Here is a 230686-nt window from a genome sequence, read left to right on the forward strand (position 1 = left end):
ATCTTTGCCTCAACGCCATCCAGGCCATGCCCGACGGTGGCATCCTGCGTGTGGCCACGCGGAAAGTGCATCTGGACGATGCGTTCTTCGAAGAGCATGAAGAAGTGATTCCCGGCGACTACGTACGCCTGATCGTCAGCGACACCGGGCAAGGCATGAGCGAGGACGTTCGCAAGCGCCTGTTCGAGCCCTTCTTCACCACCAAGGAAAACGGCACAGGGCTCGGTCTGCTTTCCTGTCGCCGCATTGTCGCCAGCCATAACGGCACCATGCGCATCGATAGCGTTTTAGGCGAAGGCAGTTGTTTCGAGCTCTACATTCCGCTTATGCAACCGGCGATCGATACGTCCACGCTCGTCGAAGGCGATGCGACGTTGAACGGCAATGCCGAGCATGTCTTGCTGGTCGTGGAAGAGGCCGGACAGCTCACGCTACTGACCGATACGCTCGATACGTGGGGTTATCAGGTGCACGCCAGCCAGAGCGGTACCGCGGCATTGCAATGGATCGAAGCGGTGGGTTTGCCGGATCTGGTCGTGATGGATGCCGACATGAGTCTGTTCACGGGCGAGCGCACGCTGGCGGCGCTAAGTCAGCACGGCTATCACAACGCTGTATTGCTGCTGTGTCGCGCCGACGATTCTCCGGCGGCGGACAAGTTTGCGGTGCCGGGCCGACTGCGCCGGCTCAACAAGCCGGTGAGCACGCGCGTGTTGTTGGAAACCGTGCGCGAAATGCTGCGTAAGGATGAGTCGGATCGTGTGAACGGCGAGCCGAATTGACGGACTGGATTGAGCAAGCACGCAAGCAGTCACGCGCAACATACTTACTAAAGTGGCTCCTGAGCAGCGACCATCCGCAATAACTCGCAATCCGCTCCCTCCCCTACGTGTAGTAGGGGAGAGCTGGGGTGGGGTGAAGTCGTCACGCTTGCGGCAAGCTCGCGCAACCCCTCCCGAACCCTCCCCTGCATACAGGGAAGGGAGCACATCTTGAGTAGTTGGTTTCTACGTCGCTAATCAGCAAAGACGTCGAACGAGCTCTCAATCGATACCAAGCTTCTTCAGCTTGTAACGCAGCGCGCGGAACGTGATGCCGAGTTTTCGTGCAGCAGCCGTCTTGTTGTAACGCGACTCTTCCAGCGCTTTCATGATGGCCGTGCGTTCGAGATTGCTGATGTAATCGTCCAGCGGCACTTCGCCTGAGGGCGGGTGCGCAGGTTGGCCGGCAGATGGTGGTGCGGCATGCCCACCACCCATCCCCGCGTGATGTCCATGCATGGATGGTGCAGCTTCCGCACCCGGCCTGGGTTGGCGCTGCGGCAACATCAGATCGCTGACGTCGATACGGTCGCCGTCGCACATGGCCACGGCGCGTTCCAGAATGTTTTCCAGTTCGCGCACGTTGCCCGGAAATTCGTAACTCTCCAGCGCCTGCCGTGCTTCCGGCAGCAGACGCACTGGCGTGCCGCCGCTTTTGTTGGCCAGCTGCTTGAGAACGAAGTCCGCTAGCAGCGAAACGTCGCCGCGGCGTTCGCGCAACGGCGGAACGCGCAGCTCGATCACGTTGATGCGATAGAAAAGATCCTGGCGGAACTGGCCCTGATCGACGAGCGCCGCGAGATTTTTATGCGTGGCGGAAAGAATGCGCACATCCACCGCAACTTCTTCGCGCGCACCGATCGGGCGTACGGCTTTTTCCTGAATCGCACGCAGCAGCTTTACCTGCATGTGCAGCGGCAGTTCGGCCACTTCGTCCAGGAATAGCGTGCCGCCGTGAGCGGCCTGGAACAAACCTTCCTTGTCGGCCACGGCACCGGTAAAGCTGCCTTTGCGGTGGCCGAAGAATTCGCTTTCCATCAATTCCGACGGAATGGCGCCGCAGTTCACCGGCACGAACGGACCGGTCGAACGCGGTCCCAGTTCGTGAATCAGGCGAGCGACCAATTCCTTGCCCACGCCCGATTCGCCGGCGATGTACACCGGCGCCTGGTTGCGCGCGAGTTTGCCGATCGTGCTGCGCACTTGCTGCATGGTCGTCGAATCGCCGATCAGACGACTACCCGAGCCTGTCGCAGCTGCGCCGGCACCGGCGCCAGAGCGCTTCTCTTCGGCCAGTTTCAGGGCCGTGCGCACCATGCGGCGCAGCATCTGGATATCGACGGGCTTGGAAACGAAGTCGAACGCACCGGCCTTGAGCGCGGTGACTGCAGCATCGACGTTGCCGTAGGCCGTGATCATGGCCACTGGCGTGTCGGCGTACTTCTCGGCGATCAGCTCGATCAGTTCCTGGCCGCTGCCATCGGGCAGGCGCATGTCCGTAAAACAAAGGTCGTAGGTGTGCTCGGCCAGCGCGGCTCGCGCTTCTGCCACCGTACCGACGGCATCGACTTTGAGGTCCATGCGTCCAAGCGTGATGGTTAGCAGCTCGCGAATATCGCGTTCGTCATCGATGACCAGAACGGTCTGTTGGCTCATGATTCACGGGGCGGGTATGGGATGCCGTTCAGGATACTCGCCGCGCTTGCAAGTGGTAAAGCGCGGCGTGCCCATCACCTCAATGCTCGAGGTGGCGTAGGAAGAAATTCACGATTACTTGATATGCCTGTTTCGACTCGGGCAGTTCGGGATCGGAGAAGAAGGAGTGCCACATACCCTCCCACACATGCAGTTCAGTTTTTGCGCCGGCTTGATCGAGCAACTCCTGGCTGGCTATCACCGAACTCATGGTCGAGTCGCGGGTGCCCGTAATCAGTAGCGTGGGCGGAAACTTGGCCAGCAGCGCCGGGGAAAGTCCCGGAAACACCAGCGGATCGCCGGCTTTGGCGCCATGGAAATAGGGTAGATCCGCGAAACCCAAGAGATGCGCGGGCACGCCCTGGCCGTTCAATATGGGGGCGACATAGGCGGAATCGCCCGACAGCTCGACTACTGAACCGCAGAACGTCCCGATCGCGCCCGGAACCGGCACTTTGTCGGTGATGAAGCGCGCTACCGCTTCCCCAGTGAGAAAACCGCCGGCCGAGCAACCGTAGATGCCGATTTCCTCGGGTTTGTATTGCTTGAGCAGGGCGCGATAGACCGCCTCCACGTCGTCGCTGGCGGCCGGGAAGGTGTGTTCAGGTCCTTGCCGATAATCGACCGAGATCACCTTGATCCGGCCGATGCTCGCGATGGGAATGGATTCGACCAGCGCACCGCTGTGCGCGCCCCACAGAAATGCACCGCCGTGCAGATTCACCAAGACGCGATGCGCGTTTTCGGGTGCGACACCTTGTGCCGGCAACACGACATCCGCGCCCACACCCGCAATCGTTTCGCTATGAATCTTGACCGGATAGATCTTTTCCATGCGTGCAGCGCGATCGCTGTTCAGGCGGTCGTAGAAAGCGCGGCTGTCCGCGATGGGTCCATTCAACGGCGGCGCTTTGCTACCTGCGGCTAGCATCTTTGGAAAGAATGCGCGCGCTTCGGGCGATGCGAGGCTTGAATAAGGCACGCTGACTGCTGGCGATGTCACGGTGCCATCCGGTGTCACGCCGGGCGAAGCGTTTTGTGCAAATGCCGATGCGCCGATCACGCTGCAACACAGCGCAATGATGGAGCGGTGTAGTGCGCGCATAACGTTTTCCTCAAAGGTTTGTTCGCGAATTGCTACTGAGCCTGCATTACTTATCCGCAGGTACATGCGTTGCCGTGCTGCCATCGTTGCTATTCAATATCTGCTGCATCTTCAGATACACACCGTTGGTCCAGCCGAAGCCAATCACGTTCTGCGTGTAGCCGGCGCTGACTTTCACGTCGGCATTGCCAAGCAGCATGTTGTATTTCTCGCGAATGGTGCCGTCTGCCGCAAAGCTGCGATCGATCGTGGCGTTGAATTTTGCGGCAATACGACGCGCATCCTCATGGAAGCCGTAGGCATCGAGCCCCGCTACGGCAAGCCAATTGGTCGGTGCCCATCCAAAAGGGCTGTTCCATTGCGTGCCGCTGGGCTGGTTGTCCATCGCCAGACCGCCCTTGAGTTCGAAGATGGGAAGTTTGCTGCGCACCGACGCAGCCTGTTGCGCAGACGCGGCGCCCGCCCACAGCGGATAGAACGTGGTGAGGTACGGCGCGTCAGAGGGTTTTCCTGCGACAACGTCGTAATCGCGATACATGCCAAATTCGGGACGCCACAAGTACTTGTTCATCGCATCCTTGCGCGCAGCCGCGGCTTGCGTCCAACGTTTCGCATCATCGGTTTTGCCGAGCTGTTGTGCGAAGTCGCGCAAGTCGAGCTCATAGCGATACAGAAGACTGTTGAGACTGACGTCGGCGTAGTGATGTGTGGAACCGCCGAACGGGCCGTAGTGGGAATTGGTATCGAACCCGGATTCGCGCATGGCGCGATCGCCGTGGTAGTAGTCGGCAGTGAGGCGATAGCCATCCACCCAGTTGCCCAGGCACACTTTCGAGGCGTGCACATCGCAACTTTCATCCTTCAGGCGCGCCGCTTCGGTGTCGTCAGGATGTTCGGAGGCTTTCAACAGATAGCGAGGGTTTTGTGATGGATGGGCGATCAGCCACTTGATCACGCCGTTATAGAAAGAACTGTCTTGCGCTTCGAGTACCGGGCCACTGCCAAGATCGTAGTAACGCGCAAGTCCCGTGTTGCCTGCCTGATGTTCCGGACGCGTCCATATTTCGTAGTTGCGCACGGCCAACGGATAGGCGTGTTCCAGCCACGCGTGTTTCTCCGCGTCGCTATGAAAACTTGCCGGGTCGTGCATGACGGCCGCCATCATCGCGCTGAGGAAGGGTGGTTGCGAACGGCTCAGGTAATAGGTGCGGTTGGCGTTGAGTACGCCGCCGTAATACTGCACTTCAAACAGCGCGTTGTCGGTCATGTTGCGCGCCAGATCGGTGCGGTGATCGGCGATCAGTCCCAACAGGATGAAATAACTATCCCAGCCGTACATCTCGTTGAAGAAGCCGCCCGGCACGATATACGGATGCGGGAGGTAAAGCAGTCCCTGCACGGGAAGCTTGGTTGCATCGACGTCGCCAAGTTGCTGGATGACGGCCGGCAACGTGCGTATGTCCACATTGCAGCGCTTTTGTACGTCAGCGATCTCGGCGGGTATCGGAAATTGCGCTGGGACATACAGCACCGGGCGTGTTGTCACCTTGGTGTCGACCAAGGATGCGCAATCGCCCATGGAGCGCGTCAGCGTCGTCCATGCCTGATCGATGTAACTGCGCGTTTTTGCAGGGTCAGGCTGGGCGGCCGAAGCGGTGGATGTCAGCATGGCGCAAAGCAGTAGCGTAGCGGTGCGTGATCGTAGAGATGATGCATGGGTTGGGCGACTCTCAATGGATTTGAAGTGTTGGGTCGTTTTCATGGAAGTCCCTCATCTGGTGTGATCGACATATCCGTATGTTGCACGTCGATCCTGTGTTGCCGTTCTTCAAAGCAAAGTGCGCGTCAGCGATGCGTTGCCCTGTGCATCGCGCTTGACGGTGATGTCGTAGAACTGGTTGCGAAAGCGGATGTGCTTGAGCGTGAAGGATGACCATTGCGACGGCAGCACAGGTGGATAAGCCTGTTGGAGACCCTGTTCTTCAATCCGCAGCCCCGTAAAGCCGTACACGATGTTCTGAATCAGGCCGCCGCTGGCCGTGGCGAAATAGCCCGTGTTGTTCGTCGCGGTTTCGGTGCGTACATTGAAAGGCGCTTTCAACACGTTCGCCGTGACGTTGCGTTCGAACCATTCGCTGGCATCACGCGCATCGCCCGCTGTCGCTGCTGCGATGGACATGGGGGCGAGCCCCATGCTGTTTGGATCACGATGCGATCGCTCGATGGGTGCAATTGCGTACGCATAATCGCGGCGACGCACGTCGGCATTCATCGGGACATCCAGCGAAGGGTAGGAAAGCATCGGCAAGGAACTACCACCCCATGAATCGATGTCGTGCGCAACAGATGGATCGAAATCCAGGTGATGGCTATCCGCGTTGTCGTAAGGGATGTAAAGCCCTTTCGCGACAACCGCCCAATGCGGATCGGACTTGTCTCCGACAACCGCAGCAGCTTGCGTGGCGATGTCGAGCGCTTTGCGAGCGGACGCGTTGGTGAACGTGTCATTTGGAACGTCGTTGTAATCTTCATCGACCGACGTGACGTGCTGAATCTCGTAGCGCTGCTTTGCAGGTACGTAGATCGCGCGACTCGCCCAGAAATCGGCGACTGCCTTGATGACGGGCCAGCCATGATGGACGAGCCAGTCGCGGTCATGCGTGGCGAGGTAGTACTGCCATTGTGCAATCGCGATGTCCGCGTTTACATGGATCTCGCGTTCGTCGAGTATCCACGCGAAATGCGGTGTCTGCGAACTTCCGTTGTCCGGGTCAGCCTCCCACGGATACATCGCGCCACGCCATCCGCGCTTGCTTGCACGCTGTTGTGCCTGTGTCAACGTGCTGGCGCGAAACATCACCAGCGATTTTGCGCGTTCGGGATGGAGCAGGAGCAGGGCGGGGAAGACCCAGGAATCGCTGTCCCAAAAGATATGACCGGTATAGCCGGGTGTCAGGCCGCATGCGCCAATCGGCCATGCGGTGTCGGGCGTCGAGTTGGAGATCAAATAATAAAGATCGGAGTGAACGATCTGTTGCGCTTTCGGATCGCCATCGATGGTGATATCCGATTGCCATAGCGTATGCCATGCATGTTGGTGATCGGCCAGAACGCGATCGAAACCAGCCGTCCGAGCATTCGTCGCTAGTGTCAAATCCTGCTTGGCATCACCGCCCCAGCTGTCGCGTGAGACCGCAACGTATTTCGTAAAGGTATATGTGGTGCCCTTGTGCACATCCATCTGGATGTTTAGAGCCACGCGGTAGTCGTCCTTATAAAGCTTGATCGCACTGGCGCGAACACCTTGCGGTAGCGCCACCGCAACGGCTTCAGCCATCGTGGCACCTTGCTCGGCTTTGCCATCCAGCCACAGCGTCAGCGCACGCGTATCGCCACCGGCGTTCAGCACGTGCGTGTCGCCGTGATACCAGAGCGGTGCACGGTCCGGCGTGGCGGGTGGAATCGGCTGCAGCTTCAGATTGTTTGCCGCAACGGCTTCCTGCATTTGATCTCCCGTCATCTCCGCAAGCGGAAAGCGAGGTTTGTGCGGCGCCCAGGGATTCAGCGCGAAAGACAGATCCACCGTGCCGTCGAAATCGGGCGTGATCGACAATTGATTGACCGCAAGATGCGGTGACGCCTGACTGACGAATGTCGTCACCTCAATATCGGTGGACTTCTTTCCATCGACATAGCGATAGTGTGTCGTAAGCACACCGTTGTACATGTCCAGCGTCTGCTGATAGTTCTGGAATCGCGACGTCGTGATGTCGACCTGATTGAGCCAGAACTGTCCCGCCTGCGAAGGACCGGTGCTGTAGTCGATCTCGTTCCATCCGGGAATGGCGGCGGGACGTGAGACATCGCCTTTTGCGTAGTCCATGAAGGCAACCATGTAGGCAAGATTGCCGCCGGTGCCGCGCACGTCGGTCATCGTGGAAAAGTAACCGTTCGCGAGCTGACCGGGGAAATACGCATCGAAATCCTTCGATGTGGCGGTGAGCAAAAAGCTTGGATCAGTCGCGATGCACAGTGGGCTGACAAGGAGCGCCAGGCACGCAAGCATGGGGCGCGACGTCTTCATGCCTAGGGCTCCGGCACCACGTCGAAGGCCACCGTCAAACGGGCCTTGTCGCCGTGGAAAGGCACCGTGCCGTGCCAGAAATACGAGGGAAACAACACCAGCCTGCCTGGCTCGGGGCGCACCACGCCTTGGGCGTGCAAAGGCGGTTCGGTGACGATGCTTGGTTCACCAAATGCGAGGCACCCATCTTGTGTGGACGCTTCTGCCATCCCATCAGGCAGGTCGACGTAGAACGCAGAAGATATCCAGCCGCGCGGATGCACGTGACTGGCGTGGTAACCCGCACTGCGCAAGCGCACCGACCAACCTCCATTGAATCGGTACGCTCCGCGATTGCGTCGACGCAAAGGATCGCGGCCGTTGCCGATGAAACCCATGTAATCGCGGATCGGTGCGTCGAGGGCTTTGAACAAAGCCTGGATGACCGGGTCGGCTTCGCGCGTGAGATCACCGGTGGTTTCCGTACCATGACGCAGCGATTGAAACAGCAACGGATGACCGTGCGGATTGTGCAGGCGTTCGAGGCTTTGTTTCAGATCGCTTAGGAAGCTCGGTAAATCCGGCCAGGGCGACGGTGCTTGCAACAAGTAAGGGCGCACCAGTTGCGCGTAATCGCAATAAGCGTCGTAACGCGCATCGCCAAGCAACCGCCACGCGGTCGTTTGCAGAGCAATCAGGTATTGATCATCGGGCGAGCCGGACAGCAACGCTTCGCAATAGCTGAGTGCTCTGCGTGCATCGCCGGTACCTAACAAGGCGGCGGTCAACAGATTTTGCGGCGCGGTGGCGGCAGGCGATCGTTGCAACGCGCGTTCTGCCAGTGCCAGTGCGATCGCCGGGTCGAATTCCAATGCAGCCAGTCCAGCACGTACTAGCAGAGCGGGCGTTGCCTGCGCACGCGCAACCGGAGCTTCAAGACACGCATAAGCACCGCGTGCATCGCCAGCGCCTTGCAATAAGGCGGCTTTCGCCGCGAGCAATGCTTCGTCGCCCTGGAATGCCTGCAAGGCATGGTCGAGTGTCGCGGTGGTCTGCGCGCTATCGCCCGTGCGCATCCATACCAGCCGTGCAAGATGGTTGTGCGCGTCGATATGGCGCGGTTCCTGGCGCAGGCATTCGCGCAGGGACGTTTCTGCACGCTCGAACTCACCCAGCGCAATCTGGCTGTTTGCATGAGTGAAATAGACGGCCGCTGTCTTGTGACCCCGCGCGAGCGCGTGATCGGTGGCACGCTCGGCTTCGGCATGCTGGGACGTTGCTGCCAAGGCAATCGCCAGTGCGTGCGCGACGGCCGGGTTGTCGGGCGATATGTCCGCAAGCTGGCGATAAAAGGCGACCGCTTCGCTCTGGCGCCCGAGTGAGGCGAGTGCAGCGATATGCTGCGTGACCAGCTCCGCCGGTGCTTGTCCGGAAGCGCACAGCGGGACGGCGATGGTAAGCGCTTCGGCAGGGCGCTGGTGATCGTTGTAGTATCGCGCAAGCAACAACGCCGCGTGCGGCATGCGCTGCGACGCGCGTTGCAGTAGCGGTATCGCTTCGTCCGGACGCCCGCTGTTCAACAGCAACTCGCCGAGCGTTGCCAGCGAAGGTGCCCAGCCCGGGTCGGCAGCGACGGCTCTGCGCAATAGCGCTTCCGCACCGTCTGCATCGCCAAGCGCCAATCGAACGCCACCAAGTAGGCGCAGCGCTTCGGTGTAGTCGGGATGTTGGTCGACGATTACTTGAAGCCGATCGTGCGCGCCGCGAAAATCGCCCGTTTGCAGCAGCGCGCCAACTTGCCGCATAGCATCGATAACAGGGGGCGATAGGTTGGACATCGGTTCGTGTGGTTTGCAGGAATGGTTATAGCGGTTGGCGAGTCAGTTGTGCTTTGCCCGACGCATCGCGTTGGACCGTGATGTCGTACAGCTTGCCGCGGAAACTGACATGCCGAAGCGTCAGCGACTTCCACGATGGCGGAAGTTGCGGCGCGTAGGCAGCGTCCAGACCCTTGTCATCGATGCGCAGGCCGGTGAGACCATACACCATGCTCTGCACGAAACCCGCCGACGTCGCGAGGATGTAGCCCGCGTTATTCGCCACGGTTTCGGTGCGCACGTTGAAGGGCGGTTTCAGGAATCCGGCGAGATTGCGCTGAATCCAGTCGCCGGCCGATTTTGCATCGCCCAGTTCCGAGGCGCCGACGGCGAGCATCACCATCATCATTTCGTTGGGATCATCGCCGTGGACTTTCAGCTCGTGTAGCTGGAAGTCGAAGTCGTTGCGCCGAACGGTGTCGGACATGGATAGATCGAGGTTGGGATACATCAACCACGCCAGCGATGAACCCATCCAGGTGATCTTGTCGTGCGGCACCGATTCGTCGAAATCGAGATGACGCTGCTCCTTGTCCAGGAACGGCACATACATTTTCGATGCGATCACCGACCACTTCGGGTCAGCCGGCTGTCCGACGAGTTTCGCCGCTTCGATGGCAATCAGGAGTGCCTTGCGTGCAGCGGCATTGGTGAAGGAATCATTCGGCACGTCGTCATAGGCTTCGTCAGGCGACGTGACATGCATGATTTCGTAGCGGTCTTTCGCTTGGTTGTACGTCACGCGGCTCGTCCAGAACTCGGCGACGTCGTGAATCACCGGCCAGCCGTATTGCTTGAGCCACGCGGTATCGTTGCTGGCGAGGTAGTACTGCCATTGCGCGATGGCGATATCGGCATTGACGTGGATCTCGCGAAAAACACCGTACGCAAAGTGTGGCGTGTTATCGACGCCGGTTTGCGGGTCGGCTTCCCATGGATACATCGTGCCCTTGGCACCGTACTGGATCGCGCGCTCGCGCGCTGGCTGCATGGTGCGGCTACGGAACATCACGATGGGTTTGGCGCGATCCGGATGCAATAAGAGCAATGCGGGAAATACCCAGGAATCGCTGTCCCAGAACGCGTGTCCTGCATAGTTCGGCGTGAGTGCGCATGCGCCCATTGGCCATGCTGTACCAACGGTTGTGTTGGAGAGCAGGTAATAGAGGTCCGAATGGATCGCTTTCTGTACCTGCTGATCGCCGTCCACGACGATGTCGGATTTCCACAACTCGTGCCAGGCGGACTGATGCTTGTCCAGCAGCGCGGTGAAGCCGGTTTGACGTGCTTGTTGAACCAAGGCGACATCGTCTTTCGCTGCGCCACCCCAGTCCTGTCGCGACGCGGCGATGTATTTCGTGAACGTGTATGTCGTGCCTTTTTTGACCTTGGCAGTGATATGCAACGACAGAAGGTTCGACGTCTTGTCGAGCTTTACGCTATCGGCCGATAACCCAGCGGGCAGCGCGATAGCTGCTGCTTCGGCCATGCTGAGGCCTTGCGCGGCACGACCATCGAGCCAGAGCGTGAGTTGCCTGGTATCGCCATCGCTCGATTGAATCTGCGTATAACCCGGATACCACACCGCGGCGCGGTCAGGCGTGGGAACAGGCTTGTTGTCGAGATTCTGCCCGCTCGCAATCACGGCTGCGATCATCTGATCGCCCGTCATGCTGCCAATCGGAAAACGCGGTTGATATTCGGACCACAGGCGAATCGGGAATGTGAGTTCGACCTCGCCATCGAACTGCGGTGTGAGGGAAATCTGCGTTGCCGCAAGATGCGGATCGGCCTGGCTGACGAAGGTGACGACCTGTACGTCGGTCTGTTTGTTTGCATAGTCGAAGCGATAGCGCGTGGTGAGCGTGCCATCGTGCATGTCCAGCGTCTGCGAATAATCGGCGAAGATTTTCTTATCCAGACGCGTGGCGTTGAGCCAACCGCCGCCGGGGTTGTAATCGATCTCGCTCCAGCCGGGAATCGCAGCGGGGCGCGCAATGTCGCCCTTGCTGTAATCCATGAAGGCAACCATGTAGGCGCGATCGGGTTCCGTCCCGCGCGGTGACGTCATGGTGGAGAAGTAACCGTTCGCCAGATAGCTGGGAAAATAACTGCCGAAGTTGTCGGCGGTGCCCGTAAGCAGAAAGCTCGGATCGGTCGCGCCGAACGCGCTCGCAGTAGATCCGCAGAGGGCGAGAAACAAACCAGTCATGCCCAGGTGGCGCAAAGTCATGGAAACTCCAGCGTTGATGCGTCGCACGTGCCTATCTTGCCGACGCTATTTGGCGATAAGCCGCGTAATGGAAGCCGTCGCGTGGCCGATGCGGTCGGTTTCTCGCTTGAAGAGGAACAGGGTGATCAGGATCAGCAGCATCGGGACGAGCGAGAAATAAAACGCGTGAATGCCATCGAAGCGCGAAAAGACGATGGCGGTAATGCGTGAGCCTAGCGTGCCGCCCAGCGCGGAAAAAATCACGATGAGACCCGTCATCGCTGCATGCGAAGGTTTAGGCAGCGAACTCAGCGCTACCGAATTGATGACGGGATAGATCGGCGCCATCAGCAATCCGATCAACGGTATCAGGTAGGCAGCCATCGGCGCATTGAACCAGCCGACATTCGCGCGCGCCGTGACGCCGTGCGCCAATGGCAATGTCAGCATCACTAACAAACCCATGCCGACTACGCATAGATTCAAAAGGGCATACCAGGGCATACGACGCAGTACCTGGCCCGCAGCGATGCGACCCACTGCCGATGCGGCGGCAAGGATCGTCGCCAGCTGAATACTCATGGTGTTGGGCAATTTGAGAATTTCGTTGTTGAACGTCGGCAGCCAGGTGCTGAAGCTCTGTTCGATCAATACGTAAAGAAACGCCGACGCGAGAAAGACATAGACGAGCGGGCGCAGGAACAAATGCACCATCTCCATCAGCGAGCCGCGTATCGATTTGGTTTCTTTCGTTCGCGCCGCGGATTCATCGAGTTGCGAGGTGGCGAGCAAGACGATCACCAGCACGCAGATCGCCGCAAGCACCCAATAGACATTCAACCACGATGGATTGGCTGGCGCATCGCGGTCGACAAAGGCACTGAACAGGAAGCCGGCAATCAGAACGCCTACCATGAAGAGACCTTCAATGGTGTTGGTGAGGCGGCCATGCTCGCTTCGGTCGTTCGTCAGAAGGCCGATCGATGAATAAACGGACACCTTGGTCAGCGCGAACGAAATGCCGACGCAGGTGAAAAGCAATTCGGTGGTGTGAAAACTGGGGTACAGCGGCATCAGCACACATGCGCACGCGACGATGGCGAGCGCAGTCATCATGGAGCGACGGTAACCCAGCAATGGAAGAAACGACGCGACCAGAAACGACGTGATCGCAATCGGAAGATCCTTGAACAGTTCGAGCAGGCTTGCCTGTGGCTTGTCGACACCGAAGGTGTAAATCGATTGCAGGATGACCGTGCCGACGCTATTGAGAAGAATCGCGAAGACCATGTAGATCAACGCCAGCGCAGCGATCATGCGAAATCGATTCATGGTGACCGGCATCTTAGAGGTGGTCCTGCTTATCTTCCTCTCCCCATCGGGGAGAGAACCGAGGTGAGGGGCCAATCTTGCGATCAGCCTCCATCAGAGCACGCCTTGAATCAACCTTGCGCAAGAGCCGCCCCCTCATCCCAACCTTCTCCCCTAGGGGGAGAAGGGGCATACGCGAAGGGCCGTTCATAAAGTCCATGGCCGGGTGCTTTCACACCCGGCCATGGGTGCCCCAGGGAGGGGAGGGCGATTAACACTGGAGCAAACTGTGATCAGAAGTTGTATTTGATCTGGCCTTGAACCTCGCGGCCCATGATGGAGCGAGCCAGAATCACGCCGTTGGTGCTGGCAAAGCCGAACAGGCGGGCGTTGCCTTCGGTGATACCGATCTGATTGGTCAAGTTGGTGCCGTTGATGCTGTACACCCAATGCTGACCGACATTGGCGGCCAGGAAGAGGCTCAGATCGTAGTAATTGCCCAGCGGCTGCTGTTCGATCAGGTCGCCGTAGCGGTTGCCCACGTATTCATACGTGATACCTCCGCGCAGGCTGCCCCAGCTGGTCGGCAAGGTATAGGCCGGCGTGAGGCGGAACTGCACGCGAGGCTGACGCTGTAGCACTTTGCCATACATGCTGGCGAAGGCCGTCGCACCCGACTGCGTGGTGTATTCCTGCAAGCCGGTGTTGGAGTAGTAACCGTCCATGTAGTCGCCACTCAACGTTACCGTGAAGTGCTCGAACGGCTTGAACGTCGTCGACAGATTCACGCCCTTGGTGTTGCTGCCGTAGAGCAGCGTGATCTGTTGACCCTGCGGATCGGTATAGGTGTACGGCACGCCGTAGAACAGGCGATGGTAAGCACTCACATCGAGATAGACCCAGTCCGACTGGTACTTGAAGCCAATTTCCTGGTTGTGGATCTTCTCCACCGGAACGCTGTTGGGATATGCGCCGCGCAGATCGTCAAAGCCAGGGAAGTGCACGCCGTCGTTGAGTCGCACGTAGGCACTCATGTTCGGCGTGAACTCGTAGTTGGCACCGATCGTCCACGATGGAGCGGTCTTCTGATACTTGATGTAGTTCAGACCGGGCGCGAGGACGCTCGAGCCATTGTTGTACAGCGTGTACGGATTGTCGTCGAGATCTTTTGTTGTGTTGTTTTGAATACCACCGCTGGCCCGTTCGCGTTCGTCGCGGATACCCGCATCGAACAGCCAGTTGCCCAGCTTCCATGTGTCAGTCAAGAAGAACGCCGTGTTGAAGCCATTCCAACGCTCATAGAGCGCGTACGTCGGTCCGCCGACGAAACCTTGATTGCTGCTTAGCTGATACGTATTGGCGCCGTCGGCGAGGTCGACCACGATCGGGTTCGGGTTGCTGACTGCCTGCAGCAACATGTTGTTGCCCAGGTACCAGGTGTCGTGATCGTTGTAGACCGTGGTGAAGTTACCCACAGTCAGCGTGTTGCCTTCAAATAGTTCTTTGCTGATGTGGAATTCGTTGCTGATTGCGGCGATGTCCTTGTGGACGTACCACAAGCCCTGCGTGGTGACGTTCTGGTTCAGGCTTGCCGGTTGGCCATTGGTGTAGGTAGCCGTAACCGGAAGGCCGGCCGGCAACCCATCGGCAGCTTCCGCGGTGGATATGTAATTACCCAATGTGGTCGGATTCGCACCAGTGCTGAAGAACGAGATGGTGTTCATCTGGCCGCCGGTGAAATTCAGCTTGTCCGACAGCGACCAGCCGTTACCGAAGTCCCAGTCGAAGTTGCCGCCGAACATGTGGATGTCGGCGCCGCGGCCCTTGGCCAGGTTTACCGGAATGCCACCGGGCGTGCAGCCGGCGGTATAGCAAGGCGTGGTCTGGATAGTTTCATATTGATCGGCTTTGCTGCTAAACGTGCCGTAAAGCGGATTGAATCCGGGGTAGGCGGAAAAATTGCCTTGGCTCGGATTGAGAATGGGCGTATCCGTCACGAATTGGTTGTGATCTTTGAGCGCGCGCGCATAGAACATCAGCGAGCCGCTATCCCAGTCGCGCGTCAGCGTGGCAGCAAGCTGACCACCCTGGTCGGCGGTGAATTGCGGGTCGCGATAATCATCGCGGCGCCACCAGCCGCCGATGCTTCCGTACCAGTTGTTGGCGATCTTGAAACCGAGGAAACCGTCGATGCGCTGCAAACCATCGGAGCCAGCCGTGTAGCCAATATCACCGGACGGTACGTCGGTACCTTGCTTCTGGATAAAGTTTGCCGTGACGCCCGGCTGGCCGGTGCCATACAGCACTGCAGGGCCGCCCTGCACGATTTCCACGCGATCGATCGTGTCGTCGGGAATACGCGTCAATGACGACTGATCCAGGAAGGACAGAGCCATCGGATAGACCGGCGAACCGTCGATCTGGAACGTGACGTAAGGTGCATCGCCGCCACCCGGGAAACCTGCGACTTCGATATTCGCACCCGTCTGGCCGCCGGACGATTCCGGATACACACCCGGCGACTGCTTCAGCAGGTCGGCGGCGCTGATCGGATTGGCTTCCTTGATCTGCTGCGAGGACAGCGAAGTGATCGAATACGCGGCATCGATCTTCTTCACGCCGCCGAACGTCGCGGTGCCGGTCACGACGACCTGTTCCAGCGTCGAGGCGTTTTTCGCGTTTGCAGCTTGCTGTGCACCGGGGCTCGCCGGCGGCGTGGCGCTGGCAGGTGCCGTTGTGGTGGTCGAACTTTGAGTGGGCGTTGTCTGACTGGTTTGCTGCGCATACACGGTGCCGGACATCAGCGTGGCCGCGATCGCCGCTGGTAGTGCTAAACGAGTTAAAGACTTGCTGTTCATCGATCGTTCTCCCCAAACGGTTTTTGTAGATGTTCGCGTGGCGCAAACCACGTCTGCTGTTGGCCGCTCTATGTCTTGAACAAGCTGATGTCGAACGCGGCAACGTTCGGCAACAGCACGTCTGCTCCGGCCAACGCTTGCGCGTGACCAATTCCCACCGCTTTCATTCCGGCTGAGTGGATGCTGGCAATGCCTGCCGCGGCGTCTTCCACGCCAAGGCATTCGCTCGGTGCCAGACCGAGGCCGCGTGCGGCGGCAAGGAAAATTTCTGGATCGGGTTTGGCGCGGCCGATGTGATTGGCGTCGACTACGTAGTCGAAAAGATCGGCGATGCCGAGCCGCTCCAGCAAAAGCGATGCATTGCGGCTGGCGGACGCCAGTGCCGTCTTCATACCCGCATGGCGTACCGATTCGATCGCCTTTCGCGCACCCGGCAGCAGGTTCTGCGGGCCGAAGCGTTCGATCTGTTCGCGGTAATAGGTGTTTTTGCGTGTAGCGAGCGCTTCTTTTTCGGCTTCGGAATACGTGCGCGCCGATTTCTCGAGAAGAATATCGAGCGAGCCGCGGCGATCCACACCTTTCAAACGTTCGCCGACGCTATCGTCGAACGGAATACCCGCCTCCGACGCCAGCTTTTTCCAGGCCGCGTGATGCACCACGGCGGTGTCGGCGATGACACCATCGAGATCGAAAATGACTCCCTTCAACGTTGGCGACGGTAATGCAGTAGCTTGCAGCGGCATGCTGACGGTCTGTCCCGGGCTCAGTACCAAAAGCTTTCCGTGATGCAGAATTTCCGTGGGCGTACCTTCGCGCAAGACGTAGTCCACACCACTTTTTGTGACGGACACGCGAATGTGACTGTTCCGCCAGCGAATGCCGAATTGATAGCCGCGCCATGCAGCGGGAAGCGTGGGCGCGAAAGACGGGCGTCCATTCACTGAACGCATGCCACCAAATCCCCATGCGAAGGCGAGCCAACTGCCCGCCATGGCAGCCATGTGCACACCATGTGATGTATTGCCATGCAAGTTGTCCAGGTCCACGCGCAGTGTGTCGAGGAAATACTTGTACGCCTTGTCGGCATAGCCAACTTCCGAGGCAACGATGCTGAATGTGGACGCCGACAGCGTGGAATCGTGCACGGTGACGCCTTCGTAGTAATCGAAGTTGCGTCGCTTGCTGTCTTTGTCGATGGCGTTGCCGGCCAGCACAAACGCTTGCAGCACATCGGCCTGCTTGCAGACCTGATGGCGATAGATGGTGAGCGGATGCAACTGCAACAGCAACGGACGATGACCGTGGGTGCTGTGTTGGGCAATCGCGAGCCGGGGCTTGTCGAGAAAATCGTCGTCCTGCGGAAAAATGTTCAGCGCAGGATCGACCGGCAGATACATCGCGTCCGCAGCGGACAGCCACGCGGCGATTTCTTTTTCCGACAGATGGATGGACGCGGCGATGCGCGCGAATTCATCCGGATGGTCATTCGCCAGCTGCGCAGCAACCACGGCGGCGTAACGCAGATGCTGTTGCGCCATGTGGTTGGTGTAGTAATTGTTGTCGACCAGTGCGGTGTATTCGTCCGGACCGGTGACCTGGCAAATGCAGAAGGCGTTGCCACGGCGCGGGTTATAGCTGCCGGCCTGCATCCAGATGCGCGCCATCTCGAACAGCACTTCCGCGCCGCCGTTGACGAGCAGGCCGGTATCGCCGGTTGCGTCGACATAAAGCCGTATCGCAAACGCGATGGCGCCGTTGATGTGGTATTGCGCCGAGCCGGACGGGAAATACGCGGAACATTCGTCGCCGCTGATGGTTCGCCACGCATATAGCGCGCCGAGCGGGTGATTCATTTCGCGTGCGTGAGCACGCGCGCGATCCAGCGTATTCACGCGGTATTGGAGCATGCTGCGCGCCTGCTCCGGTGACGTGAGCGCCAGCACAGGAAGGATGAAGGCTTCCGCATCCCAGAAATAATGACCTTCGTAGCCTTCGCCGGTGAGGCCTTTGGCGGCGGCGCTTCCGCTGCCGTCGCGTCCGGTCGACTGCAACAGATGGAATAGATTGAAGCGCAGCGCCTGTTCGATGTCGGGGGCGCCGTCAATCGACACATCGGCTTCGCGCCAGAAGGTGTCGCAGGCATTGGCCTGGTCCGCGCGATGGGCATCGAAGCTTTGCGACAGTGCGTTTTCCAGCGTTGCAGCGACGTGGTGCAGCAGCGCTGTTTCCGTGTCCTTGCCTTCCGGCTGGCTCCACGCGTAGGCGACGTACTTTTCCAGCACCACGCTGTCATGTGGTTGCATGTCCGCGGTGTAATGCTGCTGCACGCCTTGCCCGTCTTCGATGATCGCGCGTACGAAATGCAGGCCCTGCGCAATGCGATGACGTTGCCCGCTGGCGAGCCGGATATGGCTGTTGCGCGTGCGTTGGCAGATCGATGCGAGCGTCTCGTCGGTGTCGGAGGCAGTGATGCTCAAGCCGCCTTCGATGCGTGCGCCGATACGCGGATCGTCGCCCTGTGCGGCGGCGACGTTATTGGCGACCAGGGCCGATTCCAGTGTGATGGGGCCACTGTAATCAATAGAGGTGACGCGAAAGCGGATGCACACGAGGGAGTGCGTGTGCAGGGGTACGATCCGCTCCGCGTCGAACTGCAAAGTCACGCCGGTGGGAGAGCGCCAGTGCAGTGTTCGTTGCAGGCAACCGGCGCGCAGATCGAGCGTCTGCTCGAACGACAGCCATTCGCCTTCGTTGAGATCCACCAGGGTTTCGCCAAGACGCACACCAATGCGGGTGCCGTCGGGGACGGGCACGCGCGTGTCCGTTGTTCGGGCGAAGCCGGGAAAACGTTCGTGATATTCGATCGGGGTGCGTTCCCACACGCCGGTAAGAAAGCTGCCCTGGGTCGGACTGCGGCCTTCTTCGAGGCCGCCGCGTACGCCCAACGTGCCGTTGGCGAGCGCAAACAGACTCTCGAGCCTGGCTTGCTCGCTTTCGGTCGGGCGATGCGCAATCACCATCCGCCAGGGATCAATCGATGCCTGGCGAGCCGTGTCCGTGGCGTGTGATGGCACATCGTGGCTGAGCACGCTTTCTCCCCTTGGCATTTTCTGCTTGGTCTTTTCGTGGGCCTGGAGGGCCTGTCGGGGCCGAGCATAAGAGCGAATGATATCGATATCAAGATATCGATATCATTGATGCAGAGCACCATTTGAAGCCAACGACAAGGAAGGGTGCCGGGCGTGCAATTGGACGTCTCGACGGCCACAGGCCACACTTGCCCAGCATCGCCCACTGTCATTCGAAGGTCTGCCGCTTGACGCACACCAAGAAGAAACAACCTGTCGCGCCACGAGCCAATCTGACCATGGCGGATCTGGCCGAGCTGGCGGGGGTCTCCAAGATCACGGTTTCCCGTGCGCTGAGCGAAAGCCCGTTGGTGAATGCCGAGACGCGCGAGCGGGTGCAGGCCCTGGCGCGCAAGCACGGCTACAAGCTCAACGTCAGTGCGCGCAATCTGCGCTTGCGGCGCAGCCATACCGTGGCGGTGATCGTGGAGATGAAGCCGTCGTCCGGGCGCACGATGTGGGATCCCTATCCGCTGTCGCTGCTCGGCGGTATTTCGCAAGAACTCACATCGGCCGGTTACAGCGTTCTGCTCACCACGCGGCAGGGCGCTACCGATGCGCCGGTGCAGGCGGCGGACGGTATCATCCTGCTGGGTCAGGGTGCGCACCAGGATGCGGTGCGTTTCTATGATCGGCTCGGCATGCCGATGGTGGTGTGGGGTGCCGCTGAGCAGGGTGGCGATAACCATATCGTGGTCGGTAGCGATAACCGCCAGGGCGGCATCAGCGCGGCCGAGCGCTTCGTTTCCATCGGACGCCGCCATCCGGTGTTCATCGGCAATCCCGACCACCCGGAGATGGCGCAGCGCCTGTTCGGATTCGTCGACGAGCTGGCCAACCACGGCATCAAGCCGCTGTTGTTGCGACGGGCGGAATTTACGCTGGAATCGGGCATCGAAGCGGTGCGTTCGTTGTCGGACCGCAAAGTCCGCTTCGATGCCATTTTTGCGTGCAGCGACTTGCTGGCGATGGGCGCGATTCGCGCGCTGGTGGAGTTGGGTCAGTCGGTGCCGAACGATGTATCGGTCATTGGTTATGACGACACGCCGCTGGGCGCGAGTTTTCTGCCGCCGTTGAGTACCGTGCGGCAGAACTGGCAGGAAGGCGGCGTGTTGCTCGCACGCAAGGTGCTCGCGCAGATTCATGGACAGACGGTGCAATCGCAGATGATGGCGACGACGTTGGTGGTGCGTGCGACCTAAGGGTCGTCTTGCTTCGTCAACTTATGTGGTCGGTTCGATGCGCACAGGCGGTGTCAGTACCAACCTGAAACAGCTTCCGCCGCCCGCTACGCGCACATATTCCAGTACGGCCTGATTGGCTTCCGCCATTTGCCTGGCGAGGTAAAGCCCCAGGCCTGTGCCGTATTCATGCGTGGTGTAAAACGGCTCGAAGATTTGCGCCGCTACCTTCGGTGCGATACCAGGACCGCGATCGATCACTTCCAGAATCGGTACGCCATGTTCGCCGTGCCGCACTACCACCATCACACGCGCCGGTTCGCCGGGCATGCGTCCATAACGCAACGCGTTCTGCACGAGATTCCAGATCACCTGCTGCAATTGCTGCGGATCGGCGACAGCGGCAACCGGAGCAGGACTGTTGTCGATCACGCGCAGCGAGTCGGCGCCCAGATCGTTACCTTGCCGGTATTCCTCGACAAAACTGTGCGACCAATCGCCGAGATTGAGTGTCTCCGGACGCGAACGTTCGCGCCGCGACAACTGCAGGATATTCTCGATGATTTCGTTCAAGCGGCTGCAGTGATTGTTGATGATTTCCACCATGCGCAAGTCGGTGGGATTCATCTCAGTCGATTCGGCGAGCAGCTGTGCCGAATAGCGAATCGCTGCGAGCGGGTTGCGAATCTCATGTGCGATCGATGCGGAAAGCCGGCCCAGCGAACTGAGTGTCAGCTCTTCTGCGCGGCGCGACACGAGTGATGTGTCATCGAGGAAGATCAGCACCAGCGAATCGTCATTCGGTGCCAGACGGCTGAAACGGGGCACCACTTCGGGCATGCCATCGGCAAGTTGTGTCGCGGTTTCGTCCAGCTTGCCTGAGGTAATCCAGTGATAGAGGCGGCGCGACAACTCCGGCGCCACGCGGCCCAGGTCGCGCTGATCGGACGAAGGATTACCCAGCAGCATCCACGCCGATTCGTTGATCTGGTGAATGCGGTTTGCATCGTCCACCAGCAACACGCCGGTCTTCATGCGGCGAATGATCAGCTCGTTGACCTGCGCCAGATTGACCAGGTCGATGCTGCGTTGCTCGGCCAGCGCTTCGCTCGCGCGCAATTGGCGGCCGAGCACATTACACAGCACGACGATCGCGAAATAGGCCATGCCGAACAGGCCCGATTCGAGAAAGTCTCGATCGTCTGCCGTCGCGAGATGCGGCAGATTGAGCAGTGCCCGACCAAGCACGCCGAGTGTAGCGAGCGCAGCCAAAAACAATGCCAGTCGCAGCGGCAGCAACAACGCGCCTGCCGCGAGGTTTACGGCGAGCATCATGGCAATGCCGATACGCGCATCGTTCATGGCGGAAATCGCCAGGACAGCGGCGACGATGTCGACCAGCAGCGTCGTGAGAATTGCCAGCCAGCCGAGCGTTCGTGTCACGTGTGTGACAGACACAATCGCGATGGCGAACAGCACAAACAGCACCGCGACGATGCGCGCGAGGCCGGCGTTGTCCAGGTGCGGCCAACCCACACCGATCGGCGTGAAGGCGAGTCCGACGTAAACCAGCGCCTGCGCCAGCCTGAAATAATTCAGGAACAACAATTCGTGGCGCGTCGTGGTGCTGTTGGCGGTATCGGTCAGCGCGCGATTGGTCACGGGTCGTGGCACTCGGCAACGGGGAGGCGGTTCAGTGTATCGGGAGCGGAGCCGCACCCGCCATGGGTGGCGCCTACGAAACCTTTTACGGCCAAGGACTTGGGCTGCCCCTTTCCATCGGGTCCGCCTGCTGCGAAAATACCGGGCCGTATTGCGCGGTTTACGTCATGTCGATGCATGGCTGCAGCGCACTGCACGCCGGCAGTGCCGTATCACCGCCGTTATTCCCCGCCTGTGCTGATGCCACCGCGCAGGCCTTGTCTTCCCCATTCACTCGAGGTATCGAATGAATTTCCACGAGTACCAGGCTAAAGAGCTGTTCGCGCAGTACGGCATCGCCGTGCCGCCGGGCAAAGTCGCCAATTCCCCCGACGCAGCCGTCGATGCCGCCAAGCACCTGGGCGGTTCGCAATGGATGGTCAAGGCCCAGATCCACGCAGGCGGTCGCGGCAAGGCCGGCGGCGTGAAGTTCTGCAAGAGCCTGGATGAGGTGCATGCCGCCGCCAAGGGCATGCTTGGCAAGAACATGGAAACCTACCAGTCTGCCGGCCGCGCGCTGCCGGTGAACCTGGTGCTGGTGACCGATGCCACCAACATCGCCAAAGAGCTGTACCTGTCGATTCTCGTCGACCGTGACAGCAAGGCCGTCACCTTCATCGCCTCCAAGCACGGCGGCGTGGACATTGAGCAGGTCGCCAAGGAAACGCCGGACGACATCCACACCATCGTGGTGGACTTCATCGAAGGCCTGCAGCCCTACCAGTGCCGCCAGCTCGGCTTTGCGATGGATCTGACCGCCAAGCAGGTGACGCAGCTGACCAAGATCATGCTGGGCCTGTACAAGCTGTTCAACGAGAAAGACCTCTCGCTGGTCGAGCTCAACCCGCTGGCCATTCTCGAAGACGGCAACCTCGCCGCGCTCGACGGCAAGGTCAACTCCGACGACAACGCCGAGTTCCGTCATCCGGATCTGGCGAAAATGCGCGACCTCACGCAGGAAGACGCTGCTGAAGCGGCCGCCGTGCAGTACAACCTCAACTACGTGACCATGGACGGCAACATCGGCTGCATGGTCAACGGCGCAGGTCTGGCCATGGCCACGATGGACGTGATCAAGCTGGCAGGCGGCGAGCCGGCCAACTTCCTCGACGTCGGCGGCGGCGCGACGAAAGAGCGCGTCACCGAAGCGTTCAAACTGATTCTTTCCTCCGACAAGGTGAAGGCCATCCTGGTCAACATCTTCGGCGGCATCGTTCGCTGCGACCTCATCGCCGAAGGCATCATCGCCGCGGTGAAGGAAGTGGGTCTGAAGATTCCGGTGGTGGTGCGCCTGCAGGGCACCAACGTGGAGAAGGGCCGCGAACTGCTGGCCAACTCCGGTCTGGCGATTACGCCGGCTGACGATCTCAACGACGCGGCGAAGAAAGCCGTGGCCGCCGCGAAGTGAGGAGCATCTAAGTCATGAGCGTTCTCGTTAATAAAAACACCAAGGTGATCGTGCAGGGCTTCACCGGCCAGCAGGGCACCTTTCACGCCGAACAGGCGATCGACTACGGCACCAAGGTGGTCGGCGGCGTAACCCCGGGCAAGGGCGGTACCGAGCACATCGGTCTGCCGGTCTTCAACAGCGTGGCCGAAGCGGTCGACGAAACCGGCGCCGATGCGTCGGTGATCTTCGTGCCGCCGCCGTTCGCGGCGGATTCGATCATGGAAGCGATCGACGCCGGCGTGCGCGTTATCGTCACCATCACCGAAGGCATCCCGGTGCTGGACATGCTGCGCGTGAAGAACGTGCTGGCGCAGCATCCGGAAACCGTGCTGATCGGACCGAACTGCCCCGGCATCATCACCCCGGGCGAATGCAAGATCGGCATCATGCCGGGCCACATCCACAAGCCGGGCAAGGTCGGCATCGTCTCGCGCTCCGGCACGCTGACGTATGAAGCCGTGTTCCAGACCACCAACGAAGGCCTGGGCCAGTCCACCTGTATCGGTATCGGTGGCGACCCGATCAACGGCCTGAGCTTCATCGACTGCCTGAAGCTGTTCCAGGACGATCCGCAGACCGAAGGCATCATCATGGTCGGCGAAATCGGCGGCAGCGCAGAAGAAGAAGCCGCTGAGTTCATTGGCGAATACGTCAAGAAGCCGGTGGTGTCCTTCATCGCAGGCGCGTCGGCTCCGGCCGGCAAGCGCATGGGCCATGCCGGCGCCATCATCTCCGGTGGCAAGGGCACGGCGGCTGCCAAGTTCGCGGCGCTGGAAAAGGCTGGCGTGACGACGGTGAAGTCGCCTGCCGACCTGGGCAAGACGCTGGCTGGGTTGTTGAAGAAGAAGTAATCCTTGTCGCTTCGGCGATAGTCAAAGGGCCGCGGAAACGCGGCCCTTTTTTTGGCTTTTTTTGCCGTCATTCCAGCGGAGGCTGGAATCCAGTGCCTTTGCTTTTTGGCACTTTTCGAGGCCTGAAGTCACTGGATTCCAGCTTTCGCTGGAATGACGGGCAAAAGCGAAAAGGGCCGCCTTCCTGAAACACGACAGACAAACAAAGTAAATCGACAACGGACGGCTTTCGTGTCAGCGTAATGCTCTACGCATGACGCATTGGGGGATGCTCGCATGACCGCTGAGTCACGTCCGCCGTATATCTACGCACCCGGCTCGCCGCTGATGCACCCGACGCTTGCGCTGGATCAGGCGCGTCTCTACGGCTTCTGGGTTCCCGGAGATCTCGAAAAACTTCAGGCGAGTGTGGACCGCACACTTAACGCATGCAGCCGCGGAGAAATTCACTTCACCGTGCTCACGCATTACGTGCTGTTGAGCTTTGCCGAAATCACGCATGCGCACAGCGATTACCCGACCGATGTCGTCAAAGGCTGGGGCAAGGAAATCGACATCGTCGCCTGGGTGATGATTGGCGGCACGAAGCCCGGCGACGTCTTTCCAACGTTCTACGCGTATCCATTGCATATCTGGATCGACGATTGCATGGCGCTCATCAACGGGCGCGAGTTGTACGGTTATCCGAAATACGAATGTGCTTATGCCATGCCGGGACCCGATCAGCCGCCATCGACATTCCGCCTCGCGGCAAAAGGCTTCCAGCCGTATTCGATGGAAACGAAATTGGCGATCCATCCGCTGGTCGATCTGAATGCAACAGCGGGTGTGACGGATGAACCGTCCAAAGATGTGCTTGAGTGGCGCGAGGGTCTGATTTCATGCATGCATGAAACACCGGGTTTCTGGGACACGCATCCGGCGTGGCGAAAAAAATTCGACGAATGGTTCGATTTTTTTCCTGGCGTCGATCAGATTTTTCTCAAGCAATTTCCTGATGGCAGCGGTCATCGCGCCGTGTATCAGGCGATCGTGGTGGCCTCGGCGAAGGTCAAGGAAATTCGCAAACTGTCGCTGTTGGCCGGCCGCTACGATCTGACGCTGCATCCCTTCGAAAGTTTTCCGCTCAATCACACCTTGGGTTGGGCCATCGGCGAACAGCAGGCGCATTGCGGGTTCTACCTCGAATTCGACTTCGAGGTGAAGGAAGGCATTGAACTCGTCGATAACTCCAAACTGGATCAGGAGCACTCGTAATGGCGACACAACCTCAACGCATCGCCATTCTAGGTGGCGGTGTCGGAGCCATGACGGCAGCGTTCTGGTTGACGAGCAGCGAGAACTGGCAAGAGAACTATCAGATCGACGTGTATCAAATGGGTTGGCGTCTTGGCGGCAAGGGCGCTAGTGGCCGCAATGCCGAGATCGCGCAGCGCATCGAAGAGCATGGGCTGCACATCTGGTTCGGCTTTTACGACAACGCTTTCAATTTGATGCAGCAGGCGTATAGCGAACTCGGCCGTCCGCCTGGCAGTCCGTTGGCGACGTGGACAGACGCGTTCAAGCCGCAACACTACGTTTGCCTGTCCGAATTGATCGAAAGCACCTGGCGCGTGTGGCCGATCGAAACACCGGAGCTGCCCGGTACGCCCGGCACGCCGCGCGACCCGCAAACGCTCGAGGCCATCATCGCGAAATTGCTGGATTGGCAGCGTTCGTGGTTCGAGTCCTGGGCGGTCGCGTACTTCGAACATCACGGGCGGCCGTTTCGGATGGGGGAGCACAGCGAAAGCCGCTTGCACGATCTCGTGACGGCTGCGCGCGCAGGGTTGAAAGCGTATGAAGACGTGGGCGATCCGATCGTCGTCGCGCGCAAAGCGCGAGATCTGGCCCGACAGGCCGCGCAATCCCCCACGCCGATCGATGCCAAAGACTCGGTGTGGCCCGATGTGCTGAAGCTGCTGCAAGAGCTGCAGCGTGCGTTGCACGATGTCGGTCAACTCTTCGGCAATCCCGACACGTGGTCCGACGATTGGCGTCGTTTGTATCTTGCCATCGACCTGTCATTGGCCGTTGGCATCGGCATGATCACTGATGATGTCGTCGGTAAAGGTTTCGAGGCGATCAACCATATCGATTTCCGCGCATGGCTGACACGCAATGGTGCGCAGCCAGTGAGCGTTGACGGTGCACCTGTGCGCGGTTTCTACGATCTGGTGTTCGCCTACGAGAATGGCGATCCGGATAAGCCGAACATTGAAGCGGGGACGATGTTGCGCGGCATGCTCAAGGTCGGCCTCGGGTATCGCGGCGCGCTGATGTACAAGATGCAGGCCGGCATGGGTGACGTTGTTTTTGCGCCGATCTACGAAGTGCTCAAGCGCCGCGGCGTACGCTTTCATTACTTTCATAAGCTTTGCGAGTTGCGTGCGGATGCAAGCAACTCGCACGTTGCCGAAATCGACATCGAGCAGCAGGTAAGCTTGATCGGCGACGACTACGACCCGCTGGTGAACGTCAACGGTTTGCCATGCTGGCCGTCGGAGCCGCTTTACGATCAGATCGATCAAAAGCAAGCGGCGTGGCTGCGAACGAACGACATCAACCTGGAGAGTCATTGGTCCCGCTGGCCGGATATCTATCGGCAAGCGACGGGCTCTTCGTTGCTGCGCAAGACATTGCGTGTCGGCGTCGACTTCGATCAGGTCGTGTTCGGTTTGTCCGTGGCAAGTCTCGCGCACGTCGCGCAGCCGCTGTTGGCCATCAGCAAACCGTTGCAACAATGCAGCGAAAAAATCGCTGCGGTAGCGACGCAGGCGTATCAGGTTTGGATGAACAAGGATCTCCAGGGCATCGGCTGGAATTACCCAGGCGATCATGGCGAAGAGCCCGTGCTTTCGGGCTTCACCGAGCCGTTCGATACCTGGGCTTCGATGGACCAGCTGTTGTGCCGCGAGACATGGCCGTCGGGCAATGAGCCGAAGAATATTGGCTACTTCTGCAATGCGTTGGCGCTTGATGCTTATCCGCCTAGCGACAATTACGGATTTCCCAAGCAATGCGCCGACGCCGTCAAGGCAACTGCGATTCATCAATTGCAGACACAAGTCGGCGCCTTGTGGACGCGTGTGGGTGAAAAGGATTTTCCGTGGGATTGGCTGGTGGACCCGGCGAATGGTTCCGGCGTCGCACGTTTCGACAGCCAGTTCTGGCGCGCGAACGTCGATCCGTCCGAACGCTACGTGTTGTCGCTGGTCGACACCAGCATCTATCGCTTGCACGCCGATCAATCCGGCTTCTCGAATCTTTTTCTCGCGGGCGACTGGTTGAAGACAGGCCTGGATGCAGGTTGCGTGGAAGGCGCCGTGATGGGTGGCATGCAGGCGAGCAGGGCGATCTGCGGCGTGCCGCTAACCATCCGTGGCGAACGCGGCTGGTAGCGACAAAAGATAAGACTAGTCGCCGCGCAACACGGTGACGGTTTGATCGGCAGGATGCGGGTCGGACACGCGTTGGGTGCGGCGCCGCGATTTGTGTGCGTACATGGCGCGGTCCGCTTCGCGCACGAGTTCGGCGAAGTCGGCATTGCTGAAACGCCGTTGATTGGCCGGTGCACTGCAAATGCCGTAGCTGATGCCGGCGTCAGGGAAATCGCTGCCACGCAGTCGCCGGTCGAGTTCTGCAAGCGCTTTTTCCAGGCGCTCCTGCGTGTGTTCGTCGCCGTAAGCGATGATCGCGAATTCGTCGCCGCCCAACCGGAAGGCGCGAATCAGATCGCCAAGTCGTGCCAGTCCTTCGCCCACGGCGCTCAATAGATCGTCGCCGCGCTCGTGTCCCTGGCTGTCGTTGACGAGCTTCAAGCCGTCCAGATCGATCATCGCGATCAACCATGTGCCCGCGGCGGGATCGACATTTTCGCGGCGCGTGATTTCTTCGATCATCACGTTGAAGGCCAAACGATTGCCGAGTCCGGTTAACGCATCGATCGACGCCTTCGCCACCGCTTCCTGCATGCCGCGCCGGAAGCGCTCGCGACCGTCCTCCACCAGCTTCACGTGATCGGCCAATGCAAACGCCAGCAGCATCGCTTCGCAGCTATTGCCCATCAGCGTCATCAAGTCCGCGTTATCCACGATGCTGGGAATCAAACCGAAGTTGACCGGAAGAATGATCGAGCCGGGAATCAGCACGGCCATGTATGCCAGTGTGAAGAACCGCGCGCGACGTACTCCGCGCCACAACGACCAGATGCCCATGCTGGCCGAGAACAGCACGACAGTGGAAACCAGGAACGTGGCGATCAGGAACGCCAGCGACGGGAAAATCAGCGAGATCGGCAACGCGATGATCGACGCGATGACAATGGCGTAACCCAGTCGCGCCATGCGCGGCGAATGCCGCCACAGTTCGAGAAAGCGAATCGTGAAGCGAACATGCACGACCGGCAGCAAAATAAACCACTGCGTGAAGTTGACCGGGTCCGTGTTGATGCCCAGCCAGCCTTGCGGCACGCCGAAGAAGAATCCCCAACCGAGCACCAGGATCAGCGCCTGGCACCCATAGAGCGTGTAACTGCGATCCCTGATCCACAGCCCCACGAACATGATGAAAACGCCCAGCCCAAACAGCACGCCGAGCGAGCCAAGCATCAGTGCGGACTCGTTCGTGCGGCGTTTGTGGTACTCCGCGCGCGTTTGCACATCGATACGCGGTATCGCCGTGTAGAACTTCGAACTTACCTCGATGACCACGGCGTAGTGATGCCCTGGCGATAGCGACACGGCGGCGGTGCCGCGCGGCATGTCGTTCGTGGCGGTGGCTGCACCGGATTCAAATTGCCGGACAAGGCCATCATCGCCCAGTACAAGAATTCGCGCATTTTCGTAATACGTATTGTCGAACGTCACCACCCAGTCATTGCCTGGCTGATCGGGCGTGAACTGCGAAACCAACCAGAAATCGCCGCCAAGCATGTTCACCCGTGTTACCGGCGTGCGCTGGGCCGTCCACGATGCGACGTCGGCATAGTTGCCTGGCGCGCGTTCACCAGGCATCGCTTTGTATGTCGTAACAGCCGGCTCCTCGCACCTTGGGCCAAACAAGGGGTAGGGGTCGTTTGCCCAAGACGTTGGGCACGCAAGTACGGTGAGGAAAAAAAAGGCCAAAACCATCCACCCGCGGCCCAATGACCGCGGCGACGCGGGTACTTTCGCGTGCGAGCGATAACGCAAATCAGCCCCTTTCCCCGTCTGCGTCTGGGGATGGTACACCGGCATTATGGCGGCTGCGTAATAAATCAGGGGCCGCCCGGTCCTGCCAAAAGGCCATGACTTTCGACAGGCAGGGCATACCTGCACACGCCGAAAACCCTCTCTTCGAGGTCGGTTGCCACCCCTTGTTCCGGACCTCTTCCACTACCATTTAGCACCGGACGAACATGGATACGTAGAAAGATGGCTGCCCTTCGCCTGGCCTTGGCTCAATTCGATTTTCCGGTCGGCGCCGTCGCCGCCAACGCCGCCAAAGTGCGAGACCTCATGGCTCAGGCACGCGCCGGCCATGCCTCGTTGGCGGTCTTTCCCGAACTGACTATCAGCGGATATCCCCCCGAAGATTTGTTGTTGCGGCCGAGTTTTCTGGCCGCTTGCCAGGATGCGGTAAACGATCTGGCGCGTGACACGAACGGTCTGAAAGCGATCGTAGGTTTTCCGCACAGTCAGGGCGAGGTATTCAACGCCGCCGCATTCCTGAGCGATGGCGAAGTGATGCAGATCACGCACAAGCAGGCATTGCCCAACTACGGCGTGTTTGACGACAAACGTTACTTTCGTCCGGGCCGTACCACTGCCGTGGCGGTGGTCGATGGCGTGCGCGTGGGTTATCTCATTTGCGAAGACATCTGGCAGGCCGAGCCGGCTGCGAAAGCGGCCGATGCCGGTGCCGAACTCATCGTAGTGATCAATGCATCGCCCTGGGACGATGCCAAGCAAACCGTACGCGAAGACATCCTCATTCAGCGTGCCAAGGAAACCGGATGCGCCATGGTGTATCTCAACCTGGTTGGCGGTCAGGATGAAGTGGTGTACGACGGTGCATCGTTGCTCGTGAATGCGGACGGTCGCGTTGCCGGTCGCGCGCCCGCGTTTGTCGATGCCTTGCTCTGGGCCGATTTCGATCCATCGGATCGCACCTTGCATCCACGCGACTGGCCCACCGCGAAAGACACCTCGCGCGAAGCCACGCTTTACTCGGCACTCGTGCGTGGCGTTCGTGACTACATCGACAAGAACGGATTTGGCGGCGTGTTGCTGGGTCTTTCCGGTGGTATCGACTCAGGCCTTACGCTTGCGTTGGCCGTCGATGCACTCGGCCCCGAGCGCGTAACCGCCGTAATGATGCCGATGCGCTACACCTCGCAGCTTTCGCTCGATGGTGCGCGTGAGCAGGCCGAGCGGCTTGGCGTGGACTATCACGTCATCAGCATCGAGCCGACGTACGAATCGTTCATGACGGCGCTGTCGCCGCTGTTCGGCGGCAAGAAGCCCGATACAACCGAAGAAAACCTGCAATCGCGCACACGCGGCGTGATGTTGATGGCCTTGTCGAACAAGCATGGCCGCCTCTTGCTCGCCACTGGCAACAAGAGCGAGATGGCCGTCGGTTACGCCACGCTATACGGCGATATGTGCGGCGCCTACGCGCCACTCAAGGATGTGTACAAGACCGAGGTCTATCGTCTTTCCCGCTGGCGCAACGATGCGGAGCGGCGCGAAAGCGGCGATATGACGGCGTGGGCGATTCCTCCAGCCGTGATCGAACGACCGCCGTCGGCGGAGTTGCGCGACAACCAGACCGATCAGGATTCGCTGCCGCCCTACGACGAGCTCGATGCGATCCTCGCGCGCTTTATCGAAGACGAGCAATCGCAGGCGGAAATCATCGCCGCCGGTTACGACGAAAATACCGTGCACCGTGTGGTTCGCCTGGTGCTGGTCAACGAATTCAAACGCCGCCAGTCGGCGCCGGGTCCCCGCGTGACGACACGCGCGTTTGGTCGCGAGCGCCGCTATCCGATCACGTCCGGTTGGAAGTAGTCCGCTATCTTTCAAACAGCCAAGAAAAAAGCCGGTGGCCTGAGGCACACCGGCTTTCTTTTGTCTTGGTGATGATCTGACGCTTAGTAGTGACCCGAGAACGGAATCATGCGGCGCAGAATCGACGGACGATGCGGCCAGTTCGGATCTTTCAGATACGGATGGTTCGGATAGTTCAGTGCAAGCACCTGACGCGTCTGCTCGGCCAGATCCTTCTGTCCCAGCGCCAGATAGCTGCGCGTCATGATGGCCAGCGCGTCGCCGGCTTCTGGCGCTTCCTGATAGTGCTCGATCACGTACTGGGCACGGTCGGCGGCAGCGACGTAGGCCTTGTTGCGAAGATAGAAATCGGCCACGTTGATTTCGAACTGCGCCAGGATGTTGCGCAGGTAGATCATGCGCTGACGTGCATCGGCGGCGTAGGCGCTATCCGGGAAGCGGCGGCTCAGTTCCGAGAAATCGTCGAACGACTTCAGGTTGTAGCCCTGATCGCGGCGCGACTGCGCACCGGTGCGCTCGCCGGCGAATGCACGCTCGACAACGCCCGTCGTGCGATCGAAATTGATCAGACCGCGCAAGTAATAGGCATAATCCACATGAGGGCTGAGCGGATTGGTCTTGATGAAGCGGTTGATCGTGGAATACGCATCATCCGGCTTGTTGTTCTTGTATTGCGCGTAAGCCAGTTCCAACTGGGCCTGCTGATTGAACGGGCCAGATGGGAAGCGGGCGATCAAGCGCTGATATGCTTTCTCAGCCGCCGAATAATCGGAATGCATCAGATCGGTGTGTGCCTTGGCGTAAAGCTGAGGCAGCGGCAACGTGTCGAGCGGATCCCCTTTGCGGTGGAACCACGAGCAGGCGCTCATCGTCATCGCCAGGACGAGCACGATAAGTACTTTCAAAACAGGCGTCGAGATGACCGGCAGCTTGGTTACGCGCATGAGTAAGGGGTTCAGATGATTGAGCAAAAAGGGATGATAGCCGAAACCGGCCTCCAGCCGGGGATAAGGATGCTCTGATGAATTCTGTGCAGGTGGCATGATGTCCAGAAGGCTTGCGGGGTGTGGTGCGCGGCGCCGGGAAGACTGGCTGTCTTGCCAAGCCGCGCGGCGCAGCCTGCGAGCCTTCTGGACATCACCCCATCCTTTAAGTTCAGCATGTTGGGGCCGGCTTTATCCGTTCGCATCCCTTCGGTCCATCGTCTCGACAGACGGCCAGTCTGCCTTCGCCGATGGTCCTGTGGGCTGCGAACGGATAAAACCGGTGACACCTGCACAGAATTCATCAGAGCATCCTTAAGCATGACCACCATTCGTCACGAGGCAATCGTCCCCTTGTCGGCCGCAGGTCGGAGGTTCGACCAGGCATTGGCCGAGATGTTCCCGGATTACTCCCGTTCCCGCCTGACGTCCTGGGTGAAGGACGGCGCGGTGACGCTGGACGGGGCCCCGGCCGCGCCACGCCATCTGCTGCGCGGGGGCGAGAAAGTGCAGCTGGAGGTGGAACTTGAGACCGAGGTGGCCAGCGCGCCGGAGGCGATCGCGCTGGATATCGTCTACGAGGACCCGCACCTGCTGGTGATGAACAAACCGGCTGGGCTCGTCGTGCACCCCGGTGCCGGCAACCCGGCGGGCACCGTGCTCAACGCGTTGCTGCATCACGACCCGAAGCTGGCGGAGCTCCCGCGCGGCGGCATCGTCCATCGACTGGACAAGGAGACCTCGGGCCTGATGGTGGTGGCGAAAACACTGGCGACCCACACGGCGCTGGTCGCGATGCTGTCCCGGCACGACGTGGAACGGCAGTACGAGGCCATCGTGCTCGGCACGATGATCGCCGGCGGCACCATCGACGCGCCGATCGGCCGCCATATGGGCGATCGGCTGCGGCAGGCGGTGCGCGACGAAGAAGACGGCAAGCACGCCGTCACGCACTATCGTCTGCGCGAGCGTTTCCGTGCGCACATGCTTCTTCAGTGCAACCTCGAAACGGGGCGCACGCACCAGATCCGCGTCCATCTGTCGCACATCGGCCATCCGCTGATCGGCGATCCCCTCTACGGCGGCGGACTGAAGCTGCCCAAGCGCGCAACGCCGGAACTGGTTGCCGCGTTGCGCGGTTTCCGCCGACAGGCGCTGCACGCGGAGCGCTTGGCGTTCGAGCATCCCGTGACCGGCGAGCCGATGAGTTTCCAGGTACCGCGTCCGGCCGATATGGATGCGTTGATCGCGGCACTTCGCGAAGATCTTGCGGTCAATGGCCCGGACGATCATTGACCTCGCGATCATTAATCCAACGATGGTGCCGATGAACGACGCATGGATCTTCCCCGATTGGCCTGCGCCGAGCCGCGTGCATGCGGCCGTGACCACGCGTCATGGCCCGGGCATTTCGCAGGCACCTTTCGAGCGTTTCAACCTCGGCTTGCGCAGTGGGGATGACGAACAAGCCGTGCGCAGCAATCGCAGCGCCCTGCGCCAGTCGCTGGATCTTCCCGCCGACCCCCGCTGGCTGCGGCAAGTGCACGGCACGGTCGCGGCGGAATTGGGGCCGCTGCCCAGCCGGGAAGAACCCGAGGCCGACGCCGCGGTATCGCGTGTGCCCGGCACGGTGCTGGCGATCCTCACGGCCGACTGTCTGCCCGTTTTGTTCTGCGCGGATGATGGCAACACCATCGGCGCTGCCCATGCCGGCTGGCGCGGACTGGCCGCCGGTGTGCTTGAGCAGACCATCGAGCAGATGCAGCGCCCGGCGTGCAAATTGATGGCGTGGATGGGGCCCTGTATCGGGGCCACGTCTTATGAAGTGGGCGATGAAGTCCGAAAGACCTTCATCGAACAAAACGCCGCGGCGAGTGACGCGTTCGTCGCGACGCGTCCGGGCCATTGGCAATGCGATTTGGCGGTACTGGCAAAACAGCGTCTTACCGCTGCCGGCATCACCCGTATCCACGGCGGCGGTTTCGACACCCGCACCGACGAGCGCTTTTACTCCTATCGCGGCGAGGGCGCCCGCAGCGGCCGTTTTGCCAGCCTGATCTGGCTCGCCCAGAGCTAAAGTGCGGTCCCCTGCTATTGGCTGAAGCCATGCCGGGGTGCATCCTAGCCGTCGCTTGAATCAACCCGCGCTGTCCGCATCTCTTCGGGCAGTGGCGGCGTGTCCGCCAAACCTTTTTGGGGATACTCCGATGCGAATGGACAAACTCACATCGCGTTTCCAGCAAGCGCTTGCCGATGCCCAGTCATTGGCCGTGGGACGCGACAACAACATGCTCGAGCCGGTGCACGTGATGGCAGCGCTGCTCGATCAGCAAGGCGGCTCGACCGGGCCGCTGCTCACCCAGGCTCAGGTGAACGTTCCGGCCCTGCGCCAGCGCGTGAATGAATTGCTTGAGCGGCTGCCCAAAGTCAGCGGGCAGGAAGGCAATATCCATGCGGGCAACGAGCTGACGCGGTTGCTCAATCTCACCGACAAACTCGCACAGCAGCGCGGCGATCAATTCATCGCGAGCGAGCTTTTCGTGCTCGCTGCGCTGGAAGACAAAGGCGAAGTCGGCGCTGCGCTGAAAGCCGCTGGCGCCACCAAGCAGCATCTTGAAGCGGCGATCGAAAAACTGCGCGGCGGTGAAAAAGTGCAGAGCGAAAATGCCGAAGAGCAGCGTCAGGCGCTGGAAAAATACTGCGTCGATCTGACCGCGCGCGCGGAAAGCGGCAAGCTCGATCCCGTGATCGGCCGCGATGAAGAGATCCGCCGCACGATTCAGGTGCTGCAACGTCGCACCAAGAACAACCCCGTGCTGATCGGCGAACCCGGCGTGGGCAAGACGGCGATTGTGGAAGGCCTCGCGCAGCGCATCGTCAAAGGCGAAGTGCCCGAAGGCTTGCGCGATCGCCGCGTGCTTGCGCTCGACATGGGTGCGTTGATCGCCGGCGCCAAATTCCGCGGCGAATTTGAAGAGCGTTTGAAGGCCGTGCTCAATGACCTGGCCAAGAACGAAGGCCAGATCATCCTGTTTATCGACGAACTGCACACGATGGTCGGCGCCGGCAAAGCCGATGGTGCGATGGACGCAGGCAACATGCTCAAGCCTGCGCTGGCGCGCGGTGAGCTGCATTGCATCGGCGCGACCACGCTCGACGAATATCGCAAATACATTGAGAAAGATGCCGCGCTGGAGCGTCGCTTCCAGAAAGTGTTCGTGGGCGAGCCGAGCGTGGAAGATACGATTGCGATTCTGCGCGGCCTGAAGGAACGCTACGCCGTGCACCATGGCGTGGAAATCACCGATCCCGCCATCGTCGCTGCCGCCACGCTTTCCAATCGCTACATCACCGATCGTCAGTTGCCGGACAAGGCCATCGATTTGATGGACGAGGCGGCCTCGCGCATCCGTATGGAGATCGACTCCAAGCCGGAAGAGCTGGATCGCCTGGAGCGTCGCCTGATTCAATTGAAGATTCAGCGCGAGATGCTGAAGAAGGAAAAAGACGAGGCATCGAAAAAGCGTCTCGCGGATCTCGAAACCGATATCAGCAAGCTCGAGCGCGAATTTTCCGATCTCAACGAAATCTGGAAATCGGAAAAAGCCGCGCTGCAGGGCGCGACCAAGGTCAAGGAGCAGATCGAGCAGGCGCGGCTTGAACTCGAAGCGGCGCAGCGTCGGCAGGATTACGCAAAGATGAGCGAAATCCAGTACGGCAAGTTGCCGGAGCTGGAAAAGCAGCTCGCGGTAGCACAGGCGGCCGAGACGCAAGAGTTCAAGCTCGTGCAGGATCGCGTGACCGAAGAAGAAATCGCCGAGGTCGTTTCGCGCTGGACCGGTATTCCTGTCACCAAGATGCTGGAAGGCGAGCGCGACAAGTTGCTGAACATGGAATCGGCGTTGCACAAGCGCGTGGTCGGTCAGGACGAAGCGGTGCGCGCGGTATCCGATGCCATTCGCCGTGCGCGTGCGGGTCTTTCCGATCCGAATCGTCCCTACGGTTCGTTCCTGTTCCTCGGCCCCACGGGCGTCGGCAAGACGGAACTGTGCAAAGCGCTGGCAGAATTCCTGTTCGACACGCAGGATGCAATGGTGCGCATCGACATGAGCGAGTTCATGGAGAAACATTCCGTGAGCCGTCTGATCGGTGCACCTCCGGGTTACGTGGGTTACGAAGAAGGCGGTTACCTCACCGAAGCGGTGCGTCGTCGCCCGTACAGCGTGATCCTGCTGGACGAAGTGGAGAAGGCGCATCCGGATGTGTTCAACATCTTGTTGCAGGTGCTCGACGATGGTCGCCTGACCGATGGTCAAGGCCGCACGGTGGATTTCCGCAACACCGTCATCGTGATGACGTCGAATCTCGGCTCGCAGTTGATCCAGGAACAGGCTGGCGATTCCGAGGCCGATTACATGCAGATGAAGGCGTCCGTACTTGGTGTGGTGCAGGCGCACTTCCGCCCGGAATTCATCAATCGTCTGGATGAGCTGGTGGTGTTCCGTCCGTTGCAGAAGACGCAGATCCGTTCCATCGCCAAGATTCAGCTCGCCTATTTGGAGAAGCGTTTGGCGGAGCGTCACTTGAAGCTGGAAATTGGCGACAAGGCGCTGGATCTGTTGGGCAACGTCGGGTTCGATCCGGTGTACGGTGCGCGTCCGCTGAAGCGTGCGATTCAGCAGCAGCTGGAAAATCCGTTGGCGAAGGAAATACTGGAAGGACGCTTTGCTCCTGGCGCGACCATTGTGGTCGAGGCGGAGCATGGGCATTTGAGCTTCCATCAGCGCTGAGCGTGCATCCCTTCTCTCTCTGGGAGAACGCGGGGAGAGCACATGGATGTGCTCGGCTTTGAGGAGCGAGGAAGGTGCCCGAAGGGCGGATGAGGGTGCGAGCGAAGCGCGGTACTCAATTCCTGCACAAGACTCGTACCCTCACCCCAACCCCTCTCCCGGAGGGAGAGGGGCTATAGGCAACCGCAAGTTCAGTTTGTATGCGGCCCTTCCGTCATGCTGGCCAAACCGTTCTCCATATGCCCGCAAAGGCGTCGTGACCAGCTGCTGAGACCGGACACCGTCGCGTTGAGGTCATACCAGTTGTTGCTGCTGCTGAGATTCCATGTATCGCTCACGCTGCCGTTTGCAGGCACGGTGTAGGTGCGCACATCCGAAGCGTTGTAACCGTTGGTCACCGTCATCGTGCAAGGGCTGGTGCCGGTATTGCTCATCTTCAATTCGACCGTGCCGGCGCTGGCGTTATACGTGATCGCCGTTTCCGGCATCACCGATGCAGGCTCGGCACTCCCTTGATAGTGGCGCATGAAGCCATTCGGGCCATGCACTTCCAGCGCATAAATCGCACCGCTGAACACGCTGCCGTTCCAGTAATCGGAAACGCTATCGCTGGCGCCGACGGTATACGTCCACGGGCCGGTGTAACTGCTGCGGTTGTAGCAGTAGACCTGGAATACCGCACCCACCGTGCCGTTGTTGATGAAATTGATATCGAACTGGTTTGCGGAGGTGTTGATGCTGCCTTGCGCATCCAGAACGTAAGGCAATGGACAGGCCGGGCAGACGCCCGCTGCGCCGGTCGGCATGACTTGCGTCTTGGGCACCGTCGGCGCTGGGTTGTCATCGCATTCCGTGGTGGATGTCGCGACATACGTGGAGGTCGAAGGCAGGCTTGGCCACGTCGTATTGGTGCCGCTGAAATTGAACGCCGAGAGCAGATTGCCGCATACCGCGCGACGCCACGCGCTGATGTTGGGTTCGGTCACGCCCGTTACCTGCTCAAGGAACATCAGCACCGAGGTGTGATCGAACAGCTGCGAGCAAACCTGTGGACTGCCGCTCACGGGTGAAACCGTCCACGGCGAAACGATGATCATCGGTACGCGGTAACCCAAACCGATCGGCGAGGAACTGATGGTGCCGCCGCTTTCGTTGACGGTGGTGAGCTCACCCGACGTGCTGACGGTGGAGGTGCCTCCGGTAATGGCGGATGGCGGGCAAGGCGACGGCATGTGATCGAAGAAGCCGCCGTTTTCGTCGTAATTGAGAATGAAGACAGTGTTGGCGTAAACGGCCGGATTGGAGGCCAGCGCTGCGAGCAGCTGCGCGGTGAGATTTTCGCCGTCCGGCGGCTGATAGTCCGGATGCTCCGACAACGTACTGGGCGCGACGATCCACGACACCGCGGGCAGCGTATTGTTGGTGACGTCGTTCTGGAACGCGGTGACGATGTTCGACACCGTCGCTACACCGTTGGTGTACAACGGCGAACTTTCAGACGCGTTCATGAAGTTCTGGAACCACTCCAAGGGGTTGTCCTCGAAGTTGTCCTCTTCCTGATAGACCTTCCAGCTGATGCCCGCATCCTGCAGTCGTTCGGCGTAGGTGGTCCAGGTCAGGCCCGCGCTTGGCTGCGTATCGTCGAGCTGCACCGGCGTGTAATCCACCGACAAACCATTGCTGCCGGTAAACAGGAACAAGCGATTGGGGTTGGTGTCGGTTAGCGTGGAGCAGAAGTAGTTGTCGCAGATGGTGAAGTTTTCGGCCAGCGCGTAATAGAAGGGCAGGTCGCTGCTGTTGTAGAAACCCATGCCCATGCCCGCCGTACGCGAGGTGTTCCAGGCATTGAACTTGCCGCCGTTGTTGATCGCCAGGTCGTCGGTGTAGCCAAACGCCGATGCATTGACGCAGGTGGAGCTGGTCGTTGCCATCGGCATGTGGAACGGCAGCATGTATTTCGTGGTCGGACTGGACGTGCTGGTGGGTTGATACCACACGCTGTTTCCGGTCGACGTGCTGCTGGGCAATGGATGCGGCACCGGGTCGTTGAAACCGCGCACACCGGCCAGACTGCCGAAGTAATGATCGAACGAGCGGTTCTCCTGCATGAAAATCACAACGTGTTTCACGCTACTGATGCTGCCGCCGCTCGACGTGGCTGCCGATGCAGCCATCGCCTGACGGATAGCGGGCGGCAACATCGATAGCGCAGTAAGCCCTCCGGCCGCGCCTGCCGTCATTTTCAGGAACCGCCGCCGCTTGATATCGTCGATCTCGCTCATGCCGATCTCCCCACGTTATGCCGGCCCACGCCGGCCCACGCATAGCTCAACGCGAAGCTGTTGCAGCGGCTTGCCAACGGGGGGACAGCTGCCGGACATAAAGTGGATGGGGACGTGCCGCTGTCTGTTGTCCTCGACAACTCGCGCAGGCATTCACGGCATTTGCACGGACACGATCACAAAAAAAATCCCGGCCGGAGCCGGGATGTTCGATGCGATGCATCGCAGAGGTTGGCAGTGGGTCGAATCACCAGTGATAGATCACTTTGGTGTAATAGTAGCGCCCATTGAAGCCGTCGGGTGAAAATTCTGAATAAGGAATCGTCCCATTGTTGTTATTCGCGGCGATCACCTTGTCCGGATAACTGTTCGTCGCATTGTCCACGCCCAATGTGAAGGTCCAGTTGTCGAGGTTGTAGCTGCCCGCAAGATCCAGCACCCACTGCGGACTGAACGTCTGATTGAGCAGATACGTTTCATTGCTGTACGCGGTGAAGCTGCCGTAGCGGGTGAGATTGCCGTTGAACACCCAATGGCCGAGTGTGTAGTTCTCGTTGAAGATGAGTTTGCTGCGCGGCGTGGAGTTGGCCAGCAAGCCCTTCACGTCGCGATAGCTGACGCGTTCGAGTTGCAGGCCAAGCGCATCCAGCTGCGGCGGATTAGGCTCGACACCGCTCACCTGCGTGCGGTTGTAGTTGTAGCTGATGGTGCTGTTCAGCACGCCGTCGTTGCCGAAATCGGAGCGGTAGCTGCCCACCAGATCGCCGCCTTGCGTGCGCGTATTCACCGCATTGGTGAAATATTGCGCCGAGCTGTACGCCACGTCGGTAATGCCGTGGGACGCCAGGTAATCGACCACCACCGGATCGTTCAGGCCGCTTAGCGTGCTGGAAAGCACGATGCGGTTGTAGATCTGAATCTGATAGATGTCGAAGGTCAGCGTCAGCGCATCGATCGGATTGAACACCGCGCCGATCGTATAGTTGTGCGATTTCTCTGGCCGCAATGCCTGCGCGCCAAGCAACTGCGCCACCGGGTTGTCGACGGGCAACAGGCCCGTCTGGTAAATGCCCGGCGCGATGCCCGGGCCGGCGCTGCTGGGCGTCAAATACAGCGAACCGATCTGCGAGTAATCCTCCTGCGCTAGCGATGGCGCGCGGAAACCCGTGGACGCACTGGCACGCAATGCGAAGCGATCGGTGAAGTCGTAACGTGCTGCCAGCGCACCGGAGACGGTATTGCCGAAGTCGTTGTAGTCCTCATGCCGAACCGAGACCGAGGTGCCGAGCTTGTCCGTCAGATTGGTTTCGAGGCTGACGTATTCGGCGATATCGCTGCGGCTCCACGAACCGGTGTTCACTGGGCTGTAGCCGCTGAAACCCTGCGCACCGCCGCTCACGCCCGAGGTGCCGACGTAATAGGAACTCGGATCGCCGGCGCCGATGCTGTACGTGTCGCGCAAATACTCCGCGCCGAACGCGAGCGTGACCGAGTTGGGCAGCCAGCCGACATTGAGATCCTTGGCGATATCCACATCCACCGCTTGCTGTGCGGCGGACACCGTGCCATCGAAGAATGACGTCGGCGTATATCCGAAGTCGTGGAGAAAGGCGTAGTTCGCGGTGTTAATAGTGTCCAGCGACACACGATTGCCGCCGTAATTCGCGCTCACGTCCCAACGCCAACCATCCGGCGTCGTGCCGCGCACGCCTGCCACCAACGCCTGATCGGTGCTGTGCGCTTGCAGGAGCGGTTGGTAGCCATTCGGATAAATCGCGCTGATCGCCGGTGCGATGGCAGACGAATACAGGTACGGATTGCGGTAAAGCTCATCCGAAATCGCATCCCGCTCGTGATAGCTGCCGAACGCGTAGAACTGCACGTTGTTGGTGATGTCGTATTGCGAGTTCAGAAACAGGTTGTGCTGGCTCACCGAGGGATCGCCAAACACCTGTTTCTCGCCCAGCTGCGGATAACGCACGTCCGCGCCGCCGTGATTCGTCGGATCCTGATGGCCATCATCCACACTGATGCGCAGCCAGCCTTTATCGCCAGCCAGCGGAATGCCGAAATTGGCCGAGCCCAGCCACTGACGTCCGCCACCCTTGTCGTATTGACCGCCGTCGAGCTCGATCGAACCGCCCTGTGCGCCGTGCTTGAGGATGATGTTGATCACGCCCGCGATCGCATCGGAGCCGTATTGCGCCGACGCGCCGTCGCGCAGCACTTCGATGTGATCGATCGCCGATAACGGAATCGTATTGAGATCGACCGGCGCCGAGCCGCGGCCGATGCTGCCATCGGTATTCACCAGCGCACTGGTGTGCCAGCGCTTGCCATCCACCAGCACCAGTACTTCGTCCGGCGCGAGACCGCGCAGCTGCGCGGGGCGTTGCGAGTCAGTGGTGTCCGTCGCGGCAGGGCGCGGAAAGTTGAGCGATGGAATCAATCGCGCGAGCGCAGTCGCCAGTTCATTCGTGCCCGTGCTTTGCAGCGCGGTAGCGGGAATCACATCGATCGGCGAGAGCGATGTGCTGTCCGTGCGGTTCTGCGCGCGGGTACCCGTGACGATCACGGCTTGCAGATTCTTGGGATTGTTGGGCGGGAGAGGGTTTTGCGTGGTGTCTTGCGCGGCGGCTGGGGAGCCAAGGGCAAGCAGGAGAGCGGTACTCAGGGCAGTCGTGACTGATATCGATATCTTTTTATGCAACGATTTTTTCTTCATGCGGTATATCCCCTAGCGGACTTTGTTGCTACGCAGCAATTTCAGATTAATGACAGAAGGGCGCGCATATCAAACGAAGTTTGGGCGTCTAAAAGTCCAATTAAGAATATCGATAACAAACATATGCTTATTGGCGCTTTTTTGGTGATGAGGCCGTGAAAAACATGGCCTTCCAGAGACGCTGAGTGACCAATGGGCGGTGTATGCGTACTCCGGCGCCGGACTAGGCGCTCCAGGAATCAGGCACTAACATGCCTCGGCCTGAGGTGAGTGCTGGCGTCGAGCCAGCAGCTAAAACGGGAATCCGGTGCGTTCGCAGCTCGCTGCGCAATTACTCCGGAGCTGCCCCCGCAACGGTAAGCGAGCAACGCGGTCCACCAGCAAGCCACTGTGCGTGATGCATGGGAAGGCGTGGGCCGGAAAAGGTTCAACGCCTTCGCTCGCGAGCCCGGAGACCGGCCTCAAGGCGCAACCGGACAGGCGGAGGGCCAATGTCGGGAACCGCTGCGTCAGCAACCGGTGCCTCACTCCTTCACCTGCCTTGATGTCGGGCGCACGAAGGAGTCTCGAACCATGCACTCATCCCTGTTTGTTCGCCTGCAAGAGCTACGCGCATGAGCGATTCATCGTCCCGCGACGCCATGACGCCCGAAGAGCGTCATCGCGAACGCATGCAGCGAAAAAAAGAACTGGTCGATCGCAAGATTGCCCGCGCGACGATCGACCGCGGTGTGCTGGTGGTGAACACCGGCAACGGCAAAGGTAAAAGTTCATCCGGATTCGGCATGCTCGCCCGTTCGTTGGGTCACGGCTTCAAATGCGGTGTCGTGCAATTCATCAAAGGCACGTTTTCCACTGGCGAAGAAGCGTTCTTCCGTCACTTCGAAGGTGATCAGCTCGATTACTACGTGATGGGCGAAGGGTTTACCTGGGAAACGCAGGACAAGGCGCGTGACATCGCCGCTGCGCAAGCCGCATGGGACGTGGCCGCTGGCATGCTGGCCAATCCCGATTACGATTTCGTCTTGCTCGACGAACTCAACATCGCGCTGGTCAAGCAGTACGTGCAGCTGGAGCAGGTTATTGCTGCGGTGACGTCGCGGCCGCCTCGACAGCATTTGGTGATCACCGGACGTGGTGCGCCGGATGGCCTCGTCGCGGTCGCCGATACGGTGACGGAAATGCGTGTCGTCAAACATGCTTTCGATGCAGGGATCAAGGCGCAGAAGGGCGTGGAGCTGTGACGAAGACGCGCGAGTGTCCTGCGTTGCTTGTATCGGCACCTGCATCGGGGCAGGGCAAGACCTCTGTCACGGCCGCACTCGCGCGCTGGCACACCAAACAGGGGCGGCGCGTTCGTGTCTTCAAGACCGGGCCGGATTTTCTCGATCCGATGGTGCTGGAGCGCGCGTCGGGTACGCCTGCCTATCAGCTCGATCTGTGGATGTGCGGCGAGGCCGATGTTCGTCAACGATTGTTCGACGCGGCAGGTGCCTGCGATCTGATTCTCGTCGAAGGCGTGATGGGTTTGTTCGACGGTGATCCTTCGAGCGCGGATCTCGCACAAGAACTCGGCTTGCCGGTGATGACGGTCATTGATGGATCTGCCATGGCGCAGACCTTTGGCGCCGTCGCATGCGGTATGGCGAGCTATCGCAAAAAGCTCTCGATGTACGGTGTGGCAGCCAATCGCGTCGGTAGCGATTACCACGCGAAGTTGTTGAAGGAAAGTCTTCCCGCATCGCTGCACTGGCTCGGGGCGCTGCCGCGTGACGAGGCGCTTGTCTTGCCGGAGCGTCACTTGGGTCTGATCGCGGCGGCCGAGTTGGATGATATCGACGCCCGGCTCGATGCTCTGGCGAATGCCTGGTCCCAGCATGCTTCGACAGAGCTTCCAACGCCTACGCGTTTCAAAGAGCAGCACATTGATCCCGTGCCCATGCAATTGCATAAGCAACGCATTGCCATCGCGCGCGATGCGGCGTTTTGCTTTATCTATCAAGCGAACCTCGATTTGCTCAGTGAAGCTGGCGCCGAATTGCGGTTCTTCTCGCCGCTGGCCGGCGATTCGCTACCCGAATGCGATGCGGTGTGGCTGCCGGGCGGCTATCCCGAATTGCACTTGAGTACGCTGTCCGCGCGGCGTGATTTGCATAAGGCGCTGCGCGATCATCGCGACGCCGATAAACCCATCCTCGCCGAGTGCGGCGGCTTGCTGTTCGGGCTGGAATCGCTGGCCGACCGCGATGGCAACGAAGCACCCATGGCCGGCTTGCTGGCGGGACGTGCCGTCATGCAATCGCGACTTGCAGCGCTTGGAATGCAAAGCGTGGAGTTGCCGGAAGGCAAGCTTCGCGGTCATACATTCCACTATGCGCGTGCATGGATCGACGAAAAGCCGCTCGCGCATGCTGCCAATCCGAACAACGGTCCGTGTCAGGAAGCGGTGTACCGCGATCGCGGTTTGACGGCCAGCTTCGTGCATCTTTACTTTCCTTCCAATCCGCTCGCGGCGCAGCGGTTGTTCTTGCCATGACAACGGCGCTGATCATGCTGGCCGCTTTGTTGCTGGACCTTTGGCTTGGCGAGCCGCGCCGCGCGCATCCCCTGGTTGCTTTTGGGCGCGTGGCGGTTTGGATAGAAGATCGCACGCATGCCGATCGACGCGTAAACGGTGCGATGGCGTGGCTGCTTGCAGTCGGTCCGTTGGTGATGGCGCTGTGGTTCGTGCAAAGCGTGGTGCCCGTTTGGATCTCATCGCCCGTCGCCGCGCTCGTGCTGTACGCAACACTCGGCCTGCGCAGCCTGGGCGAACACGCGCAGCCGGTAGCAGCAGCACTGGAGACGGGTGATCTCGACGAAGCACGGCGCTCCGTCGGCCGCATGGTCAGTCGTGATACGGCGGCGTTGAATGTCAACCAAGTCGCTGCGGCAGCGACGGAATCCGTGCTGGAAAACGGCAACGATGCCGTCTTCGGCGCGTTGTTCTGGTTTGCGTTGCTGGGCGCGCCAGGCGCATTGCTATATCGACTGGCCAACACACTCGATGCCATGTGGGGTTACCGAACCACGCACTACGAACGTTTTGGTTGGGCCGCCGCGCGTATCGACGATGTCTTGAATTTTATTCCAGCGCGGTTAACGGCATTGACCTATGCGTTGTGTGGGAACTTTGCTGTCGCATGGCGCTGCTGGCGCACTCAAGCGCGCCAATGGGATAGCCCGAACGCCGGCCCCGTTATGGCGGCTGGTGCTGGAGCCGTGAACGTACGTCTAGGCGGCGCGGCGCCTTATCACGGCGTTTGGGAAGAGCGCCCTGCGCTGGGCGACGGTGAATTGCCCGACGCGACGTCGATTGTCCGTGCGCTTCGTCTTGTGCGCACCGGTGTCGTTCTCTGGCTGGTGATCGCGTTTGTTGTCGCGTTCGCGATACAGGGACTCGCCCATGCTTGAACACGGCGGCCGTCTGCATCGTGCTGCTCGCGAGTACGGCATTCCTTTGGAGGAATGGCTGGACCTGTCCACGGGCATCAGTCCGTTTGGCTGGCCTGTTCCTGCCATTCCGGTGTCGGCATGGCAACGGTTGCCCGAAGATGACGATGGCTTGGTCGAAGCGGGGAAGACGTACTACGAGGCGCCCCATGTGCTGCCCGTCGCCGGATCGCAGGCGGCCATTCAAGCGTTGCCATGGCTGCGGCCGCGCGCGCGCGTTGGCATCCTCTCGCCGGGTTACGCCGAGCACGCTCACGCGTGGCGAAGCGCGGGTCACGATGTAGATGAGCAGTCTGCCGATGCGTTGTTGGATCATGCGAAACCATGGGATGTGATCGTGCTGATTCATCCCAATAATCCGGGTGGGGAACTCTTCGATCCGCAGGACCTGTTGCGCCTGCATGCCGAATTGGCGTCGCGCGGTGGCTGGTTGATCGTCGATGAGGCGTTCATGGATGCCACGCCGCAGCAAAGTCTGTGTCGTTATACGGAGCGCGAAGGGCTGATCGTATTGCGTTCGGCCGGCAAGTTTTTTGGGCTGGCGGGAGCGCGCGCTGGTTTTGTCTGCGCATCCAGTGACATCGTGCGTGCATTACAACGGAAGCTTGGTCCGTGGACGTTGAACGGGCCGGCACGATTCGTGTTGCAGCATGCTTTGAAAGACCAAGCGTGGCATGTTCAAGCACGTTCGCGTTTGCAGTCAGAGAGCCTGCGGCTTGCAACGCTGTTGTCCACGCGTGAATTGCATACCACCGCAAGTACTGCATTCTTTCAATGGTGCAAGCATGAAGATGCGTCCATGCTGCATCGGGAGTTCGCTCGACGAGGCATTCTCGTGCGCTTGTTTGAGACGCCTGCGAGTCTGCGATTTGGATTGCTTCCGGACGATGCGGCCTTTACGCGCCTGAATGACGCGCTTAATGAGGTGTTGCGATGACGGCGCACGTGCTGATGGTGCAAGGCTGCACATCGGATGCCGGCAAAAGCACACTGGTTGCCGCGCTGTGTCGTTGGGCGCGTCGCCGTGGTGCACACGTCGCACCGTTCAAACCACAAAACATGGCACTCAATTCCGCGGTGACCGTGGATGGTGGTGAAATCGGTCGTGCGCAGGCGGTGCAGGCGCAGGCATGCGGATTGGAACCGCTGATCGATTTTAATCCGGTGCTGCTGAAACCAAGCAGCGATATCGGTGCGCAGGTGATCGTGCATGGTCGCCCTGTCGCCAATATGGATGCGCGCCACTATCACGATTACAAGCGGATCGCGTTCGATGCCGTGATGGCCTCGCACTCGCGATTGATTGCGGCATACGACGCGGTCATTGTCGAAGGCGCAGGCAGTCCGGCCGAAATCAATCTGCGCGATCGCGACATTGCGAACATGGGCTACGCCGAAGCGGTGGATTGCCCGGTGATCCTGGTGGCCGACATCGATCGTGGTGGCGTATTCGCACATCTGGTCGGAACGCTTGCATTGCTCTCGGAGACTGAAAGGGCGCGCATCGCGGGTTTTGTCATCAATCGTTTTCGCGGCGATATCTCGCTTCTGCAATCCGGCCTCGATTGGCTTGAACACGAGACGGGCAAACCGGTGCTCGGTGTCTTGCCGTATCTGCACGGATTGCATCTGGAAGCCGAGGATGCGCTGCCGCGCGATCGCGGCGAAAAGTCTGGTGCGCTATTGCGTGTGGCGGTGCCCACGCTACCGCGCATCAGCAATCACACGGATTTCGATGCGCTGCGCGCGCATCCGCAAGTCGATGTGCACATCGTCGCACCTAGCGATGTGCCGCCGCCGTGCGATCTGATCATTCTGCCGGGCTCCAAAGCCACACGCGCCGATCTGGCGTGGTTGCGCGCACAAGGATGGGATGCCGCTCTTGCGAAGCATCTACGCTATGGCGGCAAGGTGATCGGCATCTGCGGCGGATTGCAGATGTTGGGACGGGCCGTACACGATCCGGAAGGTGTCGAAGGCGAGCCCGGCAGCAGCGAAGGGTTGGGTTGGCTGGACATTGAAACGACGCTCGAATCACACAAGCAGTTACATCGAACGCATGGCCGGATGACGTTTGCCGATGCCAATGTGCAAGGTTATGAAATTCATTGCGGTGTGAGCAGCGGCAAAGGCTTGCTGACTCCTTTTGCTTATCTGCAGGACGGCCGCGCCGACGGTGTTCGCTCCGCCGACGGTCAGATTCTTGGCAGCTATCTGCACGGTCTTTTCGACGATCCGCAGGCGTTGCGCGCATTGCTCGCATGGGCCGGGCTGCGTGATGCCGCGACGGTCGACATCCGCGCCTTGCGGGAAGCGAGCATCGATCGTCTGGCCGATGCGGTGGAAGCCCATCTGGACACCGCTACACTGGAGCGATGGCTAGGGATAACGGCATGCGTACCTTGATTCTGGGTGGCGCCCGCTCGGGCAAAAGCGCGTTGGCCGAACGGCTTGCCGGGGAGAGTGGCGACGTCGTTTACGTCGCTACCGCGCAGCCGGGTGACGAAGAGATGTCGGCGCGCATCGCGCATCACCGTGAGCGGCGCCCATCATCGTGGCTGAGCGTGGAAGAGCCCGTACATCTCGCCGCTGTCTTGCGCGAGCACGCTCGACCCGGTCGTTGCCTGCTCGTCGACTGCCTCACGCTGTGGCTCAGCAATCTGCTGGGCAACCCCGATGAAGCGAGTTTCCAACACGAACGTAATCTGTTGCTTGATACATTGCCGACCTTATCCGGCGAGGTGGTGATGGTGAGCAATGAGGTCGGTCTCGGAATTGTACCCATGGGCGCATTGACGCGTCGCTTCGTCGACGAAGCAGGTCGATTGCACCAATCCGTCGCTGCCGTCAGCGAGCGAGTCATTTTTGTTGCGGCAGGTTTGCCGCTGGTTATGAAAGGAACCTTGTCATGAGTCTCGATTGGCTCTCCACGCCTTGCGCGCAACCGGACGGCACGCAGCTCGAAGTGGCAGCTGCACGGCAGATGCAATTGACGAAACCGCCGGGTTCGCTCGGTCAACTGGAAGCGCTGGCGATTGAGCTGGCGTCGTTGCAGCACACGTCCACACCTGCGGTGGACCGCGTGTGGATCAGCGTGTTTGCGGCCGATCACGGTGTGGCAGAAGAGAACGTCTCTGCTTATCCGCAAGTGGTGACCGGCGAGATGGTGCGCAACTTTGCCACGGGCGGCGCCGCCATCAGCGTGCTTGCGCGCACGCTCGGTGCGAATCTGGAAGTTGTGAATCTCGGCACGGTAAATGATCCGGGCGAGATTCCGGGTGTGCGCCGCGCGATCATTGCTTCGTCCACAGCAAACTTTTGCGTGGAGCCAGCCATGACATCCGAACAGCTCGAAAAAGCGCTCGCGTTCGGCGCAGATAGCGTGCGTGCCGCGAAGAAGGCGAATGCGCAGCTGTTTATCGGCGGCGAGATGGGTATTGCCAACACGACTGCTGCCGCTGCGCTGGCGAGTGCATTGCTGGAAGAGCCGCCGTCGTGTCTCGCTGGCGCGGGCACCGGTCTGGATTCGGCAGGCATCCAGCACAAAGTCAGCGTGCTTGAACGTGCTCTTGCAAAACATGCCAATGCGAACACGCCGCTGGAGCAGTTGCGCTGCCTCGGTGGCTTCGAGATCGCCGCGCTCGCTGGCGCCTTCATTGCCGCCGCGCAAGCAGGACTTCCGATTCTGGTCGATGGTTTTATCACCACGACAGCGGCATTGACTGCCGTGCGCATCCAACCGGATGTGCGCAAATGGTTGCTGTTCGCACATCGTTCCAAGGAACACGGGCACGCCCGCGTGCTCAATGGACTGAACGCAGAGCCGTTGCTCGATCTGAATATGCGGTTGGGCGAAGCCAGTGGTGCCGCCACTGCGGTGCCGCTATTGCGTCTTGCGTGTGCGCTTCACAATGGCATGGCGACCTTCGAGCAAGCAGGCGTGTCGACCGCATGAAGCTGTCTATCGATTTGTTGCGTCATGGCGACACCGGGCAACGCAGTTATCGCGGGCAGCTTGACGACGCGTTGAGCGAGCAGGGTTGGACGCAGCTGCGTAATGCGGTGAAAGGTCATGATTGGGATATCGTCGTGTCCTCGTCATTGCAGCGTTGCGCGGCGTTCGCGCAAGAGTTGGCGCTTGCGCGTGGTTTGCCATTGCGTCTGGATGCGCGTCTGGCCGAATACCATTTCGGTCGTTGGCAAGGCGTGCCGATCGAAGACATTGCGAAAGTGCAGGGCGATGCGCTGGCGAACTTCTGGGCTGATCCGGTGGCGCATCCGCCGCCGGGTGGCGAGACGTTCGATGCGTTTCGCTCTCGCTTGAGTGCGGCGCTCGATGATGTGGCGAGCGAAGCGGTCGATCAGCGCGTGTTGGTCGTCACGCACGGGGGCGCGATTCGCTTGCTGCGTTGTCTCGTTGAGAAGCGCAGCTATGGCGATATGGCGAACATCGACGTGCCACACGCATCCTTGCATCGTCTTCGCTGGCCTGTTTCCGTCAACGCCTGATGCGCAGCCTGCTCGTCGCCATCGGTTTTCTCACGCGCTTGCCGGTGCCGGCGAGCGTTTACGACGATGCGCGTGCGAAGTCCGAGTCGCTGGCGTGGTATCCCGCCGTCGGTCTTTTGCTCGGCGCATTGCTGTTTGCGTTCGCGTGGTTGCTGCGCAACACGTCGCCATTGTTGGCGTCGAGTCTTGTCGTGCTGGTGTGGGTAGCATTGACCGGCGCGCTCCATCTCGACGGACTTGCCGACAGCGCCGATGCATGGATTGGCGGTATGGGCGATCGCGAGAAGACCCTGACGATCATGAAAGATCCGCGCTGCGGACCGGCAGGCGTGGTGGCGCTGGTATTGGTGTTGCTGTTGAAGTTTGCCGCGCTTGCCAGCGTCGATAACCTTCCGTGGATAGCGCTTTTGTTGGCGCCCATGTTGGCGCGCGCCAGTTTGACGACGTTGTTTTTGACCACGCCTTATGTCCGCAGCGGCGGCATCGGAGCGGGATTGACCGACGCACCGCGCAGCACGTGTGTGCTGGCGCTGGCCGTGAGCGCTGCGCTTTGCGTGTTCTGCGGATGGAGCGGGGTGCTCGCGTTGGTAGTCGCGATATTGGTGTTTGCACTGTGGCGGCATGCCTGCCTTAACCGGCTGGGCGGATTCACCGGGGACACCGCCGGAGCCTTGGCCGAGATGATCGAAGTGGCCGTGCTGGTTGCGCTGGCGGTGCGTTAAACGCGTCGGATTCGACGCTGCGCTGTTGAAATCCGGCCTTACGGCCCGATAATGACGGACTGCCACGGCTACGGCCGGTGGCAAGAGCGGAGTCGATCGATGCCCATTTACGAATTCCAATGCAACGCCTGCGGTCATCGCTTCGACCGGCTGCAGAAGTTGTCCGATGCCGATCCGTCGGTATGCCCCAGCTGCGGTGCGCCCCAGGTGCAGCGTCAGATCAGCGCGCCATCGTTCCGGCTTGCTGGCGGCGGCTGGTACGAGACCGACTTCAAGAAAGACGGCGACAAGAAGCGGAATCTGGCGGGTGAGGGTGCAACCAGCAAGCCGGCCGAAAGCCCTGCAGCTGCTTCACCGGCGCCGGCGCCTGAAAGCAAGCCCGCTGCCTCAAGCTGACAAAATTCTCTCCCTCCCCGACGTGCAGTAGGGGGGGGGCGGGGTGGGGTCGAGCCCCCACTTTGCCGCAAGCGCAAACCACCCCCTCCCAACCTCCCCCTGCTTCGGCAGGGGGAGGGGTTGGCGCGCAAGGGTGTTAACATTCCGGGTCTTTTCCACGCTTTTGCCGCCTGGGCGGCCCGGAGTTTCAAGCGCATGCGCACGCATTACTGCGGCCTTATCAACGAGTCGCTGGTCGGTCAGACCGTTACCCTGTGCGGCTGGGTCAACACCCTTCGTCTTCAGAGCCACGTCGCGTTCGTCGATTTGCGCGATCACGAAGGTCTCGCCCAGGTGGTGATCGAGCGCGATAACGCGGCGGCGTTCGCCACGGCCGGCGAGCTCGGCTACGAGTATTGCGTGCGCGTCACCGGCACCATCCGCAAGCGCCTTGCTGCCAACGACAAGCTCAAGACCGGCACGGTCGAGCTGCTGGCCGAGAAGGTGGAAATTCTCAACGCCGCGAAGGATCTGCCGTTCGCGCTGCACGAGAACCCCAACGAGGACATGCGGATGACGTACCGCTACCTCGACATGCGCCGTCCCGAGATGCAGACGATGATGCGCACGCGCATCAAGCTCGTGCAGGCGCTGCGCCGCTATCTCGATGCGCGTGGTTTCCAGGACATCGAAACGCCGATTCTCACCAAGGCCACGCCGGAAGGCGCGCGCGATTACCTGGTGCCCAGCCGCGTGCATCCGGGCCAGTTCTACGCGCTGCCGCAGTCGCCGCAGCTGTTCAAGCAGATTTTGATGATGGCCGGCTTCGATCGTTACTATCAGATCGCGCGTTGCTTCCGCGACGAAGATCTGCGCGCCGACCGCCAACCGGAATTCACGCAGCTCGATTTGGAATTTGCATTCGTCGAAGAAAAAGACGTGCAGGATTTCGTCGAGGCGCTGATTCGCCATGTCTTCAAGGAAGTGATGGACGTCGAGCTTGCTGCGACGTTCCCGCGCATGACGTGGGACGAGGCGATGCGCCGCTTCGGTTCGGACAAGCCGGACTTGCGTATCGCGCTGGAGCTGGTGGACGTTGCAGACGCGCTCAAGCACGTCGAATTCAAGGTGTTTGCCGAGCCGGCGAACGATCCGGCAGGTCGTGTCGCCGCATTGCGTTTGCCGGGCGGTGCAACGCTCAGCCGCAAGGAGATCGATCTGCTCACCGAATTCGTCGCCAAATACGGCGCGAAAGGTCTTGCGTGGATCAAGGTGGAAGATCTCGCCAAGGGCCGCGAAGGCGTCAATTCGCCGATCGTGAAATTCCTTGACGATGCCGCACTCGATGCGGTGCTCAAGGCAACCGGTGCGCAAACGGGCGACATGGTGTTTATCGGCGCAGGCAGGTGGAAAGCTGTTACCGACTTCATGGGCGCATTGCGTCTGAAGGTCGGCAAGGATCGTGGCATGGTCGAAAACAGCTGGAAACCGCTGTGGGTTACCGACTTCCCGATGTTCGAATACGACGACGAAGAAAAGCGTTTCGTCGCCTTGCATCATCCCTTTACCGCGCCGAAGGTTGACGACATCGCCGACTTGCGTGCGAATGCAGCGACGGCTGTGAGCCGCGGTTATGACATGGTGCTCAACGGCAACGAAATTGGCGGCGGTTCGATCCGTATTCATCGTCCGGACATGCAGAGTGCAGTGTTCGAACTGCTCGGCATCGGCGCGGAAGAAGCGGAGATGAAGTTCGGCTTCCTGCTCAAGGCACTGAAGCTCGGCGCACCGCCGCACGGTGGTCTGGCGTTTGGTATCGACCGTATCGCAGCGTTGATGGCTGGCACGGAATCGATTCGCGATGTGATTGCGTTCCCCAAGACCACCAGTGCTCAGGATTTGATGACCGACGCGCCGTCCGTAGTGGGCGACGCGCAGCTGAAAGAACTGCATGTCGCGGTAGCGAAAACCGACGCCAACAAAGCATGATGCCGATAGCCCCTCTCCCGTCGGGAGAGAGGTTGGGGTGAGGGTGCGATACTTGCGTCAGGGTTCGGTGTATCGCTTCGGCCGGACCCTCATCCGCCTGCCGGCACCTTCTCCCGGAGGGAGAAGGGATCACATGTTGGGCTTGATCGCATAGCGGAACGTTTTAGTCGATGACCGAACACATCATTCTTCTGCACGGCCTGTGGATGCGCGGTTTCGCGCTGGGCTTCCTGCATTGGCGATTGATGGAAGAGGGCTATCGCGTTCATCGCTTCGACTACATGAGCGTGGCCGCGACGCAGCAGCACATCCTCGCGCGATTGCGCGCGGGCATGACCGAATACGGGCCGGAGCCGGTGCATCTCGTCGGGCACAGTCTTGGTGGTCTGCTTGCACTTCGCGCCTGCCTGGATGCGAAAGATCTTCCGCCCGGCCGCATCGTCTGCCTCGGCTCGCCGCTCAAGGGCAGTTCGGCGGCGCGTGCGTTCGCCAGCTGGGGGCGCGGTAGCGAGGTGTTGCTGGGTCACAACCGGGATCTACTCGAACAGGGGTTCGATGCCTGGAGCGGTCCGCGCGAAGTGGGCATGGTGGCTGGCCGGATGCCGATCGGGCTGGGTGCGATGCTCAGCCATATCGAAGGCGAGCACGATGGCACCGTGGCGGTGGACGAGACCCGTCTGCCGGGCCTGACTGGCCACTGCGTGGTCGAAACCAGCCACACCGGCTTGCTCCTATCGGCCGATGTGGTGCGGCTTACGACCCAATTTCTGCGCGAAGGCCGCTTCGATCCGTCCGTCCTGGCCGCGGTCTGACGCCCGAATTGCCGAGTCACCCCTCGGGATGAAGTAAAATCGCCCGCTTGTCATTGGATCTCAGTCAGGAATCGTCATGGGTAGAGGCCCGTCCATCGAAGGTCGCAAGAACGCTGAAGACGCCAAGCGCGCCAAGGTGTTTACCAAGCTGATCCGCGAAATTACCGTTGCCACCCGCGCTGGCGTGGCCGATCCGAACCTCAATCCGCGCCTGCGCGCGGCCGTGGACAAGGCGCTGACCGCCAATATGTCCAAGGACACGATCGAGCGCGCGATCAAGCGCGGTTCGGGCGCCGATGGCGGCGCGAAGATGGAAGAGCTCCGCTACGAAGGCTACGGCCCGGCGGGTACTGCGCTCATCATCGAATGCTTTACCGACAACCCGACACGCACTGTCGCTGACGTGCGCCATGCGCTGACAAAGCACGGTGGCAATCTCGGCACCAACGGTTCCGTAGCGTTTCAGTTCACCCGTTGCGGCGAACTGGTATTCGCCACGCACGGAAACGAAGCGGCCGAAGAGAAAGTGCTGGAAGCGGCGCTCGAAGCAGGTGCCGATGATGTGATCAACGAAAACGGCGAAAGCACCGTGTTGTGCTCGCCGGAAAGTTTTGAAACCGTGCAGCAGGCGCTGATCGAAGCGAAGCTGGATGCGCAGCATGCCGGTGTTGTGATGCGTCCGAACAATCGCGTTGCCGTGACCGGCGAAGCATTGGAAACGCTGAACGATTTGCTTGAAAAGCTCGATTCGCTCGACGACGTGAGCGAGGTTTATCACAACGCCGCGTTGCCGGTTGAGGCGGCGGGTTGATCGGCTGCCTCAGCTTTCCACGCCGACTTCTCAAGCAATGATCCGCATCATAGGCATCGATCCAGGCAGTCAGCGCACCGGCGTCGGTATTATCGACGTCGATGCGGCCGGCAAGCTGTCACATGTTTTTCATGATGCGCTGGTCGTCGTAGGCGAAGAGACGTTTCCCCTTCGCCTGAAACGCATTTTTGATGGCATCAGTGACATCATTGCGGAGCATCGTCCGGTCGAATGCGGTATCGAGCGCGTCTTCATGGCGCGCAATGCCGATTCGGCCCTGAAACTCGGGCAGGCGAGAGGCGCCGCGATTTGCGCGGTGGTCAACAAGGGGATCGCAGTGCACGAATACGCGGCAACGGAAGTGAAGAAATCGGTCGTGGGTGGCGGTCGCAGCGACAAGACCCAGGTGCAGCACATGATCGGCGTTCTGCTCGGCTTGAAAGGGCCGCTCCAGGCCGACGCCGCGGACGCACTGGCCATTGCCGTCGCACATGCGCATACACGTTCCAGCCTCGAGCGCGTGGGTATTCCGCGCACGGCATGGAGACGCCGCCGATGATCGGCCGGCTTCGTGGCATTCTCATTTCCAAGCAACCGCCGTGGTTGCTGGTGGAAGTCGGTGGTGTGGGTTATGAGCTTGAAGCGCCCATGTCGACCATTTACGACCTTCCGCAAACCGGCAAGGAAGTCACGCTGCTCACGCACTATGCGGTGAAGGAAGACAGCGTGGCGCTGTACGGTTTTCTGCACGAATCCGAGCGCACATTATTCCGCAATCTGCAAAAAGTTAGCGGTATCGGCGCAAAAATATCGCTGGCCGTGTTGTCCGGTGTTTCCACGCAGGATTTCGCGCGATTGGTGCAGGCTGGCGACGTGGTGGCGCTCACCAAGATTCCCGGCATCGGCAAGAAAACGGCCGAGCGCATCGTGGTTGAATTGCGCGATCGCGTGGATGCGCTTGGAACACATGTTTCGGGGCTTGCCTCGGCATCTAGCGCGCCGCTCGATCCTGCCGGCGAAGCCACCGTGGCGCTGCAACAGCTTGGCTACAAGCCGGCCGAAGTTACCCGATTGGTGCAGAAGGTCGCCGCTCAAGGTGACAGCGCCGAAACCATTATCCGTAAGGCGCTGCGCGCCGCACTCGGGAGTTAATACGTGGGTCACGACACTCAACAAGGCATAAGCGACGCGGATTCGAAGCGTCGATTGGCCACCCTGGCATTGGGCGCAATTGGCGTCGTGTACGGCGATATCGGTACGAGTCCGCTTTATACCTTGCAGACGACGCTGAGCCACGATGGCATGCATCCGACGCCGGAAAGCATCTACGGCGTGCTGTCGTTGATCTTCTGGGCGCAGATCATCGTGGTCTCGCTGAAGTACGTCACCTTCATCATGCGCGCGGACAACAAAGGTGAAGGCGGCATCATGGCGTTGATGGCGCTTGCGCTGCGCGCCGTGCGCGATAAGCCAAGAACGCGCTGGTTGCTGGCGATTGTCGGTATTTTCGGTGCGTCGTTGTTCTACGGCGACGGTGTGATCACGCCCGCGATTTCGGTGTTGTCTGCGGTAGAAGGCGTGAAGGTTGCGGCGCCCGGCCTTGCGCATTGGATTGTGCCGGTGACGGCGGTGATTCTGTTCTTTCTGTTTGCTGTTCAGCGTCACGGCACTGAACATGTGGGGCGTATGTTCGGTCCGGTCATGGTGATCTGGTTCATCACGATTGCGGTGCTGGGTGGCCGGATGGTGCTGGATAACCCACATGTTTTATATGCCATCAATCCGATGTACGGCGTGCGCTTCTTCTTTACGCATGGTGTGAAGGCGTACATCGCGCTCGGTGGTGTCGTGCTGGCACTGACTGGTGCCGAAGCGCTCTATGCGGATATGGGACATTTCGGCAAACGTCCGATTCGTCTTGCATGGTTCAACTTTGTATTGCCCGCACTGATCCTCAATTATTTCGGTCAGGGTGCGTTGTTGCTGGCGCATCCGGATGCGATCGACAATCCGTTCTTCAAGACGGTGCCGTCGGTGTTGCTCTATCCGATGATTGCGCTCGCAACGGCGGCGACGGTCATCGCATCGCAAGCAGTTATTTCCGGTGCGTTCTCGATGACGCGCGAAGCGATGTCGCTGGGTTACTCCCCGCGCATGCCGGTCGTGCATACCTCGCGTGAAATGTCCGGCCAGATCTTCGTGCCATGGGTGAACAGTTTCCTGCTGGTGATGGTGTTGGTGGCGGTGATCGGCTTCCGCAGCTCCGACAGCCTCAGTGCGGCATACGGCATCGCCGTGACGGGCACGATGACGATCACGACGGTGCTGGCGCTGTTCGTGGCGCGGCATCAGTGGCGTTGGAGCATGCCAGTGGTGATCATCGCCGGTACGGTTCTGTTGATCATCGACATGTCCTTCTTTACCGCCAACCTCATCAAGGTCGAATACGGCGGCTGGTTCCCGCTGGTGCTGGGTCTTGCCGTGTTCATCGTGATGACGACCTGGCGCCGCGGCCGTGAACTGGTGGTGCGCGAAATCAAGCAGGGTGGTCTGGCGCTGGTTCCGTTTATCGAGAACATCACCGAACATCCGCCCCTACGCGTGCCGGGCACGGCGGCGTTCCTTACGGCGAATCAGAATTCGGTGCCGCACGCTTTGCTGCACAATCTCAAGCACAACAAAGTGCTGCATGAGCGAAATGTCATGCTGACGGTGGAAGTTCTGGAAACACCGGTTGCGGATGCCGAGGAACGCATCCATCTGACAACGATGGATGGCAACTTCTACGGTCTGGAGCTTCGCTTCGGTTTTGCCGAAGATCCGAATATTCCGCTCGCGCTTTCTCGTTGTGCAAAGAGCGGTCTGCCGTTCGATTTGATGGATACGACATTCTTCCTCTCGCGCGAGAACGTCGTCGCCGACAAGCGCCGTCCTGGCATGGCGCTGTGGCGCGATCGGCTGTTCGCCTTCATGTCGCGCAATGCGTTGCCTGCCACGGCGTTCTTCCAGATTCCCGGCAACCGTCTGATCGAGCTGGGAACGCAGGTCGAGATCTGACAAGAAGCTGCGAATCGCCGGGCTATTGAGGGCATGCGCATCGTGCATGCCTTCACGCCATCGCTACCGCAGACATTGCGCAGGTCATCCTGACGGGCAGCGTTCGCCATCACCTGCCATAATGTCCCCATGACCGAGCATCGCATCATCACCTCAGCCGCCCAGCTCGACGACGAGGCGTTAGAGGCGTCTATCCGTCCGAAACGGTTGAGCGAATACCTCGGCCAGCAGGCGGTGCGCGAGCAGCTGTCGATTTACATCGAGGCGGCGAAAAAGCGCGGTGGTGCACTCGATCATGTGCTGATCTTCGGGCCACCGGGCCTCGGCAAGACAACACTCAGTCACGTCATCGCCAACGAGCTTGGCGTGAATGTGCGCTCGACGTCGGGCCCCGTGCTGGAACGCGCCGGCGATCTGGCCGCGCTGCTGACCAACCTCGAAGCGCACGACGTACTGTTCGTCGACGAAATTCATCGCCTTTCGCCGGTAGTGGAGGAAGTGCTGTATCCGGCGATGGAAGATTTCCAGATCGACATCATGATCGGCGAAGGCCCTGCCGCACGCTCGATCAAGCTCGATCTGCCGCCTTTCACGCTGATCGGCGCCACCACGCGCGCCGGCTTGCTGACCGCGCCGCTGCGCGACCGCTTCGGCATCGTGTTGCGCCTGGAGTTCTATTCGCCGGAAGAGTTGACCGCCATCGTGCGTCGTTCGGCGCGCATTCTTGGCATCGCTTGCGAATTGGATGGCGCACAGGAAATCGCGCGCCGTTCGCGTGGCACGCCGCGTATCGCCAATCGCTTGCTGCGTCGCGTGCGCGACTACGCAGAAGTGCGCGCAAACGGTCATATCACGTATGACGTCGCACAAGCGGCCATGAATATGCTGAAGGTCGATGCGGAAGGTTTCGACGAACTGGATCGTCGTCTGCTCAACATCATCATCGAAAATTTCGACGGGGGCCCGGTGGGTGTCGAGTCGCTGGCGGCTGCACTCAGCGAAGATCGCGGCACGCTGGAAGATGTGGTGGAACCGTATCTGATCCAGCAGGGTTTCCTGGTGCGCACGGCCCGCGGTCGCATGGCGAGCGCGAAAGCCTGGCGTCACCTTGGCCTCACGCCGCCGCCCCGTCAGCCGCAGGCTGCCGATCTGTTTGGCTCTGGCGACAATGACGTCTGAGACGGCTGGCAATGTTTTCGCCTGGCCGGTCCGCGTCTATTGGGAAGACACGGATGCCGGCGGCGTGGTCTACCACGCGAGCTATTTGCGCTTTCTCGAGCGTGCCCGCACCGAGTGGCTGCGTGGGCTTGGCGTGGACCAATTGGCGTTCAAACAAGCCACCGGGCTGGCTTTCATGGTCCACCGGATGGAAATCGACTTCCTCCGGCCAGCCCTGCTAGATGATGAACTGACGGTTACGGTGGAAGTCAAAGAGAAGCGTTCAGCCAGTATCCTGTTCACCCAAACGATAAGCAGGGCGACGGATGGAACGCGACTTATCGAGGCGCAAGTGCGTGCGGCGTGCGTGGATCTCAAACGTATGCGGCCCGCTCCCATTCCGGCCGGCCTGATCCGGGATTGACCCCGATCCCGAACCAACGCTTTTACATATCAATGTGGTGGAGAACCCCCAAACCATGAACAGTGGACTGAACATATTTGAGCTGCTCCGAGACGCGAGCTTGCCGGTGCTAGGGGTGCTGCTGGTGCTGCTGTTCTTCTCCTTCATGTCGTGGGTGATCATCATCCGCAAGTATTCGCAGCTGAAAGCTGCGATGGAGAACGCCGAATCGTTCGAAGAACGCTTCTGGTCCGGCGCCGATCTCGCACAGCTGTTCCGTGAAGTGAGCAACAACGGCGGCGACAACGGCGGCATGGAAAACATCTTCGAGTCGGGCTTCCGCGAATTCGTCCGTCAGCGTCAGCGCCGTGGCCTGGACATGCGCACGGTGGTGGAAGGTTCCGAACGTGCAATGCGCGTGACCGGTACCAAGGAAATCGGCGCGCTGGAACGCAATCTGGAATTTCTCGCCAACGTCGGTTCGATCAGTCCGTACGTCGGTCTGTTCGGTACGGTGTGGGGCATCATGGGTGCGTTCCAGGGCCTGGGCGAGATGAAGGACGTCACCATCGCCGTGGTGGCGCCGCACATCTCCGAAGCGCTGATCGCTACCGCGATGGGTCTGTTCGCCGCGATTCCCGCGGTGTGGGCGTACAACCGCTATGCCAACAAGGTCGAGCGCGTTGCCTCGCGCTACGAAGTGTTCCAGGAAGAGTTCTCGTCGGTGCTGCAGCGTCAGATCCAGATCGACGACGCGACCAACTAAGCGGAGAGTGCGGTCATGCGTAGTTCTGCCCGTCACAAGCGCTTCAAGCTGAAGTCGGAGATCAACGTCGTTCCCTACATCGACGTGATGCTGGTGCTGTTGATCATCTTCATGGTCACCGCGCCCATGCTCAACGCGAACGTGGACGTCAATCTGCCACAGGCGAATGCCAAGTCGCTGCACGACAAGAAAGATCCGGTGATCGTTTCGGTCGACAGCCAGGGACAGATGTACCTGACTCTGGGCACCGAAAAGAAAGAGCCGATCGATGCGGATGCGCTGAAAGTCAAAGTTAGTGCGTTCGTGCAGCAAAATCCGGACGTCAGTGTGCTCGTCGCCGGTGATCGCGACGGCAAGTACCAAGGCGTGTATCAGGTATTGGCCTTGCTGCAGCAGGCAGGCGTGGCCAAGGTGGGTTTGATGAGCGCGCCGGAGTCGGGCAATCCGAATGGACGACCGTAACGCCAAGGGCACCCCGCTTGCGGTGGTGCTTTCTGCCGTCCTTCACCTGGGCATCGTCGCGTTTCTGTTTCTTGCGACGCTGTCGTGCACGTCGTATGACGCGTTCCTGACGGCATTGCATCTGCCCAACCCAATCACGTGCACGCCGCCTCCTTTGCAATTGACAGGCAAGCCGATCGAGGCGACGTTGATCGGCAATACAGCCGCGCCGCCGCCGAAGTCTGCCAACGTCAAACCGGTTCCCAACACGGTACCGCCGCCACCGGCCGTGCCGCCGCCGCCGATTCCGCAGCCGCAAACGCCCAAGGTCCAGCAGTTGCCGCCGCCGCCCCAGCATCCGGATGTCACGGATCAGGAGCGTGTGGTGCAGGACGCCTTGCAGAAAGCCGACGACGCCAAGAAAGAACAGGAAGAGAAGGAACGTCAGCGCCAGGCCGATCTGGACGCCCAGGCGGCCAAGCGCAAGGAAGAGCAGGAAAAGGTCGATCAGCTGTTCAAGCAGATGGATCAGGCGCAAGCGCAGACGCAGAAGGCGGACAGCAAAGCCAAGCAGGCCAAACAGCAGCTGGCGGACCTGAAAAACGCTCAGCCCAACGGTAGGCCCGACTTGCCCAATGCCGATCAACCTCAGAGCGGCAACAACGCTGCAAACAGCGATCTGAGGTCCCAATACGCGGCGGCTATTCAGAACGCCGTCACACAGAATTGGACTCGGCCGGATAACATGCCGAACGTTCCGTGCACCGTGGACATCGTGCAGCTGCCCGGCGGCAACGTCATGAGCGCGAAAGTCGTCGGCAATTGCCCGTATGACGATGCCGGCAAACGTTCCGTGGAAAATGCCGTGCTGCGTGCGCAGCCGTTGCCTTACAAAGGTTTTGAAAGCGTATTCCAGCGTGAAATTACTTTCACCTTCACCCCGCAGTGAGTAAGCCCATGCGCAGATCATTTCGATCGATGTTTTCCCTCGTCCTGCTGTTGATGGCAGGCCTTGTCGCGGGCCCCGCCGTGGCACAGACGCTCAACGTGCAGATCGTCGGCGGCCTGAAAACAGCAACACCCGTCGCGGTGGTGCCGTTCGCTCAGCAAGGCGGTTCGCCGCTGCCGACCGACGTGGCCGACGTAATTCGCAACGACCTCAACCGCTGCGGCAAATTCCGCTCGCTGGCGGTGAGCGAAATCGTCGAACAACCCAGCCAGGGTTCGGACATCAAGTTCGCCACCTGGCGTTTGCTCAAGCAGGATTACATCGTCATCGGCCGCATCAAGGATGCGGGCAACGGTGCAGTCTCCGTTGAATACGAACTGTGGGATGTGAACCGCCAGCAGCGTTTGCTCGGTAACGCCATGCCGCCGGCACAGGTCAGCGATCTGCGCAGCGTCGCGCATCAGATTGCCGATGCCATCTATCAGCAGATCGAAAATGTTCCGGGCGCATTCTGGACGCGTATTGCCTACATCACCTCGGTAGGCACGGGTGCCAACCAGACTTACTCGCTGATCGTGGCCGACTCCGATGGCTACAACCCGCAGGTGGTGGCGCGTTCGCACGAGGCATTGCTGTCGCCGAAGTGGTCGCCGGATGGCTCGCGTATTGCTTACGTATCGTTTGAAAGCGGCAATTCGGCCGTCTATATCCAGAACATCCTGACCGGTGCACGCCAGCTGGTTTCCGGCCGCGCCAAGGGCATCAACAGTGCGCCCGCCTGGTCGCCGGATGGCACCAAGCTTGCGTTGTCGCTGTCCTACACGGGCAACCCCGAGATTTACGTAATGGACCTGGGTTCCCGCGCGGAAACGCGTCTCACTCAAGGTCTGGCCATCAATACCGAGCCGGTCTGGTCGCCGGATGGCCAAAGCATCTATTTCACTTCCGACCGTTCGGGCCGCCCGCAGATCTATCGCGTTTCGGCTGGCGGCGGTTCGCCGGAGCGCGTCAGCTTCCAGGGTCAGCAAAATCTCAATGCTGCCGTCAGCTATGACGGCAAGCAGATCGCCATGGTGCAGGCCGATGGGAACGTGTATCGTATTGCCATTATGGATCAGAGCCTTGGCGGCCAGGTGCGTTTCATCTCTACCGGCCCGATCGATGAATCGCCGAGCTTCGCACCCAATGCCAGCATGCTGATCTACGCCGCCGACGGATCTCCGGACGTGCTTTATGCCGTGTCGGATGACGGCATGGTCCGGCAGCGTCTGGTCTTGGCCAATGGCGATGTTCGCCAGCCGGCGTGGGGTCCCTATCGCAAAAACTGAACTTTTGTCCGGCTGCGCCCCCGAAGGGTCGTAACCGGATGACCCGAGGAGGGGTCCGGGACGCCTTAGTTTGTGTTCCGGCCATAGGGAGCGGTGCTTTTGCATCGCCCCCTTTACTGGCCTGTGCAGTACAATGCGTGGCCGTAAGTTGAAGCTGTAAGAAAAATAATCAGAACAGCCGGTCCACCGGCGAAAACTGTCCCGTAACCGCAATCGTCATTGACTGTCGGAAATCAAACCCGTTTGAAGGAACGTCACCATGAATAAGACCGTTCGTATCGCACTGGTCGCTCTGCTCTGCGTGGGCGCGGCCGCATGTAGCAAGAAGCAGGAAGTTAAGCCCCAGCCGCAGGAACAGCCGGCAGTTGAGCAAGCCCCGGCCAACAGCGGCGCCGGCAAGTACACCCCGGCTGACCTCGACACTGACGCTTGCCTGCGTCAGCGCGTTGTCTACTTCGACTTCGACAAGGACGAAGTGAAGCCGGAATTCCAGCAGATCATGCAGTGCCATGCCAAGTATCTGCAGGATCGCCCGACGTCCCAGATGCGTCTGGAAGGCAACACCGACGAGCGCGGTACGCGCGAATACAACCTGGGCCTCGGCGAGCGCCGTGGCAACGCTGTCTCCAGCGCGCTCCAGGCTAACGGTGGTTCGGCCAGCCAGATCTCCGTCATCAGCTACGGCAAAGAAAAGCCGGTTTGCCGCGAACACAACGAGGATTGCTGGAGCAAGAATCGTCGCGTCAATATCGTCTATACCGCTGAGTAATGACGTTTAAGCTGGCCCAACGCTTCACGGTCAGCATCGGCATGGCGGGCGCCTTGGCGTCCGCCATGTTGTTTATGGCCTCCGCGCATGCGCAGGATTCCTCGCCGCTGAGTCTGTCCGACCGGGTTGCCCGGCTTGAACAGCAATCGCAAGGCCAGAACCAGACGCGCATGGCCCAGGTCAACCAGCTGCAGCAGATGCAATCGCAAATGCAGCAGATGCAAGGCCAGATCGAAGAACTGCAGCATCAGTTGCAGCAGTTGCAGGATCAGAGCAAGGCGCAGTACACCGATCTGGATAGCCGCGTCGGCCGTCTGGAAAAAGGTGGTGCTTCTGCCAATCCGGCGCCTGCTGCGAACGGACCCGCATCGGCCGCGACGACACCCGTTGCCACGACCCCTGGCGCTCCAGTCGCAGGTCCTGCACCGGCAACGCCACCTCCTGCGCCAACGGCTCCCGCCGAATCGGCCGCGGACAAGGCTGGCGCCACGACCTCCTACAACGCCGCTTTCAAATCTCTCAAGGCGGGCGATTACGTCGCGTCGTCCCGGGGATTTCGCGAATTCATCCAGAAATACCCGAACGATTCGCTCACCCCCAACGCCTTTTACTGGCTGGGCGAGTCGTACTACGCCACGACCAACTACCAGGTCGCGGTGGAAGCCTTCAATCATCTGTTGAGCCAATATCCGCAGAGCGACAAAGCACCCGATGCGTTGCTCAAGCTCGGTTACAGCCAATTGCAGATGAAGCAAACCGACGCGGGTGCCGCGACACTGAAATCCGTGATCGCCAAGTATCCCAGCTCCAATGCTGCCAAGCTCGCTCAGGAACGACTGACCCGGCTTTCGCAGCAACCGGCACACTGAGGTCATGGCCGTGAATGCGAGTGACGCAAACGTGGCAAACACCACGTCGGCTGCATCCGCCGCCGAGCGTTTGCGCATCACCGAAATCTTCCACTCGATTCAAGGCGAGGCCGATGCGATCGGCTGGCGCACCGTGTTCGTGCGTCTCACCGGTTGTCCGCTGCGCTGCGTGTGGTGCGATACCGAATATTCGTTCTACGGTGGGGATTGGCGCGATATCGACGACATTCTCGCCGAGGTCGCTTCGCACGGCGCGAAGCACGTATGTGTCACCGGCGGCGAGCCGCTCGCGCAGAAGCGTTGCCTGATCCTGTTGCGAAAACTTTGCGACGAAGGTTACGAAGTATCGCTGGAAACATCCGGAGCCATCGACGTTTCCGATGTCGATCCTCGCGTGCGCAAAGTGATGGATCTGAAGGCACCCGATTCCGGCGAGAGCAAACGCAATCTCTGGACCAACCTCAATCATCTGCTGCCGCACGATCAGGTAAAGATCGTGATTGCCAGCCGCGCCGATTACGAATGGTCGCGCGATGTCGTCGCCGAACACGCGATCGACAAACGTTGCATGGTGCTGTTCTCGCCAGTGCACGGCGCCGTCGAGCCGCGCGCGCTGGCCGAATGGATTATCGAAGACAAATTGCCGGTACGTTTCCAGCTGCAGCTGCACAAGCTGCTGTGGCAGGACGCACCGGGACACTGATTTACCCGTTTAACGCGCATCGGCCTGTGTTGCCGGTAGCGCTTCCCGGCCGGTGACCGGTCGATTCAGTCGCTTGGAATTTACCCATGTCAGGAACTCATCCTCGCAAGGCCGTCATCCTCGTTTCTGGAGGCATGGACTCGGCCGTCACACTGGCCATCGCCAAGCAGCAGGGCTATCAGATTCATGCCTTGAGCGTTGCCTACGGACAACGCCACAGTTCGGAACTGGAAGCGGCCGCACGCGTCGCGCACATGCTTGGCGCGGTCGAACATAAAACCGTGCACGTGGATTTGCGCAGCATCGGCGGTTCCGCGCTCACCGCGGATATCGACGTACCGGAAGAGGGCGGCGAGGGCATTCCGGTCACTTACGTGCCCGCGCGCAACACCATCATGCTGTCGATTGCGCTCGGCTGGGCCGAAGTGCTTGGTTCCACAGACATCTGGTGTGGCGTGAATGCCGTGGATTATTCGGGTTATCCCGACTGCCGTCCCGCGTTCATCGAATCCTTCGAAAAACTCGCCAACGTCGCGACCAAGGCGGGCGTGGAAGGTGCGGGCATCCGCATTCACGCACCCCTGATGGCCATGAGCAAAGCCGATATCGCCCGCGAAGGCCAGCGCCTGGGCGTGGATTTCACCGAGACCGTCAGCTGCTATCAGGCCGATGCCCAAGGCCGCGCCTGCGGTCATTGCGATGCCTGCCGACTGCGCGCACAGGGTTTTCGCGAGGCAGGGCTGCCCGATCCAACGCGGTATGCGTGATTTGCTTGTGCCCTCGGCAGCCAGACCTTAAAATAGTGGGCTAGCTATTTTTCAAGTAGCCGATCCACCCGCTTTCGGGCCGTTAGCTCAGTCGGTAGAGCAGTAGACTTTTAATCTATTGGTCGACAGTTCGAATCTGTCACGGCCCACCAATTCGAAACCCGCAGAGCGCTTGGCTTTGCGGGTTTTTTTATGTCCGACATGCGGCCCCGACGGGCAGCGCGTGATTGGGAACAGGTGCTTCGCAACATAGGCGTCGAAGATGACGTCGCGATACCAAAGCGTCATAGACGGTCACCCTCGGATTAGCGCAGGCTCTCGGAAGCGTCTGTTGACGCACAAGACCGTCGGCCCACCGAAGAATCGAAGGAGGGTTATCGTCATGGTTTCAGAGTTGAAGCGATCGAATCGTTTTCTATTTCTGGCAGTGCCCGCGATTGCCGGTGCGATCAGTATTTTCCAGCCGACCATGGCGCCCGCCGCTGGTCCGCCCATGCAAAGTGGCGCGTCGACAGGTAACGAAGTCACTTCAGTCTTGGCGATGGGTGCCGGTGCGAGTGGTCAAGCGGCCGCCACGCAATCACCCGATGACACATCCATCCGGCCTTTTCCAAAAATCCACATATCGGACGCGGCACTCGCGGATTTGCATCGTCGGATTGCCGCAACACGGTGGCCCGACAAGGAGACCGTCACGGATGCGTCGCAAGGCGTGCAGCTCGCCACCATGAAGAAACTCGCCAGCTATTGGCAGTCGAGTTACAACTGGCGCAAGGTCGAAGCGAGATTGAATGCGTTGCCGCAATTCGTGACAACCATCGACGGCGTGGACATTCAATTCATCTACGTTCGTTCGAAGAACAAGAACGCATTGCCGATCATCATCACCCACGGTTGGCCGGGTTCGATCATCGAGCAGATGAAGGTCATCGATCCGTTGGTGAACCCAACGGCTCACGGGGGCAACGCATCAGACTCATTTGACGTAGTGATACCGTCGCTCCCCGGCTACGGATTTTCAGGGAAACCCACAACTACCGGTTGGGACCCGCAGCATATTGCGCGCGCATGGACGGTGCTGATGAAGCGCTTGGGATACAAGCATTTTGTGGCGCAAGGAGGCGATTGGGGTGATGCAGTAACCGAACAGATGGCCGTGCAGGCGCCGCCAGAATTGCTCGCCATTCACACCAATATGCCTGCCACCGTGCCGGACGACATCGCCAAGGACCTTGCGGCGGGTGGACCGCCACCAGCCGGTCTTTCACCCGACGAGAAGCATGCGTACGAGCAGCTTGATTTCTTTTATAAGCACGGGCTGGGGTATGCGCAGGAGATGACGAATCGCCCGCAAACGCTCTATGGACTCGAAGATTCGCCGGTCGGCCTTGCCGCCTGGATGCTCGATCATGATGCGGCCAGCTACGCGCTCATCACGCGCGTCTTTGACGGTCAAACCGAAGGTCTTTCGAAGGATGACATTCTCGACAACATCACCCTCTATTGGCTGACGAATACCGCAGTGTCGTCGGCCCGTCTTTACTGGGAAAACAAGCTCGCCTTTTTCGAGCCGAAGCACGTCATGATCCCGGTTGCGGTGAGTGTATTCCCGGATGAAATTTATGCGGCGCCGAAGAGCTGGGCAGAGAAGGCATATCCCAAACTCATTCATTACAACCGTCTTGACAAGGGCGGCCACTTTGCAGCGTGGGAACAGCCGCAGCTGTTCGTCGACGAAATCAGGACGTCATTCAGGCCGTTGCGAGAAAAATAGTGGTGAACGAGCGTCGTCGGCAGAGTTCGAGCTCTCAATGCCCCGGTACATAGGGAAATGAAAGGGACTCGTAGTATTTGAGTGAGTGCTGCGGCGGTGCGAAGCCCGGCGGTAGCGGGCGGCCGGAAATACTCTGGAAGTAGGCGATGCAGGCGTCACGCCACCACTGCGCTTCTCTTTCCTGGATGGCGAGGAAGGTTGCGGTCTGTTGGTATCGCTCTGTATCGATATAGCCGTCCAAACGACTCCAGGTTTCGCGCATTTGCATCACGTGGTCGACGCCTTGCGTGTAATGCGCCACCAGCTCGTACCACAGCGTTTGACCAGAGCGCATGCGGTAGTCCCATGAGACATGATGGAACCAGAGCAGCAGCTCTTCGGGCGTCTGCTTCACATCGTTGAATTGTGCAGCGATTGAGGGTTCGTATTGGTCTACGGCATCGCTGCCGCTTCGGGTTCGATCAAAACCGATGCCTTCGCTGTCGGCGCGATGGTAGTAAACGGGCCGCCAATCCGCGCGCGGTTCACTCGCATCCCACGGGGCAGGGCCGTAGTGGTGGCCGGGGCCCATCAGGTGATGCAGGCCAAGCGGCGTCATGTAATCGACAGCTGCCTCGCGCGAACCCATCATCATGTCGACCACGGGTTTGACGAAGGCAACGTCGTTGGTGAACGTCATCCGCACCCAATCGTCGGCGATGGCACGCGATGACTGCGTGGGATTCCACGCCAGACGGCCGAACACGTACCAGTTCGCCTGATTGAAAACCGAGCCGCTCCAGTTCTGGTCGGTGCCGATGTTGGCGACGCCAGCGATGCCCGATAACGTGTGGTTATCCAGCGTGCCGTCGATCACCTTCGCGACGGTGGAGCCCTTGCCGTGCGTCATGGTGTCGGCCGATAGCACCTCTTCGTACAACGGGCCCAGATAGACCAGATGCGTCGCGAAGCCGAGGTATTCCTTCGTGATCTGGAACTCCATCATCAGCGGCGTCTTCGGCATCGCACCGAACAGCGGGTTGAAGGGTTCTCTCGGTTGAAAATCGATCGGCCCGTTCTTCACTTGCAACAACACGTTGGCGCGGAAGTGACCGTCGAGCGATTTGAACTCGTCGTACGCCTGTTTGGCGCGGTCTGCCGAAGCGGACTGTGAATACACAAAGGCCCGCCACATCACGACACCACCGTGTGGTGCGAGCGCATCGGCAAGCATGTTGGCGCCATCGGCATGCGTGCGCCCGTAGTCCTGCGGGCCGGGTTGACCTTCGGAGTTGGCCTTGACGAGGAAACCGCCGAAGTCGGGAATCAGTTTGTAGATTTCGCCCGCTTTCGTGCGCCACCATTGTTGTACTTGCGGATCGAGCGGATCGGCGGTCTTCAATCCACCTATTTCAATCGGCGCACTGAAGCGAGCGCTGAGATAGACGCGGATGCCATAGGGTCGAAATACGTTGGCCAGCGCCGCCACCTTTTCCAGATACACGGGCGTAAGGATCTGAGGTGTGGCGTTGACGTTGTTCAGCACCACGCCATTGATGCCGATCGATGCATTCGCGCGTGCATAGTCGGTGTAGCGCGGAGCGAGCCAATCGGGAAGTTTGAACCAATCCCAGATCGAGGTGCCGGCATAGCCGCGTTCGACACTGCCGTCCAGATTGTCCCAGTGGTCGAGCACGCGCAGTTTCACGCGTGGCGAGTCGCGCAGGTCGAGATGGGCGATGGGCTGATCGGTCTGCAGCAGACGCAGAAAATGGAACGCGCCGTACAGCGCACCGATGTCGTCATTTGCAATGATGACGGTTGCGGCGTGACCGTCCACGTTTACGTGGCGGATCAAATAACCTTCATGTCCCAGATCGGCGGTATCCAGCCGCAGGCGCGCGATTAGCGGTGACGATGCGGGCGTGCCGACAATGATCGCGCCATCACGTGTGACGGTATCGGAGAGGGACGGAGCCTGCCCAAGCAATCCAAGCAAGCCGCGCTGCAATTCTTCGCGGGTAACCCTTTGAGTCGGTGTCGCGGAACCCATGACCAATTGCGAAGCGTCGATGCGGTAGATAGTTGCCTGCCCGGCGGTGAGCGGGTGATAGCGCAGCCACAGTTCGTAGCCGTCTTCAGCTCGCGCAGACGTCACATGCAGAACGGAGGCAACGATCAATATGGCGAGCGCGAAGGCTCGGGACAGCCAGCGATGACGAGGGGATTTATTTCGCATGGGATTGCCGCTGCCCAGGGCTTTGACCGCTGGCGACGATCGGTGCACGAAAATCGGCGTCCAACTTTATAAAGCACTCGCGAACCGCCTCAAGGCACCATTCGGATTTTTGCGCAGGGCCGGCATCGTCGTTCGCGATCATTGTGAGCGACGGGATCTCAGCGGCAATGCCTGGACGAGCCTCAGCATGGTGCGCGAAAGGCTCGACGTTCTGAGTGCCATCATCGAGTCCGACAACAGGGCCCATACATCCCTCGTGGATGGTTATGTTAGCGCTACCATTTAAATTACCGGGGAACCATCGCGCTGACAAGGATGCCATCTAGCTGTTTGCAGATGAGGAAGGGTAAATAGGGCTCACTGCTTGTGCGTTAGCGAAGGCTATGCCGCAATGGACCGTGTGACACAGCGCTATCAGTTGGAACGGTTAGCGCTTTGCTCGTTACCCCAAGCCTGCAGCAGCGTGCGCGTCTGATTGAGTATGGCCGTCTTGATCAATGCGGCTTTGGCGGCATCGATTTCTTTCCATCCCAACATGTCCAGGCAAGCACCCGGCGGATGATAGAACGGCATGATCTGACCTTTCAGCGCAAGCAATCGGATGCGTGTCAACGGATCATTGGGACCGGTGCCAGTAATGCGCGAAAGCAAGGTGATGATCAGTTTGTTCAGCGGTTGCTTCAAGCGCCGATGCAGCATCTTGGAAGCCATGGACGGCTCTTCATCACCGAGCTCGCGGGCGACGAACAGGCGCCGGTTCGACGCGAAGGGTTGCATGAGCACGGAGTCCAACATCGCCGCATGGATGGCGACGTAGGCGTCGATCATCGCATCCATGCCGGCATCGCTCTTCAGCGCATCGCTGGCCTGGCGCATGGCTGGTGCGAAGCGGGCTTTGAGATCGTTGGTGATGTACTCGGCGCAGGCCTTATAAACCCCCTCTTTGTTCTCGAAGTAATACTGCAGGGCTGGCGCGTTGACGCCAGCGGCAGTGGCGATATCGCGTGTCGAGGCGCCGGCGAAGCCATGCTCGCCGAATAGTTTTACCGCCGCAGTAATGATCCGCTGGCGCGTTTCGTCGCCGCGTGCATAGCCGCCGGCCGGTGGGCGACGGGGGCGCTTGGTTTGGCTCATTCGGCTTCTCTACGGCTCACTCGACAAAGATATCATTTGACAAATATATTCCAATCGGAATAAATATTCCACTTGGTATAATTTTGGACGATCAGGCATGCCCGCACCCACTGGAACCACCTCAGGCGATGCAACGAAGGACAATGCTGCGCCACCGGCGCGGCGGTCGAACGTGCGCCGCTTTCTTCTGCCGATCGGCATCGTGGTGCTGATCGCGGGCGTGCTGGCATTGGCCTACTGGTGGCTCGTCGGCCGTTTCATGCAGAGCACGGACGACGCGTATCTACAGGCGGACAGCGTCACCGTGGCGCCCAAAGTCAGCGGCTACATCACGGATGTCTACGTGGGCGACAACGTGACCGTGAAGCCGGGCGACCCGCTCGTGCGGCTCGATAGCCGGCAATACCAGGCTGCACTGGACCAGGCGCAGGCGACTGTCGATGCGCGCGAGGCAGATATTCAGCGAGCCCAAGCCGGTATCCAGCAACAGCGTGCCGCCATCGAACAGGCCAAGGCGCAATTGCTGGTTGCGCAAGTCGCCAGCCGCCACGCGGAAGACGAAGTGCGCCGTTACGCGCCGTTGGCGACCACCGGCGCCGAGAGCGGCGATCAGTTGTCGGTACTGACCAGCAACCGCGATCAGGCTCGCGCAACGCTTGCTGCCGATACCGCTGCGGTCGATCAGGCACAGGCGAGAATCACCGACCTGACCGCGCAGATCGCCCAGGCGCGCGCGCAGTTGGAAGCAGCGCAGGCATCCGCGCGGCAATCACAGCTCGACATGCAGGACACGCTGGTACGCAGCACGTTGGCGGGCAGGGTGGGCGATCGCACGGTGCGCGTCGGACAATACGCGCAACCGGGCACGCGTTTGATGACGATCGTGCCCGTGCAGAACGTCTATCTCACCGCCAACTTCAAGGAAACGCAGATCGGCCGGATGCGCGCGGGCCAGCACGCGACTATCCATGTCGATGCGTTGCCGGATGCGGATATCCACGGTGTCGTCGACAGCTTTGCGCCGGGCACCGGTTCGGAATTCGCACTGTTGCCGCCGGAGAATGCAACCGGCAACTTCACCAAGATCGTGCAGCGCGTCCCCGTGCGCATTCGTCTCGATACGAATGATCAAACACGCAAATTGCTGGTGCCCGGATTGTCGGTAACCGTGGACGTGGACACGCGCTCATCGACCGATAACGCACAGCCCGAGACGGCGGACAATCATCATGGCTGAGGCGGCCGCTGCATCGGCCCACCATCCTGAACGTGCCAGCGCGGCGGATTGGATCGCCGTGGCGGCAGGTTCGCTTGGCGCATTGATGGCCACGCTGGACATCTCGATCACCAATTCCGCTTTGCCGCAGATCCAGGGAGAAATCGGCGCCACGGGCACCGAGGGTACGTGGATTTCGACCGGCTATCTGATGTCGGAGATCGTGATCATTCCGCTTGCCGCGTGGTTGACGCGCGTATTCGGCTTGCGAAATTTTTTGCTTAGCGCCTCGATACTTTTCATTCTTTTTTCGATGATGTGCGGCCTGTCGCACACGTTGACGGCGATGATCATCGGCCGCATCGGTCAGGGCCTGACGGGCGGCGCGATGATTCCCACCGGTCAGACCATCATTCGCAGTCGTCTGCCGATGTCGCAGTTGCCGGTGGGCATGACGATCTTCGGCTTGATCGTGCTGCTGGGTCCGCTGCTCGGTCCCGTGTTGGGCGGCTGGCTTACGGAAAATATCAGCTGGAGCTGGTGTTTCTTCATCAACCTGCCGGTGTGCCTGGGACTGATTGCGTTGTTGCTGATCGGCCTTCCGTCGGATCGCCCGCATTGGGATGCGGTGCGGCAAGCCGATTGGGTGGGCATCGTCGGACTCTCTGCCGGTCTCAGCTCGTTGACCGTCGTGCTGGAAGAAGGTCAACGCGAACGCTGGTTCGAATCCAACATGATCGTGTGGCTCAGCGTGCTGTCGTTCGCTGGCATGGTGTTGATCGCGATCTCGCAATTCACCGCGAAGAAGCCGGTGATGCGCTTGAGCCTGCTGCGCAATCCACGCTACGCCAGCGTCATCACCATCGTGACGATTGTTGGTGGCGTGTTCTATTCGGTGATCTATTTGATTCCGCAATTTCTCGGCTTGATCGCGGGATACAACGCCGAACAGTCCGGCTGGATCATGTTGATGTCCGGATTGCCGGCCTTTTTGGTCATGCCCTTGTTGCCGAGACTATTGGGCAGAGTCGATTTCCGCATATTGTGCATCATCGGCCTGCTGTGTTTCGTCGTGAGTTGCCTGTTGGATATTCATCTGACAGCGCAAAGCGTCGGCCACGATTTCGTGTGGTCGCAGCTGATTCGCGGTTCGGGTCAGATGCTGGTATTCATGCCGTTGAATCAAGCTTCGATGGCTGCCGTATCGCGAGAAGAAGCAGGCGACGCGGCGGGTGTCTACAACATGGCGCGCAATCTCGGCGGTTCGATCGGTTTGGCCATCATCGGTACGGTGATCGATCGGCGCAACACGTTTCATGTTGCTGCGATACGCGAGTCATTGACCGCCAATTCGCTGCTGGGACAGGAGCGCATCGCGGCTTACGCAGCCAATTGGTTCGCGCGTACCGGCGACATGGCGTATTCGAAAATGCGTGCACTAGGTCAAATCGCCGCGCAGATCCAGCAGCAGGCCATGGTGATCACCTTTTCGGAAACCTTTTACGTGCTCGCCATTGCATTGGCGCTGTGCATACCGCTTGCGTTGCTGCTGAAGACGCCGACTTATCACGCGCCGGCGTCTGGAGGGCATTAAGGATGTTTGTTATGTCTAGGACTCATTCGTCCTCCTCGCGCGTGGCACTGATCGCATTGGTGACCGCGGCCACTACGCTTTCTGGTTGCACGGTCGGCCCTGATTACCACGGTGCACCACAGGTAGCGAACGACGCCGTGCATGCGCATACCTTCGTGCGTGCGCCGGTCGGTGGTGTGACGCAGGCACATGCGCCAAGCAAATGGTGGACGACGCTGGACGACGCCAAGCTGGATGCGTTGATCGATGCCGCGCTGGCACACAATCAGGATCTGCAAGCGGCGCAGGCACGCCTGCGGGAATCGCGCGCGCAGTTGCAGCAGCAGCGTGCCCAGGAACTGCCGACCGTTTCGGCCGATGCAGCGGCGCTGCGTATGCGTGAGCCGGATTTATCCGGTCTGCAGTCATTGCAGCAATCGAACAGCAACACGGCCTCGACAGGACAAACCGCAAACACGTCGCACGGCCAAGGTCCGTTGCAACTGTATTCCGCGGGCTTCGATGCGTCCTGGGAAATCGATTTGTTTGGCGGCACGCGCCGCGCAGTCGAATCTGCTTCCGCCCAAGCCGAGGCGGTCGATGCCGACCTCGCCGACACGCAGGTGTCGCTGGCCGCCGAAGTGGCACAGGCATACATCGGTTTGCGCGATCAGCAACAGCGTCTCGCCTTGGCCAATCGGTCCGCTGAACTGGAGCAGCAGACGCTCGCGCTGATCAGGCAACGCCGTGCGCGTGGCGTCGGTACCGATGCGGATGTCGAACGTCAGACCACGCAAGTTGAAAACACGCGGGCGACATTGATTCCGCTCGACGAGCAAATCACCGAATCGCTGGATCAGCTTGCCTTGCTCACGGGGCAGGCGCCAGGTGCGTTGGACAACGAATTGTCGGCACCGGGATCGCTACCGACACTGCCCGAGACCGTGGCAATCGATGATCCCGCGACGATGCTTCAGCAGCGCCCGGATATCCGCGCCGCGGAACGCCGGCTTGCATCGAGCAATGCGCAGATTGGCGAACACACGGCCGATCTGTTTCCCAAGGTGACGATGCTTGGCTTCATCGGCTCAAACGCCTCCGATCCAGGACATCTCACGCGGAAAAGCTCGCTCACCTGGCTGGGCGTGCCTTATCTGCAATGGGATGTGCTTGATTTCGGCCGCACGCGAGGCGCCATCCGTCAGGCGGAAGCCGGTCGTGACGAAGCGACGGCGCGTTACACGCAGACTGTGCTCGCCGCCTTGCAAGATGCCAACAACGCGCTATCCCGTTACGGACATCAGCGCGACACCGTGGCGCGCCTTCAGCAGATCGAAGCATCGGCCGATCGTTCCGCGACGCTGATGCATCAACGTTACGATGCGGGTGCATCCTCGTTGATCGACCTGCTGGATACCGAGCGCCAGCAGTTCAGCGCGCAACAGAATCGGGTCGAAGGTCAGGCGGATTTGCTAAAGGACTTTGTATCGTTGCAGAAGAGTCTGGGACTCGGTTGGGTCCCCGCGCAACGATGAGCGTTCGGCCCGGCAAGCGCTCATTGCAAATATAGCGCCCGCTTTGGGCTCGAAGTGGGTGGGCATGCCAAGGCTGGCCTTCCACAATCCTTCAGCGGCTACAATCATTCCGATGAGCACAACGAGCCGGTATCGATGATCACCTCTCTGCGACGCCGCGGCGTATTCGCGCTGGCGGCGTTGTTGATGTGTGTGTCTTTCGCTCACGCGAATAGCGACCTGCAGCTTCAATCGCTCACGACTGACCGCCAGACGCAGCCGTTGTCGATCGACACCCCATCGCCGTTCTTCGCGTGGATGGTGGTCAATGCGCCACGCGGAACAACGCCCCAGGGTTATCGAATCGAAGTCGCGCGCAGTCTGGCCGCGTTAGCGGCGGATCGCCCCGACATATGGGATAGCGGCCGCATTGCCGGCGATGCCTCGTTCGATATTCCTTACGCGGGACCGCCGCTGGCGCCATCGAGCCGGTATTACTGGAAAGTGATCGCGCATACTTCCGCCGGTGACGCGAACGCTACGTCATGGTTCGAAACGGGGCCGTCGTTGCAGCAATGGTCGCAAGCGCAGTGGATTGGCAAAGCTCCGGGCGGTACGTTGGCCGCGCCATTGTTGCGGCATGTCTTCATCGTGAAGCGTGGCCTGGAATCCGCGAGGTTGTATGTCGCTGCGGGCGGCTATGCCGACGTGTCGATCAATGCGCAACCCGCAAGCGATGCGGTGCTTTCGCCCGATTTCACCGACTACGACAAACGTGTTCTTTACCTCGCCCACGACGTCACCGCTTTGTTGCGGCCCGGATCAGCCAATGCCATCGGCATCGAGCTCGGGCGCGGCTATTACGGGCTCACCAATCCCGATGTGTGGCATTGGGAAAAGGCGCCATGGCACGGCGAACCACGCGTGCGCCTGCTTTTGAAGTTGTGCTACGCAGGCGGTCATTGCGAATTCGAAGGTACCGATGCAACGTGGCGCATTCATGACGGGCCAACCTTGCTGGATGACGTGTACGGCGGCGAGAACTACGACGCGCGTCGCGCACAAGCGGGTTTCGACACCGCGACCTTTGACGATCGCGACTGGTGTGCGGCAGCTGTGCTACCCGCGCCTAAAGGCGTGTTGCAAGCGCAACGCGAACCTCCGGTGCGCGTGGCGCAAACTTTGCAGGCGACTTCAGTAACCAAACTGCACGATGGCAGCTACGTGTTCGCGTTTCCGCGTGTCATCGCGGGGTGGGCAACATTAGCCGTGCAGGCACATGCCGGCAACACGATCGTTTTGCACTACGGCGAAAAGCTTTTGCCCGATGGCAGCGTCGACGACCGCGACGGTCATCATTACTTCGCGCACGGCCTGCAGACAGACCGCATCACGCTCGCCGACAAAGGCATCGAGCACTGGCATTCGCATTTTTCCTGGAAAGGATTTCGCTACGTACAAGTGGATGCTTGGCCTGGTGCTGCCCCGTCGCCTGATGCGGTGACTGCTCAGGTCGTGCACTCGGATGTTCCGGTGACCGGTCACTTCAGCAGCAGCAATCCGTTGCTCGATTGGATTCACACCACTGCCGTCGACACCGTGCTCAACAATCTCTACGGCATACCCACCGACACGCCGATGTACGAGAAGAACGGCTGGACCGGCGACGGCATGCTCGGTGCGGACATGATGCTGCGCAACGTGGATGCCGGCACGCTGCTCTCCAAATGGGTGCAGGACATCGACGATGCGCGTAACGCCGACGGCGCGCCGCTGCTGATCGCACCCAATCCGGGTTGGGGCGATGTGCGCGCGCCACCGTGGCACGCAGCGTATGTGTTGGTTCCGTGGTCGTTGTACTGGCAGCGCGGTGATCGTCGCGTCTTGGTCGAACACGTCGCTGGCATGGCGCGTTACGTCGACCTTGAATATGCGCGTTCCCCCGGAGGCATCGCAAACACGGAGCTGGGCGATTGGGTCAGCCCGAACACCCCAGCCGATGGCGGCAACGCACCGGAGGACAAACGCATCGCCGCAACGGCCTACCTCTACCGCATGGCCGACGTTATGGCGCAGATCGAGCATGTGCTTGGCAACGACAACGAGTCAAAGCACTTCGATGCGATGGCGGCACGCGTGCGTACAGCCTTCAATCAACAATTCTTCGATTCGACACGAGGTTTATATCGCGGACAAGGCGATGACGGTGTACGGCAAACCCACCAGTTGCTCGCGCTGGGTTTCGATCTGGTACCCACCGCGCAACGTGCGCGAGTCGCCGACGCCCTGGTGCAAGCCGTGCATGCGTATGACGATCATCTGGATACCGGCGCACTCGGCACCAAGCTGCTGCTGCCGACGCTTACGGCTACCGGTCACGCTGATCTTGCATGGCTCGTTGCGGCGCAGACGACCTTTCCTAGTTGGGGCTATTGGCATGAAAACGACGCCACCAGCTTGTGGGAACACTGGAAACTCGACGCGCGCTCACGCGGGCATTACTTCCTCGGCACTGTCGACGATTGGCTATTCGGAGATGTCGCGGGTTTGCGGCCGCTAGCGCCGGGTTGGCAGCGTATTGAGATACATCCTGCACTGACCAAGTGGCTGGATCACGTTGAAGCAGACACGCTGACGCCGTTTGGCCGTGCTGCGGTGGCCTGGTCTCACAAGTTAGGGAAGCTACAACTCGACGTAGTTGTTCCCATCGGCAGCACCGCCGAAGTGCGCATACCCATGGCGACGCCGCAGACAGTGACGGAATCCGGGCGCCCGTTATCGGCGTCGAGATGGATTCACGGATTGCACGCATGCGATGCAGACACATGCTTTGAGCTGGAGTCCGGGCGCTTTAGCTTTGTGTCGATGAGTACTAATGCGTCCAGCGCGCGACCCGTCGCGAAATAGAGTCCCCCGCCGAGTATCGGCGGGTGGTGTCAGAGCCGCTCCATCTCGTTAGTCAGGCATTGCAAGAAACGCGCGTACCTCGACCGGTGCACGGCAGGCGATGACCGCCTTGCGTCCCCACGCTAGTGCCTCATTCATATCAGCGGCATCCAGTATCCAGAAGCCGCCGATGTGCTCCTTGGCCTCAACATACGGCCCGTCGGTAACGACCACCTGGCCGCCAGACTGTTTACGCAGCGACTTCGCTTTCTCGGCCGACTCCAAGCCGCCGGCGAAGAACCTTGCGCCCGCGGCCTGCATCTCTTCGTTGAGCGCATCGATGTCGCGGCCCATCGCTTCGCCCTCGAGGGACGGGTCATAGTTTTCGGGGTGATGAATGGCAACCAGGTATTGCGGCATGTCTGCTCCCTTAGATCACTTTCAAGTGGGCCGACGGAGGGCCTTCATTATTACGACGAGCGGCCGGAATCGAAGTCGACAAGCCGGCGGAAAAGTTTATGCATTGGCACGCATTAGACAATTCCTGGAAGGGGCATGGGAAGAAGAGGGCGTTTGCAGCGGATCAACAGGCACTTTTAGCCGTTTTGGGGGATTGAGAAGGATGGGCTCAAGCTGGGTGGCACCCATGCAACGTTGAGTGGCTTGTCAGTCCCTCCTCCTACAATCTTGTTTTACGCGCCAAATACGGGACGTTCTATCCCTGCGTGATCAAGTACCCTTAATTGAATTGGATGGCAGTTTCGGAAGTAAACCACCCGCTTCTGGCCACTAGTGGGACGACGATAGCGACCTTTAGCGAACCATTCCAACGTCAGGCTGTATACCGCTGTTTGATTCTCAATCATTCCATCAGGGGAATTGCATGTTCAAACGTATCGCTGGATCGATATCGCGGGGGAACGCATGAAGCCTGACAACCCATTCGCCGGTCAGGCGACCACACCGCGATTCTTTGCACTGGCTCCGCTATACGATCATCTCGTTGCGCGCCAAGTCGACATCAAATTCTTGAACGACGACGGCACGCTCCGTGATGGCGGCGTAGCCACCGTCTTTACGAATATTGATATCGAATTATGGGCCCGGCGATTTCTCGGTGATCTGGATCGGTTCTTCGTTGTTTCAGCACCGGCCGATGTGGATGGTCAACGGAAGTTCGATGAAACATTTGCCAAGGCCCTCGACGGCAGGCGCACCGTCATATCGGGCATCACCAACCAATTGCAGGGTGTCTTTGACTATTCAATAAGTGGCACCGATCCTGACCCTGACTGCCAGAAAGCTTTGCAGGCTGCACGCGATGCGCTCGCGCGCCTGCTTCATATCAGTTTGAGTACCGCCTATGACATTTCGGTCATAGTCCAGTACGACACGCCGTCCTGTTCCGATGCGAGCGATGTTCCGTCTTCGTCGTACAGTCAGGTCAACTTTTCCAATACCGCTACGGCCGCCACTTTTGCGGCGACAAAAATTAGTTTCGACTCCGGCCGGGCCTTGGTGCACTTCTTCGCAACGCCCACCGATTCGGAGTACCGCAACGCGAATTCAGACAGCGAGGATTCCCGTACTTCGGGCGCTGAGTCTGCCACTTGCGCGCACGCTGTGTCGTCCGGCCATGCGTTTTCAAACTTGCATTCTGGCGCCTCGCCGCCGGGCACATGGCGAGTGCCTGTGCCTCTACGCACTCATCCATCGCTACCTGTCTTTCGCGAACAAATAGCATCGCCCACATTCGACCCGCCAAATGGTTTGGAACAGCTTCCTCTATGGAGCTACAAGCTTGCCCTTGTGCATGAGCTTGCTTCCCAGGACACCCTCGAAATTACGACGGAGTTCAACCTGCTAAACCAACCGCTCCAGCACGGAACCGCGTCAGCAGGTACAGACCTATTCAGCGCACTCGCGCAATACATTGCCGTGGCCGATAAGTTGTGGTCTGCGTTGGGCGATAAATCAAATCAATCAACCTGCTATGTAAACGCAACAAAGACCTTCGTAGATCTCGCGACGGCGATTGCTGAAAATTGGTGTATTTGTTCACCTCAAAACATAAGCGATAGAGTTCTGAATGACGGCAGCATCGCGCAGATCAACGAAACTTTGAGTGTGCGAGTCACCTATTCAGAGGATGGTCAATTCGTCGAAAGTGTGTCGTTGATTCGAGATCAGTTGCAGTTTGAGTCACGCAATATATGGCCAGATGTAGAAGTGCTACTGCCGGACGGCGTCAATGTGCCTTTTCTGGCGCAGGAATCCGTTCCGTCAAGTCTTAACGTCGTTTACATGCCGAAGAATGGGATGGCAGTTCCTGCGCACGCTCGACAAAGTCTTCAACTAACTTGGGGCGGCCTGAGCGTGTCAGCGTTCCAAAATGCACGCTCCCGCATGTTCGTCGTGCGTAATGAAGATCTTCTCTACGACTCATCGCATCCGGCAGGCTCGAAAAAATCCACGAATCCTGCGTTTCTGCTCAAAACGTCGCACGTGACGGCGAGCAGCGCTGTTGCTCCTTGGATCGAGCGAAATCATCCGCAAGACATAGGTGGCGACAATCTGCAGGAGGCACTGCAGAACGCAATCCAGACGCTATTTCCAACGAACGGCCTTGTAGCAAATACAAAGGCGACATGGAAGCTTGAGTATTCATACGAACTGACCGGGAGCGATGCCTCTCTCACAGACAGCTCGCCTTACAGAGCGCGGGTTCCGGTCGTGTTTTATCCCAATGCGTCGATGGCTGGGATCGCAGAAGCACTTGCAAGCGCCGGCCAACATTGGATCGACACGTATTTACCTGCGTTCGACAAGGGCGCGTGGCTATTGAACGTCACCCTGTACTCCGGTCTTGACTCGAATGCGCATCCTTTATTTAGCGCAGATCTGTTTTATCCAATTAAAAGATAGAGGGTCGATTACATAACCGCGTGCTGCAATAAAGTATTGCGTCGCTAGCGCTGCATCAGGGTGCGGAAAGTGCATGACCAGTCCTCTTGAACGGATTGCTTCAGCGTCTTTTCGAGATTATCGATACCGAATACTCTATATCCCGGTTCATCACACCGCGCTGCATAGAGCCGGTTTGTCACCACCGGCCGCGTCCATCGCAAAGGAGCGAGCAAATGGCAGTGAAGTCGATCTTGGTGCTGTGTGTAGCATTTCTCTTGATGGCGAATACGGCTGAAGCCGCGCCTCCCGTGGGCGCCGGACATGTCACGGGCGTAGGTGGCGTGTTTTTCAAGGCGAAAGATCCAAAGGCACTTGCAGCGTGGTATCGCGACGTATTGGGACTGCCGATAGAAGCTTGGGGCGGCGCAGCGCTACGCTACGACGCGCCAAAGCACCCTCCGGTGCTGGCCTGGAACGCATTCCCTGCCTCGACGAACTACTTCGCGCCGTCGGCTAGTCCGTTCATGATCAACTACGCCGTCGACGACATGGATGCTTTAGTTGCGCGGTTGCGCGCAAAGGGCGTCGCCATTTTGAAGCGCGACGACAGTGACCCCAATGGCCGCTTCGCCTGGATTCAAGATCCCGAAGGCAACAAGATCGAGCTTTGGGAGCCGAAACGCTAGGCGTGTCCTCATAGACCAGTCAAGCGCCCGTTTTGGACCCGAAGCGGGCACTCTGTGAAAGCCATAACCGGTTGCGCACGAGGAATTGCCATGTCGTACGAGGAACAAGCTTGTACCAAGACAACGCCTCGATGTTTCTGATTTCGAATAGGTTGACGGAACGACTCGTTTTGCGTCCGCCGGTTTTGGAAGACATCGATGCGATGTGGTCCATCTTCGCGGATCCACGCACCAGCCAATTCAGTGCTTCGGGTCCTATGGCCGATCGCAGCGTTGCCGAAGATCGCCTCAATGCATGGATAGTGCACTGGCAAGAGCGTGGTTTCGGATATTGGGCAATCAGTGAGCGCGAAACAGACAATCATGTCATCGGATTCGGTGGATTGCTTTGGCGCAGCCTGCCGGGTTATCCGGATGGGCTTCATCTGGGTTATCGCCTGGCATACGACGCGTGGGGCAAAGGGTTTGCCACAGAACTGGGCTCGGCAGCACTTGAGCTGGCTCAAGAGTTGAGGTTTGCGAGCGTTCTCGCAGTGACTGCGCGGGACCACGTGGCTTCTATTCGGGTGCTCGAAAAACTGGCGTTACATCGGATTGGCGACGTTGACGACATTCCAGGTCGCCCACCCAGCCTGGTGTTCAAGGTCGACTTTTAATTTCAACTGCGAAGGGACCTGTTGAAGTGCGTCGAGCCGAGATTGAGATCATCCTGATGAAGTCACACGAAGGTATAAACACGCCGGGAATGCCTGCTTTCAACCCCAAGCAGTCGACAGGGCTACTATTTCAAAGCGGCATGAAACGAACGCGATCGTCGATATCTGCGCAAATGGGCGAAGTGGCCGCCGATCCGTGTCGATTTGGCTATGAATCGTTCGTTGTTTAGATGGAAGAGTACGCGGCTGAGGCGTACGGCATCCGGAACCGATAGGGGTGCGCGGGCTATGAATATGAGAGATGACTAGCCAAGTCGGCTAGCCGCGGCCTGGATCCTTCAACTTAAACGGAATCATTTGCTATGAACAACTCCATTCGAACGGCTTCCCGGTGGCTTGCTCCCAGTGCGGTTGCCATCTTGCTCGGTATGCATGGCGCAATGCTACGCGCTGCCGACTCACCCGCACCAACTGCTATGCCGCCCGTGACTGCACCACCGGCAGGCATGTATCAGATCGACAAGTCTCATGCGAGCTTGCAGCTTCGTGTAAGTCATATGGGATTCTCCACTTACACCACGCGATTTAGTCGCTTCGATGCGGCGTTGACGTTCGATCCCCACAATATATCTGCGTCCAAGCTCACGGCTACCATCGACGCTACGTCGCTGGAAATGGATGCGGCACCGAAGATGTGTATCGATATCGTGCAGGGGCCTCAGTTCCTCGACACGAAAAAGTTTCCAAAAATCGTTTTCCGCTCGGAAAAGATTCGAATGACGGGTGCCCAATCGTTTGAAATCTCGGGCACCCTGGCGTTGCACGGTGTCACGCGCCCAATGGTTTTGACCGGCACTTACAACGGAGGGTATTCCGGCATGCCCGATATGGATCCCCACGCGCGTGTCGGATTTTCCGCGCATGGAACCATCAAGCGCTCAGATTTCGGCATGGGATATGGCGTACCCGCACCGGGTACAACCATGGGTGTGGGTGATTTGATCGATGTGTCTATCGAAGCCGAGTTCAATGGACCGCCGTTGGCAACTGCCCCCGGCAAGTCGCATTGACGTCCGCCCTGGAAGACGGGGCGGCTCGGCTTTTAACGTGCGGCTCGGCCCCCGTCTATCGAGAGCAGCCGAACGTGAGCGCATGCACCATGATTTCACTTGGGGCGTGCAGCACTGCCAAACAACCGGGTCTGGCTCACTTAGTTGCGAGGAAATGAGCATTGTCTAGTTTTGATTGACACTCGCAGAGATATGAGTGAGCCAGATGCTCTATTACGCTGGTTGGTAATGCCTAAGTGAACCGGAGTCAGTTTGTTGTTTAAGGTCGACCTGAGCGTGTCTTCCAGCACTGTACGACCGGTCTGGAGGCGTTCACTCTTGGCGTTCTTACTGCTTGTCTGAAACGGTCATGTGGCTTACGAAATCTCGCACATACGCGCTGTATGCTTTTTGCATATGCCTGTTGTCCGCTTTCTCTGCAGCTTCGGCACAGGACATCCCGGCTGTCGTGGGGATGCACCAAAACGATCCCGCTGAAAAACAGGCGATCGAGCATGTTTTGTCGATCTATACGACGTCGTTCTCGAATGGCGATGAGGCTGCTTTCTCGTCGATTCTCCTGAATGACCAGGTGCCATTCTCGTCGACGGCAGAATTGCATCTGGATAAAGCAGAGCCCGCTCACTTGCAGACAAGCCGCTATGCCCGGTTCAAGCAAGCCGTTTTTGAAAGCGGAAAGCATTATCAGCAACAGTTCTACCATGTGCGCATTGAGCAAGATGGTGCGTTGGCTCAGGTATCGCTCGACTTTGTCACCCGCGATGCGGACAACCACGGCGGCGGCTATGGCTGGAAAAGCTTGACGCTGCTGAAGGTGAACGGGCAGTGGAAGATTGCCAGCGAGTTCTACACGGTGTATCCGCTTCCTGGTTGAAGATATTTGGCTTTTTCGCTGCGTCGATCACCGCCCATCGCACTGAAGGAGGCTAATTCGCGCGAATATGCCTCACACGACCGTACAGTCCTGCGTGAGATACGACGGGAAAGATGACAACTATGGAAGCAAAAGCGATCACCGGCATCATGTGTGATTCCATTTGCCACGGCCATCGCGTGCTACGTATGCGAAGGCTTTTGCTGGCGACAGCACTGGTGTTCATGACGTGCACGGCCGTTGCGCAAGTTGGCGTGGGCCCAGTCGCCACGCCTTTGCCTCCGCCGCTCCCTGTTCCTCAGGATCGTGCTTATAACGGCACCATCGGGTTGCACGTCGAGGCCGTCGACACTGCGCATCAGGTCTTTTCCATTCACGAGACTATTCCTGTCCAACAGTCCGGCGACAGCGTGCTGTTGTATCCGCAATGGGAAACGGCAAGTCATGCTCCGACGGCTTCCATATCGGATCTTGCAGGTTTGATCGTGAACATCGACGGCGTCCGCGCGGATTGGACGCGCGATCCCGTCGATATGTATGCCTTTCACGTCGACGTGCCAAAGGGCGCGCGCACGATCACGCTGGACTTTCAATTTCTTGCCGCATCCAGTGCACATCTGCTGCGACCTGACATGATCGAAGTGCCTTGGCAGCGCGTGCTGCTCTATCCGGCTGGATGGTACGTGCGAGATTTGCCTGTCGCGGCGACACTTGTGCTTCCCCGAGCGCTGACGCCGTTCACTGCGTTGCCGTTCGAGCGGATCGATGATCGAACGTTGCGGTTTCAGCCGGTCACGCTCGAACAATTGGTGGACGCCCCAGTGTATGCAGGCCGATACACGCGCCGCATCTCGCTCGATGATCGCGATACGAAACCCGTGACCCTGGATATGTTGGCTGACAATGCCAATGATCTGGCCATGACGCCGGCCGAAATCGCGCACATGCAGATGCTTGTGGCGCAGACGCTGAAAACGTTCGGGACGCCACCGTATCGCCACTACGATGCCATCGTCACGTTGAGCGATGTCCTTTCGCCGGGCGGCGGTACAGAACATCTGGAGGAAGGCGAGAACAATCTCCCCGCCGCTTACGCCGCCGATCCCTCGCAGCAGCTCAACAATCGCGACCTGATCGCGCATGAATTCGTGCACGCGTGGAACGGCCGCTCGCACGAGCAGGCCGATCTATGGTCGCCGACGTTCAATCAGCCGGTCGGCGGATCGTTGCTATGGGTGTATGAAGGACAAACCGAATTTTGGGGGCGTGTCCTCGCGGCGCGTGCGGGTTTGCGCGACACCCAGCAAACCCTGGATAAGCTGGCGATGGATGCGGCTGTCGTCGCTCATCGCGAGGGGCGCACCTGGAAAAACCTGCAGGACAGTACCAATGACGCCATTTATATGGCCGGACACCGTGTGCCGTGGCGCGACTGGCAGCGACGCGAAGACTATTACCCGGAAGGTGTCCTGTTGTGGCTGGATGTCGATTCGCGACTGCGCGAGCTTACGCACGATACCCGCAGCCTCGATGATTTCGCGCGACGCTTCTTCGACTCGCAAGGAAGCGGCCAGATCACGCAGACATACACGTTCGCGGACGTCTGCAACACGTTGAACATCATCGCACCGGACGATTGGGCGGCTTTTTTGCAGCAGCATCTTCGCAGTCACGATGACAGCGACGCGCTGGCCGGTTTGGCGCGATCGGGCTGGAAACTGACGTACAGCAACGTTCCAACGGAAACCTTCCGGCAGGACGAAGAGGAGGCTGGCGCAAACAACCTCGACTACTCGATTGGCCTGCAAATCGACAAAGACGGCCGCGTCGCATCGGTAACATGGCAAGGTCCAGCTTTCCAGGCCGGTTTGTCGCCCGGCACGCACGTCGTAGCCGTCGACGGGCAAGCTTTTTCGACACAAACATTGTTAGCTGCCGTGCAGATGTCAGCAACGAAACCGTTGCGTCTGCGCGTGAGCATGGACGGCAACACGCGCGACGTAGTGATCCCTTATCGAGGAACGCTGCGGTATCCGCATCTCGAACGTATCGCGGGAACGACTGACAGGCTCTCGCTATTGCTAAAAGCGCGGTGACTCGAACAGAAACCTTCACGACCGAGGCACCGCAGTTTTTGGAGAACGTCGTTAGACCACGGTACGCGAAGCCGAAAGTTTTTCGTCAACGAATCCGCCGATAGATTTCAAGGCCAACGACGCAGCGTTCAACTTGCCCACGGCGCCGGGAAATCCATGCGGCATACCCATCCAAATATCGAGCTTGGCATCGGCACCTGCAGCGACAGCCTGTTCGACATATCGGCGCGAGTCATCCAGCAGCACTTCGTCATCGCCCACATGCACGCGTAGCGGCGGCAGATTGGCGAGTTGATGGTTGAACAGCGGCGAGGCCAGCGGATGGTTGGGCTCGGTGCCTGCCAGATACGAACGAACCAGTTCGGTCACTTGGGACACAATAAAGTAAGGGTCGGCATCCGCGCGGGTCGCGTAGCTCCCGCCGGAAAGGGTGAGGTCGGTGACGGGTGACAATACCGATGCCGCAACGAGCTTCATGTCTATGGCAATCGCTTGCGTCGCGACGAGCGAGGAAAGCACCAGCGCCAGATTTCCGCCCGCCGAGTCGCCCGTCACGGCAACGCTGCGAATACCTTCCTTTTCCAATCCGCGATAGCTCGCTTCGACGTCATTTACCGCAGCAGGAAAAGGATGTTCCGGAGCCAGGCGGTAGTCGGGAATGAAGGCCTGAGCATTTGCCTGCTTCGCGATGTGCCCGACCAAATGGCGAAACGCCTGCGAGGTTCCCCAGTGGAACCACCCGCCATGAAGATGAAGGATCGCTTCGTCTGCGCGGAAGTGCTTGGGCCGCACCCAAAGTCCTGAAATGCCGCCCACGGCGCCTGCTTCGAAGATCACATCTTCCGGTGGCATAACGTGTTCCATGATGCCGTCGAAAGGACCTCGGGCCTCAATGCCCCGCAATTTGCCCTTCATGCCGGCGGACATGTCCTGCATGAACTTGGTCGTCTGGGCGTCTTCGGGTGAAAGTGGATGGGTGCGGATGAAGTCCTCCGCTACCGCTGCGTTGGCAGGCGCGTTTTGCATGGTTTTTTCTCCGGCAAGTGATTGCATCGCAATTTATATTAACGTTACGTATCGTAATATAAAAGAGGTTGCGGAGCTTGTCCAGCATTTTCTTTTACGGAACGTTCAAGTAAGTTGCCCCGCTATGAGCCCTAGACCTTCCACCCATGCACGCCTGGGCCGCCCGCCCAGCGACGCGGCGGCCTCGCACGCCGCGATCATGGATGCCGTGTACGAACTGCTGAAAGAAAAGCCCGCGAGTCAGCTGACGATGGAGGCGGTAGCGAAACGGGCCAAAGTGGGTAAGCCCACGCTCTATAAGTGGTGGCCGTCCAAGGCGGCACTCATCATGGCGATGTTCCATGAGCGTCTGGCCGGCAATTTGATTGTCCCGCATACAGCGACGGTCGAAGCGTCGATTCGCGTCAAAGCGCTGCATCTCATCAAAGAGTTCAACGGACTGTTCGGCAAAGTCATGGCTGACCTGATCGCCGAAGGTCAAAGTGACCCTTCCATTTTGCGCGAGTTGTTTGAAAACCATATCAGCATGCGGCGCGTTTCGGCGATTGCCGATATCGAGCACGCCAAAGCGAAAGGCGAGCTTGCGCCGAATGTTGACGCAGAACTGTTGATCGATGCCATATTTGGCCCGATTTACTACGGCTTGTTGCTTCGCCATACACCACTGACCGAGAAATACGGCAACGATTTAATCGATCAGGTATTTCAAGGGGTGAGATCGCAGCGTCCTTGATCGCAGTTGGGGGCGGGCACGCATGCGTAACGCTGCACTATTTCTCCATCATCCCTTCGGCTTGATCCGTTCGCATGATGAAACCCCAGCCATAACGTCCGCGCATGTCAGGCGTATTGCCATCGATGGCCACGACGATCTGGTTTGCACCTTTGTGCAGCGAAAGATCGAAACTATCGTTTTCCAATGAGAGCCGGCCATCCGGCGCTTTGCGGCCGCCTTTCACGTTGTAAAGATTCTTGCCCGAAAACACCGGTTTTCCATCGGCAAATACCCAGATCTCGCGCAACCAGCCTAGCGAGACATGTCGAACCTGCTCGCGATCGGATTGCACCGTGGTGCGAAGCCAGATTATCTGCCGGGGTTGATTCTTAGCCGTCGGTGGGTGAAACCTGCTCAGGTTAATGAGACCGCCGTAATCGGCGGTTATCGGCGACCAGCTCGATGCGGATAGAGGGAGGTTCGACAAACTGGGCTGCTCCACGGCGCCCAGCGATACGGGAGCGGTTTCCTGCCAATGAATGAGATAACGGCGATCATGGGCAGCAGGGTCTGGCGCTGGTTTGGGATCGAGCCCGTCGGTCACTCCTGGCGAAAGCGTAACGTTGGCGTAGAAAGCCGGTCCTTCAAACGCGATGGTTCCGGTGCTTGCATCGCCTTCCAGATGCACGACGCGCAGCGAGGGTTCCGTGTGTCCGTTGACGAATACGTTCATGCGCTTGCCGGAAATGACAAGCCGAATGTGATTCCACTCGTTTTCGCGAAATGGCGCGGCAGCTTGATACTCAGGATAGACATCCCATAGCACACGCCCTTTGAGAATCGGTACGTACTGCAGGCAGTCCTGCGAGGCGGGACAGTCGGGACTGACGCGGACATAAAGCATGTCGGCCGTATCGCCGTCTTTCTGGCGAAAGCGAATTCCCGGCATATCTTCGCCCACGGGCTTCATATCGAATTCGATAGTGCCGTTGCCGAACTGTTTGTCTTTCAACGCGACAAATCCGGCCTCGCTCTCGGAGGTAACTTGAAGTATCCCGTTCGGAAACGCTTCGCGAGCTATGAAAGTCGCATTGCCGTTTGCCTCCCAACCACTAGCGACCAACGGAATGTGTATCGGCATCATCGGTGCAGCGAGCGCCGATGTGGCACCCAGCAGGCCGAGCGCGAAGGCCGACGGGGTGAATCGATTTTGCATGGCGATCTACCGAAGGATGAGTGTGTGCACCCTAGCGGCGCTTTTCGCGGACGTCTCGCGCAATGATGTGAAGCGGAGTTTGCGCGTGTTGAGACGGTAGATGCGGGTCCGTCAAATTTCCCGCATCGACACCGGACATCGGCGCTCACTTATCTTTAAATGCAATAGGTCATATCCGTCGTCCGCTTGGCTCCATGTCCTGGCCGTTTGGGTATCCACACAGTCCAGTTGGTGACATTTGCGTTCCCGCGCTATCGCACAGCACGTATTTTTACTGCGTTGCCACACACCCAAGCTCGCTTGGCAGCCTTGCCCAACGTGCTTGCCTGGGCCTGATGGTGCGGTTCCCCATGCCGACGATGCTGCTTTGTCGACACGCCTTGCTTCCATGATCGCTGTGCGCGGGAACCGTCTTGAAACACGTATGATCGAACGAGGCACTCGTGAAAAAAATCACTTCCATTGGAATCATTCTTCTCGTGCTCTGTGGCGGCGTTGCGGCATCGGATTGGCCCGATGCTCCTATCACCACGGCACCCCAGGATGTCGCGGATATCCAGCACCTTATGGACACCTATCACCGTGCAGTCGTCGCGCATGACGGCAAGGGCGTAGCCGCACTCTTTCTCGACCACGGAAGCACCTGGGTGACCGTGTTGTCCGACCAAGGCTTCGCCGCCATGAAGGCGAAGAACCCGGCGGTGCAAAAAGTACGCGTTAGCAGCTACCAGGATTTCGCCGACTACCTGGCGCACAGCAAATCGGATATCGACCCGCGCCACGGCAGCGTTCAGATCATGAGCGACGGTGCGATCGCCTCGGTCTATTTTCATTTCGACTTCGACGTTGATGGAAAGGTTGCGAATCGCGGCGACGAAACGTGGCAACTGGTCAAGACCGTCGACGGCTGGCGCATCGTCGCCATGACCTATTCGGCAAATCCCGCACCAAAATGAATCGGCCGGTTGATGATGTGAATAAAGTAGCGTGGGCTCGATCGATCCATCCGTGTAGGATGGATCGAGACGTTCGGCGAGATGGCGAGGATCACGGTGCGCCTTGTTAGCAACAATCCTTGGCGTGCGGAAAACAGCCACTATTCCAGGCTGCGTCTGGTGCTTATGTCGTTCGCGGCCTGGACGACGATGGGCGTCGTTTTTGCGACACCACGTTTTGCGTCGGCGGCGCCATGGTGGTCCGTGCTGCGCTCATCGTTGGGGAACTGGTGGGCATGGGGCCTGCTTGTCCCGGTGATCGTCGCGATCGACCGGCGGCTGCCCATTGCGGTCAATAACCTTGGAATGCGCCTCGCGGTTCATATCGCGATTGCACTTCCGATGGCGCTCATTTACAGCTACTTGAGCGCGTTGCTTCAGGCGATGTTGGGCGTGTTGTCATGGCCTGACCTCGTCGGCCTTGGTCCTCTGCATGAGGCCATGAAGGGCGGCGTACTCTGGGACGTGCTGGTCTATCTGCTCATCGTCGGCGGTTGGCAAGCGGTGCAATACAGCCATCACTATCTTGCCTCGCAGCTCAGGCTCGAACGGCTGGAACGCAATTTTTCCGAGGCCCGCTTGAATGCGCTGCGCATGCAGCTGGATCCACACTTCCTGTTCAACGCGTTGAATACCATTTCTTCGCTGGTCGTCAATCAGCCGAAACTTGCGCGTGGAATGATCGAGCAACTCGGCGATCTTCTGCGTCTTTCATTGGAGTCTGGCCGCCGGCAGCAAGTGCGCCTTAGCGAAGAGCTCGAATTTCTAGGCCATTACCTGGCGATCCAGAAGACCCGTTTTGGCGACAGTCTGAATATCGTCATCGACGTTTCCGAATCCGCTCGTGACGTCATGGTGCCAAGCCTCATACTGCAACCACTGGTGGAGAATGCAATTCGCCACGGACTCTCTTCGCGGCCCGGCGGAGGGACGGTGTGGGTGCAGGCCACGATTGACGACAACGTTTTGCACATCACCGTCGACGATGATGGTGTCGGACTCGGTGATGACTGGACGGAAGATCGCGTTGGATTGGGGCTTGGCGTCACGCGCGAGCGCATTGCCATGCTCCATCGCACACAAGAGGCAGCTCTCCTGATTGATCCGCGCAAAGGCGGCGGCACACGTGTTCGTGTCGCGATCCCAACCAGCGCGGCTGAGACACATAGCGATGAGTGAAAAACGTACCTATCGGATTCTTATCGTCGATGACGAGCAGCCGGCGCGCCAACGCCTGCGGGAATTAATGGATAACGATCCGGACGTCGGCGACATCATGGAGGTCGAGAACGGCCTCGATGCTGTCGAGGCGATCCTGCAAAAGCAGCCCGACGTTGTTTTCCTCGACGTTCAAATGCCGGGACTCGATGGCCTCGGCGTGATCGATACGATCGGCATCGAGCGCATGCCCGTTACGGTGTTCGTCACGGCCTTCGATCAACACGCCGTGCGTGCCTTCGAATCGGCCGCTATCGACTATGTGCTCAAGCCGTACGGCGACGAGCGTATGGAAGCTGCATTCGCCCGCGCAAAGGCGCGTCTTGATGACGAGAGCGTGCGCGTATTTGGCCAGAGCATGCTCTCGCTTCTGGACGGGCGCCGCCAGGAAAGCACCTATCTCGATCGTATCGTCATACGCGAACGGGACAAGACCAACCTGATCCGAGTCGACTCGATCGATTGCATCGAAAGTGCGGGCGTGTACGTCGCTCTTCACGTTGGTGATGAACGCATCATCCATCGTGCGGCGCTCGGCGAACTCATCGGACGGCTCGATCCTCGCCGCTTCGTTCGCGTTCACCGCTCCACCGTCGTAAACGTCGATAGCATTCTGCATCTGGAGCCAGCATCGCACGGTGAGTTCGATCTTGTGCTACGTGGCGGTCAACGCGTCCACGTCAGCCGGACCTTTCGACCATTACTTGAGGCTCGGCTGGGACAGTCCCTGTAACGTGAACTGTCCCAACGTATCGGAAATGTCTATCTGGAAGAACTCCCGCGACATCTACCGGGCAACCATGGAGATATGCAGTGTGGTGTTAGCGACATCGGCTTGGTTTGCGTACTGTCGCCGATTGAACAGCACAGAAGCTGGCGCATTGACCTTTCAATATTCGTCAGCAAAATGATTCGGCGTTGACGGTCTCCTTGCTCAGGTCATGCGCCAGGGTGTGGCGGCATCTTTTACGCGAGTGCTTTCGGCGCGGCATCGGGCGATGCTCATCCACTTGGTTACAGGTCTTGCCCGTCCCGGGGCGGACTCTCAGGAATGAACGCGCCGCCACACGACCTCGCCATGGGCGCCTTCGGCCGCGCCGCTCGACGGCTTGGCCACGCGATAAGTCAATTCATCGCCGTTGATGGTGTAGCCGGAGTCTCCGCTCTTGCCATCCCAGTTCGGGAACGAAGCGTGCACGATCTGGCTATGCATGACGCTCGCGTCACCACTGATGTGACCGTAGTGGGCGTTGCTATCCATCGACGCAGCGCGGTATTCGTCGGGCGTTCCCTTGGACTTGTCATTCACCGCGAATGGCATTCGCTTTGCCCGCACAATTTGCATCATGTAATCGCCTTGGGCATCGATAAGCCACATGCCCTCGGGGTTGGGGCCGTATAGCTCTACGCGGTGACCATCGGGGTAGACATTGTCGCAGCGGACAAGCGTCCACGCGCCGATCAGTTCCTTCGGCACCATGGCGTGATCATTGGTGCTTGCGCTGGGTTTCGTGTCCTTGGCCATGCCGCTGTCTTGCGCAAAGGCGTTGTTGGCACCGAGAACCAGACACGCGACAAGCACTATGGAACTCACGTTTTTCATGGGTAACTCCTGGCTATGTTTGGGTACGGACATGCACGGGGTGGCATTGCGCAGAACGCAAACCATGCTGGTAGATCTACGTCATTGACGATCTGTGGCGATGTGCGCAAAGAAAGTGTATGTGCTCGGCTGCGATCGACACACACCGCTTGCTGCAGTAAAACGGCCGCTTACTGCAGGAGTGCGGCGACAACCCTGCTGTTCCGGAACGCTTCGACGTTCCTTGCAACAGCTGGTTGAGTGCAACGCATGAGCGCTTCGCGCCGGGAGCGGATGGGCGCGTACCCTTATGTTCGATCCATGATTTTTACAGACGTCACTCGATGCATCCGTTTTCGAGAACAGACGTTGGCGTAAGATGATTGTACGGCGCATCATTCATCGTTCGAGTATCCGCTGCCGATCCAAAGCGGACATGCGGGACCGCGTAGAAAAAGCCACGTTTCGGAGGCTTGATAGAAAGGGTATGCAACTATCGGAACTTGGCACACGCATCTGCATTCTCGGGCCATCCAACAGCGGCAAGTCGACACTTGCTGCTGCCATTGGCCGAAAAATCAGCATGGACGTGGTTCATCTCGACCAGCTGCATCACGTTCCGCATTCTGATTGGAAACCGCGTCCGGCGGACGAATTCCTGGCCTTGCATGACGAAGCAATCAAGGGTCGGCAATGGGTGATGGAGGGGAACTACTCATCATGCATGCCGCAAAGATTCCAGCGAGCAACGGGCGTCGTCTTGCTGGATGTTTCTACGCCGACTAGTGTGTTTCGGTATATGCGACGTACTCTCCTCGAGAGCAACCGGTTCGGTGCATTGGATGGCGGCCGCGACAGCTTCAAATGGAGCATGATTCATTACATCACTCTGGTTACTCCCCGGAATCGTCGGCGCTATATCGATATTTATCGCCAGATAAGTTTGCCGAAGATATATCTTCGCTCGCTACGTGAGATCCGTGCCTGTTATCGGGAATGGGAATTGAAGTGATGAAATACAGGCTTCCCTGTATCAGCGGCCGATGTGTGCTTCTGATCCGAGGCCAATATAAGGGCTATGCACATTTTCGCGGCGCGATGACCTCTGGCACTCGTCAGTGCGTAAGGGAACGCTAGCCTAGCGAGGTCGAACGTGTTCCAGATTCAAGTACGGAGTGGTTTGCCCCTTTGATATCGCGCCGATCGCAGGCGCTATGGAGAAGCGCCGTGGCGGGTTTTCCGATCGATCGGTCTCAGCGTGTGGCCGCAAGGGTGGCGGGCCTTCTGTATCTGCTGCTCATGGTGTGTGGCGTATTCGGCGAGTTCAATGGTCGTGGCAGTCTTATCGCGGATAACGATCCGGCGAAAACGGCGGCCCATATCCTCGATCATCTGCTGCTGTTCCGTATCGGTATCGTCAGCGATCTGGCGGCGTTTACCGGTGATATCGCGATAGCAGTCGCTTTGTATGTGTTACTACGACCGGTCGGGAAGCACCTCGCATTGCTTGGGGCATTTTGGCGCGTGGCGGAAGCGGCGGTGCTTGGCGTTATTACGCTGAACAGTTTTACGATGTTGTTGCTGTTGACTGATGCGCGATATGCCAAAGTCTTTTCAAGCGAGCAGCTACAGAATCTGGTGTGGCTATTCAATGACACGCACGATGCAGGCTACAACATCGGCGTAATCTTTCTTGCACTGGGTTGCATTGTTTTCAGTTGGCTGCTTTTGAAGTCCCGCTATGTCCCCCGGCTGTTGGCGGGATTCGGGCTGCTCGGCTATGTGCTGATGCTGATCGGCGCGATCGTCGTCATCGTCTGGCCTGACAATCCTGTGGGCGTTAATTTCGACGTGCCGGCGGGCCTGTACGAAGTCGTTATTGGCTTATGGCTACTGCTACGCGGCGTCAGGGAGCCGCGTAGGCCTTAAGTGATGATGTTCGCCTTAGTGCCAACGGGCGTAGGTAGTCTTTTATTCGACAGACTGCCCATCTCATGGCGACGCAAATACCGCCAATCCAAGCCTGCGTTATGTTTCAGGGTTGAGTGCCGAAGAACGTCGCGCTGAAGATCGTGCTCAATACCGATTCTGCGGCAGCATCCGGTAGTTCGTTCGGCATGGTGATGTTGAAGTAGAGCACGCCGTCGATCAGCCCCATGCTCGCGAGCGCGAGATCTTTGGCAGCATCCGGCACCGGCATGCCCAGGCGCTTGCAGAATTGCGCGATGAAATAAGCGATGGTGTCGCGCTTTTCCAGGCACAGGGCATTCAGGCGTTGGCGGAATTTTGCATCGCGTACTGCATGCAGGCGCGCTTCGGCCCAAACGATGTAACTGGTGTGATCCCGATAGCACTGGGCATAGAACAGCGCGAGCTGTTTTTGCAGATCGTCGCTGGAAAGGTTGGCGTCCAACAGGCGCTGCAAGTCTTCCTGGATGCTCATGTGATCGCGCTTGAGCAGCTCGATGAACAGGTCGGTCTTGCTCTTGAAGTTCGAGTAGAACGCGCCGCGGGTATAGCCGGCTTGGCCGGCGATGTCTTCCACGCTGGTCGCGGTCAGGCCTTTTTTGGCAATCGCCACCGCCGCCGCGTCGAGTAGGCGCAGGCGGGTCTGTTCGCGGCTTTCTTCCCGGGTCAATCGTTTACGTGGCATGCGCCATGGTACCACGCCATCTGGCACATGTATTTCAATACCCATTTGCATTCAGATACAACTATGTATTAGAGTTCATTGACGTATTTATGGGTCGCGACGAATGGGTCTGTCGCGACCATCAGCCCCCATCCATCCCCAGGAGCGGCCCGTGCAACAGCAAGAATTCCCCATGCCATCCGGCCTGACGCGAAGGCCGGCCTGGCTGGCCGGTACCGTGGTCCTGTCGTTGCTGCTGCTGGCGGCCTGCGGCAAGAAAGCACCCGAAGTCGACCAGGTGGTGCCCGTAATCGCGCTGCCGGTACAGGCCGTCGATGGCGTGTCGGCTGGCCGATTCCCCGGCGAGATTCATGCGCGTTACGAAATGCCGCTGTCGTTCCGAGTGGCTGGCCAGTTGACCCAGCGCTACGTCAATCCGGGCGATCTGGTGAAGAAAGGGCAGGCCTTGGCGCAGCTCGACCCCACCGACGCAGGCAATCAGCTGGCAGCCGCGAAGGCCGCCCTTGAAGCGGCTGAGCATCGCTTGCTGTTCGCCACCCAGCAGCGCGATCGCGACGACGCACAGTCCAAGCAGAACCTGATCAGCCGACTGCAGTTGGAACAGACGCAGGATGCTTACGCGTCCGCGCTCGCGGCGCGCGATCAGGCGAAACAGCAGTTCGAATTGGCGCAGAACCAATCGCGTTACACCACATTGATTGCCGATCACGATGGTGCGATTACCAGCCGGCAGGCGGACGTTGGTCAGGTGCTGGCCGCGGGACAGGCCGTGTTCGGTTTCGCGTGGTCGGGCGAACGCGAAGCATATCTCGACGTGCCGGAAAGCCGCATCGACGGCATCGTCGTCGGGCAAGCCGCGAAGATAACGGTGCCCGCGTTGCCGGGCCGCGCATTCGATGCACGCGTGCGCGAAATATCGCCGGCGGCCGATCCGCAATCGCGCACCTATCTGGTCAAATTGACCGTCGATCAACCGGCGAGCCTGTTGCAGCTTGGCATGACGGCGGATGTGATTTTGCAAAGCGGTAAGTCGTCTACCGTTGCGATAAGCATTCCGGCCACGGCGTTGTTCCATCAGAACGAACATCCCGCCGTATGGGTGGTTCGACCCGCCGATACCACGCTCGAATTGCGCCCCGTCACGATCGCCCGTTACGGCGAGCGTGACGTGCTCATCGCCAGCGGTCTGCAGGCAGGCGAGCGCGTTGTGATGCAAGGCGTGCATACGGTGTCGATCGGGGAAAAGGTAGCGCCGATCGCCCCGCCGCATCCTGAGGATGCGCCGCAATGAGCAACGAAGGACGTTTCAATCTTTCGGCGTGGACGCTGCGCCATCAGTCCCTGGTGTTCTTCCTGATGGGAATGATCGCGCTGTTCGGTCTGCTCTCGTACAAGCATCTTTCGCAGTCGGAAGATCCGCCGTTCACCTTCAAGGTGATGGTGATCCAAACGTACTGGCCGGGCGCCAGTGCGCAGCAAGTGCAGGAGGAAGTGACCGACCGTATTTCGCGCAAGTTGCAGGAAACACCGGCGATCGACTTCCTGCGCAGCTATTCGCGTCCTGGCGAGTCGCTGATTTTTTTCAACATCAAGGATTCCGCACCTTCATCCATCGTGCCAGATACGTGGTATCAGGTGCGCAAGAAGGTCGGCGATATCAGCGCACAGTTGCCGCAGGGCGTGCAGGGCCCGTTTTTCAACGATGAATTCGGCGACGTCTACACCAATATCTACGCGCTGGAAGGCGACGGCTATACGCCGGCGCAATTGCACGACTACGCCGATCAATTGCGCGCCGAACTCCTGCACGTGCCCGGCGTTGCAAAAGTCGATTACTTCGGCGACCAGAACCAGCACATCTATATCGATATCGCGAATGTCCAGTTGGCGAAGTTGGGCATCAGTCCGCAGCAGATCGGCGAAGCGATCAACGAACAGAATGCCGTGGCGTCGACCGGTGTTCTGACTACTGCCGACGACCGCGTATTCGTGCGGCCCAGTGGCCAGTTCGACGATACGAATGCGCTGGCCGATACCCTGTTGCACATCAACGGAAAGAGTTTCCGGCTTGGCGACATCGCCACCATCCGGCGCGGCTACGACGATCCGCCAAGCCAAGTGGTGCGCTTCATGGGGCGGCAGGTACTGGGCATCGGCGTCACGATGCAACCCGGCGGTGATGTGATCCAGCTTGGCAACGCGCTCGATCAAGCGACGGGTACGTTGCAGAAGCGCTTGCCGGCAGGGCTCAAGCTATCGGAAGTGACGAGCATGCCGCATGCGGTGTCGCGTTCGGTCGACGACTTCCTTGAATCCGTCGCCGAGGCTGTAGCGATTGTCTTGCTGGTGAGTCTGCTGAGCCTGGGTTTTCGCACGGGCATGGTGGTAGTGATTTCGATTCCATTCGTATTGGCCGCCACCGCGTTGTGTATGGACGTGTTGGGCATCGGCCTGCACAAGGTATCGCTCGGCACCTTGGTACTGGCGCTAGGCCTGTTGGTGGATGACGCAATCATTGCCGTCGAGATGATGTCGGTGAAACTGGAACAAGGCTGGGACAGGGTCCGTGCCGCTGCTTTCGCCTATACGAGCACGGCATTTCCGATGCTGACGGGTACGCTGGTCACGGTCTCCGGCTTTCTGCCGATTGCCTTGGCCAAATCGGGTACCGGCGAATACACACGCTCGATCTTCGAAGTTTCGGCGATTGCATTGTTGGTGTCGTGGCTCGCGGCGGTGATCGTCATTCCGCTGCTGGGTTACCACATGCTGCCGGAGCATCATCAGCGCGCGAAGCAGGGACAGGAGTGGTGGGCGCGCTTCCTGCCGCAACGTTGGCGCGACGCGCGCACCGCCAAAGCCGTCCAGCCGGTGCACAACGGCGACGAGTTCGAGATCTACGATACGGCGTTCTATCGGCGTTTCCGCAGTTGGTTGAACTTCTGTTTGCGTCATCGTTGGCTGGTGCTGGGATCGACGGTTGCCTTATTCGTGGTGGCGCTGGCGGGTTTCGGCATCGTTCCCAAGCAGTTTTTCCCGAGTTCGGATCGTCCGGAATTGCTGGTCGACCTGCGCTTGCCGGAAGGTGCGTCGTTTGCTGCAACGCTGCGTGAGACCAAGCGCTTCGAAGCGGCTATTCACGACCGCAAGGAAATTGCGAGTTACGTCAGCTTTGTCGGTAGCGGCGCACCACGGTTCTATCTGCCGTTGGATCAACAACTGGCGCAGCCCAATTTCGCGCAGTTCGTGATTACCGCCAAAGACGTCAAACAACGCGAGCAGCTCGCGACGTATCTGGATGACGAACTGAAGCGCGATTTCAGTGAGGTTCGCAGTCGTGTCAGCCGATTGGAAAACGGACCGCCCGTGGGTTTCCCCGTGCAATTTCGTGTCGACGGTGACGATATTGCCACCGTACGCAGCATCGCCGAGCAAGTGGCTGCAGTGATGCGCGCCGACCACGACACCACCAATGTGCAGTTCGATTGGGATGAGCCGGGCGAGCGCTCGGTACGTTTCGACGTCGACCAAATCAAGGCACGCCAGTTGGGTATCAGCTCGCAGGATGTCGCCAATTTCCTGGCGATGACGTTGTCGGGCACCACGGTGACGCAGTTCCGCGAGCGCGACAAACTGATCGCGGTCGATCTGCGCAGCACGAACGGCGATCGCATTCATCCCGATCAAATCGAGCAGCTGGCCATACCGACACCCAACGGCACGGCGATTCCGTTAGCGCAACTCGGGCATGTCAGTTATGGCCTGGAGTACGGCGTGATCTGGGAGCGTGATCGACAGCCCTCGATCACCGTGCAGTCAGATACGCGCAATGGTGCACAAGGTCTCGACGTCACCAATGCCATCGACGCGAAGCTCGCCGATATTCGCAGTCATCTGCCGGTGGGTTATCGCGTCGAGGTGGGTGGCTCGGTCGAGCAGAACGAAAAAGCGCAGAGTTCGATCAACGCGCAGATGCCTTTGATGATCATCGCCGTGCTGACCTTGCTGATGATCCAGCTGCAAAGCATGGGACGCACGTTCATGGTGGTGCTCACAGCGCCGTTGGGACTGATCGGTGTGATCGCCGCACTGCTGTTGTTCCACGAGCCATTCGGTTTCGTCGCGATGCTGGGCACGATTGCGATGTTCGGCATCATCATGCGCAACTCGGTGATTCTGGTCGACCAGATCGAGCAGGATATTCATGCCGGACATCCGCGTTGGGAGGCTATCATCGGCGCGACGGTTCGCCGTTTCCGCCCGATCACGCTGACCGCGGCGGCCGCCGTGCTGGCCTTGATACCGCTATTGCGCAGCAACTTCTTCGGACCGATGGCGACTGCACTAATGGGCGGCATTACCGTCGCGACCGTGCTGACGCTCTTCTATCTGCCAGCACTTTATGCCACGTGGTTCCGCGTGCGCGCCGATGAGCCCGCACCGAAGCAGGAGGTCGCAGCATGAGATCCGACATCATGGTTCGCTGGAAACACGCCGCGATACTGGCAGCAGTCATAACGTTGGCAGGGTGCGCTTTTGCGCCACCCGCCAAACCGCCTGCGCCGCCGACGCCCGCGCACTATGCGGTGCAGCCAACACCTACGGACACAGCCAAAGCCGACGACGTTGCGCAACATTTCAGCCTGGGTGCGCGTGCGGTACCGGCATGGTGGCGTTTGTACGGTAGCGACACGCTCGATGCGTGGGTCGATGAAGGCCTGCGCAACAATCCGTCGCTGGCGGCAACGCAGCACACGCTGGACGCTGCCCATCAACTGTTGCGCGCACAAGTCGGGGCAAACATGTTGCCGACGCTGGATGCGCAGGGACAGACCAGCCGGCAGCGTGCCTTGGGTTTTCCTGGGTTAGGTCCGCCAACCAATCTTTATGACGTCTACGCGGGGCAACTCGCGCTCAGTTACAACTTCGACCTGTTCGGCGCGACACGTCACGGCATCGAGCAAACAGCCGCGCAGGTCGACCAACAATCCTATGAATTCGATGCAGCCAAGCGTGCATTGGCGGCGAATATCGTGATCGCAGCCATCAACGCTGCATCGCTGGAAGAGCAGCTAAGCACCAGCGAACGACTTTCCACGTTGATGCACGAACAGGTCACGCTGACCGAGCGCTCGTATCGGCTTGGCGCAGCATCGCAGGACGATCTGCTGGCCGTGCAGCAACAGGCTGCAAGTATCGACACTTCGATTCCACCGTTGCGCAGCCAGGCTTTGCGCGCACGCCATGCGCTTGCTGTGTTGATGGGGCGTACACCCGATCAGGCGCCGTCCAATCTGACGCTCGCGGAATTGCACCTGCCGGTAGATGTTCCGGTAAGTGTGCCATCCGATCTGTTGCAACAGCGTCCGGACGTGCTCGCTGCGGAAGCGTCGGTGCATGCGGCGTCCGCACAGGTTGGCGTCGCGACGGCCAATCTGTTTCCACATATTTCACTGTCCGCGACGTTGGGTTCGGAGGCATTCAAGCCGGGGAATCTGTTTACGGCTTCGGGTTCGGTCTGGAGCGCCGGCGTTTCGCTTGCGCAACCGATTTTTCACGGGGGTGCCTTGATGGCACAACGCAGAGCCGCGATAGCGAATTACAACGCGTCGTTGGCGCAATACCAGCAGGCGGTGCTCAATGCTTTTCAGAACGTTGCCGATACGCTGACCGCGTTGAATCAAGATGCATTGACGCTTCAAGCGGCAACCAACGAAGCGGCCGTGGCGTCGCAATCGTTCACCGACATCGACGCGCGCTATCGGCTGGGCGCAGTTTCCTATCCGGAAGCGGTGATTAGCGAGCAGCATCTGCAGAGCGCGAAGCTGAGCGAGATCCAGGCCAGGGCCGCGCGCATGAGCGATACAGCGGCGCTTTTCCAGTCGATGGGGACGCCCCTTGCGACGGCGCGATAACATGGGCTGATGCCGGGCGTGGTCGGATAAATGCAGACCACGCGCGCAGCTCGCTTCATTTTCCATGCGCACATCGCAAAGGGCCGACAACGCGTCGGCCCTTTGGTGCGGCGGGATACTGGCTACTTGCGAATGGCTGTCGCCGCCTGTTTGATCCATTGAGCTACCGCTTGCGGATTGGATACGTACACGGCGTGACTGCCTCCCACTTCCTTGATGGTTGCGCCAGCGCGCTGGGCCATGTTGCGCTGGGCGGCCGGCGGGATCATGTGGTCGTCGCCGGCGACCAGATACCAGCTGGGTTTCGACTTCCACGCAGGCGTAGTCACTGCACCCTGCAGGGCGGGAAGTCCCCACGGTACCTGCGAGTCGGCCATGAAGCGTGCCGTCTCAGCGTCGACGTCTGCAGCGAAGCTGGCCTGAAACTTCTCCTTGTCCAGCATCAGAAAGCCATCCTGCGGCGGCAGGATCGGAGGTACCGATGCGCCCGGCGGTGGGTTCGCGATCAGCGATGCCACCGACTCGCCAGCATCCGGGGCAAACGCGGTGATATAGACGAGGCCAGCCACCTTCGGATCGTTGCCGGCTTCGGTGACCACGACGCCGCCGTAGGAGTGACCGACCAGGATGACCGGGGATTTCTGCTCCGCGATGGCGCGCTTCGTAAATGCCACGTCGTCGGCCAGGGAGGTCGTCGGGTTCTGCACCACGGTCACCTCGTAACCGTCCTTCTTGAGCTGCTGGTAGACACCCTGCCAGCCCGAACCGTCGACAAAGCCGCCATGGATGAGAACGATGGACGCCAGAGTATTCGCTGAAGTGTTCATTGGAGCCTCCTGTCTGTGGTGACGCTCTGGTGGAGAGCGGATGGACACAGGTTGCTCGCGGGGCCTCGCCGCCAATATCCGCTTTTCGAAGTACTATCCAGTTTCCGAAACGACGTGATCGGTTGATGGAGAAGCCCGCCAAGACGCATCTCCAGACCAGCGACCTCGAAGAGGTCCAGTCCGTCGTTGCCGACGTCTATTGCGCACATTCCGTGATGACCCTGGGCGGTGGCCGCGCAGACACCGCTGGCTTGGACCTGATCCGGCGCGCACCTCAGCCGATTGTCCAGTTGCACTACGGGCGCTCGGTCCGGATCGATGCCGGCAATTTCCCTCGCCTTATGCTGATGCAGACGTGTCTGGACGGCAGCGGCACGGTGGAGCAGGGCTCACTGGGTGCCGAACTGCGGCGCGGCCAAACGGTTCCATTGTCGCCGGGACTCGCGACCCGGCTGGCGTTCGACAGCCGCTTTGCACAGCAGTCAGTGCGGCTCGACATTGCGCGCGTCGAAGCCCTGTGCAGTACATGGTTGAACCGGTCTGCGCTCGATCGTTCGCTGCGTTTCGATCTCAATCCTTTTTCCGCGCAGCTGGAACAAGCGTGGAGCCAAGCCGTTGGCCTGATCGTCAACTATGCGCGCAGCGGTCTCCTGCTTCCGCCGTCGGCGGTCGCGCATCTCGATGAGTTCATTATCTCGCTGGTGCTTTCCCAACATCCGCACAACTACAGCGACGATCTGCGCCGCCCGCAGAAGGGACTTCCACCGCGATTGGTTCGCGAGGCCGAACGTTTGATGCGCGACGGCGAGCCGAATCAGACGCCAAGCAAAATTGCTGCGGAGCTTGGTGTCAGCCTGCGCACTCTTGAACTGGGATTTCGCGCAGTGCATGACTGCTCACCAAGCGAATTTCTTAGAAGAGTGCGCATCGCCAAAGCGCGTGAAACCTTGCTCGCGCCAAACGCAAATACCTCGGTGACGGAAGTCGCGCTCGCCAATGGATTTCTGCACCTCGCTAGGTTCAGTGCCTACTACCGGAAAATGTTCGGTGAATTGCCGGTTCACACTTTGCGTCGCAGTCAACCGAGAGGCGAGTGGGCGATGGCGGCCGAGTGAGTGCGCAAACGGTATCCGCCTACAATCTGAAGGATATGACGTCCGCGTTTGATCCAACGCGGACACTCGCCGTTCTGGTTTTTTTATGGAGATAGGGGGCGATATGGACGCATCAACACAGGGGCAGGCGGCACGATGAAAGCACATCAGCTTGTTTTGATATCGGCGCTGCTCTTGACAGTCAGTCTGTAGGGACATGCAACGACACCGATCGCTGACAAGCAACAACAGGCCGATGTCTTGTTTGCGAAATGGAATCGATCCGACACACCGGGCGCGGCGGTAGAGGTGATCAAAGACGGCAAGGTCGTCTACCGGCGTGCATTCCGCATGGCCGATATCGAACAAGGCCGTCCTGTCACGCCATCGACGACGTTCCATGTCGCATCATTGCTGGAGATAGAGAGCCTTCCCTCATCCAAGGCCCTCGACGGGTAAGTAGGGTTTGCCCTACACGCCGTCGAGATGTTGGCTGATGTACGCGGGTTGGCCTGACAGCCATGTTCACCGGGCCAATGAAGGTCACCTACCGAGCCTGGACAGGCTCAAATCAAAGACCTCTCAAAGGTGCTTCCAGCAGGAACGCGCCCTATGGTTTCGTAGCTAATGTGAGTTGCCATTGGTACGGGTTCTCCTTCCGTCGTGCACTTAGCGGAGAAACAAGATGCCCAACAGCTTAGCGAACGCTTTTTTGGCAAATAACACCGGTGAATTCGGCGATACGACCGACATTCTCATTTGTTCTTCCCTTGATGGCGTCCATTGGTCTACTGACACCGACATCGGACAACAAAGCAATGTCGCACCGTCCATTGCGGTTTTCAAAAATAAACTATGGATCGCCTTTATTGCGAACAATAGTGGCAACAATATCTTGGTGTGCTCGTCGTCCAATGGTGTCGATTGGTCAAACAACACCGATATCCATCAGGCAAGCAATGGGCTATCTCCGTCGCTTGCCGTTTTCAACAATCAACTTTGGGTTGCGTTCTTGGCCAATGACGAAGGACAGAATGTTTTAGTGTGCTCGTCGTCCGACGGTATTAATTGGTCAAACAATACGGACATCCATCAAGCGGGCAGCTCAGCACCATCGTTGGCAGTATTCGACAACAAACTTTGGGTCGCCTTTCTATCCAATGACGACAGTCAACGAATTCTTGTTTGCTCCACATCCGATGGACAGCATTGGTCGACGGATACGAATATCAACCAGTCAAGCAGCGCAGCGCCATCGCTCGCCGTTTTCGACGGAAAGCTTTGGGTGGCGTTTATCGCAAACAATAGTGGCAACAATGTTTTGCTTTGCTCTTCATCTAACGGCCTGCAGTGGTCTAACAATATAGACATCGGGCAAGCGAGCCAATTTTCACCCTCATTGTTGGCCTTCGCCAACAAACTGTTTGTCAGCTTTGTCGCAAATAATGAAGGGAAAAATGTACTCATCTGCTCAACCGATGTCGGGGACCATTGGTCGGGCGGCAATATTGATATCAACCAAGCCAGCTTAGGATCGCCGTCTCTCGCCGTATTCGACAATTTCACTTTTGTCCCTGTGCCAGCGCCAGCGCCCCCGCCTAAGCAGAAGATCACTTGCACGCTCAATAAAGATGGGCAATCGGCAACTATTAAGGGCACGGGTTTCGCGAGCGATATCTGCAAGGTCGTCGTCGTGGGCGAGGGTTTAATCTCCACCCAAACATACACAGGAAATATCGTTGCCGGCGTACAGGTGCCAGTGCAGTGCACCAATCAGGGCCAGTACTGGACCATCGAGGTTACGTCGATCGATGGACCTCCAACGATTACTGGTCGAGTGAACTGCGGCGGTGGTGGTCTATAGAAATCACTGCGAGGTAAGGAAACTTAACGAGATGGGCAGTGAATAACAGTTCCTACCGCTTGCGTGTCTATAGTGATGGCTATCGCTCTGGCATCCAAACAAAAAGCCCCAGGTCAAAACCTGGGGCTTTTTGCTATTCAGTTCGTGGCACCAATTTTATTTGGCGACCGTAACGTTCGGCTTTGAATTCAATGATGCGGTATCGGGCTCGTGATTGGCCTTGGCCGATGGCGTGCCTTTCAGAATTGATTCTACGGGAGCCTCCCCCTTGCATCCGCCGACTTGATAGAGGTGGCAAGCTTCTTGATTGCCTTCACTGCACTCTACAGCAAGCTGTTGGCAGCCATCGATTTCTGCTCTGACATTGCCGGAATGCATGATGGCACCGGCTCCAAGAAGCAACGCGGCCATGGCGGCCGTGGAGAAAATCTTCATAAAAATCCCTTTATGTGTGGTCTATCACCACGCAGCGTTTCTAGTGAATAACTGGTGAAAGAGTCGTGAAAGGCAGTTTTTATCTTGGTTGAATGCTTTTGTTGGACACATTCAATTAGGCCGCCGAGAAAACAGTGATTCGCGTAGTGGAATGTCACTGGTATTGCTTGGTCAGATGGACAGGATATCTTCCAAAGCGATGTCCCGGAACCGACGCATATCAATACCGTTCAATGGACACAACATTCGTTGACGCGAAAGAGCCGCTACATGGAATAGTTCGTTGTGATACGAGTGGCGATCAGGCCGTCAAAAAGGGAGCAGCGAGGGTGTTTTTGTCTCGCGCCTGCGAGCACGTAGCATATAGCTGTAATGTCTGCTTCCGACCCAAAACGGACAGGATGGTCGGGACCCGCTAAAGCATTGTCGATTTCCGATCACCAGCTTCGTCGCCAATGCATCCCAACCCCATGGAGCTTCCATGAAATATCTCGGCCTGGCCTACTTCACCCCCGAAAAATTCGCCGCGATGGCGCCTGACGACGTCAAGAAATTGGTAAGCCAATGTCCGGCATTGGATGAGAAGATGCGCGCTACCGGCAAGGTTCTGGTTTCCGCGTCGCTTGGCGATCTGGATAGCTGGAAGACGCTTCGCCCGCGCAGCGGAAAGACGCATATCAGCGATGGCCCTTACATAGAGTCGAAGGAAGTGGTGGGCGGCCTGTTCATCATTGAGGCGGACAGCCATGACGAGGCGCTTCGCATCGCATCCATGCACCCGGCCGCCACGCTGGGCGAAGCCGGCGGATGGGCCGTCGAGCTTATCCCTATGGATTTTTACCTAGCCCGCTGAGGATTGGTTGAGCGTACGAATGGGGAGTATCTGCTTTCGACCCATAGCGGACATATTTGGCCCAGTATTTCCATCTAAGCTCGATAGCATAGCCACATCGATCGCGTCGCCTGGCTTAGCGATCCCCTATGGAGTCGGCGTCGCCAGGAACGTGTAAACATGATTGGCGGTATCGGCCGCATTCACGTCTGAATCGTAGTAGTTGCCCATCAACACGCCCTTGTTGTTGATGGAGGCTAAGGCTGTACCGTATTCGCCCGGAATCGTGAAAGTGGTATAGACCCCATTCTTTAGTATGAATCCCTGCAAGCCTTCACCCCCCGTTTGAAGACATTGGGCGGTCGGGCAGTAGCTCCCGACGATCTCGTCGGCGTCGTTGATCCCCGTGCTTGCGGTGTAAACCGCGCCAGGGAAGTCGATCGACGTAAAGGTGTTCCCGCGCCGCAAAAAACCATGGACGTTGCCGCTGGCATCGGCGTAGGAGCCGACGATGTGTCCTTCGCTATTGACCGAAAGATAAAGCTGAATCTGGCCGCCGGGGTAGTCGAACGAGGTGTATTTGCCTCCGATCAGCGTGTATCCATGCGAGTTTCCGGCGCTATCGGTCCACCCACCGACAATCTCACCCGCGTTGTTGATGGCGGGAGAGAAGGTGCTAACGGCACCGGCAAACGGTACGTTTAGAGGTGTGAATGTATCGCCGTCCAGCTCATAGCTGTGAAAGATATAAGCACCTCCGATATCACCAACATAATAATCGCCAACAATTTGGCCGAAATCATTAATGCTGTAGGGTTGCTGTACTTGCGAGCCTTGCGGGTCATTCAATAGATCGTAGGTCTCGTGGACGGGGTTGGTTCCACGTACCCGAGCGAGAAAGCCTGTTTGAGATTCTCCATCGGATGAAGACCACGCCCCGACGACTTTAATCGCTGGTGTAGCCGTGCCGCTCTGGTCGTCCGAGTCGCGAACAAGGGCATCGGGGTTGATACCAACACCCTGCGTGTCGAGGGCTCCCGGATAGCCGATCAGAGTGTATGTGTAGGTCGGTGAATTCGACATGCGCGTGCTCGCCTGCGCCTTAGTGAGCGCCTTTCGCGCACCCGGAAACTTCACCGCCGGCATAAGTCCTTGCGCGAAGCTACTCGAGGCGATCAGGACTGTTCCCAACAGACCCAGCACGATTCCAGAATTTTTAAAGACGTGATTCTTCACAAAACCCCCTTTATTTTGCCAGATTGGCAGAAGGTATAAATGCCGTTCGGCCGTCACCCACATGGATGTGGCGGGAACTTATGCGAAGACTAATGAGGCGCACGACGACGGGAAGCTCCCGTTCGACGAGGCCTGGCAAATTTGCGATGAACCGTGCATTCAGTACGCCAAAAGGGTGCACGGAGTGAGAGGCAGCCCATAGAATGGTGGCATGGCTAATCCAGATACACCGAAGCGCCTTGCATCTTTCTGGCCGCTGCAGATCGGTGGCTGGACGCTTTATGCATTGACGACCGCGATCACGTTAGCTCCCTATAGTCAGACGAGTACTGAAGTGTTTGCGGTCATGGCGGAGCTTGGCATTTCTTTTCTCGCCAGCTTTCCTTTGTATTTTCTTTGCCGGTATCTCTGGCGCAAGAGCGTGCCGCTATTTCGCGCCTTATCGTGTTGCGTGGTCGTCTCTTACGTGCTCGGCCTCGCATGCACGATCATGACGCGCCTCTTGCAGATGCTCTGGACCCACCAGATGTTGCCGTTCGATTGGAGCATCGCATTGACGGAGGCCATCAGCGTCAGTTTGACCCTTGATGGATGGAGTGCGCTCTATTTCGGCATAAAACACTATCAAACCGTCGAGCAACAAAAGGCAAAGCTCCTTTCGACCGAGGCGACGGCGCGAGATGCACAGTTGTTGGCGTTGCACTATCAACTTCAGCCGCATTTCTTTTTCAATACGCTCAATGCCATTTCTTCGTTAGTGGTGAGCAATCAGCCTCAATTGGCCACGGAAGTGATCGCAAGACTGGCCGCGCTTCTGCGAAATACATTGAGCTTTCCTGATACGCATACGGTGACACTTCGAGATGAGCTCGCCGTGGTCGATGAATATCTGACCATCGAGCGAATACGCTTCGGTTCACGTCTCAACGTGTCTTTCGACGTGAGCGATGAGTCAAACGACGCGCAAGTGCCGCGCTTTTTGCTGCAACCGCTCATCGAAAATGCCATCCGGCACGCGATCGCCCTGCGCCCCGCGCCCGGTGAAATCACCATCAGCGCACGCTTTGTCGAGCAGGGACTGCAGATCGACGTTGCGAACGATACGTGCGAACCCGAAGCAACGGACGCCTATCAAAGCCATGGGGTGGGATTGGCGAACACGAGGTCTCGATTGGAGCAGCTCTACGGCGCCGACGGGGCCACTCTGACGCTGTCGGTGGAGACTGGGCGATTCATCGTTTCACTTCGGCTCCCATTAATCGGAAAGCCGATTGTGAGCCTGTCGTTGGCCGCGATATGACTATCCGGGTTCTCGTCGTCGATGACGAGCCGCTCGCGCGACTTGGCGTGATCACGCGCCTGAGCGCATACCCGGACATGACCGTTGTCGGCGAATGTGCCACGGGAGAGGAAGCGCAGTGTTTGATTTCCAGTCTGGCGCCGGACCTGGTTTTTCTAGACATCGAGATGCCCGGTATCAACGGCATTGAGCTAGTGCGAATGCTACCTAAGGGGTGCGTATCGCATTTCGTATTCCTAACTGCGCACGACGAGTATGCGTTAAATGCATTCGCCATCGAAGCGCTTGATTATTTGCTTAAACCCATCGATAACGAACGGTTCGCCGCGTGCGTTGATCGCGTCAGGCGAACTGTTGTGCTGCACCGGCAGGAAAGCCACTACGGCCTTCTCTATGAACGGTTAATCGCCAAACACGCCAGCGCAGGCGACCAGCCGGTTCGTCGCTTCACGGTGCGCTGCGGCAACGATATTACGTTCGTCAAAGCAGAGGACGTCGATTGGATAGAGGGCTTATCGGATTACGCTGGTTTGCACGTGCAGCGTAAGACCCACCTCATCCGCGAAACCCTCAGCTCTCTGGAATCGCATCTAGATAGCTCACATTTCTTGCGTATCCATCGCTCTTCGATCGTGCAGGTAGACCGCATCGTTCGCGTGCAGGCACTCGCCAATCGCGATGCACTCGTTACATTGCGAGATGGCCAGACGTTGCGCGCAAGCCGCAACTACAGCGCGGGCCTTCACGATCTGCTGCGAAATCGACGTTCCTCGCTTTGAGTAGCGATCGGCATGGGCGCCCAGGGGCTACCTTGGCGGCGCTTGGTGCTTTATCCGAGAGATGAGGAGGTTGTGATGGGCGTCGTGGAGGGTATTACCCACGCCCAACTCGACCAAAACCACGTAGTTCCCAATGCTGGACAGATCGAAGTCTGTGGCGTTTGGTTTCCAAATCACAGCTTTTGTCGCTAAGGTCCGCTTTCGACCCAAAGCGGACCTTATGCAGCTGGCCAGTACAGCCTAGGAAACGGTCACGCCGGGGATAGTGAGATCTTTCGAAAGGAAAACACGAGAGGTGCCCGGAGGATCGCACGCGATCTCACCAAAAACCTGCCAGCCGTTGCGAGTGTAGAATCCGGGCGCCTGAAAGCTGATCGTATAGAGCACCGCCGCTTTGCAGCCTCGCCGTCGTGCTTCATCTTCTGCCGCTGCAAGAAGCTTGGTACCCAGGCCACTCCCACGGAGTTCGTTTGGCAAGAAAAATAGGTCGATGAAAAGCATACCCAGTGATGTGCGACCTGTAATGCCACCGAGTGTCGTTCCCGTATTGGCATCAACCGCAAAAACTCCCAAAGGGATACGGTCCGCGATGTCAGTTGCGGCGATGTTAAATAGATCGAGTTCGTCGGAAATCTTTGCGATGACATCCGACGAAGGCGCAGCCGTTACAACGATATCGATGGTCACATTAATTCTCAGTTTTAAGCCCCTGCAGGATTATAAATGGTTAATGTTTATCATTATTCAAAAGCTGTCTTGCAGTGGAGGCCGCGCGTAGCAAACCGGCAGGTCCGCTTTCGACCCAAAGCGGACATACAAACCTATGGGACTGCTCTCACGTCGTCCGCTGCAATAGCTTTTTGCTAAGCCAGCGTCGCACCGGTTCGTCGTAAAGTTTCAAACTGGCATACGCAATGGCGATCGCAGTTGCGGCAACGAGAAGCGCTGGAACCATGCCTTGCGCACCCGTGGGATTGCTCCGTGCAATCCACCCGGTATAGATGTAGATCAAGGGATAGTGGGTGATGTAGAGCGGGAAGGAGAGGTCGCCGAAGAACCGGGCGATACGTATCGAAAAACCATCGACTCGCTTTTCCCCAGCGCCTATTGCGACAACCATGGGAAACACAACGATGACGCATAAGGCGTCATAGACGCCGTTCATCCAGTGGTGCTCCGTACCGCCGAATCGTGGCAGCGACAGCGCAACGATCAATAGCAAGCTCGCGACCGCAAAGGCGTTCTTCACCTGGATGCGTGCGCCCAGTCGACAGAGGAGGATGCCGGCAAAGAACGGAAACAGAAGCCGTGCAAAACCAATGTGCAACTGAGTCGCATCGAGAGACCATCCGCCGATGAGGTCCCCGCGATCGCCAAACACAGCTAGTTGCACGAGCAACAGTGCCGCGAGAAAGACGAAAAAACTCAATGCGGTCTTCGAAAGTTTGCGTAGGCCCACCGCATACAGAATGTTGGCAATGTACTCGAAGAACAGCGACCACGCCGGACCATCCAGCGGGTGCATTTCCTGCCAGCCGCGGATGTCCATGGAAACCGGGAGAGGGAGTAGCGTGCACCCGAGTGCCATGACCAACAACATCTTCCAGACCGGCGTTCCAGCAATCAAGGGAAATGCCGGGCCTGCTTGAAAGTAGAACAGCGCGGCACCGATGAGACTTCCCATGATGACCATCGGCTGCAATCGGATGAGTCGCCGCTTATAAAATTCCCACTGTGACATGCGGCTCCAACGGTCGTCATACGCATACGCGATGACAAAGCCGGAGAGCATGAAGAAGAAGTCGACGGCGAGATAGCCGTGATTGATGATTTGTTTCGTCGCATCGCCTTGCGAAAAAGGCTCGAAAAGATGGAACGCCACCACCATAAGCGAAGCGACGCCGCGCAAGCCATCCAAGACGAGATAGTGATTCTTTGCGGGCGCGATGGCTGTGGTCGATGTGGCAGCTGCGGCAGTATCCATGGTTTCACTTTATCGTTCGTTGAATGCAAAGGCCCACGAATGTGGATGGATGACTCCCATCCAAGACGCCTCAACCCGCTACGGCTTCCGCGCGATGCACCATCACGCCGTGTTTCGAGAAAGCGCTACGCGTGGCGCGGTCTGCCGAGTGTTCGACCACCAGATGTTGAACGCGCACGAGCTCGACGACCTGATGGGTAGCTACGGCCTCCAACTTGTCGTCAGTGGCTACCACCACGGTTTCGTCGCTCGCTTCGATCATTGCGCGTTTGAACAACGCTTCCTCGCTGTCGAAACCCCACAATCCGTGCGCGACATCGATGGCGCAGGTACCGGGAAAGCACAAGTCTGCACGGACCCTTCTTACCTGTTCCACCGCCTGCGCGCCGATGACACCGCCAATGGAACGACTGATGCGGCCGCCGATCAGCAGCACGTCGAAGTCATCGCGATCCAGCAGCAGTTGCGCGATATGCGGCGCATTGGTGATCACGCTGAGCCCTAGGCCAATCGGCAGCGCTGCTGCGATCGCGACATTGGTAGTGCCCGCGTCGATCAACAACGTCTGTCCCGGTTTCACCAGGCTCACGGCTTTGCGCGCGAGCGCTTGCTTGCGTGGTTGATGCTCAACGCGCCGCTGTTTGAGCGGCGTCAGTGTGACTGCCGGCAGCAGCGCGCCGCCATATACGCGCTTGCACAAGCCTTGTGCCGCAAGCTCACGCAGATCGCGCCGGATGGAATCTTCCGATACCTCGAATGCCTCGGCCAGCTCGGCTGCTACGACACGTCCTTCATTACGCAACCGCGCCAGAATTCGTTCCTGGCGTTCCTCCGGAAGCACATTGCGATCGTCGATCGACGGTGTGGACTTAGCCATGATTTATCCCCTGTGTTCCGCCTTCGAGCACGCCGAGTTCTACCAAGCGTTCGCGCAAGCCAGCCGGGTCGCGGAACCACCAGCCATGCATGCCCAACGCTTCGGCCGCTGCCACGTTGCGTGCGGAGTCGTCGATATAAAGCGTGGTCGCGGGATCGACCGCATAGCGTTCCAGCAATCGCTGGTAGATGCGTGGATCGGGTTTTACCAGACGCTCTTCGCCGGACACCACAATGCCTTCGAACCATTGCAGGAAGGGATAAAGCCGCTGCGCGACCGGAAACGTTTCCTGCGACCAGTTCGTGAGCGCCAGCAGACGAACCCCGCGTGCCTTCAGTTCCGCCAATATCGCGACGCTGCCGTCGATCGGGCCAACCAGGGTTTCCTTCCAGCGCAAATGATAGGCGTCGATCAGCTCGGCATGCTTGGGGAAGCGTGCACGCAGCAGCGCCGTGCCTTCGGCCCACGGACGCCCGGCATCCTGCTGTTCGTTCCATTCGCTGTTGCATACTTCGCGCAGAAACCATTCCATTTGCGCTTCGTCTTCGATTAACGAGCGGTACAAGCGTCGCGGATCCCACGCGATCAGCACGTTCCCAAGATCGAAAATCACCGTATCGATACGTTTGCTCGTCACCGCACCATCCTCGCCGACAAACCCACCAATACCAGCAGCGCAGCCACTGCCACGAAAGCGGCCGGCAAACTGCTGGCATGCGCAACAAAGCCGATCAAGGCCGGTCCGCTCAGCAAGCCTACATAGCCCAACGTCGTTGCAGTAGCGATCGACACTGCCGGTGGCGCACCAGACAAACGGCCGGCTGCGCTGAACATCACCGGCACAATATTGGACGCGCCCAGACCGATCAGCACGAAGCCAAGCAATGTCGCCATCGTCAGCGGTACGCAGGCCACCAACAGAAAGCCTGTAACCGCAACGGCGGCACCCACGCGTACCGCCCATACGGGACCGTGACGCGCGATCATGCGGTCGCCGGAAAAGCGGCCGGTCGCCATCGCGACGGAAAAGCACGCATAACCGAAGCCGGCCGATGCCGGCGCCATACCGCGCACGTCGCGCAGGAACAGGGCGCTCCAATCCAGCATCGACCCTTCGGCCATGAAGCTGACGAAGCACATAAAACCCAGCAGCCATGCACGTGCGGGCGGCATACGTGGACGGCTTTTCTCCTCGACATCCACGCTGGCCGAAGACGCATCGCTGCGCAAACCATCGCGCAGCCATAACACAGTCGACGCCAGTGCGATCGCTATCGCGGTCGCAGCGCCGGGCAACGCCAATCCAAGCGCAAGCAGGCCACTCAGCAAAGCAGCACCCGACAAACCACCAACGCTGAAGAGCCCGTGGAACCCAGACATCAGGCGATCGCCACCGCGGTGCTCCACCTCGACGGCATAGGCATTCATCGCCACGTCCACTGCGCCCAGCATCACGCCGAAATAAAGCAACGTGCCGACCAGCATCGCGACGCTGGATGCATGCGCAAGCGCGGGCAACGCCACACACATCAGCAGACCGGCCGACATGATCACTGCGCGATTGCCCAGCCGGTGCGCCAGCCAACCCACGAACGGCATCGACAGCATCGAACCGCCGCCGAACGCCAGCAACACCGCGCCCAGCTGCGCATCGTCCAGTCCGAGGCGAGCCTTGACGTACGGAACCATCGGTGCCCAGGTCGACATGGCCAAACCGGAAACCAGGAAGATCAGCCGTGTCGCCCGTCGCGCAGCGGGAAGCGGAGCAGTCCCGCCGCTGATCGCGGGGAGGGCGAAAGTCGTTTTCACACGTAAGTTACCTTGTTCACATCGAGGATAAATATATATAAACGTGCAAAAACATGCAAACTCATCACCGCGCCGGCTGATCGTTCCTAATACGCTTCGCCGCCCTACATCGAAATGATTTGGCACGGAAGCTGCTTCAAAAAATGGAGATGCTTTTGGGGTTTAAGCGGAACCGCCATGGGCGTCCGCCCATGCGATTCGGGCGAGGCAATGTGTCACGTTGCGGCCAGGGGCATGGGCTATAACCATCACGAGCCAAGGCAGGACGGCATGTGACGAGGAAGTCCGGGTGTAGCGCAACAGGACGTTTTCGTAGTTGCACCATATCAATCAGGGGGAAACATGAAAGGCTTGTGCAAGCTTGTTGCATCGTTACTAGCGGCAACGGTGCTTGGCGGTTGTGCCACGGCTTATCAGCAGCGAAACATCGTCAATGGCGGCGGATACAGTGAAACGAAGGTCGACGATAACGACTATATCGTCTACTTCGACGCCAACGGCAAAACCAGCAAGGACCGCGTCTGGTATTTCTGGATCTATCGCTGCGCGCAGCTGACCCAGGAAAAGGGTTATACCTATTTTTCGCTTGCGCCCGTTCTTAGCAGCATGACTAAGACCGGCTTCGATCCGAGTGAAGATGGCCATGCGTATCCCGCCGTTCTGATGGGCGATGCCAACGGTCGTGTCATCGACGTACACGGCGGTGGTGGCGGCGGTCACGTCATGATCGTCCCTGGCGCGGTTGTAACGATCGTCTCGTGGCACTCCAAAGCTGTCGTGACGATGTACAACGAGAACAATGTTCCGCAGAAAACGTTCGTCGTACGCGCACAGTCGATACTGGATGCACTGGGCGAATACATCAGCTCGAATGGTTCGGCCACGCCACCCGATCGCACCACGATGACTAACGACGCGACATTTGCCATGGATCCGGACAATAAACTCGTCAACGTGCATCAATATCTGAAGACGCATGTCCACGCGACCACTGCACCTGCTCCTTATGCATACGCGGCTCCGCCGTATGCGATCCAGCCGACACGTGGTGGCGTGGCGGCCACGCCTCTGCCGCCCTCGTCGCCACCTGCTGATGTTGTGAGCACGCCTGTGCCGACAGCATCGCCCACGCCTGCTGTGGCGCCGGTTACTGCGTTAGGTGCAGAGACGGCCGCTCTCAATGCGCGGCCGTCGATGGCGCAGTCTGTCGCCAGGCAGTTGGGTTGCGGTGCGGTTCAACCCAATGGTGACTCGACCTATGTCGCGTCGTGCGGCTCCTACAGCGTGCTGATCAGTTGCGACGGCGATCAATGCCATCCCATGCATACGATCAATGCGAAGAGCGACGACTGACATCGCTGCGGGGTCATCCATTGCCAATTCGGTAGTGTCCGCTTGCCACAAAGGCGGACCTTTTTTCAGCTGTACGCGCCACGTTTCGTATATTTAGACAGTTTTGCGGCTAAACGAAGAAGGTCCGCTTTCGACCCAAAGCGGACGTTACCTGATAAGAGGCACGAAGGGCGGACATGTCGATGAGTGAAGAAAATCTCCCTCTTGGGCTAGCGCACGGATTGATGCTGGACAATCCGAAGATCACTATTCCATGGCAATCAGATGTAACAACGCTTTCCAGCATCGGTGACCCAACAATTTTGACGTCATCCAAAGTCACTTTCGTGTCTTGGAAGGACCGCACCGTCTTCAACGGCATTGAAGTAGATGTTCAATTTAGAAGCGACTTCAACAAAATTTTCTGGCTTGATCTAAGAGATAAGTCGCGATTCGAATCCGCCACAGCTGCTTTTTCCTATCTGCGGGAGCTGGTAGTCGAGCGGCTGGGCGAGCCTCACCTGTCTCAGATTGATGACGGCTATCCATGGGAACAGTGGAACTACGGATCAGTGCGCGTGAGTGTCCGGATTGCGGAACGTTTTGTGGAATATGTATCTTTCATGGTTTCCAAGGGACTTTAAAAATCTTTGAGCCAAATGGTTTGCTTTCGACCCAAAGCGGACATAATTCTGTGAACAGTCCATGCCGAAGGAATTCCACACAGTGACGGATACCGACGAGCCGAATGAGCTCTGGGACGAGGCAGTGATTTCAGACCTTCCTGGAAAATTGCTCTTGGTTGGCGTGACCTTCTTGGATACTGACGGCAATCCGAGCCGACAGGAGCAGTGCTGGGGGCGAGTTACCAATGTGGATCGACGAGACGGCATCGAGCTGATACTTCAGGGTAGCCGCAATGGGGAGGCCTTCAGTCTTCCGCCTGATACGCGTTGGATAAAGCCAGCTTCACGGGGTGATTACCGTCTTCGGTCTACGGGGGAGGTTGTTACAAATCCTGACTACACGGTCTCTTTCACGGTTCAGAAAAGCGAAAGTTGAATCTTCGGGGAGGGTCCGCTTCCGACCCAAAGCGGACATTCTTCATGGCTTCTAACGCCCGCCCGCCGCCCTTTCCTTCGCATCACAAATCGCGCGATGGTTTTTAACCAACTATATCCATAGTTGACAAGCCGGGCAGCCGCGTGTATCAACTACGTTCGTAGTTATTGCGGCGCGAAAACAACATGACGATTTTTCTCACCGATCGGGAAGCCGATGTCATGCGGGCGTTGTGGGAGAACGGGCCGTCGCTGGTTGCCGAAGTTCGCGAACGGTTGAACGACGATCTTGCCTATACGACTGTGCTGACCGTGTTGCGTGTGCTCGAAGGCAAAGGCTATGTGGACCACGAGGAAGAAGGGCGCGGCCACCGCTATTTTGCGGTTATCAAGGAGCAGGCTGCGCGCAAGAATGCCGTACAGCATCTGACTGACAAACTTTTCAAAGGTTCGTCCGAGTTGCTCTTCTCGCATTTGGTGTCCGAGCACAAGCTGACTTCCGAACAGATACGCCGCATGCGACAACTGCTGGCGGAACGCTCTGATAAAGAGAAGAAGTGATGACTGCCTGGATGGTGTATGTCGTTCTGGTGACGTGCGCACTGAGTGGCGCGGCGCTTGCTGCCGAACGAGCGGCGAAGATGCGCGGCGCTACGACACGTTGGGTATGGATCACAGCGCTGGTCGGCTCCTTGGTTCTACCCACAGTCATTGCCTATTCGTCGATCCATGTACCGAACACTTTCGAACCCAGCTCTCCGCCGACGATCATCGTCCTGCGCAACGCGACATCCATACCCTTGCCGATGATGCTGTCCGACTTCGACGGGTCGTGGCCTAACGACGACACATCCGGCCACATAGATACGTTGATCCGGGGTCTCTGGATAGCGGCTTCAATTTTGATGTCACTGCTTCTCTTCATGAACGCTGCACTGTTGTATCGACGCCAACGTCGCTGGCGCGAAGCACACATGTGCGGTGAATATGTTCTGGTCGCGCCTGACGCGGGACCGGCGGTGGTCGGATTGGCGCGCTCGCGCATTGTCGTGCCCGCATGGTTGTTGTCGGCGAGCGAACAGCAGCAACAATGCACGATTGCCCATGAGCGATCGCATCTGAACGCGCGCGATCCGCAACTCGTCGCGTTCGCGCTGATGTTGCTGATGCTGATGCCCTGGAACGCGCTACTGTGGTGGCAGTTCAGCCGTTTGCGCCGCGCCATCGAAGTGGACTGCGATGCCCGCGTCCTTCACAGCGGTCACGACATCGATGCCTATTGCGAAACGCTGATCCAGGTAGGCGAACATCAGTCAAGCCGCATCGCAGTAGCGCCAGGAATGGCTGACTCCGCTTCATTCCTTGAATTTCGGATACGCCATATGTTGCGCGAGCCAAAAAGGTGGGCGCGCGTGACAGCGGTGGCGCTGGTGTGCGTCGCGTTGGGCATGGCGACATTCGCTGCGCAGGTAACGCCTCCCGAGACGGATCACCGGCAGACGAATGCATCCGTCGTGCTGAGCAGCGATATGCTCGACCGCTACGTAGGCTTCTACCAAAACGATGCCCTCTCACTCATTACCGTGACGCGCGATGGCGACGGTCTCGACGTCAGCGTCAGTGGAGAGATCGGTGTTCCAAAACCCTTCCATATCGTTCCCATCAGCGAGACAGAATTCGCCGTGCGGGGCGATAACCCTCTAGGCGTATCTCTGTTTCCCGGGGATAAGCGTATCGATCCCACCGTGAACTTCGTCACGGACAATCAAGGGCACGCTCTGCGGTTTGTCGCAAGCCAGAACGGGCACGTTACCTTCGACCAGCCGCGCATCGACAAGGCGACTGCCGATCGGATCAATGCCGTACTCGCCGCCCGTATCAAAGCGCAGAAACCATTCTCCGGCAGCGAAAAAGCGTTGCGACTGCTCCTGAGCGATCCCGACAGCGGCGCAGGCATGGGCGATGGCCTGGCCTGGGTACGCGCCCACAACAAGGCTTCGAGAGAGAAATTTCTCGCCGAACTCGGGCCGGTCGAATCCTACACATTCAAAGGTGTCACCAAGTTCGGTTCGGATGACTACCTCGTCAAGCGAAAGAACGCGACGGAAACCGTATTGCTGATCGTCGACGAGCAAGGAGTTCTGGTAAGCGCTCTCCAATACGACTCTCGCAGCCGGTTTGCCCAGATGGATCTCCTACCGGGGAGCTGACCGGCGTCTAGCCCGAACGTAATCCAGCTGTGGCCATGGCGAATGGCCGCAATGATGCCCTTGTACTTTTTTCAGGACCGATGACATGAAATGCAAAACACCACGTCGCGCTGAGTATCGATGGGTCAACGTTTGGTTGTTGTTGATCGCTTTCACCGGCATCGTTTCGCTGCCTGCGAGCGCTGCGGACATCAAGCCTGGTGCTCGCACTGGCGTATTGCAGGGTGCGTTGTATCGCATCGATATCCCTGAAAACTGGAATGGCGGCCTGGTGATGGTGATGCACGGCTACCAGCCCGTTGGCGGAAGGATAACGACACCGATGACGGCGGCCGATGCCACGCCGGTCTTTCTCAAGCAAGGCTACGCCGTTGCGCAAAGCCAATACGCGTCGCAAGGCTGGGCCGTGGCTGACGCAATTGCCGACACCGAACGTCTTCGCGAGTATTTCGTCCACACCATTGCACAGCCGACCCGCACCTATATCTACGGCTTCTCGCTGGGCGGCCTGGAGGTTGCGGCAAGCATCGAACGTTACCCGCACGCTTACAACGGTGCCTTGATAACATGCGGCGCAACCCTCTCGACGACCGAATTCGTCTCCCGCGTTGTTGTTACACCGTTGCTGGCCTTCGACACACTGATTCCTGGCGTCCTGCCCGATCTGGCCGCACCCGGCTCACCGCCCGTCGTTCCCCGAGACGTCTTCGCCAAGGCGTTGCAAGCGCATCCGGTGCAGGCCGCTCTGCTGGAAAAGCGATTGCAGGAAACGGCCGATACGCTTCCGGGCGAGCTGTGGCTCTATTACTTTGCGCTGCGCGAGATGGAACAGCGTGCCGGAGGCCTGCCGTTGGACAATCGCCAGACCGTTTATCACGGCTTCGGCGACGACAACGCTTTCAACCGCAAGGTGCACCGCTACGCCGGCTCACCTGCCGCCATCGCCTATGCCCAACGCAACGTCACCTTGACCGGCCAGATTGATATACCGCTGGTGATGCAGTGGAACGTGTTCGACCCAACCATTCCCGGGCGCTTTCACGACATCTATCCCGAGCAGGTGCGCGCAGCGGGCCACGGCAAGCTGCTGACCATCCTCGCGCCAGTCGGCCAGACGCATTGCAACTTCACCGATGCGCAGACCGATGAGGCATTCGAGGCGCTACTGCGCAAGACAGGGGTAGGCGGTTGAGTTTTTTCGTCGTCCAAGCTTGATTGGATTGGCTGTTATAGCACCACGCTGAAATGACGGATGCCCAAATTTCCGGAGACATGACACATGCGATCAGCCACAATTCGTCTAGCTTCCAGTCTTGCTGTCTTCTTTCTTGCCGGTCTCTCGACGCCAACCTTTGCCCAGTCCGATAACGGACCGACAAATTCGAAAGACCCCGCATTGGCAAGACTCGACAGCTTTGCGTCGGCGTTGACCAAGGAAGATAAATTCTCCGGCGTTGTACTGGTCGCCCGCGACGGCCATATCCTGTTCGAGAAGGCCTACGGCAAGCGCGATGCCAAAGGCAACGATCCGATTACGCTGGATACGCGCTTCAACCTTGCCTCGGCCGGCAAGATGTTCACGAGTGTCGCGGTGCTCCAGCAAATCGCGGCGGGAAAACTCTCGCTGGATACCCATGTCGGCGACGTGCTGAAGGATTATCCGAACCGAAGCTTTGCCGACACGGTGACCGTCCGCGAACTGCTGACGCATACCAGTGGTGCGGACGATGTCCCTCTGCTTGGAAATGAAAATGCGGCCAACCGCGCACATGTATACAGTGTCGCCGACATGGTTGCGCTGGCGAGCAAGCAGCCACCGGACTTTCCGCCGGGCACCAATCAGCACTACAGCAATTTCGGTTTTGTTGTTCTAGGCCGCATGGTCGAAGTCGTTTCGGGCGAGGACTATCAGACATACCTGCGCCGCCACATCTTCGAACCCGCCGGCATGACGCGTACCGGATTTATCGATTGCGCGACAAAAGATTCGGATCTCGCCGTGGGTTACACCGTCGACGATGGCAAGCTCGTGTTCAATTGCGAAACCTTGCGTGGTTTTCCAGCGGGCGGCGAGGCATCCACCGCCGGCGACATGTATCGCTTCGTTCAAGCCTTGCAGTCCGGCAAGCTCATTCCGCCCGCGCTGTTCGCGCAGGCAACCAAGACCTATCGCATGTTCATGGGCCTGGGCTTCTTTGCGACGGACTACGGTCCCAACATTCCTGAGCGCGACTTTCGCTGGGGCCACGGCGGCAGCGCTGGCGGCGTATGCACCGACATACGCACCTATCCGCATACCGGAGAAACCATCATCACGCTCAGCAACCAAAACCCACCGAACTGTTTCCCTGTCGCAAGCTTTCTCCATTTAGATTACGCAAAAACCCATCAGGAAAACTAGCCAAGCGAAATCTATGGTATCGGCGTGATGTCCGCTTTCGACCCAAAGCGGACCTTTTCCGCATTCGCTTTGAAGCAGCAAGAAGAGGTAAAAAAATGATCGACCATGTCTACATCTCCGTCACCGACATCGACAAGTCGCTGGCGTTCTATTCTCAAGCCCTGAAGCCGCTCGGCTGGAGCCTGTTCGGCAACTACGCCGCTGCTTCAGGTCCCGATAGCGTCCCGGATCTATACGGCATTGCTGATGATGCGTATCTCAGCGGGCAGGCGGTCGGATCAAGCATCTGGCTACGGCAACGCAAGCCCGGAGAGACGGGGCTCTACATCGGGATCGTCTGCGATACCAATGAATTGGTCGGCGCCGCCTACGCGGCTGCCATCAAAGCCGGTGGCACCGACGAAGGTGAACCAGCAGATCGTACCTACTTTGCCCGAGGCTACTACGCAGCTAACGTCGCCGACTTCGATGGAAACCGTATTGAGTTCGTGCATAAAGCATGGAACCCAAAGCGGCACCCGTAGCCATTGAACAAGAAGGGATCACCTCTATCTCTTTTATGTACGCTAGAACCGTACGGTCGGTAATAATCCAGGGCAACATTGCGGACGGGATGATTGCGCGGACATTCTTGGAATGCCCGCTTCCGACCCGAAGCGGACGTTCTTCGCTTCTAGTTGTCACCTGACGCGCCTGTGCGTCGAAGTCTTTAGCGTCGTTGCTGCTCAGCGTGATGGCTAAGGGGTGGCAGCCGCGATGCCATCGAGCTGCGCAATCGCTTCCGCTGGAAGCTTCAGATCTGCTGCGTGGAAATTCTGATGTAAATGCTCGACGGAGGAAGTTCCAGCGATTAGTAGAATATTCGGCGATCGTTGAAGCAGCCACGCCAACGCTACTTGACGCGTCGTCGCCCCCACGCTGTGCGCGACACTGTCCAAGACAGGAGAGTTCAGGGGACGAAACCCGCCGAGCGGGAAAAACGGTACGAAGGCAATCTGCTTTGCCGCCAAGTCGTCGATGAGGCCGTCATCGTTCCGGTGAGCAAGGTTGTAGTGGTTCTGGACGCAGACGATCTCAGTGATCTTGCTGCCTTCATTGAACTGTGCGTGTGAGATGTTGCTGAGGCCGATATGACGGACCAGACCTTGCTGCTTCAACTCAGCCAACACTGAAAGAGGGGCTTCTACCGAACTGTCGTCGGGCCCAAACTGGCCGCCGAGCCGAAGGTTGACGATGTCCAGCGCATCAAGGCTCAGGTTTCGCAGGTTGTCATGGACGGCGTCGATCAACTCCTGACGCGATAGCGCCTTCGGCCAGGATTTGTCCGCTCCGCGGCGTGCGCCGACCTTGGTTACGATGGCGAGGTTCGTCGGATAAGGATAAAGCGCTTCTTTCAGAATCCGATTGGCGACATGCGGCCCGTAGTAGTCGCTTGTATCGATATGGTTCACGCCACATCGAACCGCCTCACGGACGACGGCGGTGACCGCCTCACGATCCTTGGGCGGGCCCCAGGCGATCGGCCCGCTGAGGTGAATTGCGCCATAGCCGATGCGCTTAAATGTGAGGCTCGTTCCTGTCGGCGTGTAGGTGCCGCCGAGGTTCACGTTCCGGGTCTGGGAATTCATCACGGCTCCGCTCGCAGTGAAATTAACAGCTAACACATATAAACTTACATTCGTTAGTTTATATGTGTCAAGGTCCCTCTTGGTGTTCGCTGGGTCCGCTTTTCGGGCCATGGCCGTGTAAGGGTTACGGGTGCTAGGTTAAGAGGCGGCGTTCGACTGACGATGCGGCGCGCCATCAGGAGCATTGAGGGCTTAATGACGAAACGACAGCGCAACGCCAGGGGCGAAGGCGGCCAATTGCGCCAGGACATCCTTGGTGCCGCCATCGCTCTGATCGATCGGGCGGGATCAAGCGAAGCAGTGTCACTACGAGCTGTCGCCAAGGAAGTCGGCATCGCAGCACCGTCGGTCTATGCCCACTTCCCTGATCGCGACGCGTTGTTGCTCGCCGTCCTTCAGCAGTTATTCGATGAACTTATAGCGCTGCGAAGTGAGGCAGAAGAACGCGCCGCCGCGGCGGGTGGCGGAGCATGGCAGCAATTGCGTGCGGGCGCATTCGCAACAGTGCACTTTGGATTGCAGAGACCGGGGCACTACAAGATGCTCTACGAGGGCCGGGTGGTGTCGGGCCTGAGCGACCCGATGGCGGCCGCTTTCGGTCGCCCAATCCAACTGCGTGTTGCCGGGCTGATCAGAGAAATTCTCGAGGGTATGCCCGAGCGCGAGAACGACGATGCAGAACGCCTCGCGTTGCTTATATGGGCCGGCACTCATGGCGTTATCTCGCTTCAGATCAACAAGCCAACATTGCGTTGGCCTAAAGCAACGGATTTAGTCGAAGACCTCATGCGCGCTGTTATTCGGCCGGCTAACTCAGGCGTTAGCCCATAGAGCAACCAACACACACTCCGATGAGCCAAGAACAGCATCCAACATCGCTGCACGGTTCCTGCCATTGCGGCTCAGTGCGACTCACGCTGCCGAGAGCCCCCGACACGGCAACCAGTTGCAACTGTTCGCTATGTCGGCGCACAGGAGGCATATGGGCCTATTACGAATTTGGCTCGGTCTCTATCCAAGGCCATCCAGAGAATACGGAAAGCTATGTGTGGGGCGATCGAACCCTGAGGAATGTTCGGTGCAAGAACTGCGGCATCGTCACTCATTGGGAGCCGATTGAGTCAACGCCCGGCGCTCGCCACGGCGTAAACCTGCGGAATTTTAAACCGGTGCTCTTGGAGTCGGTAGTCATTAGACGCTTCGATGGGGCAGACACTTGGAAATTCCTAGATTGAGCGCCTGCCGCCTTTCGCACCAAGCACTCAGAAATTCGCGGGCGCTGCCTACCAATTCGATCAAAGCGGGTGGCTTCGTCGCCGCTTAACGCAAGCTCCGCTTTCGACCCGAAGCAGACATAAGTGGGAATGACTTTTTGGACACCATTGCCGAGTATCGGCCACTATGTCAGAACAAGCAGATGCTGCTGGTTACAAAACGCTTATCGACCAATTTGCGAATGAAACGCGCAATGGCGATTTCATTGGCAGGTGCGCTGATTGGGATTGGCCGAAAGATTGCGGGTGATGCGGCTCGAAGCGTGCAAGTGCGAGATTTCCATATTGAAGTTATGCATACAGCCAGGGGGTGGCATGTACAAACGTATTGTTGTGATAGGGCTTGTAGCGGCCATGCTTGGCGCGTGTGGCAGAGGAAATGTTCGTGCCAGTGACGGATTACAAGTCGATGCAGATTCTGCGTTACTCGTGCTTGGCGTGAATCATCACTATCTCGTTCAAATGACCCGTGGGCCGATCGTTGGCAATACTTGGACACTTCCATGGCGGAACGCAGCCGTGGTGGATACCTTTCCGGATGAGAGCGGCTATATCGTCGTAAAGGTCAAACCAACGACAGACGCAGAAAAGCTGGGTCTATCGAGGGTATTTCCCGACCTATTGCATCCCTATGGTCCGTGCCAAGGCTACAAAACTCCGGTTTTCATGTTACGAGCGGGCACGATTACTTACGCCGGTGATCTGGACTACAACTTCGATGGATCGCAGTTACGTTTTTCAGTCACGTCGGATGTTGAAAAGGCGCGTGCTTACCTAAAGTCCAAATATTCGAACGCCGAGCCACTTGAATTTCGTCCAATGGAACTCTTGACGGTAAATAGCGGCTTCTGTCAGACAAAAACATTAATGGTCCCAATCTTCATTCCTGCGACAAGACGTTGATGGTGCGTGGCCACGCACGCGCATAATTGATAGAAACGCTGGCGTAGCCACGTCCGCTTTCAACCCGAGGCGGACCTTGGGAAATACGAATCTGAGGCCTCTGCACCGGATTTTTAGCAGGACGTAGGCCGGGTATAGATTTAGCGGCATGCGCCGCCAGTGCGCGCAGATGTACAACCGGGGCCGCAAGTCCGCCTGTATAGTTGTTTGACGGTAATTGCGCGCCTCTAAATTGTTCCACATACGTAGGAGGGTAGCGTCCATGAGACACGGTACTTTCACGCGCCCGAGTGCCTGGATTCCCTTGGCGATGTCTTTCGCGGCTTTTTGTATTGTCGTTGGGGACATTGTTTTCTTTGGAGCCGCCCGCGAGCGAGATGAAGGTACTGCTGCGCATCTATTCCAGCTTCTCATTGCCAGCGAGATCCCCATCATGGCGTTCGTCGCAGTCAAATGGCTTAGGCATGCTTGGAAAGACGCATTGGTGGTATTGGTTTCGCAGGCCCTGGCGATTGCGGCGGCAATCGCTCCTGTTTTGTATTTTAATTTGTAATGGGGCCATGACTTTGGCGGCCATCCCTAAGATTGCCTTTTCTACGAGATAAAAGTTACTGCGGCCTTTTTCTCGCTACCCTTTTTAAGAAGACCAACAACGAGTAAACATGAAGTCTCACATGTCTATCGTTGCACTAGCATTGATGGCGTTGCCGTTGCTTGCCCATGCCTCTTGCGATGCCGTGAAATCCGATATCGACGCAAAGATCAAAGCACACGGCGTTAATAACTACAGTTTGGAAGTCGTGCCTGCCGATGATGCAGATAAAAGCGAAGGCAAAGCGGTCGGGCTATGCGAAGGCAACAAAATCATTGTGTATTCCCGCGGGCAATCCAAGGTAAGCGCTGAGAACTCAAACAGTGCGCTGCCTGTGCAGCCCGCTGCTCCGACTCGATCTGGCCAAACCGGAGGGTGATCGTAGGTAGTTCGGGAAGAAGCAGACGTTAGCCCTCAGGGGAGGGAGTGTGTTGATTGAGTCCTTGAAATTCGCCGACTGGGGAACAGCTTTTCTCTTCGCATGCTGGTCGTTCGTGTTGATGGTTATCATTGCCAACAGGCTCAGCCATCGATTTGAAAATGAGGGATCGCAAATATTGATCCGCAGGGTCTCAAGGGGCCTTGGGTGGTTCCTGTTAATAACTTTCACGTTGGGAGTTAATCATGGCGTTAAGTTGATGGCCAACTTAACGAGTAATTAGGTCGCGATCGCTTCGGACCCAAAGCCGACATAGCGACTTCAATCCCAAACTGCGGTCAATTCAGATACGGAAGTAGTGAAGTGGGGTATTAAAGTGTTATCGATCGTAGGGTGATATAACTCATGACTATATTCGGGTCGTTGTTGACGTTGAAAAGAGTTGGCGTCGTATTGGTAGTCATTATGAGTTTGATGATTGGCGGCCTCATCGGCCCCTCTGTGACACATGCCAAGACCGTTAACCAAAAGCCCTGCGACATCTACGCAGCTTGGAATACGCCATGTGTCGCCGCGCACAGCACGGTTAGATCGCTATACGCCAACTATTCTGGTCCGTTGTATCAGTTAAAGAGAGCTTCGGACGGCGCCGTCCGCAACATCGGGGTACTCGCAGACGGTTACGCGAATGCTGCGACACAAGATGCGTTCTGCGCAGGCACGACCTGCGTCATCACCAAAATTTACGATCAGTCGCCTAAGCACAACGACCTCACGATCAGCCTCGGCGGACGTTATAAAGGCACCGGCTCCGACGGGTCCGACCTCGGTGCCGTGGCAGACGCGCTGCCCATCACGGCAGGCGGCCATCAAGTCTATGGCGTCTCGATTTCACCGGGAATGGGGTACCGTAATAACCGGACTTCAGGCGTCGCCGTGAGAGGAAAACCGGAAGGTATGTACATGGTTTCGTCTGGCACTCACTTCAATTCAGGGTGCTGTTTCGACTATGGCAACGCTGAAACGAGCGGCATGGACACGGGCGCCGGTCATATGGATGCCGTCAACGTCACTAAAGATTTGTCGTGGGTGGACTGCCGCAACGCACCGGGGCTTGGCGTGCAGGCCGACTTGGAAAACGGCTTGTTTCACTGGAACAAACGAAGCTGCCATCCTGCAACAAATGTCATTGGCGCTCCTCCGTTCCTATCAGCGTGGTTGAAGAACAACGGTCAAACGTCCTTTGTACTGAAGTGGGCTGACGCACGGTCGGGGAAACTCAATACCATCTATGCCGGAGTGCTTCCCGCGGGCTATGCGCCCATGCATCAAGAAGGTGCGATCATCCTGGGCATCGGCGGAGATAACAGCCATGCCTCCGCTGGTTCCTTTTTCGAAGGCGCAATGACGGCCGGCTTTCCAACCGACAGTGCCGACAACGCTGTACAGTCCAGCATTGTCGCCGTCGGCTATGGCGCGCGCACTGGCCTGTCGGGAGTGTTAACGCCCGGCGCGGAAATTTCGCTGCGAGCGACGACAGCATGCTGCACGGGCGATTATGTCCGTAACCAGAATGGTGCGGCGATGATCACACCCATCACGTCGAACAGTGCTGAGCAAGACAAGGGTGACGCAACCTGGATCATCCGCCATGGTCTCGCCGACAACGCATGCGTTTCCTTCGAATCGAGAAACAATCCTGGTGCCTTCCTTCAGTTGCAAAACTCCGTTCTGCGTGTACAGCCATTCGACGGCACTACGCAGAGTCGGTCTGACGCAACATTCTGTACGCAAGTGGGAAAGAACGGCAGAGGAAGTTCCTTCAACTTGGTAAATGATCCCAAGAAATACATTCGCCACTACTACGGCAAGGTTTACGCCGCTAACGACGGGGGCGGTAAAAATTCCTGGGACACTACGGCGCATTGGATCGACGACGTAAGCTTCATCGTCGGTCCGCCTTGGGCGCCGTAGCCCTGATCACTCATCAGCGAACCTGCGCACCCCCGTAGTCAGCAGCATTATCGGTGATGTGTAGAGCTGCGCTTTGTATCGTTCTGATGTCTGTTTTCGACCCAAAGCGGACATGATGGATAACCGGATGTGCACGTCCGTCTATTAAGTAGTTCGGCTGGAGAGTTCCGATGGATTACACGTCAGCGATCACGGAGTTGCTTTCTCAGCACGGGTTCCGCCGCTTCACGATGTCTCACACCATAGCTGGACACCTGCGGCTGGTCGGGCATCTCGACGGCCGGCGAGCCGACATCGTGCTCGACACCGGAGCAGCCAGCACCGTCGTTGATCTGAGCTACTGTCGATCCGAAGGAATTGCCGTAAGGGATACCGGAAAGCTCGGGTTTGGCGGGGTAGAAGGTAGAACCCCTCACTTATATGCGCTGGACGATGTTCGGTTGACTCTCGACGGACTACCGATCCGATCCGACGGCATTTGCGTGATTGATCTGATCCACATCAACCAAAAGCTGATGAGTAGGGGAGCTGACCCCATCCACGCCATCCTCGGTGCGGATGTCCTGCGCCATCATCAGGCGGTGATCGACTATGCGACACAGGCTCTTTTCCTGAAAGAAGAGCCTGCCTGACTATTCGTTCAAGCGGATGGCTGCGGGCGTTGCGGCATCATGCTGCGTACGGGGACAGCCGCCGCATAACTCAGGCGTTGAATGTTCGCTTTCGGCTCAACGCGGACATATCAGTGACAGCGTGATCGTTACGATGCCTTGTGTGCGTTCTTGCAATAAAAGCCCGCTTTTAACGGGTCAAGCGATACTCTATGTAGTATCGATCTAGTGATTTTTTGGGGGCGAACCAATGCATCCTGTCGAGATATTCGAGCTCGTTCTGGTTCTGCTCGCTGTTGTGGTCGCACTGCATTGGGTGGCGCGACGCCTACGTCTCCCACCGGCCACCGCGCTGCTCGTCGGCGGCGGCGTCCTTGCATTTGTGCCCAGATTGCCGCCGTTCGCGATCGATCCTTCACTGATCCTGGTGCTATTTCTCCCGCCTTTGCTGATGGATGGGGCGTACTTCACTGCTTTCGGCCGCTTCCGGCGGCACCTGCCGGGAATACTGTCACTCGCCGTCGGCGCGGTTGTGTTCACCACGCTGGGAGTTGGTGTCGTTGCTCATTGGCTCGTCCCGAGCCTCCCATGGGCTGCCTGCTTTGCCCTCGGAGCTATTGTTTCGCCACCCGATGCTGTATCGGCTCGTGCTGTGCTTCAGCGAGTGAAGATTCCCCGACGGCTGTCGGCGCTGTTAGAAGGGGAAAGCTTGCTCAACGATGCAACGGGTCTGGTGCTTTTTCGATTCGCCGTCGCGGCAACGCTGAGCGGCGCGTTTGATGCCGGTGCAGCCGTCTCGAATTTCGTTTTTCTTGCCCTCGGTGGAATCATTGCCGGCCTCGCCGTGTCGGCGATGTGGATCTTCGTCGTGCGGCGTCTGGGCGATCAAACGCTGATCATTATGGCCAGCACGCTCATGTGCTGGGTTGCTTATATTGTCGGCGAGGCAGCCCATGTTTCTGGCGTGATAGCGACAGTCGTCGCGGGGCTTGTGCTCGGCTGGTACCAGCATGTCATCTTCCCGGCACAGGTTCGGCTTCGCGGCAGCGCCTTCTGGGAGACAATGGTGTTTGTTCTGGAAGCCCTCGTCTTCATCCTTATAGGTTTTTCGCTGCGCGGCGTGCTTGATCGAGTCGGCGGGATCGAGGCTGTCTCCAACACGATGGCTGTCCCCGTCCTTGGTGTCGTGTTCACGGTTACAGTGACGCGCTTTGTCTGGGTCTTTGGCGTCGACGGCCTGCTTGCCGCGCTCCGAAGCATGGGCTTGAAACGTGCGCGGCCGCTTGGATTGCGGCAAGCAACGGTGCTGAGTTGGGCCGGCATGCGAGGAGTCGTGACGTTGGCGGTCGCGCTCACATTACCTGCATCCATGCCAGGCAGAGATCTGATGCTTGTCACCGCTTTCGCCGTGATCTTCGCGACTGTCGTCATGCAAGGTACGAGCTTGGGTTGGCTCATCAACGTGGTTCGGCCAGTTGATCAAGATGCCTTGGCGAAAATGCATCTGGCCGCCTCTGAAGCAGCCATTGCCCGCGCCATGGCCGAGGCAGTCGAATTGCATGCCTACGCGCCAGATGGAACGTTGATCCATCCTCGCCTGTTAGAGGAGTATCGCAAGCGCTCGGAAGTGACGACGCGTTACGCCGAAGACGCGGACGTGTTTATGGAGGGCGTTCGAGCGCATTTCGACGTCGTTCTTATTGCACTTGCCGCCGGTCGCAACGAGCTGATCCGCATTCACCGCGCTGGACTCATTGAAGACGAAGTTCTTCATGAGCTCGAACGCGATCTGGATGTCGAGGAATTGCGCATCATTCTGCAACGTGGCAATTAATCGCCGGCCGGAAAATACGCGCCGTACAGATGATTTTTGAGCGAGTTATCTTGGTTTCACTCATGGATGGTCGGTTGTTGATATGAGTACTCGTTGCTGGTACCGGGTAGATTTAGTGAAAGAACCAATGTCCGCTTTCGACGCAAAGCGGACATTGAGAAGCCCGCAACAGTGAGGGTTTAATAGCCTTAAAGTCACAGGGAAGACTTGAGGCTAGACCGCCGATCGCGCTGATCTGCTCTATGTTTGCCGTTCTGGCAACGAGTTAGAAGCGCATGGATCAAACGTTTGTGCCAGCTTTACTGCAGATACTGCCGACGACGTCGATTTTCGACATTCCCGTTCGTCTTTTCGATGGGGGCCGATAAGACCGAATCAAAGAAGGATTACGAAAGATGATCACTGTATTTGGTGAAGGAAGAGGTTTCCGCGTCATCTGGCTGCTGGAGGAGATGGGGCTCGCGTACCGGCTAAGGCCGGTGAATCTTCTGGCTGGCGTCGAGAAGGATGCAGAGTTCCTGGCCATCAACCCTGCCGGTTTCATTCCCGCGATTCAGGACGGCGACGTCACGATGGTCGAGTCCATTGCGATCATGGAATACGTGATGGCTCGCTACGGGCCAACGCCGCTCGCGCCCAGCCCACACGATCCTGTTTTCCCCGCTTACCAACAGTTCCTGCACCTCGGTGAAGCCGGCCTCGCGGCCTCGATCTACTTCGTCGTTGGTGCGCGCAATTTTGCGCCGGAGTACGAGCGGCAGAACTGGAGCGCTGGCCAAGCGCTAAGCGTTTTCGAGAGCCGGTTAACTCTGGTGACGCGGCAGCTTGCACGCACGTCTTATCTTGCTGGCGAGACGTTCACCGCCGCCGACATTTCGGTGACCTACGCCCTGGAGTTGGCCATAACAAGTGGAGGCGTTACCTTGAGCGAAGTAGAGCACTCTTATATGGCTCGCACCCGTGCACGCGAAGGCTACAAGCGCGCTATGGAAACATGTCAATCCAGAAAGGCATGGCTCGCCAAGGCGGTATAGCTGGTCACCGTGTTGTGGCCGGCCAAGTTTGTAAGCAGGCGGGGAATGTTCGCTTTTGCCCAGGGCGGACATTACTGGGGCAAGGGGAATTGCGGCCCACTTATGTAAGCGCTTGCGAACAGCTTGGGAAAAGCTAGCTAAGACGTGATGGCTTTACAGGAGGATCCGATGGATCGGCAGTCTCAAAGCTTTCTCGAGCAGTTCAATGCAATGGACACCAAACTATTGCTGCAGCGTTATCGGGTAGGTGGATTGATCCCCGAAGCCGAAGTTGTGCTGCTTTCAGTACTTGAAAGGCGAGGATACTCGCAAGAAAAATTGGCTGAGAAGGAGACTTTATATCCTGCCTCAACCGCGAGTCCCGAAGCGTCACTGCTCGCCAAAACGACACGGCGTCCAAGCATCCCTAATTCGCATCCACGCCTTCGCCCGATCAACCGCGCGCTGAAATGTTTGATAATTCCCGTACTAGTTATTTTTCTTCTTCTGGCAATACCTCTGGTAGGAAATTTCGTTGTGCTCGGCGGTGCATCGCTCCTCGGCTGTCAAACTGGCGAAGACAATATTCATCCTTGCCACTTTCTTGGCTGGGACATTGGGGAGTTTGTCTACGGCTACGTGGTGGATATATTCGTATTGGGAGGCTTGAATCCCATTCTCGCATTCGTGGCATTCAGAACATTCATCTGCAGTCCCTTGGGCATGATTTGGTTATCGATCGTTATCGGCGCTGTATTAGTCAGAGAGCGCATGCGTCGACGCTTGACGATGGATGCATGTTTACCCCCACCCATCGGAAAACCTTGATGCCTATCCACGGCAAAAGCCAAGCGACGACGATGAGTAGCGCCATCATCACGGCGCCGTATAACCAGTGTTAGGTGCAATCAACATGAAATTTAGCGATCTTGAAAAGTCAGCACTGCAGCTAAACGAGCTCTACGAAAAGCTTGAGATCAAGAGGTACGGGCGCATCTGGACCACAGAAGAACTTGCGCTTGGCTTCGTAGGGGACGTAGGCGATCTAGCAAAACTAATCCAGGCAAACGCCGGTATCCGAAATATTGATGACTGCAAAGCTAAACTTGGTCATGAATTGTCGGACTGTTTGTGGTCGATTATTGTTCTTGCAGATAAGTGTGGCATTGATTTAGAGGCGGAGTTTGTCAAAAACACCAGAGAGCTGGTTGAATATGTATCTAGCGAGCTGGGTACATGATAAAAGGTTGCTCAGTGACGATGTCGGCACCTCTTTGAGTCTTCAAATTCGTGCGTGAACACGGGCGCTAGGTGCCATGATCAAAAGATAGCTACGGATTTTGATTGTCCGCTTTCGACCCAAGGCAGACATCTTCTCTGGATCGTTGGTATCGGAGGAGATGAGGTGGCGGAGGCGAAGACCTCCGTGTGCACCGATCGATCGGACTATGATCGGGCAGCCTTCCACAAAACGTTCAATGCTCAAGTGCTGGAATTCTTTCGAAAGAAATTACTCACGCCTTAGGCGCTTTTTGGCAGCCGCGTGTGCTTAAATCGCCGGGACGTGGGATCACTAACCAATGACGAGGGCAACGCGCGTGTTTCATAAAACTTCCTGGCTGCGCCTTGGCGTGCGGGTCGGTCTGTCCGGCGCATTTCTTGCAATTGGATTGACCGGCGTTGCATATGGATTCGATGACCCGGACAGTGTTTCATCACTCGCAGGTATCTATAGCTCGGCGCATACGGTCAAAGTCAACGGTCTCAAGGAATCCACATTCGGCTACGTAGAGATCGATGGCGATGGTCGCATTACTGCTTACGAGCAGAAGGATGAGGGACCCGATTCTATTGGCAGTGGGTGCTACATGTTGGCATCCGGAACAGCGACCAACGCCGGCTTACAGTCGCGCACGCTAACGTTGGGCACCACGTTGCAGGGTGCTCCCGCCTATGTGACTCAAGCGGGCGACAACGATACCTTTGCCATTCTCGCCAAGCTTGGCCCGAGCGGGTACAGGTCTTGGTATTTCCATAATGCGCGCAACAACACGACCGTCACCGTCGGCGGCACAAATACTGTCGTCAACTCCGACTACCAAGCATCCTATTCGATCAGTTTCCCCGCGCTGGCGCATCCGACACATGATGAGTTGCGCGACAAGCTTTGCCCCGGGCAGGAATGATTTCGGGTTGGGTGGCGGCTAGGCGGGGAACGGCTTTACCTGCTCGAAATGGATTGTTTATCTCAATCGCGTTGTTTTTTACTGTTACGCAGAGAAAAATTTCTCGGCCCAGGCACGCAATGCATCCAGAAATACATAGAGTCGCGACGGCATATAACGTCGCGTGGGATAGACCGCATAAATAAGAATTTCGGGCGACGACCAGTCGGGCAATAAGCGCACAAGGTCACCGCTGGCAATCTTTTCGTCGCAATACACCGACGGCATCAGGCCCACCCCATGGCCTCGATAGACAAACGCGCTGACACTCTCGAAGTCGTGACCGGAAAACGGCCCATGCACATGCATCCTGGCATGCCGGCGTCCTTTTACCAGATGCCACTCCGCTTCATTATTGCGTCCGTTTAGCATGATGCAATCGTGCTTGATGAGATCATCAGGACTCTTCAGCGGTGCACGATCTGCCAAGTACGGTGGCGTTGCTACGAGGTAACGAACGCTCCTGCCGATGCGTTGGGCAACGAGTGTGGAGTCGCGCAATTCGCCGAAGCGAATCGCCAAATCAATGTTCTCGGCAATCAGGTCGAGGAAGATATTGGTGACATACAGATCCACCTTGATCAGCGGATAGGCCTTCATGAAATCGGATAGAAAGTCGTGGAAGGCTGCCTTTCCGAACACCACCGGTACCGATATCCGCAGAAGTCCCTCGGGCTGCTTTTGCGTCTGCGTCAGCACGCTCTCAGCGGCACATAACTGCGCAAGCGGTTCGCCACACTGATCCAGATAAGCGCGGCCTTGATCCGTGAGACTCAGCTTGCGGGTGGTCCGCTGCAGCAGCGTCACGCCAAGCTCTTCCTCCAGCACACTGATCCGGCGGCTGACCGTGGATACGGGCATGCCCAGTGCGTGCGCGGCGCGGCTGAAACTCCCCAATCGGGCCACCCGTACAAAGACGGCGATGTCGTTGAGATCGAGCATGCGGGCATTTTCCCATGGCCGGGAAAGAGATTTCAGATTATCCCATCTAATCAGGTAATGGCGGTCGGCGCAGACTTCGCAGCTGCATTCACTCACATCCCCTGGAATTCTATGAAAACCCCACGCACCATCATTGTCACAGGTGCCTCGCAAGGCATTGGCGCCGGCCTGGTTTCCCGCTTCCTCGAACTCGGTTACAACGTCGTGGCTACCTCACGGCAAGTGAGCGCCTCGAAGGAATTGCCTGTCTCCGATCGCCTTGTCCGAGTGGATGGCGATGTCGCCGATCCGGCGACGGCGGACGCCGTTGTCGAAGCAGCCGTGAAGGCCTTTGGCTCGGTGGACGCTCTTGTGAACAACGCTGGCATCTTCATCGGCAAACCGTTCGCCGATTTTCCCATCGAGGACTATCGCCAGCTGCAATCCATCAATCTCGATGGCTTTCTCTTCATGACGCAACGCGTCGTGCGGCAGATGTTGGTGCAGGGAAAGGGCGGCAGCATCGTCAGCATTACCTCGCCGCTGACTAACAACCCGATTGCCGGTGCGTTTGCCAGCGTTGCCATGATGACCAAGGGTGGCATCGAAGCGGGCTCGCGCAACATAGCGATGGAATACGCGTCGCAGGGTATCCGCGTAAACATCGTGGCACCGGGCATCGTCGACACACCCATGCATGCCGGTACACCGAAAGACGCGCTCGGTACGATGTCGCCGATTCAGGGCGTGTCGAGTGTTGACGAGATCGTCGACGCCGTCGTCTTCGTCACCGAAGCACCACGTGTCACGGGTGAAACGGTGCGTGTGGACGGTGGCGGTCACATGGGGAAATGGTGATGAGCACCAACAACGTACTGAGTGCGGACCAACTGACGTCGCTGGAAGCCATCAGAAATCTACGCGTCCTCTACTGTCACCATTTGGACAGTGGGCGGATCGACTCTCTCACCAAGCTTTTCACCGAAGACGCGATTGTCCAGGTAGATCGAGGCCGCTGGAGCGGTCGTGAAGAGATTCATACCGGGCTGTCCAAAGCCTTCGCCGAGTACGACGTCGAACAGCGCGGTAGCTATCCGTTCGTTCACCTGGTTTCCAACCAGTGGGTTGAGTTACTGGATGAAAACCGCGCCGAGGGTCGCAGTCATCTGCAGTTCTTGCTGGCCGAACGAGCCGTCGACGTAAACCCGCTGGTGCTCATCGGCATTTATGCCGACGAGTATCGCCGTGTCGACGGTCAATGGTTGATCAGTCGTACACGGCTGGACGTGATCTGGCCAAAGCCCGACATCGCTGGCGGTGAACCCGGCAATGGCCTCGTGCTGCCGACCTGATTTCAACCGCGGTGTCTTTGTCTTCCAGAATATGTCCGTTTTCGAACGAAGGCGGACATTACTTGTACATCGTTATCCGATCGGCCTAGAGATTGCCTCCATTGAAACGGCCGAATCGTTTTGCACACATAACGCTAAGCGCTAGCGCACCCAAGCCCAACGCGATGATGGATTGCGCATCACGCACATCGAACTCGCCGACGCGAATAATCAGAAAATACGCGGCGATGAAATTCACGAAGCCCCAGATCACGTTCACCATGGACGATGACAACCCTTCACCGGGTGGTTTCGCAAACGGCGACTGAAACGGACGTCCCATGGTGCCGCTGACGAAATGGGGAATGGCATTGGCCAGAAAAACGCCGCCAAAAAAATACGAGAGATCCTGAAGCCAGTTCACCATGATGTTTTCCTCTTTGAGGTGGTGCGCGAAGGTGTGTGCTTGCGCAGAATGTTGATGGGTCGCTGACGCGCACAGGTAATACGTTGATGGAGCGGGCTTGCCACTACGACTCGCCCAGGCGTTTGATCAACGGAATGGCATCCATGATCGTCTTGAGTTCGGCAGCATCCAGCTTTGCCACCGCTTCAAGCAGCCATTCGCGTTTAGCGATGCCGCGCTGACGCCTTATCTCGGCGCCTTCGGGTGTGAGACCAAAAAGAATCTGTCGCCCATCCGTGGGATGAGCGCGTCGCTCAACCAACCCTTCCTGTTCGAGCGTGGCGAGAATCGTGCCCATCGATTGGGGCTTCATCGACTCTAAGCGCGCCAGATCCGCAGTGGTCATGGCACCGTTTTGATCGAGCCGCGCCAGGGCACTGAGCTGGGAAAGATTGAAGTCGTCCGGATTGGTCTCGGACCGCAATCGCCGCAGAAGCTGGCCGACGGCCGCCATGAGTTCGTTGACGGCGGTTTCCATCGCCGCGCGAGAGGAGCGTGATTTGGGCATGCGCTCACTCTACGATATTAGAAGTTAATCTTGCAAGTTAGGCTGATAATTAAGGAATGTGAAATTCACGGGTTCGCTTGAGATAACGCGGTTCAGATGCACTCCAGCTATGCGGTGTGTTCGCGTCCCCCAAAGCCATGAGAGTCGCATTTAGAAGTGCATTCACCCGTAAAAACCTGCGTTCATGTAACGCTTCCGCGGTCCCTTGCCCCGGTGAGATTAAGACAAGGTATCGTTCGTAGTGCCGCAGTAGAACTGCCTGACAGACGGGGATATATGCGCTCTCGTATCAAACCCACGGCGACGGTTTATCCATGTCGCCTCCGTTCGGAACCTATCGGGTCGGACGCTAACGCCGCCCTGCACATGTGGATCACTTGGGAAGCTGTCGAACGGGAGCACTTCAGTCCCGCCGGTTCTCTCATCGCCGACTTTTCTCGACCACTCGAGGTTGATCCTTCATTGGTGAGAAATCATAGGTACGTGCCTGATTCGTGATGTGCGCTTTCAACCGTGCCGTTGTCGGTTGTTCTCGCGGCTGATCAACACGCTGATACATGACGTGCGCGGATTCGTACGAAGAGCACGTCATGCACGATCGTGCCGCTCGTTATTTGCCCTTGCCGATCCGCCAGCACGCTTCAAGAAAGATTCGCCGTTCCTGCTCGCCGTCAATTTCAGGTGCGAGGCGTTGTGCAACGGCATCCAGGTCACCGCCACCGTGCGCGGCCCGGCGAACCAGATGTGCGGCCACGGGCCCAATGCGCTTGGCGAGTTCCGCCTCCAACAATCGCAAGTGTGCCGCATCGACGCCACCCGGCGGATGAGTGAGATCGACCGGCTCAGTGCTTCGCAATGGCCGATGTTCGGCGGGAACGTCATGAATAGCGTGCCCGCGTAACGTTGCATCGAGATAATCGCAAAGCCGATCGATATGCGGGTCGAGCGGTGGCGGAAATGCATCCATCCAGTGTTGTGCACTGAGGAAGTATTCCAGGCTCTTCGAAGGCAGCACATCTTCGAGCCGAAACGGAAGAATCGGTAGCTGCTTGTGCACGGCGCGCTCCACTTCGCGTCGCACCTGGTGCGAGTCGTTGCTGCTGCCGGAGAAAACCAGAACCATCAGCCGCGCGCTGGAAATCGCATCGATGATTTCGGCAGCCCAGTCGGCGGCGGGAGACACGTCGCGCGGCGCGATCCACACGCTGATGCCGCGCGCTTCCAGTCGCTGCACAAGCGCGAAGGCAGCTTCCCGGTCAGGCTGCGAATAGCTGACGAATAAATCGTGTGCCATCGCTTAGCCGCCCAGCATCCGCAGCGCCTTGTCCAGGCTCTTGCGCATGCGATTGAAGGCGGCCGACAACGCCGTGACTTCAGGTCCGCCACCACTCGGAAATTCCGGCGCAGAGGTATCGCCCAGACTCACTTGATCGGCTATCCGCGCGATCCGGCGCACCGGACGGATCACCAACACATAGAGCGAGATATTGATGACCAGCAGCACGCCGACGAGCACCGCAGCGATAGTCGTTAGCACATCGCGGCGCACGCGCTTCGCACTTGCCTCGGCGCTGGCGAATGGCACCGAGACGATTTGCGCTCCGACCACTTCATTGGGTTGCCAGCCAAATCCGTTGTCGCGTCCATAGCGTGCGAGCATCGTTGCAGGTGCGACCGAAGGCAGGCTGCGACAACTCATGCACCCCGCGTCGACGCGAATCGGGCGTGCCAGGTAAAGAATGCTGCCCATCGGGGTGTCGCGTGTTCCGCTCATTTCCGTGGTGCTGCTGTCGTTGCGAAAACGCTGCACGATGTCTGCTTCCCAATCCGTCGCGCGGTCGCGTGGATTGGTTGGATTGAGGGTGGCTTCTTTATACGCGTAGTCGGGATGCTCTTTGTGCAGCGCCAGGAAGTTCTGCGTTGCGGCGTAGAACGGTACGCTCTGCGGACGGAATGCCGTGAGCATCTTGTCGTCGAGCAACGGCGCGATCTCGGTGTCGGTGTAGGAGCGGATCGCTGCTGCGTTGTCCATCATCAAACCGGCTTGAGCCAGCACTTCGCGCGTTGCGTTTTCCTGCAGCGTCACTGTCACGACCAAGGAAATTGCGGCCATGCCGAGCGCGAATGCGACAAGCAGTATCAGGTTGATCCGCAACAGCACACTCGACCCCTTTGCCAGTACGTGGATCCATCGACCCGACTGCGGCTGTGTTCAAGGGTGTTGGCACTTCGGCGGCGTCCTTAAGAGACACCACTCATGCCACTTTGGAAATCATGACACAAAGCGCCAAGCGCTGGGCTTGGCTGGTTTTTGCGTGGTTTTCCCGGTTAAACCCGGGGTTTGTCGCGGCCGCGAAGGGTAGGGCTACTCGACTTACCGAGCTCTCGTTTGCGGGTTGGATGAGAGATTTAACGTGCGTTCGCATGAAGCTTGTCGAGACTGATCTTCAACGAATTGAGATTCGCCGGACTTATATCGGCCTTTTGCGGTGCCTGTTTGGATGTGGACGTAACGCCAGCTTTCTACTCGACACGGACGTTAGAACTAGCGCTCAGGAACGCTTGACGTCCATCGAGGCAAGAGCGTACCTTGCCCTCGCTGGTGGTCTTTATCCTTGCATCGCGATGAAAGGATAAAGTTAAAAGGGAAGCCTGTGCGGCCTTATATGGCCAATTCCGGCGCTGCCCCGCAGCGGTGTGTGGAAACGACCTTCGTGATGAGCACTGGTCCGGTTTGGACTGGGAAGCCACGAACAGTAGGTGAGGCGTTAACCGCCTCGTGTCCGCGAGCCCGAAGACCTGCCCCGGCCAGGAAGCGAGTGCTTCCTGCTTGACCTGGAGCTTCCGCGGGGAAGCGGCCGAGGCTTGCGCGTCGCGTTGCATACGCGGCGGTTTGCCCGATCGCGTCCTCCAGAAGATCCGGTTCGCCCGCGGGGGCGAAGGTCGTAGCGTGGCGGACGCTCAGTGCAAAGGTGCACAAGCCGGCGCGCGTTTCCTTCGTTCCTCATTCGTCACGAATCGAGGATATCTACACCATGACCACCCTTACCAATCTGGGTTTTCCACGCATAGGCGTCAAGCGTGAACTCAAGCAAGCGCTCGAGTCGTTCTGGCGCGGAGAAGCAACGGCATCCGAGCTCCAGGACACGGCTTCCGCGTTGCGCAAACGACATTGGCAGCTGCAACGCGAGGCCGGCGCAGATGTCGTGCCATGCAACGATTTTTCACTGTACGACCATGTGCTCGATACGGCTTTCATGCTCGATGCGATACCCGATCGCTATCGAGCGCTTGCGGATGCCAATCCACTCTCCGGCTACTTCGCACTGGCGCGCGGATTCCAGGGCGATGGTATCGACGTACACGCATTGGAAATGACCAAATGGTTCGATACGAACTATCACTATCTCGTCCCCGAATTGCACGAAAACCAAACCTTCCGCCTGCGCAGCGATAAGCCGGTTGCAGAATTTCTCGAAGCCAAGAAATTGGGGTTCAAGGCGCGGCCAGTCATAGTAGGACCGGTAAGTTTCCTGCTGCTATCGAAAACCGTCGACGGCAGCGATCGACTGGCGTTGCTGGATCGTTTGATTCCCGTCTACGCTGAGTTGCTAGGCAAACTCAAGGATGCTGGCGCGGACTGGGTGCAAATCGATGAGCCCTGTCTGGTGCTGGATCAGGACAGCGACGATCAGGCTGCATATCGTCATGCGTATCGTGCTCTGGCGAACGTGAAGCGTCCATCGCTACTGCTTGCTACTTACTTCGGTGCGCTGGAAGACAATCTATCGTGGGTCACGTCATTGCCGGTTGACGGTCTTCATATCGATCTCGTGCGTGCGCCGGAGCAGTTCGATGCTGTGATTGATTCGCTGTCGTCGCAATGGGTGCTTTCATTGGGCATCGTCGATGGGCGCAATGTTTGGCGAACGGATCTGGATCGCGTATTGCCGCTGGTCAAACGTGCCCATCAGCGTATCGGCGGTGAGCGGTTGCAGCTCGCGCCATCCTGTTCGTTGCTGCATGTGCCCATCGATGTGACGCTGGAAAAGGCTTTGCCAGCGGGGGTGTATAGCTGGCTTGCCTTTGCGCGGCAAAAGATCGAAGAGCTTCGTACCGTCGCCGACGCACTGAGTTCGGCAAACGCATTGCACGCTCTCGAGACAGCGCGCCTTCGGCAATCGTCGCGCAAAAACTCTCCAGACGTACATCGGCCCGATGTGGCGAAACGGCTCGCACAGATCGACGGCCATGCAAGCCGCCGTATGTCGGATTACACCCAGCGGCGCGCCGTGCAACAGCAACGATTGCGCTTGCCGGCATTTCCCACCACGACCATTGGTTCGTTTCCACAGACGCACGAAGTTCGCGAAGCACGTGCCAAATATAAATCGAACAAGCTTTCGGCAGCGGACTACGAGACGTTTCTGCAAGCGGAAACGCAGCGTTGCGTCCGCTTCCAGGAAGACATTGGCCTGGACGTGCTGGTGCACGGCGAGTTCGAGCGTAACGACATGGTGGAATATTTCGGCGAACAACTCGACGGATTCGCCTTCACCAAGCTCGGGTGGGTGCAAAGCTACGGTTCGCGATGCGTAAAGCCGCCCATCATCTACGGCGATGTCCGGCGTCCATCGCCCATGACCGTTGCGTGGTCGCGCTATGCCCAATCACTGACTCGCCGTCCCATGAAAGGCATGTTGACCGGTCCTGTGACGGTACTGCAATGGTCCTTTGTGCGCGACGACCAGCCAAGGGCGGCAACGTGCCGACAGATCGCATTGGCGTTGCGCGATGAAGTGCTGGATCTCGAGGCAGCCGGCATCGGTGTCATCCAGATTGACGAACCCGCCTTGCGCGAAGGCCTGCCGTTGCGCCGAAACCAGTGGAACACCTATCTGGACTGGGCCACCGAGTGCTTCCGGCTGGCGGTCTGCGGAGTGCGCGACGAAACGCAGATCCACACGCACATGTGCTACTCGGAGTTCAACGACATCATGGATTCTGTCGCGGCCATGGATGCCGACGTCATCTCGATCGAGACGTCTCGTTCGAATATGGAATTGCTCGATGCGTTCGTCAAATTCCGCTATCCGAACGACATAGGTCCAGGTGTCTATGACATTCATTCACCACGGGTGCCAAGGTCGGCGGAGATGACACAGCTACTCGCCCGGGCCGTCTCGGTACTGAATCCGAATCAGCTATGGGTAAATCCCGATTGCGGTCTGAAAACGCGTGGTTGGCCCGAAACGCGCGCTGCACTCGTGCAAATGGTCGAGGCGGCCCAGGCTATGCGCCACATCGTTTTCGAGTCCGTGTAGCAATTTTGGTAGCCGGCCGGGACTTGAGTGATCAAGGCCCAGCTGGACACGGTGCAAAAAAAACAAAGGCCGCGCAAGCGGCCTTTGTTTTTCGTGGTGATGACAACCTTTACACGATGCGTACCTGGTTGACGTTGTTCTTGGGATCCATCCAGAACGCTTCGTTCGCGAAGCGTCCGAAGATCTCGCGCGGCAGGATCGGCTGGCGTTCGATCGACTCGACCTTCGGCCGAACGGAATGCAGGCCGGGCATGCCGACGCGGGCATCGAACTCGTCGGCGTTGTATTCGATGTGGTCGAAGTCGTGCTCGAACCAGGGCTCGTCGAGAAATTGGTAGACAGCGCGCACGGCCGCAGCTGGGTTGCTCACCAGGCTTTCGTAGGTCAGCATCAGCAGGTGGTCTTGTGCATGCGGGCCGTAAAAGGCTTCTTTGGTGGCCTGGTAAGCGAAGCCCACCATGCCTCGTGGATCGGTCAACGCCTCGACGCGTGAGTACACCGTGGTGTTGGTGTCGAAGCGGAACACCTTGCTGACGCTGACCGGTTGCCGGCGCACCAATCGCTCCATGCTGTCCAGCACCCATGCCAGCTGGCGCACGCACGCAATGACCTTCACCCCAGGGAACAGCACGTTGAGCAATTGCATCCGGCTGCACCACAGCCGGCTGGTGTCGAACATTACATCGGCGCCAGCTTGAGCCGAGTAAAAGTTTTCGACCAACCCGCGCAACAGTGCAACGCGCTGCTCGTCGGAAACATCGAAGGAAAAATCGTTTTTGCTGCTTGCTTCCGCCATGACCACGCCCATGATGTCGGCAAGCGGGCTGGTCATGCCTGCACGAAAGCGCGGATTCTGGTTGAGGATGGCCGCCAGTAGCGTGGTGCCGGCGCGCGGCAGCCCGGAAATGAAATGGAACTTCCGCGGTGGGTTGCTGGCGTCTGGCGTGGTAGGCATGTGGGTTATCTCCTCTCAATCATTAGCCTGGGTTGCAAAGGCATGGACTGCAAGATAGCGCCGTTCAGGGCGCTGGCGCCGTCGATGCGCGCATACGCATTTCATAGCCGAGTTCGATCATGCTGGCTTCTCCTTTGCCCAGCACGCGACGCAGCAACTCCTCGGTGGCACGCTTGCCCATTTCGCGCACGGGCTGGTGGACGGTGGTCAGCAATGGCCACACCTGTGTTGCGATAGTGGTGTCATCGAAGCCGCAAATGGACATATCGCCAGGCACCGACACGCCAGCCTCCGCAGCGGCCCAGATTGCGCCCACGGCCATATCGTCGTCGGCTGCGAAAATGGCGGTTGGCCGCCGCTTTAATGCGAGTAACCGGCGCGCTGCTTCCACGCCTGATTCGAAAGAAAAGCGGCCCTGCACCATGTACGCCGGGTCTTCTTTCAATCCCGCGCGCTTCAACCCGTCGCGGTAACCGGCGAGGCGCCATATGCCTGCGCCGTGCTTGGGGTCGCCAATGATGTGGGCGATACGGCGATGACCCAGCGATGCAAGATGCTCAACCATGGCGGCGGCCGCTTCGCGCTCGCGCAGGATTACGCCGATGCAGTCTTTGGGTTGGCGCGGGGCGATCGAGGCAAACGGAAGGTCGTTCTTGCGCAAATGCTTGAGCAATTCTGGATGGTCGGTGATCGGCGGCGTGAGGATCAGTCCATCGGGCCGGTGCCGCCAGAGGATGCTCTCGACACGCTCGACGAAGTCCGGTGCCGTCGAGACCAACGGCTGCACGATCATGCTGTATTGCTGCGCTTCGCACGCTTCCAGCACGCCTGCCTGGACTTCCATGATGTAGCTCGGCGACAAGTTGTCGTAGAGCAGGCCGATCATGAAGGACCGGTTCGTCGCCAGGCTGCGCGCCGAGGTGAGCGGACGGTAGTTGAGTTCAGCTACCGCCGAAAGTACGCGTTCGCGCACCGAGTCGCGCACGTTCGGCTCGTTGTTGAGCACGCGCGATACGGTTTTCTTCGAAGTGTCCGAGGCACGGGCGACATCGTTAATGGTCACGCGTGACATGGAAGCCTTTGCGTCTTCAATGATCTGTTCCCTGCGAGGCGGTAGCCGGAACGCTTTGGACAGGAACGTTCCACCCACTCACTTCGACCACCGGTGCGGCCATTTCTTGCGATGCGTAACGCGCGGTCAACACGATCGATTCACCGGGCCAAAGCGTGACGTCATTGTCATTCCACAATATAGGCAGCGCAAGGTTACCGTGCGCACCACGCTTGATCGACACGTGCTGAAACAGCGCCACGGCCTTGGACGATGCGGGCACGGACAAGGTGACCGTGGTGATGTCATCGTTCCCCTCCCGCCGTGTCGTTGCAAGAACCTTGCTGGTCGCTGACGGCAGCGATCGCAGCGCGGTCAGGTCTGCGTACTGCGTTAGCGGAGTGAGGTACCAGTTCGAATTCGCCCAGTCGAGCACGTCCGCTCGTGTGGATAACCAGTAGACGTTGCGGCTGACCGGCTTGCCGTCGGAAGAGGCGAGATCAAGCTCGATGAAGTACGCGGATGACAGGCCCGCGATGGCTGGCAGTGTTGCCAATGATTGAGCGTGGTTGCCCGCGAGATCGACGTTCTGCAGGTGTTTTTCGTAACGCACGCTACCGTCCAGATTGCGCACGCGGATGTTCGCTTGCAAGCCATGAACATCGTCGAGGGTGTGGTTCACCAATACGATGCCGTTCGTGTCATACGAATACTGGATGTGCACCAGCTCGTTGGCTTTCTTGGCGCCGAAATAAGCGCCGGCAGGATTCATGAAGTAGTCGTACAGGTGCCAGTGCAACGAGGGCCACGCGTTGTTGAGCATCCAGTAGATCACGCCAGTTGCTGGCTTGTCGGCATCCATGTGTGCGTTGAACGCTTCGAACTGCGCGCGGACGTTGTCGTAGTTATCAAGCTGCGCCTTGGCGACATAATCGGTAAGATTCGTCGGTGCGCCGTAGCGAGCGGCTAACGCCTTGTCGAACGGCGTCAGTACGGCGAATGTCGACCAGTCTGCGGAGGCGTGGTATTGCCTTGCCTCCGGATATTTCCACAGCGCTTCCTGCTCTTGCGGCGACAGCATGCGCTGCACATCTTCCAAGCGTGGAATATCCGCGCCAGCGCTGACCTCCGAATCGAAACCGAATGCACCACCCAGCTTGTCGGCGTACCAATACGACGGCGGTATCCAGTCGTAAGGGCCATCCATCTTCAGGCCCGACGGGCCGGCTTCGGCCGTGCCTTTGGCGACAGCTGCCGAGATGATCGGCAGGGACCAGTCAGCTGCATGCAACGTGTCGACGTACATTTTCGCAATGGGCTGCGGAGGCGGGTTGTCGCTGCCGATCAGGAAGCCGATCACGGAAGGATGATTGCGCAGCAGACGCGCCTCGCTGGCCATGGAGTCTCCGGCCACTTTCATGTCGGCGGCAGTCCATGGCGCGCCGCCGGTCTTCGCGGCGGACTCCCATTTATCGCAGCATTCCCAACCCGCCAGTATCAGAATGCCGTTGCGATCGGCGAGGTCGTAGAAACGCTTATTTTCCAGCTTGCCTTCGCTGCGGATAGCGTTGAGGCCGAGGTTGAGCACGTAGCTGAACTCGGCGTCCATGCGTGCTGGGTCGTCGCGCAGGAACATGTCCGGCGCCCAGCCGCCACCGCGGATCAGCACGGGTTTCCCGTTGATGAAGAACTGGCGATAACCCTCTTTTGTCAGGCTTGAACTGACGCTGCGTACACCGAACGTCGCAGTAGCACGATCGGATGTTGCACCATCGACCGCAGCGGTCATCTCAAGTTGGTATAGCGGATGTTCGCCCATGCCGACGGGCCACCAAATCTTCGGATGATTCAGTGCAAGTTCGGGGGTAGTGCTGGGCGAGAACGAAACGACTTGCGTTTGTCCGGGGGCAAGGTGCACGGTTTGTTGTATTGGAACGCCGGCCACTGTGCCGGTGATCGTCGCGTCATGCGCGACCGTATCAAGGTTCTTCGCGTCGACCTTCACAGTGATTGTGGCGTGCGCGAGATCGGGTAACGATAGTGTTGAAAGAACGTGTGGAAAGCTCAACTCGACCGGTCCGGTCTGCAGGATGTCCACGCCACGCCATGGTCCCATGTTGTTGTCCGGAGGCGTGGGGTTCCAATCCACCCAGCCCATGGACAGGCTCTTTCTTGGATCGGCTGGATGCACGCGCATGGCGAGAATGTTGGCGCCTGCGTGTACCCAGCGCGTGACGTCGAACGCATGCACGGGATAGGCGCCGGCGACGTCGGCGTGATCGGCGACCAGATGTCCGTTGATCCACACATCGGCGCTCGCGATCATGCCGTTGGTGCGCAGCAGGGTATGCCGTCCTGCCGCATCCTTCGACAGCGTGAATTCGGCGCGGTACCACCAGGACGTCACGAAAAGGTTGCCGCTGGAATCTGGCACCTGCACTGCACGCAGGTTATCGCTGTAGAACACGTCGTTCTTGTATGTGCCGTTTTCCAACAAACCTGCCATGACGGTCGCTCGACCGCTCACCGGATACCAATCTTCGGTGGAGAAGCTCGTCAAGGAGATTTCTGCGCCACTTTGCTGCGCCTTCGCTTCGTCCTGGATTTGCCAATGACCGATGGTTGTTACGGAGCCGGCGTCGGCGTTTACCTGAGTGGGCGCGTAGGTCGTTTGGGCGTGAGCAGGCGGCGATGCCAATACGGCTAACGCGGCCATCATCCAAAGTGTGTGCTTGGCTTGAGTTTGCATGACGTCACTGTTTCTCAAGGTAGGTTTCGCGTATTTCAACGGGTGCGAATGGCCACGACCGATTGAGCTTGGCCCACATCGCAAATACCGCAAGGCCAGCGACGATCCATATGCCGGAGAGGATCAGCGACAACGTCGAGGCAGACACGTACACGTAAATCCATCCCAGTAGCGCAATCACGCACGGCACTGGGTAAAGCCATTGCTTGTACGGGCGATCAAGGTTGGGCTGGCGCTTGCGCAGCACGACCAGCGCGGCGACCTGCGCAATGGACTGCACGATGATGGTCGCGGCCAGCAGCATGTTGATGACTTCGGTCAGGTCAAAGAATGTACCGATGGCCGTCACTACGCCCATGGTGAGCAATGCGACGTGCGGGAAGCCGTGCTTGGCATGCAGGCGTCCGAACACGGATAGAAACACTTTGTCGTGCGCTGCCTGGAAGGGCACGCGAGAGCCGCCCAACAGGCCGGTGAACACCGAGGCGAACGCGGTCACGATGATGAGGACGGTCATGATGGCGGCAGCCAGATGGCCCCAGCTGCGCTCCACCACCAGCGAAGCCACCGACTTGGATTGCGCGATTTCCTGCCACGGTGCCACGCCGAGCACGCTGATGTTCAGAAGAAGATAAACAAACATCATCGCGATCACCGAGACGATGATGGTGCCGGGCATCGTGCGGCCCGGATTGCGCAACTCGTCGCCGATGTAGGCGGTCGTGTTGTAGCCGAGATAGTCGTAAATGCCGATGATCAGCCCGGCACCAAGTCCCATGAAGAAGTGGTTGCCGAACATACCGGCCGGGTATGCAAACGCGAAGTCCGCATGGAAGTGTGAGAAGCCTGCCGACGTCACACCGACAACAGAGACCAGCATGATGACCCACAGCGCGATCGTGATCGCGCGAACCGATTCGATGCGACGGTAAAGGAGCCACGTCACGATGGCAGTTGCCGCCAGGCCGACGAGATGCACCGGCCACCAGCCCAGGTTGGGAAAGAAGAACTCCAGATACTCCACCATGCCGATGATGCCCGTGGACATCAGCAAGGGAATCGCCAGCAACATCGTCCAGATGAAAAGGAACGGCATCAGTTTGCCGGTGCGGTACTGAAACGCTTCGCGCAAGTAGACGTAGGTTCCTCCGGAACCCGGCATGGCTGCCCCGAGTTCCGCCCACACCAAGCCGTCGGCCATGGCCAGGATGGCACCGGCGATCCAGCCGATGACGGCCTGCGGACCGCCCATCGCAGCGACCATGATGGGAATGGTGATGAACGGCCCGATGCCGCACATCTGGGTCATATTGATCGCGGTTCCCGAGAACAATCCGATGGAACGATGGAAGGCGTTGTCGCGAACGTTCTGGGGCGCGCTGGAGTCTTGCATGCTTGCCTAGTCGTGATGGTTTGCGATGAGTGTGTTGAAGACAATGGCATGTACTAAACGTTATTGCTCACTACTCGCCGAGATCTGCTCCCTCGCCTACATGTAGGGGAGGGTTGGGGTGGGGTAAAGCAATCTCGCGACGTGTTCTAGCTATATAGCAAGCTCGGGCTACCCCTCCCCAGCCCTCCCCTGCGAGCAGGGGAGGGAGCATGCGGCGGTAACCGTCAACCTTTGGCCAACGATGGAAGGCGCTCCGGCTACCACTGGCCACGCACGCCCAGCATGAACATGCGCTCGGAGAACGTCGAGTGCGCAGGCTGGTCGGGCCACACAAGGTAGTAATGCTGGTACTCGTTGGTAAGGTTGGTGCCATCCAGAAACACTTCGGCGTATTTGCTGAACTTGTAGGAGATCGACGCATCGAGGTACTTCTGCGGCGCTTCGTACATCTCCATACCGGTGATACCGCCTACGCTGTCCATCACCGCTCGCTTCGAACGATAGTTGTACGCAAGGCGCGCCTGGAAGTGATCATCCTGATACCACAGGATGAAGTTGCCGGACTCGGTGGAGTTGTCCTGGAACGGAATCTTGTTGCCAGCCAAATCCCTTTCGCCCGAGTTGCTTGGCGCATACGTGGCGTTCACTTCCATACCTGTTTTTGACAGGAAGCTTGGCAGGAAGGTGAAGCCCTGGCGGTAATCGAACTCAGCACCTTGGATACTGTTGCCAGTGCCTTGCACGGGTTCGGTGATCACGATGCAATGATCGCGAACCACGCCGTCCTCATCGGGCAGTGTGCAGTTGGTCACGCTACCATTCTTGATGAAGCTTTCCACGTTGATGCGAAACAGCGCGAGGCTGAGCATGCTGGTGGGGTTGATGTAGTACTCCAGCGACGCGCCATAGTTCGTAGAGCGCCACGGGTTGAGGTTCGGGTTGCCGGTCGATGTGCCATCCGCGACACGGAAGATCGGCCCTTGCGGCGTCTCCGCCAACGAATAGTTCAGCTGCAAGCCGCCGCCCCATGCGCTGAGGTCGAGCGGCATCATGTTCTTGGACGCGGCCAATCGAAACTTCAGGTTGTCGAAGATATCCAGCGAGAAGTTGGCCGACGGCAGCACGTCGTCATAACTGCGCTTGGTATCAGCTGTGCCTGTTTCGACTGGTTCGTCGCCGTACGCACCCGGTGCGCCACTCAAAAACTGCGTGACGTTTAGATTGGTGTGGATCATGCGGACACCGATGTTGCCGCTGTACGGCATGTCGCCGAGCGTGCCATCGAAATCGCCCTGCAAATAGCCCGTCAACTCCTTCAGCTGCACATCCCAGCTCGTTCCCGGTTCAGCGACTTCGGTGGTATCGGGATAGAGCGACTTCCAGTACGAAATCGGATTGACCATGGCGTTAGGGTTGACCGCCCAGAAATTGATGCCCGAGCCAAGCAGATTGGTGTACTCCTTGAAGTTGCTCGACAGCGGGGTAGCCGTATTGGGCATCGATATCGCCGACAGCGGCCCGGCGCGGAAGTAACCCTCTGAGTTGCTCGCGGTACACGAGCCGCTATTCAACACCACGTCGGCGCCCACATAACGCACCAGGCATCCGTTCGGATCGCTGGCACCGATGCCTGCGTAGACGGGTGTTTCCAGCGTCCAACCATAATTGTCGGCGTTGCGAATGCTGTTTCGTATGCCGAATTCGAGCTTGAAGCCGTCCTGGAAATCGTATTTCCCGTCGAAGCGCAACGCGTTCAACGCGACCTGGCGGTCATAGTCGCCGGAGGATTCCAGCGTCTTCATCGTCCAGGCGTTAGGGTTGGCGAAATCCGCAGCCAGCGAGGACGGCATGTTGACGGTGATGTAGCGGCCGTTGAAGTTCGCGATGATCGGCACCGTGTTTTGCGGAATGCCATTGGCGTTGAACACGCGGTCACCACCGAGCTGTGCCGGGTAGACGAACGTACCGGCCGGCACATTCGCGCCGGGCATCAACACGTTCGGCCACAGTGCACCGTCGGAGTCGGAAACGTTGATGTCGGTTTCTACATTCGACTGGAACGCGGTGTCGCGGATGCCGCGTACGCTCGCGGTGAACGGTCCGCCGTCGTCGTAATCCAGTTGGAGATTGAAGTTCTTCGCGTTAGAGCTTTTCTGGATGATCTGCGAGTACGACTCCACGTCGCCGGGCCACTTCTCATACACCTGCGTGGTGTATATCTGCGAGCCCTGCCAGCCTGGCTGGGGTGTGCCATAGGCACCGAGGGCAGGGCTTCCGGTATTGCGCGATTGCACCGGTACGTAGGTTGCGCCCTGCCAGTTGGTGGAGTTGAACTGAATGCCGTCATTAAGATCGTACTCGCGTTGTTGCGAGTAGAAGTAGTCGCTGGTCAGACTCAGGCCGTTACCGAGATCCATCTGGAACGACGCATTGCCGGACTTGCGTTTGCGCTGCGTCGTAATGTCATTGATGTTGATGTCCTGGCTACCCATGAAGACGCCGTTGGACTTGCCGTCGCCATTGACGTCCACGCTGCCATCGGCGTTCTGAACGATCTTCGATGGAATGGGCGCGCCATTCCACGGCGTCAGAAAGCCGTTGTAGCCACCCGCGCTGGCGGCGTTCTCGCCGTTGAGCACGACGCCGTATTGATCGAGACCTTCCGAAGAATTAAAGCGCGTGGTGTTGGAGTAATCCGCAGCGATCAGCAAACCCCAGCGGCCGCTATCGTTGTACGAAATCAGTCCGTTCGCCTCGGGCCCCAGATGATTGGTCGTGGAGCCACGCTCTGCATCGGTTGAATAACTGTACGTAAATCCGCTGGGGAGATCCCACGGACGATAGGTATGCAGGTCGACGGCGCCGCTTATACCAGCGTCGGTCTCATTGGCAGTCGAGGACTTAACCACGTCGACGCCGTGGAACAGCGTGGACGGCAACATGGTGAAGTCGGGCTGCTGCGAGTCGATCTGATCGGCCGTGATGAACACTTCGCCGTTCAACATGGTGCCGACCTCAGGCAGGCCGCGCACGTCGACCGACGTACCCACGCCAGCGTCGCGGTTGATCTGCACGCCGGTGACGCGTTGCAGGGAGTCGGTGATCGTGGTGTCGGGCAACGCGCCGATGTTTTCCGCGGTGATGCTGTCCTGAATGTTCGGAGCATCACGTTTCAGATCGATCGCGTGCTCCTGTGATGCGCGCACGCCTGAAACGGATACGGTCGACAGCGTGGTTGCATTCTTTTTCGCCGCGTCATCTGTTTTCTTGGTGTCGTCTTTCTTCGTGTCAGGCGCTGGCGACGAAGAAGCAGGGGCCGATGCTGGCGCAGTTTGCGCCGCGTTGGTCTGCGTAGCTTGGCCGTCTGTCTGGGCACCGGCGAATGCCGACGGTGCACTCGTCGTCGATACGACGGCGAACAGCGACACGGTGACAGCAAATGACAATGGATGCTTGCGAAGTACGGTGGACATGGGCTTTTAACCTCGTTGATGTTGCCTGTCGAACCTTAGGTGCTCCGTGGAATTCCAAAAAAACGTATAGCCCGGCGATGCCTGCGAGTTCGCATGCCGTTGTGATGCAATCTTTCGATGTCCCCAACTTTGGCTTCCCAAGCCAAAGCCGTTTTGCTCAGTGCTACTGCACGGGACCCCCGTCCCGCTTACCGCTTATTTCGAAAACGCTATTCGCACCAACACCCACTGGTCATCGCCGGCTGTGCTGGCAACGATCAGGCGCGCGTTGGTCACGCAACAAAAAAATGGCGATGTCGCGATGCCGCTCATGCGCCTACGCCACCCGCCACGGCATGCCGCGCCGCTTTCGACATGCCATGCCTGAGGTACCACTGCGCTGCGCCTTGTACGCCGTGGTGACCGTGCTCCGTGACCCATACCGGTACGTGCGACAGCAGCGCACGCGCGCTGCGCCCGTGCAGGAATCGTTCCTCGAAAGCGCTGCGCTTAAGCAGCTCGAATATGGAAGACAGAAAGCCGCCGGCTAGATACACGCCGCCTGTGGCCATGAAAATCATCGCGAGATTGCCGACAAAGCTTCCAAGGGAAGCACATAAAATTTCGACGGCTTCCACGGCCTGCGCGTCGCTACACGCAACGGCTGCGGTCGTGACGGCTTCGGGCGTTGCCAGCTTCGGCGTTTTTCCATGCAGCGCGCAAAGCGTTGCGTAGATGGTCAGCAGACCTGGGCCCGACACGACATGTTCAAACGCAACGTAACCGCCATTCGGCGCTATATGCGCCAGAATCTCGCGCTCCCGAACCGAATTCGGCGCGAAATCCATCTGACCCGCTTCCGTCGTCAGCACGACGCCGCCGGCAGGGCCGGGAACGTGCGCCGCCGCGCCAAGGCCAGTGCCCGGTCCGATCACCAGGGTCAAGCCACTGGCATGCGTGTCCGGTCCGCAAAGATGGCGGCCGCCGTCGGCGAGAGGGCCATCGAGCGCATAGGCGAGTGCCTCGAAATCATTGAGTACAGCAACCTCGTCCAAGCCCAATGTGTGCCGCAACTGCGTCAGGTAGATGGGCCACGCGAGGTTGTCGTTCACGACCTCGTTGCCAACTATCTGACCGGCGCAAGCGAGCACGCAGTGCTTCACCGGGGCTTGCACCTCGGTATCGAGAAAGGCTTGCAATAGTTCCTGCAGGGTCGAGAACTCCGCGCACGCGAATACCCGATAGGCAAGTGTTTCGATCCCGCCGGCCCCGCCGTGCGAGGCGCGCATCAGCGCAACACGCGCGTGCGTGCCGCCAATATCGGCTGCCAGAAACGGCATTGCCGCTTCCCCCGTCACTCGGTCCGAATGATCTATTGCCACGTCCAGCGCACCCCTCGCTGCAGAACTGTTATCAGGGTGTAACGCAATTGACACCGGTGTCAAGCCGTGACGCAACATGTTACGCCACGGCTTTGGGGGATAGCTGGTGCGGTCGTGGGCTCAGGTTTTGGGGTCGACGTTGCCAGGTCGGCTTTCGACTGTGGACGTAATGTCCGAATGCGCTCAGGGCAGCGGTCACCCACGTGAGATATTCCGGCCGCTTCCGGACCAATTCCGCTTGAGCCAAACCAACTTCAATGCGAAAACGGCCAAATTTTTTCGGGCAACCTGTCGAATTCCGGCCTCGTCGTTCGTGGCTATAGTGAAACTGGGCAACTGGCCCGGCCGATGAACCCATTAGGAGGCGACCGTGCCGCAATATCTCGTTTCTACTTACCTGCCGGAAAACTATGACCCGTCCACCGTATCCGAAGCGACTATCGAAGGCATTCACGCGCTCAACCGGGAAATGGTCGCGGCGGGTGTGAGGAAATTCGCGTGTGGCCTGAGCCCGAAAGTCATGACGCTGCGTGGGCAAGCCAACGGTGAAGTGCTTGTCACTGACGGGCCATACGTAGAGGCGAAGGAGTTTGTGGGCGGCCTTTCGATACTGGAAACCGCAGATGTGGACGAGTTGCTGGCGTGGGTGCGCAAAGGCGCCAAAGTGTTTCCTGCCGTGGTCGAGGTGCGAGAGGTTTTCTATATGCCGGCTCCTGCCGGGGACTGAGAGCCATGGCAACAGCGAAGTGCGTAGTGGTGTTGCCGGGACTTCGCTTCGATAGAGCTAAGCAATTAAAAAATGGACGTGAGCGGCGGCAACAAGTGCGCTGCGCGCTATAGCGGCGATACGTAAAAAAATTCTGAGGAGAAGACCATGCGCAAACACACGACTGGCGCTGTGCTGTTCACGTGCTCCATGCTGCTTGTCGGACTCGGCGTGGCGCATCAAGCGATAGCGCAGAATGTCGCTGCGCCGTATCCAAAGATGGCCCCGATCGACCAATACCTCATGCCGGACCGGCAAGCTGAAATCGCCCTCGCGCGAAGTGCCGCCCCCGATGCCATATCCCGCGACGCGACGGTCGTGATTCTCGGACGGCACGGCTACGAGACAGCTGTCCAGGGAAAAAACGGCTTCGTTTGCTTCGTGGGACGGAGTTGGAGCGCAGCATTCGACTGGGATGAATTCTGGAACCCGAAAGTGAAAGCTGCCGATTGTCTGAATCCACAGGCTGCACGTTCGATATGGCCGATCATTGAACTGCGCGCCAGGATGGTGATGGCTGGTCGTTCCAACGCGGAAGTTTTGTCGGCACTCAAAGCGGCATACGAAAACAAACATCTGCCGGACCTCGAAAGCGGCGCGATGGATTACATGATGTCGAAATCGTCGTATCTGACTGACCAAGGTGGCCACAACATGCCGCATGTCATGTTCTACACCCGCGTCAAGGACGGTAAGGATTGGGGTTCTGGCGTAGAGGGTTCGCCGATTATGTCCAGCCCTTATTGGTTCTTCGCTCCGACGGAACCGTCCCAAATGAAAGGCCTGCCACCGATTCTTGTGTTCTTGGTTGCGGTTCCCAATTGGTCCGATGGAACGCCTGCGAGTATGTCCAGTCACTGAGACAGATGCGGCCTAGTGCTGGCCAGTTTGCTCAGCGTCGCCATAGGAAGCGCTGCCGCAATGGCGCGATAGCCCGCGTCGTTGAGGAACCGTTCGCCGACGGTATGACCGAGCAATTGATCAATGATCTGAGCAAGATCCCCGGCTCCCATGTGCCGTCATTGACCGCATCGCTTTATTTCAACGGCAAGCAGGCGACCATCCCTGACGTAGCCAAGACGCTGGGTGTCGCTTATGTGCTGGAAGGCAGCGTACGCAAATCCGGCAACACGCTGCGCATCGCCGCCGAACTGATCCGTGCGGACGACGGCTACGTCATTTGGTCCAACACGTACGATCGTCCGACCAAGGATGTTCTGGCGATTCAAAGCGACATCGCGATGTAGGTGAAGCACGCGCTGGAGGCGTCGCTAAGGCCATCCAGTACGGTCAAAACGGGTTGAGCGCGTAGACGTGCTTGAGCCATCCGTGCTCGAGCGCTATGCCCACGGCTTTGTTCGATAGCCCAAGTCTGCAACCGATCTGAGTCCGGACGTATCAATACCGAGACGCCAGATAGATCCTTTGCCCAGACGATGGAGATACAAATGAACAGGAATGCGTTCTTAGTGGGTATTTTCTTTGCCCTTGCTGCCTTGAATGCCGGAGCTGCCACATCCGTAGCATCGAACGCGGAAGATTCTGCGAAGGGCGACCCCTTGTTTGGCACCATCTCAAAAATGGATGCCGAATTCTTCGACGCATTCAATAACTGCAGCTCGCCCGATCAGCTTAAAAAGCACGTCAGTTATTTGAATCCAAACGTCGAGTTCTACCATGACAAAGGTGGCGTTACGTGGACGAGGCAAAATTACCTCGACAAAACGCGCAAGAACGTATGCGGTAATTTCCGGCGCGTGCTTACGGCAGGAAGCATGCAGGTTTTTCCCATCGAGGGGTACGGCGCCATCGAAGAGGGACACCACACGTTCTGTGAGATTAAATCGGGCAAATGTTTTGGCGAAGCCAAATTTTTGATTATTTGGCACCAGTCTCCCGATGGGTGGGAAATAACCCGAATCCTCAGTTACGGGCACCAAGCGATCCATTGAACCGGGCCGCTGACGCGTAGACCCGAGGCCCGAAACGCGCTCGTTTCAGCCGGCATCGGCGCCATCCACGTAACCTTAACTTCTCACGTCTTTGGCCGATAACCGCCTTGGGATGTCCTTCCCTAAGGTCAGGTCAATGACGGCGCGGGTCGTACGGTTACTTAAGAGAAGCACGCGGCTCAGCATCGCCGTCACGCTGATGCTTGCGCTGTGCAGCACGTTTGCCGTGGGCTGGATGCTGTTGTCGCAACGCTGGGTCGGCTACGACTATGAAGTGATAACGACCAATGACCAGCTGCGCGAAGCGCTCCAGGTGCAGCGCCTTGGTATAGGGCGTTATGCCGTGCGTGGCCTTCAGGACGGGCGTCAGGACTTTCTGCAGTCGCGCGCAAGCGTCGATCATTTATTTGAGCAACTGTCTTCGCTTGTCCATGGGAACGAAGCCCAAGTTGCTCACGTCGGGGTTGTCCGAAGCGTGATCGATGCGCGCATGGTTCTCGCCAGCCAGGCATTGGTTCAAAAAGATGCCGGGCATGCAGACGCGAGTACAAACGTTATCCATTCTGATCGCTATTCCCAAGTCAATGTGGACCTAAGCCGAGCGCTGGATGCGGTCGATACACAGGAGCGCTCCTCCCTCGCACAGCGCCTGTGGTTGGAAAAAGTGGCAGCTATACCACTTGTTGCTACGCTCTTAGGCTTCGTCGTGTTCGTTGTCATGCTCATCATACGAACACGCTCATCGGCGCTGGCGATCCTTAGAGAGTTGGACGCATCGCACCAGGAAGTCGCGCGCAGTCGTGCCGAGTTGGCGACCGTGAATGACACTTCGCCGCTTGGTTTGATTCAGTTGGATACAGCGGGTAGGCCAACGTACGTCAATGCTCATTTCCGTGAGTTCATTGGCGTCACCGAAGGTGAGGACATCCTGGACGCATGGAAGCGGTCGCTTCATGCGGATGACTCGGCACTCGTTCTCGCGGCTTTGGATGAAATGGTCGCGCAGCAAGGCGATGCACGCGGGGAGTACCGTGTCATTCGGGCCGATGGCTCGCTGGCATGGCTTTCCGCACATTTTGTGCCGCTATGCATCAGCAACGAGCTGGCCGGCTATGTGGGTGTAGTCGTGGACACCACATGCGAGCATCAGCTGCGTGCGGAACTCAAGCGCAGCCAGGAGTTGCTCGAACGCATCACCAATTCGGTACCTGCATTGGTCGCCTACATCGATGCCAGCGAAACATATCGCTTCGCGAATGCCACTTACGGCCGATGGTATGGAACAAGTGCGACACCTCGGCCGGGGCAATCCGTCAGCGATTTCCTCGGAGAGTCTCACTACGCACACATAAAGCCCCATATCGATCGAGTGTTGGCCGGTGAGACCGTGTCTTTTGAAACGTCACGCGACATGGGGGAAGGGCGAAAGCTTTTCAGGCAAGTGTCGTTCACGCCGAATGTAGACAGCAAAGGAAACACGATTGGTTTCTTTTCGCTGGTCGTGGATTTATCCGAGCGCAAGGAAATGGAAGATCGCCTGTTCGATGCCAAGGAGCAGTTGCAGGTCACCCTCGATGCGCTTGGCGACGCGGTCATCACCACCGATGCCACTGGGCACATCAACTACATGAACGAACGCGCCCAGGAGATTCTGGAGCGCAGCCTGGATGATGTTCGCGGCATGTCGGTCGATCATGTATTCACCGTCATCGATGGCGACGGAAAACCAAGCTCGACATCACTGACACGGGCCATTGCCGAAAATCGCACCGTGGACATGTTGCAGCCGCGCAAATTGCTGCTCACGGATGGATTGGTTCTCGATATCGAGGACGTTGCGTCGCCCTTGTGCGACCGCCTTGGTCACGTTGTAGGTGGCGTATTGGTGCTGCGCGACGTCAGCGTTGCGCAGGCCGTTGCTGACCGTTTGCGTCAGGCGGCCGAGCACGATCCGCTAACCCGCTTGCCCAATCGCTTGTTCTTCGAAAACCGTGCTCGCCACGTTCTCGAAAGCGCGATGGCTGGCAGCGAGCATATGGCATTGCTCTACATCGACGTCGACGGGTTCAAGGGCGTCAACGACACGTTTGGCCATCATGCCGGTGATGCATTGCTGCAAGAAGTGGGACGTCGTCTAAAAGCTTCGATTCGCGATCAAGATGTGGCCTGCCGGCTAGGCGGCGATGAGTTCATTGTCCTTCTCCCTCGCGTATCCACGCAGGCCTCGGCACAAATCGTGGCGAGCAAGATTCTGGCTGCCGGCAAGCTTCCGTTTGCGTGGCAGGGTCATACCTTGGCCATCACGCTAAGTGTGGGCATTAGCGTCTATCCGTTCGATGGCCAGGATTTGGCGACGCTCATGCAAAGCGCCGATCAGGCGCTCTATCAAGCCAAGGACCTGGGCAAGAACCGAAGCGTCGTCTCCCGGGGAACCCGGCTATCCATGCCCGGCAGGGCATAGCGCGCCCGCTTTGGGCAAGATATTGCGGTTCGACCGATGTTAAATTGTGACCGCTCAATGGGGTGCGCTGGGCGCCATTGCGAGCACGATCTTTAAGCTGTCAAAAGCCGCTGCTAGGTTATGCGGCGACTATTCTGTACTTGTGGGGAAAAGATGGACGCTCAGACAGCGGCAGGGCGGGGCGATACCCAACCAGCGCCCGGGCGGCGAACGTCTCGGCGTGCTCCCATCGACCATCGCGCCAATTTGGCGCTGCTTGGACTCATCGCGACGGCCGTGGTGATACAACTCATCGCGTGGCCATTCTTGTTGCGGCAATGGGGCGCGTCCATGCTGTGGATCGCGGTGCCGCTCGTGGTGCTGACGCCAACGCACTGGGGCCTGATCCATGAGTCGATTCATGGCCAGCTATCGTCGCGACGTTGGCTCAACGAATGGCTCGGGCGCGTCCTAGCCATCGCCTTCCTGTTGCCGTACGACGCAGCGCGCTTCGGTCACCTGATGCATCACCGCTTTACACGCGAATCATTCGATCGGCCCGACGTGCATGATGGCGTGACGCATCGCGTGCTCGCGCGCATCGGTTATTACACGCACCTGTTAGGTGGTTTGTATCTGGCAGAACTTGCATTGCCGCTGCTCACATTTTTGCCCGCATCTTGGGTATGCCGACTCGTCGCGCACAAGCTTCGCAGCGAAGACCCGATAGACCAGGATGTCCGGCGCCTGTTTGTAGCCTTTGCCGGAAATTCCGAACGGCGCGCACATATACGACGCGACTGGATGCTGTCGGTCGTACTCCATGCCTGTGCATTTTATCTGTATGGGGCGTGGTGGCCCGTGCTTGCCATAACGATGTTTCTGCGCGGGCTGTGGCTCTCAGTTGCGGACAACCTGCCGCACTACGATGTCATGCTTGACGAGCAGCAGCGGGCCCGCAACTTTCGCGCGCCCGCGATCTGGCACCCTGTGTTGATGAATCATCACCTTCATCGTCTGCATCACCAGCATCCAACACTGCCGTGGACGGCACTTCCGGCGCTCGCGCGCGATGCTGCCTCAGCTTCTGTTCCCAATACAGACGCTGCTTATTTCAGGGCAGCACTCCGGCAGCTTCGTGGGTTTGGCAAAGTACGATAAGCACACACGCCTGCGTGCGCGTACGCTCTGAGAAGACTTCCGAATCCCTTATTGATTAAGGAATGGAGACCAAATCAGATGCCGCCTTTAATACATAGGTTGTTGCCTGCACTAAGATCCGCTTTCGACCCAAGGCGGACAAACTCGTCATTTACCCTCGCACATATGGTTAATTGCATGCATCAGCGCGATTAAGGCTGGATGTGTTCCAGTGGGGCATCGCGTAGCTATCAACGGGGAGGGCGCGGCGTGCAATGACTTGACTTCCCAATTAGGGAGTTACACCGTTGCTTAATCCAGTGGGCTTGGTAATGATCCAGTAGCGTTACGCACAAACAGATTCGGGGGAATCCATGTTTACTGGTCAATGGATGAATAATCATCGTGGCAAGGTGGGCGGCCGCGTTGCCATCGCACTACTGGTGTTTCTGGCTGCGAATCTCTTGACGGCAGGCATGCCAGCTTGGGCTGCCGCCGCGCATTACAGCGTCATGAGTCTGCCGCTTAATGCGGGAAACGGGACCTTGAGCGCACCGCAGTCGATCGTCCTCGGTCAGAATGGAACGATCTATGGTGTGACCAGTTCCGGTGGGCAGCTTAATAACGGCGGCTTGTTCTCGATGTCACAAGCGGGTGTCTACACCGAGCTTCATGCCTTCAATAGCGGCGAAGGTGCGATACTTGAAGTAAGCCAGCCGGCCGACAACTTCAACTTTCTTACCCTCGCCTCGAACGGTGCGTTGATTGGTGTATCGAATGCGGGTGGGGTCTATTTACCCACCGAAGACCCGTCGGGAACGTCTTACACGATGTCGGCGACTGGTATATTCAGTTCGCTGCACAGCTTTTATGCGGGTAATGGCGAGATCACGAGCCCGACAAGCATTGCGTCAGGAAGCGATGGCAACATTTTCGGGCTTGCGCTGGGTCCGACTTGGGCCAACACCACCACCACCACAAGCACCGCAAATCTCTTTGAGCTGAATCCAGATGGCTCGGCGAACAACATCTACGCATTCGAGAGCTTTGCCCCGACTGGCTTCGCACTTGGCTTGAACGACGACATGTATGTCTCGTTGCCGAAAGGCACCGTCATACCTGAAGCGGGTGGTGCGGCATCCACCGGCGACGTCATCCTTAAGGTGACTTCGAATGGCGTGGGAAGCGTCGTCCACGTGCTCGATCCGACGGAGGGCCAAGGTATTGATGAAATTATCGAAGACGGTCATGGCAACTTGTATGGCTCGGCGCTGACGGGAGGAGCCGGGGTCGATGGCGGCGACGGAAGTGTCTTTCGTGTGAGTGCCTCGGGTGATTTTTCGGTGCTCCATAGCTTCAGCAGCTTTGTTGGGGAAGAGCAACAGGGTTACTGGCCCAGTGCGCTGGTCGCCGGCTCCGACGGCAACCTCTACGGAATAGCGCGTGTCGGCGGCGCGGGGTCGGACGGTACCTTCTTCAGAATTGCCGCAGACGGGGCTTACACCGCTCTCCATTCTTTTGGAGACTCATCCATTGACGGGGCTGACCTCAAATCGCTAGTCCAAGTTGGGCCGAGAACGCTCTATGGTGTCTTTGAGGGAGGCCCCAACCTAAGCGGAGGTGTTTTTAAGCTCGTCGTTCCGATACAGGACGACTTTTTCGGCGTGGGCAAGTCGCCGATGTTGGTGAGCGGCTCCAGTCTTGCCAGTTTTTGGACTGCAGACGGTGTGTCCAAAACGATGTCGATAGCGCAAGGCTACTATCCGGTGGCTGTGGGCGATTTCAATGGCGACGGCATAGCGGATATCGTTTGGACCAGTGCCAAGCATGATCTGTATGTGTGGTTCGGCGGAGTGAATGGTTTCACTTCACAGTTTGCCGGTACGTATCCCGATGGTTGGACGTTGGTCGGCGCAGGTGATGTCGATGGTGACGGCAAAGACGATCTGATCTGGATCGACACGCAAACCCATCAATTCGCGTATTGGCTGATGAATGGCGCCACCCGCTCGGGCTACCGCATCTTCAACATCACGCCAGGTTACTACCCTGCTGCTCTCGGCGATTTCAATGGTGACGGGAAGCTGGACATCATGTGGACCAGCGCCAACAACGATCTTTATGTCTGGCTCGGCAACGGTGCAGGTTACACATCCAAATACATAACGACCTATCCGGCTGGATGGCGGATTATTGGCCGAGGCGATCTCGATGGCGATGGTTGCGATGATCTGATCTGGTCAACCGCCGATGGCACGCAATGGGGATATTGGCTCATGAATGGCGCGTCGATCAACCACGTGGCGTCTTTCAGTGTGCCTAGTACGCTCGCAGGTTACGTCATTGCTGGCAGCGCGGATTACAACGGTGACGGTTTGGTGGATATCCTTTGGTCAAATGGTTCGCAAAACGTTTTGTGGTCGAACCAGGGTAGTTGTTCGACGACCACCGACTGCACCTTTGCTCCGGCGGACGTTCCAGGATCGCTGACAAATGGTCAGAACATATTTAACAGCGCGTTGCCGTCGACCACCCCGGGAAGTTTTTGAGAGATGAACCATTCGTCCTGTTCAAAAAAAGATTAGGTTGAGCCTTTAGGTTGATTCAAGCTGGTTGAGGAGGTGCAAACGGAAGGCTGCTTTCAGGTCTGGTTTGCAGGGATGGTTTTTCAAGAACCAAAGATTGGATTAATCAGTGAGGTCTCACCTGGAACGGCTGCCTCACCGATAGCTGAGGCCTTCGCCCGTAGCGAGTTCGGTCCCTTTTTAACGTCGATAAGGTGGGGCTAAGGGGCTTGGATGACCAAAGTATTCGATGCGGTCAAAGATCGTTCCTGATGTCCGCTATCGACGGCAGCTGCCACCCAAAGCGGACATCCCCCGCGAAATGGTTATGATAGGTAGCAGCAACCGAAAGAGCGTTCCCGTGACCTCATCCGACAATGATTTCGACAGCGAGCACGACTTGGACGGGGACGAGGGTGTCAGTGACTCGGTAGAAGCGCGTGTCTGGCAGCTGTTGTTGCTGATCAATCCGGGTGATGAAGAGAGCGCCTTGCAGCAGTTCGCGGATTACCGGGATGCAGCCGCCCATGTGGACGAGAATGACGTAGAGCCGATTGACATCATCCGCAGGGTGATCGACTGGCGATCCGGCTTTTATGTCGACAGGCACGACACGCGCGCATTAGTGCAAGCCATCGACGAGCTTTCCTCGCGCTGGAATATATCTATCGATTGGGATGGTGATCCAGACGACGACGATTTCCATACAGATATCGATGCGGCTTCGCTATTCGCCATCGCCTACGACGGCCTGCTTGAGCACGGCTATACCTTGTGGGCCTGGGAAGCCGAGGACGACAGCTGTGCGGGCTGGATCACGCTGAAGCGCGACAATGAGTTTTTGCGTGAGTTGGCGACGTCGCTCGGTATCAACATGCGGCTGGGTAGCGAAGTTACTTGAGTTCCGGTTGCAGCTCACCGCTTTCGGCCGCAAGCGGGCGCTAAGCCCTCGCAATAGCCACATTCTTACGTCGCTGGAATCGGCTCGGTAGGGTGGCCCTTGTCCTTTGCGCAGCACGTTCGTTCGCTACAAACACATCCATTCAGGATTTTTCAGGGCGATATCAGAACTGTTTCAGGAATTCCTGGCGGTAACGTCGTTACTCTAAGAAGCTCGTGCGATCCATTGCTAGGGAGAAGGCTATGACTAAAGTCACGCGTATTCTTTTGTTGGGTGCGATGTCGTTCTTACCCACGTTGCCGGCAATGGCGTGTGGTACGTCGAGTGATCCTGTTCAAGTAGTTCAAGCGCAAGTCGACGCATTCAACGCGCATGACATTGATGCGTTTGCTGCCTGTTATGCGGACGACGTCACTATCACCGATTTAAGCGGCAAAGACCCCGTGATAAAAGGCATTCCCGCACTCAAGAAAACGTACGCGTTTCTTGCGAGGGTGCCAAAGCAATTCCATGTGGAGATCGTCCAGCGCGTCGTTACCGGACCGATAGTGGCCGACCGCGAGCGGGCAATCGGGCTTCCTGCGGGCAAGGGGCAGCCGGAGGCCATGGCGATATACGAAGTGCGCAACGGCAAGATTCAGAACGTGTGGTTCCCGCCGAAAAGCTAGGCACTCGTGAACGTGTTTGACGGCGTCGCGTGGCGAACTTGTCTCTGCGATGTGGAGACTGAATCCCCCAGCATCTGCTTTCAATCTAAATCGGACACCACTTTCGCCGGAGAGCCGAAAGGTTGGCTGGTGGGTCGCGTCTGCGATGGCGGTCACGGCGGCGTGTAAAAACACCAGGCCCTGATCAAAATCATAAAGGCCTCCCTCTGGAAATCGCTATCCGGAATTTGCTCGACTTCCCATGTTTCCGCTGGGGAGAGGCTCATGAAGGCAAAGGTTCGGGTGTGGAGAGGCGGCCTTGTCGCTTTGCTGGTTGTGTTTTCGGGCAGCGGCTATGCGGACGCCGCCCAGGAAGCACAGGTCGTCGTGCATGCAGACCAGCCCGGAGCGGTCATTCATCCGGAAATCTATGGCCAGTTCGCCGAACAGCTCGGGCATGGCATCTACGGTGGTATCTGGGTGGGGGAGCATTCGTCCATTCCAAACATCAGGGGGTATCGCAGGGATGTTGTCGATGCGTTGAAGGCGATCAAGGTGCCAGTCATTCGCTGGCCGGGTGGTTGCTTTGCGGATCAATACGATTGGCGTGATGGCATTGGCCCACGCGACAAGCGGCCCGTTCGAATGAATGCATCCTGGGGCGGCGAAGACAGCAACCAGTTCGGTACGCACGAGTTCATGGATTTCGCCGAACTGATCGGCGCCAAGACTTACCTCAGCATCAACGTCGGTACCGGTACGCCGCGCGAGATGAGTCAATGGATGGAATACATCACGGCGGACGGGCATTCGGACCTGGCGCAGCGGCGGCGCGCAAATGGACGCGACAAGCCATGGAAGCTCGATTACGTCGGCATCGGTAACGAGATGTGGGGTTGTGGCGGTTCCATGCGTGCGCAGTTCTATGCCGATGTCTACCGTCAGTACGCCACGTTCGTGCATGCGCCGGGTAACACGCCGATCGTCAAAGTCGCTAGCGGTGCGAACGGCGACGATATTGGCTGGACCGATACCGTCATGTCGATCGCAGGCAGCCAGATCGACGCCATCAGTCTGCATAACTACACCATTCCGACCGGCAACTGGTCGCACAAAGGTTCGGCCACGCAGTTCGACGAGAGTGAGTGGATGTCCACGCTGCAGGGCGCTTTGCACATGGACGATCTCATCACCAGGCACAGCGCGGTGATGGATAAATACGATCCCAAGAAACGCGTCGCGCTGGTTGTCGACGAATGGGGCAATTGGATGGATCAAGACCCCGGTGCGCGTGACGCTGCGCTCTATCAGCAGAACAGTCTGCGCGATGCGCTTTCCGCAGCCGTCACCCTGGATATCTTTCAGGCGCATGCCGACCGCGTGCGTATGGCCAACATCGCGCAAATGGTGAATGTGCTGCAGGCGATGATTCTCACCGACCAATCGAGGATGGTGTTGACGCCGACGTATTACGTGTTCGACATGTACAAAGTGTTCCAGGGTGCCACATATCTACCCGTCGACGTGCAGGCGCCGGCGTATCGATACAGGAATGCGTCCGTACCAGGTGTCCACGCCACAGCAGGACGCGATGCTGCCGGTGTTGTGCATATAGCAATGGTGAATCTCGACCCGCACCACGCGGATACCGTTCGCTTGACGTTGCTCGGCGTCACAGGTTCGGCTGTAGATGGTCGCGAGCTGACTGCATCGAATATCAACACCACCAACACGTTCGATCATCCGGATCGGGTCATGCCAGCAGCGTTTGCTGGCGCAACGCTCAAGCAGGGAGTGATAACTGCTGTAATGCCGCCGAAATCCATAGTCGTACTGGATATTCACTGATGCGTGCTCGACGGATGAACTTTATGTTGCGCGTGTCGTTAGCCGCGATCGCTCTTTGCGTTACGGCACCGACTGTACAAGCCGATCAAAATATCCGGCATATCGCCGTTGACGTGGATGGCGCGTCATCGCCGCTTGATCGCTACTACGAATTTTCCATTGGCTCGGACTATCCGGGAACGCTGATGCGGGAAGACAGTCTCGCCCAGCTCAAAACCGTCAGCGAGGAATTGGGTCCGCGTTACATTCGCTTCCATGCCATTTTTCACGATGTATTGGGCACGTATCGAGAAGTGAACGGCAAGCCGGTCTACGATTGGACGAAAATCGACCGCCTCTATGACAGATTGCTCACGTTGGGCATCCGGCCATTCGTTGAACTTGGATTTACGCCGGAGGCAATGAAAACATCCGATCAGCACATCTTCTATTGGAAGGGCAACACTTCGCATCCACAACTTCCAAAATGGACAGGATTGGTTGAGGCTTTCGTCCGGCATCTGGAACAACGCTACGGACAACAAGAAATCAGAACGTGGTATTTCGAGGTCTGGAACGAGCCCAACCTTCCCGGTTTCTGGCAGGGCGGCGATCAAAAGGCGTACTTCGATCTTTACGATGCGACCGCGCGAACCATCAAGCACATCGATCCGCAATTGAGAGTAGGCGGCCCAGCTACCGCCGGTGCGGCATGGGTGCCTGAGTTCATCCAACACACCGTGCAAGCCGGCGTGCCACTCGATTTCATCACCACGCATACGTACGGCGTGGATGGCGGCTTCCTCGACGAGCATGGCGAAAGCGACACGAAGCTATCACCGTCTGCCGATGCGATTGTCGGCGATGTGCGTCGCGTGCGCGGACAGATCGACCATTCCGCTAGACCCGGTTTGCCGCTTTACTTCACCGAATGGAGCACCAGCTACACGCCGCGCGACCCAGTGCATGATTCGTATGTGAGTGCTGCCTACATTCTCAGCAAACTCAAGGCCTGTGAAGGTATGGCGCAAGGCATGAGCTACTGGACCTTCAGCGATTTGTTCGAAGAACCCGGACCGCCGACTGCGCCATTTCAGGGCGGTTTTGGCTTGCTGAATCCACAAGGCATTCGCAAGCCAGCCTACTTCGCCTACAAGTATCTGCACCGCCTTGGCCGCACGGAACTGAAAACTGCCGATGCGCAAAGTTATGTCACGTGGAACGACCATTTGCTCAAGGCGCTGGTCTGGGATTTTGTGCAACCCAAACAACAGCAAAGCGATCGACCGTTTTATACCAAGATACTTCTGTCGCAACCGGCTCGGATGGTGAGTCTTGATCTTAGGCACATGCAGTCTGGTACGTATCAGGTCGCTATCTATCGAACGGGCTATGACGCCAACGATGCCTATACGGCTTACCTGAGCATGGGTTCACCTGCGTCACTCAATGGGAATCAGCTGCGGCAACTGCAGACCACAACAGCAGATCACCCCGAAGTGCGGGCGCTGGTGATCGATTCGAATGGAATGGCGAGCGTATCCATTCCCATGCGATCCAATGATGTGGTCTTGGTAGAAGTTCTAGCCAGGCACTAAGGTTCTCAGTTATTGAAAATGCTGGGCTTAGAGATCTCCTCTTTCGACCCAAGGCAGACATCCCGCTTGCTCAAACGAATAACGCTAGACGTTCTTCTGCGACGAAGCCAATTCCTGTGTTACCCAGTCGATGAAAACGCGCACACGCGGGGAGAGCTGCCGACTATGCGGATACAGGAGTGATACCGGAGTTGGCGAAGGTGGAAAATCGGGAAGCACCGAGACCAGTGTTCCCGCAGCTAAGTCTGCTTGAACGTGGTACCTCGGAACCTGTATCAATCCGAGTCCTAGCTTGGCGGCAGCGACGTAGGTTTCCGCGCTGGTGACGGTCAATGTTGAGGGTAGTGCGACGTGTCGCACATTGCCGTTGACGGTGAACTCGAGCGGCAATGTCATGCCACTCGCCGACGATACGAAGCCGATGCTGACGTGCTCCGTGAGGTCATCGATGCTCTCAGGATTGCCGTGACGGGCTATGTAGGCAGGACTCGCACACGTTACTTCTTCGAGCAACGCAACGCGCCGTCCTACCATTGCGCTGTCCTGCAAGTCGCCCACGCGCAGGACGCAATCGATGCCTTCACTGACCAGATCGACAAGGCGATCTCCTTCACCGATATGCAGCTGAAGATCCGGATACCTGGCGAGAAAAGCCGGGAGCGCCGGCAACACGAAGTGGCGCGTCAGCGTCCCATGGACATCGATCCGCAATAACCCTCTTGGTTTGGCGTCGCTGAAGGCGGCTTCAGCATCTTCGACGTCGCCCAGAATGGCGATGCACCGGCGGTAATACGCCTCGCCGTCCAGCGTGGCTTTTACGTGGCGAGTCGTTCGCTGCAGCAGCCGCACACCCAGCCGCTTTTCCAGGTCCTGGATGACTTGCGTGGCCGTCGAACGCGGCCATTCGAGGTCCTGAGCGGCCAGGGTGAAGCTTTGCCGCTCGACGATCCGGGTGAACAGACGCATGACGTCCAGGCGATCCATAGCGGCCTCATTGTTCGCTCATGGAGAATTATGTTGCCAGATTAGCACTGATTATTTATCCAGGTAGGAAGCCTAGAGTTCTTCCAAGCCGGCACGGTGCTGGTCCTGGAGAAAACTCATGAACAAGCAAACTCAGAAAGTCGCCCTGGTGACCGGTGCCTCGCGGGGTATCGGCGCAGCGATCGCACAACGTCTGGCGAATGACGGTTTCACGGTCATCGTCAATTACGCGGAAAACGCTGCACCGGCCGAGGCCCTGGTGCGTACGATCGAGCAGGCGGGCGGCCATGCCCTGGCTGCGAAAGCCGACGTCAGCGATGCCGCAGATGTGCGCCGATTGTTCGATGCCGCCGAGACCGCTTTTGGTGGTGTGGATGTGTTGGTCAACAACGCAGGCATCATGAGCCTTGCCACAATCGCCGACGCCGATGACGCCTCGTTCGATCGCCAGATCGCCGTCAATCTGAAGGGCACGTTCAACACGTTGCGCGAAGCGGCGAAGCGTTTGCGTGCAGGCGGCCGCATCATCAATTTCTCTTCAAGCGTCGTCGCGCTGTTGCAACCGACGTATGCGGTGTATGCCGCAACCAAAGCGGGCGTCGAAGCGATGACGAGCGTGTTTGCCAAGGAGTTGCGTGGGCGCGACATCACGGTCAACGCGATTGCACCGGGCCCGACAGCGACGGATCTGTTCCTGAAAGGCAAGCCGCAGGAAGTGGTCGACCGTTTGGCCAAGCTCGCTCCTCTCGAACGGTTGGGAGAGCCGAGCGATATCGCCAATACCGTCGCCTTTCTGGCAGGTCCGGATGGTGGCTGGGTGAACGGGCAGGTGTTGCGTGCCAATGGCGGAATCATCTGATCGCGCGCGGATGGCACGGCAAACGTTCGCTCAATTTCAAACTTCCACGCAAGGAGAACGAATCATGAAACAAGTCATCGTCATTACCGGTGCATCCAGTGGTTTCGGTGCGCTCGCTGCACGCGCGCTTGCCCACGCCGGACATACCGTCTACGCGAGCATGCGTGAAACCACGGGCCGCAATGCGCCGCAGGTTGCGGCTGTTCAGCAGTACGCCGCTGAGCATGCTGTGGATCTGCGTACGGTGGAGCTGGATGTCGCCTCGGAGGCATCCTGCGAGACGGGCATTCAGCAGATCATTGCGGCGCATGGACGGCTCGATGTGATCATTCACAACGCCGGTCATATGTCGTTTGGTCCTGCCGAGGCTTTTACGCCGGAACAATTCGCACAGCTGTACGACATCAACGTGTTGAGCACACAGCGCGTCAATCGCGCCGCGCTTCCTCAGTTGCGCAAACAGGGCCGCGGATTGCTGATCTGGGTTTCCAGCAGCAGCGCACGCGGCGGCACGCCACCGTATCTTTCACCTTATTTTGCCGCGAAGGCGGCGATGGATTCGCTTGCCGTCAGTTACTCTAGCGAGCTGGCGCGCTGGGGTATCGAGACCTCGATCGTCGTGCCGGGTGCATTTACCAAGGGCACGAATCATTTTGCGCATTCGGGCTCACCTTCCGATAAAGCACGCGCTACGGAATACGATCAGGGGCCGTATGCCGGTCTGCCGGAGCAGAGCCTCAAGGGTCTGGCTTCGCTCGAACCTGCCGACGCCGATGTAAGTGCCGTGGCGGATGCCATCGTACAGGTCGTGGATACGCCCTTCGGCAAGCGCCCATTCCGCGTGCATATCGATCCATCGCAGGATGGCTGCGAAATCGTCAACGGTGTAGCCGATCGCGTTCGTACAGAAATGTTTCGGCGCATCGGGTTGGAAGATTTGCTACACCCGCGAGACACCACGTATTCGGCGAACTGAGATTAATGTGATCCAACGCATCACGAGACGACACGGAGTCCGTGCCGTCTCGTGCATTCGTCCACAATGACGTCAGATATTTTCGCGAATCATTTCCACAACGTCGGCGCCGCGCCCGTGAAGAATGGCACGCGTGGTGTACAAAGCCATGCCCATGACCGGTTTCATTTCCATAAATGGCGGCTTGGTCAACTCCAGTGGATTGACCTTTACGTTGAGCAAGGCCGGACCAGGCTGGGCGAGCAATTCATCGATGGCCGCGTCCAGCTCGGACGCCTTGCTGATGGTTTTTCCCCATAGCCCGATGGCCTGCGCCACTTTTCCAAAGTCGGGATTTTTCATGCGCGTAAACGTATCGAGCATGCCTTCGGACATCTGTTCTATTTCGACAAAGCCCAGCTTGCTGTTGTCGTAGACGACGATCTTGACGGGGATGTCTTCTTGAATGGTGGTGAGCAGTTCGCCGAACAGCATCGATAAACCGCCATCTCCGCAGAGCGCGATGACTTGTCGTTCGGGCGCTGCTTTCTTCAATCCAAATGAACCGGCGAGTGCCGTCGCCATGGTGCCGTGCAGAAGGCTGCCAAAGACGCGTCGCTTGCCGTTCGTATCGATGCAGCGCGTCGCCCAAAAAATCGGTGTGCCGTCATCTCCCGTAAAGAGTGCGTCGTCCGCTGCGTGTTTGCTTATAACGGATGTGAGGTACGACCCAGGGATGGTGTCGTTATGACCCGGAGCCAGCTGTTTTTTCCAGGACGCTTGATGCTCGTGATAGCGATCGACATAAGTCTTCTGGAAACTGCCGTCGGTCTTTTGTTCCAAAAGCGGAAGCAGTGCACGCAGCGTTGGTTTTATATCGCCGACGGCACCCAGCGTCACGGGATGACGTCGACCAAGATGCGTGGGGTCCAGGTCGATCTGCACGATCTTGGCTTTGTCCGGATAGAACTGGCGCCACGCGAAGTCGGCTCCGAGCAGAAGAAGAGTGTCGCAATCCAGGACGGCCCTGTAGCCCGCCTCGTTTCCGAGAATGCCCGTCATGCCGACGTTGTACGGGTTGTTGTGCTCCAGGAAGCTCTTTCCGCGTGAGGTATGTGCGACAGGAGCTTTGAGCTGCTCGGCGACGGCGAGAATTTCGCTCAATGCGTCTTCGGCTCCGGATCCGGCATAAATGGTCACCTTTTTTCCGGCATTGAGAATCTTCGCGATCTCCGCGAGTTCATCGTCGTTGGGGCGAACGGTCGGGCGCGGGAAGTGAACGTGATACGGAAAATCTTCGTGCACATCGCTATGCGAGATGTCGACAGGAACGATCAATACCGCGACGCCGCGCTTCGCAATGGCAGCCTGGCACGCCATGACCGTTTTTTTGCGCGCCTGATCGGCGGTGTGAATCATGTCGCAGAAGACCGAACACTCTTTGAAGACGGATTTGAAATCGACTTCCTGGATAAACTCAAAGCCCATTTCGCTCATCAAGATGCTGCTGGCAATCAATACCATCGGCGAACGATTGCGGTTGGCTTCGTAAAGTCCGTTGATGAAGTGCAGGCTTCCCGGTCCGCAGCTGCCCGCGCAGGCGGTCAATTGACCGGTAAAAAGTGCCTCGGTACCGGCGGCGAAAGCGCCTGCTTCTTCGTGGCGAACATGCACCCACTCGATCGGGCTTTTATCGAGATGTTCGGCGATCAGATTCAACGTATCGCCGACGATGCCGTAGCAGCGTTTGACGCCCGCCTGTTCGAGGACTTCTACGATAATTTCAGCGACTTTCTTGCTCATGGCTGGCTCCGCTTGAGGACGTGACGTGGAAGTCCCGTTGAGGGATCGGGGGATTAATGCGAGGAGGGCCGTCTTCCAATGGCCAGGTCCAGTGCTGCTTGCGCGATGCTCACGCTTGCGTTGGCGTCTTCTTGACTGGCTTCGGCTTGAGCGAGCACAGCCTCATTACTTGTCAGTTCGGTGACGCTGGTCAGGCCGCGCCGATAGGAATCGAGCGCCGCTTGATAAGCGACTTCCGATGCATGCGTATAGGCCAGCGCCTGATTGCGGTTGTCCAGGCTGGTCTTGAGATTGTTGTAAGCCTCGACCACTTGCTGGGAGGCCGTATCTTTGGCTTCCGCTAATGCGTCCTCAGCTTCCGTCCTTTGGGAGACCGCCAGCGAAACATTGGTCGCGCGCGCGCCGCCATCGAACAGCGGCCATTCGAACGACACAAACAACGCTTCGCCCGTTCGATTGATGGAGGAATACGGACTGCCGTCGCTGCTTATTTCGCCGATGTTCTGAAGCACCTGTGCGGAAAGGCTGATCGTTGGGCGATACGCCGCGCGCGCGGTGTCGACTTTGGCATCGGATGCTGCAATCTTGTCGGTCGCGGCGAGGATGTCCGGGCGCGATTGCAACGCTTCGTCGATCAATGCACGAAGCGATCCGGGTGTGGGTGCATCGGATGCGTCGCTCAAGGAAGCGACCTCGAAATGCGTTTCCGGATCCAATCCAATCGTGGCGATGAGTGATGCAAAGGCTGTGTCGGCGTCGCCCGTGGTTTTCGTCAATGCCAGACGCATCGCTGCTGTCTGGCGTTGTGCTTCGGCAAGTTGCACCACGGTGGCGCGTCCGTGCTTTTTCTGGTCGGCGACTGCCTCTTCGGTCAGCTTGGCCGCATCCAGCGCCTTTTGCGCAGCGCGCACCTGGCCCTGGCTGGACGCCGCCTGGAAATAGGCCTGCGACACATCGAATATCAACTTTTCCTGTGCGCCCAGCAAACCCGACTCGGCGGCCAAAGCAGTATGTTTGGCCGCTTCGACTTCACCCTTGCGGCGCCCGAAATCGAACAGCAACCATTTCAGCTCAATGGTGGGGAAAGCCTCTCGCGTCGACGACACGAAATAGCCCTTGGGCGAGACGGTTGGCGGGATCGCCAGCGGCGTGCGCTGGATGCCGCCAAGCGCATTGACGCTGACCTGTGGTGAGTACTGGGTCTTGGCCAGTTGGACGGCAAGATTGGCTTGAATCGCTTCCTGCTCGACCTCACGCGTCTTCGGGTTGATATTCAACGCGATATTCAGAAGTTCCGACAGCGTGTAAGTACGATTTTCAAGTGCAGGCGCTTCGGTATGACCGGCGATGGCCAGCGCGTCATCCGATGACGTATGGGCCCATGATGTCGACTGTGCAGTCGCTGTACCGCCGCACAAGACGAGCCCGACTGCGAACACGAATGGAACGCAAGCAAAGAGGGGGAAATCAGATCGCGCGCGATGCATGATCGATCTCCTCGTTGAGGCGCTCCCGTGCCTTGCTCAACAGCGTGGGTGGCGCTGAACGTAGACGCTCATCTGGCGGCTCAGGGTGCTTCCCGTTCGAAAGCGCCATCAATCGCTGCGAAGTAAGCGTGTCCGCTTCGTTGTCACTGGGCAGCAAAGCTGCATTCTCCTTAAGTCGAAGCAATACAAATGCGGACGCGGTTATTTGCTCAATATGCGGTGCTTCAGGAACGATGCGATCAGCCTCGCGCTCGCGCGAAAGAAAGCGCCATTCGAAGAGGTCGCGCGCGTTCAATTCGGATGCTTCGCAAACTTTCTTGCAAATCTCCGCTCGGCTCGAGGCGACGGTTGTTTCGTCCTTGGTGACGAGCAGGTCGCTAAGTTGTTTGAGCGCAGAGGACCATTTCTCACGCGCTTGACCCACGGCACTGACTGGCCAGAGCGTGGTAAAGAAAATCGTGATCCAGATATTGCCGATGAAAATCCCGACTACACGATCACGCAGCTCCGTCAGGTCGTCCGCGGGGCCGTAGCCTTGCATGACGCCGAGAAAGAATGCGAACGCGATCTGCATGCCTGCATACGCAATCGTTTCGCTGCTGGTGGAAATCCACGCGCAGAACACCGATACCACGGCAATAAGCAGGCAGAGCTCGCCGATATCGGTCAGATGGGGAAGTGCGAAGACGATGCACAAACCAGCAATCAATCCGCCAATGACGGCGCCGGAGAGTCGCAAGGCCAACTTGTGGATGCTCTCGCCAAACGTCGTCAGTGCGATGAAGAAGCAGGTGGTGACGGCCGTGCGTATGCCGGGCCAATCAAGGAGCGAGTAAGTCGCATAGGAGGCCAATACCGCGCACATCACCTTGAACGCGAAGCGAGCGTGCGATCGATTCGCTAGTGCGCTCTCTACAGGCGATTGCTTTCGAGTCGCTGGCGCGTTGGCCACTGCAGCAGCCGGCAATTTGCCGGATGCTTCGTCGAGGAGCGCGTCGGCCGCGCTACGAAGGGCTGCATGGGATGGCGCAGCGTCGGGTGGCAACGGTTCGAATGCATGGTTTGGAACATCAGCTGCGACACCGCGACGTTGTAGAAAAAGATTCCTACTTTGCCGGAGCGTATACGCCAAGGAACGCCTCGAACCAGGTGTAACGCTCGATGGCAGATATCGCGCTATCTGCAGCATCTCCAGCACAATGGCGAGCAAACGGCCGTCTTCCTGCGCAAAGACCTTGATCTTCTTATTCCACATAAACGCTTTGTTCTTCAGCTCATTGAGTGAGAGCAGTTCAATGCGCAATTGCGAGGGGTCTGCGGAATAAGGGTTTTCGATGTAGCCGGCAACTTGTTCCATCAGCTGTGCGGCCCGGTTTCGCGCGAGCACAACAGGGCTTTCACCGGTCAGTAGATTGGCCAGGACGGTGATGCTTGCTGGTATGGCGACAACGACCCACAGCCATAACACCATGTGCGTCACGAATTCCGTGGTTGGTACGTCGTCCAGAAGCGTCTGGGACAACACCAGTACGAAACCGGCCAAAAAGGCGATCGGGCCCAGCGGACTGGCGCGCGCGATAAATGTTCCGATCAGCGTACTGAAGGCAAGCAGTGGAATTCTTAGCGCAGGTTCGGCGGCGTCGAACACGTAAAACAGCAACGACAACGCGACGGCCAATGTCACCGCAACCAGTCCGCCCACTGCAGTTATAAGCGTAGAGGCGACGTCTTCGCGGCTGACCATGAAGACGAGGTAGGCGACATAGGCCGGCAGCGGAACCTGAAACACCATGGCGATGACGACAGCAACAACGGTGCATCCAGTGATGCGGATGATGGCGCGAACGCGAGTGTCGCTGAGTGCAAGTTCTCGTCGGAGCAGCCGGCTCAGCGCATCTCTGGCGGGAAGTTCAATCGGCGCGTGCATGGTTCACTCGCACGGAAGCCGTTGCGCCGATGCGCAAGAACGGCTGCGATGATTCATTCAAACGCACCCACACGGGAAACCGCTGCGCGACCACCACCCAGTTCAGGTTTCGATCCACATCCGGAAGTCCGGGACCCGCGGCTCCCGCCGGTTGAACGCCCGCACCCAGGCTTTCGACCACGCCTTGCAAGGGTTGCCCTTCGTTGCCCATCACCCATACCGTGGCGGCATCGCCGGTGTGCAAACCACGCAGATCCGTTTCGCGGAAATTGGCGACGGCATACCAACTGTTGTCATCGATCAGCGTAAAGAGCGGATGTCCGGCAACAGCGAACGATCCCAATGCGAGATTGAAACCCACCACCTTACCGTTCACCGACGCACGGATGACGGTTTCGCGAAGATCGCGCGCTGCCAATGCCTCTTCGGCCTGGGCGCCCAGCAATTGCGCTTTCAGGCTCTCTACATCGCCAATGGCCTCTTTGGCCTGGGCCGCTTGTTGTGTCGCTGCGGCCAATTGCGCGGCGGCTGTGTGTTCATTCGTGCGCGCTTCATCGATTTGCTGTGCAGTGACGAAGCCCTTGGCCAGGAGCGGTTGCATGCGCGCGAGTGTGTCGTGCGCCAAAGCCAGTTGCTGTTGCGCGCGATCCACTTCGTGCGCGGCAGCTTGCGCGCCGGATCCCTGCGCCGTCACCTGCCGTCCGGTAAGGTCGATTTCCGCCTGCAGGGCTGCGACTTGAGCCTTGGCCTGCTGGAGTTTCAGCTCGAACGGTTCCGGGTCGATTTGTAGCAGCACATCCCCTTGGTGGACGACCTGGTCGTTGCGAATATGGATGGCTACGATCCGGCCGCTGACTTCCGGTGTAATGCCTGCGCTATACGCAAAAATATAGGCATCATGTGTTCTTGGCCGTTTGTCCACCACGATCATCGCCACGATGATGAGTGCCAGCGCCGAGACGATGGAGAGAATGGCAATGACACGGCCCACAGCGGTGTTGGCTTGCATGGAAGTCGTCTCCATTCAGGCCAGCCATAGAAGCCATATAGCCAGCGTCGCCGCTGTCCACATGCTCAGATAGACGATCACGGGTACCGGGAGCGTCGCGTCAATGCCGGTTTTCACAAGCACGCCACGGATCACGACGACGACGACAATGCCAAGAAGTGCACAGACCATCCATGTTGGAAAATAGGAGCCAAGAATGTTTCGCGAAGGCGAGGCGCTGCACGCGGCAACGCCGATCGACAAACATGACACCCATGCTCCGCGAAGATAATCACGTCCACGAGCTGGTTGATGAGAGTGCATCTTCAAAACCTTCTTAGGTAAGGTCTGTTCAAAAAGTATCGTCAAGCCGCTTCCGCGCGCTTGCTGTTGGTGAGCGACTTCCGCCACGCACCTGGCGCAACGCCCATCTTTTGCGTGAAGACGCGACTGAAGTGGCTTTGATCGGAAAAACCAGCGTTGAACGCAATGTCTGCGAGAGAGATATCGGGGTCCGCCATCAGCTCGAGCGCCATGTCGACTCGGCGCGATAGCAGCCATTGATGCGGCGACATGCCGATGCTCTTCTTGAAGCCGCGCGCCAGTGCGCCTGCTGAAAGGCCGCAGGCTTCCGCCATTTCGTTGATGGATATCCCTTCGAAAATGCGTTCGCGCATCATCTGCGTGACCAGCTTCTGCTGCCATGGCGCAAGCGCTCCCCGAACGATGTCGGAGCGCGTCGAGGACCCACTGTAAGTGGAGACCATATATACACACAGGCCTTGAAGAAGGTGGTCGATGAGCGCCTGGTTTGCCGCAGGTGCCTTATTGAAGATGGGTAACAGCGTCTGCCCAATACTGCCCACGATGCTGTCTCTGAAGCATTCACCCGGATGAATGGCAAGACCGCTGACGTTTCGCTTCCCGAGCTCCTCGCCAATTTCGACAATGGCTTGACGCGGTATGTAGAAATAAAGCGAATGCAGAGGATCGCCGATATACATGATCGGGTCGCGGCGCAAATCCAGCATGTACGTTGTGCCGCTTTCACACGACGTCGAACATACGGAACGGCCATCGCACCAAAGTTCGTGCGTGCTTTGCTTTCGCAAGTTCAGACACACCAGGTAGGCATCGTCGTTTCCCATCGGGGAAGTCATGCCGTAACCCGCTTTGTCGATGCGAAGTTCCGTTACCGCGAGGCGCGCACCTCGTCTTGTCTGGCTGCGCAGGACGGGTGGATCGCTGAGGTGAAAGGAGCGGCCAAGCCGATCGCCGAATGCACCGTGATACATGAGCATCTCTCCGAACCTTATGGTCGCATTCCGATTGGAAAGTTACGCGCATGCATCCATGGCCGAAGCCTTCGTCAGGGTAAACTTGGTGACACGAAGGGATACATCGAATCACCCGAAAGTGTAAGAAGATCCCGTATGACACCCATGTTGCATACCACCCACCTTCATTGGCGGGTCACAGCGCATCGAGCATGCGCGCACATTCCAATTCTTTAACATTGATCTCGTTTAGGGCGACGTGACGTACGCGCCCCTGCTTGATATTGGATCGTGCCAATTCATGCGCCTATCCCCCACGTGGGGGACGGTCCCGCCGATAGCGTCAGCAAAGAGAAAACGACGCAAGCATGCGAAAGTTTCGTTTACGCCATGAGGCGCGCAAAGGTGTCCTGGAGCCGATGGCCGGGCGGAAGACTATCGAGCAAACGTTGTGCTTGCCGGTTGGAAAGTTGCTCATGAAGCAATGCACGGGCGCTATCGCCTTCTACGCGATGCAACCGGGCCGCGGTGCGGTGAACTCGCCAGTCCGCCATGGGCGCGCCCATCATCTCCGTGATATGTAGAGCATCGTTGATCACGCGCGACGCCTGTTGGAGATCGCCTTCTTCGATCGCAACGCGGCACCGCACTTCACGCGCCATGGCGCGCCACGTCACTTCAATGGTTCGGTCGGAACGCTCGGCCATGCGATCGGCATGCACGCGTGCCTGCTCGACGTCGCCTGATCGCAATAGCGCGTCGGCCAGTGACCACTCCAGCAGAAGTAGCCAATACCAATCCGTGATGACTGGCCGCTCGAGCATGTCGTGCTCAAGCTCCTTCAGCATGCCGATGCCTGCATCGAGATTTCCAAGCCCAACTTCCGTTATTCCGGCGAGCAGCGTGCAATGCCGAATTTCATTCGGAAGCACCGGCGTGTAGAGCGCAGCCGGCTGATGACCCGTTTTATCTTTGTAGAAGCCGAGCTTTCTGCAAATGTCCCCGGTCGCTTGATAGTCTCCGGCCATGCAGTAAAGAAATCCGCGAAGCGTTTCCAGCGCACAGATGCTGTAGCGATTGGCGTTGCCGACAAAGAGCGCCTCGCTGTCATCGAACTCTTTCAACGCGCGGCCCCACTCGCCCAGCAATGTGTACGCCCAAGGCCGGCCGAGATGAGCCATCCAAATGGCACGGAAGATGTTGAAGTCGGGACGATCGACGGCATGCCTTACCAGTATCTGCAGATTCGTATCGACCGTTTCCAGGCACTCCCGGTATCGACTGGATACCAGGCACATCATGCTGTATTCGATCAAACCCCAAGCGGTGATTTCGCGGTCGAGACCATTCCGAAGAGGAATCAGGCTTTCCTCGCAAAGTTTGGCCTTCTGGGTGTCCCATCCACCAATCCAGATGCTCCATGCGGCGCTGCTTAGCCTGATCCGCGCCCTCAATTGCGGCTCTGGCTGCGCACTGCTCAAGCGCGCGGCATTTTCCAGATGTGTGATGCTTGCAGCGGCGTCTCGCCAGCTGACCGTAAAGCCCAAGCCCAGTTCGGCACGTGCCTGGACATCGGGGAAGTGCAATTGCTCGGAAATCTGCAGTAGATCGGTGAAGGTTTGAAGCGCCTTTGGATCATGGCTTGCTGCGTAGATGGAAGCGCGATCTTCCAAGAGCGTTGTCTGTGTCATTTCGCGCTCGCCATTGGAAAGATGCAACGCGATTTCGTCGGCTTTGCCGAGAATGGCCAATGCATCCTGATGCGCGAAGCGGCGCTTCGCTGTTTGCAGTGCGATCTTTAAGTAGAGGAGTCCCTTGGACCATTCGCGTGCATTGGAAAATTGCTCGGCAAGTTCGAATGCCGCGTGCGCTCTTAACTCGCTTGGGTACGACTTTTCCAACTCTTTGCCGATCAACGCATGACTCTGCGCCAATCGCAGGGGGCCCTGGCGGTTCAGCAGCACTTCCCTGAGCAGCGCGTGATTGAACCGGTATAGCCGAACCACTTCGCCACCACCCAGCGTATCCATGTCATGGCGATGAATGAATGTTCGGGTTCGGCATAGCGCCTCGCACACCTCTTCGAATCGGCGCGTGCTGAGGCCCGCCGCGGTAGCGGGTACAACAGAATTGAACACGTCGCCTACCGCACTGGCCGCTTCCAGGACGCGTTGTGTCTCATCATCGAGACTGGAAATTTTCGTCTCGACCACATGCGCGATCGTCTGGGGTATCTCGAAGCGGATCTGCGAAAGCGGTACGTCGCTTTTCCATTGGCCGCGATCGATGGATACCAGCTGGATGCTCTTCAAATGATCCAGGATCGTACTCAGAAAGAGCGGATTGCCGCTTGATTGACGCAAGAGCAGTTGAACAAACGAACGTCCGTCTTCGGAATCGTCGGCCCGGACATACTCCGCAATGTCGCTTTGGCGCAGTCCATGCAAGTGAATGGACTCGCACAACTTGTGCAGCAGCAATTCGTTGACAAGTTGCCTGAGTGCCGGGCCACGCGTCGCCAGATCGTCTGAACGATACGTAGCGATGAGCAGCAGCTTGACGGACGACCGTCGTCTGGCTAACGCAGAAATGAGGTCGAGTGTAGAGAAATCTGCCCAATGCAGATCCTCCAGCAACAGTACGAACGCTTCATTCTCGGCGAGTACTTCAATCAGTTCGCAGAACTCGCCGAGCATGCGGCTACGAGCGGACACATGCGCCACTTTCTGCAGCAATGCCCGATGTTCACGGGACAGAAGCCCCGTCACTTGATTGGCCCAGGACGGCGCCACGGTGACCAGGATGTCCTGCACCTTGTTGCTGTTGGCGCCTTTCAGTAGCCGGGAGAGTGCCTCAATAACGGGATAGAAGGGCTCGGCGCCGCTGAAGCCTTCGATACAGCGGCCGTACGACAGCGATGTATGTTGACTGGACAGATTGCTGCAAAACGTTTCAACCAACGCCGTTTTGCCGATACCCGCATCGCCGTGCACGAATACGATCTTTGGGCGGCCTTCGCGCGCCTGATGGAGTGCTTCGTGCAACGCATCCAATGGCGCTGCTCTACCAATAAGATGCGATGTCGTTGCGGATGAGAGTAAGTTATCGGTCTTCTGCGCAGTGGTTACATCTGCAATAAAGCGGTAGCCACGGCCTCGATGCGTTTCGATGTAACGCGGGCGTTGTGCGTCGTCGCCTAATGCATTGCGTATCGCCAGCACATGTCCCTTCAGTACCTCGGGTTGAACGGCGACGCCCGACCAAAGGGATTCAAGAAGTTCATCATGCGTGATCAGGCGCCCAGGATGCTCGACCATGTAACGGAGCACATCGAATGCCTTCGCAGTGATCGTGACACTGACGGGCTCGCTCTCACCGGCATCGCGCCATAGCCGGTGATTGGCTGGGTCCAGACGAAAGGGTTTGAATTCCTTCATTCGAGCACCGGTTGCATAAGTATGCGTTTCGCCTTTTTTAGATGAGACCCAACTCCGTCGCCCTGGACACGGCCTCGGCGCGGTTCTTGGAGGCTAGCTTGATAAAGATATGTTTGGCGTGCGATTTCACGGTTTCCGGCGTGATCTGCAACTCGCGAGCGATGGATTTGTTGGAAAGCCCCAGACTCATCAAGCGTAGGATAATCGTCTCCCGGGCGCTTAGCGATTCTACAAGCCGATGATTTGTTCTGAATTTTTTCGGTAGCGACGCGTGCACCACGGGCGTCGTGAGCAGCCGGCCGATGTACAGGCCCAGATGTCCAGGAGTCCTGGTTTCGCCAGATCGCCAAAGTTGCCTGAGGGGTGCTTCGATCAACGGCATGTCATCGAGAAAGCTTCGAAACAACCCTGCGGTGGCACCTTGATGCAGCGCCGCCAGCAATTCTTCGTGCGCACGCGTTATCTGCCCCAGCGTATAAAGCGCGCTCGATAGCAGGATTGTGAGTTTGACGACCAGGGCAGGGTGATTGCGATGCAAGGCCGCGTTGCGCAGATCGTCAAGTGACCGGGCCGTACTGATCCCCGGGCCGTTTGCCAGCTGCAGGCGAAGGTTTGCGATCTGCATAGGGCACGCGTCGATATTTTTGGGACGGCTTTTAGCGTCGACGTCACCATAAAACTCGTTAAGTTGCGCCAAGGCTGTCTCGGCGCGGTCAAGGCGGTTGTCGTGAATGTGCAGGGCAACTTCTTCCGCCTTGCAGCCTAGTACCAGTCGATGCCAACGTCGTTGCACGCCTATTTGTTCGCCACGGTGCAGCAGCAGCAACGCGATGTTTTGGTTCCCTCTGGCTGCGGCGATTTTGGCGGAAAGGATGTACGCGATGAGCGCACTCTCGATCGCGCCGCTTTCTTCAATAGCACTGAGGCGCCCGCGAAGCAGCGTGTCCGCGTCATCCACGGCGCCGGCTTCGTAGTGCAGCTGAGCCAGCACGGAGGTCGGAAGGAGCGATGCATAGGCTTCTGTGCCGACGGAGCCCTTGCACAGAAACAGTGCGTCCTTGGCCAGGCGTTCGGCCAATTTGAAGCGTAGCTGTTCGGCCTCTGCCGCGGCTTCGATGGACAGGTTGATGATTGCCATCAGCACAGACATGGCATTACCACGAGGCGCTTTTCCCCGTGATAATTCATAGAACGGCATAAAGTCACGCGTACGCCAGGAGCAAAACTTCATGACCGTAGTCAGGGTCGACCGGTACCTCGCTCCGGTTCCGCGTGCCAACACCGACTGAGCGCGAAACATCGCTTCGTCGATGTCGTCTTCCCAAAGGCTTCCCAGCGCAAGCAATGTCTCGACTTCATCGCAAGGGAAGTCACGCAGGAAGCGGTCTTTTTGCAGGAAGGCTTTGCGCAGCATCGCCGTCAGCAAAACCACGTCGGTTCCCTGCAGGGCGCCAACCGCACGCCATGCCGACTCGAGCAGTCTCCTTAGCGCTTCATCGGGATCGTCGAGATCGTGCCAGTCCTGCACCCATCCCAAATCGACGGGAGTGGTTGCGCCGCTCGCAACGGACAAGAGATTCATGGATCCACCCTCCGCCGTCGTGGGGCGTACTGAATCAAGCCAATGCTGCCCCGGTCACGTACGCTGTCAGGATGGCTTGCGGTACGCGGTAACATTAAAAAAGAAGATCACCCAACTCACCTAGCTGACCGTTGATTCGCGCAACGTGTCATTCGTCCTTTGGATAGAGAAATTAGGTGAGATACGGCGTACTGTCGTGAAATCGCGGTTTTGTTTTGGTCTTCTTTCGGTTTTTTCGTCAAGGCGTCCGATAAGCGCGCACGATCCATGATCGCGGTTCCCGCGCCGAGGATGCGTCCCCCGTATGGGTACTTTTTTTGCTTAGGGTTGGGAGTCCATGAAGCCGCGGCGGATAGCGATCATGACGGCGTGCGTGCGATCTTCGGCACCCAATTTACCCATGATGCTTTTCATGCGCGCTTTGACGGTATCTTCCGAAATACAAAGGCTATCGGCGATATCGCGGTTGCTTTGGCCTTGAGCGACGAGCTTCAGTACGCCGACTTCGCGTTCCGTCAATCCTTGCTCTCCGGTATGGCTGGCGATCTCCTGTGCGACTTCCGGGGCGACGGTGTGACGCCCGAAAAGTGCGCCGCGAACGGCTTTGATGATTTCATCGCGACGCGCCGTTTTAAGAAGATAGGACGTTGCGCCAAGCGTGAAAGCACGCACGACGCGTGCATCGCCGGGAAAGGTGGTGAGCACGATGATGGTCGCATCGGGAAATTCGTTGCGAATGGTTGTGATGGCCTGCAATCCGTCGACGTCTGGCATTTGCAGATCGATCAACATGACGTCGGGTAATAGTTTCTGGAATTGCTCGATCGCCTCTCTGCCATCGGCAGCTTCGCCAACCACCTCCATGTCGGGCTCTTGCTCGATAACGGCCCGTAAACCATCCCGCATGACCGGATGGTCATCCACGATGAGAACTCCGTATCGTTCCCTCTGATCGTTCTCGTTCAAGCGACGCACCTTGGGAAATCTACCTAGAAAATAAATAGGCGGAAGCAGCGGGTACGTACTTCGGTCCAGCCGGGACTATGCGCCGGGCCTCATGGTACTTCAATGCTCGAAAGAGTAATTCGAGGTTCGCTCGTCATCAGCCTGGGGAAGCACGGCGCGCACGATGGGGTGGATGAGCATGGAGCACGGGAGAGTTGATCGACAGAACGTTGTTCGGCGTTCATGGCGGAACGACTGTTTTCGGCCATCGCTGTCACATTTGTCCAAGATCGACCGAAGGACGGATGCCATAGTCGTTGCTATCGAAGTCACGCCGACCTATCGACCGGCTCCCCGCTGGCTACGAAGCCGATCGCCAACTGATCCGACATTCATCCGGGAAGGGTCATATGAAACGTAATTTCTTCGTTCCTTATACGTCACGCGGCCTCTCCAACATTTCGCCGCCACCGCCTTGGCACTATGCGGGCGATTTTCTTGTCATCGATTTCTGGGCGCGTCCGGATGCTGTCGCAGCCCTTTTGCCCTCCGAGTTGCAAGCCGACGTCAAGGCAGAGGGTCATGCGCAGGGGTACTTCATCGATTGGCAATTCACGGGCGAGCACGATGAATTGCTTAATCCCGCTCGATACCAGTACCGGGAATTTTTCATCCTTGTCGATGCGTTATTCGATGGTCGGCCCATTGCGTACTGTCCTTATATCTTTGTCGACAACGATGCGGCCTTGGCACGCGGTTGGGCACAAGGGTTCCCAAAGCGTCTCGGTTCAGTTTTCCAGACGCGCACGTTCAACACGAAAGGTCCCGCGGCCGTCAAGCTTGCACCTGGTAGCCGGTTTGGTGCGAGCGCTTCAACGGATGGACAACGTATTGCGAAAGGTATCGTCACGCTTGAAAAGCCCGTGACAGATCCCGCTGCAATGAGTTCACGGCCTACCGTGAACATGCGCCACTTTCCGAGACTCGCAGCGGGGCAGTGGGAACGTCCTGCCGTGCATGAGTTGGTGGAATCCGTGATGGACAACTTCACCGTGGCCGATGCATGGATGGGCAAGGGTGAGTTGACGTTGCCGGAGTGCGAGAACGAAGAAATTTCGGACCTGGCACCGGTGCGATGCGGCAATGGTTATCGCATGGGTGTTTCGTATTCGGTGACCGATCTGAAGACGCTTGCCGATCACTCGGTAAAGTAGACTCCGTTTCGCCGCCATTTCGCCGACATATCAAGCGCGATTCTCCAATCGCGCTTGATTTCATTTGCATTTTAATTTCAGCGATTAACGCAGCAGATTGACCTTCGCCAGGTCGATCAGTTCACCGCCGCGTCCATCAAGCACTGCTTTCATCATAAAGAGACCGAATTTGTAAGCCTCGTCGAATGTCGTCTTCGGCGGCATGGCCAGTTCTTGCCTGACGCTTACCACGTCCACCAGCGCAGGGCCGTCATGCGAAAGCGCTTCGGTCAGCGCGGCGCGAAGGTCTTCGGGGCGCTCTACGCGAATGCCTTTGACACCAACGGCGTTCGCCATTTGCGCAAAGTTGGGGTTGATCAAATCGCAGCCGGAATCGATGAAACCGTTCGCTTTCATCTCCATCTCGACGAAGCCCAGCGTGCCGTTGTTCAGCACGACGATCTTTACGGGTAGATCCAACTGTGTCAGCGTCAGAAAATCGCCCATCATCATGGCGAAGCCGCCGTCGCCCGACATGGATATCACTTGACGCTCGGGATGAGCGACTTGCGCGCCGATGGCATGCAACATCGCATTCGCCATGGAACCATGATTGAAGGAGCCGACAATGCGACGCTTGCCGTTGACCTTCAGGTAACGTGCGGTCCACAAGATCGGTGAGCCAACGTCGCAGGTGAAAATGGCATCGTCCGCGGCCAATTCACTCACTAGTTTTGTCACGTACTGGGGATGGATAAGATCGCTGCCGCGCCTTGGGTCGGCTAGCTCATCGAGTCCTTCACGGGCTTTTTTGTAATGCGCCAATGCCGCGTCCAGATGGCTGGAGTCGGTTTTCTCCGCAATGGTTGGAACAAGCATCTGCAGCGTCTCACGGACGTCGCCGATCAAACCAAGCTCAAGTGGGCAGCGATTGCCAAGTGCCTCGGGACGCGCATCGATCTGTGCGATCTTGGCGTGTGTCGGAAAGAACTGCCGGTAGGGAAAGTCGGTGCCGAGCAACAGCAAGGTGTCGCAATCTTTCATGGCGGCATAGCCGGATGAAAAGCCGACGAGCCCGGTCATGCCGACATCGTAGGGATTGTCGTATTCCAGGAACTCCTTGCCGCGCAGCGTATGCACGATCGGCGCCTTCAAACGGCGAGCCAATTCCACAACTTCATCGTGCGCGCCGGCGCAACCGGCACCACAGAACAGGGTGACTCGTTTGCCATCCTTGAGTAGATTGGTCAGTCGTTTGAGATCCTTTATCGACGGATGCAGGATCGGTTTCGAAGGCGTCACCCAGCGAGGCACTTCAGCGACGGCATCTTTCAGCGATACATCGCCTGGAATGACGACGACGCCCACGCCACGCCGCCCGACCGCTGCGCGCATGGCCCTGCCAAGCACTTGCGGCAACTGTGCAGGATTGGAAACCAGTTCTACGTAATGACTGCATTCCCTGAAAAGGATTTCCGGGTGCGTCGCCTGAAAATAGTCGATGCCGATTTCGCTGCTTGGAATATGCGAGGCAATCGCCAACACCGGCACACCGCTGCGATGGCAATCGAACAAGCCATTGATGAGGTGAAGATTGCCCGGTCCGCAACTGCCTGCACAAACGGCGAGCTCACCCGTCAAATGCGCTTCGGCGCCTGCGGCGAACGCTGCCGCTTCCTCATGACGCATATGCAGCCATTCGATCGAGTTGCGACGGAAAGCATCGGTCAGCCCATTCAGCGAATCGCCGACAACACCATAAACGTGTTTGACGCCCGCCTGTTCCAGGACTTTGGCGACATAATCGGCGGAGGACATGGCCATGGTGGTGATCTCCCGGGTCTTGAAGTGAGGAGCGCGCCTTGCTGCGCAGCGCGGCAAGAGGGTGGGTGCATGGCACTCGACGATTGCGTTGCAGGGGAATGCCGACGGCTTTCAAGACATTAGCGCGATAGGCCGTAGTGGGCTTGTACGTGTCTGACCGCGCATGGACGAAATCCATATGTCGCTGTCAATTGTTAACGCAGCGCGAATATGTCTTTCGAGAAGCGAGTAGATGCGCGGATAGCAACAAACGTCATTCGTCGCGGCCGCTGAAGTGCCGGCGAGACTTGATCGACGCACGCGCGGCTTCCATCGCGTGCCAAGGCAGGATCAGCTCGACCATGGTGCCGCGTGGATGGGCCCTTCGGATCGTCAGTTGGCCATCGAGTTTCGCTGCACGTTCGCGCATGCCGGCGATGCCCCAATGCCCCTCTTTTTGCTTGTCCTGGATTTGCTGTTCGGTGATACCGATACCGTTGTCCGTGATATCTACCGTAAGAGCTTTCTCGGTGTAATTGACGGATACGACGATCCACTCGGCCTGGGCGTGCTTGAAAGCATTGATGACGGCTTCCCGCACGATGGCGATCATTTCTTCGCACGACTCGGCGCGAAGTGGTCGTGCCTCGCCCTCGACGCGTACGGAGAAGCGCGCGTCTGAATGAATCGCTGCATCGTTGCCGATGGTTTTCAGCTTTTCTATCAGATGTGCGTGATCGGGTTCTCCATGACGAAGCGCACTGATGGCGTCACGTCCTTCGATCAGCGCTGCGCGCATTTTTTCTTCGATCTTGGTTATTCGCAGTCGCTGCGTATCCGATAGATCCTGGCTGTTGGATAGCATCTCCACTTGCAGAAGAACGCCTTGCATGCCTTGCAGTAAGGTGTCGTGCAGATCGCGTGCAATGCGCTCGCGCTCGGCGAGACGCTCTATCATGAGAAGCCGGTAGCGCCGCTCGATAAGCCCAAGGCGGAGCAGGTAGATCATCCAAAGGGCAAGCACAACGACACCTGCGATAAGCGCCTTGAACCACATCGTCTGGTAGAAGGCAGGCATGATCGTGAAATTCAATGTTGCCGGTTGCGGACTCGCGACACCGTCTTCGTTAAAGGCAACGACCTCGAAGTGATAGCTTCCCGGTTGCATATTGGTATAGAAGGCTTCGCGCCGGCCTGCGTCGTCCTGCCAATCGCCATCGACTTCTTTAAGCCGATAACGGAAATGCACGCGCTCCGGCATGGATAGCGCCGGCGCTGTATAGGCAATCTGGATGTTGCGCGTGCTCGGCGGCAACGATGGCACAGACGATGCGGGCCAGTTGGAATTGCCCGACGCGAGCATGCTGATGGTTACGTTCGGTGCAATCGCATTGCGGCGGATGTGAGCCGGGTCTATCCAGGAAAGATTTTGCTTGGTCGCGACCCATATGCGTCCGTCCGTGCTTTCGACCATCGTTGGCCCAGGGCGGATGGGAAGCGGCGCGCCGTTGATGCCGTCCGCTTGGGTGAATAGCTCGAAACTTGGCGTGTAATTGGGCTGCTTGAGCCACATTGCCATCTCGCTTGCATTAATCCGATAGACACCGTCGGGTCCGTTGAGCCATAGCTCGCCAGCTTGCGTTTGGACGACACCCGATGCGCTGCGAAAGGCGTTGTCGCCTTTTCCGATCAAATTCTTGAACGCACCCGATGGAAACAAGTGCGCGACACCTTTGTCACCGGTAGCCCAGACGTGACCGCCACGCACTTGCAGGCCGAGTACATTTCCCACATTCAAGCCGTTGCTGCTGTCGTAGAGCGTTACTTGGGTGCGGTCGACGACGGCAATGCGGCTGCCGGGATACGTCAACCAGATGTGTCCGGACTCATCGCCCATGACGCGAATGGCCGCTCCACTAGGTAAGGCTTTCAGGCCGCCGTTGAGGGTCCAGGTTCCGTTGGACAACTTGAAGACGCCGACTTTGACGATGGACATCCAGATGTCACCCGCTGCATCTTCCGCGATACCTTGGCAACCTTGCAGGTATCGGCCACCGGCCAGATCAATCAACGTCCCGGGCGGCGGCGGAACGTGGGTAACGTGGGAGCCGTCATACGTTTCTACATCATCTCTTCCCGGCATCCATACGGCGCCGTGACTGTCTACCATTGAACAGTCTGCACCGAGTCCAAAGCCGGCAATACGGACAGGATCCTGGTCGTCCTTCAGATACAAACCATATTCCCGAAGGCTGCCTACCCATAAGCCGCCGTGTGTATCGGCAGCGATGGTGACGTTAGTCACTTCGTTCGGGAACTTGTTCGGGAAGTGAACCGGCGTAAATTTTCCGATCGAAAAGCGGTCGATGCCGCCGTCCGTCGCCACCCAGACATTGGATTCGCGATCCATGAAATAAATCAACGCGAATTGGCCCGTCAATCCGTTGCTTCGATCAAAGCGTTCCTCGTTGGGAGGCGCATTATTTCCATCGCTCCAACGAGCTCGCGTGACGCCTTCCTGATCTTCACGCGTGAACCACAATGCGCCCGATGGATCGCGCAAGCTTGCCCAGTAGGGATAGTTTTTCGTCAACGCTACGCCAGCGGGAAGACCGATCAGATCGTGCTTGGCTTGCAAAAAATCGACAGGCTGCCATTGATTGCTATGCTCATTGAGCACGTAGGCGGTGTCAGTATCGATGAGATAGAGCTTTCCGTTGACGTCTCCAAATGCTTGCGGCTGACGACCGGGATAGCCTTGAGCTGAGCCAACCGTTTCCCAATGATCGTCCTTCTGCCGGGCTACACCGCGCGTCGTTGCAATCCAGAGTGTTCCGTTCCTGGTCCTTGCAAAACCGATGACACTTCCACCGGGGAGCACGGTGGCGGGGGTATTCGATACTTTTCCATCGTGCAGCAGGCTTATCCCGCCGAATGTGTAGCCGATCCACAAGTCGCCATTGGATTCTGCATACAGCGAAAAGACGTTCGTGCTTGGCAACAGGCGAGTCACACTCTTATCAAAACGTACCCCATCAAATCGGTACAAACCGTTTTGCGTTGCAATCCATAGAAAGCCGTCCGGCGTCTGGGCTATCCATGTTGCGTTGGATGGCGCGCCATCCCGGGATAGATAGGCACGGTGCTGAAGCTGGCTCAGCTGCAATCGGTAAGGTGTCTGCGGAGAGAGTGGGGCGACGATGTGCGGGGGTTCGACACACCATGCCTTTGGCGAGAAAAAGAGGACAGTCAATAGCAGGCACGCGAAAGATGCATGCACGTACCGCTCGCGGGTGCCGGCCAATCGCGCGACCAAAAGCAGGGCGTTCTTGCCGACGGCATTGATGCCCATGGAGCGACACGGATGGATGCGTTACACCTATTAAGCACCACGATAGTCCAGGGTCGCAAGCCGTGTTCGGTTGAATGGCGATAGCGAAACGAATCAAAAGCGATCTTTGGTGTTGACAAGGTGTAACGTTTTTGAACATACGCGCTTCAAATTGAACAAAACTGCCGCCGGTTGAGACGCACAACTACCCGTTTGGGGGGCGTAGAATCGAAGGCTGGTCGATACAGTCGCGGGTAACCTGGGTGAGCGGCCAAGGTAAACCGATGAGCGCAAGATCCTCAGTCGTTCAAGCGCCCCGACGGGTGGAAACGGCCTACGCCATCGCGTGGGGATTCGCCGCCGTTTTCTATTTCCTGGAATACGCCTCGCGCTCAGCGCCGGCGGTAATGATCCCCGAACTATCGCAGGCGTTTAGCGTCACGGCGCTTGGTGTCAGCACCATCCTGGGGCTGTATTACTACACCTATTCGACCACCAGCCTGGTGGCGGGCGTCCTTCTCGATCGTTATGGTGCGCGTTACGTCGTGCCTTCGGGCATGGCGTTGCTTGCGATAGGTTGTTTGCTATTCGCCATTCCCCAGGATTCGGTGGGAAGCACCGGACGTCTTTTGCAGGGCGCTGGCTCGGCGTTCGCTTTTACCGGTGCGGTATATCTCGCGTCGCATGGGTTCTCCGCAAAGAGCCTCGCGACGGCGATTGGATTCACCCAGTGTTTCGGTATGTTGGGTGGGTCGATGGGCCAGATCGCGGTCGGTCCGCTGATCCATGGTTTTGCCAACATCCATCAATTCTGGATAGGGATGGGTGTTGTTGTGTTGGTGGTTGCAGTTGGTTTGCTGCTTGTGACGCCGCGCGAGGAGCATGTCGCCACGGTCGGTGAAAAACGGAATTTCCTCACGCCTTATAAAGTCGTTCTAACCAATCCACAGTCGTACCTGTGCGGTATCGTCTCCGGTCTTCTGTTTGCGCCAACAACCATTGGCGACATGGTCTGGGGTGTTCGTCTGTTCCAGGAAGACAAATTATTCAGCTACCACGACGCGGTCTTCGCCATTTCCATGGTGCCCTTTGGCTGGGTCTTCGGTTGCCCACTCTTCGGTTGGCTGGCCGATCGCTTGCACCGTAGAAAACTCGCACTCCTTATTGGCGTAAGCGCAATGCTTGTGTGTGCTTTGCAGCTGACGTTTCTACCGAATGCATTGCCGAGTTGGGTAACGTTATTTGTATTCGGCATTTCCTCCGGCGCCGCCATGATTCCCTACACGATCATCAAGGAAGCCAATCCGGATTACGTCAAAGGAAGCGCCACAGGTGCCATCAACTTCATCACCTTCAGCATTACGGCATTCCTTGGCCCCGTTTTTTCCAAGCATATTGGACGAACGATCGGTGCGCCCACGATCAGTCCGGAGCACCATTTTTTTGAGTCGGGCCTCTTCTGGATTGCAGTGATCGGAATGGCTCTTGTCGTGTCGTTCGCGTTGCGCGAGACGGGAAAGGCCGAAGCAGCCAAATGACGATCCTGCAGAAACACATCGCTGCGCCGCACTGCCACTCAACGACACCACATCGATAAACGTATGCCCCTCTATACGCTGGTTACGCAGAAAGGCACGCTTGATCGCCAAGCCAAAGGCCGGTTGGCGAAACAATTGACGTCGTTTCACTCGGAATATGCCGGCGTGCCGCAAAATTGGGTGCACGTCGTGTTCCACGATTTTCAACCCGGCGACGGCTTCACGGCGGGCGAAGAGGCGCCTACTGCAGCGCTCACGCTGCTGATTCGCACCGGAAGATCGAATGAATATAAAAAAGGTCTGCTGACTAAGTTGTGGCAACTGTTTCAGGCAGCGACTGGTGCGCCCGATGATCAAATTGTCATTGGCATACAAGAAGTCTCGCCTAGCCAGGCCATGGAAATGGGGCAGATCATGCCTGACATTGCAGAGAAAGAATAAAGGCCGTGGCGTAACGAAAGTAGCCGCTTCGATCTATCTCGAGAGCGCTGTCTTGCGTTGATTATGACGCTGGAAGTGATCCAGGTTGGACGCCAAGCGTTTTATTTTGGCCAATACGAGCGCGATGCTTTACCTGCAGCTGCTGCGGCTGCATGGCGTTTCAATCGAATGCGTTCGACCCACAGCGGCACGAGTGACAATAGCGCCAGCGCACCGAGCGGTCCGATAACGCCGGGATCGAAGAACAGATCGATACTCAGGGTTCGTCCGTGACTGAGTGCTTGACCAAGGCCAGCACCGATGGAAGTCTCGAATAACAGCATGATGGTTCCGCCAAACCAGGTCGCGCCCAGAAACAACCACAGCGGGCAACGCAGCCACGCGAGTGCGACGGTGAGCAATCCGAAGGGTGCGGCAGGTACCAGTCGCAGAAACAGCGTGTAGACCACGGGATGACGTTCGAAGCCGTGATGCAGTTTTTCCGCAATCGCCGGCGGATGCTTGCTGCCTGCGCCGAAGGCATAGCGGCTGGCGAGAAACAGGATGAGCGATCCCAGCGTAAGGCCGATGGATGAGTACAGCGTGCCCTGGACAATGCCGAAGGCAAAACCGCCCGCGAGAATCAGTATGATCGTGAACGGAATGCCCGTGCACGTCGCCAGCGTAAGCAGTCCGATATACAGCAGGCGACTCAGCCAGGGATCCTGATTGATGTGCGCACGAACCTGTTGCTGGTGTGCCACGAGTTGTTCGGGATGGAAGCGATCAAAGACGCCCGATGCGACCAACACGACACCTGCCACGATCAGCAGAAGAAGCGGCAACGCGGCGCGCAGGCGGTTCAATAGCTTTCCCCTCGGGCGCCGTATTCGGCGAGAACGTGGCGTGCCTGATCGCGCAGAATATCGCGGCGCACCGCGATACCGCGTCGCTCCAGCTCGCCGACCCAATCCGCCGGAAGCGGGCCTTCGTCGAACTCGGTGAGTTCTTCCACGTCTTCGGCGCGTGCACCGATAAGCAACGTGTCGATGCCCGCCCATACGCTGGCGCCATAGCACTGGCAACAGGGCTGCGAACTGGTGGCGAGCGTGTAATGACCGCCCTGTTCGTTCAAGCGATAACTCGCCAAACGTTGCTGCGCCGCCATGAACGCCAGCATTTCCGCATGTGCGACCGAGCAGGTTTGCGGCACCACGCGATTGGCCGCGGCGGAAATCAGCCGGCCATGTTCGTCAAACACGGCCGCACCGAATGGGCCACCGCTGCCATGTTGAATGTTTCGCCGGGACAGCTCGATCGCCAGCTCCACACGCTCTTCGTCGGTGAGGTAGCGCCGGCTTGCGTCGGCGACTTCTTCGATCCAGGGCGGCAGGGTAAGGTGGATCTGCAGCGGCAGCATCATGCTCAGGTTGCCTGCTTGGTCCAGGTGTCGCGCAGGGTGACCGTGCGATTGAAGACGGGGGCATAGGCACGATGATCGATGCGATCGGCGACGAAATAGCCGAGGCGTTCGAACTGATAGCGCTGCTCCGGCGCCGCGTTGGCCGCTTCGGGTTCCAGCCAGCCGCGCACGACGCGCTTGGCATCTGGATTGATATGTTCGATCCAGGATTTGCCGTCGCTTTCGTCGTCCGGCGTCGGCACGTTGAAAAGGCGGTCGTACAGGCGAATGTCGGTGGCGACGGCGTGCTTGGCGCTGACCCAGTGGATCGTGCCTTTCACCTTGCGATCGGCACCAGGCATGCCGGAGCGGGATTCAAGATCGAGTGTGCAGTGCAATGCCGTCACGTTGCCGTCCGCGTCCTTGATCAACTGCTCGCACTTTACGATACCTACGCCGCGCAGGCGTACTTCGCCGTCGGGCTTCAGACGATGGAAACCTTTCGGCGGCACTTCGGCGAAGTCTTCGCGTTCGATCCATAGCTCGCGCGAGAATGGAACCGTGCGCGTGCCGGCGCTTTCGTTCTTCGGATGATTGGAGAACGTGAGCGATTCTTCGTGGCCGTCGGGCAAGTTAGTGATGACCAGTTTGAGCGGATCGATGACGGCCATGCGACGCTGTGCGCTGGCGTCGAGATCTTCGCGCACGCAGTTTTCGAAGATGGTGTAGTCGATCACGCTGTTCTGCTTGCTGACGCCGAGACGTTCGATCAGCAGGCGAATACCACCCGGCGTGAAGCCACGGCGGCGCAGGCCGCGCAAGGTATTCATGCGCGGATCGTCCCAACCGTCGACCAGCTTTTCGCTCACTAACTGCGCAAGTTTGCGCTTGCTGGTGATGCTGTAGGTGAGATTGAGGCGCGAGAACTCGATCTGTCGTGGTTTGGCCGGCTCCGTGCGGAAACCGTTGTCGCGCATGTGCTGCCACAGTTCCGGATGGTTCGGCAGATCGACGTTGTCCACGAACCAGTCGTAGAGCGGGCGGTGATCTTCGAACTCCAGCGTGCACAGCGAATGCGTGATGCCTTCCAGCGCATCGGACAGGCAATGCGCGTAGTCGTACATCGGGTAAATTGGCCATGCGTCACCGGTGTTCTGGTGGGTGACTTTGCGGATGCGGTAGATCGCCGGATCGCGCAAATTCATGTTGCCCGAGGTCATGTCGATCTTCGCGCGCAACGTCTTGCTGCCGTCGGCGAATTCACCCGCGCGCATGCGGGCGAACAGGTCTAGGTTTTCCTCCACGCTGCGATCGCGGAAGGGCGAGTTGCGACCGGGCTCGGTGAGCGTGCCGCGGTATTCGCGCATCTGATCGGCGGTGAGGTCGTCCACGTAAGCGTGGCCGTCCTGAATCAGCTTGATTCCGGCGCGATAGAACACCTCGAAGTAGTCGGAGGCGTGGCGCAGGTCGTGCCATTCGTAGCCCAGCCAGCGGACGTCGTCCTTGATGCCTTCGACGAACTCGGGGTCTTCCTTGCCGGGGTTAGTGTCGTCCAGGCGCAGGTTGCACCAGCCGGCGAATTCGCGGGCGATGCCGAAATCGAGGCAGATGGCCTTGGCATGGCCGATATGCAGGTAGCCATTGGGCTCGGGCGGGAAGCGCGTGCGGATGGCGTGGTGCTTGCCCTTGGCGAGGTCGTCACGAACGATCTGGCGTATGAAATCGCGCGGCGCGTCGGTCTCAGGGGTGTCGGCAGGCTTGGCGGCGGCAGATTCGATAGACATCGGGACGGACTACGCACTTTAGAGGCGGGAATCCCCAAGTTTAACCGCTGGATGGCATTACGTAACTGCGGCCGCGTTCAGCGTTTTCCAGCGGCCAGATCGAGGTAGCGACGATGCAGGGTGGCGACCTGTTCATCTAGCGCGGCTTCGGGGCCACTGTTCTCGATAACATCATCGGCAAGGGCCAGCCGGCCGGCGCGCGAGGCCTGGCTGGCCAGGATGCGGGCGGCGAGGTCCTCTGCGATGCCGTCGCGTATGACCAGGCGGAGGATCTGCGTCTCCTCGGGCGCATCGACCACAAGGATGCGGTCGACCCAACGGTAGTGGCCGATGTTTTCTGTCAGTAATGGAATGGCCAGGATGACATACGGGCCGCTGTCGGCTTGCGCGTGTTCGAGCATCCATTGACGTATGCGCGGATGCACGATGGCTTCCAGCGTCCGGCGTGCAGCAGGATCGACGAAGATGCGCTGGCGCATCGCCGGGCGGTCGAGTCCGCCCTGGGCATTCAGCACCTCATCGCCGAACGCGGCGACGATCGATGCCAGCCCATCACTGCCGGGCTCTACCACGACGCGTGCGGCGTGATCGGCGTCGTACACCGCCACGCCCAGCGCTTCAAAGCGGTGCGCTACCGCGCTTTTGCCGGAGGCGATGCCGCCGGTGAGGGCTACGGTAAATGGCATCGCTCGTTCATCCCATTCCGGTGAAGCTCATATACGCCTGCCACAGGTAGGGGCCGGCGATAAACCATATCCAGCCGGCCATGGCGATGAACGGGCCGAAGGGCATCGGTATTTCGCGTCCGTGCTTGCGCAGGGCGATCATGGTGCCCCCGATCAGTGCACCCACCAGCGATGACAGCAGAATAATTGGCAGCAGCGCGCCAGGCCCCATCCAGGCACCCATCACGGCCAGCAGTTTGAAGTCACCAAACCCCATGCCTTCCTTGCCGGTGAGCAGTTTGAAGAGCCAATACACGCTCCACAGGCTCATGTAGCCGATGGCGGCTCCGAGTATCGCGGCTTTGGGTTCGACGAATACGGGAATCAGGCTGAGCAGCAGCCCGACCCAGAGCGTGGGCAAGGTGAGCTGATCGGGCAGCAACTGGGTGCGCATATCGATGCCCGACGCCGCAACGAGCACCCACGTGAAGAACAGGCCGGCCAGGGCAGCCCAGGTCGGGCCCAATTTCCAAACGATGATGGCGCTCAGGACTGCGGTGAGCAGCTCGACGAACGGATACTGGATCGAAATAGGCGTACGGCAGTAGCGGCAGCGGCCGCGCAGGAACAGCCAGCTGAGAACCGGAATGTTGTCACCAACACCAAGGGAGTGCTTGCAATGCGGGCAATGCGACGGCTCTCTTACGACGCCTGGCGGAAGCAGCGCTTCCTCCGATTCCAGCTCGAGAATGTCCCGCGCTTCGCGCCGCCACTGGGCTTCCAGGCGTTTCGGCAGGCGCAGGATCACGACATTCAAAAAACTGCCGACGACCAAGCCCAGCACAGCAGCGACGGCAATCCACGCAATCAACGGCAAGTCGGGCATGCCCGGCTCCAGAGCAAATGAGATGCGTGGGATATTAACCGGCGACCGCGCCTGCCAGCTTGAAGATAGGCAGATACAGCGATACCACCATGCCACCGACCACCGTACCCAGAACCACCATGATCAAGGGTTCCATCAGCGTGGACAGGGTGTCGACGGAGTTGTTGACCTCTTCCTCGTAGAATTCGGCCACCTTGAACAGCATGCTGTCCAACGCACCGGATTCTTCACCGATAGCCGTCATCTGCACGACCATGTTGGGGAACAGGCCCGTCTGGCGCATGGCCAGCTGAAGCTGGTGACCTACCGCGACGTCGTCGCGCATCTGCTTGACGGCATCACTGTAGACGATGCTGCCCGTCGCGCCGGCCACGGAGTCAAGTGCTTCTACCAGCGGTACACCAGCATGGAAAGTCACACCCAAAGTGCGCGCAAAGCGCGCGATCGCCGACTGCCGCAAAATATTGCCGAGGACCGGGAATTTCAGCATGAGGCGGTCCAGGAAATGCGCAAATTTTGTTGAACGCCTCTTTGCAAACACGATGGCAAAGGGTACGGCAACAACTCCAAAAAGGACGATGTACCAATAGCTCTGCATGAACTGCGATGCACTCACGACAATGAGCGTGGGTGCGGGAAGCTCGGCACCAGCCTGTTTGAAGGTGTTCGCAAACACCGGCACAACGAACAGCAGCATGATCACGCAGACCAGAGCGGCGACTGCCATCACCATCAAGGGATAGAACATCGCCTTCTTAATCTTGCTCTTGATGCTCTCCATGCGCTCTTTATAGGTTGCCACCGTATCGAGCACGGTATCGAGCACACCGGCCGATTCACCTGCGCGCACCAGATTGCGGTACAGCTCATCGAACTGAATTGGATAGAGATGGAGTGCTTCGTGTAGGGACGATCCACCCTCGATGCTTTGTTTGACATTAATAAGCATCGTTTTGAAACGCGGATTCTTCTGTCCGTCTGCAATAATGTCGAAGGCCTGCACCATGGGCACACCAGATGCCATCATGGTGGCGATCTGACGGCTGAAGATGGCGACGTCCCGTGGCTTGACCGTTTTGCCGGATCCGCCAAACAACGGTTTTGACTGCTCCTTGACGTTCTGGGGATTCATGCCCTGGCGACGCAGTTCCGCTTTTACCAGCGTCGCGTTCTTGGACTGCATGGATCCCTTCATGCGCTTGCCGCGCTTATCCAGTGCAACCCAGTCGTAGGTCGGCATCTGGGTAACCTGGGCGCGCGAGGCGACTTGTGCTCGGGCGTTTTTCGCGGCTGTTACAGTGGCCATGCGTTCATTTCCCCCAATAATCCGGTCCAGCTTCGGCGAATGCGTCAGGCAGGACAATCTGTAGCTTACGTTACTTCATCGGATGTTTCCGTGGCCCGTAGCGCAAGTCCGGCACAAAACATCCTAAAAGGTCGACGTGGTTATCAGTCCTTGGTCACTCGGTCGATTTCGGCCAGGCTCGTTACGCCGTCCTTGACCTTCTTCAGGGCGGAGGCGCGCAGATCGTTGATACCAGCTTTCTGGGCGACTTCAGCGATCTGAAGAGCATTGGCGCCCTGCAGAATAATCTTCTGAATGTCTTCCAGCATGGGCATGACCTGATAGATGCCCACGCGGCCCTTGTAGCCCTCGTTGCATTCGCCGCAACCCCCGGCTTCATAAAGCGTGAGACCGGCGTCGATATCTTCCTGGGTAAAGCCAGCAGCCAGCAAGACATTCGGTGGCAGCTGCTGGGGTTTCTTGCAGCTGTGCAGTCGACGAGCAAGACGTTGTGCAATGACCAGCGTGACCGAAGACGTAATGTTATACGGCGCAATGCCCATGTTCATCAGGCGCGCCACGGTCTGGGGCGCGTCGTTGGTATGCAGGGTGGACAGCACCATGTGACCGGTCTGCGCGGCCTTGATGGCAATTTCCGCGGTTTCCAGGTCGCGAATTTCGCCCACCATGATTACGTCCGGATCTTGGCGCAAGAACGAGCGGAGCGCCGCAGCGAAGGTCATGCCCCGCTTGACGTTCTGTTGAACCTGGTTGATGCCTTCAACGCGAATTTCGACAGGGTCCTCCACGGTCGAAATGTTGCGCTCGGCCGTATTGAGAATATTGAGTGCCGTGTAAAGCGAAACCGTCTTACCCGAACCCGTCGGGCCGGTGACCAGCACCATGCCGTAGGGCTTGTGCATGGCTTCCAGATAGAGCTTTTTCTGATCTTCGTCGTAGCCGAGCTTGTCAATGCCCAGCTTGGCAGAGGAGCTATCGAGAATACGCAGCACCACCTTCTCGCCAAACAAGGTCGGCAGGGTGCTTACGCGAAAGTCCATCGCATGGCTCTTGGACAGGTTCAGCTTGATGCGTCCGTCCTGCGGCACGCGGCGCTCCGCGATATCCAGACCTGCCATGACCTTCAGGCGTGCAGAGATGCGGTTAGCCAATTTCATCGGCGGACTGGCTACCGCTCGCAACATGCCATCCATGCGTAGACGCACACGATATTGCGACTCGAATGGCTCGAAATGGATGTCAGATGCGCCTCGGCGAATGGCATCCACCAAAATCTTATTTACGAACTTCACTACCGGCGCGTCGGAATTTGCGTCGATGTCACTGCCAGAAGACGGCCCTTCTTCATCGCTGCCCGTTTCAAGCGCAAGGTCGTCCAGCTCGCCGCCACCCATGTCGGGGACGTTATTGCTCATGTTGCTGATGGCGCCTTCGATGGCTCGCGTCAGCTGCGTGCGCTCCACCAGGATGGGTTCCACCATGCAGTTGGAGTGGAACTTGATCTCATCCAGGGCATGCAACTGCATAGGGTCGGCAATACCCACAAACAGCCGCTTTCCGCGCTGAAGCAACGGAAGCACCTGATGCTTGCTGATCAACTCTTCACTAATCAGCTTGAGTGGCATGCTCGATGGTGCGACGGCGGTCACATCCATCATCGGCATGCCGAACTCAGCGGACGCCACCTGGGCCAAGCGGTGGCTGTCCACAAGGTTCTGTTCGAGCAGCCACGCTGTAAGCGTTTTCTTGTTCTGGCTGCAATCGGTAACTGCTTTGCGTGCATCGGCCTCCGGCAACAGACCTTCGGACACAAGCCGACGGGCCATACCCGACAGCCCCAAGGCGGATGGTTGTGGTTGCGATGACATGATGAACCTAGCTTAGTCCCCTGATTGGGTTTGAATTTACCGCACATTACCCCGGCAAGCTATGGCTTTCCGGGGTTCGGCAGACGGGAGACCGCTAACCCGCTTTTCCCGGCCCGGAAGGGGCGCCAAATCTGAGTTTCAACGCTTCGTCGAAGTCGCCTCAATGGATTTGAGAACGGCCAGAAAGACCTGATGCCGTCTGGCACGAACCTCGGGGGGCATCAATCTGAGCGACGCCTGCTCGGTCTCATTGGCTTCGGCCGTCTTTCCTAGCAATGCCAAGCCTGCCGCGAGCTCCATGTGCGAGTCCGGGTTAGAAGGCTCTCTCGCAACCGCTTCGCGGAGTGTCTCTTCCGCGGCGGCTGGGGGACTCTGCAGTAACAGAAGCGAAGCCTTTATCTTGAAGTAAAAGACGTAATTTCCTGGTTCTACTAAACCATTTGTCCGGTCAATTCGGTCGACGTAGAACTCAGCGAGCTTCGTATCGTTGTGCCTTAGCGCCAAGATAGCAGCGTTCAACATGCAGGACGGACAAGGCACGTTTTCAGCAACGACGCTATGGATTACCTGCCACGCGTGAGCCTCATCTCCTGCACTTATGTACGCGCCGATGAGTTGTTCCTTCGCAGCAATAAAGTCTGGATTTTCCTGCACCGCCCATTGCCAAAGCTGCACTTGGTAAGACCAAAGTGGGATGGTCTGGCGAATATTCGTTATCGATAGTGCAAGCCATACGAGAAGGCTGAAATAACCGGCCATGGAAGCTGTGCGGACGCTACCTTTTGGTATGGGCAACTCCAGCAGAACAAGAGGAAGTAGCGAGCAAGCCAGGGCAAGTGGAGTCATGGCATAGCGTTCGTGATACAGACTCGTATCGAGATACGCAGGTACGATGTGCAGAACCGGCATGATGGCGAATGTCACCACCATAATCAGGCCGCCCACGTAGGAGCGCCGAAGCGTGAGCCAGATGCCGATTAACACGATGCCGAAAGCGGCAAAGTCCCGAAGCAGCAAGCTTGCCTTGAACGTGAAGAAGGGCGCCATAGGCAGCGGGTGCATGGGACCCATGCCCGCCATAGGCCAGAAAAATAACCGCCAGTAACGCAGATAAAGAAAGCAAACTTCCTGCATGCGAGCCCAGGGGCTGAGTTGATCAATCCCCGACATCAGCGCTAGCGTGCCCATGGCCCAGTGGCGAAAGCACAGATAAGCAATGCCAGCTCCGAGCATCAATAGATAAACCGGCCAATGGCGCTTTAAGACGTCCCAAACCTGGGTTCTTAGAGGAGTTCCAGGTGAGGCGTTGAGCGCAAACCAGTCCAGGATCACCAATACGAACGGGAGAACCGCGGTCGATTCCTTGGCGCATGCTCCGAGAAAGAAGCAAGTTGCCACCACAACGGCGCGGTTCCATCTCTGGCGGAGTAATACATTACATAGCAGCGCCACCAACATGAAAAACGTGGCAACAAGATCGAACTGGCAACCTATCCACGTGACGGCTTCCACAAGGAGAGGGTGCAGCCCATAAAGCAATGTGGGAATGGCAACGACTTGCCAGCGTTTTGCTGACGGATATCGATCGCGGGTCAAAGCTGCTGCTAAGGCGCCTACCAGTAGGGTATTGGCTGCATGCAGAATCAACGATACGGCGTGCATGGGGCCTGGATGTGCATCGAAAGTGCGCACTTCAAGCGTAAATAGTGCTATGACCAGTGGTCGAAAATAATTGGCCCAGTTGTTGAAGTCGTGAAAGATGAAATGTCGCCATTCGTCGCCATGGCGTATCCACGGATTTAGCTGGAAAGTCGCAACGTCATTCCAGACGAATTGCGCATGCAGAACCGGCCAGTAGGTTGTTACGACAACGGCCACGGCAGCCAAAGCAATGATGCCCAATACGCCCTTGCTTCCGCCTGCGGAGAAGCTGGAAGGTAAGTTCAATGCTAACCCCTGGAGTCGTTTTCAACGGTACATCCTATCATCGGGGCTGCCCTGAGCGTTTGTGTGAACCTGCCCATTTCCGCAAGCGACGCTATGATTTCGCGCCACTACGGGGGCGATAGCGTTGCCGCACCTTGGCACTATTTGGCGGCTAGAGGGAAGCGGCAGCATGAGTGGGCGGTAAGTGTGGCCAAGCATGACCCAATTCAATTCACAGATCTAAACGGAGTGACTTTAGAATGATGAAAAGTATTTTGCGCCGTGTCCGCAATGCGGGTCGTTGGATGCGCTGCTCGTCTTTGCAAGTGATTTGCTCATGAGTCGGGCGGCGAAAGCTAGCTAATTAGTTGATTCAAGAAATAACTAAGTAAGGATGTAAATAAACATGCCGACTCATCCGTTCGTCACATGGAAGTCAACAATCTTTGTTTTTTTTGTCGCGTTGGCGCTTCTGTTGTTGTCGATGGATCGCACAATGAATATCTACGACGAAGGGATTGTCCTAACAGATGCACAGCTGACCTTGCATGGTGCCGTAGTGCACCGCGACTTTCATTCTGTATACGGCCCTGGTTCTTACGCAATTCTCGCTTTTCTTTTTTGGCTATTCAGTCCGAGCTTCATCGTCGCTCGTCTTTTTGGCGTAACCGTACAAGCGCTGATAGTTACTCTTGCTTTTGCAATTCTAAGGGCTCGCGTAGACATTCGGATTGCGATTGGTTTTGTCGCGATTTGCCTGATGTGGTTGATCGCCAGCGCAAACTATCTATATCCCACCTATCCGTGTTTGCTATTGACACTGGTTGGTTCAGGGGCATTGATGAGTCGGGGGGCGGCCACGCGTCGCTCTGCATTACTTGTCGCGGGATGTTGCTGCGGTCTAAGTACCTACTTTCGTTACGATGCAGGCTTCTTCGTATTTGTGGCATATGCACTAGCGATCACGCTATTTGTGATGAAAGAGCAAGAGTCGCGTAGTCTAGGGCTCCAACGCGTTCTTCGCAGCGTCTCATTACTGGCACTTGGGGCATTTGTTGTCTTTATGCCTGGACTCATCGTATATCTTGCGACTTCACCACTATCTGCATTCCGTGCAGATATCATTGACTACGGATTGAAAATTTACCCGTCGACTAGAGCTTTGCCATTCCCAGGTGTTCAGGCATTGCTGATTGATCCAGCTCAGTTTGGCGTTTACCTGACGCCGGTTGTTGTTGTATTGGCGATACCCATGGCATCGCGTGAATATGCTTCCATTGGGCACGATAAGACAATGAGTGATCAACAGAGCGGTGTGCCGTTTGCACTGCTATTTGGCCTGCTGTCAATTGTTTTGTACTACAAGGGTTTTGTGCGGGTATCGGTTTCGCAGATGATTTTTGCAATTGTCCCGGCTTTGGCGTTATTCGCTTTTTTGATCGAAAAATATCGAAAAGATCGAGGTTGGCTTCGACTAACCACGGTAGTCGCGGCGTCAGTAATTGTTTCGACCTCGGTGATTGCAGCGGCGGACCAATTTGGTCCGTTTCAGTATGATCCGCAACGCTACGTCTTCGGGCTGTTTGAGCAGCGCATTGGTTTGCTCGATCGCGAGCCGCAACTAAGTGATCGGTGTCTTGCATGGACCGGTATGAGGTTCGCCTTGCTGAAACCACCCTACCTTCTGGTTGGGCGATACATAAACCGGCACACCGATCAAAACGAACGCATATTGGTGGGCTTAGATAGGCACGACAAGATTTTTATAAATCCAATGTCGCTCTACTACGCTTCGGATAGGCTGCCAGGTACGCGCTGGTCACAATATGACCCGGGAATTCAAAATTCTCAAGAAATACAGGGCGAAATGATTAAAGATCTGAAGCGTAACGATGTGCGTTACGTTGTGCGTGATACATCCTTCGATAGCAAAAAGGAGCCTAATGAAAGTGCTATAAGTACGGGAGTGCATCTGTTGGACTATTACTTGGCAGCTCAATATAGGCCAATAGCAAAATCGGGAAATGTGCAAGTGTGGTTGAGGAACGATGTTGTGGCGGCGATGGACGATGACGTTCCTACGTGTCGCCTAGAGTCAATGGATGCATCCACATCTGGCTCTATCGGGCGCTAGGCGCCTGCTGCAATGAGTAATAAATGTTTGATGATTTGGCGAACATGCGAGCGATGTGATTGAGCTTAGGGTCCGTCTGAGTTTCTGCTATAGCCTTTGCGTGTTTTGCTGACTGGCATGAGGGCGACGTCAACTCGATCCGCTGTAGAATTGGTTCGAAGTAAGAGGCTGGCTTGGATGTCCGCGTGTACGCCATTAGGGTGAGCTATGAATGGGTGGGGGCCAGATGAATTGGAAGCAGGTGTTGTATGCCCGTCATGTGGCTCACGCACGAAAGCTTTGACGCTGTATCAAGAATTGCACGATAACGTTGAGGGCATCCCTGGTAAGTGGAGTATCAGGCGCTGCTCACAATGCAGGAGTCTTTACCTGGACCCTAGGCCGAAACCCGAGGCGATTGCCAAAGCATACGCTTCGTACCACACGCACGACCGCGGTTCAGACGAATATGCCCGCGATAACGGCAATTCGTTATTTTGGAAATTGGCAAACGGTTACATGAATGCCCGATACGGCTCGGCACGAACACCGGCCTTGGAATCGGGTTGGCGGATCATGTCTTTGTTGCCTCCTTTACGCCAGCAATTGGATTATTTCTACAGGCATCTGCCTTCCCGGCCTGGGCGTCTCCTGGACGTCGGATGTGGAAACGGAGTGTTTTTGTTAAGGGCGAAGGCCGCCGGGTGGGATGTGGTGGGGTTGGAGCCAGATCCGGCCGCCGTGGCTGCTGCGCGTGAATGTGGTTCTGATGTTCGACAAGGCACATTGGAGAGCTCCGTTGTAACCGGGCCATTTAATGTAATCACAGCGGCACATGTCATCGAACACGTCCATCAACCCCAGCTCTTTCTTAAGCGAATTTTCGACTTGTTGGCGAAAGATGGCCACGTTTGGATCGCTACCCCAAATGTGCAAGGGATGGGCCATCGCTGGTTTGGCCGTGCTTGGCGTGGTCTGGAGCCACCTCGCCACATGGTGCTGTTCTCAAGGAAGGCCTTGCGCAAGCTGTTGGAAGACGCGGGGTTTAGGGAGATTACGTTTCTCCGCCGTGGTCGCGGGTCGTTTTACGTATTGCACGCGTCGCACGAGGCTGCACTGAAAGAGGGCCGCAAGAAATTTAAACTCCCCGCCCCCGCTGTAGACTTGGCCGCTTCGATTTTTGCCTCGACGGGAGAGGAGTGGGTTGTACGCGCAAAAAAGCCCTAAGTTTGAGTCTCAAACGCGGCTTCCAGGCAGAGTGTCAAGGTGGAACGTCGTTAAGGCACGCACCGTTAGGTCTTGGGCTAAAGGTATCGGCACAGCTGACATAGGCTAACCAGCAGTCAGGGTTGAAGGTGTAGCTGATTAGGATCGCTTGGCCGGCTAATTGCGAAGCATTCCGATACATGCTTACGCGGGCGCAGGTTATGATTCAACAACCTTTTCAGGAGTCTGCGCTTTGTTCCATCTAAGCATCATTTTGCCGGCTAAAAATGAAGCGCCTGCGCTCGCGAGCCTCATACCACGGATAGTGTCTCTTCATCCCGACGCTGAGGTCATAGTTGTCGACGACGGGTCGACCGATGACACGCCGAGCCTGTGTGGCCAGCATGGCGTGCGCTGCTTGTCGTCACCCTATTCGATGGGAAATGGAGCGGCGATCAAACGCGGTGCGAGAGCTGCGACAGGCGAGATCCTGGTCTTCATGGATGGCGATGGCCAGCATGATCCGGCTGATATTGTGCGCATGCTGGAGAAGCTCGATCAGGGGTACGACATGGTCGTAGGCGCTCGTGATTGGAGCAGCCAGGCCGGAGTGGGAAGAGGGCTGGCAAATACCCTATATAACTGGCTGGCTTCTCGGATGACTGGGCACGCGGTCGCCGATCTTACATCGGGCTTCAGAGTGATTCGCGCAAACAAGTTCCGCGAATTTCTACACTTGTTGCCGAATGGATTCAGTTACCCGACTACAAGCACCATGGCGTTCTTTCGTAGCGCTTATCCTGTGGCGTATGTACCCATCAAGGCATCTCAGCGCATTGGCAAGAGTCACATAAAACCGCTGCGTGATGGTCTGCGGTTTTTGCTGATCATATTTAAGATTGCGACGCTCTATTCGCCAATGAAACTGTTCGTGCCAGCCAGCGCGGTTTTCTTTGTTCTTGGTTTGGCGAATTACGCATGGACATATCTTCACGAAGGCCGTCTCACAAATATGAGCACTTTGATGTGGAGTGCTTCTGTCATTGTTTTTTTAATCGGTCTCGTGTCTGAACAAATTACTGCTCTGACGTATCGGCGCGATGACTGAGAGACGTCGACCACGCATTCTGATCATCACGCGAAACTTGCCGCCGCTTGTGGGCGGCATGGAAAGATTGAATTGGCACATGGCCGAAGAGTTGGCCAAGCATGCGGACGTAATCGTTATTGGTCCGCAAGGTGCGGCAGCGATGGCGCCTCAAGGTGTCCGCGTGCGTGAAGTGCCATTACGTCCATTGTGGCGTTTCATATTTTCCGCCGCGATGATGACCTTGCGAGAGGCTAGAGAATTTCTGCCTGACGTCGTGCTGGCCGGAAGCGGGCTGACCGCGCCGATTGCATTGATCGCGGGCCGAGTGACGAAAGCACGAACCGCTGTGTATGTTCACGGGTTGGATTTAACAACGCGGCACGTCATTTATCGCATGGCATGGATTCCTGCTATTCGTCGTATGCATCGCGTTATTGCCAACAGTCGCGCATCTGCCACTTTGGCAACGGATATACGTGTCAAGCCCGATGAAATAGCAATCGTGCATCCAGGTGTCGAGATTCCCGATATCATTGTTGATGTGCAGAGCATCCGGCTTTTCCGACAGCAGTTGGGACTTGCGACAAACACCATCCTGCTATCCGTAGGGCGCTTAAGCGAGCGCAAAGGTCTGCGCGAATTCGTCCGCGAGTCTTTGCCGCGGATCGTGGAGCAAAAGCCGGACACGGTGTTGCTTGTAGTGGGTGACGAACCTCGCGATGCGTTGAACGCCAAAGCTCAAACGCGCGCCAGCATTCAGGAAGAAGCCGTTAAGGCTGGTGTTGGTGAGCATGTGAAGTTTTTAGGTGTTGTCACCGATAGGGACCAGTTATTGACAATCTATCGAGCTAGCGTCGTACATGTATTCCCCGTGCGGCAGTTGCCGGGTGATCCGGAGGGTTTTGGGATGGTTGCCGTAGAGGCTGCTGCGAGCGGCATTCCAACGGTAGCATTTGCGACCGGCGGTATCGTTGATGCAGTTGCGGACGGTGTGTCAGGACGTTTGGTAAAGCCTGGGGACTACTCGTCCTTTTCTGAAGCCGTGATCGAAACAATCGCGTATTCGAGCAACCAGCAAGAAAAATGTCGCGACTTCGCTCTGCAGTTTGCATGGTCCCATTTCGGAGATCGCGTTTTTAACGAAATACTTGGCGATGCGCATGCTTCCGATGAGGAAGTGTCAGGATGAGCAATATTGATACTGCACGCAAACCACATGCGGCTCTCGATATTCGCTCACGGCGCGCCAAGGCGGTAAAGATCGAGAGATTGCTCAAATTGCCGGCGACGGAAGCGGAAATTCACTTGCTTGAGGTCGGCACGGGTTCGGGGGGGATCGCCCACTATTTCGCTTCGCAATCAAAGCAGCGTTACTTGGTCGATGCAGTAGATGTCTGCGACAATCGTCAGCTAACGGACGGTTTTCGTTATACACAGGTAGATGGCACTGAACTGCCATTTCCCAACGAAAGCTTCGATGTCGTGTTGTCCAATCACGTCATTGAACATGTTGGAGACCGGGAGGCGCAGCTTCGCCACCTGCTAGAACTAAAACGTGTTCTGAAACCAGGGGCAGTCGGGTATTTGGCAGTCCCTAACCGCTGGATGTTCGTTGAGCCTCACTATCGGTTGGCGTTTTTAAGCTGGCTTCCGCGCCGATTGCGTAGCCCTTATCTGCGGCTTTGGAAAAAAGGGAAGTTTTACGATTGCGAACCTCTGCAGATGAACGAGTTGGAATCAATGCTCAGCGAAGTTGCGTTGGTTTGGAAGAATATCTGCATAGAAGCATTGCACGTTACTTTTGAAATCGAACGTCCCGACTCCCTGATGGCGCGATGGATGCGCGTGCTACCCGACGCTGTATTGGTTCCTTTCAGGGGGCTCATTCCGACCTTGATTTACCGAATCGAGCGCCGCATCGAATGAGTTCCAAGAGCTGCTTAGATATGTCCGGGATGGCAACAGTAACTGTGACATTCAATCCCGATGTTGCCGTGTTGACGGCGCAACTGGAAAGCTTGTCTGCGGCTGCGTTAAAAGTAGTCATCGATAACGGTTCGGATCCCGCTATTTCGGCAGCGATAAGCGACCTTGCGTCAAAGGTTGCCAGCGTTGTTTTCGTCGCGAATCAAAACAACATGGGATTGGGTGCTGCGATCAATCAAGGGGTTGCTACGGTACTCCGTATCGCGCCACAGACGGAATTCGTGCTTTTGTTGGATCAGGATAGCCAGCCTCAGCGAGAGAGTGTTGAATCTCTGTTGGAAGCATTTCATCAACTCGAATCTATGGGGCGCAACGTGGGCTGTGTAGGGCCGCTGTTGCTCGATACCGCGACGGGGTTCACGCATGGGTTCCATCAAAGCACACGCTGGCGTTGGAAGCGCGTTTATCCCCGCGTCGACTCAACCGCGTTGGTGCCTTGCGCAAATCTCAACGGTAGCGGCACATTAATGCGCGCCAGTCTGTTTCAAGGCCTCGGCGGCTTGGATGAGCGCCTTTTCATCGACCACCTGGATACGGATTGGTCTTTTAGAATTACCGCGTCCCATCATGAACTCTGGGGAGTGCCCAAGGCGGTATTTGTGCACAAGATGGGCAACGAAAGCCGGCGTTTCTGGCTTTTTGGTTGGCGTCTCTGGCCTATGCGCACACCGCAGCGTCATTACTACCTGTTTCGTAATACGGTTCTGTTGATGAGACGTTCGTATGTGCCATTTGTGTGGAAAGTTTGGGCGGCGGTCAAATTGCTTGTTACCTGTGTCATGACTTTGATACTGAATCCACCGCGAGGCGCGCAGCTTGAGAGAATGTGGTGCGGTTTGCGGCATGGGTTTTCACTTAAAACAGGTCGATGAAAGTGGATGCCCACATGACTCCCGGGGATGTCGTTGGACTTGTTCTGCACTTTCGAACACCCCAACGAACGCTCAGCTGCCTCGACTCTCTACGCAGAGAGGGTATAACTGAAGTCGTTATTGTGGACAATTCACAGGATGGCGGTGATTCGGTTCTCGCCATGACGCTAGGCATCAAGGCGTTGTCCGAGCGTGGCATGCGTGCAACTGTGCTGCCGCAGGAACGGAATCTCGGTTTTGCCGCAGGGGTGAATGTGGGCATTCGCCATATCATCAGCGAATATTCGGCGGACGTACTTTTAATAAACTCCGACGCGACTCTTGGCAGCGGTGCATTGGCAGCGATGAGGCAGCTCCTGCCCGATGCAACCTTGGTGGCACCGTATGCCAGTGCAGCAGACGGAGGGCAGCTGCAATCCCCCTTGGTCTTCTACCAGAAATACCTCGCGCTCTATCTTCGTCGACCAGTACTTGGCTCGATCAACTACCCCAGTGGCAGTTGTTTACTCGTGCGCCGCGACTACGTACGCACAGATATATTCGATGACGAATTCTTTTTTTACGGTGAAGACGTCATGCTTGGACATCGAATTACTGAAGGCGATGACGTCTTCAGAGATTGCCCGAGCGCGACCATAGTGCACGGCGGCTCTGTCAGCTCAAAAAATGGTTCAAGGTTCTACGAATACCATATGAACCGGGCCCACTGGCTGCTTGCGCGTAAGCTCGCGGCCAATCATCTAGAACGCTTTGTATGCGTGTTCTTGCGCTGTATAACGCTGCCGCTCAGGGCATTGGTGCGCAGTTTTCGTTGGCGCTCGTTGACGCCGCTAATCGGTTTGGGTTGGGCAACGTCCGATGTATTACGAGGTCGATACAGGGATCTCACGCCACCGGTTGCTCGTTGACAGGCGCGCGACGTACACCAAATGAAGCAATCATTGCGCAACCCAAAATAGCCATTGACCATTCACTGCAACCCAGCGCGAGTGCCATGCCGTGAATACCAAAGCGATGCGACAGTGCTAAAGCACTTAGCCCTAGTACGAGCAATCCAATAGCTTCGAAACCGGCACGCGCCCAAGGCTTATTCATGGACATCAACGAGCTACCGGCGACGATGCGCATGGCCATTCCCGGAAGGACAGGGCATAGCCACCTGATTATGTCTGCCAAACCGCGATAGTGCTCGCCAAAGACGGTTTGGAGAATAGGCGCGGCTTGCCAAAGAATCAGTGCGAGAACCATGCTGTAGAGGCTTGCGCAACTCAGGGTCCAGCGAGATAAGCGGCTCGCAGTTTGCGGAGCGTGGCTATGCTCACGAAACATTCGTGGCAGCATAGTCAGCATCATGGCGATCACCGGCAGGATCAGTGCGCCGATAACGCGTGTTCCGGCGGCATATACGCCCGCCGCAGCAAATGGCAGGAGTCGTAAAGCGAGTGTCTTGTCCAGTTCTGCGGGACTGACCGCAGTGATATTCAGCAAGGCGAAGCCAGACGCATGGCGTATTTCCGGTGTCGTTGGACCGCGCCACTGTGTTGGGTGAGGCCACGCGGGGCGCAGTGTGACGATAGCCAAGATCAGGATTGCGCCCGATGCGACGACATATCCATACGCATAGATATCAAGTGCGTTCGCGGGCCGCGTATACCACAGGGCCAATGCGACCAGCATGCGTAAAAACAGCGGCAAGTTGAGTAGCCACTGAGAGTCAGGTGTGCGTTCACGCCCTTGATATTCGGCACTGATAATGGCGATGAGCGGCTGCACGATGGTTTCGCTAATTCCCACCGATACCAATGCCGCTAAACTCATTTCTGAGATATGCAGCCACTGATGTGCGATCAAGAAATAGGCGACGAAAAGCAACAAGCCGAAAATGCACGTGACCGGCAGCGCATAGCGTAGGACGGTATCTCTCAACGACGATTTCTTGGCCACCTCGCTAAGTAAAACGACATTCGTACCGAAACTTGAAAGTGTTCCCAGTGTTAGCGCCAAGGAAGCCAAGCCGGCAAATTCACCAAAGGCGAGCGGGCCTAGCACGCGCGCGACCACGAGCAACGTAGCCGCCTGAATCACTAGTCTGGCACCCAGTGAAAGACTTGTATGAATGGTGGCGCGTGTGGCTGCGATAGTCATAATAAGTGGGGCGAGCGTGTCCGTGGCAGACACAATGCGGTGACTGTTTGTCCTCAATGCTTGGGTAGTAGCTCTTGCAAGCTGCCGATGCTCTCGTCTAGTCGACCGCCAATATTGAGTTGCCTGAGAGCCTCGATTTGTTGACTTGCTTCGTTTGTGTCGCCTTTTGCGATGGCCATGCGCGCAAGCGTAATGTGATAAGCCGGCTCGCTTGGCTTGTCCTGCGTTGCTTGCCTGAGCATGTGCTCGCCGAGGTCGTGATTGTCAAGTACGTTCCACGCATAGTCGCCATACATCGCAAACAGGCGTGCAGTTGGATTCGGATGTGACAGAGCAGCCTGAAACGCGTCAATCATCGGCTGATGCGGCAGATTGCAAAGTCCATTCTCAGCACATTGCACCAGCGCGCTTAGCGAGCTTTCGTCCTGTACGCCCGGGGGGCGGGATCGCAGTTTTTCGATCATGCTTTGCCACCACGCGTCCTTCAACGGCAGCCCCATTCTGGAATTCATGAAGATCAAGGCTTGCTGAGGCAAAATTGAAGACCCGGGGAGTGCGGCGGCGCGCTCAAGTGGAGCGTAAACGAGCGGCGTATAGGGAGACGCTGGGTCGTAGTTTGAATAAATGATCAGCGTACGACCAAGCTCGTATTGGGCGCGCGGGGACTTCGGGGCACGAGCGGCCAATTCGGCAGCCAATCGCAACGGATCACCCCACGCGCGGGCCGTGAACAACGTTTGTGTAGCGCAAATGCCGATGAAAATGAGGATGGCGCCAAATCGCCAAATGGCCTGGATTCTTGGGCCGGCCAGTTCAGCTCGCCATCCCGCATTGACGGCTGTTGCAGTGGCCTGAGGGATTTGCGCGATCAGTGGGATAACGGCCAACAGAAGTCCGAAGCTTGCAAAATAATTGCGGTGCTCATAGACCAATTCCAGTGGAATGACCGTTGCGGTGAGCAGCTGACAACCTAGAAACCAAAAAATACCCAGCGCGAGTAGCGGCCTGTGGCGGCGCTGGAAGACAGCCAGAACAATTAGCGCCAGCAAAAACAGAATCGACAAAATGGTTGTGTAGGGTTGTAAGAATCCCGAAGAAGCGACGTAATCGTCGTGGTAGAACGACAGGAATGTCGGGTGTGGTAAGAGCGTCCAGTAAATGTAGTCGACGACCACTCTTGCTTCGGTTAGAAGACGAGTGTTGAGTGTGAAGTCTCTTGTCGCCCATGCAGCGGGATTCAGTACGCTCGGCAAAAGCCAAGCCAGTCCGATGATCGCCGGCAACGCCAGTACCACGGCAAACAGAGCGATGATGGAGGTGTCGCGTCGCTTCTGCGAGCTTTGGAAATCGAGCAGCGCCCACTCTGCGAGTACGGCATAGAGCGGCAGCATGACAGCGGTTTCTTTCGCAAGAACTCCGATTAGCACGGGCAACACGAGACTGATCGCGCTCAACAGAAGCAAGGATCGGCGTACATCATTCGATGTGACCGGCGAAAGCATCGCCGATCTGCACCTTAAAAAGCCGTAGAGGCCGATAAGCACGAAGGCATTCGCCATGCTTTCCATGCGTTGTACGACGTACAGCACGCAAGTAAGGTTGATCGGTAGCACCATCCAGGCTACCGCAATCAGCGCTGCGATCGTGCCGCTATTTCTGTGGAACGTGTCCGGCGTAAAAGTTTGTGGCGCGGTCAGCGATTTCCGGGCCGATAACAAGAGGAGTTGGTGAGCAACGAGAAAGACGAGAAAGCCGTTTATCACATGGAAGAGCAGATTCGTCAGCTTCATCCAATATGGGTCGAGGCCGGTCGCAAGGTAGTTCAGCGCAAAGCTGAAGGAGGCGAGCGGTCGCTTGAAGTCGCTGGCAGGAGATGACAGCGCCGCGCGTACCAGCGACGGAATATTGAAGTGCTGGGGTTGTACCCCGGGGTTCTCGACGATGTTCGGGTAATCGTCAAATAGCCAACCGCCAGAGAGCCCAAGGCAATAGATCAATATCGTCAGGCAGCATCCAATGGTCAGTATTACCCACCCGCTGCGGAAGAAATGCGTGTCCTTCATGGCACGCTCTGGGTGCGGGGGTTCATCGGGATGAGTCGAGGCATTTTTAGCGGGCTTGGCTTGTGTAGCGCCCATCATACCGGGCCAGCCCATTTGTATTAGCGCGGCATCCCCCGGTTTGGGGGACCCCAGTTACCCGCCCGTCGAAGTCGTTGCTGGACTTTCCAGCGCTTTTTGAGCTTTCGCGCGCAGAGCGAGGAGCGTTGCATCGCCAACCAGGGCAGGTTGCATGGCCTGGGCCTTTTCGATCACCGCCAGCGCTTCACGATCGCGGTGGCCGTCGATCAGGTAGTTGGCCAGTTGTGCAACCTCGCCTGACGTGTGCGTCTTCAACGTCATGACGTCTTGCCACTGTTCAACGGCAAGAGCAGGATTTCCCAGCGCAATTCCTGCAAGTTCTGCGTACTGAACATGCAGGCTCACGAGTTTGGGTTGCCTTGCAATGGCAATTTCGTATGCACGTGCAAGCTGCGTGGCGTCGATGTTGACATGGTCATAGAGCCTGTTGTGCAAAAGGCCATTGAGCGCGAGATAGGTCTCCGGGCCCATCGGGCGTGTCCGCAATTTTTCTTGCAGGCTATCCCACCACACACGGCTGTCCACCCCTGGATGGTTGGCGCCCTGAATCAGGAGTGCATCTTCTGGCAGGATGGAAGAGCCAGGGAGTCTGGCCGCCCGTTCCAATTCCTTGATACCTAGCCAGTAGGCGGGTACATCGGGATTGTCACTGGAAATCGCAACGTAGCGCCGGGCAAGATCGAGTGCTGCACGTGCCGAGCCGGGATTGTATTCGGCCAGCGTTGTAGCCAACTGCAGCGGGCTGCTCCAGGTGCCCGCGCGCAAAAACGTGAGGAAGCTTAAATTGAAAACAAGCACCAGGGCGATGATAGCCGGCATGCTTGGAGAAACTTTTCGGCATGCGAGCCATATGAGGTCAGCCAATACCAGCAGCACACCGAACAATCCCGGGTAATTGCGATGCTCGAACACAAGTTCCAGCGGGAGTGGGCTGCTGGTCAAGGCGTTTGCCATGAAGAACCAGCCTATGCCCAGGGCGAGCAGTGGACGTCTATGGCGTACGGCGACAGCCAACCCCAGCAGTGTTGCCAGAAACAGTCCGCCAATTAGCGTAGTCGCGGGATGTAGCAGGCTTGCCGATGCCGGGTAATTGTCGTAGTAGAAGTGCAGCAGGCTGGGAAGAGGCACGAGGCTCCAGCCCAGGTACATCGGCAGTACGCGCAATTGAGTCAGTTCGCGTTGCCAGGCTGTGAAGTCACGAGCGCTGTAGGCTTCGGCAGTGGCGTAACGCGGTAACAGGTAACCAACGAATATCGTGAGCGCTAACGCACAACCGCAGGTGTAGAAAATTTTCCACAAGCGGCTGGTCTGCGAATTGGATGCAGCGAAGCGCAGAATCGTCAGCTCCAAAAGCAACGCATAGCCGGGCACCAGTACAGCGGTCTCTTTGGCGCAATAACCCATGGCCACAAGGACCGTAGATAACAGTAGCCATGGCCATGCACGCTGCCCAACTTGCTGTTGCTCTCGGGCACGCCAGTAACAAAGCAGTGCAAGCAGAACAAAGGTGAAGCCCATGATTTCCATGCGCTGCACCACATACATCACTACGGAAATTTGTAGTGGATGGATAGCCCAGGCAGCAGCAACGGCCAGCGCCCAATATTGCGTGCGCTGGCGAGCGGAGTTTTTGATGCTGTCGGATGCGGTATTCCAGCTTGCGGCCAGGAGTTTGTCAGCCAGAAGCCAAACCAACATTACATTCAGTAGATGAAGGGCGAGATTAGTAGCCTTGAATCCCCACGTGCTGCCACCCAGTGCGTAGTTAAGCGCGTAGGTAAGCATGACGAGGGGGCGCTGAATATTGGTGAGCGACCATTCCCACAGTGCATGCCACGACTGCCAATGCCAATCGTTGATATGGACGACTGGATTTTCTACAAAAATCGGGTAGTCATCGAAAATGAAGCCACCGGATAGGGCGGGCCAGAATGCCACGATGGTGATCGCGCACAGCGCGAACATGCCCAAGGCGTAAGTCACGTGACGATTACTGGTTAGCACTGGCATTGCGTACCCTAACGGCATCGAGGGGCCAAAAGAGAAGGGCCGCCTTGAGAGCGGCCCTTCTTAAAAGCACTTTCAACAACAGCGAGCTAATTAGCCGTTCGGGCAGCTCGTCGGTGCGTACTTGGCAGACACCGTGGTGCTGCAGGTCCAACCACCGCTTGCGGAGCGCGTCCAAATCAAGTTATTACCGCTGATCACGGTATTGGCCGAGCCGCCAAACGTAGACGTGATCGAAGCCGTGCCACTGGTATTGATCACGATGGCCGGTACTTCCGTGCCCGTCATGAGGGCGGAGGACGTTGCGGTTTCCACGCAGGCCGACGTGTTGCCGCCAGCGCCACCGCCGGCGGGAGTGATCGTGCCGGTGGTGCCGTTGTTCAAGCAATCTTCCACGACAACCTTCTGGTCGCCGGCTTCACCCATCACGCGGGTGACCTGCGAGCGAATGACATAAGCCTGGTACTGCGGAATGGCGATAGCCGCCAAGATAGCGATAATCGCAACCACGATCATCAGTTCGATCAGGGTAAAGCCCTTCTGCATGCTCTTCATGATGGTTCCTCTGTTTAGGTCAAAATGACCGTTTCTCACGCCCCCTGCGCCCCGCCCGGGTCCCGTCTTTCGGGTCCGGCCCCCACACGAGGTCAGGAACAATCAGGAAGCTCCAGCCATGGGTAGCACTATATGTGCCATTCCCTCCTAGATTCCGTGTTCGTTATCCAGGAGGCAAACGGATTGTGCATGGGGGCACAGTGTCCAACAAGCTATTGCTGAGAAATCGACCGCGAAACTGTGGACTCGGTCCAACAGGTTGTTGCAAATGGACGCAATGGGTCAAAGAGTGACGCTACTGGTCATGCACATTGGGTCAGCCCGGCTGCGCCTTGCAGCTGCTAGGCAACACGATCACCGGCACGCCCTGAGAGAGGCAGCTCCACGATCCGTCAGACTGTCTTTGCAGACTTATGTTGCCGTTTGTGAGCATGGAGGAGGATGACTGTGAGAGAGAACAGATTATCTGGCCCGAGCCACCAACGGGTGCTACCACGGAAATGTTGCACCGGGGTGTCGTGAGTGGAAGATTGAGATTGTCCACATCGCCGTACGTATTCTGGTCGACGATACCGTTGTCGAACAGAAGTTCGTACGCAGTTTCTCCAGGCCTGATATCGGCGAGCGCAGCTACCACTTGCGTGCGCGCTACATAGATTTGATAAAGCGGAATGGCGATCGCAGCGAGGACGGCGATAATTGCCACCACGATCATCAGCTCGATCAAGGTAAAGCCTGCGGACGAGCGCTGGCGCAGCATGGTCGGTTCCCCCTGGATACATCCAAGGACTTCGCACGTTCTGTGCCAATGCATCGACCGGAGTGTGACCGGGTACGCTATTTCAAATGACGCAGGCACAACGGTGATGAGCGCGCGTTCAAGAGGCAAGTTCGGAGCATGAGTCGGGGCATGCAAATCAGCCACTTGGCGTTTCATTCTTGTCAAGCTTGCGTGAATTCCAGCACACGCTTACCGTCATGCGTTTAGAGCGACAACGAGGAACCATCCATGAAACCATTGCTTGCCGCGTTGCTATTGGCGTTGGCGCTCCCTGCCTCGGCCGATACGTCCAATGGTGTGCCAATCGAAAGCAGCGCACCTCATGCTTTCAACGTGCACGATCTGGTGATGATGGATCGCGTAAGTGATCCACAATTGTCGCCCGATGGTCGCTATGTTGTCTTCAGCGTGCGCAGCACCGACTACGTGGCGAACAAAGGCGTGAATGCGCTCTATGTACTGGATTTGACCAAGTCGGGCGCAGAGCCCGTAAAGCTGGCACTCAAAGGCGCGTCTTCACCACGCTGGTCAGTAGATGGCCACAGTTTCTATTACGTCGCTGCTGCGAGCGATGTAGCGCAACTATGGCGATTGGATTTTGCATCGAACAAAGGTGCACTCGATCTTCACGCAGGGGCGCCAACACAAGTCAGTCATGGCCCACTCGATGTGGACGACTACAAGCTCTCGCCGGATGGCAAGAGTGTGCTGCTTTCTTATGCCGTGTTCACCGATTGCAACGATCTGGCGTGCACGAAAGAGCGGCTCGATGGACGCGCCAAAGACAAGTCGACCGGAACGCTCTATCAGAAGCTCTTCGTGCGTCATTGGGACACGTGGTCGGATGGCCGCCGCAGTCAGTTGTATATCGCCCGCTTCGGCGCAGACGGCAATCTCCCTACGGAACCCACGTTACTTAGCCATGGCATCGATGGCGACATTCCTAGCAAACCATTCGGCGACGAGAGCGAGTTTGCTTTTTCGCCCGATGGCAGCACCGTCTATTTCGACGTTCGCATAGCAGGCAACAGCGAACCATGGTCGACGAATTTCGACGTATACAAGGTGGCTGCCGACGGGTCGTCTGCACCTCAGAACCTCACAGCGGAAAACAAGGCGTGGGATGCGTATCCGGTGCCATCGCCGGACGGCAAGACGCTTTATTACCTCGCCATGAAAACCCCAGCGTTCGAGGCGGATCGTTTCGCCATCATGGCGATGGATCTGACCACAGGCGCTAAGCGTGAAGTGGACACCTCCTGGGATCGCTCACCGGGAAGCATGCAGATCAGCTCGGATGGCAAGACGCTGTTCGTCACGGCGGATGATGATGGACAGCATCCTCTTTTTGCTGTGGATGCTGCCAATGGGAAAGTCCAGCAGCTCGTCGGCGACGGATCGGTCGAAGCCTATTCGGTTGCGGGCAAGCGCATAGTGCTGGCGCGCAACGACCTGAAGCGTCCGTCAGATATCTACACCGCCGCGATCAATGGTCATGATCTGAAGCAGGTTACGCACTTCAACGAAGCGCGTCTCAAGAACGCGCACATGGGCGATATGCAGTTCTTCACGTTCAAAGGCTGGAACGGTGATAACGTGCAGGGGTATGTCGTAAAGCCGGTCGACTACAAAGCCGGTCACAAATATCCCGTTGCTTTCATCATCCACGGCGGCCCGCAGGGTGCGATGAATAACGACTGGAGCTACCGCTGGAATCCGCAAACGTATGCAGGTCAGGGTTTCGCGGTCGTCACCATCAATTTCCACGGATCAACCGGCTATGGCCAAACCTTCACCGACGCCATTTCCGGCGATTGGGGCGGCAAACCGCTGGAAGATTTGAAGCTCGGCTGGCAAGCGGCGCTGGACAAATATCACTTCCTCGATGGCGATCGTGCTTGCGCTTTGGGCGCAAGCTACGGTGGCTATATGACGTACTGGATTGCCGGCGTGTGGAACAAACCGTGGAAATGTCTAGTCGATCATGACGGCGTGTTCGACGCGCGCATGATGTACTACGCGACGGATGAACTGTGGTTTGAAGAACACGAAAACGGTGGCCGGCAGTTTGATGTGCCTGAGAATTACGAGAAATTCAATCCGATCAACCACGTCAAGGATTGGCGTGTGCCGATGCTGGTGATCCACTCCGGTGACGACTTCCGTATTCCCATTACCCAGGGGCTTGGCGCATTTACGGCGCTACAGCGGCAAGGTATTCCAAGCGAGTTCCTGACTTTCCCCGATGAGAACCATTGGGTGCTGAAGCCCCAGAATAGTGTGATGTGGCATGAGGCGGTCAACGCGTGGCTAAAGAAGTGGACGGCGCCCGGCTCGCAAAACGACTCAGCTGACTCCAAATCCAACTGATATTCGCACCACGCAGCAATAGCTGCGTGGTGTCGTTGATCTGGACATAGACATCACCGGTGCATAAGCCGCAAAAGTCGAATGGTCATTGCGCCCAGGATCAGTTACTGGTCTGCGGGTCGCTCATTTTCGGACTCCTGTGGGGCCGTATGATTTTTACGGCCCTTTTCGATGGCTTCGTTCAGCGCCTGCATCATGGCTGGCCGTTGATCTTCCGGCAGATCTTGAATGGCGGATGTGCCTAATTGGCGAGCTAAATCACTTTTACCCTCGCTTGCTAAATCATGGGCCAACACCAGTCGTGGCCGCACATCCAAAGGACTCAGCGATTGTGCAATCTCAAGGGGTTTTTCGGCGTCTGCCCGTTGCCCCTGCAGAATTAGCACCTTGCCCATGGCGAGATAATACAAATGAAGCCCATCCCGAGATCTCGTCAGTTGCTTTGACTGCGATGCGTTGCCAAGTGCCAGAATTGCACGACGAGGATCTTTTTGATCGGCGGCGATATTGGCCAGTGTCAGCATGCAACTGACACAGGGCGTGGGATTCGCGAGCTGCTGGTCTTCCAGAATTCCAAGGTCGGTATAATCCTGGTACCTGACATACGCAGCCATGAGATTTATGTTGGCGTCGGGTGAGTCAGGATACATGGCTAACGCCCACTTCCAAAGATTGATGTCGTTCGACCAATTCGGAAGCGTGGCGCGAATATCGACGATTGCCAGCAAAAACCAAAATGCAGTAACGGTTGCAAGAACGTAGCGCGAGACCTTGCTCTTCATCGGTATCTGTATCAAGACCAATGGAAGCATTGCGCAAACTACTGAGAGGGCGGTCATCACGTAGCGTTCGTGATAGAGGCTTACGTCGAACGTCACAGGCGAAATATGCAGGACGGGAAGGAGGGCAAAACTAGCTGCGAGCACGATGGCTCCCAGTGAAGAAGCGCGTCTGACCGCGAAGTAGGAGGCAATGGCCAGGATGCTTAAGCTCATTGCGCACCTGACTAGGGACAATACGGAAATCGTAGTAAACAAATGAGTGTCGATAAGATGAAGCGGACCCATTTCAGGCATTGGCCAGATTAACGTTCTCCAGTAATGCAAATAGGCCGCGCATACTTCCTGGGGCCTCTGCAAGAACGTTGGGGCACGAGCGGCGGACGATTTGACTAGCACCCCTCCTAGTGCCCAATCGCGGAGCATTAAATAGAGAAGTCCTGCAACGACTATTCCGCAATAGGTTTTCCAGTGTTGGCGGATCAACGATCGGGCGGCTGACATTGGATCGAATGGCTCTGTCTTGGGAAGTAAGGCCCAGTCGAAGACAAACACCAAGAACGGGAACGACGCGGCGGACTCTTTAGAACACGCTGCGAGGAAAAAAATAAGGCCGACTACCGGCGCGCGAGTGATGTCGTTCTGTATGCGCGCGTTCAGAAGCAATCCGAGCAGCATGAACATCGTCGCGATCAAATCGAATTGACACCCTATCCAGGCTACTGGTTCGATTAGGACAGGATGAAGCCCATATAGAAGCATGCACAGCAACATCATGCCCATTTTCTGTGGCACCCGGTCGCAGATCGCTTGACTGCAGCGCCAAGCGATGCCACCAACCAACAGCGTATTCAGTAGATGCAAGGCGAGCGACACGGCATGCATGGGCTCTGGGGTGCTATCGAACGCATGCACTTGCAAGGCAAGAAATGCAATGACCAGGGGCCTAAAATAGGTCGTCCAGTCGTTGAAATCGCGAAAAATGTAATGCCTCCAATCACCACCCTGTCTTAGCCAGGAAGTATCGTGGAAGCTCTGCCAGTCATCCCATACGAAATCGAAATGGACGACTGGCCAATAAGTAAATGCCACGACGGCGAGTAGAAGTCCCGCGACGCTATAGATCGCCCAATTTCGCATTGTCCCCTCGCTGCATCTGTGTTCGATAACGCTGCATTTGTTCAGTAGTTATGATCTACCAGCGTTTGAATGGTCACAGTATCATGCGGTGAGGTTCATCAATTGCGTCGAAATTTGCATTTCGATCGGGGCTCTTGATTCAGAGCCAGCGAGCGCGCTTGAGTGCGGTATATATACCGGCTACGAGAACCGCGACCATACAGATGATCGCCGGATAGGCCCAGGGCTTATCGAGCTCAGGCATGTGCGTGAAATTCATGCCGTACCAGCTGGTGATCAGGGTGGGTGCTGCGAGCATCGCAGCCCAGCCGGCGAGCTTTTTCATGACCTCGTTCTGGCCGAACGTGACCAGGGAGAGGTTTACGTTTATGGCAGCCGTTAGCATTTCACGCATGGCGCCAATCGATTCATTGACACGGAAAACGTGATCGTAGACATCGCGAAAATAAGCGCGCAGCTCATCCGGAATAAGCTCGGGGTGCAGGCGTACCAACTGGCTGATGACGTCTTGCATGGGAGCGACGGCAAGACGAAGCGTCAGTAACTCGCGTTGCATGTCGTAAAGGCGGCGCACGGTGCTGCGATTGAACGTGTCCGAAAAGATATCTTGTTCCAGTTCCTGCAGCTCTTCGCGAAAATCGCGCACGATGGGAAGCAGGTTGTCGACGATGAAGTCGAGGACTCCATACAAGCCATAGCTTGGCCCATGCGCTAAAAGCTCGGGCGTTTTTTCGCAGAGGTGCCGGGCTGGCGTATACGAAAGCGATGCGCCATGTCTGATGGTGATCAGGTAGCGCTTGCCGAGGAAGATGTGCGTTTCGCCGAACGCGATATGACCTTCGACCAGTTGCGCTGTCTGCACAACGATGAACAGGGAGTCGCCATAGGTTTCTACCTTGGTGCGCTGATGAGCCTGTTGCGCATCTTCTACGGCAAGATCGTGTAAATCGAATTCTTCCTGTAGCTTTAGCAGCAAGGTTTCGTCTGGCTCATGCAGGCCGACCCAGACGAACGTATCGGGCTCTTCCAGCACATCACTGATGCCATCGACATCGATATCTTTCAGACGCGTGCCATCGGTCCGATAAGCCACACAGTTAATCACCATGGGGCTCGTGGTTTTTTGCGCAGCGTCTGCGGGAGTGTCGGTGGTGGGCATGCGGGGATGATGCTACGTGCCTAGGTCTTAGGCAATCGCATGCAGCGCATTGCGTACCAGAATCAGCCGCTGACTTTGCTCTGCCGAAGTGACCAGGCCAAGGCAAGCCAGCATGGCAGGGCAAACAAGATCCATGGCTGATTCTGCTGGACGACGCCTGGCAGCAGATGGAGCAGCAGCGCAACGAGCAGCGCCGCGAGCTGAATTATCAGAATGCCGTTAGCGAGGCGCGATGGCTGGCGATGTCTGCGTGCGTGCCATAGCGTCCCGATAAGAACGAACGCCATCGGATTGAACAGCAGCAGGTTTGCATTGGCCCATGCCGAGTGATGCTCGGTGAGGGTCCACAGAATTAGCATCAGCAGTCCGGATAGACCTGCGAAGATCAGGAAAAGGCTGCCGAGCAATGCATAGGCGAGCTTTGCGCTGCGCCAGGTGATGACGATCAATCCGGCGAATATCAATCCTGCAATGCCCAGTGGCATGCGCAAGTCCGGCGCCGCAGTTGGCGGAACATCGAGGCGGTTGGGCGAAAGGATATCTTCGCTTTGAACAAGTGGACGCGTGCCGCCGTGCCCGTCGTCAACCGTGACTGTTCGGAGATTCTTTTGCAGCTCTTCCGGAAGAAAGCTTTCTTTCCATGCGGATAGTGGCTGATCGGCATAAGGCCCGAGGCCGAGATCCATGATAAGCATCAGCCACGGTTGCGCGCTCATGAGGCGCACGGTTTGCTGGCGATAGGTCATGCCGCCGGGCATGGCGGTCAGGCGTGTTTTGATGCCGCCGCCCAGCACGCGATCGAATGCATCACGCACGCGTGTGGTGCAGTTGTCGGCGTAGTAGTTGTAGTTGTAGCCGACATTTTCGGGGCGCAGATTCCAGAACAGGAAATCGCGCAACGCGGCAGCTTGATCGGGCGTGAGTGCAAGACGCTGGCGCGTGATCGAGCGGCCGACTTGCTTGTAATAGTCTTCTTCGTCCGTCGTCGGTTCTGCATCCAGCAGATAGTGCATGCGTCCACGCGCGAAGTTGATAAAGAAGTTTTTCTCGTCGAAGTTGAACGTGCCGTAGTTGAAGTCGATTTCTTCGCCGCTGACGGTGTCGCGTAGCTCGATGGCGTCATGACCGAAACGCTCCCAGTAGATCTCGCCGGGCCCGTAGGTAATCAGGGAGACTTCGAGATTCGCGCCGGGCGCGTTTTCCACTTCCGCCAACGCAGGCATGCTCGCGCCGCACAGAATCAGGGTAAGGAACAGCAGCAGGCGGCCGGCGAGCTTCATGGGCGGAATCGTTGGTGGGAAGTGCGTAGCTTATCGGGGAAGGGCGCGCCTGCCGACCATGGCGGGCGCGGTCTTGCTTATCGGCGAACCACGCGGAACTGTTGCACGCGGCGGTCGTCGGATTGGGTGACGTGGAATTCGAAGTTGCCGATGGCGATCTGCTCGCCGACTTCCGGCAGGTGACCGAATTCGGAAGTGGCCATGCCGCCGATGGTGTCGAACTCTTCGTCGGAGAACGAGGCACCGATTTCTTCATTGAAGTCGGCGATCGGCGTGAGGGCGTCCACGATCCACTCGCCGTCGGCTTGCGCGTGCATCAGATCGGGCTCTTCCTCGTCGTCATGCTCGTCGTCGATCTCGCCGACGATTTCTTCCAGCACGTCTTCGATGGTGACGAGGCCGGCGACGCCGCCGTATTCGTCTACCACCAGCGCCATGTGATTGCGGCTGCGGCGGAATTCGGCCAGCAGCACGTTCAGGCGCATCGATTCGGGAATCAGCACGGCTGGACGCAAGATCGAACGGATGTCGAAGTCGTGGCCGTTGCCGAAGTACTTCAGCAGATCCTTGGCGAGCAGAATGCCGAGGATGTCGTCCTTGTCTTCGCCGTGCACAGGAAAGCGTGAGTGCCCGGATTCCACCACGGCAGCGAGAATGTCATCGAGCGGGGCGTCGACGTCGATCATGACGATCTGGACGCGAGGCACCATCACGTCATCGACGTTGAGCTCGGTGACTCGCAGCGCGCCTTCCAGCATGGGAAGGGTATCGGCGCTAAGCAGGCCATTGGCCTGGGCGGTGCGCAACTCGTCGATCAGTTCTTCGCGGTTGCGTGGTTCGCCGGAAAACAAATGGCCCAGTCGATCCCACCATTTTCGGTGGGCCGGGCCGCTGGTACTGCCAGGGTCCTCGTTCATTACTCGTGCGGATGCAGCCCGTAGAGGGCGGAAGAGCCAGTTTAGCGGAAAAACCGTGACGGTTCCGGAACACGGTCCGCTCCGGGGCGACCGACCCGCCCCGGATATCCACGCCGCAAGCCGAAATCCTTTATCGAACGGCGCTTACCGACTGCCGCTGCGACATGGCCCCGGCCGCAGTGCCACGACCGTTGGGGGCCTGGACTTCGCGCCAGCCGCCGCCCAAAGCCTTATAGAGGTTGACCTGGTTCACCGCCTGATCCAGCTGCAGGCTGACCAGTTTCTCCTGCGCGGTATAGAGCGAGCGCTGGGCGTCCTGGGTGGCCAGGTAGTCGTCCATGCCGTCTTTGAAGCGCTCCTGGGAGATGGTGTAGACGTGTTGCGACTGGTCCACAAGTTCTTGCTGGGCTTGCAGTTCCGGCACGATGTGGTCGCGCACGGCCAGGTCGTCGGCGACTTCACGGAAGGCTTCCTGGATGGTTCCTTCGTAAGCGGCCACCGCTCCACTGTCGCGGGCCTTGCTGGCGCTGAGTTCGTTTTCATTCTTGCCCCAGTCCAACAGCGGCACGCTGCCGGAGACACCGGTACTCCAGGCGGCGGAGCTGGCGCGGAAGAGGTTGGACAAACCGCCGCTCAAGGTGCCAAGCACCGCGGTCAGCGCGATATTGGGGAAAAACGCGGCGCGTGCGCGCCCAATGTCGGCGTTGGCGGCGCGCAGCCGATCCTCGGCGGCGACGATGTCGGGGCGACGGTCTAGCAGCGAGGACGGTAGGCCAGCCGGTACATCGGTCAACAAGGGCGCTTGCCATGGGCGGGGCGTTGCGTAATCCGGCAGCACGGGCTGGCCGATCAGCACCGCCAGCGCATCCATGTCCTTGGCGATGCGTATCTGCATATCCTGCACATCCACTTGCGCGGCATCGACCTGTGTTTGCGAACGACGCATGTCGAATTCCGACGCGCCACCATCGCGGTAGGCCTTTTGCATCACGTTGGCGTGGCCGTTCTGGTCGGTCTCGGTCTCTTGCGCCAATTGCAGCAACGCGCGGTCGGCGTTGAGCGACAGATAAGCATTGGCGACTTCGCCGATCAGCGCGATGCGTGCAGCTTCGTAATCGGCTTCACTGGCCTGGGCCAACTTGCCCGACTCGTGTGCGATGGCGCGCTCGTGGCCGAAGAAATCCAGCTCATAACTCGTCATGCCCGCCTGCACCTGGTACGTATTGAACGTCGTCGCGCTATTGCGGTTGTTTTCGATCGGACCAAGCAGACCCGCCGAAGGCTCTTGCGTCATGGCGGGCAAGCGTTGGCGTCCTGCGTAGCCTTGCAGATCGATCTCGGGGAACAGGCTGGCGCGCGTTTCGCCATAGTCGGCGCGCGCCTCGGCCATCTTGGCGGCGGCAACGCGTAGATCGCGGTTGTTGGTCAACGCGATTTCGATCAGGCGCTGCAGTACCGGATCCTTGAAGAACGCGTGCCAGTCCATCTCAGCGGCGTCGATAGGTGCTGCTGCCGATGCCGATGTGGTGCCTGCGCCCGACGGATACGTGTTGGGCACAGGCATAGCCGGGCGCTGGTACGTCGGCTCCATCGAGCAACCGGCCAGTGCACAACTGGCAACGGCGGCGGAAAAGAGCAGTGACTTCATAACAGTCTCCGAATCATCGCGAAGGAAAGATGGATACGCCAGCCGTGCGCATCAGCTGCACGAATGCACGCAGCGGATGTGCTTTCACGGCAATGTTGTGTGGCGCCTGGCAGAAGATCAGTTTGATCAGGCGATGCCGTGTCGCTTCATCCGGTTCGAACTGCACGCAAAGGCGGTGCTTGGCCAGGCGCGTGACGCGCGCGGGTACCCAGCCGACTTCCGGCACGGATACATCCAACATTTGACCTACCGCCGGCATCGCCGGCCCACCGCGCAACGCGGCGCCGCCCAGCGAGATATCGATAAATTCGCTATGGCGCACATGATGGCCCTGGCGCCAATGCGTCGCACGCGTGAACGGAAAGCGTTCTTCCTGTCGCGGCCGCGGTAAGTCCACGCAGGCCGCAATCGCGGCCAGGTCCAGCACCAGCGCCATCAGTGTCCACGCAAGATTGAAGATAATGCCGCCACTCATCTGCGCAGTGATCACTGTATTCACCGCCCCCGCGATCAAACACAGCATCAACGCGATGAAGAAGCCGGCGAGTTTCCAGTGCACCACCACCTTGCTGCGATCCAAGCCCTTGGCGGTGACTTTGAACGGACGTCCAAACGGGCGAATGCAGGCGGAAATCATCGTGCGGGTTACTGCATAAGCGGCGACGAGCTGGGTCACTTCGGTGAAGATCGGCAGCGTCTTGCGTTCGGTGATCCACGGACCGTAGAACCAGAATCCGATCAGCGCCGGCATGCCGTAGAACATGAACTGCTCCGGCGTCGTGTAGAACGCGGCGATGCCGAAATACCAGTACAGCACCGGTGCGATCAACATCAGCAGCAGGAACGGTTTGCCGATCCAGTGCAGCATGCCGTGCAGATAGTGCAGGCGGTCGATCAGGTTGTAACCCTCACCACGCAGTGGGCCGTTCTTCAGCAAAGCCACTTGCATCGTGCCAAGGCACCAGCGGCCGCGCTGATTGATGTATTCGATCAAACCCTCGGCGGACAAACCGATCGACAGACGTTCGTTGAGCCAGCGCGTGATATGGCCGTTTTTGCGCAATACGTATGTGGTGTGAATGTCTTCGCACACGCTGTCGGTGGGAAAGCCGCCAGCCGCAGTGATCGCCGCGCGCGACACCACGAACGATGTGCCGACGCAGAACGCGGAATCCCATGCATCACGCGACGGCTGGAAGACATCGAAGAACACGCGCTGCTCGTCGACCCAGCTGTCGGTCGTGCCGAGGTTGTGCTGAATCGGATCGGCGTTGTAGTAGAACTGCGGCGTTTGAACCAGCGCCACTTTCTTTTCACTGAATAGGCCAAGCACGCGGTAGAGAATGTTTTTCTGCGGCGCAAAGTCGGCATCGAGCACCAGGATGTAGGGTGCGTTAGTCACTTGCGCGGACAATCGAAGGCCGTTGTTCATGTTGCCGGCCTTGGCGTGGCGATTGTCCGGGCGGCGAGCGTAGTGCACGCCCATCTTCGCGCAGTAGTCGCGCAACCAGTCGCGGCGCGTGTCGTCGAGCACCCAGACATTGACGTGCGGATAATCGATCGCTTTCGCCGAAACGATGGTTTTTTCGAGAATTTGCAGGTCTTCGTTATAGGTCGCGATAAACACATCGACTGCCGGAACGTTGGTGCCAGCCTCGCGCAATCGCGCTTCGCCAGCATCGGCGTAAGGCCGCGAATCGCGCCTGCGCACCATCACCACGATAGTCGCAAGCGTGTAGACGATGGAGACCATCTCGAAAGCGTAAAACACGTAAGACCACACGCTGGCAAAGCCATGCGTGGGATCAGGCAACGTGTCGGTGCTGCGCCATAGCGCATAGCGCAACAGCAGCGCGCCGGAAAATGCACCGAATATCAAGCGACCCCACATGCGATGCGGATTCGCCAAGCGCGACATGCCGAAGCCGAAAAGCACGGTCAGCCCGATTACCTGCAACAGATTCATCGTGTCGACAGAGGACATCATGGCCGGCGCCCTGCCGAAGTGTCCGCCACACTGGCAATCGGGCGGCCCGTGAAGGGATTCCAACTCTTCGCCGCGATGGCTGCCCATGCAGTCGCGCCCAGGTGAGGCTGGTGGTAGTAGAAGAAATCGGAGTACGTGGATGTGGGGCCGATGGCGAAGTCGGTGCTGATGCGCGGTTGCGGCGTGGCGTAGAGCATGCCGCCGTTGCTGCGTTGTGCGGCGATCAGTTGCCACAAGGTATCGGGCACCGGTTTGTTGCTTGCTTGCATCGCCGTGGCGACCTGCGCGCTGCCCTCCGTCCATATGCCGTCGGGCTGGCGTCGATAGCCGTAACCGTCGCCGCTGCGATGTTGCGTATCGACCCACGTCCACACCTGATTCCATTCAGTCGGGTGCGGATTGAAGGCCAGTAGCGGCCACACTTGTGCATCCAGTCCGGATTTGTCGCGCGAGAGCGTCTTGCCGTCGTCGAGCGTGCCGACGAGGAAACGATGTTGACTGTCGTCCCACATGGCTTTGACGAAACTGGCTGCGATTTTCGCCTGTTGCGCCAGCGCGGCATCGGCGCTCTCGCGGTTGGCCCAGGTCGCCGCCGCATAGACATCGATATTGTGCTCGGTCGCTTTCCAGTGTTGTGCGCGCTGTGCATTGTCGTAACCGAAAAGGCCGCCTTCGTACGCAAACGGTGCGGTGCCATTTACGTGGGTTTGAATCCAGCGAAGTTGCGCGACGGCGGCATCCAGATAGCGGCGATCGTGCGTGGTGTCGTAAACGGTCAACAGCAGCAGCGCGGCCCACGCAACGTTGCCCGTGGCGGTGCCGACTTGATACGGATCCTGACTCCAGTAATTGCCGTGGCTTTGCCAATAGCCCGGTAGTTCGATTTTGTTGCCCTCGATCGCGCCGCTGCGATACGCATTTCGCAGTCGCCCGTCCTTGAACGTGGGATCGTTCGCGGCGGCGAGCACGAAAGCATCGGCGATGCGCTTTGCCTGCGCGGGTTCTCCGCACGCGGTAAGTGCGATGCCGGCGAGTGCGTTGTCGTAGACGAACGCCACGTTCTCCAGTGCGCGAGTCGCGTCATCGCCCCGTTTCAGGCTCGGATAGCTAGGCAGCAACATCGGGCCGCTGCCGGGTATCGCGGTCGCTGCCGAACGCAATGCCGTGCAGGTGTCGCCGGCCAACTGCTGTTGCGCTGTTCCGGATGCGCGAAGCTGGGCCGATGCGATCGTCATCAAGATCAGCCCGATGCTGGTCGCGAGGTGCCATCGCTTGGACATGCCGATCTCTCTTCGTCGGTTGGTCACATCAAGCTCGCTGTCACGCTACGGCCCGGCATACAGGTTGGCGGCGTGGCGTTGCTGCGGTCGTTATCCCACTGTGCAAGCGCGTAGACGGAACCGTCTTCCGCATAAGGGAACGGTGCGCTGAAACCATTCTGCATGGATTCGGTGGCCTTGGGCAGCAACTGCGTGATATGCGCATCATGTGCGCGAGCGCCGTCGTTGACGCGTACGCGCAGCTCCGTGCCGACATTGAGACGGGATGCCATGCGTGCCGGAAAAACCGCGACGACGTCGGTCTTGTTGCAGTCCGTCGCACGCACCAGCGTTGAACCGGCAGTCACCTGTGTCCCGACGGGTGCAACCACTTCCTGCGTGGTTCCGGCCGAAAAGGCTTTGACGACATAATCAGAGAGCGTTTGTACGCGACCCTGCTCATGGTCGATCAGCTGATTGAGATTGGCAAGCTGGGTGCCAAGCGCATCGGCTTGCGCTTCTTCGTCTTTGATACTGTTTTGCAGATCGGCACGTCGTTGTGACAGTTGCGGCAATTGACCGTTGCTATCCTGGCCGGCGGAGACATAGACCCCGCGCTTGGCGGCGTTGATGCCGGCGCCTACGCTGTCTGCGTTCTGATCCATCGCATCGGCTTCACTGCGTGCGGCATCCGCCTCGGCGCGTGCTTCTTCCACGACGGATGCGCTGATCGCACCATCGCGTTCCAGCGCCATGTCTCGTGCGTACTTGGCATCGAGTTCTTCCAGCTTCGCCGATGTGGCGTCCTGTTGTGCCTGGATGGACTCATACGTGCTTTGCAACTGACTGACGCTAGCCTGCTGATATTTTTTGTATTGTCCGTCGGTGTAGTCGAGCATGCGTTGATCCGCTTGCAAACGGCTGCGCAGATCATCCAGGTGGCCTTGTAGTTCCAGCCGCTGGGTGAGCAGTGTGGTCAACGAGTCGCGTGCGACCGTAGTGTTCTTCACGACCGCAATGGATTGTCCCGGTTGGATGGGCTGTCCGTTTTGTGCGTATTGCGCGCTAACCGT

At 58.0% G+C, this 230686-nt stretch carries 183 protein-coding genes, 1 tRNA gene and 2 riboswitches (2 of these 186 running past the window's edge); of the genes, 110 read left to right on the top strand and 74 right to left on the bottom strand.

Annotated elements, in window-relative coordinates; all coding sequences use genetic code 11:
• Positions 1 to 782, top strand: the end of a protein-coding gene (locus EKH79_RS14650) for a hybrid sensor histidine kinase/response regulator (RefSeq protein ID WP_199754338.1). Its footprint begins 808 nt before the window's first position; only the last 782 of its 1590 coding nucleotides appear in the window; its start codon lies beyond the left edge, outside the window; the stop codon is at positions 780 to 782.
• A gap of 261 nt (positions 783 to 1043) precedes the next feature.
• Here the strand turns inward: EKH79_RS14650 and EKH79_RS14655 are convergent, their stop codons facing one another.
• The 9 genes from EKH79_RS14655 to pgmB all read right to left on the bottom strand — a co-directional run bounded on the left by EKH79_RS14655 (position 1044) and on the right by pgmB (position 19031).
• Entirely contained in the window at positions 1044 to 2477 is a 1434-nt protein-coding gene (locus EKH79_RS14655; protein ID WP_126674581.1) for a sigma-54-dependent transcriptional regulator, read from the bottom strand.
• A gap of 79 nt (positions 2478 to 2556) precedes the next feature.
• A complete protein-coding gene (locus EKH79_RS14660) occupies positions 2557 to 3621 on the bottom strand; it encodes an alpha/beta hydrolase (protein WP_126674582.1) in 1065 nt (354 codons plus the stop codon).
• Positions 3622 to 3667: 46 nt separating this feature from the next.
• Positions 3668 to 5290 (bottom strand): trehalase family glycosidase, encoded by a 1623-nt coding sequence (locus EKH79_RS14665; protein WP_126674583.1) that lies wholly within the window; start codon positions 5288 to 5290, stop codon positions 3668 to 3670.
• Positions 5291 to 5449: 159 nt separating this feature from the next.
• A complete protein-coding gene (locus EKH79_RS14670; protein WP_126674584.1) occupies positions 5450 to 7705 on the bottom strand; it encodes a glycoside hydrolase family 65 protein in 2256 nt (751 codons plus the stop codon).
• Positions 7706 to 7707: 2 nt separating this feature from the next.
• Positions 7708 to 9522 carry a tetratricopeptide repeat protein gene (locus EKH79_RS14675; protein ID WP_126674585.1) on the bottom strand — a complete coding sequence of 605 codons (1815 nt, stop codon included), beginning with the start codon at positions 9520 to 9522 and terminating at the stop codon, positions 7708 to 7710.
• 25 nt (positions 9523 to 9547) lie between these two features.
• Positions 9548 to 11794, bottom strand: a complete 2247-nt coding sequence (locus EKH79_RS14680) for a glycosyl hydrolase family 95 catalytic domain-containing protein (RefSeq protein ID WP_126674586.1) — start codon at positions 11792 to 11794, stop codon at positions 9548 to 9550.
• A gap of 45 nt (positions 11795 to 11839) precedes the next feature.
• The gene (locus tag EKH79_RS14685) at positions 11840 to 13105 is read right to left on the bottom strand and encodes an MFS transporter (protein ID WP_233590336.1); all 1266 of its coding nucleotides are present in this window, start codon (positions 13103 to 13105) and stop codon (positions 11840 to 11842) included.
• 272 nt (positions 13106 to 13377) lie between these two features.
• On the bottom strand, positions 13378 to 15942 hold the full coding sequence (locus EKH79_RS14690; protein WP_126674587.1) for a TonB-dependent receptor: 2565 nt from the start codon (positions 15940 to 15942) through the stop codon (positions 13378 to 13380).
• A 68-nt stretch (positions 15943 to 16010) separates the two neighbouring features.
• Positions 16011 to 19031, bottom strand: a complete 3021-nt coding sequence (gene pgmB / locus EKH79_RS14695) for a beta-phosphoglucomutase (RefSeq protein WP_233590337.1) — start codon at positions 19029 to 19031, stop codon at positions 16011 to 16013.
• A gap of 278 nt (positions 19032 to 19309) precedes the next feature.
• On the opposite strand from pgmB, the gene EKH79_RS14700 reads away from it, so the two are divergent.
• Positions 19310 to 20272, top strand: a complete 963-nt coding sequence (locus EKH79_RS14700; protein ID WP_126675033.1) for a LacI family DNA-binding transcriptional regulator — start codon at positions 19310 to 19312, stop codon at positions 20270 to 20272.
• Between the two features lie 21 nt (positions 20273 to 20293).
• On the opposite strand, the gene EKH79_RS14705 is transcribed toward EKH79_RS14700, so the two are convergent.
• Positions 20294 to 21913: a sensor histidine kinase gene (locus EKH79_RS14705; protein WP_126674589.1), complete on the bottom strand. Its 1620-nt coding sequence runs from the start codon at positions 21911 to 21913 to the stop codon at positions 20294 to 20296.
• Between the two features lie 286 nt (positions 21914 to 22199).
• On the opposite strand from EKH79_RS14705, the gene sucC reads away from it, so the two are divergent.
• The 4 genes from sucC (at position 22200) to EKH79_RS14720 (ending at position 27693) form a co-directional block, all read left to right on the top strand.
• Entirely contained in the window at positions 22200 to 23360 is a 1161-nt protein-coding gene (sucC, locus tag EKH79_RS14710) for an ADP-forming succinate--CoA ligase subunit beta (RefSeq protein ID WP_126674590.1), read from the top strand.
• A 14-nt stretch (positions 23361 to 23374) separates the two neighbouring features.
• The gene (gene sucD, locus EKH79_RS14715) at positions 23375 to 24253 is read left to right on the top strand and encodes a succinate--CoA ligase subunit alpha (protein WP_126674591.1); all 879 of its coding nucleotides are present in this window, start codon (positions 23375 to 23377) and stop codon (positions 24251 to 24253) included.
• Positions 24254 to 24529: 276 nt separating this feature from the next.
• The gene (locus EKH79_RS18955; protein WP_199754339.1) at positions 24530 to 25510 is read left to right on the top strand and encodes a hypothetical protein; all 981 of its coding nucleotides are present in this window, start codon (positions 24530 to 24532) and stop codon (positions 25508 to 25510) included.
• Complete coding sequence (locus EKH79_RS14720; protein ID WP_199754340.1) at positions 25510 to 27693, top strand: NAD(P)-binding protein; 2184 nt, start codon at positions 25510 to 25512, stop codon at positions 27691 to 27693. Before EKH79_RS18955 ends, EKH79_RS14720 begins: the two co-directional genes overlap by 1 nt.
• A 15-nt stretch (positions 27694 to 27708) precedes the next feature.
• On the opposite strand, the gene EKH79_RS14725 is transcribed toward EKH79_RS14720, so the two are convergent.
• Positions 27709 to 29307: a sensor domain-containing diguanylate cyclase gene (locus tag EKH79_RS14725; protein ID WP_158621260.1), complete on the bottom strand. Its 1599-nt coding sequence runs from the start codon at positions 29305 to 29307 to the stop codon at positions 27709 to 27711.
• 399 nt (positions 29308 to 29706) lie between these two features.
• On the opposite strand from EKH79_RS14725, the gene EKH79_RS14730 reads away from it, so the two are divergent.
• Positions 29707 to 31347 carry an NAD+ synthase gene (locus tag EKH79_RS14730; RefSeq protein ID WP_126674593.1) on the top strand — a complete coding sequence of 547 codons (1641 nt, stop codon included), beginning with the start codon at positions 29707 to 29709 and terminating at the stop codon, positions 31345 to 31347.
• Positions 31348 to 31430: 83 nt separating this feature from the next.
• On the opposite strand, the gene EKH79_RS14735 is transcribed toward EKH79_RS14730, so the two are convergent.
• The gene (locus EKH79_RS14735; RefSeq protein ID WP_126674594.1) at positions 31431 to 32291 is read right to left on the bottom strand and encodes an outer membrane protein assembly factor BamD; all 861 of its coding nucleotides are present in this window, start codon (positions 32289 to 32291) and stop codon (positions 31431 to 31433) included.
• A gap of 360 nt (positions 32292 to 32651) precedes the next feature.
• On the opposite strand from EKH79_RS14735, the gene rluD reads away from it, so the two are divergent.
• The 3 genes from rluD to clpB all read left to right on the top strand — a co-directional run bounded on the left by rluD (position 32652) and on the right by clpB (position 37120).
• Positions 32652 to 33626, top strand: coding sequence for a 23S rRNA pseudouridine(1911/1915/1917) synthase RluD (gene rluD, locus EKH79_RS14740; protein WP_126674595.1), 975 nt, complete (start codon positions 32652 to 32654; stop codon positions 33624 to 33626).
• A gap of 31 nt (positions 33627 to 33657) precedes the next feature.
• Positions 33658 to 34407 carry a peptidoglycan editing factor PgeF gene (pgeF, locus tag EKH79_RS14745; protein WP_126674596.1) on the top strand — a complete coding sequence of 250 codons (750 nt, stop codon included), beginning with the start codon at positions 33658 to 33660 and terminating at the stop codon, positions 34405 to 34407.
• A 130-nt stretch (positions 34408 to 34537) separates the two neighbouring features.
• Positions 34538 to 37120, top strand: coding sequence for an ATP-dependent chaperone ClpB (gene clpB, locus EKH79_RS14750; RefSeq protein WP_126674597.1), 2583 nt, complete (start codon positions 34538 to 34540; stop codon positions 37118 to 37120).
• Positions 37121 to 37311: 191 nt separating this feature from the next.
• Here clpB and EKH79_RS14755 read toward each other — a convergent pair whose 3' ends face one another.
• Together EKH79_RS14755 and EKH79_RS14760 are read right to left on the bottom strand one after the other, a co-directional pair.
• A complete protein-coding gene (locus EKH79_RS14755; RefSeq protein ID WP_126674598.1) occupies positions 37312 to 39402 on the bottom strand; it encodes a phosphocholine-specific phospholipase C in 2091 nt (696 codons plus the stop codon).
• Positions 39403 to 39649: 247 nt separating this feature from the next.
• Positions 39650 to 42127, bottom strand: a complete 2478-nt coding sequence (locus EKH79_RS14760; protein ID WP_126674599.1) for a TonB-dependent receptor plug domain-containing protein — start codon at positions 42125 to 42127, stop codon at positions 39650 to 39652.
• 247 nt (positions 42128 to 42374) lie between these two features.
• Positions 42375 to 42605, top strand: a riboswitch (cobalamin riboswitch).
• Between the two features lie 163 nt (positions 42606 to 42768).
• Between EKH79_RS14760 and cobO the strand changes: the two genes are divergently transcribed.
• From cobO to EKH79_RS14900, 28 genes are all read left to right on the top strand, one after another.
• Entirely contained in the window at positions 42769 to 43371 is a 603-nt protein-coding gene (gene cobO, locus EKH79_RS14765) for a cob(I)yrinic acid a,c-diamide adenosyltransferase (protein ID WP_126675034.1), read from the top strand.
• Positions 43368 to 44663 carry a cobyrinic acid a,c-diamide synthase CobB gene (locus tag EKH79_RS14770; protein WP_233590338.1) on the top strand — a complete coding sequence of 432 codons (1296 nt, stop codon included), beginning with the start codon at positions 43368 to 43370 and terminating at the stop codon, positions 44661 to 44663. The genes cobO and EKH79_RS14770 overlap by 4 nt, the downstream gene beginning before the upstream one ends.
• Positions 44660 to 45580: an adenosylcobinamide-phosphate synthase CbiB gene (gene cbiB, locus EKH79_RS14775; protein WP_126674600.1), complete on the top strand. Its 921-nt coding sequence runs from the start codon at positions 44660 to 44662 to the stop codon at positions 45578 to 45580. The genes EKH79_RS14770 and cbiB overlap by 4 nt, the downstream gene beginning before the upstream one ends.
• Positions 45573 to 46556, top strand: a complete 984-nt coding sequence (cobD, locus tag EKH79_RS14780; RefSeq protein ID WP_126674601.1) for a threonine-phosphate decarboxylase CobD — start codon at positions 45573 to 45575, stop codon at positions 46554 to 46556. Before cbiB ends, cobD begins: the two co-directional genes overlap by 8 nt.
• A complete protein-coding gene (locus tag EKH79_RS14785) occupies positions 46553 to 48025 on the top strand; it encodes a cobyric acid synthase (RefSeq protein WP_126674602.1) in 1473 nt (490 codons plus the stop codon). The genes cobD and EKH79_RS14785 overlap by 4 nt, the downstream gene beginning before the upstream one ends.
• The gene (gene cobU, locus EKH79_RS14790; protein ID WP_126674603.1) at positions 48013 to 48531 is read left to right on the top strand and encodes a bifunctional adenosylcobinamide kinase/adenosylcobinamide-phosphate guanylyltransferase; all 519 of its coding nucleotides are present in this window, start codon (positions 48013 to 48015) and stop codon (positions 48529 to 48531) included. The genes EKH79_RS14785 and cobU overlap by 13 nt, the downstream gene beginning before the upstream one ends.
• Positions 48528 to 49574, top strand: coding sequence for a nicotinate-nucleotide--dimethylbenzimidazole phosphoribosyltransferase (cobT, locus tag EKH79_RS14795; RefSeq protein ID WP_126674604.1), 1047 nt, complete (start codon positions 48528 to 48530; stop codon positions 49572 to 49574). The genes cobU and cobT overlap by 4 nt, the downstream gene beginning before the upstream one ends.
• Entirely contained in the window at positions 49571 to 50128 is a 558-nt protein-coding gene (locus EKH79_RS14800; protein ID WP_126674605.1) for a histidine phosphatase family protein, read from the top strand. The genes cobT and EKH79_RS14800 overlap by 4 nt, the downstream gene beginning before the upstream one ends.
• The gene (locus tag EKH79_RS14805) at positions 50125 to 50850 is read left to right on the top strand and encodes an adenosylcobinamide-GDP ribazoletransferase (protein ID WP_126674606.1); all 726 of its coding nucleotides are present in this window, start codon (positions 50125 to 50127) and stop codon (positions 50848 to 50850) included. The genes EKH79_RS14800 and EKH79_RS14805 overlap by 4 nt, the downstream gene beginning before the upstream one ends.
• A 99-nt stretch (positions 50851 to 50949) precedes the next feature.
• Positions 50950 to 51246: an FmdB family zinc ribbon protein gene (locus EKH79_RS14810; RefSeq protein ID WP_126674607.1), complete on the top strand. Its 297-nt coding sequence runs from the start codon at positions 50950 to 50952 to the stop codon at positions 51244 to 51246.
• A 195-nt stretch (positions 51247 to 51441) separates the two neighbouring features.
• A complete protein-coding gene (gene aspS / locus EKH79_RS14815) occupies positions 51442 to 53214 on the top strand; it encodes an aspartate--tRNA ligase (protein ID WP_126674608.1) in 1773 nt (590 codons plus the stop codon).
• Positions 53215 to 53384: 170 nt separating this feature from the next.
• On the top strand, positions 53385 to 54026 hold the full coding sequence (locus EKH79_RS14820) for an alpha/beta fold hydrolase (protein ID WP_126674609.1): 642 nt from the start codon (positions 53385 to 53387) through the stop codon (positions 54024 to 54026).
• A gap of 76 nt (positions 54027 to 54102) precedes the next feature.
• Positions 54103 to 54837, top strand: coding sequence for a YebC/PmpR family DNA-binding transcriptional regulator (locus tag EKH79_RS14825; RefSeq protein ID WP_126674610.1), 735 nt, complete (start codon positions 54103 to 54105; stop codon positions 54835 to 54837).
• Between the two features lie 37 nt (positions 54838 to 54874).
• On the top strand, positions 54875 to 55396 hold the full coding sequence (gene ruvC / locus EKH79_RS14830) for a crossover junction endodeoxyribonuclease RuvC (RefSeq protein ID WP_199754342.1): 522 nt from the start codon (positions 54875 to 54877) through the stop codon (positions 55394 to 55396).
• Positions 55393 to 55989 (top strand): Holliday junction branch migration protein RuvA, encoded by a 597-nt coding sequence (gene ruvA / locus EKH79_RS14835; protein WP_126674611.1) that lies wholly within the window; start codon positions 55393 to 55395, stop codon positions 55987 to 55989. Before ruvC ends, ruvA begins: the two co-directional genes overlap by 4 nt.
• A gap of 3 nt (positions 55990 to 55992) precedes the next feature.
• Positions 55993 to 57894, top strand: coding sequence for a potassium transporter Kup (locus EKH79_RS14840; RefSeq protein WP_233590339.1), 1902 nt, complete (start codon positions 55993 to 55995; stop codon positions 57892 to 57894).
• Positions 57895 to 58023: 129 nt separating this feature from the next.
• Positions 58024 to 59073, top strand: a complete 1050-nt coding sequence (ruvB, locus tag EKH79_RS14845; protein ID WP_126674612.1) for a Holliday junction branch migration DNA helicase RuvB — start codon at positions 58024 to 58026, stop codon at positions 59071 to 59073.
• Entirely contained in the window at positions 59063 to 59476 is a 414-nt protein-coding gene (gene ybgC, locus EKH79_RS14850; RefSeq protein ID WP_126674613.1) for a tol-pal system-associated acyl-CoA thioesterase, read from the top strand. Before ruvB ends, ybgC begins: the two co-directional genes overlap by 11 nt.
• A gap of 55 nt (positions 59477 to 59531) precedes the next feature.
• Entirely contained in the window at positions 59532 to 60221 is a 690-nt protein-coding gene (gene tolQ / locus EKH79_RS14855; RefSeq protein ID WP_126674614.1) for a protein TolQ, read from the top strand.
• A 15-nt stretch (positions 60222 to 60236) separates the two neighbouring features.
• Entirely contained in the window at positions 60237 to 60683 is a 447-nt protein-coding gene (tolR, locus tag EKH79_RS14860) for a protein TolR (RefSeq protein ID WP_126674615.1), read from the top strand.
• Entirely contained in the window at positions 60670 to 61611 is a 942-nt protein-coding gene (locus EKH79_RS14865; protein ID WP_126674616.1) for a cell envelope integrity TolA family protein, read from the top strand. The genes tolR and EKH79_RS14865 overlap by 14 nt, the downstream gene beginning before the upstream one ends.
• A gap of 8 nt (positions 61612 to 61619) precedes the next feature.
• On the top strand, positions 61620 to 62939 hold the full coding sequence (gene tolB, locus EKH79_RS14870; protein ID WP_126674617.1) for a Tol-Pal system beta propeller repeat protein TolB: 1320 nt from the start codon (positions 61620 to 61622) through the stop codon (positions 62937 to 62939).
• Positions 62940 to 63198: 259 nt separating this feature from the next.
• Entirely contained in the window at positions 63199 to 63708 is a 510-nt protein-coding gene (pal, locus tag EKH79_RS14875) for a peptidoglycan-associated lipoprotein Pal (RefSeq protein ID WP_126674618.1), read from the top strand.
• A complete protein-coding gene (gene ybgF, locus EKH79_RS14880) occupies positions 63708 to 64577 on the top strand; it encodes a tol-pal system protein YbgF (protein WP_199754343.1) in 870 nt (289 codons plus the stop codon). The genes pal and ybgF overlap by 1 nt, the downstream gene beginning before the upstream one ends.
• A gap of 4 nt (positions 64578 to 64581) precedes the next feature.
• Positions 64582 to 65280 carry a 7-carboxy-7-deazaguanine synthase QueE gene (gene queE / locus EKH79_RS14885; RefSeq protein ID WP_126674619.1) on the top strand — a complete coding sequence of 233 codons (699 nt, stop codon included), beginning with the start codon at positions 64582 to 64584 and terminating at the stop codon, positions 65278 to 65280.
• A gap of 86 nt (positions 65281 to 65366) precedes the next feature.
• Positions 65367 to 66047 (top strand): 7-cyano-7-deazaguanine synthase QueC, encoded by a 681-nt coding sequence (gene queC / locus EKH79_RS14890; protein ID WP_126674620.1) that lies wholly within the window; start codon positions 65367 to 65369, stop codon positions 66045 to 66047.
• 76 nt (positions 66048 to 66123) lie between these two features.
• Positions 66124 to 66199, top strand: a tRNA-Lys gene (locus tag EKH79_RS14895).
• Positions 66200 to 66429: 230 nt separating this feature from the next.
• Positions 66430 to 67821, top strand: coding sequence for an epoxide hydrolase family protein (locus tag EKH79_RS14900; RefSeq protein ID WP_199754344.1), 1392 nt, complete (start codon positions 66430 to 66432; stop codon positions 67819 to 67821).
• Between the two features lie 34 nt (positions 67822 to 67855).
• On the opposite strand, the gene EKH79_RS14905 is transcribed toward EKH79_RS14900, so the two are convergent.
• Positions 67856 to 70039 (bottom strand): alpha-glucuronidase family glycosyl hydrolase, encoded by a 2184-nt coding sequence (locus tag EKH79_RS14905; protein ID WP_126674621.1) that lies wholly within the window; start codon positions 70037 to 70039, stop codon positions 67856 to 67858.
• On the opposite strand from EKH79_RS14905, the gene EKH79_RS14910 reads away from it, so the two are divergent.
• A complete protein-coding gene (locus EKH79_RS14910) occupies positions 70038 to 70325 on the top strand; it encodes a hypothetical protein (RefSeq protein WP_126674622.1) in 288 nt (95 codons plus the stop codon). The genes EKH79_RS14905 and EKH79_RS14910 overlap by 2 nt on opposite strands.
• Before the next feature lie 128 nt (positions 70326 to 70453).
• Here EKH79_RS14910 and EKH79_RS14915 read toward each other — a convergent pair whose 3' ends face one another.
• Positions 70454 to 71173: a CerR family C-terminal domain-containing protein gene (locus EKH79_RS14915; RefSeq protein WP_126674623.1), complete on the bottom strand. Its 720-nt coding sequence runs from the start codon at positions 71171 to 71173 to the stop codon at positions 70454 to 70456.
• Positions 71174 to 71270: 97 nt separating this feature from the next.
• Here EKH79_RS14915 and EKH79_RS14920 point away from each other — a divergent pair, with 97 nt between their 5' ends.
• The 4 genes from EKH79_RS14920 to EKH79_RS14935 all read left to right on the top strand — a co-directional run bounded on the left by EKH79_RS14920 (position 71271) and on the right by EKH79_RS14935 (position 78383).
• Complete coding sequence (locus EKH79_RS14920; RefSeq protein ID WP_126674624.1) at positions 71271 to 72410, top strand: HlyD family secretion protein; 1140 nt, start codon at positions 71271 to 71273, stop codon at positions 72408 to 72410.
• Positions 72403 to 73983, top strand: a complete 1581-nt coding sequence (locus EKH79_RS14925) for an MDR family MFS transporter (RefSeq protein WP_126674625.1) — start codon at positions 72403 to 72405, stop codon at positions 73981 to 73983. Before EKH79_RS14920 ends, EKH79_RS14925 begins: the two co-directional genes overlap by 8 nt.
• An 11-nt stretch (positions 73984 to 73994) precedes the next feature.
• Entirely contained in the window at positions 73995 to 75497 is a 1503-nt protein-coding gene (locus EKH79_RS14930; protein WP_199754345.1) for an efflux transporter outer membrane subunit, read from the top strand.
• Between the two features lie 135 nt (positions 75498 to 75632).
• On the top strand, positions 75633 to 78383 hold the full coding sequence (locus tag EKH79_RS14935) for an alpha-L-rhamnosidase (RefSeq protein WP_126674627.1): 2751 nt from the start codon (positions 75633 to 75635) through the stop codon (positions 78381 to 78383).
• 48 nt (positions 78384 to 78431) lie between these two features.
• Here EKH79_RS14935 and EKH79_RS14940 read toward each other — a convergent pair whose 3' ends face one another.
• The gene (locus EKH79_RS14940) at positions 78432 to 78782 is read right to left on the bottom strand and encodes a YciI family protein (protein WP_126674628.1); all 351 of its coding nucleotides are present in this window, start codon (positions 78780 to 78782) and stop codon (positions 78432 to 78434) included.
• A gap of 504 nt (positions 78783 to 79286) precedes the next feature.
• Between EKH79_RS14940 and EKH79_RS14945 the strand changes: the two genes are divergently transcribed.
• From EKH79_RS14945 to EKH79_RS14970, 6 genes are all read left to right on the top strand, one after another.
• Positions 79287 to 81287, top strand: a complete 2001-nt coding sequence (locus EKH79_RS14945) for a hypothetical protein (RefSeq protein WP_126674629.1) — start codon at positions 79287 to 79289, stop codon at positions 81285 to 81287.
• A 215-nt stretch (positions 81288 to 81502) separates the two neighbouring features.
• A complete protein-coding gene (locus EKH79_RS14950; RefSeq protein WP_126674630.1) occupies positions 81503 to 81955 on the top strand; it encodes a VOC family protein in 453 nt (150 codons plus the stop codon).
• Positions 81956 to 82125: 170 nt separating this feature from the next.
• The gene (locus tag EKH79_RS14955; protein WP_233590340.1) at positions 82126 to 82611 is read left to right on the top strand and encodes a GNAT family N-acetyltransferase; all 486 of its coding nucleotides are present in this window, start codon (positions 82126 to 82128) and stop codon (positions 82609 to 82611) included.
• A gap of 506 nt (positions 82612 to 83117) precedes the next feature.
• A complete protein-coding gene (locus EKH79_RS14960) occupies positions 83118 to 83681 on the top strand; it encodes a YceI family protein (protein WP_199754346.1) in 564 nt (187 codons plus the stop codon).
• 349 nt (positions 83682 to 84030) lie between these two features.
• The gene (locus tag EKH79_RS14965) at positions 84031 to 84555 is read left to right on the top strand and encodes a nuclear transport factor 2 family protein (protein WP_126674633.1); all 525 of its coding nucleotides are present in this window, start codon (positions 84031 to 84033) and stop codon (positions 84553 to 84555) included.
• A gap of 122 nt (positions 84556 to 84677) precedes the next feature.
• The gene (locus tag EKH79_RS14970) at positions 84678 to 86651 is read left to right on the top strand and encodes a M61 family metallopeptidase (protein ID WP_158621261.1); all 1974 of its coding nucleotides are present in this window, start codon (positions 84678 to 84680) and stop codon (positions 86649 to 86651) included.
• Between the two features lie 51 nt (positions 86652 to 86702).
• On the opposite strand, the gene EKH79_RS14975 is transcribed toward EKH79_RS14970, so the two are convergent.
• Positions 86703 to 87677: an alpha/beta hydrolase gene (locus EKH79_RS14975; RefSeq protein WP_126674635.1), complete on the bottom strand. Its 975-nt coding sequence runs from the start codon at positions 87675 to 87677 to the stop codon at positions 86703 to 86705.
• On the opposite strand from EKH79_RS14975, the gene EKH79_RS14980 reads away from it, so the two are divergent.
• Complete coding sequence (locus tag EKH79_RS14980; protein WP_199754347.1) at positions 87676 to 88410, top strand: TetR/AcrR family transcriptional regulator; 735 nt, start codon at positions 87676 to 87678, stop codon at positions 88408 to 88410. The two genes, EKH79_RS14975 and EKH79_RS14980, sit on opposite strands and share 2 nt — an antisense overlap.
• Positions 88411 to 88447: 37 nt before the next feature.
• Here EKH79_RS14980 and EKH79_RS14985 read toward each other — a convergent pair whose 3' ends face one another.
• Positions 88448 to 89608: a 3-keto-disaccharide hydrolase gene (locus tag EKH79_RS14985; protein ID WP_126674636.1), complete on the bottom strand. Its 1161-nt coding sequence runs from the start codon at positions 89606 to 89608 to the stop codon at positions 88448 to 88450.
• Positions 89609 to 90051: 443 nt separating this feature from the next.
• On the opposite strand from EKH79_RS14985, the gene EKH79_RS14990 reads away from it, so the two are divergent.
• The 3 genes from EKH79_RS14990 (at position 90052) to EKH79_RS15000 (ending at position 92554) form a co-directional block, all read left to right on the top strand.
• A complete protein-coding gene (locus EKH79_RS14990) occupies positions 90052 to 90564 on the top strand; it encodes a Cif family virulence factor (protein ID WP_199754348.1) in 513 nt (170 codons plus the stop codon).
• A gap of 81 nt (positions 90565 to 90645) precedes the next feature.
• Positions 90646 to 91782, top strand: coding sequence for a sensor histidine kinase (locus EKH79_RS14995; protein ID WP_126674637.1), 1137 nt, complete (start codon positions 90646 to 90648; stop codon positions 91780 to 91782).
• Complete coding sequence (locus EKH79_RS15000) at positions 91775 to 92554, top strand: LytR/AlgR family response regulator transcription factor (RefSeq protein WP_126674638.1); 780 nt, start codon at positions 91775 to 91777, stop codon at positions 92552 to 92554. Before EKH79_RS14995 ends, EKH79_RS15000 begins: the two co-directional genes overlap by 8 nt.
• 312 nt (positions 92555 to 92866) lie before the next feature.
• Here the strand turns inward: EKH79_RS15000 and EKH79_RS15005 are convergent, their stop codons facing one another.
• Positions 92867 to 93424 carry a lipocalin-like domain-containing protein gene (locus EKH79_RS15005; RefSeq protein WP_158621262.1) on the bottom strand — a complete coding sequence of 186 codons (558 nt, stop codon included), beginning with the start codon at positions 93422 to 93424 and terminating at the stop codon, positions 92867 to 92869.
• A gap of 466 nt (positions 93425 to 93890) precedes the next feature.
• On the opposite strand from EKH79_RS15005, the gene EKH79_RS19090 reads away from it, so the two are divergent.
• Both EKH79_RS19090 and EKH79_RS15015 read left to right on the top strand, forming a co-directional pair.
• A complete protein-coding gene (locus tag EKH79_RS19090; protein WP_126674640.1) occupies positions 93891 to 94415 on the top strand; it encodes a P-loop NTPase family protein in 525 nt (174 codons plus the stop codon).
• 215 nt (positions 94416 to 94630) lie between these two features.
• Positions 94631 to 95332 (top strand): DUF4386 domain-containing protein, encoded by a 702-nt coding sequence (locus EKH79_RS15015; protein WP_126674641.1) that lies wholly within the window; start codon positions 94631 to 94633, stop codon positions 95330 to 95332.
• 106 nt (positions 95333 to 95438) lie between these two features.
• On the opposite strand, the gene EKH79_RS15020 is transcribed toward EKH79_RS15015, so the two are convergent.
• The gene (locus tag EKH79_RS15020) at positions 95439 to 96056 is read right to left on the bottom strand and encodes a TetR/AcrR family transcriptional regulator (RefSeq protein WP_126674642.1); all 618 of its coding nucleotides are present in this window, start codon (positions 96054 to 96056) and stop codon (positions 95439 to 95441) included.
• A gap of 151 nt (positions 96057 to 96207) precedes the next feature.
• On the opposite strand from EKH79_RS15020, the gene EKH79_RS15025 reads away from it, so the two are divergent.
• Genes EKH79_RS15025 through EKH79_RS15035 form a run of 3 tightly spaced genes read left to right on the top strand, consistent with a single transcriptional unit; the run spans position 96208 to position 101971 of the window.
• Positions 96208 to 97347, top strand: coding sequence for an efflux RND transporter periplasmic adaptor subunit (locus EKH79_RS15025; RefSeq protein ID WP_233590341.1), 1140 nt, complete (start codon positions 96208 to 96210; stop codon positions 97345 to 97347).
• Entirely contained in the window at positions 97344 to 100520 is a 3177-nt protein-coding gene (locus EKH79_RS15030; RefSeq protein ID WP_126674643.1) for an efflux RND transporter permease subunit, read from the top strand. Before EKH79_RS15025 ends, EKH79_RS15030 begins: the two co-directional genes overlap by 4 nt.
• Positions 100517 to 101971, top strand: coding sequence for an efflux transporter outer membrane subunit (locus EKH79_RS15035; protein WP_233590342.1), 1455 nt, complete (start codon positions 100517 to 100519; stop codon positions 101969 to 101971). Before EKH79_RS15030 ends, EKH79_RS15035 begins: the two co-directional genes overlap by 4 nt.
• A 122-nt stretch (positions 101972 to 102093) precedes the next feature.
• Here EKH79_RS15035 and EKH79_RS15040 read toward each other — a convergent pair whose 3' ends face one another.
• Positions 102094 to 102798: an alpha/beta hydrolase gene (locus EKH79_RS15040; protein ID WP_126674644.1), complete on the bottom strand. Its 705-nt coding sequence runs from the start codon at positions 102796 to 102798 to the stop codon at positions 102094 to 102096.
• A gap of 125 nt (positions 102799 to 102923) precedes the next feature.
• Here EKH79_RS15040 and EKH79_RS15045 point away from each other — a divergent pair, with 125 nt between their 5' ends.
• The 3 genes from EKH79_RS15045 to EKH79_RS15055 all read left to right on the top strand — a co-directional run bounded on the left by EKH79_RS15045 (position 102924) and on the right by EKH79_RS15055 (position 105756).
• Positions 102924 to 103913, top strand: a complete 990-nt coding sequence (locus EKH79_RS15045) for an AraC family transcriptional regulator (protein WP_126674645.1) — start codon at positions 102924 to 102926, stop codon at positions 103911 to 103913.
• A 240-nt stretch (positions 103914 to 104153) separates the two neighbouring features.
• Positions 104154 to 104351, top strand: a complete 198-nt coding sequence (locus tag EKH79_RS15050) for a serine hydrolase (RefSeq protein ID WP_158621263.1) — start codon at positions 104154 to 104156, stop codon at positions 104349 to 104351.
• 226 nt (positions 104352 to 104577) lie between these two features.
• On the top strand, positions 104578 to 105756 hold the full coding sequence (locus tag EKH79_RS15055) for a DUF6242 domain-containing protein (protein WP_126674647.1): 1179 nt from the start codon (positions 104578 to 104580) through the stop codon (positions 105754 to 105756).
• Positions 105757 to 105912: 156 nt separating this feature from the next.
• Here EKH79_RS15055 and EKH79_RS15060 read toward each other — a convergent pair whose 3' ends face one another.
• A complete protein-coding gene (locus EKH79_RS15060; RefSeq protein ID WP_126674648.1) occupies positions 105913 to 106191 on the bottom strand; it encodes a hypothetical protein in 279 nt (92 codons plus the stop codon).
• Between the two features lie 481 nt (positions 106192 to 106672).
• Between EKH79_RS15060 and EKH79_RS15065 the strand changes: the two genes are divergently transcribed.
• Positions 106673 to 107044 (top strand): YciI family protein, encoded by a 372-nt coding sequence (locus tag EKH79_RS15065; protein WP_126674649.1) that lies wholly within the window; start codon positions 106673 to 106675, stop codon positions 107042 to 107044.
• A 126-nt stretch (positions 107045 to 107170) separates the two neighbouring features.
• Here EKH79_RS15065 and EKH79_RS15070 read toward each other — a convergent pair whose 3' ends face one another.
• Positions 107171 to 108259 (bottom strand): hypothetical protein, encoded by a 1089-nt coding sequence (locus EKH79_RS15070; protein WP_126674650.1) that lies wholly within the window; start codon positions 108257 to 108259, stop codon positions 107171 to 107173.
• A gap of 334 nt (positions 108260 to 108593) precedes the next feature.
• On the opposite strand from EKH79_RS15070, the gene EKH79_RS15075 reads away from it, so the two are divergent.
• A complete protein-coding gene (locus tag EKH79_RS15075; RefSeq protein WP_233590343.1) occupies positions 108594 to 109559 on the top strand; it encodes a sensor histidine kinase in 966 nt (321 codons plus the stop codon).
• Positions 109556 to 110338, top strand: coding sequence for a LytR/AlgR family response regulator transcription factor (locus EKH79_RS15080; RefSeq protein ID WP_126674652.1), 783 nt, complete (start codon positions 109556 to 109558; stop codon positions 110336 to 110338). Before EKH79_RS15075 ends, EKH79_RS15080 begins: the two co-directional genes overlap by 4 nt.
• Before the next feature lie 240 nt (positions 110339 to 110578).
• Here the strand turns inward: EKH79_RS15080 and EKH79_RS15085 are convergent, their stop codons facing one another.
• From EKH79_RS15085 to EKH79_RS15105, 5 genes are all read right to left on the bottom strand, one after another.
• The gene (locus EKH79_RS15085) at positions 110579 to 111025 is read right to left on the bottom strand and encodes a GNAT family N-acetyltransferase (RefSeq protein WP_126674653.1); all 447 of its coding nucleotides are present in this window, start codon (positions 111023 to 111025) and stop codon (positions 110579 to 110581) included.
• A 148-nt stretch (positions 111026 to 111173) separates the two neighbouring features.
• Positions 111174 to 112322, bottom strand: a complete 1149-nt coding sequence (locus tag EKH79_RS15090) for an acyltransferase family protein (protein WP_126674654.1) — start codon at positions 112320 to 112322, stop codon at positions 111174 to 111176.
• Between the two features lie 70 nt (positions 112323 to 112392).
• Positions 112393 to 113199 (bottom strand): DeoR/GlpR family DNA-binding transcription regulator, encoded by an 807-nt coding sequence (locus EKH79_RS15095; protein ID WP_126674655.1) that lies wholly within the window; start codon positions 113197 to 113199, stop codon positions 112393 to 112395.
• Positions 113192 to 113836 (bottom strand): HAD family hydrolase, encoded by a 645-nt coding sequence (locus tag EKH79_RS15100; RefSeq protein WP_199754349.1) that lies wholly within the window; start codon positions 113834 to 113836, stop codon positions 113192 to 113194. The genes EKH79_RS15095 and EKH79_RS15100 overlap by 8 nt, the downstream gene beginning before the upstream one ends.
• Positions 113833 to 115008 (bottom strand): MFS transporter, encoded by a 1176-nt coding sequence (locus tag EKH79_RS15105; RefSeq protein ID WP_233590344.1) that lies wholly within the window; start codon positions 115006 to 115008, stop codon positions 113833 to 113835. The genes EKH79_RS15100 and EKH79_RS15105 overlap by 4 nt, the downstream gene beginning before the upstream one ends.
• Before the next feature lie 342 nt (positions 115009 to 115350).
• On the opposite strand from EKH79_RS15105, the gene EKH79_RS15110 reads away from it, so the two are divergent.
• From EKH79_RS15110 to EKH79_RS15140, 7 genes are all read left to right on the top strand, one after another.
• Entirely contained in the window at positions 115351 to 116361 is a 1011-nt protein-coding gene (locus EKH79_RS15110; RefSeq protein WP_126674656.1) for a CC0125/CC1285 family lipoprotein, read from the top strand.
• A gap of 176 nt (positions 116362 to 116537) precedes the next feature.
• Positions 116538 to 116984 carry a hypothetical protein gene (locus EKH79_RS15115; RefSeq protein WP_126674657.1) on the top strand — a complete coding sequence of 149 codons (447 nt, stop codon included), beginning with the start codon at positions 116538 to 116540 and terminating at the stop codon, positions 116982 to 116984.
• A gap of 603 nt (positions 116985 to 117587) precedes the next feature.
• The gene (locus EKH79_RS15120) at positions 117588 to 117962 is read left to right on the top strand and encodes a BlaI/MecI/CopY family transcriptional regulator (RefSeq protein WP_126674658.1); all 375 of its coding nucleotides are present in this window, start codon (positions 117588 to 117590) and stop codon (positions 117960 to 117962) included.
• Entirely contained in the window at positions 117962 to 119611 is a 1650-nt protein-coding gene (locus EKH79_RS15125; RefSeq protein ID WP_126674659.1) for a M56 family metallopeptidase, read from the top strand. Before EKH79_RS15120 ends, EKH79_RS15125 begins: the two co-directional genes overlap by 1 nt.
• An 85-nt stretch (positions 119612 to 119696) precedes the next feature.
• Complete coding sequence (locus tag EKH79_RS15130) at positions 119697 to 120803, top strand: tannase/feruloyl esterase family alpha/beta hydrolase (RefSeq protein ID WP_233590345.1); 1107 nt, start codon at positions 119697 to 119699, stop codon at positions 120801 to 120803.
• A gap of 87 nt (positions 120804 to 120890) precedes the next feature.
• Complete coding sequence (locus EKH79_RS15135; protein ID WP_126674660.1) at positions 120891 to 122012, top strand: serine hydrolase domain-containing protein; 1122 nt, start codon at positions 120891 to 120893, stop codon at positions 122010 to 122012.
• 95 nt (positions 122013 to 122107) lie between these two features.
• Complete coding sequence (locus tag EKH79_RS15140; RefSeq protein WP_158621264.1) at positions 122108 to 122536, top strand: VOC family protein; 429 nt, start codon at positions 122108 to 122110, stop codon at positions 122534 to 122536.
• Between the two features lie 213 nt (positions 122537 to 122749).
• Here the strand turns inward: EKH79_RS15140 and EKH79_RS15145 are convergent, their stop codons facing one another.
• On the bottom strand, positions 122750 to 123640 hold the full coding sequence (locus EKH79_RS15145; protein ID WP_126674662.1) for an oxidoreductase: 891 nt from the start codon (positions 123638 to 123640) through the stop codon (positions 122750 to 122752).
• A 195-nt stretch (positions 123641 to 123835) separates the two neighbouring features.
• On the opposite strand from EKH79_RS15145, the gene EKH79_RS15150 reads away from it, so the two are divergent.
• From EKH79_RS15150 to EKH79_RS15205, 12 genes are all read left to right on the top strand, one after another.
• Positions 123836 to 124471 carry a TetR/AcrR family transcriptional regulator gene (locus tag EKH79_RS15150; RefSeq protein ID WP_233590346.1) on the top strand — a complete coding sequence of 212 codons (636 nt, stop codon included), beginning with the start codon at positions 123836 to 123838 and terminating at the stop codon, positions 124469 to 124471.
• Between the two features lie 20 nt (positions 124472 to 124491).
• Positions 124492 to 124875, top strand: a complete 384-nt coding sequence (locus EKH79_RS19225) for a GFA family protein (protein ID WP_126674664.1) — start codon at positions 124492 to 124494, stop codon at positions 124873 to 124875.
• Positions 124876 to 125229: 354 nt separating this feature from the next.
• Positions 125230 to 125817 carry a hypothetical protein gene (locus tag EKH79_RS15160; protein ID WP_126674665.1) on the top strand — a complete coding sequence of 196 codons (588 nt, stop codon included), beginning with the start codon at positions 125230 to 125232 and terminating at the stop codon, positions 125815 to 125817.
• Between the two features lie 262 nt (positions 125818 to 126079).
• Complete coding sequence (locus tag EKH79_RS15165) at positions 126080 to 126370, top strand: hypothetical protein (protein WP_126674666.1); 291 nt, start codon at positions 126080 to 126082, stop codon at positions 126368 to 126370.
• Between the two features lie 121 nt (positions 126371 to 126491).
• The gene (locus EKH79_RS15170) at positions 126492 to 126788 is read left to right on the top strand and encodes a DUF1161 domain-containing protein (protein WP_158621265.1); all 297 of its coding nucleotides are present in this window, start codon (positions 126492 to 126494) and stop codon (positions 126786 to 126788) included.
• Positions 126789 to 127253: 465 nt separating this feature from the next.
• Positions 127254 to 128762, top strand: a complete 1509-nt coding sequence (locus EKH79_RS15175; RefSeq protein ID WP_199754350.1) for an alpha-L-arabinofuranosidase B — start codon at positions 127254 to 127256, stop codon at positions 128760 to 128762.
• A gap of 170 nt (positions 128763 to 128932) precedes the next feature.
• Entirely contained in the window at positions 128933 to 129394 is a 462-nt protein-coding gene (locus tag EKH79_RS15180) for a pepsin/retropepsin-like aspartic protease family protein (protein ID WP_126674669.1), read from the top strand.
• A gap of 229 nt (positions 129395 to 129623) precedes the next feature.
• Positions 129624 to 131207 carry a Na+/H+ antiporter gene (locus EKH79_RS15185; RefSeq protein ID WP_126674670.1) on the top strand — a complete coding sequence of 528 codons (1584 nt, stop codon included), beginning with the start codon at positions 129624 to 129626 and terminating at the stop codon, positions 131205 to 131207.
• 395 nt (positions 131208 to 131602) lie between these two features.
• A complete protein-coding gene (locus tag EKH79_RS15190) occupies positions 131603 to 132241 on the top strand; it encodes a glutathione S-transferase family protein (protein ID WP_126674671.1) in 639 nt (212 codons plus the stop codon).
• A gap of 168 nt (positions 132242 to 132409) precedes the next feature.
• Positions 132410 to 133048, top strand: a complete 639-nt coding sequence (locus EKH79_RS15195; protein ID WP_126674672.1) for a hypothetical protein — start codon at positions 132410 to 132412, stop codon at positions 133046 to 133048.
• 85 nt (positions 133049 to 133133) lie between these two features.
• The gene (locus tag EKH79_RS15200; protein WP_126674673.1) at positions 133134 to 133460 is read left to right on the top strand and encodes a nucleoside triphosphate pyrophosphohydrolase family protein; all 327 of its coding nucleotides are present in this window, start codon (positions 133134 to 133136) and stop codon (positions 133458 to 133460) included.
• Positions 133461 to 133818: 358 nt separating this feature from the next.
• Entirely contained in the window at positions 133819 to 134406 is a 588-nt protein-coding gene (locus tag EKH79_RS15205) for a hypothetical protein (RefSeq protein ID WP_126674674.1), read from the top strand.
• A gap of 84 nt (positions 134407 to 134490) precedes the next feature.
• On the opposite strand, the gene EKH79_RS15210 is transcribed toward EKH79_RS15205, so the two are convergent.
• On the bottom strand, positions 134491 to 135387 hold the full coding sequence (locus EKH79_RS15210) for a LysR family transcriptional regulator (RefSeq protein WP_126674675.1): 897 nt from the start codon (positions 135385 to 135387) through the stop codon (positions 134491 to 134493).
• A 111-nt stretch (positions 135388 to 135498) separates the two neighbouring features.
• Between EKH79_RS15210 and EKH79_RS15215 the strand changes: the two genes are divergently transcribed.
• Positions 135499 to 136224, top strand: a complete 726-nt coding sequence (locus EKH79_RS15215) for an SDR family NAD(P)-dependent oxidoreductase (RefSeq protein ID WP_126674676.1) — start codon at positions 135499 to 135501, stop codon at positions 136222 to 136224.
• On the top strand, positions 136224 to 136718 hold the full coding sequence (locus tag EKH79_RS15220) for a nuclear transport factor 2 family protein (protein ID WP_126674677.1): 495 nt from the start codon (positions 136224 to 136226) through the stop codon (positions 136716 to 136718). Before EKH79_RS15215 ends, EKH79_RS15220 begins: the two co-directional genes overlap by 1 nt.
• A gap of 85 nt (positions 136719 to 136803) precedes the next feature.
• Here the strand turns inward: EKH79_RS15220 and EKH79_RS15225 are convergent, their stop codons facing one another.
• The 4 genes from EKH79_RS15225 to EKH79_RS15240 all read right to left on the bottom strand — a co-directional run bounded on the left by EKH79_RS15225 (position 136804) and on the right by EKH79_RS15240 (position 139832).
• Positions 136804 to 137124 (bottom strand): hypothetical protein, encoded by a 321-nt coding sequence (locus EKH79_RS15225; RefSeq protein WP_199754351.1) that lies wholly within the window; start codon positions 137122 to 137124, stop codon positions 136804 to 136806.
• A 103-nt stretch (positions 137125 to 137227) separates the two neighbouring features.
• The gene (locus EKH79_RS15230) at positions 137228 to 137671 is read right to left on the bottom strand and encodes a MarR family winged helix-turn-helix transcriptional regulator (protein ID WP_126674678.1); all 444 of its coding nucleotides are present in this window, start codon (positions 137669 to 137671) and stop codon (positions 137228 to 137230) included.
• Between the two features lie 610 nt (positions 137672 to 138281).
• On the bottom strand, positions 138282 to 138965 hold the full coding sequence (locus tag EKH79_RS15235) for a toll/interleukin-1 receptor domain-containing protein (protein WP_126674679.1): 684 nt from the start codon (positions 138963 to 138965) through the stop codon (positions 138282 to 138284).
• Positions 138966 to 138968: 3 nt separating this feature from the next.
• Positions 138969 to 139832 (bottom strand): Tll0287-like domain-containing protein, encoded by an 864-nt coding sequence (locus EKH79_RS15240; protein ID WP_199754352.1) that lies wholly within the window; start codon positions 139830 to 139832, stop codon positions 138969 to 138971.
• 424 nt (positions 139833 to 140256) lie between these two features.
• A riboswitch (cobalamin riboswitch) is annotated at positions 140257 to 140492 on the top strand.
• Positions 140493 to 140706: 214 nt separating this feature from the next.
• On the opposite strand from EKH79_RS15240, the gene metE reads away from it, so the two are divergent.
• A complete protein-coding gene (gene metE / locus EKH79_RS15245) occupies positions 140707 to 142995 on the top strand; it encodes a 5-methyltetrahydropteroyltriglutamate--homocysteine S-methyltransferase (protein WP_126674680.1) in 2289 nt (762 codons plus the stop codon).
• Positions 142996 to 143104: 109 nt separating this feature from the next.
• On the opposite strand, the gene EKH79_RS15250 is transcribed toward metE, so the two are convergent.
• The 6 genes from EKH79_RS15250 to EKH79_RS15275 form a co-directional block, all read right to left on the bottom strand.
• Positions 143105 to 143950 (bottom strand): sulfotransferase family protein, encoded by an 846-nt coding sequence (locus tag EKH79_RS15250; protein WP_126674681.1) that lies wholly within the window; start codon positions 143948 to 143950, stop codon positions 143105 to 143107.
• Between the two features lie 64 nt (positions 143951 to 144014).
• Positions 144015 to 145022 (bottom strand): LacI family DNA-binding transcriptional regulator, encoded by a 1008-nt coding sequence (locus EKH79_RS15255; protein WP_126674682.1) that lies wholly within the window; start codon positions 145020 to 145022, stop codon positions 144015 to 144017.
• A 16-nt stretch (positions 145023 to 145038) separates the two neighbouring features.
• A complete protein-coding gene (locus EKH79_RS15260) occupies positions 145039 to 147750 on the bottom strand; it encodes a glycoside hydrolase family 2 protein (RefSeq protein ID WP_233590347.1) in 2712 nt (903 codons plus the stop codon).
• Between the two features lie 4 nt (positions 147751 to 147754).
• A complete protein-coding gene (locus tag EKH79_RS15265) occupies positions 147755 to 149143 on the bottom strand; it encodes an APC family permease (protein WP_126674683.1) in 1389 nt (462 codons plus the stop codon).
• A 257-nt stretch (positions 149144 to 149400) separates the two neighbouring features.
• On the bottom strand, positions 149401 to 152616 hold the full coding sequence (locus EKH79_RS15270; protein WP_126674684.1) for a TonB-dependent receptor: 3216 nt from the start codon (positions 152614 to 152616) through the stop codon (positions 149401 to 149403).
• Positions 152617 to 152924: 308 nt separating this feature from the next.
• The gene (locus tag EKH79_RS15275) at positions 152925 to 153935 is read right to left on the bottom strand and encodes a glucokinase (protein ID WP_126674685.1); all 1011 of its coding nucleotides are present in this window, start codon (positions 153933 to 153935) and stop codon (positions 152925 to 152927) included.
• A gap of 412 nt (positions 153936 to 154347) precedes the next feature.
• Here EKH79_RS15275 and EKH79_RS15280 point away from each other — a divergent pair, with 412 nt between their 5' ends.
• The 11 genes from EKH79_RS15280 to EKH79_RS15330 all read left to right on the top strand — a co-directional run bounded on the left by EKH79_RS15280 (position 154348) and on the right by EKH79_RS15330 (position 167812).
• A complete protein-coding gene (locus EKH79_RS15280) occupies positions 154348 to 154704 on the top strand; it encodes a YciI family protein (RefSeq protein WP_126674686.1) in 357 nt (118 codons plus the stop codon).
• 147 nt (positions 154705 to 154851) lie between these two features.
• Positions 154852 to 155604, top strand: coding sequence for a hypothetical protein (locus EKH79_RS15285; protein WP_126674687.1), 753 nt, complete (start codon positions 154852 to 154854; stop codon positions 155602 to 155604).
• A 104-nt stretch (positions 155605 to 155708) separates the two neighbouring features.
• The gene (locus EKH79_RS15290; protein WP_126674688.1) at positions 155709 to 155990 is read left to right on the top strand and encodes a hypothetical protein; all 282 of its coding nucleotides are present in this window, start codon (positions 155709 to 155711) and stop codon (positions 155988 to 155990) included.
• 201 nt (positions 155991 to 156191) lie between these two features.
• Positions 156192 to 156695, top strand: a complete 504-nt coding sequence (locus EKH79_RS15295; protein WP_126674689.1) for a nuclear transport factor 2 family protein — start codon at positions 156192 to 156194, stop codon at positions 156693 to 156695.
• 136 nt (positions 156696 to 156831) lie between these two features.
• Positions 156832 to 159156 carry a diguanylate cyclase domain-containing protein gene (locus EKH79_RS15300; RefSeq protein ID WP_158621266.1) on the top strand — a complete coding sequence of 775 codons (2325 nt, stop codon included), beginning with the start codon at positions 156832 to 156834 and terminating at the stop codon, positions 159154 to 159156.
• A 153-nt stretch (positions 159157 to 159309) separates the two neighbouring features.
• Positions 159310 to 160296, top strand: coding sequence for a fatty acid desaturase family protein (locus EKH79_RS15305; protein WP_233590348.1), 987 nt, complete (start codon positions 159310 to 159312; stop codon positions 160294 to 160296).
• 353 nt (positions 160297 to 160649) lie between these two features.
• Entirely contained in the window at positions 160650 to 162824 is a 2175-nt protein-coding gene (locus EKH79_RS15310) for a choice-of-anchor tandem repeat GloVer-containing protein (protein ID WP_126674691.1), read from the top strand.
• 343 nt (positions 162825 to 163167) lie between these two features.
• A complete protein-coding gene (locus EKH79_RS15315; protein WP_126674692.1) occupies positions 163168 to 163740 on the top strand; it encodes a DUF6630 family protein in 573 nt (190 codons plus the stop codon).
• A 242-nt stretch (positions 163741 to 163982) separates the two neighbouring features.
• The gene (locus tag EKH79_RS15320) at positions 163983 to 164408 is read left to right on the top strand and encodes a nuclear transport factor 2 family protein (RefSeq protein ID WP_126674693.1); all 426 of its coding nucleotides are present in this window, start codon (positions 163983 to 163985) and stop codon (positions 164406 to 164408) included.
• Between the two features lie 264 nt (positions 164409 to 164672).
• Positions 164673 to 166235, top strand: coding sequence for an alpha-N-arabinofuranosidase (locus EKH79_RS15325; protein ID WP_126674694.1), 1563 nt, complete (start codon positions 164673 to 164675; stop codon positions 166233 to 166235).
• 23 nt (positions 166236 to 166258) lie between these two features.
• Complete coding sequence (locus EKH79_RS15330) at positions 166259 to 167812, top strand: GH39 family glycosyl hydrolase (protein WP_425478511.1); 1554 nt, start codon at positions 166259 to 166261, stop codon at positions 167810 to 167812.
• Between the two features lie 84 nt (positions 167813 to 167896).
• On the opposite strand, the gene EKH79_RS15335 is transcribed toward EKH79_RS15330, so the two are convergent.
• Positions 167897 to 168796: a LysR family transcriptional regulator gene (locus EKH79_RS15335; RefSeq protein ID WP_126674695.1), complete on the bottom strand. Its 900-nt coding sequence runs from the start codon at positions 168794 to 168796 to the stop codon at positions 167897 to 167899.
• A gap of 118 nt (positions 168797 to 168914) precedes the next feature.
• Between EKH79_RS15335 and EKH79_RS15340 the strand changes: the two genes are divergently transcribed.
• Together EKH79_RS15340 and EKH79_RS15345 are read left to right on the top strand one after the other, a co-directional pair.
• Positions 168915 to 169655: an SDR family oxidoreductase gene (locus EKH79_RS15340; protein ID WP_126674696.1), complete on the top strand. Its 741-nt coding sequence runs from the start codon at positions 168915 to 168917 to the stop codon at positions 169653 to 169655.
• Between the two features lie 64 nt (positions 169656 to 169719).
• A complete protein-coding gene (locus EKH79_RS15345) occupies positions 169720 to 170631 on the top strand; it encodes an SDR family oxidoreductase (protein WP_126674697.1) in 912 nt (303 codons plus the stop codon).
• Between the two features lie 72 nt (positions 170632 to 170703).
• Here the strand turns inward: EKH79_RS15345 and EKH79_RS15350 are convergent, their stop codons facing one another.
• From EKH79_RS15350 to EKH79_RS15390, 9 genes are all read right to left on the bottom strand, one after another.
• Positions 170704 to 172413 (bottom strand): thiamine pyrophosphate-dependent enzyme, encoded by a 1710-nt coding sequence (locus EKH79_RS15350; protein WP_126674698.1) that lies wholly within the window; start codon positions 172411 to 172413, stop codon positions 170704 to 170706.
• Between the two features lie 53 nt (positions 172414 to 172466).
• Complete coding sequence (locus EKH79_RS15355; protein ID WP_126674699.1) at positions 172467 to 173900, bottom strand: TolC family protein; 1434 nt, start codon at positions 173898 to 173900, stop codon at positions 172467 to 172469.
• Complete coding sequence (locus tag EKH79_RS15360) at positions 173881 to 175827, bottom strand: FUSC family protein (protein ID WP_126674700.1); 1947 nt, start codon at positions 175825 to 175827, stop codon at positions 173881 to 173883. Before EKH79_RS15360 ends, EKH79_RS15355 begins: the two co-directional genes overlap by 20 nt.
• On the bottom strand, positions 175811 to 176836 hold the full coding sequence (locus EKH79_RS15365) for an HlyD family efflux transporter periplasmic adaptor subunit (protein ID WP_126674701.1): 1026 nt from the start codon (positions 176834 to 176836) through the stop codon (positions 175811 to 175813). The genes EKH79_RS15360 and EKH79_RS15365 overlap by 17 nt, the downstream gene beginning before the upstream one ends.
• Before the next feature lie 15 nt (positions 176837 to 176851).
• Entirely contained in the window at positions 176852 to 177088 is a 237-nt protein-coding gene (locus tag EKH79_RS15370) for a YtcA family lipoprotein (protein WP_158621269.1), read from the bottom strand.
• A gap of 92 nt (positions 177089 to 177180) precedes the next feature.
• Entirely contained in the window at positions 177181 to 178110 is a 930-nt protein-coding gene (locus tag EKH79_RS15375) for a helix-turn-helix transcriptional regulator (protein ID WP_233590350.1), read from the bottom strand.
• A 365-nt stretch (positions 178111 to 178475) separates the two neighbouring features.
• Complete coding sequence (locus tag EKH79_RS15380) at positions 178476 to 181529, bottom strand: ATP-binding protein (protein ID WP_126674704.1); 3054 nt, start codon at positions 181527 to 181529, stop codon at positions 178476 to 178478.
• A 37-nt stretch (positions 181530 to 181566) separates the two neighbouring features.
• Entirely contained in the window at positions 181567 to 183111 is a 1545-nt protein-coding gene (locus EKH79_RS15385) for a helix-turn-helix transcriptional regulator (protein WP_126674705.1), read from the bottom strand.
• Between the two features lie 321 nt (positions 183112 to 183432).
• The gene (locus EKH79_RS15390; protein WP_325050619.1) at positions 183433 to 184038 is read right to left on the bottom strand and encodes a response regulator transcription factor; all 606 of its coding nucleotides are present in this window, start codon (positions 184036 to 184038) and stop codon (positions 183433 to 183435) included.
• Positions 184039 to 184466: 428 nt separating this feature from the next.
• Between EKH79_RS15390 and EKH79_RS15395 the strand changes: the two genes are divergently transcribed.
• Positions 184467 to 185270, top strand: a complete 804-nt coding sequence (locus EKH79_RS15395; RefSeq protein ID WP_126674707.1) for an acetoacetate decarboxylase family protein — start codon at positions 184467 to 184469, stop codon at positions 185268 to 185270.
• Between the two features lie 84 nt (positions 185271 to 185354).
• On the opposite strand, the gene poxB is transcribed toward EKH79_RS15395, so the two are convergent.
• Both poxB and EKH79_RS15405 read right to left on the bottom strand, forming a co-directional pair.
• Complete coding sequence (gene poxB, locus EKH79_RS15400) at positions 185355 to 187073, bottom strand: ubiquinone-dependent pyruvate dehydrogenase (RefSeq protein ID WP_126674708.1); 1719 nt, start codon at positions 187071 to 187073, stop codon at positions 185355 to 185357.
• A 253-nt stretch (positions 187074 to 187326) separates the two neighbouring features.
• Positions 187327 to 190404: a sensor histidine kinase gene (locus EKH79_RS15405; RefSeq protein WP_126674709.1), complete on the bottom strand. Its 3078-nt coding sequence runs from the start codon at positions 190402 to 190404 to the stop codon at positions 187327 to 187329.
• Positions 190405 to 190667: 263 nt separating this feature from the next.
• Between EKH79_RS15405 and EKH79_RS15410 the strand changes: the two genes are divergently transcribed.
• Positions 190668 to 191921: an MFS transporter gene (locus EKH79_RS15410; protein ID WP_126674710.1), complete on the top strand. Its 1254-nt coding sequence runs from the start codon at positions 190668 to 190670 to the stop codon at positions 191919 to 191921.
• A 63-nt stretch (positions 191922 to 191984) separates the two neighbouring features.
• Positions 191985 to 192362, top strand: coding sequence for a tautomerase family protein (locus EKH79_RS15415; RefSeq protein ID WP_126674711.1), 378 nt, complete (start codon positions 191985 to 191987; stop codon positions 192360 to 192362).
• A 101-nt stretch (positions 192363 to 192463) separates the two neighbouring features.
• On the opposite strand, the gene EKH79_RS15420 is transcribed toward EKH79_RS15415, so the two are convergent.
• The 8 genes from EKH79_RS15420 to EKH79_RS15455 all read right to left on the bottom strand — a co-directional run bounded on the left by EKH79_RS15420 (position 192464) and on the right by EKH79_RS15455 (position 202199).
• The gene (locus EKH79_RS15420; protein ID WP_126674712.1) at positions 192464 to 193207 is read right to left on the bottom strand and encodes a TVP38/TMEM64 family protein; all 744 of its coding nucleotides are present in this window, start codon (positions 193205 to 193207) and stop codon (positions 192464 to 192466) included.
• A complete protein-coding gene (locus tag EKH79_RS15425; protein ID WP_126675052.1) occupies positions 193204 to 193761 on the bottom strand; it encodes a nucleoside deaminase in 558 nt (185 codons plus the stop codon). The genes EKH79_RS15420 and EKH79_RS15425 overlap by 4 nt, the downstream gene beginning before the upstream one ends.
• Before the next feature lie 5 nt (positions 193762 to 193766).
• Positions 193767 to 195527: a glutamine--tRNA ligase/YqeY domain fusion protein gene (locus tag EKH79_RS15430; protein WP_126674713.1), complete on the bottom strand. Its 1761-nt coding sequence runs from the start codon at positions 195525 to 195527 to the stop codon at positions 193767 to 193769.
• A 77-nt stretch (positions 195528 to 195604) separates the two neighbouring features.
• On the bottom strand, positions 195605 to 196213 hold the full coding sequence (gene coaE / locus EKH79_RS15435; protein WP_126674714.1) for a dephospho-CoA kinase: 609 nt from the start codon (positions 196211 to 196213) through the stop codon (positions 195605 to 195607).
• A gap of 7 nt (positions 196214 to 196220) precedes the next feature.
• Positions 196221 to 197078 carry a prepilin peptidase gene (locus tag EKH79_RS15440; protein WP_126674715.1) on the bottom strand — a complete coding sequence of 286 codons (858 nt, stop codon included), beginning with the start codon at positions 197076 to 197078 and terminating at the stop codon, positions 196221 to 196223.
• Between the two features lie 34 nt (positions 197079 to 197112).
• A complete protein-coding gene (locus EKH79_RS15445) occupies positions 197113 to 198384 on the bottom strand; it encodes a type II secretion system F family protein (protein WP_126674716.1) in 1272 nt (423 codons plus the stop codon).
• A 143-nt stretch (positions 198385 to 198527) separates the two neighbouring features.
• Entirely contained in the window at positions 198528 to 200252 is a 1725-nt protein-coding gene (gene pilB, locus EKH79_RS15450; protein ID WP_126674717.1) for a type IV-A pilus assembly ATPase PilB, read from the bottom strand.
• A 138-nt stretch (positions 200253 to 200390) separates the two neighbouring features.
• Positions 200391 to 202199 (bottom strand): tetratricopeptide repeat protein, encoded by a 1809-nt coding sequence (locus EKH79_RS15455; protein WP_126674718.1) that lies wholly within the window; start codon positions 202197 to 202199, stop codon positions 200391 to 200393.
• A 385-nt stretch (positions 202200 to 202584) separates the two neighbouring features.
• Between EKH79_RS15455 and EKH79_RS15460 the strand changes: the two genes are divergently transcribed.
• The 7 genes from EKH79_RS15460 to EKH79_RS15490 all read left to right on the top strand — a co-directional run bounded on the left by EKH79_RS15460 (position 202585) and on the right by EKH79_RS15490 (position 210353).
• Complete coding sequence (locus EKH79_RS15460; RefSeq protein ID WP_126674719.1) at positions 202585 to 204312, top strand: ArnT family glycosyltransferase; 1728 nt, start codon at positions 202585 to 202587, stop codon at positions 204310 to 204312.
• A 498-nt stretch (positions 204313 to 204810) separates the two neighbouring features.
• On the top strand, positions 204811 to 205518 hold the full coding sequence (locus EKH79_RS15465) for a class I SAM-dependent methyltransferase (protein ID WP_233590351.1): 708 nt from the start codon (positions 204811 to 204813) through the stop codon (positions 205516 to 205518).
• A 232-nt stretch (positions 205519 to 205750) separates the two neighbouring features.
• Entirely contained in the window at positions 205751 to 206605 is an 855-nt protein-coding gene (locus tag EKH79_RS15470; RefSeq protein ID WP_126674721.1) for a glycosyltransferase family 2 protein, read from the top strand.
• Positions 206598 to 207776 (top strand): glycosyltransferase family 4 protein, encoded by a 1179-nt coding sequence (locus tag EKH79_RS15475; protein WP_126674722.1) that lies wholly within the window; start codon positions 206598 to 206600, stop codon positions 207774 to 207776. Before EKH79_RS15470 ends, EKH79_RS15475 begins: the two co-directional genes overlap by 8 nt.
• A complete protein-coding gene (locus tag EKH79_RS15480) occupies positions 207773 to 208513 on the top strand; it encodes a class I SAM-dependent methyltransferase (protein ID WP_126674723.1) in 741 nt (246 codons plus the stop codon). Before EKH79_RS15475 ends, EKH79_RS15480 begins: the two co-directional genes overlap by 4 nt.
• Positions 208510 to 209445: a glycosyltransferase gene (locus EKH79_RS15485; RefSeq protein ID WP_126674724.1), complete on the top strand. Its 936-nt coding sequence runs from the start codon at positions 208510 to 208512 to the stop codon at positions 209443 to 209445. The genes EKH79_RS15480 and EKH79_RS15485 overlap by 4 nt, the downstream gene beginning before the upstream one ends.
• Positions 209446 to 209459: 14 nt before the next feature.
• Positions 209460 to 210353 carry a glycosyltransferase family 2 protein gene (locus tag EKH79_RS15490; protein ID WP_158621271.1) on the top strand — a complete coding sequence of 298 codons (894 nt, stop codon included), beginning with the start codon at positions 209460 to 209462 and terminating at the stop codon, positions 210351 to 210353.
• On the opposite strand, the gene EKH79_RS15495 is transcribed toward EKH79_RS15490, so the two are convergent.
• The 5 genes from EKH79_RS15495 to EKH79_RS15515 all read right to left on the bottom strand — a co-directional run bounded on the left by EKH79_RS15495 (position 210331) and on the right by EKH79_RS15515 (position 217053).
• The gene (locus EKH79_RS15495) at positions 210331 to 211590 is read right to left on the bottom strand and encodes a lipopolysaccharide biosynthesis protein (RefSeq protein ID WP_126674726.1); all 1260 of its coding nucleotides are present in this window, start codon (positions 211588 to 211590) and stop codon (positions 210331 to 210333) included. The two genes, EKH79_RS15490 and EKH79_RS15495, sit on opposite strands and share 23 nt — an antisense overlap.
• 53 nt (positions 211591 to 211643) lie before the next feature.
• Positions 211644 to 213653 (bottom strand): tetratricopeptide repeat protein, encoded by a 2010-nt coding sequence (locus EKH79_RS15500; RefSeq protein ID WP_126674727.1) that lies wholly within the window; start codon positions 213651 to 213653, stop codon positions 211644 to 211646.
• Positions 213654 to 213785: 132 nt separating this feature from the next.
• Positions 213786 to 215714: a hypothetical protein gene (locus tag EKH79_RS15505; protein ID WP_126674728.1), complete on the bottom strand. Its 1929-nt coding sequence runs from the start codon at positions 215712 to 215714 to the stop codon at positions 213786 to 213788.
• Positions 215715 to 215831: 117 nt separating this feature from the next.
• Entirely contained in the window at positions 215832 to 216293 is a 462-nt protein-coding gene (locus EKH79_RS15510) for a pilin (protein WP_126674729.1), read from the bottom strand.
• 316 nt (positions 216294 to 216609) lie between these two features.
• Positions 216610 to 217053, bottom strand: coding sequence for a pilin (locus EKH79_RS15515; protein WP_126674730.1), 444 nt, complete (start codon positions 217051 to 217053; stop codon positions 216610 to 216612).
• Between the two features lie 249 nt (positions 217054 to 217302).
• Between EKH79_RS15515 and EKH79_RS15520 the strand changes: the two genes are divergently transcribed.
• Positions 217303 to 219444 (top strand): S9 family peptidase, encoded by a 2142-nt coding sequence (locus tag EKH79_RS15520; protein WP_126674731.1) that lies wholly within the window; start codon positions 217303 to 217305, stop codon positions 219442 to 219444.
• A 104-nt stretch (positions 219445 to 219548) separates the two neighbouring features.
• On the opposite strand, the gene EKH79_RS15525 is transcribed toward EKH79_RS15520, so the two are convergent.
• From EKH79_RS15525 to EKH79_RS15560, 8 genes are all read right to left on the bottom strand, one after another.
• A complete protein-coding gene (locus tag EKH79_RS15525; protein ID WP_126674732.1) occupies positions 219549 to 221363 on the bottom strand; it encodes a tetratricopeptide repeat protein in 1815 nt (604 codons plus the stop codon).
• A gap of 139 nt (positions 221364 to 221502) precedes the next feature.
• Complete coding sequence (gene corA / locus EKH79_RS15530; protein WP_233590353.1) at positions 221503 to 222522, bottom strand: magnesium/cobalt transporter CorA; 1020 nt, start codon at positions 222520 to 222522, stop codon at positions 221503 to 221505.
• A 62-nt stretch (positions 222523 to 222584) separates the two neighbouring features.
• A complete protein-coding gene (locus EKH79_RS15535) occupies positions 222585 to 223802 on the bottom strand; it encodes a lipoprotein N-acyltransferase Lnb domain-containing protein (protein WP_126674734.1) in 1218 nt (405 codons plus the stop codon).
• 77 nt (positions 223803 to 223879) lie between these two features.
• Complete coding sequence (locus EKH79_RS15540) at positions 223880 to 224719, bottom strand: CorC family transporter (RefSeq protein ID WP_126674735.1); 840 nt, start codon at positions 224717 to 224719, stop codon at positions 223880 to 223882.
• A gap of 130 nt (positions 224720 to 224849) precedes the next feature.
• The gene (locus EKH79_RS15545; protein WP_126674736.1) at positions 224850 to 226367 is read right to left on the bottom strand and encodes an efflux transporter outer membrane subunit; all 1518 of its coding nucleotides are present in this window, start codon (positions 226365 to 226367) and stop codon (positions 224850 to 224852) included.
• A gap of 13 nt (positions 226368 to 226380) precedes the next feature.
• Complete coding sequence (locus tag EKH79_RS15550; protein ID WP_199754353.1) at positions 226381 to 228354, bottom strand: glycosyltransferase; 1974 nt, start codon at positions 228352 to 228354, stop codon at positions 226381 to 226383.
• On the bottom strand, positions 228351 to 229634 hold the full coding sequence (locus EKH79_RS15555) for a hypothetical protein (RefSeq protein ID WP_126674737.1): 1284 nt from the start codon (positions 229632 to 229634) through the stop codon (positions 228351 to 228353). The genes EKH79_RS15550 and EKH79_RS15555 overlap by 4 nt, the downstream gene beginning before the upstream one ends.
• Before the next feature lie 23 nt (positions 229635 to 229657).
• Positions 229658 to 230686: the 3' portion of an HlyD family secretion protein gene (locus EKH79_RS15560; protein WP_126674738.1), read on the bottom strand. 117 nt of this gene lie beyond the right edge of the window; only the last 1029 of its 1146 coding nucleotides appear in the window; the start codon falls outside the window, past its right edge — the gene reads right to left on this strand; it ends in the stop codon at positions 229658 to 229660.

It is taken from the genome of Dyella dinghuensis, assembly GCF_003977615.1.
Lineage (GTDB): Bacteria > Pseudomonadota > Gammaproteobacteria > Xanthomonadales > Rhodanobacteraceae > Dyella_B > Dyella_B dinghuensis.

Bases quoted from the DNA above. Each gene is read 5' to 3' on its own strand.
- EKH79_RS15545 (WP_126674736.1), bottom strand. From the start codon at position 226,367: ATGAAGTCACTGCTCTTTTCCGCCGCCGTTGCCAGTTGTGCACTGGCC.
- EKH79_RS14995 (WP_126674637.1), top strand. From the start codon at position 90,646: ATGGCGAGGATCACGGTGCGCCTTGTTAGCAACAATCCTTGGCGTGCG.
- EKH79_RS14760 (WP_126674599.1), bottom strand. From the start codon at position 42,127: ATGAAGAAAAAATCGTTGCATAAAAAGATATCGATATCAGTCACGACT.
- pilB (WP_126674717.1), bottom strand. From the start codon at position 200,252: ATGTCATCGCAACCACAACCATCCGCCTTGGGGCTGTCGGGTATGGCC.
- EKH79_RS15170 (WP_158621265.1), top strand. From the start codon at position 126,492: ATGTCTATCGTTGCACTAGCATTGATGGCGTTGCCGTTGCTTGCCCAT.
- EKH79_RS15215 (WP_126674676.1), top strand. From the start codon at position 135,499: ATGAAAACCCCACGCACCATCATTGTCACAGGTGCCTCGCAAGGCATT.
- cobO (WP_126675034.1), top strand. From the start codon at position 42,769: ATGACGCCCGAAGAGCGTCATCGCGAACGCATGCAGCGAAAAAAAGAA.
- EKH79_RS15020 (WP_126674642.1), bottom strand. From the start codon at position 96,056: ATGCCACGTAAACGATTGACCCGGGAAGAAAGCCGCGAACAGACCCGC.
- EKH79_RS15060 (WP_126674648.1), bottom strand. From the start codon at position 106,191: ATGAAGATTTTCTCCACGGCCGCCATGGCCGCGTTGCTTCTTGGAGCC.
- EKH79_RS14730 (WP_126674593.1), top strand. From the start codon at position 29,707: ATGGCTGCCCTTCGCCTGGCCTTGGCTCAATTCGATTTTCCGGTCGGC.
- EKH79_RS15000 (WP_126674638.1), top strand. From the start codon at position 91,775: ATGAGTGAAAAACGTACCTATCGGATTCTTATCGTCGATGACGAGCAG.
- EKH79_RS15130 (WP_233590345.1), top strand. From the start codon at position 119,697: ATGAAATGCAAAACACCACGTCGCGCTGAGTATCGATGGGTCAACGTT.
- EKH79_RS14865 (WP_126674616.1), top strand. From the start codon at position 60,670: ATGGACGACCGTAACGCCAAGGGCACCCCGCTTGCGGTGGTGCTTTCT.
- EKH79_RS15090 (WP_126674654.1), bottom strand. From the start codon at position 112,322: ATGGATACTGCCGCAGCTGCCACATCGACCACAGCCATCGCGCCCGCA.
- EKH79_RS15270 (WP_126674684.1), bottom strand. From the start codon at position 152,616: ATGTCCACCGTACTTCGCAAGCATCCATTGTCATTTGCTGTCACCGTG.
- EKH79_RS15235 (WP_126674679.1), bottom strand. From the start codon at position 138,965: ATGGCACACGATTTATTCGTCAGCTATTCGCAGCCTGACCGGGAAGCT.
- EKH79_RS15515 (WP_126674730.1), bottom strand. From the start codon at position 217,053: ATGCTGCGCCAGCGCTCGTCCGCAGGCTTTACCTTGATCGAGCTGATG.
- EKH79_RS15185 (WP_126674670.1), top strand. From the start codon at position 129,624: ATGCATCCTGTCGAGATATTCGAGCTCGTTCTGGTTCTGCTCGCTGTT.
- EKH79_RS15230 (WP_126674678.1), bottom strand. From the start codon at position 137,671: ATGCCCAAATCACGCTCCTCTCGCGCGGCGATGGAAACCGCCGTCAAC.
- EKH79_RS15520 (WP_126674731.1), top strand. From the start codon at position 217,303: ATGAAACCATTGCTTGCCGCGTTGCTATTGGCGTTGGCGCTCCCTGCC.
- EKH79_RS14670 (WP_126674584.1), bottom strand. From the start codon at position 7,705: ATGAAGACGTCGCGCCCCATGCTTGCGTGCCTGGCGCTCCTTGTCAGC.
- EKH79_RS14800 (WP_126674605.1), top strand. From the start codon at position 49,571: ATGAAGCTGTCTATCGATTTGTTGCGTCATGGCGACACCGGGCAACGC.
- EKH79_RS15345 (WP_126674697.1), top strand. From the start codon at position 169,720: ATGAAACAAGTCATCGTCATTACCGGTGCATCCAGTGGTTTCGGTGCG.
- EKH79_RS15425 (WP_126675052.1), bottom strand. From the start codon at position 193,761: ATGCTGCCGCTGCAGATCCACCTTACCCTGCCGCCCTGGATCGAAGAA.
- EKH79_RS15250 (WP_126674681.1), bottom strand. From the start codon at position 143,950: ATGCCTACCACGCCAGACGCCAGCAACCCACCGCGGAAGTTCCATTTC.
- EKH79_RS14675 (WP_126674585.1), bottom strand. From the start codon at position 9,522: ATGTCCAACCTATCGCCCCCTGTTATCGATGCTATGCGGCAAGTTGGC.
- EKH79_RS14685 (WP_233590336.1), bottom strand. From the start codon at position 13,105: ATGAATCGATTTCGCATGATCGCTGCGCTGGCGTTGATCTACATGGTC.
- EKH79_RS14690 (WP_126674587.1), bottom strand. From the start codon at position 15,942: ATGAACAGCAAGTCTTTAACTCGTTTAGCACTACCAGCGGCGATCGCG.
- ruvB (WP_126674612.1), top strand. From the start codon at position 58,024: ATGACCGAGCATCGCATCATCACCTCAGCCGCCCAGCTCGACGACGAG.
- EKH79_RS15195 (WP_126674672.1), top strand. From the start codon at position 132,410: ATGGATCGGCAGTCTCAAAGCTTTCTCGAGCAGTTCAATGCAATGGAC.
- pal (WP_126674618.1), top strand. From the start codon at position 63,199: ATGAATAAGACCGTTCGTATCGCACTGGTCGCTCTGCTCTGCGTGGGC.
- EKH79_RS14925 (WP_126674625.1), top strand. From the start codon at position 72,403: ATGGCTGAGGCGGCCGCTGCATCGGCCCACCATCCTGAACGTGCCAGC.
- EKH79_RS15035 (WP_233590342.1), top strand. From the start codon at position 100,517: ATGAGATCCGACATCATGGTTCGCTGGAAACACGCCGCGATACTGGCA.
- EKH79_RS15315 (WP_126674692.1), top strand. From the start codon at position 163,168: ATGATAGGTAGCAGCAACCGAAAGAGCGTTCCCGTGACCTCATCCGAC.
- EKH79_RS15395 (WP_126674707.1), top strand. From the start codon at position 184,467: ATGAAACGTAATTTCTTCGTTCCTTATACGTCACGCGGCCTCTCCAAC.
- EKH79_RS15540 (WP_126674735.1), bottom strand. From the start codon at position 224,719: ATGAACGAGGACCCTGGCAGTACCAGCGGCCCGGCCCACCGAAAATGG.
- EKH79_RS15410 (WP_126674710.1), top strand. From the start codon at position 190,668: ATGAGCGCAAGATCCTCAGTCGTTCAAGCGCCCCGACGGGTGGAAACG.
- EKH79_RS15005 (WP_158621262.1), bottom strand. From the start codon at position 93,424: ATGAAAAACGTGAGTTCCATAGTGCTTGTCGCGTGTCTGGTTCTCGGT.
- EKH79_RS14700 (WP_126675033.1), top strand. From the start codon at position 19,310: ATGGCGGATCTGGCCGAGCTGGCGGGGGTCTCCAAGATCACGGTTTCC.
- EKH79_RS15475 (WP_126674722.1), top strand. From the start codon at position 206,598: ATGACTGAGAGACGTCGACCACGCATTCTGATCATCACGCGAAACTTG.
- EKH79_RS15220 (WP_126674677.1), top strand. From the start codon at position 136,224: ATGAGCACCAACAACGTACTGAGTGCGGACCAACTGACGTCGCTGGAA.
- EKH79_RS15290 (WP_126674688.1), top strand. From the start codon at position 155,709: ATGACCGAGCAATTGATCAATGATCTGAGCAAGATCCCCGGCTCCCAT.
- EKH79_RS15495 (WP_126674726.1), bottom strand. From the start codon at position 211,590: ATGACTATCGCAGCCACACGCGCCACCATTCATACAAGTCTTTCACTG.
- EKH79_RS14945 (WP_126674629.1), top strand. From the start codon at position 79,287: ATGAAGCCTGACAACCCATTCGCCGGTCAGGCGACCACACCGCGATTC.
- EKH79_RS15330 (WP_425478511.1), top strand. From the start codon at position 166,259: ATGTTGCGCGTGTCGTTAGCCGCGATCGCTCTTTGCGTTACGGCACCG.
- EKH79_RS15365 (WP_126674701.1), bottom strand. From the start codon at position 176,836: ATGCAAGCCAACACCGCTGTGGGCCGTGTCATTGCCATTCTCTCCATC.
- EKH79_RS14820 (WP_126674609.1), top strand. From the start codon at position 53,385: ATGACCGAACACATCATTCTTCTGCACGGCCTGTGGATGCGCGGTTTC.
- EKH79_RS14935 (WP_126674627.1), top strand. From the start codon at position 75,633: ATGATCACCTCTCTGCGACGCCGCGGCGTATTCGCGCTGGCGGCGTTG.
- EKH79_RS14965 (WP_126674633.1), top strand. From the start codon at position 84,031: ATGTGGCTTACGAAATCTCGCACATACGCGCTGTATGCTTTTTGCATA.
- EKH79_RS15385 (WP_126674705.1), bottom strand. From the start codon at position 183,111: ATGAATCTCTTGTCCGTTGCGAGCGGCGCAACCACTCCCGTCGATTTG.
- EKH79_RS14665 (WP_126674583.1), bottom strand. From the start codon at position 5,290: ATGCTGACATCCACCGCTTCGGCCGCCCAGCCTGACCCTGCAAAAACG.
- EKH79_RS15175 (WP_199754350.1), top strand. From the start codon at position 127,254: ATGAGTTTGATGATTGGCGGCCTCATCGGCCCCTCTGTGACACATGCC.
- clpB (WP_126674597.1), top strand. From the start codon at position 34,538: ATGCGAATGGACAAACTCACATCGCGTTTCCAGCAAGCGCTTGCCGAT.
- EKH79_RS15510 (WP_126674729.1), bottom strand. From the start codon at position 216,293: ATGAAGAGCATGCAGAAGGGCTTTACCCTGATCGAACTGATGATCGTG.
- EKH79_RS15340 (WP_126674696.1), top strand. From the start codon at position 168,915: ATGAACAAGCAAACTCAGAAAGTCGCCCTGGTGACCGGTGCCTCGCGG.
- sucC (WP_126674590.1), top strand. From the start codon at position 22,200: ATGAATTTCCACGAGTACCAGGCTAAAGAGCTGTTCGCGCAGTACGGC.
- ruvC (WP_199754342.1), top strand. From the start codon at position 54,875: ATGATCCGCATCATAGGCATCGATCCAGGCAGTCAGCGCACCGGCGTC.
- EKH79_RS15200 (WP_126674673.1), top strand. From the start codon at position 133,134: ATGAAATTTAGCGATCTTGAAAAGTCAGCACTGCAGCTAAACGAGCTC.
- EKH79_RS18955 (WP_199754339.1), top strand. From the start codon at position 24,530: ATGACCGCTGAGTCACGTCCGCCGTATATCTACGCACCCGGCTCGCCG.
- EKH79_RS15285 (WP_126674687.1), top strand. From the start codon at position 154,852: ATGCGCAAACACACGACTGGCGCTGTGCTGTTCACGTGCTCCATGCTG.
- EKH79_RS15415 (WP_126674711.1), top strand. From the start codon at position 191,985: ATGCCCCTCTATACGCTGGTTACGCAGAAAGGCACGCTTGATCGCCAA.
- ybgC (WP_126674613.1), top strand. From the start codon at position 59,063: ATGACGTCTGAGACGGCTGGCAATGTTTTCGCCTGGCCGGTCCGCGTC.
- EKH79_RS15080 (WP_126674652.1), top strand. From the start codon at position 109,556: ATGACTATCCGGGTTCTCGTCGTCGATGACGAGCCGCTCGCGCGACTT.
- cobT (WP_126674604.1), top strand. From the start codon at position 48,528: ATGAGTCTCGATTGGCTCTCCACGCCTTGCGCGCAACCGGACGGCACG.
- EKH79_RS15150 (WP_233590346.1), top strand. From the start codon at position 123,836: ATGACGAAACGACAGCGCAACGCCAGGGGCGAAGGCGGCCAATTGCGC.
- EKH79_RS15255 (WP_126674682.1), bottom strand. From the start codon at position 145,022: ATGTCACGCGTGACCATTAACGATGTCGCCCGTGCCTCGGACACTTCG.
- EKH79_RS15180 (WP_126674669.1), top strand. From the start codon at position 128,933: ATGGATTACACGTCAGCGATCACGGAGTTGCTTTCTCAGCACGGGTTC.
- EKH79_RS14970 (WP_158621261.1), top strand. From the start codon at position 84,678: ATGGAAGCAAAAGCGATCACCGGCATCATGTGTGATTCCATTTGCCAC.
- EKH79_RS15210 (WP_126674675.1), bottom strand. From the start codon at position 135,387: ATGCTCGATCTCAACGACATCGCCGTCTTTGTACGGGTGGCCCGATTG.
- queC (WP_126674620.1), top strand. From the start codon at position 65,367: ATGTCAGGAACTCATCCTCGCAAGGCCGTCATCCTCGTTTCTGGAGGC.
- EKH79_RS15480 (WP_126674723.1), top strand. From the start codon at position 207,773: ATGAGCAATATTGATACTGCACGCAAACCACATGCGGCTCTCGATATT.
- EKH79_RS15125 (WP_126674659.1), top strand. From the start codon at position 117,962: ATGACTGCCTGGATGGTGTATGTCGTTCTGGTGACGTGCGCACTGAGT.
- EKH79_RS15485 (WP_126674724.1), top strand. From the start codon at position 208,510: ATGAGTTCCAAGAGCTGCTTAGATATGTCCGGGATGGCAACAGTAACT.
- EKH79_RS14735 (WP_126674594.1), bottom strand. From the start codon at position 32,291: ATGCGCGTAACCAAGCTGCCGGTCATCTCGACGCCTGTTTTGAAAGTA.
- EKH79_RS15190 (WP_126674671.1), top strand. From the start codon at position 131,603: ATGATCACTGTATTTGGTGAAGGAAGAGGTTTCCGCGTCATCTGGCTG.
- EKH79_RS15525 (WP_126674732.1), bottom strand. From the start codon at position 221,363: ATGCGAAATTGGGCGATCTATAGCGTCGCGGGACTTCTACTCGCCGTC.
- EKH79_RS15225 (WP_199754351.1), bottom strand. From the start codon at position 137,124: ATGGTGAACTGGCTTCAGGATCTCTCGTATTTTTTTGGCGGCGTTTTT.
- EKH79_RS14660 (WP_126674582.1), bottom strand. From the start codon at position 3,621: ATGCGCGCACTACACCGCTCCATCATTGCGCTGTGTTGCAGCGTGATC.
- EKH79_RS15305 (WP_233590348.1), top strand. From the start codon at position 159,310: ATGGACGCTCAGACAGCGGCAGGGCGGGGCGATACCCAACCAGCGCCC.
- EKH79_RS15045 (WP_126674645.1), top strand. From the start codon at position 102,924: ATGGAGAAGCCCGCCAAGACGCATCTCCAGACCAGCGACCTCGAAGAG.
- EKH79_RS14755 (WP_126674598.1), bottom strand. From the start codon at position 39,402: ATGAGCGAGATCGACGATATCAAGCGGCGGCGGTTCCTGAAAATGACG.
- EKH79_RS15295 (WP_126674689.1), top strand. From the start codon at position 156,192: ATGAACAGGAATGCGTTCTTAGTGGGTATTTTCTTTGCCCTTGCTGCC.
- tolQ (WP_126674614.1), top strand. From the start codon at position 59,532: ATGAACAGTGGACTGAACATATTTGAGCTGCTCCGAGACGCGAGCTTG.
- cobD (WP_126674601.1), top strand. From the start codon at position 45,573: ATGCTTGAACACGGCGGCCGTCTGCATCGTGCTGCTCGCGAGTACGGC.
- EKH79_RS15265 (WP_126674683.1), bottom strand. From the start codon at position 149,143: ATGCAAGACTCCAGCGCGCCCCAGAACGTTCGCGACAACGCCTTCCAT.
- EKH79_RS15320 (WP_126674693.1), top strand. From the start codon at position 163,983: ATGACTAAAGTCACGCGTATTCTTTTGTTGGGTGCGATGTCGTTCTTA.
- tolR (WP_126674615.1), top strand. From the start codon at position 60,237: ATGCGTAGTTCTGCCCGTCACAAGCGCTTCAAGCTGAAGTCGGAGATC.
- EKH79_RS14900 (WP_199754344.1), top strand. From the start codon at position 66,430: ATGGTTTCAGAGTTGAAGCGATCGAATCGTTTTCTATTTCTGGCAGTG.
- EKH79_RS15355 (WP_126674699.1), bottom strand. From the start codon at position 173,900: ATGCATCGCGCGCGATCTGATTTCCCCCTCTTTGCTTGCGTTCCATTC.
- EKH79_RS14720 (WP_199754340.1), top strand. From the start codon at position 25,510: ATGGCGACACAACCTCAACGCATCGCCATTCTAGGTGGCGGTGTCGGA.
- EKH79_RS15040 (WP_126674644.1), bottom strand. From the start codon at position 102,798: ATGAACACTTCAGCGAATACTCTGGCGTCCATCGTTCTCATCCATGGC.
- EKH79_RS15440 (WP_126674715.1), bottom strand. From the start codon at position 197,078: ATGCCCGACTTGCCGTTGATTGCGTGGATTGCCGTCGCTGCTGTGCTG.
- cobU (WP_126674603.1), top strand. From the start codon at position 48,013: ATGCGTACCTTGATTCTGGGTGGCGCCCGCTCGGGCAAAAGCGCGTTG.
- EKH79_RS15535 (WP_126674734.1), bottom strand. From the start codon at position 223,802: ATGAAGCTCGCCGGCCGCCTGCTGCTGTTCCTTACCCTGATTCTGTGC.
- ruvA (WP_126674611.1), top strand. From the start codon at position 55,393: ATGATCGGCCGGCTTCGTGGCATTCTCATTTCCAAGCAACCGCCGTGG.
- EKH79_RS15360 (WP_126674700.1), bottom strand. From the start codon at position 175,827: ATGCACGCGCCGATTGAACTTCCCGCCAGAGATGCGCTGAGCCGGCTG.
- EKH79_RS15135 (WP_126674660.1), top strand. From the start codon at position 120,891: ATGCGATCAGCCACAATTCGTCTAGCTTCCAGTCTTGCTGTCTTCTTT.
- queE (WP_126674619.1), top strand. From the start codon at position 64,582: ATGGCCGTGAATGCGAGTGACGCAAACGTGGCAAACACCACGTCGGCT.
- cbiB (WP_126674600.1), top strand. From the start codon at position 44,660: ATGACAACGGCGCTGATCATGCTGGCCGCTTTGTTGCTGGACCTTTGG.
- EKH79_RS15445 (WP_126674716.1), bottom strand. From the start codon at position 198,384: ATGGCCACTGTAACAGCCGCGAAAAACGCCCGAGCACAAGTCGCCTCG.
- EKH79_RS14825 (WP_126674610.1), top strand. From the start codon at position 54,103: ATGGGTAGAGGCCCGTCCATCGAAGGTCGCAAGAACGCTGAAGACGCC.
- coaE (WP_126674714.1), bottom strand. From the start codon at position 196,213: ATGCCATTTACCGTAGCCCTCACCGGCGGCATCGCCTCCGGCAAAAGC.
- EKH79_RS14985 (WP_126674636.1), bottom strand. From the start codon at position 89,608: ATGCAAAATCGATTCACCCCGTCGGCCTTCGCGCTCGGCCTGCTGGGT.
- EKH79_RS14940 (WP_126674628.1), bottom strand. From the start codon at position 78,782: ATGCCGCAATACCTGGTTGCCATTCATCACCCCGAAAACTATGACCCG.
- EKH79_RS15430 (WP_126674713.1), bottom strand. From the start codon at position 195,527: ATGTCTATCGAATCTGCCGCCGCCAAGCCTGCCGACACCCCTGAGACC.
- EKH79_RS15145 (WP_126674662.1), bottom strand. From the start codon at position 123,640: ATGAATTCCCAGACCCGGAACGTGAACCTCGGCGGCACCTACACGCCG.
- poxB (WP_126674708.1), bottom strand. From the start codon at position 187,073: ATGGCCATGTCCTCCGCCGATTATGTCGCCAAAGTCCTGGAACAGGCG.
- EKH79_RS15095 (WP_126674655.1), bottom strand. From the start codon at position 113,199: ATGGCTAAGTCCACACCGTCGATCGACGATCGCAATGTGCTTCCGGAG.
- EKH79_RS14910 (WP_126674622.1), top strand. From the start codon at position 70,038: ATGGGATTGCCGCTGCCCAGGGCTTTGACCGCTGGCGACGATCGGTGC.
- EKH79_RS14680 (WP_126674586.1), bottom strand. From the start codon at position 11,794: ATGACTTTGCGCCACCTGGGCATGACTGGTTTGTTTCTCGCCCTCTGC.
- EKH79_RS15120 (WP_126674658.1), top strand. From the start codon at position 117,588: ATGACGATTTTTCTCACCGATCGGGAAGCCGATGTCATGCGGGCGTTG.
- rluD (WP_126674595.1), top strand. From the start codon at position 32,652: ATGACCACCATTCGTCACGAGGCAATCGTCCCCTTGTCGGCCGCAGGT.
- EKH79_RS15335 (WP_126674695.1), bottom strand. From the start codon at position 168,796: ATGGATCGCCTGGACGTCATGCGTCTGTTCACCCGGATCGTCGAGCGG.
- EKH79_RS14960 (WP_199754346.1), top strand. From the start codon at position 83,118: ATGTATCAGATCGACAAGTCTCATGCGAGCTTGCAGCTTCGTGTAAGT.
- EKH79_RS15300 (WP_158621266.1), top strand. From the start codon at position 156,832: ATGACGGCGCGGGTCGTACGGTTACTTAAGAGAAGCACGCGGCTCAGC.
- EKH79_RS14950 (WP_126674630.1), top strand. From the start codon at position 81,503: ATGGCAGTGAAGTCGATCTTGGTGCTGTGTGTAGCATTTCTCTTGATG.
- corA (WP_233590353.1), bottom strand. From the start codon at position 222,522: ATGCCCACCACCGACACTCCCGCAGACGCTGCGCAAAAAACCACGAGC.
- EKH79_RS15490 (WP_158621271.1), top strand. From the start codon at position 209,460: ATGACTCCCGGGGATGTCGTTGGACTTGTTCTGCACTTTCGAACACCC.
- EKH79_RS15380 (WP_126674704.1), bottom strand. From the start codon at position 181,529: ATGAAGGAATTCAAACCCTTTCGTCTGGACCCAGCCAATCACCGGCTA.
- EKH79_RS15310 (WP_126674691.1), top strand. From the start codon at position 160,650: ATGTTTACTGGTCAATGGATGAATAATCATCGTGGCAAGGTGGGCGGC.
- EKH79_RS14810 (WP_126674607.1), top strand. From the start codon at position 50,950: ATGCCCATTTACGAATTCCAATGCAACGCCTGCGGTCATCGCTTCGAC.
- EKH79_RS15465 (WP_233590351.1), top strand. From the start codon at position 204,811: ATGAATGCCCGATACGGCTCGGCACGAACACCGGCCTTGGAATCGGGT.
- EKH79_RS15115 (WP_126674657.1), top strand. From the start codon at position 116,538: ATGTCGATGAGTGAAGAAAATCTCCCTCTTGGGCTAGCGCACGGATTG.
- EKH79_RS14655 (WP_126674581.1), bottom strand. From the start codon at position 2,477: ATGAGCCAACAGACCGTTCTGGTCATCGATGACGAACGCGATATTCGC.
- EKH79_RS14980 (WP_199754347.1), top strand. From the start codon at position 87,676: ATGGTTTTTTCTCCGGCAAGTGATTGCATCGCAATTTATATTAACGTT.
- EKH79_RS15140 (WP_158621264.1), top strand. From the start codon at position 122,108: ATGATCGACCATGTCTACATCTCCGTCACCGACATCGACAAGTCGCTG.
- EKH79_RS14785 (WP_126674602.1), top strand. From the start codon at position 46,553: ATGACGGCGCACGTGCTGATGGTGCAAGGCTGCACATCGGATGCCGGC.
- EKH79_RS19225 (WP_126674664.1), top strand. From the start codon at position 124,492: ATGAGCCAAGAACAGCATCCAACATCGCTGCACGGTTCCTGCCATTGC.
- EKH79_RS15065 (WP_126674649.1), top strand. From the start codon at position 106,673: ATGAAATATCTCGGCCTGGCCTACTTCACCCCCGAAAAATTCGCCGCG.
- EKH79_RS15055 (WP_126674647.1), top strand. From the start codon at position 104,578: ATGCCCAACAGCTTAGCGAACGCTTTTTTGGCAAATAACACCGGTGAA.
- EKH79_RS14905 (WP_126674621.1), bottom strand. From the start codon at position 70,039: ATGCGAAATAAATCCCCTCGTCATCGCTGGCTGTCCCGAGCCTTCGCG.
- EKH79_RS15110 (WP_126674656.1), top strand. From the start codon at position 115,351: ATGAAAGGCTTGTGCAAGCTTGTTGCATCGTTACTAGCGGCAACGGTG.
- EKH79_RS15555 (WP_126674737.1), bottom strand. From the start codon at position 229,634: ATGTCCAAGCGATGGCACCTCGCGACCAGCATCGGGCTGATCTTGATG.
- pgeF (WP_126674596.1), top strand. From the start codon at position 33,658: ATGAACGACGCATGGATCTTCCCCGATTGGCCTGCGCCGAGCCGCGTG.
- EKH79_RS15260 (WP_233590347.1), bottom strand. From the start codon at position 147,750: ATGCAAACTCAAGCCAAGCACACACTTTGGATGATGGCCGCGTTAGCC.
- EKH79_RS15160 (WP_126674665.1), top strand. From the start codon at position 125,230: ATGTACAAACGTATTGTTGTGATAGGGCTTGTAGCGGCCATGCTTGGC.
- EKH79_RS14975 (WP_126674635.1), bottom strand. From the start codon at position 87,677: ATGCAAAACGCGCCTGCCAACGCAGCGGTAGCGGAGGACTTCATCCGC.
- EKH79_RS15325 (WP_126674694.1), top strand. From the start codon at position 164,673: ATGAAGGCAAAGGTTCGGGTGTGGAGAGGCGGCCTTGTCGCTTTGCTG.
- EKH79_RS15350 (WP_126674698.1), bottom strand. From the start codon at position 172,413: ATGAGCAAGAAAGTCGCTGAAATTATCGTAGAAGTCCTCGAACAGGCG.
- ybgF (WP_199754343.1), top strand. From the start codon at position 63,708: ATGACGTTTAAGCTGGCCCAACGCTTCACGGTCAGCATCGGCATGGCG.
- tolB (WP_126674617.1), top strand. From the start codon at position 61,620: ATGCGCAGATCATTTCGATCGATGTTTTCCCTCGTCCTGCTGTTGATG.
- EKH79_RS14920 (WP_126674624.1), top strand. From the start codon at position 71,271: ATGCCCGCACCCACTGGAACCACCTCAGGCGATGCAACGAAGGACAAT.
- EKH79_RS14930 (WP_199754345.1), top strand. From the start codon at position 73,995: ATGTCTAGGACTCATTCGTCCTCCTCGCGCGTGGCACTGATCGCATTG.
- metE (WP_126674680.1), top strand. From the start codon at position 140,707: ATGACCACCCTTACCAATCTGGGTTTTCCACGCATAGGCGTCAAGCGT.
- aspS (WP_126674608.1), top strand. From the start codon at position 51,442: ATGCGCACGCATTACTGCGGCCTTATCAACGAGTCGCTGGTCGGTCAG.
- EKH79_RS15375 (WP_233590350.1), bottom strand. From the start codon at position 178,110: ATGTATCACGGTGCATTCGGCGATCGGCTTGGCCGCTCCTTTCACCTC.
- EKH79_RS15550 (WP_199754353.1), bottom strand. From the start codon at position 228,354: ATGATGTCCTCTGTCGACACGATGAATCTGTTGCAGGTAATCGGGCTG.
- EKH79_RS15460 (WP_126674719.1), top strand. From the start codon at position 202,585: ATGCCGACTCATCCGTTCGTCACATGGAAGTCAACAATCTTTGTTTTT.
- sucD (WP_126674591.1), top strand. From the start codon at position 23,375: ATGAGCGTTCTCGTTAATAAAAACACCAAGGTGATCGTGCAGGGCTTC.
- EKH79_RS15165 (WP_126674666.1), top strand. From the start codon at position 126,080: ATGAGACACGGTACTTTCACGCGCCCGAGTGCCTGGATTCCCTTGGCG.
- EKH79_RS14725 (WP_158621260.1), bottom strand. From the start codon at position 29,307: ATGCCTGGTGAACGCGCGCCAGGCAACTATGCCGACGTCGCATCGTGG.
- EKH79_RS19090 (WP_126674640.1), top strand. From the start codon at position 93,891: ATGCAACTATCGGAACTTGGCACACGCATCTGCATTCTCGGGCCATCC.
- EKH79_RS15275 (WP_126674685.1), bottom strand. From the start codon at position 153,935: ATGCCGTTTCTGGCAGCCGATATTGGCGGCACGCACGCGCGTGTTGCG.
- EKH79_RS15030 (WP_126674643.1), top strand. From the start codon at position 97,344: ATGAGCAACGAAGGACGTTTCAATCTTTCGGCGTGGACGCTGCGCCAT.
- EKH79_RS15500 (WP_126674727.1), bottom strand. From the start codon at position 213,653: ATGAAGGACACGCATTTCTTCCGCAGCGGGTGGGTAATACTGACCATT.
- EKH79_RS14915 (WP_126674623.1), bottom strand. From the start codon at position 71,173: ATGAGCCAAACCAAGCGCCCCCGTCGCCCACCGGCCGGCGGCTATGCA.
- EKH79_RS15405 (WP_126674709.1), bottom strand. From the start codon at position 190,404: ATGGGCATCAATGCCGTCGGCAAGAACGCCCTGCTTTTGGTCGCGCGA.